This is a genomic window from Falsiroseomonas frigidaquae, from assembly GCF_012163145.1.
Lineage (GTDB): Bacteria > Pseudomonadota > Alphaproteobacteria > Acetobacterales > Acetobacteraceae > Falsiroseomonas > Falsiroseomonas frigidaquae.
The window spans coordinates 784,877-967,802 of the sequence record NZ_JAAVTX010000001.1 but is presented as its reverse complement, the minus strand read 5'-3'; the positions used below and the strand labels follow the sequence as shown (position 1 = coordinate 967,802).

Genomic DNA, 182,926 nt, shown 5'->3' with positions numbered 1-182,926 from the left:
AGCGCCGCGCGCAGCACCAAACCGCACTCCATCTACCCAACACACACACACACACACAACCAAATCACACACCGCAGCATATGATGTTCCGGTCTGGTGGCTCGGTGGCCATCGCGGGGATGATACACCCGATCCCATCCCGAACTCGGACGTGAAACACCCCAGCGCCCATGGTACTGAGCCTTAAGGCTCGGGAGAGTAGGTCGCCGCCGGGCCACCACACCGGAACATCATACATACCACCACCGCGGGGTGGAGCAGCCCGGTAGCTCGTCAGGCTCATAACCTGAAGGTCACAGGTTCAAATCCTGTCCCCGCATCCCATTCGCCTCACCAAATCAACGCATTCCAAGCCGCCTCGGAGAAACACTCCGCAGGCGGCTTTTTCGCGTTCGGATAGTGCCCGGAAATCGCCCAACCGCAGGCCGCCGACTGAGAGGGTCGCCCCCGCACCGCCGGGAGCACCAACAGGGCCGCTATCGCGCTCAATGCTGAGCCATCACCCGAAGCAGGGTCACCTTGCATCGGCGCATGATGGCCGGACATGAGCGGCTCCACGAGACCTGCCGAGCGGACGGCGCCTTCGCGGCAACTGGGATGTGCGCCACAATGCTGGCACCTGATGCCAATTGTGCAGGCAAACGTCATTGCTAAAGTCTCGGACGTAAGAGCGTCAGAGGCGCAACAGGAGTGGTCTCTCCGTTAAATCACGGCCAGTAGCTCATGAAATGCGCTGCGCAGATGCGCCACGCCGCTGGTTGGCGCCACGTTCTCAAGGGAAACCGGTCGACATCAGCTTTGAAGGAACGAACGTGATCTGCTCCAACGCGTCCACGATTCTGACAAAGCCGCGCTGCGTCCATTTCCACGCGATCGCGCCTGCCTGATGTCCGGTTCACCGATTGCCCATCACCGCAGCCAACCAGACCGCACGGTCGGCATGGCGCTCGCCGTCGTGTTGCTTCTGGCTGCCAGCCTCCTGAGTGGCTGCGCGAGCATCGTGCGGCTCGATCCGCCACCATCCAGCCTGGCGACGGACCTGCCGGTGCTCGGTATTTCCAATGCTCGCTTCTGGCCGGATGGTCCGCCCGATGCCCTGAGCCGCGAGGGCGTGCTGATGGCGCAGCTGGGCAGGGCGGCGCAGGGGCCACAGCGCGACGGCCCATCGGAGGTGCATTTCCTCGCATTGTCCGGCGGCGGCGATAACGGCGCTTTCGGTGCAGGACTGATGAATGGCTGGACCCAGGCCGGCAACCGGCCCGAATTCACCGTCGTCACCGGCATTTCGGCCGGTGCATTGATCGCGCCCTTCGCGTTCCTCGGCCCCGCCTTCGACGCACCACTCCGCGAGGTCTTCACCCCGGCCGGGCGGGCCGATGTGCTGCGCCTCGGCGGCTGGCTTACCACCGCCTTCTCCCTCGTATTCGGCGAAGCGGTTGCCGATACATCGCCGCTCTACAGCCTGATCGAGCGTCATGCCGACGAGGCAATGCTGCGCGCGATTGCCCGTGAATATCGGCGCGGGCGGCTGCTGTTGATCGGCACTACGAATCTCGACCTGCAACGCCCGGTGGTTTGGAATATCGGCGCGATCGCGGCCAGCGGACATCCAGGGGCGCTGGATCTGTTTCGCCGCATCCTGCTGGCGTCAGCCTCCATCCCTGGCGCCTTCCCCCCCGTGCTGGTCAACATCGACCATGAAGGCCGTACGTTTCAGGAGATGCATGTTGATGGTGGCGCGTCGGTACAGGTCTTCTTCTACCCGCCATCCATGCAACTGCGCGACATGGACCGGGCCGGATCGGGTCAGCGCAGACGCGTGATTCATGTTGTGCGTAATGGTCGCATCGACCTGGAGGGCGCTACCGTCGCTCGCGGGGTGATGAGCATCACCGGCCGATCGGCCTCCACGCTGCTGCACTTCAGCGGCATCAACGACATCAACCGGATCTACCTGACCGCGCTGCGCGATGGGCTGGGCTTCCGTGTGGCGTATATCGGCACGGACTTCAGGGCGCCGCGCAGCGGGCCCTTCGATCCCGAATTCATGAAGGCGCTATTCGAGTACGGCCGTGCCGCGGGCCTGAGCGGAGCGGCCTGGGCCACGGCGCCACCGCTCGCCACCACCTCGGTCGCCGGGCCTGCGGGCCTGGCCGCGGCGCGATGACCGCACGTGCCGGCGCGTGCGGTGGGGCATCGCCGTAGGAGCAGGTGATGAACATGCCGAACTGGGTGCGGCGCCTGCCGCGGCGGATCGTGCTTCTCGGGGCCACGCTGGTTGTCGCGCTGCTGGCCCTGCGCGTGTGGGACATCCGGCAGGGCCCGCCGCTTGCGCCCTGGCACCTTGTCGTGCCGGAGGAACTGCGCGCCGCGGAGATCGATGCCGCCGACTGGACTGGCTACCTCACCGCCGAGGCGGCGGCCTTCGCCACGGTACGCACGGAGGTGACCGCGGCGCTGGAGCCGGCAGACCATATTCCGGCCAACCGCTACTTCGCGGGCAGCCCGCTGCATCCGGCGCTCTTCGCGCAGGACTGGAACCGCTCCTTCGTCATGGAGCCCGAAGGCGAGGCGCGGGGCGCCGTCGTCCTGCTGCACGGCCTGACGGACTCGCCGTATAGCCTGCGCCATATCGCCAACCTCTACCGCCAGCGTGGCTGGATCGCGATCGGCATCCGGCTGCCAGCACACGGCACGGTGCCGGCGGCGCTCACGCGGGTGACGTGGGAGGATTGGCTGGCTGCCACGCGTCTCGCCATGCGCGAGGCCCGTGCGCGCGTTCGCCCCGACATGCCGTTGCATCTCATCGGCTTCTCGAATGGCGGCGCGCTGGCGCTGAAATATGCGCTCGATGCTGTCGAGCATGGCACGACAGCCGCTCCGGACCGGCTCGTGCTGATCTCTCCCATGATCGGCATTACCGCCTTTGCCCGTTTCGCCGGGCTGACGGCGCTGCCGGCGCTCCTGCCGCGCTTTGCCAAGGCCGCCTGGCTCGGCATCGTGCCGGAGTTCATCCCCTTCAAGTACAACTCCTTCCCCGTGAACGGTGCGCGGCAGTCGCATCGGCTGACCATGGAACTGCAGGGGCAGATGCGGCGCCTGGCCGCGGCGGGCCGCCTCGCCGCGTTGCCGCCGATCCTGACCTTCCAGTCGGTGGTGGATTTCACCGTCAGCACGCGCGCGGTCATCACGGCGCTCTACGATCAGTTGCCCTTGCAGGGCAGTGAACTGGTGCTGTTCGACATCAACCGCAACGCCAAGCTCGGGCCCCTGCTGACGACAGCGACGGAGACGGCGCTGGACCGGCTGCTGCCGCCGGCTACCCGCGCCTGGCGCAGCGTGGTCGTCACCAATGCGGGCCCGCAGCACGCCGAGGTGGTGGAGCGAGCGACCGAGGCCGGCGCCACGGAGGAGCAGGTACGGCCAATCGGGCTCGCCTGGCCGCGCGCGGTCTATTCGCTTTCCCATGTCGCGCTGCCCTTCCCGGTGACGGATGGCCTGTACGGCCTCGAGCCCGACGCGGAGGAGGATTTCGGCGTGCAACTCGGTGCCATCGCGCCGCGCGGCGAACGCGGCGTGCTGGCCATCGCGCCGGATGCGCTGCTCCGACTCTCCTCCAACCCCTTCTTCCCCTATCTGGCCGAGCGGATCGAGGAGACGATCGCCGCCGGGGCCGTGCTGCCAGCACGCAGCGCGGTTCGCTGAGACCGACGCGCCACGCGGAACAGCCGGCACGCGGACGAGACACGGCGTACTTCCAGTTCTGGCCACGTCTTCCGATGCTTGCGCAGCATGGTTGGTGGAGTTGGGCGCGATGCGCATCTGGAAAGCGGCGGGCGCCTTGACCCTTGCCTTCGTCACGCCGGTGGCGGCGCAGCAGCCCGATGTCGCGGAACTTATCCGCCGCATCGAGGCGTTGCAGCAACGGGTGAACCAGCTCGAACGCGAACGCCGCCCGCCCCGCCCTGCGGCGCGCGCGCCCGCGCCCGTGCAGTCAGCCGTTCCTGCCGCGCCCTCCGTCGCGGCGGTCGTCGTCGTGCCGCCACAACGCACGCCGGAGGTGGTGCGCGCCGAGGTCGACCAGGCGCTGCGCGGCAGCCTCGACGGGCTTGCGATGCGCGTGCCGAATACCGAAACCTCAGTCCGGCTCTACGGCTTCATCCGTCTGACAGGCTATGCCGACTTCAACGGGCGCAATGCGACGGATGCGGCCTCGGTCCAGGGCATCCCCTTGACCGGCAGCGCCGCGGCCCGCCAGAACGGTGGCTTCGACGTCACCGCGCGCAGTTCGCGCATCGGCTTCGACACGCGCACCGAAACCAGCTGGGGGCGGCTCGACACCACGGTGGAGGCGGATTTCCGCGGTGAGATCTCCCAGGGTGGCGATCTCGCCCTGCGCCTGCGCCTGGCCTTCGCGGAACTGTCGCAGGGCGACTGGAGCTTCCTCGCAGGGCAGGCCAACAGCCTCTGGAACGAAGGGCTGATCGAGGCCTATCACGACGCCACCAACCTGAACCAATCCTTCATCCGCCAGGCGCAGTTGCGCGCAACGCGGCGCTTCGGCCCGAACTGGACGGTGCAGGCTTCGCTCGAAGCGCCATATGGCGACGTCACGACGCAGGGCGGGCCGATCTTCAGCCCCATACGCCTCGATGGCGGCGCGAGCCCCGTCTTCGACCAGGCGCCGGATCTGCTGGCGCGCGTGACCTGGCGCGACGGGCCGGAGGAGTATGTGCTGCGCGGCCTGGTGCGTCGGCTGGCGCTGGATGCGGACGGCACCGTGCTTGGTCCGGGCGGGTCCGAGAGCAGTATTGGCTGGGGACTTGCCGCGCATGCGCGACTGCCGCTCGGCCGCTGGATGACGCCCTTCGGGCGCGACGAGCTGCTGCTGATGGGTCACTACGGCGAAGGCATCGGACGCTACTTCGCCGGCAATACCTTCGGCCAGGCGGCCCTGACGGACATCTCCGCGACGGGCGGCACCGGCTATAGCCTGGAGTTGGTGCCGAGCTATGGCGGCACCATCGGCTATCGCCGCTTCTGGAGCGACACGCTGCGCAGCACGCTCTCCTATGCTTATGCGCGGCAGGATTTTCCGAGCGGTGTCGGCTTCGCGCCCGGCTCAAGCGGAGCGCTTTCACTGAACCGCGAGATGCAGCAGGTGATCGCGAACCTGGTCTGGAGCCCCTTCGCCACCCGGACGACGAGCCGACAACCCTTCGGCTGGCTCGACCTCGGGGTCGAGTACGTCTTCAGCCGTCGCGACCTGGAGGATGGCGCGCAGGCGGTAGGGGCGGGCGGCGTCGGGCACGGCATTGCCAACCGCCTGGTCGCCTTCGGCATCGCCAGGTTCTGACCGGACGGGCTGCTACAGTCGGGCAAGAAAATCCGCGAGGTCGGTGGTGGCCGGCTTCATGGGGTCCCGCCGCAGCACAACCGCCTGCCCCGCCAGGGCCGCGGCCCGGAACTCGCGCGGCGCCACCCCGAACTCCCGCCGGAACGACCGGCTGAAGGCCGAGGGATCGAAGAAGCCGACATCCTCTGCGATCGCCGAGATGTCACGCTCACCCCCTGGTGCCGCGAGCGCACGACATGCCGCCCGCAGCCGCTCCGACTGGATGTAATGCGCGACACCGCCCTGGTGCTCGAACAGTCGATAGAGCTGCGAGCGTGAGACGCCCGCCAAGCGGCTGAGGCGTTCCGCGGTGAGGATGGCGGAACGCAGATGCTGCCGGATGATGACCTTGACGCGCGAGAGTTGCACGAGGTCGATCTGCGCATGCGCGGCGGCCATTGCCTCGGCCGACGGTGCGATGGATGCCGCGACAATGGCGCGGGCGGATTCGACGACCCGCGCCTGCTCTGCCTCGCCAAGCGACGGCACCTCGGCTGCGAGTTGGACGAGGAAGGACGCGAGGATGCGACCCATGGAGGTATCGAGCGGACTGCCGCGGGAGGCGCTCAGCGCCGTGGCGATCTCGGGCGCAAGATCGCGTGGCAGAAACAGGCAGAGCCAGTCGATGTCCGTTCGATCCGAATCCATGACATCGTTCATCGAGCCGATGCTTGCCACGCCGGCAGGGATGGTCGAGCTCGCCACGTCGTTGCAGATCCGCCGCTCGCCGCGCAGCGCGACGTTGATCATCCAATGGTCCAGCGAAGTTCGGCGAGCCGCGGCGGCCGTCCGCACAAGCCGCGCGGCCGGAGCCCGCATCGTCATGAGCGCCAGGGGACCAAGCGCCCAAAGCGCCCGCTCGGCGGGGAAGCCGGCGGCCGGATCGGCCAGGGGCATCACCTCCATGGTGCCGGCGCTGGCAGCCTGCCAGGCGTCGAATTGCTGCCGCGCGGGCAGGTCCAGGGTGGAGAAGGTCAGCGGTTGCCTGGGCCGGGCTACGGCCCCTGCATCATCGGTTCCGGCCGGCGTGCCCATGTCCTGATCGCTGTCGCCAGAGCCAGGCCGCCCAGGCGGCCTGGCAACGGCCGAAGCAGCGGGCGCATCCGCAGCGTCCACGATCTCCCACGGTAGAACACGATCTGTAACTGTGTCGAGAGGTGCTGCAAGCATTATGTAAATCCTTCCTCCCAATAACTGGAATGTGGCAAGGTTTGCCCGTGCTGTAAGGATAGTGACGGAAGCTTTGGTCGCGGCAGAACCCTACGCTTCCGGGTTATCTGGGAAACCACGAAGATTACTTGGCGGCACCGGCGGGGATGCTGGGCCAAATCGCGGGACGCCCGGCATGATTCGGCGCAGCGGCTGGATTACGCCGAACCGGCCTCGCGAGGCGCTGGTGGCACCGCGGTATCGGCATCGAGGCCCGACAGCAGCCGCGCAGCCCAGCGGCTCTGCTCGAATTCCTCGCAGATGCACAGGATCGCGATCAGGATCGGAACGCCGACCAGAGCGCCGATGATGCCCCACAGGAACGCGCCGAGGAACACGGCGACGAGTACCAGGAAGGGCGAGACCGCCAGCCGCTTCCCTGCCAGCCGTGGCTCGATATAGCTGCCCGAGAGGAACTGGATCACCTGCAGCGCGGCGAAGACGGTGGCGGCCACCTGCCAGGTGCCGAACTGCAGCGCCGCGAAGGCCGTGGGGAATACCGTGGCCACGAGCGGCCCGATGAAGGGGATGTAGTTCAGCACGAAGGCGATGAGACCCCATTCCTCCGCCAGTTCGAGGCCCATCGCGCTCGCGAAGGCCCAGACGGCAAGGCCGGTGAGGATGCTCATTACGGTGCGGACGGCCATATAGGCACGCAGCTTCGCGCCGGTTCGTGTTGCGGCGCGCAGCAGCGCGGCGGCGCCGGGTGAATCGCGCAGCGCCTCAAGCTGACGGCGCGCGACGTCCACTTCGAGCAGCGCGAGAATGACGAAGACCAGGGTGACCACGGTGAAGCTCAATATGCCCTGCAACTGGGAGGTGACCTGCTGGGCCAGGCGGACCATCAGGCGCATGTCGAACATGCCGGCCAGGGTTTCCGCCGGTACGCCGGCGTCCTGCAGCAGCGCGACCTTCTGCGCGTAGAGCGCCTGCAGCGTGGCGGCATTCACGATGGTCCATTGGCCGACCCTGCCAAAGGCCCAGGCGCTGAGCAGCGCGAGCACGCAAAGGGTGACCAACGCCAGGACCATGGTGGCCAGTGCCGCAACGGCCGCGCCGGCCCGGGACCGAATGCCGCGCTGCACCGGCCGCAAAAGGGCGGTGACGAAGAGCGCTACGGCGATCGGCGCGAAGACCGCATCGGCGGCACGCAATGCCGCTGCGACCAGGATCGCCGTGCAGAGGCCGATCATCGTGCGCATCGCGTGGTCGCTCACCATGGCGTGCTTCCGGCCTGCCCTGGCGCCAGGCGGGCGTCCTGCGGGACTGCGGCGTGCGCGGTCACTGGTAGTGCGCGAAGGCGGCGGCAGCCGCGGCGTGTCCGGTGCCACCGCGCAACGCGACGCCTAGCAGCAGGCGCGCCTTGAGCCCGGACAGCCATCCCGCCGGTATCAGGCCCAGGCGGAGCAGGTCGAGATCCGCGCGGGGCCGCCTGCGCGCCACGACGAGCCCGGTCGTGGAACGTGAGGCGAGCACCACCGGCATGCGCGCTGCGAGTTCGCCGAGCGGTCGCATGGCCTCCATCGGCACATTGCCCGCGCCCATGCCCTCGATGACCGCGCCGGCATAGCCGAGCATCGGCAGTGACCCGAGCCAGCGCCCATCGTCACCCATCGTCCAGCGCAGCAGGGCCACCTGGCGAGGCGGCCCGTCATAGGCCGGAAAGCACGGCAGGCGCGATACACGCGCCCAGAATCGCGGGCGTCCCTCGACGATGAGGCCGATCGGCCCGGCCAGCGGAGAGACGAACGAGGCTCCCTGCCGGGCGTGTGAAAGCTGGGCGAAGCGCGCCGCATGGATCTCATCCTTCGCCACCACCATCGTGCCCAGGCCGCGGGCTTCGGGCGCGGCCGCCACGGCGACGGCGACTGCCAGCCGCGCCGCCTGACGCGCGCCGAGCCCATTGCCACCGCAGCACATGGCCGCGACCACGACCGGGTTCTCGCTGCCTACCAGAAGGTCGAGGATGAAGGCCGATTCCTCGATGGTGTCCGCGCCATGCATCACCACCGCGCCGTCGCAGCCCGTGGCCAGCGCGTCCTCGATCCGCTGCGCGACGTCCACGAGATGCGCGGGTGAGAGCGAAGCGCTCGGCACGTGCAACAATGCGAATGAATCCACATCCGCGATGGCGGCGAAGGCCGGGACGGTCGCCGGCAAGACTACGGAACCCAGTGCCGCGCCAAGCTCCTCCGGCGGCATTCCGGTCTCCGCGCCACCGACCGAGATGATGAACAGGCGTGGACGCCTCATGGCTGCCGGCCGGCGAGGACGACGCCGGCCTGCACCGGCCGGGATGGTGCGCCGGGCCTGATGCCTGGCGGTCTCTCGGCCGGGGGCGTGAGGGCGCGGTGGACAGGCAGCACCAGATCCTCCGCCATCGCGGCAAGGCGCGCAGGCACGGCATGCACCGCGTCCGGGCCGTGCGGCCGCCCGGGCGGAAAGAAGCGATTCCCTTGACCCAAGCGCATGCTCGTTGTCCCGAAAGTCCGGGCGCCAGGAATTCCGTGCCTGGCGCCCGCCACCCCACCTGATGCGAAGCGGCCGCGGTCAACGGGCCAGCGAAACCTCGCCCATGACCCGCAGACCCTCCTGCTTGTTGAAGGTGTAGGCCTTCATCGCGCCGGCCGGCTGCTGGATCACGACCACGCCGCGACCCAGGTCGAGCCCGACGATCCGGCTGGCGGGTTCGCGGATCTGGAGTTCGTTGAGCAGCATCGACTCCAGCACGCCGCGTGGCGTGTTGCCTGGCGCCTGGGCGACACGCCGCTCCACCTCGCTGCGGAGGGCGGGGGACAATTCGCTGAGCTCGGCCTGCTGGAATTCGCGCGAGCCCATCGAGGTCTGCGCCAGGGACGGCAATGGCATCGCCACCACGGATGCAAGCGCGGCAGCCGCGAGCATCGGGCGTTGCAATGCGCGTCGCAGGTTCGTCGTCATGCGGTCTTCTCCTCTAGGTTAAATCCGTTGAAGTCGTCTCCTTCACTGGTGCCGGCGAGCCCGCCGACGCGGCGCGGAGCAACGCCTGCCGCTCGCACTCTAGCGATGGCCGACTGCGCGGCGATGGGTTCGGAGTCCCCGCATTGCGCTGCATATGCCAGCCGCGACACGCGCACCGTTCCGCCTTGTGCCAAGCGTCCCAGGACTGTGCCCAGCCTATCGCTCCTGCTCATCGGCGCGCGGCTTGGCTTATGGTGGCGTGCCGGTCGGCTGCGCCGTACGGCGATGCATGGCGGAGGTGGACATGGTGGAGACCATGATGATGCGGCCGCAGCGGAATGCCGGGCACGGCATTCCCCGAACCATCGAGATGGAACCGCACGACTGTCGCGACAGGCGATATGCCGGCATGCCCGCGAATGGCGCTCCGACAGTGGATCTGGCCGGGGTGCTGGAAGACCTCGCGCCCGCAGGGCACGGTGAAACACGCAACGGCATCTGGAAGCTCGGCCCTTTCGCGCTCTACCGTGTGGTCACGCATGCCGCGCGCTATCGCCGCTCCGCCGCGCAGATCAGCCGCGACCTTCTTGATGACTGGCTTGTCTGCGTCGCGACGCGGGGCATGCATGGCGTGCGCGGCGGCGATAGCCGCCTCACCGTTCCGCCGCTCGTACCGGTCATCCTCTCGCTCGGCGAGCCGTTCGAGACGGAGCTTTTCGGCGGCGAATGGCTTTGCCTCGTCATGCCGCGCGACAGCTGCCCCGAACTCGCTCCGGCGATCGATAGCTGCCGCGTTGCGCCGCTTGCCTCGGCGTCCGGCCGTATCCTGGGCGGCTTCCTGCAGCGGATCGCCGCCGAATTGCCGAATATGCGGGAGGCCGAGATTCCGCGCGCCGTTGAAGCAACGCGGGCGCTGGTGAGCGCAGCGGTCTCGGCCGGCACAACGCCGGGGCTCGTGGATGACGCGGTGGTGCGGGCGGCGCGGCTGGCCCGTGTGCGCGCCATCATCCGCCAGCACCTTCGGTCACCGGATCTCACACCCGAATTCCTGTGCCGGCTGGTGGGCATTTCGCGTTCCCGCCTCTATCGCCTGTTCGAGCCGGTTGGCGGCGTGGTGCGCGACATCCAGCGGGAGCGGCTGCGCCAGGCGCATCGGGCGATCGCCGATCCCACCGACGGCCGCACAATCCAGGTGATCAGCGAGGAACTCGGCTTCCTCGAGCCAACGACCTTCAGCCGCGCCTTCCGAAGGGAGTTCGGCTACGCACCTGGTGCACTGCGGCGCGTCGTGCCGCCTGAGCACCGTCCCCGACTGGAGGTCATGGCGCCGGCACTGACGATGTGAAGGCACGGTGTTCCGCCACGCTGCTTGCCGGCTGCATGGCTGTGCGTCGGACCCCATCGGCCGCCTGACATCGATGGAGCAACTTCGTGCCCAGTCGCAGACACCTGCTGGCCGCCATCGCGGCAACCACGACATTGTCCGCGCCGGCCATCCCGGTGCATGGCGCGACCGCGCGAACCCTGCGCTTCGTGCCGCAGGCGGACCTCGCGGTGCTCGATCCGCTGTTCACCACGGCCTATGTCGTGCGCAACCATGCCTTGATGATCTACGATACCCTCTATGGCCTCGACGCTTCGTTGAAGCCGTCGCCGCAGATGGTCGAGCGGCATCTGGTCGAGAATGAGGGCCGGCGCTGGACGTTCCGATTGCGTGAGGGCCTGCTGTTCCACGACGGCGAGCCGGTCCGCGCGCGGGACTGCGTTGCCTCGATCCGGCGCTGGTCGCAGCGGGACCCGCTGGGCCAACTCCTGGCGGTGCGAACGGACGAAATCGCGGCGACCGACGACCGCAGCTTCGTGATCCGCCTCTCCCGCCCCTTCGCGCCGATGCTCGATGCGCTTGGCAAGCTGGCGTCACCGATCTGCGCCATCATGCCGGAGCGTCTTGCACTGACCGAGCCCTCGCGCGTGGTCGCGGAGGTGGTTGGCTCGGGCCCCTTCCGGTTTCGCGGCGACCCGTGGGTGGCCGGCTCGCGCGCCGTTTACGAACGCTTCGCCGGATACCTCCCGCGTGAGGGCGGAACGCCGGAATGGACGGCTGGGCCGAAGGTCGTGCATTTCGACCGCGTCGAGTGGCACACCATCCCGGACCCATCCACCGCGGCGGCGGCGCTGCTGCGCGGTGAGGTGGACTGGGTCGAGCGGCCCGACTTCGATCTGCTGCCGGTATTGCGCCGCAGCCGCGACCTGATGATCGAGACGACGCCGGAACTCGGCAGCATCAGCATCTGCCGGCTGAACCATCTGCATCCACCCTTCGACAATCCGGCGATCCGTCGCGCCGTGCTGAGCGCGGTGAACCAGGCGGACTTCATGAATGCGGTGGCGGGCACCGAGCCCGGCTCATGGCAGGATGGCGTCGGCATCTGGCCGCCAGGCACGGCGCTCGCGAGCGATGCCGGCATGGAGGCGATCCGCGCACCGCGTGACATCGCAGGCGCCCGCGAGGCCATTCGCCAGGCCGGCTATCGCGGCGAGCGCGTGGTCTCGCTGGTCTCGACGGATTTTCCAGCGGGCAAGGCGGCGGGTGAGGTGGGTGCCGCGCTGTTCCGCCGCCTGGGGCTCAACCTCGACCATGTCGCGACGGACTGGGCCGCCGTGGTGCAGCGGCGCGCCAGCCGCGAGCCTGTCGAGCGCGGCGGCTGGTCCTGCTTCTACACCGGCTTCGCGACGCTCGACCTGCTGCATCCGGGCATTCACCAGCTGGTCCGGGGCAGCGGCGAGCGAGCCTGGTTCGGATGGCCTTCCATTCCGCGCATGGAGGCGCTTGCCGACGCATGGCTCGACGCCGCCGACCTTGCCGCGCAGCGGGTCATCGCAGCCGAGATGCAGCGCCTGGCTTTCGCCGAGGTGCCCTATCTTCCGCTCGGCCAGTACTTCCTGCCAACCGCCTACCGCCGATCGCTGACGGGCGTGCTGCGTGGGCCGCCGCTCTTCTGGAATGTGCGGCGCTGACGCAGCGCGGCGGCGTTACGGCAGGAACTGCCAGTTGAGGGTCAAGCCGAACAGCGCCTGGGTTGCGCTGCCGCGGCCATCGACGAGCGGGCTGTCGGCGGCGTCACCCAGGATCTGTCCGGCCTCCCCGAACGCCGTCAGGCTCCAGCGGGTATCGAGCTGCAGAGTCAGGCTCGCGGCAACGCCTGCGAACCAGTAATCCTGTGGCGCGAAGCGCTGATAGCCGCTGCGCCTGGATTGCTCCACATCGACGCCGAAATAGGTTTCGGCAAAATCCTCGCTGCCCCAACTCAACCGCGGGCCGGCGGTCAGGATGAGATCCGGTCGCAGGCGCAGCACCCGGTCGAGCCGGGCATCGGCGACGAGACCCGAATGGCCGCCGAAGCCCTGGCGCAGCTCCAGCGCGCCGCGCCAGTTCGGGTTGGCATAGCGCATGAAAAGGCCGCCCTCGCCGGCAGGGCGGATGTCGCCCATGCCGCGCAAGGCGTCGTTGTCGTCCTGGTCGCGCCCGAAGCGGGGCCGCAGCACGACGCCCATGGAGACAGGACCGTGGCGCAGGAGCGTGGCACCCAGGCCATCGCGCAGGGACAGGAACAGCGTGTCCTGCCGCCAGCGGATATCAGGGCTGAGGAGCGGCGAAAGGGTGTGGCTGTCGGAACCCAGATAGTCAGGCGAAAGCAGGGCGCCCGCGCCGACCGAGACGCGCCATTCGCCGCCGGCTGTCGAAGGTGGCGGCATCGCCTGCGGCGTGAGATCGGTCTGCGCCCTGGCAGGGGATTCGAAGGCCAGCACGGCTGCGACCAGCAGAGCAATCCTTGCGGCGGGAGGCCTTGTCCCGTTCCGCCGATCCCTCCCTGGCGAGAAGGATGATGGCCGCGCATCGGCAAACCGAGCTGCGGGGGGTGCACAACTCTGTCCCATCGAAATCTCCTCAGGCGGGTGCCGGGAAGACTAGTGATCCGCGCCAGGCGGGTGATGGGCGTCGCATCCGTCCGATGCACCGGATGTTCCAACACGGCGCAGGCTCCGACGCGTGAAGGCAGGCCGTCGCGCGCGGCTCGGCCTGGCCAGGGGGCGCGTCGGCCGATGATGGGACGGTTGGCATAGGCCTGAGACCCACGCCCATGCCACGCGCCGGAGCGCCGCCGTAGGTTCGTGATTGGCGATCGGGGCCGAGGCCCTCGCCAACCCGCTGCGGGGCTTCGGCCCGTCACAAGGAGAGAATGCCATGACCTTCCGATCCTCAAGACTGCGCCTCGCCGCATTTTCTGCGATCGCCGTCGCCATGGGCGCCGTCAGCGCACCGGGCGCCTCGGCGCAGCAGCGCAACTGTGTCGACGTCCTCGCAGGAATGAACGAGTTCTCCCGCTTCATCAGCGGTGTGATCCGCGCTCATGCCGTCGCCGATGTCCGCAATGCCCAAGCCATCACCATCTTCGCGCCGACCAATGATGCGCTGGCGGGTGGGGCACGCAGCGTTCTCATCGATCGGCTGTTTCCCATGGTGGACGGGATTCGCGAGTCCGATCCGGTTCTCGCACCGGCCGCGTTTCAGGCGCATGTGGTGCAGGGGCGCCATGACAGCGCCGCGCTTGGCCAGGCCGGCGAGCTGATGACGGAGGCTGGCACGCCGCTGCGGCTCAGCCGGGAGAATGGCGTGCTGTCGGTGGTGGTGAGGGGCGAGAGGATGGCACGCGTCACGCGCGCCGACATCCCGTGCTCCAACGGCGTGATCCACGCCATCGACGCGCCGCTGATCCGCTAGTGATGCTGCCTTTCGCGAGGCGGGCAGGGTTCGTACCACCGGCACGCGGATAGGACGGACGCGCGTGCCGGGCCTGCTGATGCGCCGGCGGCCATACCGGGCCGCCGGCTGCTACGCAGGGTGCAGCATGGACATGTCGGTGGATATGCTCGGGGCCCCGGCGTCACGGATGGCCCTTCGGACCACACCAGCGCCGCATCCAGCCGCCGGCACACCGCGGTCGCGGCCCTAGATGGCCTGGGTCTCGCGGGCGCTGAGCGTGCGCATCCTCTGTGCCATGCGTAGCTCGCGCGGCGGAATGCCGAAGGCACGGCGGAACATGCGGCTGAAGCTCGAAGCATCGAACAGCCCGCTCGCCTCTGCGATCTCGCCGATGCTGCGCGTATCGTTCGGGTCGGTCAGCGCCCGGTAGGCCGCGTTCAGACGCTCCCGCTGGATGAACAGCGCCACATCACCATAGGGTTCGAACAGCCGGTAGAGTTGCGAGCGCGCGATGCCGGCCACTTGGCAGATCCGCATCGGCCCGAGCCTGGCCGAGCCGAGATTGGCGCGAATGAAGCTGTGCACCTGCGCCAGCTGCACAGCCCCGAGGGGCGCCGCCGCCGCCTCCTGCCGCGCCGGGCATTCTGCTGCCGCAAGGGCGATCATCGCCCTGGTGGCTTCCGCCAAACGCTGTCCATCCGCGATCGTCATGCGGGGAAGCTGGTCCGCCAGCAGCAGAAGGTAGTCCCGTAGGAGAAGTCCGCTCGGCGTATCCAGAACCTGGCAGCCCGTTACTTCGGAGACGAGGGTGGAGGGCAGCTCCTCGCGCGGCGGATGCAAATGCGGCGAGCCAGAAGGGGCGGGTGCCGCGTCGCAAGGATGCCCCAGCGTGTGCCGCACGAGCTGACCGGACCACTTGCCGTCGCGCCGCAGGTTGCCTGCCGGGCGCTGGCAGGTTTCGGCCGGTGTCTCCGCCGCAGGCAGCGCCAGCCCGCCAAAGCGAAAGGTGACGGCGCTCACCTCGTAGCGATCGGGAAGGGTCCGGGGCGCGGCATGATCGACCAGCCCCAGGTTCATGTCACGCCAGGCGTCGAACTGAAGGCGCGCCGGCGGGTTCCGCGCGGGCTGGCGCGGCGGCTTCAGCAGGCGAGACCTCGCATTTCCCGATACTGGAGGATCAACTTTAAGTTGAAAAATATACTGCTGCTGGCCGGCAATTCTTGTAAACATTGGCGCCACCAATGAGCATTCGCATGTCCATTAACTGGGGCATGCCCGCTTCCGCAACAAGAAACATCGTCGCGAATATATTGTTTATCGAGGCGGTTCGGTCTTCGCGATAAATTATTCGGGCTGAATTTTTTGCCCGATGCGGGCCGGGTATTTGCACTTGCGTTCTTCCGGAGACGTGCGGGCAAGCGGCGGGACGGCCGGATAATGAACATCATGGGGGGGCAGCCTAAGGTCGGTGCACCTTGGAGCCGGGGGCCTCATGTCCGATGCCGTTATGACCGCGTCATCGACCGCCAGGCCGGCCGCATCTCTCGCCGGTTCGAATCTCGACCTGGATCTGATGGATATCGGGCAACTGGTCGCCGTGGATGCCGCCTGGCCGCTGCATCCCGGCTGCCTTCGCGCTGCTGCGGAAAGCGAGATCATCGAATGGGCGCGCCGCCAGCCCACGGAGGTGCCGCTCAATGTCACCGTGCGCCTGCCGCCCGATGCCATGGGCAGTGCCGACAAGGCGCGGCTGGGTGATGCGCTCGCAACGCATTTCGGCCTGCTGGCGGAGGCGCAGGAGCGCTCGGCGAAGGAGCACCTTTCCGATGCGCGGCGCAGCCTTGCCATCGGCTTGGCGATCCTCGCCGCCTGCCTGACGACCGCCTGGGTGCTGGTCGCCGACTTCCCCGAACGGCCCCTGACCCGCATCGCACGCGAAAGCATCGGCATCCTCGGCTGGGTGGCGATGTGGAAGCCGGTCGAGATGCTGCTGCATGACCGCCGCCCGATCCTGCGCCGCCTGCGCCTGCTGCGTCGGCTCGCGCAGGCCTCTGTGCGGGTTGTCCCGGCTGGGCCGCGGTGACCACCGAGCGCCGGAGGGCGTGATGCCTCGACGTGATCCCGCATTCGTGGACCTTGCCCTGCAGGGTGGCGGATCCCATGGCGCCTTCACCTGGGGTGTGGTCGATCGGCTGCTGGAGGAGCCGTGGCTGGAGGTGGAAGGCATTTCCGGCACCTCCGCCGGGGCGATGAACGCGGCCGTGCTGGCCAGCGGCTATGCCATCGGCGGCAGGCAGGGCGCGCGCGAGGCGCTCGCGGCGTTCTGGCGGCGCGTGTCCCGCAGCGCCACCTTCAGCCCGTTCCAGCGCGGCCCGGTGGATGTGATGCTCGGCCGCTGGACGCTCGACAATTCGCCGGCCTTCCTGATGATGGACCTGCTGGCCCGTATCCTCTCGCCCTATGACCTGCCAAGCGTCGCCGGCAACCCGCTGGCCGAGGTGCTGCGTGAGAGCGTGGACTTCGCAGCGCTCCGCGGCGGGCCGATCAAGGTCTTCGTCACCGCAACCAGCGTGAGCACCGGGCGTCCGCGGATCTTCCGCAACGCGGACCTCGGCATCGAGGCGCTGCTGGCCTCCGCCTGCCTGCCGCAGTTGTTCCAGGCGGTGGAGATCGAGGGCGAGCCCTACTGGGATGGCGGCTTCGCCGGCAACCCGACGCTGATGCCCCTGGTGACGGAGCTCGCCTCGGACGACACCATCCTGATCCCGATCAACCCGATCGAGCGCCCCGGCACGCCGCGCAGCGCGCGCGATATCCTGGACCGGGTGAACGAGATTTCCTTCAATGCGGTGGCGCTGAAGGAACTGAAGATGATGGCGCTGCTGCGCAAGGTCGCCGACCCTGGCAACAGCGAAGGCGCGGCCTGGGCCCGCATGCGGCTGCACATGGTACGGAACGAGGTCATGGCCGCGCTCGGCTATTCCTCGAAGCTCAACGCCGAATGGGCCTTCCTCGAATGGTTGCGCGAAGCGGGCAGGCGGGCGGCAGAGGATTTCCTGCGTGACCATGCGCGGGCCCTTGGCGTGCGATCCTCGCTCGATCTGGATGCAATGCTCGCGGGTGTGTAGGGCATCGCGTGCAGTCGCGCGGGCGTGGCTTCGGGACGTAGTGCGCATGGCCGGGACGTGCCGCTGATCAAGGAAGGCGGACGGATCGTTAGCTTTCCCCTGCCCATCAGTGCAGGGATTTCGAGCATGTCGAGTGTCTCGGGCGACGCGAAGCGGCCCTGCCTGTTGCTCGCCTTCGCGGCACTGGCCGCCTGCGGCGAGGCGCCGCCGCCCGCCGCGCCGGATCCGCGGCCGGTCCGCGTCGTCACGGTCGAATCGCGCGGCGACAGCACCACCGTTAGCCTGACCGGCACCATCCAGGCGCAGACCGAGGTCAATCTCGGATTTCGCATCGATGGACGCATGATCGAGCGGCTGGTGAATGTTGGCGACCGCGTGACGGCGGGGCAGGTGGTTGCCCGCCTCGACCGCACCAACGAGGAGAACGGGCTGCGCGCCGCGCGCGCCGCCCTGGTGGCCGCGCAGGCGCAGCTGGTGGAGACGGAGGCGAACTACGATCGTGCGCGCGAATTGCTGCGCAGCGGCTTCGGCACCAGGCAACGCTACGACCAGGCGGCGCAGCAGCGGCAGACCGCGCGCAGTGCGGTGGATTCGGCGCAGGCGCAGGTGAACATCGCCGAGAACCGGTTGAGCTATTCCGAGTTGCTGGCCGATGCGCCCGGCACCGTCACCGCCCGCGGCGCGGAGGCGGGCGAGGTGGTGGCGCCCGGCCGCATGATCGTGCGCCTTGCCCGGCAGGATGGCCTGGACGCGGTGTTCGACGTGCCGCCCGCGGTCATGGACCGCGCGCCGCCGGGGGTGATCGTCGCCGTGGCGCTGACGCTCGACCCCGTCACCCGCGCGACCGGTCGCGTGCGGGAAGTCTCGCCCAGCGCCGACCCGGTGACCGGCACCTTCCGCGTGCGCATCGGGCTGGAGGATCCGCCCGCCGGGCTGCGGCTTGGTTCCACCGTCACCGGCCGGATGGAACTGCAGGGCGGAGCGGGCTACGCCATCCCGGCCAGCGCCCTGACCCGCCAGGGCAGTGCCGCTGCCGTATGGGTGGTGGACACGGCAAGCCGGACCGTCGCGCTGCGCCCCGTGGAGATCCTGCGGCATGACCCGGCGCGCGCCATCATCGGCTCGGGATTGGCAGCCGGCGATGTCGTCGTGACCGCCGGCGTGCAGGTCCTGCGCCCTGGGCAGCAGGTTCGGCTGCTGGACGCCCAACCATGATCGGGCCGAACCTGTCCGAGTGGTCGATCCGGCGGCCGCAGCTTCTCGCCTACTTCATGCTGGTCGCCGTCATCGCCGGCAGCATCGTGTTCTTCCGCCTCGGCCGGAACGAGGACCCGGCCTTCACCTTCCGCGCCATGGTGGTGCAGGCCGCCTGGCCCGGCGCCACCATCGAGGAGACGCTGGCCCAGGTGACGGAGCGGCTGGAGCGGACCCTGCAGGAGACTCCCAACCTCGACCGGCTGCGCAGCTACACCGTCGCGGGGCAGACCACGATCTTCGTGGAACTGAAAGGCTCCACCCCGCCGGAGGTGGTGCCGGACATGTGGTACGAGGTGCGCAAGCGCATCGGCGACATGCGCCATACCCTGCCGCAGGGCGTGGTCGGCCCCGGCTTCGACGATGATTTCGGCGACACCTTCGGCATCATCTTCGGCTTCACCGCGGACGGCTTCAGCCAACGCGAGTTGCGCGACTACGTCGAGGCCATCCGCTCGCGCCTGCTGCGCGTGCCGGACGTCACCAAGGTCGAGATCCTTGGCGCGCAGGATGAGGTCGTGTTCGTCGAATTCTCGCTGGAGCGGCTCGCCGGGCTTGGGCTGAACTACCCGTCGCTGATCGCCGCGCTGCAGGCACAGAATGCGGTGCAGCCGGCCGGCCTGGTGCAGACCGGCGACGAGAGGCTTTCGGTGCGCGTCTCCGGTGCCTTCCAGGACGAGGCGGACCTTGCCAAGATTTCCTTCGTCGCCGGCGACCGCCTGGTGCGGCTGACCGATATCGCGGAGACCGCCGCGCCTATGCCGATCCGCCGCAACCGATGTTCCGGGTGAACGGACGGCCCGCCATAGGCCTCGCCATCGCAATGGGCGCCGGGGGCGACATCCTGGCGTTGGGCGAAAACCTGCGGCGCGAGATGCAGGCAATCCAGGCCGACCTGCCCATCGGCATCGAGCCCTACCTGGTGGCGGATCAGGCCCAGACGGTGGACACCGCGATCGGCGAATTCACGGAAAGCCTGTGGCAAGCCATCCTGATCATCATGGCCGTCAGCTTCGTCGCCCTGGGCGTGCGCGCTGGCGCGGTGGTGGCGCTTTCCATCCCGCTGACCCTTGCCATCGTCTTCCCGCTGATGCTGCTGGCCGGCATCGACCTGCAGCGCATCTCGCTCGGCGCGCTGATCATCGCGCTGACCCTGCTGGTCGATGACGCGATGACCACCATCGACGCCATGATCCGGCGGCTTTCGCTCGGCGACGGCAAGGCGCAGGCGGCCACCTTCGCCTACAAGACACTGGCGGCACCGATGCTGACCGGCACGCTGGTGACGATCGCCGGATTCATCCCGATCGGCTTCGCCGCCAGTTCGGCGGGCGAGTACACCTTTTCCATCTTCGCCGTGGTCGGCCTGGCGCTGGTCGTCTCCTGGCTTGTCGCGGTACTGTTCGCGCCGCTGCTCGGCATGGCCATCCTGAAGGCGCCGAAGCAGGCGGCCGGCGTGGCGGCAGCGCCGCCTGGCGCCTTGCTGCGCGGCTATGCGGCCTTCCTGACCATGGCGATCCGGCTGCGCTGGGTGACCATCGCCGTCGCCATCGCGGCCTTCCTCGTCTCGCTCTATGCCCTGCGCTTCGTGCCGCAGCAGTTCTTCCCTTCCTCCGACAGGCCGGAGCTGCTGGTGGACCTGACACTGCCCCAGAACGCCTCGATCCATGCCAGCCTGACAGCGGTGGAGCGGCTGGATGCGGCGCTGGCGAAGGACCCGGACGTGGCGCATTGGAGCAGCTATGTCGGCCGCGGCGCGATCCGCTTCTACCTGCCGTTGAATGCGCAGCTGCCGAACCCCTTCTTCGCCCAGGCCGTCGTGGTGGCGAAGGACCCGGAGGTGCGCGAAGCGCTGCAACGCCGGCTGGAAGCCCTGCTGGCCGAGCAGTTCCCGACAGCCATCGCCCGCGTATCGCCACTCGAGCTCGGGCCCCCGGTCGGCTGGCCGGTGCAATACCGCGTCGTCGGCCCTGACATCGAGACCATCCGCGCCGTGGCGCTGGAGGTGGCGCAGGAAGTGGCCGCCAGCGCCGGGACGCGCAATGTGAGCTTCGACTGGATCGAGCCGGCCCGCCAGCTGCGCGTCGTCGTGGATCAGGAACAGGCGCGCCAGCTCGGCCTGTCCTCCACCGCGATCGCCGGCACCTTGAACGCAGCCATCACCGGCACGGTCATCACCCAGATCCGCGACGACATCTACCTGGTCAGCGTGCGGGCGCGTGCCACCGCCGCGGAGCGGCTCTCGCTGGATACGCTGGAGACCATGCAGGTGCCGATTCCCGGCGGCCGCACCGTCGCCCTCGGCCAGTTCGCCACCTTCGAGCACGGCCAGGAATATCCGCTGATCTGGCGTCGCGACCGTGTTGCCGCCCTGACCGTGCAGGCCGATGTGCGCCCCGGCGTGCTGCCCGAGACGGTGGTGGCGGAGGTGACGCCGCGCATCGCCGCGATCAACGCGAGGCTGCCCGCCGGCACCCGGATCGAGATCGGCGGCATTGCGGAGGAAAGCGCCAAGAGCCGCGATTCCGTCATCGCCGTGGTGCCGGTCATGATCGTCGTGATGCTGACCGTGCTGATGTTCCAGTTGCAGAGCTTCGCGCGGCTTGCCCTGGTGGTCGCGATCCTGCCGCTCGGCCTGATCGGCGTGGTGCTGGCGCTGCTGGTGTTCAACCGGCCGCTCGGCTTCGTCGCCATCCTCGGCATCCTTGCCCTGCTCGGCATGATCGCCAAGAACGGCGTCATCCTGATCGTGCAGATCGACCAGGACCGGGCCGATGGCATGGCCCTGCGGGATGCGGTGCTGGCGGCCGCCACGTCGCGCCTGCGGCCGATGATGCTGACGGCGCTTTCCACCGTGCTGGGCCTGATCCCGATCGCGCCGACGGTGTTCTGGGGGCCGATGGCCTTCGCCATCATGGGGGGGCTGCTGGTGGCCACCCTGCTGACGCTGATCGTGCTGCCGGCGCTGTATGTGACGGTGCTGGAGCGGCGTGGCGCAGCGCCGGAACCGAGCCCTGTCCTGGCCGTCAACGAGGGCTGAGCGCTGCGGCCAGGCCGGGACAGGGATGCGCTGCGGGCGGCGGGCGGCGGGCCAGCACCTCACGCGGGGTGCAGCCGAATTCGCGGCGGAAGGCGCGGGTGAAGCTGGAGGCGTCGAAGAACCCGACCGCGTCCTTGATCAGGCTGATCGAACTCGGCCCATCTGCGCGCGCCAGTTCGGCATAGGCCCGGCGCAGCCGGCGCAACTGGATGACGCGAGAGACGCCGCCGGTCGGCGCAAAGCAGCGATACAGCTCGGAGCGGGAGAGGCCGGTTTGCCGCACCAGCTTTGCCGGCGACAACTCCGGATCGCCCAGCGCGGCGTCCACGAGCGCGATCACCCGCGCCCGCCTTGCGGCCTCGAGCTGCAGGCGGCCGGAGGTCGGCTGCATCTCATCATCGAGCAGGCATGCCGCGAGCATGGAGGACAGCGCGGCTTCCAGGCGCGGTGCCTCCCGGGCCGCGAACTGGTCCGCGGAGGCAGTGATGCGCGGCAGCATCCCGGCCAGCATGCGTGCCGCCGGGCTCAGCACCGGCACCGCGCGCGGCGCCGCGAAGACTGAGGCGAGCTGCGGCAGGCACTGCGGCTGGATGAACACGGCGAGCCATCGGCCGCCGAGATCGCGCAGCCCGATTCCCTGCGAAAGCGAGCCGAGCCAGATCGCCGCGGTCGGGCGCTCCGTCTCGCCGATGTGCAACGCCACCACCCAATGGTCCAGCCCATCCCGCAGGCCCTGGCTGCGCGGCCTGCGATAGTTGGCGGGTGCCGCCTGCATGTCCAGCAGGACGTGTCGGCCGAGCCGGCGCAGCGTGGCCTGGCCGATGAAGCCCTCGGCACCGTCGCACCTCGCCGTCACATGCACCGCTGGTTGCCAGAAGGCGCGCCATGCATCCAGGCGGATTGCCGGCGGCAGGTCGCGCGTATCCACCGAGAATCGCCCCGCCCCTTCGGCGCCGGGACCGTCGCCCCGGACCGGATCTCGCAGATCGGTCGCGCCAGGGTCGGGCATATCTGCGGTTCACTCTCGCCAACGCCTGCCCCTGCCTTATCGCGAAGCCGCCGGGCGTTCCAGCTTCCTCGCGCGCCAAGGAACGCGAGGTTCAGCGCGGGGACGCCGCGCCCATCCCTTGCGCCACGCGCCTTGGTACCGGTTGCGACGCAGGCCGCAGGGCCCTGCCCGGGCCCGTGGGAGTACAGATGATGTCCCTGAAATCTATGCGGGCGGCGCGCCGCCTCACACCCGATACCGGCCTCGGCATCGCCCTGGCCGCAGCCGCCGTGGCCCAACCCGCGCGCGAATTCGAGTGCGCCGAGGTCGAGTGCCGCGCCACCGGCGGCAAGACGCCGCGCGGCGTGCCGGAGACCATCCTGCTGAACAATCTGCAGCTGCGGCTGCCGGCGGCCGAAGTGGTCGCGGTGGACATCCCGAAGTCCACGGTCGTCCACAGGACGCCCGGCGGCGCGCTGCGCACAGCGCGGCTCAACCCGGCGAACCTTACGGTCGTCGAGTAGAGCCCGCCCGCGGCGCGGCATGCCCCCCTCTCACCGCGCCGCGGTCACCTTCGCCCGCATGCCATCGACAGGAGCATTCACATGGCAGACCTGCTCGTCATCGCCTTCCCGACCGAAGCGCAGGCGGAGGAGGCGCGTTCGCGCATCCTGGCCATGCAGCGCGAATACCTGATTGCGGTCGGCGATGCCGCCGTCGCGCTGCGGCGCCCCGATGGTGGCATCAAGCTCAACCAGATCCTGCAGCCGACGGCGGCGGGTGCGGCGAGCGGCGCGCTCTGGGGCTCGCTGATCGGTCTGCTGTTCCTCAACCCGCTGGCGGGCGCCGCGCTTGGCGCGGCGACGGGTGCCGTTGCCGGCCGGTTGAGCGATGTCGGCATCAACGACACCTTCATGAAGGAGGTGGCGCAGACGCTGCAGTCGGGTGAGGCCGCGCTGTTCCTGCTGGTGCGGAAGATGACGGCGGACCGCGTCATGGCGGGGCTGCAGGGCATGGGTGGGCGCATCATGAGCAGCTCCTTCGACGAGACGAAGGAAGACATGCTGCGCACGGCACTCGGCGGCGTGGAGGCCGAGCGCGGCGCGGCATGAGCGCCTCGGTTCCGCTGCAGCGGACGGAGTGCACAGAGGCGGGACGCGCCGCCGTGGGACCGCGCAGCGCCCGTCTCTAACGTGGCCATACCGGCAGGACCTGGTGCAGCGACATGCGCGCCCGACCGCCACAACGGCAGGCAGGAAACCCATGAGCGAACTCGACCGCGTGCTGGCGCAAATCGACCGGGATATGGACGGCGCCCTGGAACGGCTGTTCGCCGTGCTGCGCATCAAATCCATCTCCACGGACCCCGCCTTCGCCGGCGACTGCGCCGCGAATGCGGAATGGCACGCCGAGGATCTTCGCGCGATCGGGTTCGATGCTGCGGCGCGATCCACGCCGGGGCACCCGATCGTCGTCGCGCATGACCGCAACGCCAGCGGACCCTCGGCGCTGTTCTACGGCCATTACGACGTTCAGCCGGTGGACCCGCTGGACCTGTGGGACCGCGACCCATTTGATCCGGTGGTCGAGACGCAGGCCGACGGCACGAAGGTGATCCGCGGCCGGGGCAGCGCCGATGACAAGGGGCAGCTGATGGCCTTCGTCGAGGCCTGCCGCGCCTGGAAGGCGGTGACGGGAAAGCTGCCGATTCCGCTGACGATCCTGCTGGAAGGCGAGGAGGAATCCGGCGGTGTCAATCTGCCGGGCTTTCTCGATGCCAATCAGGACGAGCTGAAGGCCGATATCGGGCTGATCTGCGACACCAACATGTGGGATGCGACGACACCCGCGATCGTCACCATGCTGCGCGGCCTGTGCGGCGAGGAGGTGATCATCCACGGCGCCGATCGCGACCTGCATTCGGGCTTCTACGGCATGGCCGCAGCCAACCCCAACCGCATTCTCGCGAGGATCCTCGCGGCGCTCTACGACGACCAGGGCCGCGTCACGTTGCCTGGCTTCTACGACGGCGTGCCGGAACTGCCCGGGCAACTGCGTGAGCAATGGGGCACGCTCGGCTTCACGGCGGAGAAGTTCCTGGGTGTCGTCGGGCTGTCCGTGCCGGCCGGCGAGAAGGGCCGCGACGCGCTGGAGATGGTCTGGTCGCGCCCGTCCTGCGAGATCAACGGCATGGGCGGTGGCTACCAGGGCGAAGGCTTCAAGACCGTCATTCCCGCCCAGGCCTCCGCCAAGATCTCCTTCCGCCTGGTGTTCGACCAGGACCCGCACAGGATCCGCGAGGCATTCCGCGCCCATGTCCGCGCTCGTCTGCCGGCTGATTGCCGCGCGGAGTTCATCGAGCACGGCTCCGGCCGTGCGATCCGCTTCCCCGATACGGACCCTGCCTTCGCGAAGGCGCGCAAGGCATTGAGCGACGAATGGGGCAAGCCCGCGGTGTTCATCGGCTCCGGCGGCTCCATACCGGTGACGCATATGCTGAAGACGTCGCTCGGCATGGATGTCGTGCTGGCGGGCTTCGGGCTGGAGGATGACCGCATCCACAGCCCGAACGAGAAATACAACCTGGTCAGCTTCCAGAAGGGCATCCGGTCCTGGGCGCGCATCCTGGGAGCATTGTCGTCATGAGCGCGATCCATCCGCCGCCGGCGACGCTCGAGGACAAGACGGTGATGCAGCGCCTGCTCGACACCGTCGAGCGCATTGGCAACCGCGTGCCGCATCCGGTGATGATCTTCGTCTACCTGATCGTCTTCGTGGTCATCCTGTCGGCGCTGCTGGCGGCCTTCGGCGCGCGGGTCACCTACCAGGCCTACAATCCTGCAACGGGCGACATCGAGCCAGCGACGACGGCCGCACGCAGCCTGCTGACCATCGACGGCCTCCGCTTCATGTTCACCGGGGTGGTGCCGAACTTCATGGGCTTCAACGCGGTCGGCGTCATCATCGTGGCGATGGTCGGCGTCGGCGTTGCGGAGGAAGCCGGCCTGGTCAAGGCGCTGATCCGCAAGCTGGTGATCGTCGCTCCGCCCAAGGCGCTGACCTACATCCTGGTCTTCGTCGGCATCGTCTCCTCCATTGCCGCCGATGCCGGATACCTCGTGCTGATCCCGCTTGCCGCGGCGGCCTTCCTCAGCGTCGGCCGGCATCCGCTGGCCGGCCTTGCCATGGGCTTTGCCGCCGTCGCCTCGGCCTTCATGGTCAATGTGCTGATCGTGCCCGTCGACGGTATTCTGACGGAGATCACCAACGATGCGGCGCGTCTGGTGAACCCGAATGTCTCGATCGACCTGGCGGCGAATGTCTGGTTCTCCATCGCCTCCGTCGCCATGCTGACGGTGCTGATCGGGTTGGTGACGGAGCGTGTGATCGAGCCACGTCTCGGCGCCTATGTGGGCGACTACCACGTCCCGGGCGAGAACGTGCTGTCGGACGACGAATACAAGGGCCTGCGCGCCGCGGGCCTGGGCTTCATCGGCGTGATGGTGCTCATCGGGTTGCTGGTGCTGCCGCCCGGCGCTCCGCTGCGCAATCCGGAAACCGGCGCCATCATCGGGGCCTCGCCGTTCATGGGCAGCCTGATCGTCTCCATCGCGCTGATCTTCCTGGTCTGCGGTATCGCCTACGGCCGCGCGGCGGGCACCATGAGCAGCGCGGCGGAGGCGATCGCCGCAATCCAGAAATCCATCGGCGCGCTGGCGGGGCTGATCCTGCTGCTGCTGGTGATCAGCCAGTTCATCGCCATCTTCAACTACTCGAACATGGCGACGCTGGCGGCGGTTTCCCTGGCCGAGTTTCTCGGCGGGCTCAACATGCCGACCGTGGTGCTGCTGGTCGGCTTCGTCATCGCCGTCTTCGGCATCGACCTCATCATCACCGCGGCAATCGCGAAATGGGCGATCTTCGCGCCGGTCTTCGTGCCGCTGCTGATGCAGCTCGGCGTCGAGCCGGAGACGGTGCTGGCGGCCTATCGCGTCGGCGACAGCCCGATGAATTCCATCACGCCGCTCAACGCCTATTTCGCCATGATCGTGACCTTCGCGATCAGATACCAGAAGGACGCCGGCGTCGGCACGGTGATCGCGCTGATGCTGCCCTATGTCATCGCGATCTCCGTGGTCTGGACCATGCTGCTGGCGGCCTGGTACCTCCTCGGCCTGCCCTGGGGCCTTTAGACGATGAGTAACATCGCATTGATGGCGGCCATCATCCTGGCCGCCATCATCCTCTTCGTCTGGAACCGCATTCCGGTCATCATCGTGGCGATGGGCGTCGGGCTCGCGCTCTACGCGACCGGGCTGGTCACGTTGAACCAGGCCCTGTCAGGCTTCGGTGATCCGGCGGTGATGTTCATCGCCACGCTGTTCGTCATCAGCGCCGCGCTGGACCGCACCGGGGTGACTGCCTGGGCCGGACAGATGCTGATTCGCGGCGCCGGCGAGGAAAGTCGCACGCGGCTGCTGGTGCTGATCGCCCTGCTGGTGGCACTGCTGACCGCGCTGATCAGCGTGAACGGCGCGGTTGCGGCGCTGCTGCCGGTGGTGATGGTGATGGCGCTGCGGCTGCGGCGCAAGCCGTCGCAGTTGCTGATGCCGCTGGTCTTCTCGGCGCATGCCGGCTCGCTGCTTGCGCTGACCGGCACGCCGGTGAACGTCCTGGTCAGCGAGGCGGCGGCCGATGCCGGGATGCGTGCCATCGGCTTCTTCGAATTCACCATCGTCGGCATTCCCCTGCTGCTGGGCACGATCGCGATCACGGTGCTGTTTGGCGAGAGGCTTCTGCCGCATCGCGCCGGTGAGACGATGAGCGTGGATTTCGGCCGCCATGCCACCACGCTGGTCGAGCAGTACGGTCTGCAGAAGGGCCTGTTCCGGCTGCGCCTGCGCGCCACCTCGCCACTTGTCGGCCAGCAGCCCTCGGCCCTCGATGCTCCGTCCTGGCAGGGCCTTCGCCTCGTCGCGATCCATGATGGCGAGAGCGGTGACCGCCTTCGGCGCGAGACGTTGGCGGAGGGCGACTTCCTGCTGGTCTCCGGCGATGGCGAGGAAGCGGCGCAGCTTGCAGCATCCCATCACCTTGCCTTCCGGCTCGAGAATAGTGACGTCGAACTCCGCGACAGCCTGTTCAACCGCAGCTCGGGCCTGGCCGAGGTAATGATCCCGCCGCGCTCGGAGATGATCGGCCAGACCGCCTTCCAGGGCATGGTGACCGAGAGTGGCGACCTTGTCGTCATCGCCATCCAGCGTGGCGGAATGGATGCCGGGGTGGAGCCGGTGACGCTGCAGGCGGGCGACACCATGCTGCTGCAGGGCAGCTGGAAGGCGCTCGACGTCCGCCTCGCGGATCCGCAGGTGCTGGTGGTGAATTCGCCGGAGCTTGTGCGCCGTCAGGCCGTGCCGCTCGGCATCGGGGCCTGGGGTGCGATCGGCGTGCTTGCCGCGATGGTCTTCTTCCTGGCAACCGGCCTGCTTCCGGCTGCGGTTGCCGGCATTCTGGGCAGCTTCGCACTGGTGCTGCTGCGCATCCTGAATGTGGAGCAATGCTACCGCGCGATCGACTGGACCACCGTGATCCTGGTGGCGGCGATGATGCCGCTGTCCACCGCCATGGTGCAGACCGGGGCTGCGGAGATGATGGCAGACGGGCTGGTGGCCATGGCCGCCGGCGGCAGCCCCACCATCCTGCTCGCGGGACTGTTCATCCTGACCGCGGTGCTCGGCCAGTTGATCAGCAACACGGCCACCGCGCTGATCATCATTCCGGTCGGCGTCGCCGCTGCGAGCGCGATGGACGTCTCCCCATTGCCGGTGCTGATGACGATCGCGGTGGCCGCAGCCGCCGCCTTCCTGACGCCAATCGCCACGCCGACCAACCTGATGGTCATGCGGCCCGGTGGCTACGCCTTCGGCGAGTACTGGAAGTTCGGCCTGCCGATGATGATCTGGTTCTTCATCGTGGGCGTCTTCATCGTTCCCCTCGTCTGGCGCTTCTGAACGATGGCACGCATCGCAGCTGCAGGCATCCACATTGCGGCTGTGGTGGTCGCCCTGCCGGCCGCGCCCCAGATGCCGCCGGCGCGCCCGGCCGACCCGGCAGGCACCTATGTCTTCCTGCTCGAGAACGACACCTTCTCGGGCCGGGATCGCTTCTACACGAACGGCTTCCTCTTCGCCTGGGGCTCGCCATCCTACAATCCGCCGGACTGGTTGGCGGGGCTGACGGACCGTCCCTCCCTGCTGTTCCCGTCCGGCGGCACCGCCCGCTGGGGCATCGCCTTCGGGCAGAAGAAGTTCACGCCGGAGGACACGCGGGCGCGCAACCCTGATCCCAACGATCGGCCCTATGCCGGCTGGCTCTACGGTGCGGTGACGCTGATCTCCTACACGCCGCGGGAGTTCGGCAGCCTCGAGTTGCAGCTCGGCACGGTCGGGCCGGCCGCGTTGGGCGAGCAGGTGCAGAACAACACGCATGATCTGTTCAACATCGAACGTGCCCTGGGCTGGGACGCGCAGATCAAGGATGAGCCCGGCCTCAACCTGGTACTGAACCGGCAGTGGCGGCTCAACCAGCCACTTGGCGCGAGCGGGCTTCAGTATGGGTTCGTGCCGAGCCTTGCAGCGAGCCTTGGCAATGTGCAGACCTATGCAGCCGCAGGGCTGATGCTGCGCGTCGGCACGGAGCTGGATGCGGATTTCGGCCCGCCGCGCGCCCGGCCGGTCTCGGCCGGATCGGTGTTCTTCCAGCCGATTGAACGCTGGGGCTGGTACGGCTTCGCGGCCGTCGAGGGCAGGGCCGTCGCCCGCGACATCACGCTGGATGGCAACACCTGGCGGGACAGCCGCAGCGTGGATCGCGAGGTGCTGGTCGGTGATGCCAGCCTCGGCTTCGCGGTGCTGTTCCCACGCGCGCGCCTCACCTTCACCTATACGATGCGCAGCAAGGAGTTCGAGACGCAGCGCGAGGGATCGCAATTCGGATCGGTCAGCCTTGCGGTGCGTTTCTGAGTGCTGCGACAGGGACGCCAGGCATAGTCGCGCGACATGCCGCCGATGTGCCGACGGGCGCGATGCGGCGAAGTGTGGCCGCGCCGCCCACGGCAAGCGTTGGGGGACGGGGGACCTGGTTTCGATGAAGAGCTTGACCGCGGGATTGCTGCTGGCGTCAGCCGTCGCAGGGGCTGCCGCCGCGCAGACAGGGCCGGTTCAAACCGGCCCGCTGACCGAACTCTGCGCATCGTCCGATGCGGTGGCCGTCGCCTATTGTCGTGGCTTCCTCGTCGGTGCCGGGCAGTACCACGAGGCCAGCACTGCGCGCGGCGGCCTTACGCCAATCTTCTGCCTCGGCGAAGCGACGCCCACGGTGGAGCAGGCGCAGGCCGCCTTCGTCGCCTGGTCGCGCGCCAATCCGCAGCACGCGGGGGATCGTGCGATCGACGGCGTGATGCGGTGGGCCACCGCAGCCTATCCCTGCCCGACGCCCGCGGTCCCGCAACCCGCCTCACGAAGGAGCCCACGATGATCCGCAAGCTTCCCCTGGCGCTGGGCGCCGCCGCGCTCCTCGGCCTCACGGCTTGCGCCGATCTCGACTCAGGCACGCAGCGCACCATGACCGGTGGCCTGGCCGGAGCCGGCGCTGGAGCACTGATCGGCTCCTTCTCGGGAAATGCGGGGCTTGGCGCGGCGATCGGCGCCGGGCTCGGCGCCGGCGGTGGCTTCGTCTACGACCGTCACGTCCGCGCGCGTGACCGGGCCTTCGAGGAGGGTGTCCAGGCGGGCCGTGCGCAGCGCTGAGTTGGCCCCCAAGGAGCGCGGTGTCCTACGGGCCCGCGTCGCCGGCGAACAAGGCCGGGTCAGCGCGACTTGACCAGGCCGGAGAAGCCGGCGACGGCGAGCAGGCTGAGTGCCCAGCCGATCAGCGACTGGAAGTAGAAGAAGGCCATCACCACGGCGCCACCGCGCTGCGATGAATCCGGCCGCCAATATGCCTTCTGGCCAACCTCCAGAACGGGAAACAGCGTCTCCAGCGAGAACATCCACGGGTTGAAGGCGGGATAGCCGGATGCCTCGAACTGATCCTTGAAGCAGTCGAGCTGCGTCTGCCCCGCTGCCGCCAGCCCGTTCATCTCCTGACGGGTCGTAATGAGAAAGCGGGCCTGGCTGTGATCCAGTCCGCATAGAGTCCATTCCAGCGAGCGCAGCACCACCGGGCTGTTCGGCATGATCGCCCGGATGCGTTCGGCATGCTGGAACGCGCCAACGCCCATCAGCCAGAAGAAGAACAGCCAGGCGAAGACGAGCAGGGGCTGCCGCCCGTACAGCAAGGTGACGGCCAGAACCCCATCGGTGACGCCGAGCAGGAAGCGCAAGGCGCGATTCGGCGCTCGCCGGCGCCGGGCACTGCGCTGCAGTCGCTCCTTGGCGATGAGAACGCGGCGGGCATCCTCGTCATGGCCGAGGTCGCGGAAGACCTTGGCCAACTGCTCATAGGGCTGCGGCCAGAAATCCTCGCCCCATCGCTCCGGATCCTGCAGCGCCAGCCAGCCGATGCGGGTCCGGGCATCAACGGGTCCTTCGACAATTGCCTGGTACTGGCAGCGGTTCAACAGCAGATCGCCCGTTGTCGGCCAGGCCGCGATCGTGTCGTGGATCGTGCCGATCGTGGCACCGGTCAGGTCGAGCACGCCGGAGACCCTGGCCCGCCCGTTCAGCAACAAGACGCCGGTTACCACGGCGTTGTTGAGCTCCAGGGCCACCTTTGCGGCATTGCTCAGCATGGCGTTCTGCAGGATGAGGTCGCTGCCGATCCTGGCACTGACGAGGCGCAGCGTGCCCTCGACGCGCGCAGCCCGCAGCACCACATCGCCGCGTGTCTCGACAGCGCCGGCATCGATTGCCGGCTTGTCGTCGCTGGTGACACGAAGATTGAAGGCGTCCAGGTCTCCCGAGAGCCTTGCCCCTGACAGGCGAATGCTTCCGGCAATGACGGCACCGCGCAGGAGAACGCTGCTGGCGTCGAGATCCTCGGCCTGGATGGCGTGATCCCCCGTCGCGTCGATAACGATGCCGTTGCAGTCGAGGTTGCCGCCGATGCGCCCTCCCTCCACCAGGACTTCGCCGGCAATCACGGCGCCGCGCAGCGAAATTGTTCCACGCGCCTCGATCCGTTCGGCGCGGAGGCCCGGCAGGATCGAGCCGTCCAGGAACACGCTGTCGAGTATCGCGGAACGCAGGATCGGCGCGGCGTCGAAGCGGCATTTCTTCAACCCGATATCACGGGGAATGCGGCAGCCTTCCAGATCGAGCGTACCGGTAACCCATGCGCCCTGGACTCGAATGCCCTTCTCATGGGGCCGCGCACCCTCCTCGCCGCCGAGCAGCAGGAACCGCAGAAGATCCGCGCGAACCGCCCGCGTCGCATCCTCCGCCTCCGGCAGGGATCCTGCAGCCTCGCTGCCAAGCCTGTCGAAGTCGCCGCTGCGAAGGGTGGCGATCATCTCCTGCTCGGCCGGGAGCAGTGGATGAAAATCTGCGAGACAGAATCCCATCGTTCACCGGATCCCTTGCTGCAAGCCGGACCGCTTCGGAAGCAGGTCGCAAAGACAAGAATCAGACTGGCCTGCAATCAAGCCAGAAATGCGGCCTGTCTGGCTGACGGCCGTGCGACCTGCTCACGCTGGTACCGTTGCCGTTGTCCCGGCTAGGGAAATCGCGCCCGCGATGCGTGTCGGTCCCAGGCGGATCAGTCGCGCGCCTTCGGTTCTCGCTCCTCCCGCGATCCGGGCAGCACGGAGGCGAAGACCTGCCGCGCCGTGTTCATCACGACGCTGCCAAGCTCTGGCTCTCCGAACATCGACGACATCAGCGCGCGCGCCTGCTTCAGCGTGATGTGTGGCGGCAGCGGCGGCACGTTGGGGTCGGTGTAGAATTCCACCAGCGTCGGCTGGTCGGCGCTGAAGGCGGCGACCCAGGCGGGAGCGACATCCTCCGGCCGATCGACGAAGATGCCGCGCAGGCCGAGCATCTCGGCCAGCTTGTGATACGGCAGGTCAGGTAGCGACTGGCTGCCGAGGAATTTCGGATCGCCCGCCATCACCCGCTGTTCCCAGGTCACCTGGTTCAGATCCCGGTTGTTCAGCACCAGCACGACCAGCCGCGGGTCGGCCCATTCGCGCCAGTATTTGGCGATGGTGATCAGTCCGTTGAGCCCGTTCATCTGCATCGCGCCATCACCGCAGATTGCGAGCACCGGACGATCCGGATGGGCGAATTTCGCCGCGATGGCATAGGGCACGCCGGATCCCATGGTCGCCAGCCCGCCGGATAGCGTGCCCATCATGCCGCGCCGCAGCTTCACGTCGCGCGCGTACCAGTTGGTGTGCGACCCGGAGTCACCCGCGATGATGCAGCGATCCGGCAGGCGCGGCGACAGGTCCCAGAACACGCGCTGCGGATTAAGCGGCTCCGCCGGCTGCATCGCGCGGTCCTCCAGCGTCTTCCACCACTTGGCGACCTTGCCCTCGATCCGCTCGCGCCAGCTGCGGTCGGTCTTCTGCTGCAGCAGCGGAAGCAACGCGTCCAGCGTGCCGCGGCTGTCGCCGACCAGGTTCACCTCCATCGGGTAGCGCAGCGACAGCATGGCCGGATCCACGTCGATCTGCACGCCACGCGCCTGGCCTTCCTTCGGCAGGAATTCGGAGTAGGGAAAGCCGCTGCCGACCATCAGCAGCGTGTCGCACTCGGTCATCATGTCCCAGCTCGGCCCGGTGCCGAGCAGGCCGATGGAGCCGGTGACGAAGGGCAGGTCATCCGGCACCGCCGCCTTGCCGAGCAGCGCCTTGGCGACGCCCGCGCCAAGCCGATCGGCGACCGCGATGATCTCGTCCGTCGCATGCAGCGCGCCGGCGCCGACCAGGATGGCGACCTTCGATCCGGCATTGAGCACATCGGCCGCACGCTGGCCCTCGGCCTGCGTCGGGATCACCACCGGCCGGGCGTAGCCCAGGCCGGAATGGACCGTGCCGTGCTTGCGCTCGGGCTGCTCCACCGCATCCAGTTCCTGCAGGTCGTTCGGCAGGATCAGGCAGGTGACGCGCCGGTTCGCCATGGCGATGCGCATCCCGCGATCCACCAGATGGCGGATCTGCGCCGGAACGCTGGCCTGCTGCACGAAGGCGCCGGCGACATCCTTGAACAGGCTCGGCAGGTCGACTTCCTGCTGGTAATGGCCACCCATCGCCGCGCGCGCCTGCTGGCCGACGATGGCGAGCACCGGCATGTGGTCCAGCCGGGCATCATACAGGCCGTTCAGCAGGTGGATGGCGCCGGGGCCGGAGGTGGCGAGGCAGACGCCGACCTCGCCGGTATATTTCGCATGCGCACAGGCCATGAAGGCGGCCATCTCCTCGTGCCGGACCTGTACGAAATCCAGCCGGTCCTTGGCGCGATCCAGCGCGCCGACCAACCCGTTGATGCCGTCGCCTGGGTAGCCGAACACGCGACGGACGCCCCAGGCATGCAGCCTGTCCCACAGGAAGTCGCTGACCGTCATTGCCATGATGGAGTCTCCCTCGCTCCGCCCGGAGCCTGGATAATGGCTGCGCCTGCCGTCCCGCCGGGTCAGGTCGCAACGCCCGTTCGTCGGCCGCGGTTGCCCGGCGGCAACTGCCTGGGCGCGCCTGCCGGAACTCCGGCCGCCCAGGCGACTTCCACTGCGAATGCCAGGGACCGCAGCCGGGAGAGCCGCATGAAGAGCAAGCTGATCCACGAGGCACATGGGCAGCGCAGCTTCGTCGTCGTGCTGGCCACCGATGACGAGATCCAGGATTGCCTCGGCCGGTTCGCGACCGAGCAGAAACTTTCCGCGGCGCAGGTCTCCGCCATCGGCGCGTTCCGGCGTGCCACCCTCCGCTTCTTCGACTGGCAGACGAAGGCGTACCAGCCGATCCAGGTGGAGGAGCAGGTGGAGGTCCGCCTGGATTGATCCGGGCCGAGGCCGCGCCTCAGCCGCTGAAGCCGAAATACCAGACGGCCACCGGCACGGCGGAGAGCAGGACCATGGATGCCACCACCACCGCGCCGTCCCGCGCCAGCAGCCCGGCCGCGAACAGCGCGATCACGGCGGAGGCGATGGAGCCGGAAGTCGGGATCACCTCCATCAGCGGCATGAAGAGCGTCAGGCCCATGATCAGCACCAGGGGCAGGAGAAGCCACGGCCGGTGCAGCAGCCAGGTGAGCCGCTCACCCAAGTAACGTTCCACGAAGCGGACTGGCTTGCGCAGCCAGCCGATCCCCTTGCAGAGCTTCCGGGTGGAAATCTGGCGGCGGGTGATGAATTGCGGCAGCCACACGCTGTCCCGCCCCGCGATCATCTGCACCGCGAGGATGAAGACGATCACCGCCACGGTCGCAGTGAGGCCCGGGATCGCGCTCGCGGGGGAGGTCGAGATCAGCGAGAAGATCAGCATCAGCGAGGCGAAGGACTGGTGCCCAAGCTTCTCGACCACCTGCTCGACGGTGATGCTGTCTCCCTGTGCCGAGCCTTCCAGCTGATCGAGCACATCGCTGAGGGTATGGGTGCGTTCGTCCGGCATGCGTCACCTTGCTGCCGATGCCAAACTCGCTGCCCCCCGGCCGGTTCCGTGGGACGGTTCCGCGGACGGGGGTGGCTGATGGGCCGGCGGCGTCACCCCGCCGGCCCATCAGCCTAGGCCGCGCGGCTGGTCTGCTCGATCGCGATCGGAAAATGACGGATCCGGACGCCGGTCGCATGCCACACCGCATTGGCGATCGCGCCCGCCGTGCCGGTGATGCCGATTTCGCCGACGCCCTTGATGCCGAGCGCATTCACATGCGGATCCTGCTCCTCGACCAGGATCGCCTCCACCGAGGGGACGTCGGCATTCACCGGCACGTGGTACTCGGCCAGGTCGGTATTCATGATGCGTCCGGTGCGCGGGTCCATCGCGGCGCGTTCGTGCAGGGCGAAGGACAGCCCCCAGATCATGCCGCCATAGTACTGGCTGCGCACCAGCCTCGGGTTGATGACCCGGCCCGCGGCAAAGGCGCCGACCAGGCGCGTGGCGCGGATCTGGCCGAGCTCGGGGTCCACCTTCACCTCGGCGAAGACCGCGCCATGCGCGTGCATCGCGTAGCGTTCCGTCGCGGCGGCATCCGCGGCCGCGCTGCCGCGCCCCTCGACCATGTCGAGGCCGGCACGGGCGAGGATGTCGGCATAGCTCTCGCCGCGGTTCTCGTCGTCCCGGCGCAGCAGCCGGCCGCCGCGGGCCACCACGCCGACATTGCCGGCGCCGAACAGCGGCGAGCGCGGATCGGCCAGGGCCAGCTCCGCCAGCCGCGCGATCGCCTGGCCGCCCGCGGCATGGATGGCACCGCCGGCGCTGGCGGTGTGGGCGGAGCCGCCGGCGATGCCGGCATTCGGAAGGTCGGAATGGCCGGCGCGGAACTCCAGCCGGTCAAGCCCGAGGCCAAGGCTGTCGGCCGCGATCTGCGCGAAAGCGGTCCAGGCGCCCTGACCCATGTCGTGCGTGCCGGATTCCATCAGCCCGCTGCCATCGCGCCGCAGCACCGCGCGCGCCTCGGCCTGGAACATATGCGCCGGGAAGGTGGCGGTGCCGACGCCCCAACCCACCAGCAGCCCGTCCGCGTCCCGCATCCGGCGCGGCGCCAGCGGCCGGCCGGCCCAGCCGAAATGCGCCGCGCCCTCCGCATAGCATTCGCGCAGGGCCTTGGAGGAGAACGGCTTGCCGGACACCGGCTCGACCTCGGCGTAGTTCTTCAGGCGGAAGTCCAGCGGGTCCATGCCGCAGGAATCGGCCAGCTCATCGATCGCGCTTTCCAGCGCGATGCTGCCACTGGCCAGCCCGGGGGCGCGCATGAAGCCCGGCGTGCCGGTGTCCAGCCGCACCGCCTCATTGGTGATCGCGATCGCCGGAGCGGCATATACCGCCTGGCTGACGCCGGCCGATGGCTCCAGGAACTCGTCGAAGCGGCTGGTCGCGGTGCGGACATGGTGGTGGATGGCGACCAGTGCGCCATCCTGCGCGGCGCCGAGGCGCAGCGTCTGCCGGGTCGGCGAGCGATGGCTGACGGGGCCGTACATCTGCGCCCGCGTCAGCACCAGCTTCACCGGCCACCCGACGAGCCGCGCCGCGAGGATGCCCAGCACCTGCGGCCCGGTCAGTAGCTTCGATCCGAAGCCGCCGCCCAGGAAGGGACTGCGGATGTGGAGATCCTCCATCCGGATGCCCAGCAGCGCGGCCAGGCGCATCTGCGTCAGCGCCAGGCCCTGCGTCGGCAGGTCCAGCGACAGCGCATCGCCGTCCCAGGCGGCGACGACGCAGTGCGGCTCCATCGCATTGTGGAATTGCAGCGGCGTCTCGTAGGTCGCCTCAATGCGTTGCGCGGCCGCGGCCAGCCCGGCCTCGACATCGCCGTGCCACATCTCGGCCGGGGCGCCGACGCCGACGCTTTCCGGCACGAAGGCCCCCGCGGCATCCAGGGTGACCTCGACCGGCTCGGCCTCGTAGCGCGGCGCGAGCAGGGCGGCGGCTTCCGTCGCCGCCTCCAGCGTCTCGGCGATGACCACGGCGATGGGCTGGCCGGCGTAGCGCACGCGGTCGTCCTGCAGCAGGTCCATGCTGAAGGAGAAGGGCACCGATTTGTCGTCCGGATGCAGCGCCAGGGCCGGCCGGTTGGCCGTGACCATCACCTCGACCACGCCGGGATGCGCCCGGGCCGACTGGATATCCAGGAAGGCGACGCGGCCACGGGCGATGCGGCTGACCGCTAGCACGGCGTGCAGCATGCCCGATGGGTGGTTGTCGGCGGCGTAGCGCGCCTGGCCGGTGACCTTCAGCACGCCGTCGCGGCGCGTGACCGGCTGGCCGATGCTGGAGCCATGCCGCATGTGTTGGATCTCAGACATGCAGACCTCGGGGCCGGGGGGTGGATGAGGAGGCAAAGGCGGAGGCGGGCAGGGCCGGCAGCCGGTCCGGCGTGCCGGCGGCGGCGAGCGTCAGCGCACGGATCGCGATGCGCCGTGCCAGCTCGATCTTGAAGCCGTTGTCGCCGGAGGGCCGCGCCTCGGCGAGCGCGGCTTCCGCGGCGCGGCGGAAGGCCGCGGCATCGGGCGTGGCACCGGCCAGCGCGGCTTCCGCCGCCCGCGCCCGCCAGGGCTTCGCCGCGACACCGCCAAGCGCCAGCCGGGCCTCGGTGATCCGGCCATCCGCGATCCGCAGCGCGGCGGCGGCGGAGACCACGGCGAAGGCGTAGGAGGTGCGTTCGCGCAGCTTGGCGTAGCGGGCATGCGCGGCGAAGCCGGCGGCCTCGGCCGGCAGCCGCAGCGCGACGACGAGGTCGCCAGGCGCCAGCACGCTTTCGCGCTCCGGGGTATCGCCGGGCAGCAGGTGGAAATCGGCCAGGGGGATTTCACGGCGGCCCGCCGGCCCCTCGATCTCCACCACCGCGTCGAGCGCCACCAGCGGCACGCAGAAATCGGACGGGTGCGTGGCGATGCAGTGCTCGCTCCAGCCCAGCACGGCATGCATGCGGTTCTCGCCGCCGCGCGCGTCGCAGCCGCTGCCGGGTGCGCGGCGGTTGCAGGCGCTGGCGGTGTCCTGGAACCAGGCGCAGCGCGTGCGCTGCAACAGGTTGCCGCCAACGGTCGCCATGTTGCGCAGCTGCGCCGAGGCGCCGGAGAGCAACGCCTCCGCCACGACAGGGAAGCGCTGGCGGAAATCGGGATCATGCGCCAGGTCGGCATTGCGCACCTGCGCGCCGATCCGCACGGTGCCATCCGGCAGTTGCTCGATGATGTCGAGGTCCGGCAGGTGGTTCAGGTCGATCAGCCGTTCCGGCCGCGCGACGCCGATCTTCATCAGGTCGAGCAGGTTGGTTCCGGCGGCGAGATAGGCGCTGCCGGGAATCGCGGCGGCGGCGACGGCCTCGGCCACGCTGCGCGGTCGTACATATTCGAAGCGGTTCATGCCGCCTTCTCCTGCGTGGTGTCGGCCATGATCCGCGTCGCTTCGAGGACAGCCTCGGTGATGCCGCGATAGGCGCCGCAGCGGCAGAGATTGCCGCTCATCCCCTCCCGCACCCGCTCGGCATCGTCGCCGGCCTGGCCTTCGCCGATCAGGCCGATGGCGCTCATGATCTGGCCGGGGGTGCAGAAGCCGCACTGGAAGGCGTCATGCGCGATGAAGGCGGCCTGCACGGGGTGCAGCGCCTGCCCCTCCGCCAGGCCCTCGATGGTCAGGATATCCGCGCCGTCATGGCTGATCGCCAGGGCCAGGCAGGCGTTCACGCGGCGGCCATCCAGCAGGATGGTGCAGGCACCGCACTGGCCGCGATCGCAGCCCTTCTTGGTGCCGGGCAGGTCCAGCCGCTCGCGCAGCAGGTCCAGCAGGGTGACGCGCGGATCGTCCAGCTCGACGGTCCGCGGGACCCGGTTGATGGTGAGCGTGACCAAATAGCTCATGCGGAGCCTCCGATGGGGGCGTTTGCGGATAGGCCGGCGGGGCGGGGCGAATTAGCTTGCCACGGCATTGGAATCCGTCGCCCGGCTTGGCAGCGGGGCCTATCCGATCTGCTGCCGCGGGGTCATATGCGGAGGGTGCCTCCGCTTGCAAGAGCAAACGGAGGATGCCTCCGTTTTTTAAAGAGGAGATTCGGGTCGACCATGACCGAGGAGCCCAGCCGACCGCGCAAGCCTCGCGCCGATGCCGTCCGGAATCGCGAACGCGTGATGGAGGCGGCGAAGGCGGTGTTCAGCCAGGGCGGCCCGGAGGCCGGGCTGGAAACCGTGGCCCGGCGGGCCGGCGTCGGCATCGGCACGCTCTATCGCCACTTCCCGACGCGGGAGGCGCTGTATGAGGCGGTCTTTCGGCGCGAGGTGGAGCAGCTAGCGGAGCTCGCCCGGCAGCTCAGCCCGGACCTGCCCGGCCTGCGCCGCTGGTCGCAGGCGCTGGTGGAGTTCGTCGCGACCAAGAAGGGCATGGCCGCGGCGCTCGCACTGGCCGCGCACAAGCCGCCGGAGCTGATGGCCTACACCAGTGGCAAGCTGCATGAGGCGATCGGGATGCTGCTGGGCCCGGCGGCCGAGGCCGGCGAGATCCGGCGCGACATCGGCCCGGAGGACCTGCTGCGGGCCGTCGTCGGGCTGTGCTACCTGCAGGATGGACCGGACTGGCAGGCGCAGGTGATGCGCCTGCTCGATGTCTTCATGGACGGGCTGCGGCTTCCGCAGGGCGGTCCGCCGGCGCGGGCTGGCGAACGCGGCTGAAGCCTGGCGCGGGCCGGGCGAAGTCCCCCGGCCGGGCAAGGCACGCCCCCGGTAAGGCGGGGTCTCAGATGAAGGTCAGCAGCCTGCGGGGGTTGCCGACCATGATCGCCTCGATCTCGGATTCCTTCCAGCCGCGCTTCCGCATGTGCGGCAGCACCTTGTTCTGGATATGGGCATAGCCGTGCCCGCCCCATTCGCTGAACTGGATGGTGTGGCAGATGTCGTGGCTGATCACGACCTGGTCGAGATGGCCGCGATCGATCACCCGGCGGATGGTGCGCAGCCGCATGCCGTCATTCGGCATGTCGATGTCGGAATGCGCGTAGTAGGTGTTCTCCTGCCCGAACAGGTCCCATTCCAGGATCACCCCGGCATCGGCCAGGCGGAACAGCCGGTCATCGTCGAAGATGGTGCGGTCGATGTGGTCGATGATGGTGCGCGACATGTCCGCGCCGTGCTCGCGCAGGAACTCCACCAGCATCGAGGGATGGTCCTCGTGCCGCGCCGGATGGATGGTGAGCGACGCGCCGGTTTCCTGCTGTGCGATGACGGCACCGGCCAGCACGCGCTTCTCGAGGTCCGTCCACGGCCATTCGCAGCCGATCTCGCCGACGATGCCGGCCCGCACATCCGTACCCCAGGCGCCCTGCTGGACCTGATCCACCATCTCCTTCGCGAAGCTGTCGATGCTGCGGTCGTGGTTCGCCGGGTCCTGGTAGGAATGCACATAGTGCCCGCAGCCCATGACGATATGCGCGCCGGTCTGCCGCGCCACCTGCGCCAGGCCTTCCGGGTCGGGCTCCAGCCCGCCGATTGTCAGCTCCACCACCGTCTTGCCGCCGGCATCCACCATTTCCTGCGTCGCGCGCGCGGCGACGTCGCGGTCCTTCTGGGTGGTGTTGCGGATATCCCCGACGTGGCTGTTGAGCAGGTCCCAGTACTGCCCGGGCTGCGGCCCGCCGCTGACATCTGGCCGGCGCTGGCTGGGGTGGGTGATGTTCCAGATCAGATGCTCATGCATCAAGGTCGGGCCGAGCTCGGCCGGATCGACAAGGCCGAGCACCGTCTGGGCCTTGCCCCGCATCTCGTCGCGCGTCAGGCGCATGCATCTCTCTCCTTGTGTGATGGCATCGGGTGTGACGGCATCGGGTGTGACGGCATCGGGTGTGATGGCATCGGCATCAGGCCCAGCGGACGTTCCAGGGATAGCTGGAGGCGCTTTTCAGGAAGCCGGTCAACCTTGCGTCGTAGGCGGTGCGGATGAAGTAGCGGCCGAGCGGCACCACCGGAACTTCGCGGAAGGATTCCTGCTGGATCTCCTCGGCCAGTTGCGCCTGCTCCGCTTCGGTCGGCGCCTGCAGCCACTGTGCCGCAAGCTCCTCGACCCGGGGATTGCTGTACCAGCCGAACCAGCCGCGCTCGCCCTGGCCGCGCAGGATCGGGCTGGTGGCGGGGTTGAGGATCGACGGGCTCGGCCACCAGGTATGGAAGATGGACCAGCCGCCGCGATCGATCGGCTCCTTGCTGACGCGGCGCTGCACGACCGAACCCCAATCGGTCTCGATCAGCTCGACATTCATGCCGAGCCGGCTCAGCAGGTCCGCCGTCACCAGGCCGAAGGGCGCGATGCTCGGCAGGTCGCTCGGGTTGATGATGACGACCTTCTCGCCGTTGTAGCCGCCATCGCGCAGCATCTGCTTGGCGCGGTCCATGTCCGCCGGCTTGCCGAGCAGCTCGGGCGGGATGGTCTCGCGGCCATAGGGCGTGCCGCAGGGCCACATGGAATGGCACTCGCTGAAGATCTCGGGGTCGTTGCCGGTGATCGCGCGCAGATAGTCATCCTGCTTCGCCGCGTAGAGAATCGCCCGGCGCACCGCCGCCTTGTCGAACGGCGCATGCAGGTGGTTGAAGCGCAGCGTGCCGATGTAGCCGGCCGGATCGTTCACCGCGACGCGCAGGTTGCGGCTGCGCCGGAGCAGGGGCGTGAGATCCGGGTTCACCTGGTCCCACCAATCCACCTCGCCCGCCTGCAACGCAGCCGCGGCGGTGGCGCTGTCCGGCAGCACGTGCCACTCGATGCGCTCGAAATGCGCCACCTTGCCGCCGGCGGTGTTCTCGGCCGGCTCCTGCCGCGGCACATAGCCATCGAACTTCGCATAGGCGACCCGGCTGCCGGAGACGTATTCATCCTGCAGGAAGCGATAGGGGCCGGAGCCCACCATCTCCGTCACCTGGCGGAAGGGATCGGTGCGCGCCAGCCGCTCCGGCATCATCAGCGGCATGTTGGACGCCGTCTTGCCGATGGCCGAGAGCAGCATCGGGAAGGGGGTCTTGAGGCGGATCCGCAGCGTGCGGTCATCCGTCGTGCCCCATTCCTCAACGGCGGCGGCGAGGGATTGGCCGAAGACGTCGCGCCGGCTCCAGCGCTGCAGGCTGGCGACGCAATCGCGTGCCAGCACGCGTTCCCCGTCATGCCAGCGCAGCCCTTCGCGCAGGCGGATGGTCCAGGTCAGGCCGTCATCGGAAACGCTGTGTCCCTCGGCCATCTGCGGGCGGATGCGGCCGGAATCGTCGGTGCCGTACAGCGTATCGAACACCGTGTAGCCATGCACGGAGGTCACCGCCGCCGTCGTCCAGACGGGGTCCAGCGCCGTCAGATTGGCCTGCGGCACGAAGCGCAGCACGCGACGGTCGTTGCGCTGGGCACGCGCGGGCGCCGCGCCCGCTGCGACCAGTCCGGCGGATGTGGCGAGGAATCGGCGTCGATCCATGGGCGGGTCTCCTCGTCTGGAAAAGGGGGGGTTCAGGCGCGCGGCAGCAGGGCGGCGCGGGCCTCGGCGAAATCGGCCACGGCGGCGGCGAGCCGGTCGAGCTCCGCCTCGCCGACCGGCAGGCTGAGCGCGATCATGCCGCGCCGCGCGAGGTAGATGCCGCTGGCGAGTATGTCGAAGAAGAACAGCTCGCGCAGCGCTTCCTCCTCCGCCGTCGGTGGTTCGGGGCGCTCGATCGGGCCGGCGCGGAACTGCGCTGTGGCCATCGAGCCGATGCCGGAGAAATGCATCGTCGTGCCCATGCCGGTGAGGATGCCGTTCAGCCGCGCGCGCATCGCCTCGCCGCGGGCGAACAGCGTCTCCGCGACTTCAGGGGTGAAGATCTTGCCGAGTGCGACATTGCCGGCGGCCATCGACAAGACGTTGTTGTTGAAGGTGCCGGCATGGGCGATGCGGCCATCGAACAGCCCCATGATGTCGGCGCTGCCGCCGAAGGCGCCGAAGGACATGCCGCCGGCCATGTACTTGCCCAGCGTGGTCAGGTCGGGCGTGATGCCCAGCCGGGCCTGCATGCCGCCGCCGCTCATGCGCGAGGTCATCACCTCGTCGAAGATCAGCACGATGCCCGCTTCCGTCGTCGCCTGGCGCAGCGCGGCGAGGAAATCGGGCCGCGCCGGAATGCAGCCGCCGCTGCCCAGCATCGGCTCGATGATCACCGCGGCCAGCCGGTCCGCGTGCTCGCGGATCAGCGCGACGGTGCCTTCCACGTCGTTGTAGTCGGCCATCACGAAGGGGAAGGGCACGGTGGCCGGGTTGGTGCCGGAGAGCGGGAACAGCAGCACGCCGCCATGGTAGCCGCCGCGGAAGGCGAGCACCGCATCGCGGCCGGTGAAGGCGCGCGCGGCGGTCAGCGCCATCAGGTTCGCCTCGGTGCCGCTATTGGTGAAGCGGACCAGCTCGACCGAGGGAAAGCGGCCGCAGATCAGGCCGGCCAGCGAGGTTTCCGCCGCGCCGACCGCCGCAAGGTTGAGGCCCCGCCCGAGCGCCTCGCGCACCGCATCATGGATGCGCTGTTCGGAATGGCCGAACAGCCCCGCGGTGTATTCGCCGCACAGGTCCAGGTAGTCGCGGCCATCGACGTCCCGCAGATGGCAGCCCTCGCCCTTCTCCATGGCGGTCGGGAAGGGCGAATACATCAGCACGCTGCGGGTGTTGCCGCCGGGCATGACCTGGCGGGCGCGCTCATGCAGGGCCTGGCTGGCGGGATGCGCGGCGACATAGGCTTCGCGCGCCTCCGCGACTGCCGAGGCGAGGTCGCTGTTGCGAAGCTTCACGGCGGCGCTCACGGGCGCAGGCTCCGGCATCGGGCGGAAATGGGCATCGGGGACTCCAACGGCTTGCAAGGAACGCTCTTGCCGCTTGGCCACTTCCAGCCGACATCAACGTGATGACGCCAAAAGACCAACCGGCGGTGCCAGAAACGGTGGAAATGTGATCACATAATGTCAGGAAGCGCTATCGCATTTTTGCCGTCGCCGGAGGAGCAAGGGCTGCCCCTGGAGGAGATGACCTATCGCCGGCTGCGGGAGGCGCTGGTCAGCGGCGCGGTTCTGCCCGGGGACCGGCTGTCCATCCGTGGGGTGGCGGCATCGCTCGGCGTCAGCGCCATGCCGGCGCGCACGGCGCTACGGCGCCTGGCCGCGGAGCAGGCGCTGGACATGCTGCCCTCCGGCACCGCCGTGGTGCCGCGGCTGACCCGGGCTGGCTTCGCCGAACTCAGCGCGGTGCGGGCGGAACTGGAGCCGCTGGCGGTACGGCTGGCCGCGGCCCACCTTCCCGAAGCCGATCTGGCGGAGCTGGCCGGATTGGTGGCCGCGCATGACGCGGCGCGGGAGGCGGCCGATGCCGATGCCGCCCAGGCGGCGGATCGCGACTTCCTGTTCCGGATCTACCGCGCCGCGCAGGCCCCGCTGCTGCTGGGCCTGATCGAGACCCTGTGGCTGCGACGCGGGCCGCTATTCCGGTCCGTGGGCGCTCTCGTCGCCGCATCGGGCGGCCTGCGGCACAACCACGCGGCGATGCTCGACGCGCTGCGCCGCGGCGCCGGGGAGGCTGCCGCGGCCTTGCTGCGGCGCGAGATCGAGGAGGCGACGCGCTTCATCCAGTCGAAGGTGCGCTTCGAGGGCGACGACACCGCCGCCGAGCGGCTCGCCGCCATCGGCAGGGCCGGGCGCAACGCGGAGGTCCGCGCTCCTGTTTCCCTCTCGCTGCACCGGCGCAGGACGAAGCGCCCGGAATGAGGATTTGGTGTAAGCCGCGGCGCGTGTCCGGCTAAGCCGCCGCGCGGAGGGCCGCCCCGCCCAGCACCCGGGCCCCGCGCACGAAATCGGCTTCCGTCATGCTCTCCGCCGGGTTGTGGCTGCCATTCGCATTGCGGACCAGGATCACCGAGGCCGGGATGCCCGCCTGGTGGAACATCGCCGCGTCATGCCCGACGGTGGCGAGGTGCGTGCAGCCGATTCCGAGCGCCCCGGCCGCCCCCTCCACGGCCGCAACCAGGGCGGCATCGAGGTGGGACGGCATGGAACCGAAGCGCGGCCCCATCTCGAACCGCACCCCGCGGCGCTGGGCGATGCTGTCGAGCAGGCGGGCCAGCAGCGCATCGGCCTCGGCGATCACATCCTCCCGGATCGAGCCGACATTGAAGCTGAAGCGGACCTCGCCGGGGACCTTGGTCATGGCGTGCGTGGCCGGGTCGGTGCCGAACTTGCCCATGGTGAAGACGCAGGAGGGATCGCGCTGCTCCGTCTCCTCCCAGAACCGTTCGAAGGCGAGGGCAAGCTCGGCCACCGCCAGCACCGCGTCGTGGCGGAAGGCGCGCGGCAGGGCGGCGGAATGGCCGTACTCGCCAAGGCAGCGGGCTTCCGGGTAGCGGATGTTGCCGCGGATATCGGTGGCGATGCCGACCGGCAACGCGGCGGCAGTCAGCAGCGGCCCCTGCTCGATATGCAGTTCCAGGAAGCCGGCCACCGTATCGCGCGAGATCGGCATCTCCGGCGCATCGGCCAGGCCGAGGTCATCGAGATGGTCCTGCAGCGTCCGGCCGCTGTCGATGCGGCGCAGGCCGCTGATCTCCGCCAGCGTCGAATGGCCGAGCATCAGCCGGCTGCCGACATAGGCGGTGCCGAACCACGGGCTTTCCTCGCCGCGCATCGCGACGGCATGGATGCCGCGCCGATGCCCGCCGCTCCGCAGCGCCGCCGCGGCAACCGCCAGCCCGGCCATGACGCCGGCCAGCCCATCGTAATTGCCGCCGCCGGGAACCGAATCCAGGTGCGACCCGGTCATGATGGCCCTGGCCTGCGGATCCGAGCCCGGCACGATGACATGCAGATTGCCGTAGCGGTCCGGCTGCAGCGCCAGCCCGAGGTCGCGGGCGAAGGCCGTCACCCGTTCCGCGGCAAGCTGCTCGCCCTCGCCGTAGCAGGGGCGCGTGATGCCCGCCTGCTTCGTGCCGGTGAGGTGGCCGATCTCCTCCATGACGTCCCAGGCCTGCTTCGCGATCCCAGCCAGCGTCGCATCGAATGTCATGCCGACATCTCCCTTTGGGGCGTGCGCCGAAACCCCGCTTCCGGGTTGCCTTGCGAAGCCGCAAGGCTTGAAATGCTCTACCCCAGCCCCTGCCGCGCCTGGGTTGCCAGGACATCCGCGCGTTCGTTCATCACATCGCCCGCATGGCCGCGCACCCAGCGCCACTCCACCTCATGCGGCTTCGCCGCCGTCAGCAGGCGTTGCCAGAGCGGGTAGTTGGCCACCGGCTGCTTGGCCGCGTTGCGCCAGTTGTTCCGCACCCAGCCCTTGATCCAGCGCTCCATGCCGTTGCGGACATATTCGCTGTCCGTGTGCAGCACCACGCGGCAGGGCTTCTTCAAGGCCTCCAGCGCGGCGCAGGCGGCGGTCAGTTCCATGCGGTTGTTGGTGGTCTCGGCGTCGGCGCCGGTCAGTTCCTTCTCCGTGCCGCCGGAGCGCAGGATGGCCGCCCAGCCGCCGGGTCCCGGGTTCGGCTTGCAGCCGCCATCGGTCCAGATTTCGACGAAGGGCCGCTCCTCCAGCGGCGGTCCCGGCTCGGCCGGGTGCGTCTCAAGCACCGATGGCACCGGGGCTCTCCACCCGCGCGAAGAAGCGCAGTTTCCTGAGGTATTCCAACGGATCTTTCCGGGTCACCAGCGCATCCGCCGGGGTGTGGGTCCAGTCATACAGCCGGGTCAGCAGGAAGCGGATCGCGGCACCGCGGCACAGCACCGGCAGCGCCGCGCATTCCGCCGCGCTCAGCGGCCGCACCGCCTGGTAGGTCGCCAGCATCGCCCGCGCCTTGGTCAGGTTGAAGGCGCCATCGGCCTCGAAGCACCAGGCGTTCAGGCAGACGGCGATGTCGTAGGCCAGCAGGTCGGTGCAGGCGAAGTAGAAGTCGATGATGCCGGAAACGCGCGGCCTGCCCTCGGCATCGGGCAGGAAGAACACGTTGTCCGGGAACATGTCGGCGTGGATCTGCCCGACCGGCAGCGCGTCAGCCGCCGGCCAGCCGGCCAGGATGTCCGCAAGCTGCGCCTCCAGCTCCGCCATCAGCCCGGGCTGCACCTCATCCCCCCGGCCGCGGCAGGCTTCCAGCAGCGGCGCCCAGCCGGCGGGGCCGAGCGCGTTGGGCCGGCGGCCAGCGAAATCGCCGCTCGCCGCATGCAGCCGGGCCAGCGCATCGCCGAGCGGGGCCAGATGCTCCGGCCGCACCCGGCGCGGCCAGACGCCCTCCAGGAAGGTGCAGATCGCCGCCGGCCGCCCGGCCAATTCCCGCAGCGCCTCGCCGTCCCGGCCGCGCACCGGGGTGGGGCAGGCCAGGCCGGCCCGTGCCAGATGCTCCATCAGGCCGAGGAAATAGGGCAGCTCGGCCGGATCGACGCGCCGCTCGTACAGCGTGAGGACGAAGTCGCCGCTTTCGGTGCGCAGCGCGTAGTTCGAGTTCTCCACCCCCTCCGCGATGCCGCGGAAGGCGATCAATCCGCCCAGTTCGTAATCCGTGAGGAAGGCGCGCAGCGCCTCATCCGTCACCTCGGTATAGACAGCCATGAAACGGGGTCTATTCGGCCGCGAGTGCGGGCGGAAGCCGGAACACCACCTTTTCCTCGGCCACCACCACTTCCTCCACCTCCAGCGTGAAGCGGGTGGCGAGCTTCGCCAGCACTTCCTCCACCAGAACCTCCGGCGCGCTGGCGCCGGCGGTCAGGCCGATGGTGGTGCAGCCATCCGCCATGGTCGGGTCCAGCGCGGCGCCGCGCTGCACCAGCAGGGACCGCTTCGCCCCGGCGCGCTTGGCCACCTCGGCCAGCCGCACGGAATTGCTGGAATTCGGCGCGCCGACCACGATCACCAGCTCCGCCCCCCGCGCCGCGATCGCCTTCACGGCGGCCTGGCGATTGGTGGTGGCGTAGCAGATATCCTCCTTCGCCGGCCCGGCGATGGTCGGGAAGCGGCGCTGCAGGATGGCGACGATGCCGGCGGTGTCATCGACGGACAACGTGGTCTGCGTGGTGTAGGCCAGCGGCAGGTCGCCCGGCGGCACCACCACCTCCGCCTGCGCCGCATCCTCCACCAGGGTCACGGCGCCGGGCGGCAGCTGGCCCATGGTGCCGATCACCTCCGGATGGCCCTCATGCCCGATCAGCAGGATGTGGCGGCCGCGCGCGTGGTGGCGCTCCGCCTCCCGGTGGACCTTGGAGACCAGCGGGCAGGTGGCATCGAGGGCGAACATCTTCCGCTGCGCCGCCGCCTCCGGCACCGATTTCGGCACCCCATGGGCGGAGAACACGACGGGCCTCCCGTCATCGGGAATTTCCGAAAGTTCCTCGACGAAGACGGCGCCCTGGCGTTCCAGGCTTTCCACCACGAAGCGGTTATGGACGATCTCGTGCCGCACATAGACCGGCGCGCCGTGGCGCTTCAGCGCCTCCTCGACGATCTTGATGGCGCGATCGACCCCGGCACAGAATCCGCGCGGGCCGGCGAGCAGCACCTTCAGCGGGGGCTTGGGGGAGGGGTTGGGCATCATGGTCTCGGGCATATGGGTGCTCGGCGCCTCGCTGCATCCGGGAATGGTGGTCCCGGAAATGACGGCCCGGGAATGATGCCCCAGGGCTGCGCCCCGAAGGCGGGGCGGGGATGGTCGGACGGCGCCGGCGATGCGATAGACGCAGCGCGTGGTGCCGATGCACCACCTTACCGGCCGCGGGGCCCGCTTCAAAGGGTCCGCTTCGCAGGCGGCCGGCTGCGATGGGAGAATGCGCCGTGATGGCACGAAGCAGCATGGGTGTGGCGGCGCTGGCCGGGCTGGCATTGCTGGCGGGTTGTGGCGGCAACCAGAGCCTGACCTCCGCCGCAAGCCAGGCGCCCTGTCCGCGCATCGTGATCCTGGCCGACGGCGCGGACCTGACCCGCTTCCGTGCCGGCGCCAGCGGCGACCTCACGGCGCTGACCGCGGATGCGCGGATCGCCGGCTTCCAGGCGAATTGCGACTTTGCCGGCCGCGACCGCAGCGCGCTCGATGTCCGCGTGACGCCGCGCTTCGAGGTGGAGCGCGGCCCGGCGGCGGAAGGCCGCACGCTGGAGCTGCCCTGGTTCGTCGCCCTGTCGGATGCCGGCGACGCCGCCCTGCTGGACCGCCAGGCCTTCACCAGCCGCGTCACCTTCGGCCCGAACGTGGTCCGCACCACCATCCAGGGGCAGACGGCGCGGCTTTCCATGCCGCTCGGCCAGGGCGTCCGCGCCGTGGACTACACGGTGCGGATCAGCCTGCAGCTTACGCCCGAGGAACTCGCCCTGAACCGCGCCCGCGGGCCGCGCTGAGGGTCAGCCCTCCCGCTGCTTGCGGGCGGCCAGTGCCGCCGGGCGGTTGAAGGCGGCGTCCAGCCAGGTCTTCACCTTGGGAAAGGGCGCCAGGTCGAATTTATTGGCCCAGGCGCCGTACAGCACGCTGGCCAGGTTGCAGTCGGCCATGGTGAAGCCGGTGCCGAGCAGCCAGGGGCCGCCGGCCGCCAGATGCGCCTCCAGCACCGCAAGCCGCTGCGCCAGGGAAGCGGCGCCGGCGGCGGCCAGCGCCGGGTCGCGCTGGTCGGCCGGCAGGATGAAGGTGTTGTAGGCCCATTGCATGGCCTGGGGCTCGGCCTCCGTCGCCGCCCACAGCGTCCATTGCAGCACCCGCGCGCCGTCGTCGCCCGCCGGCATCAGCGGCGCGCCGGCCTTGGCGCCGATATGCAGGTTGATCGCCAGGCTCTCGAACAGCACCAGCCCGCCATCCTCCAGCGCCGGGATCTTCCCGTTCGGGTTGATCGGCGTGATGGCGTCCTTCAGGCCGGGGCCGAAGCCCACCGGCACCACCTCATAGGCCTGGCCGGCCTCCTCCGCCGCCCAGATGCAGCGGAAGGCGCGGGAGCGGGCGATGCCATGGATTCGGAGCATGATTTGTCGAGTCTCTTGCGGTTGCGGGACAAATCTGCCCCGCAACCGCGCGCCGGTCCATCTGGCCGGTCCATTTGGCCGGTCCATTTGGGCCGGTCCATTTGAGCCGGCCCGTAACCCGGGTGGATCAGGCGGGCGCGTCGCCGGTATCGGCGATGAGCCCCGCCGCCTGGATGCCGGCCACCGCGCAGATCTCGTCCTTGTCCGACACATCGCCGGAGACGCCGACCGCGCCCAGCACCGCGCCATCCGCCGCGCGCACCAGCACGCCGCCCGGCACCGGCACCGACCGGCCGCCGGCGAGGTCCGACAGCGCGTTCATGAAGCCGGGCATGGACTGGCTGCGCCGCGCCATCTCGCGCGACCCGAAGCCGAGCGCCATGGCGCCGAAGGCCTTGCCCCAGGCTATGTCCGGCCGCAGCAGGCTGCTGCCATCCTCCTTCAGCGCCGCCTTCAGGTGGCCGCCGGCATCCAGTACCACCACGGTCAGCGGCGCGAGGCCCAGCTCCCGCCCCTTGGCGAGGCTGGCGTCCAGAATGGTGCGGGCGGCGGCGGTGGTGATGCCATGCTGGAAGCCGGCGGGGGCCTGGTGCGTCATGGTTGGCGTTTCTCCGATGGGGGTTGGTGGGTTCCTGTGCCTGCAACCGGGCCGCACGGGAAGGGGGCGGCCGTTCAGCGGCCCGGCCTTCTAGCGGCCCTGGCTTCTAGCGTCCCGGCCTTCTAGCGTCCCTGGCTTCTAGCGGATCGGCAGGGCCAGCGGCTCGCTGCGGCTGCCATCGGCATAGATCGCCGCGAGCACCAGCGTGCGGGCCTCCTCCGGCGGGGTGAACTCCACCAGGATCCGCGGTGCATCACCGGCGAGCAGCACCGAATCCGGCACCTCCACCGGCACCCGTCGCGGCGTCGGCTCGACCTCCGTCCACCATTCGATGGCGCTGAGGCCGGCCCGCAGCGCGCCGGCGATCGGCAGCGGGTTGACCTGGCCGGGCGCGGTCCAGCCGGGCTGGTACAGGCCGAAGGGCCCCTGCCGGCGAAGCGCCTGCTGCGCCCCGGCGCGGATGATCCCGGCCGGATCGACATCCTGCACCAGCTCGGCGGAGGCCACGCCGTTCCGGTCCAGGTAGCGCAGCACCAGGCGCTGCGGCGCGAAGGGGCGCGGCAGGCGCAGGGTGGGCACGCCATCCTCCCGCGGCACCTCCACCCAGGCCTCGCCGACGCGAAGCTGCACCGCGCGGGCTGGCTCCGGCGGCGCCAGGCGCAGCAGGATCGGCTGGTCGGTCAGGCCGGGCGGCGGCGCCAGGGTGGTGATGGCCAGGCGCCGTGCCGCCACCTCCCGCACCCAATCCAGCGTGGCGACACCCTGTCGAAGCTGCCGGGCGCGGCTCGGGTCGAGGAACTGGCCGGCAAAGGTGGCGAAGCGGGCCTCGTCGGCGAAGGCTTCCACCGCCGGGGCGATGCGCGCCGCCTCCGCCACGGTGGGGCCATCAGGCAGAGTGGCGGCGATGCGGGCATGGGCCAGCGCCGCAAGGGCGACCATCGCATCCGGCGCCCGGGCCGTGCCGGGGGCGGGTGCGGCCCCGGCGGAGAGGCCCTCGGCGGGCGGCCGGCCCTCGGCGGGCGGCCGGGCCAGGATCGCCTCCAGCGCCGCCACGCGGGCGGCGGCAGCGGGCAATCGCAGCGCGCGCAGCAATGCGGCGGCTTCCGGCGGCAATGCGGCGGCGGCGAGGATGGGTTGCGCATCCGGCCAGCCCATCAGCGCGTCATGCAGCAGCAGCGCATCCGGGCGCGGCGTCTCCCGCCTTGCGAGGGAGGCGACCAGTGCCGCGGCGGCGCCGCGCCGGTCGCCCCGCGCATCCAGCACCAGCGCGTTGAACAGATGCGAATCGGCCGAATCCGGGAAGGGCAAGGGCCGGGCGCCGGGTGCGGCCAGGGCGGCGCGCAGCCGCTCCACCGGCCAGGGTTGTGGCGGCAGGTGCAGCGCCGACGCCTGCCAGGCGGCGACCGCCGGCACATGCTGGGCCAGCACGCCACGCGGCCCGCCCGCCAGCATCTGCGCCGCGGCCAGCCCTGCCAGCCCGAGCAGCAACCCGGCCGCCCTGCCGGCGGCGCATCGCGCGCGCAGCGCCAGCGCCAGGGCCAGCAGCAGCGCGGTGCCCAGCGCCAGCAGACCGGCCAGCGGCAGCAGCGGCTGCAGCAGGTCCGCCGCCAGCCCGAGCAGCAGGCCGAGGACCATCATCGGCCGCGCCAGCCGAACCGGCGCCACCTCGGCCGGCGCCGTTCGCGCCGCAGCCATCCGCGCCGCCGGCCGGCGGGCGGGTACCGGGCCGGTCGCCGCGCTCATGCCCGGGACGATGCGACGACGGGCGATGCGGCGACGCGCTGCGAGGGTGCGCTACATGCCGCCGATGTAGTTCGGTCCACCGCCACCTTCCGGGGTCTTCCAGTCGATGTTCTGCAGCGGGTCCTTGATGTCGCAGGTCTTGCAGTGGACGCAGTTCTGCGCGTTGATCACCAGGTGCATCTCGCCATCGCCGTTGCCGGCCTCGGCGCCCACTGCCTCATACACCGCGGCCGGGCAGTAGCGGCTTTCCGGGGAGGCGAACTTGTCCCAGTTCGTGCCCTTCCAGGCGGCCGGGTCGCGCAGCACCAGGTGGCTGGGCTGGTGTTCCTCGTGGTTGGTGTTGGACAGGAACACCGAGGACAGCCGGTCGAAGGTCAGCACGCCATCCGGCTTCGGATAGGCGATCTTCTTGGACTCGGCGGCCGGCTTCAGCGTCTCATGGTCCGCATGGTGGCCCCAGGTCCAGGGTGCCTTGCCGCGCAGCACGTAGGTATCCAGCGCCGCGGCCGCCATGCCGCCCCAGAAGCCGTATTTCGCGAAGCCCGGGCGGATGTTGCGCACGCCTTCCAGCTCGGACCACACCCAGCTCGCCTTCAGCGCGGTCGGGTAGCTCTCCAGCACCGGCGGCGGGGCCTCCCCTGGGGCCTCGCCGGCAAGCGCCTCGGCGATGGCATCCGCCGCCACCATGCCGGATTTCATCGAGGTATGCGTGCCCTTGATCTTCGGCACGTTGAGGAAGCCGGCGGCGTCGCCCACCAGCATGCCGCCCGGGAAGACCAGCTTCGGCACCGCCTGGATGCCGCCCTCGTTCAGCGCGCGGGCGCCATAGGCGATGCGCTTGCCGCCTTCGAGGAAGCCGCGCACGGCAGGATGGGTCTTGAAGCGCTGGAATTCGTCGAAGGGCGACAGCCAGGGGTTCGGGTAGTCCAGCCCGACGACGAAGCCGACCGAGACCAGGTTGTCCCCCAGCATGTACAGCCAGGACCCGCCATAGGTGTCGGACGGCAGCGGCCAGCCGGTGGAATGCCACACCAGGCCCGGGGTGTGCTTGTCCTTCGGGATCTCCCACAGCTCCTTCATGCCCAGCGCATAGGTCTGCGGCGCCACGCCCTCGCGCAGGTTGAAAGTGTCGAACAGCATCTTGGCGAGGCTGCCGCGGCAGCCCTCCGCGAACACCGTGTAGGTGGCGCGCAGCTCCATGCCTGGCTCGTAGGACGGGCCCTTGCTGCCATCCTTCTGGATGCCGGCGACGCCCGCCACCACGCCGCGCACCTGGGCTCCCCCTGGGCCTTCCTCGATGATGAGCTGGGAGGCGGCGAAGCCGGGATAGATCTCCACCCCCAGCGCCTCCGCCTTGGCGCCAAGCCAGCGGCAGACATTGCCGAGGGAGACGACGTAGTTGCCCTCATTGTGCATCTGCGGCGGGGTCGGCAGCTTGAAGCCGCGGGTTTCCGTCAGCATCATGAAGCGGTCGTCGGTGACAGCGGTGGCCAGAGCCGGCGGGTCGTCACGCCAATCCGGGATCAGCTCATCCAGCGCGCGGGGCTCGAGCACGGCGCCCGAGAGGATATGCGCGCCGATCTCGCCGCCCTTCTCCACCAGGCACACATTGGTGTCCGGGCGGGCCTGCTTGAGCCGAATGGCGGTGGCGAGGCCGGCAGGGCCGCCGCCGACCACCAGCACGTCGAACTCCATCGATTCCCGCTGTTCGGCCCCATCCGACATCACTGTTCCTCCGGCGTTCTGCTGAGAGACCATCCGGCAACGCCGGCGGCTGGGATTCGCGCGGGATCTTTCGTCCTGGGAAGGAGCCGGGCGCGGCCGATGCTGGTTGCACCGGCAAGCCTGGGAACGCTCCAGGGGCGGAAAAGCCCAGCGAAACCGACCCGCTGGTGTTCTCGAATGGTCTGCCAGGGATGTAGCGTCGCCACCCATTGCGCGGAACCCCGAAGCGGCCCGATATCACACCCATGCAGGCAGGATTGCGCGAGGAGCTGCTGGCCGCGCTGCGGCTGCAGATCGATTGGGGGGTGGATGAGGCGCTGGATGCGGCGCCGCTGGACCGCTTCGCCGCGCCGGCCGCTCCGCAGCCGGATGCCGCGCCGGAACCGCTGCAGGCTCCGGTACGGCCGCCACCCACGCCCGCGATCCTGCCGGCCATCCCGACTCCTGCCGCGCTCGCCACCGGCCGCGCCGCGCAAGCCGGCAGCCTGGAGGCATTGCGCGCCGCGATCGCGGAAACCGACAGCCCGCTGCGCGATACCGCCACCAACCTGGTCTTCGGTGATGGCGTGCCGGAATCCGGCCTGATGATGATCGGCGAGGCGCCGGGCGCGGATGAGGACCGGCTCGGCCGCCCCTTCGTCGGCGTCTCCGGCCAATTGCTGGACCGGATGATGGCGAGCATCGGCCTGGACCGGACAAAGAACTTCTACCTGACCAACATCCTGCCCTGGCGCCCGCCCGGCAACCGCACGCCGACGGATGGCGAGGTGGCGCTGTTCCTGCCTTTCCTGCTGCGCCACATCGCCCTGGTGCGGCCGCGCCACATCGTTCTGCTGGGCGGCACGCCGGCCAAATCCCTGCTGCGGGCAAAGGACGGCATCACGCGGCTGCGCGGCCGCTGGCATAGCGTGGCGATGCCGGAGGGCAGCATCCCGGCGCTGCCCACCCTGCACCCCGCCTACCTTCTGCGAAGCCCGGCGGCGAAGCGGGAAGCCTGGATGGACTTGGTCTTGTTGCGGCGCACACTGGATGGCGAGACGCAGCCGGGCTGAAAAAATCCGCCGCAGCTTAATCCGGTAAAGGATTGATTCCGTGAAAGCCGTCTCAAAACCGTAAACGGCAGATCGAATATAGGGTTGCCAGGGGCTTAGCCCGGCCGGTAGGGGTGGGGCGCCATGCAAGCGTTCTGCCAAATGGCCCGGCGTTCCCCGCCGGCGGATCACCTTCGCATGATCGCGCGGGCCCTGCTGCTGGGGGCGACATTGACGCTGGGGGCTCAGGTCCCTGCCGTCGCGCAACGGGTCGAACAGGCCGCCTTCAGTGTTCCGAACCCTGCGGCGCAGGGCCGGGACGCCGGGTTCCCGCAACCCCTAGCGCCGTCGGATGCGGCGCGCCTTCGCCATATCTTCGCGCTCCATGCCCAGGGCGAGACCGCGCAGGCGACGCGGGAGATGGAGCGGCTGCAGGACCGCAGGCTGGTCGGCCATGTGCTGGCCGATCGCTGGCTGAAGGCCGGCGTATCGCCGCCACTGCCGGAAGTGGTCGCCTGGCTGACCGATTTCAGCGACCACCCCGACGCCCCCGCCATCCACGCCATCCTGGCCCGCCGCGCACCCCCCGGCATGGCGCTGCCCGCCGCCCCGGCGCTGGAGATGCTGTCCGACAGCACCGAGGTGGTGCCGGAGGAACGCGAGCCCACCGCCCGCCGGATCATCCGCTACGCCCCGCTGGACCGCACGGTGCGCGAACGGGCGCGGGATGGCGACATCGCCGGCGCATTGGCCAATATCGCCCGCAGCCGCGCCAGCGACGCCTATGAGGCGCTGCTGAAAGCGGAGGTGGCGCAGATCCTGCTGCAGCAGGGCAAGGACGAGGACGCCTTCCGGATCGCCGCCGAGGCTGCGCGGCATTCCGGTGGCAGCGCCTTCCCCGGCTATATCGCCGGCCTCGCCGCCTGGGCGCTGAACCGCCCGGAAGCGGCGCTGGCCTATTTCGAGCACGCCGCGCGATCCGAGATCGCAGCCCCGGCCACCCGCGCCGCCGCCGCCTTCTGGACCGCCCGCGCCGCGGTACGCGCCCGCCGGCCCCAGGCCTATGTGCCGTGGATGATGCAGGCGGCGCAGGAACCGCGCACCTTCTACGGCCTGGTCGCCCGCCGCGCCCTCGGCCTGCCCATGGGTTTCGCCTGGCAGCGCGAGGTGGCCGGGGAGAACGAGGCCGCCGCCATCGCCGAGACCGCCGGCGGCTGGCGCGCCCTGGCACTGCTGCAGATCGGCCAGAACAGCCGGGCCGAGGCCGAGCTGCGGGCGCTGTGGCCGCGCGTGCAGGGCAATGCCGGCGTGGTGCGGGCGATGCTGCTGGTGGCGACCCAGGCCAACATGCCGGAACTGGCGTCCCAGCTCGCCGCGCTGTCGCAATCCGCCGATGGAAGGCCGCGCGACTTCGCCCGCTTCCCGCTGCCGCGGCTGGAGCCGATGCACGGCTTCCGCATGGACCCGGCGCTGGTCTATGCGCTGGCCCGGCAGGAATCCAACTTCAACCCGGCCGCCATCTCCCCGGCCGGGGCGCGCGGCATTCTGCAGATCATGCCGGCCACCGCCAGCTACGTGACCGGCGACAGCAGCCTGCGCGGCGCCAATGTCGCCCGGCTGCACGACCCCGGCTTCTCGCTGGAGGTGGGGCAGCGCTACGTCCATTACCTGGCCCAGACGGGACAGGTGGATGGCGACCTGATCCGCCTGCTGGCTGCCTACAACAACGGCCCCGGCAACCTGTCCCGCTGGCTGCCCGCGGTGCGGCACCGGTCCGACCCCTTCCTGTTCATCGAGAGCATCCCGGTCGGGGAAACCCGCGCCTTCGTGCAGCGGGTGCTGGCCTATTCCTGGATCTATGCCGCGCGGCTTGGCCTGCCCTCGCCATCCCTGGATGCGCTGGCCACCGGGCGCTTCCCGCAATTCCAGGGCGCGCCCGCCGTCGCCGCCATGCTGATCTCGCGCTGAGGCTCTGCCGCGCCTATCTCTGCACCGTTGCAGCAGAAAGACGCGGCCCATGCCGATCGATGAGTCGAGAAAGTTTGTCCCGGTGCGGATCGCGGTGCTCACCGTCTCCGACACCCGCGACCTGGCCTCGGACCGGTCGGGCGATACCCTGGTGGGACGCATCGCGGCGGCGGGGCATGAGCTGGCGGCGCGGGAGATCCTGCGCGACGAGGCCGCGCTGATCGAGGCGCAGCTCCGCGCCTGGATCGCCGATCCGCAGGTGGATTGCGTCATCACCACCGGCGGCACCGGCATCACCGGCCGGGACGTGACGCCGGAGGCCTTCGCCCGGGTGCTGGAGAAGGAGATCACCGGCTTCGGCGAGCTGTTCCGCATGCTGAGCTATGCGAAGATCGGCACCTCCACCATCCAGTCCCGCGCCATCGGCGGGGTGGCGGGCGGCACCTACCTGTTCGCGCTGCCGGGTAGCACCGGCGCCTGCAAGGATGCCTGGGACGACATCCTGGTGCACCAGCTTGATGCCCGCTTCCGCCCCTGCAACCTGGTGGAGCTGATGCCGCGCCTGCAGGAACACCTGCGCGCCGCGTAAGGCCCGCCTCTCCCTCCCCCGCCGGCGGGGGTTGCGGCGCTGCCGCAACACCGGAGGCTGGTCGGGGGTGGGGGGCTGTCGCCGTCCTACCCTCGCTTCAGCTCCTGCTCCACGATGCCGGCGAAGAAGCTGGCGCCGATCGGCAGCAGGTCGTCGTTGAAGTCGTACTGCACCGTATGCACCGGCGCGCTGCCCTTGGCGCCGGCGCCCTGGCCGAGCTTGATATAGGCGCCCGGCTTCTCCAGCAGCATGTAGGAGAAATCCTCCGCGCCCATCACCGGCGGCATGTCGCGGCGGACCTTGCCCTCGCCCAGTATGCCGGCGCAGATCCGCGCGGCGAGCCTGGCATTCTCCGCATGATTGACGGTGGGCGGGTAGCCGCGCTGGTAGGTGATTTCCGCCACCGCGTCATGGGCTGCCGCCGTCGCCTCCACCACGCGGCGCATGGTCGCCTCGACCAGGTCCCGCACGGCGGGGTTCAGCGTGCGCACCGTGCCGTTCAGCATCGCCTCGTCGGGGATCACGTTGCTGGCGGTGCCGGCATGGAACTGCGTGGTGGAGATCACCGCCGATTCCAGCGGATCCACGCGCCGCGCCACGATGGTCTGCAGCGCCATGACGATCTGCGCGCCGACCACGACGGGGTCGATGCCGCCATGCGGCCGCGCCGCGTGGCCGCCCTTGCCGCGCACCGTGATGGTGAAGCCATCGGCGGCGGCCATCATCACGTCGTCGCGGATATCCGCCTCGCCGATCGGCAGGGACGGGTCGTTGTGCATGCCGTAGACGCTGTCGCAGGGGAAGCGCGTGAACAGGCCCTCCTCCATCATCACCTTGGCCCCGGCGCCGCCTTCCTCGGCGGGCTGGAAGATGAAATGCACGGTGCCGTCGAAGTTGCGCGTCTCCGCCAGGTACTTGGCGGCGCCGAGCAGCATGGTGGTGTGGCCGTCATGGCCGCAGGCATGCATCACCCCGGGGGTCTGCGACGCATGGGGCAGGCCGGTGGCCTCCGTCATCGGCAGCGCGTCCATGTCCGCGCGCAGGCCGATGCTACGGCTGCCACCGCCATTGCCACGCAGCACGCCGACCACGCCGGTGGTGGCGATATTGGTGTGCACCTCAATGCCCCAACCAGCCAGCAGCTTCGCCACCTGGGCGGCGGTGCGGTGTTCCTGGAAGCGCAGCTCCGGATGCATGTGCAGGTCGCGGCGCCACACCTCCATCTCGGGCTGCATCGCGGCGATCCGGTTGTTGATCGGCATTCTTTCGAGACCTTCCAGCAGGAGTTCAGAGAGCGATGGCGTCGTCGGGGTTCAGCACGCGCACCACATAGGCATCGACCAGCGGCGCGTATTCCTCCCACAGCGCGCGCAGCGCCGGGATCGGCCGGGCATGGCCATCGGCGCGCAGATCGACCAGCGCGAAATCATGCGCGCCGAACACCAGCAGGCTGGCGGAGCGCACATCGCCATGCTCGCCGCCGGCGGCCTCCCCGGCCTCCAGCCCGCGCACCAGGCGCTCGGCCAGCGGCAGCTCCGGATTCGCCAGGAAGCCCTTCACCATCGCATCCGGCACCTGGGCGCTGGAGAGGATGTTGCCGATCGCCACCACATCCGTGCCATGCGCCGCGCCATGTTCGGGCTTCACCCGCGCGCCGTGGAAATGCGCCGTCCGCCCCGCCGCATCGATCGCCGCCAATTGCCGCCAGCCATGATCCGGGGTGGAGGCAACCAGGGCGGCCACCGTCTCGGAGGCCGAGCAGCCGGAGCGCAGCAGCCCTATGCCGCGCGGGCCGAGCCGCGGGTCGGTGCGATGCTGCGTCAGCACTGCGCCGATTCCGGGCGCCACGGCATGGACCCGTGCGCCCACGGCGAGGGAGGAGGTGGTGGCCGCGGCCCCGAACTGGCCGGTGCGCGCGCACCGGCCGATCAGCGAGAAGGTCATCGGGTCTGTACGTAGTCCCAGAAGTTGAAGGCGAAATCCTGCTGCGCCCGGGTGTTGATGTGACAGGTGAAGCAGCCGTTCAACGACACGTTGCGCCGTTCACCGGTGCCGGTGAAGGCGGCGTATTCCCATTCGCCATTGCGCAGCTCCGGCGGATAGCCCTCGCCCCAGCCCGGCTGCTTCTCCTGCGCCGCCAGCGCGATCCAGCCGGGCGCGGCGATGAAGCGGCCCTGCTGGTCCAGCAGCGGGTTGCCCGCCGCATCCAGCCGCGCGCGCGTATCGGCCATGATGATCAGGCTGCCATGGGGCAGGGGCTGGCCGGCGCGGGCGGCGGCGAAGGCTTCCGGGTTGACGTACAGGTGCCGGATGATCTTGCGGTCCGCCTTGTCCACCGTGGCGTAGCGGATGAAGCGCTGCTCCCAGTCGCTCGGCAGGGTGATGTTGTGCGGGCCGGTGGTGTAGGGCGCGCGGGGCTGCGCACCGGCCGGAATTCCGACCGCAAGAAGGGCGAGCGCGGCCGCGCCCGCCAGCATCGTCTTGTTCAGCATGGACTGATCGTCTCCGCCGCCGCCATGCCGCTCTCGGCCGGAATGGCGGGTGCGGCATCAGGCCACAGCGCGGCGGCACTTGCCAGCGGGATCGCGCCTCAGTCGAAGCCGATCGCGGCGCGGGCCAGGCCGCCATGCAGGTCCAGCATCCGCTGCCGCCAGGCCTCCACCTGGTCGTCCGCCGCCAGCAGCCGGAAGGGGCTGACGCAGCGCGCCCATTGGAAGCCGCCGAAGACGATGGCGTCCGCATACAGCGGTGCCGCGCCACCCAGGAAGGGCTGCGTCCGCAGCACCATCCGCAGCGGGTGCAGGCTCTGGCGGAAGCCCTCCAGCTTCGCCTCCCGGTCCGCCTGCACGGCCTCCAGCGGCATGCCGAAGCGGGCCTCCCGGCTCTGCCGGAAGTAGCCGGCATCCTCGGGGGCGAGCACCTTGGCGATGTCGGCCACCACCATCCGCACCAGCCCGGCATGCAGCACCGCATCGGTCCAGGCATTGATGAAGCGGGCCAGCGCATGCCCGCCGGGGCCGCCGAACAGGCTGGGGCGGTCGGGGTAGGTTTCCTCCAGATATTCGGCGATCGCCCAGCTATCGGTCACCACGCGGTCGCCATCGACCAGCACCGGCACCTTGTCGCAGCCGAGCGCGCCCAGCACCTGCTTTTCCGTGAAGCGCCAGGCGATGGTTTCCACCGGCAGCCCCTTCATCGCCAGCGCCATCTTCGTGCGCCAGCAATAGGGGCTGAAGCGCCGCGCCGGGTCGGCACCGGCCAAATCGTACATCCGCAGCGTCACCGCAATTCCTCCACATCGCCCCGCAGCACCGCGCCGGCACCGTCCGGGTCGCCCAACTCGATCATCCGCGCGGCGATCTCCTGCCGCTCCGCCGCATCGGCGAGCGCCGCGCGGGTGCGCAGCGCGGCGAGCAATTCGGCGCGGCGGCCCTGGCGGGTCAGCGCCGCCTCGTAGCGGGCCTGCCAGCCGGCACCCAGCGTCGCCTCCGCCAGCCGTCGCAGCGCGGCCTGCGAATCCTGCGGCGCCGCGGCGAGCACCAGGAACAGCGCCTGCTCGCGCTGCGCCCGGTCCAGCCGCGGCAGCAGGTCGCGCAGCGCCGCTTCACCTTCCGCCGCACCCTCGCCACGCAGCCGGGCGAGCACCAGGGCCGGGCCGAAGCGGGCCGGCTCGGTCTCCGCCCGCCGTTCCAGCAGCGGCGCCGCGGCGGCGGGCGCCAGCACGGAAACCAGCGCCAGCCGGGCCGTGCCGGCCTCGCCCGGCGCCTCCGCCCCGCGCAGCAGGCGTGGCACGGCGGGGTGCTGCGCGGCGCCGAGGAAGGCGGCGGCGCCCGCCACCTCCGGCGCCGCCGCCAGCAGCCGCACCACGCGGTCGCCGGCCGCAACCTCCCCGGTCCAGCCCAGCAGGTTCAGCGCGCCGGTCAGCCCCGCGGCACCGAGCGGCCGGGCGAGGGAGGCGGTCACCGCCACCTCCTCCGCCGTCCAGCCCTCCGGCAGTCCGGGCAGGGCGCGCAGCGCGGCCGCGGCGGCATCCGCCAGCGGCGCGGCGCGGCGCTGCGCCGCCAGGGTCAGCGTTTCGGCCAGCGCGGCGGCGGAGGCGGTGCCGCCGCCGGTCAGGAAGCGCGTCACATCGGCCAACCGGTCCTCGGCCAGCGCCAGGCGCAGCCAGGCCTCGCCGGCGATCGGGCCGGAGGCGCGCAGCCGCTCCAGCAGCGGCAGGGCGGCGGCGCGGCGGCCGGGCAGGGCGGCGAGCTCGGCGAACAGGCGGACCGCCAGCGGCGCGGGTTCGGGTGCCTGCACCTCCCGCCGCAGCCGGTCATGCGCGGCCTGGTCGAGGCCCAGTTCGCGCAGCACCGCGGCAACCCCGCGCGCGCCTTCCACGGAGGCCGGCGGCTGCTCCACCGCCTGCTGGGCGTAGCGCCGCGCCGCCGCGCGGTCGCCACGCGCCAGCGCCACCACCGCTGCGGCATCCGGGCGGGCCGCCAGGCGGGCCGGGTCGATGCGGCGGAACAGCGCCGGGTCGCGCGACGCGCGGGCGGCCTCGTGCAGCCGCATCGGCAGTTCGGGCGGCCAGGCATCCGGTGGCAGCAGGGCGGCCACGGCGAAGGCTTCCTCGACCTGGCCTTCGCGCAAGGCGAGATCGATCAGCAGCGCGCCGCCGCCGGGCGGCAGGCCTTCCGTCGCGCGCAGCGCCATGAGGCGGGCCAGCGCACCGCCCGCCCAGCCGGCGCGTGCCTCGGCCTCCGCCAGCGCCAGGGCGGCGCGGGGGGCGGCCTGGTCCTCGGCCGGCAGGCCCTCCAGCAGGAACAGCGCCAGATCGGGGCGGCCATCGCCCATCAGCACGCGGCGCAGCGCCTCCATCAGATCCGGCGCCACCTGGACCAGCAGCGCACCGAGCGGTCGCATCGCCATCGCCGGGTCGGGCAGCCGGGCTGCCGCCTGCATGGCGCGCAGCGCGAGCTCCGGGGTCGGGCTGCGGCCCACCGCGGCGAGCAGCCCGGCGAAGGCGCCGGCGGCATCGCCCGCCTCCATCCGCAGCGCCGCCAGGCGCAGCGCCTCCGCCTGCATCGTCGCGCCGATGGCGGAAAGGCGCTCCAGGCCGGCGCGGGCGGCGGCGGCATCGCCCAGCTCATCGCGAAGCTGCATCGCCTCCCGCAATGTGGCGGGCTCGCCGGTCAGCGCGTGCAGGCGTTCCAGCACGGCGGCAAGCTGCACCGGGCGGTGGCTGGCGCGCAGGTGGTCGGCCAGCCGGCGCAGCGCGGCAGGGTCATCCGGCCGGGCGGCGGCGGCGCGTTCCAGCGTGGCGGTCAGGCGGTCCTCGGCCGGGCGCAGCGGTTCCGAAGCACGCAGCGGCGGCGGCGGGGCGGGGGGCGGCAACAGCGTGGCGGCGGCCAGCGCCGCCAGCACGGCCGCGCCGAAGGCCAGGCCGAAGCGCTGCGCCGGAGGCAGCCCGCCGAGGAACTGTCCTGGGGGCTGTCCAGAGAGCTGGCCGGGCGGGGCTGGCAGGGCGGTGGAGGACATTGTCCCGCCAACAGGTAGCGGGGCCTTGCCCGATCCGCCAGGGGCGAGGTGATCCGGCAGGGTTAAGGTCATCCGGATGGCGCTGGGTCCCCTGCGGTGGCGAAGCGTGCCGGCGTCGTGCTGCAAGTGGGGCCGTGCGGCAGGTGGGGCCGTGCGGCAGGTGGGTGGGGCGCGAGGCGGCCCTGGCGCGGCGGGACGGCTGCCGATATTGCTTGGGGAACTGCGGGGGCAGGCGGATGTGGGCGATGGCGGCTTCGGAATTGCTGGCTTGAGGATGCCCACGGCCTCTGCCGGGCGCCGCGCATCCGCGCCGTCGCCGCCGGATGCGACGCAGCACGGCCCGGGGCCCGCTTTCGCCCCGCCGCCGCCTGCCGATGCCAGCCCGGAGACGCAGCCGGGCAGCGAGGCCTGGTCCGACCCGTGGTCCGACCCCTGGGCCTCGCATGTCGCCACGCCGCAGCCGCCGGAAGCGGCTCCGCCCTCTCGCCCCGTGGCCCAACCCCCGAGGCGCCCCGCCCGTGGCTGGCGCTGGCCCTGGCAGCGCCGAGCTCGCCCGGCGGATGCGGCCGCGGCGCGGCTGCGGGCGATTGCCGAGCCTGACCACGCCCGACCCGCTACGAAGCCGACCGACACGAAGCCGACCGATACGAAGCCGACCGAGATGAAGCCACCCGCTGCGACACCTCCACCTGCGGCACTTTCCGTCGCGGCGTCGCTGCCTGGGCTGCCCTTCACCAGCCTGCCGCCGCTGCGCGTGCCGCTGCGACCGCTGGTCGAAGGGCTCGGCGGCCTGCTGCTGATGGCGGTGCTGGACCGGGTACTGACCGGCGGCAATGGCTTCGCGCATTACCCGGCCTCCCCCTTCATGCTGCCGGTGCTGTATGTCGCCGCCCGCTATGGGCTGGTGCCGGGCGTCGCCCTGGCGCTCGTCGCCGGCCTGCTCCGCATGGGCCTCGCGGTGTCCGCCGACCTCTGGAACCTGGGTGCCTGGGCACTGCCGCTGGTCTGGCCGCTGCTGGCGGCGCTGGTCGGCGGCTTCAGCGAATGGCACCTGCGCCGGCTGCGCGCGGCGCAGGCGGCCGTTGCCGCCGCCGAGCAGGACCGCGCCGCGATCGCCGAGGCCAACCAGCGCCTGGCGGAACGCGCGCTGGAACTGGACGCCCGGCTCGGCGCCCGGCTGCAGGCCACCACGGCGGTGTTCGAGGCCGCGCGCATCCTGGGCAGCGGCACCGAAGGCGTGATCCGCGGCGCCACCGGCCTGCTGCGCGCCGCTACCGGCTGCACCGCCTGTTCCTTCTGGCTGGCCGAGGACCGCACGCTGCATCTGGTGGCCGCCGAGGGTTGGCCGCAGCAGACCGACCCGCCGCATGCCCCGTCATGGGCGCAGACCATCCTGCCCGGCCCGCTGACCGATGCCATCGCCCAGGGCCGCGGCGCGCTGGTGGCGACCCGCCTGAGCGACCGCCTGGCCCTGGGCGGCGAGGGGCTGCTGGCGGCGCCGGTGCTGTCGCCCTGGGACGGCTTCGTGCTCGGCATGGTCAAGATCGAGGATATCGGCTTCGAGGATCTCGGCCTCGACACCATCGCGGCGCTGGAGGCCGCGGCGGGCTGGATCGGTGCCGCCCTGGCGGAGGCCCGGGCGCGGGAGGCGGCGGAAGCGGCCTCGGGCGTCGGCGGCCAGCCCGGCGCGGCGGCCGGTGGCGGGCTGATGGTGCCCGGCGAGGAAGCGTCCCGCGCCATTGCGGTGATGACCGGCCTGGCCCGCCGCCTGGGCTTCGAACTGGCGCTGCTCTCGGCCGAGATCCCCGCCGGGCCGCGCGGCGCGGCGGCGCTGGAGGCGACGCGGGCGGCGATGGCGGAGGCGTTCCGCGGCTCGGACCTGCTGCTGGAATCGCGGCTGGAGGAACGCCGCCTGTCCATCCTGCTGCCGGGAGCCGCGGTGGCCGGGGCGGAGGCGGCGGCGGCGCGGCTGCGCGCGCTGCTGGCGGAACGCGCGCCCTCGGCGACCGGGCAGGTGGTGGTGGGGGTGGCGCTGCTGCACGGCCTGGCCGGTGGGGGCTGGCAGGTGGTGCGCCCGCATGGCTAGCCCGGCGCGCGCCCTGCCGGGGGACCGCCGCGGGTTGACCCGGCGCCTGCGGCCGCGCGGCGGCGCCGAGCGCCGCTCGCCGGTGGTGTTCGTGCCGGCCGGCGTGGCAGGCGAGGCGCTGATCCTGGCCGGGCTGGCGATGGGGCAGGCGCTGGTGGTGCTGGCGCTCGGGCTGGGCTGGTGGCTGGTGGCGCTGGTCCTGCATCTCGGCTGCTGCCTGGCGCTGCTGCTGCGGCCCGCGCCGCCGCCCGATGCGGAACCCTGGGCCACCGCGGTGCTGCGTCTGCTCACGGCGACGCTGCCGGCGCTCGGGCCGCTGGCGATCCCGGGCGCGCTGGCGGCGCTGGCGCTCGGCGTGCCGCGCCGGCTGCGCCGGGTGGCGCCGCCGCTGCCGGAGGACCCGGTCGATGCGCGGCTGGATGCCATTGCCCTGGCGCGGGACGTGCCGGACGGCCTGCTGCTGGAATCGCTGGGCGATGTGCTGCGCTGGGGGCATGCGCGGCAGAAGGCGCGCGCCCTGGACCTGGCGGCCGAACCGGCCCGCCCCGGCGGCGTCGCGCTGCTGCGGCTGGCGCTGAGCGATGCCGACCCGGCGGTGCGGGCACGCACGGAACTGCTGCGGCCGCAGGTGGAACGCCGGCTGCTGGAGGCAGCGGAAGCGCTGCGTGCCGTGGCGCGCGGCCAGTCCGGCGCCAATGGCCGTGCCGCGCAGCGCGCCCTGGCTCGCGCGCTGGACCGTGCCGCCTTCTCCGGCCTGCTCGAACCGCCGCGCGCCGATGCCTGCCGGGCGGAGGCCGCCGGGCTGTGGCAGGCGCTGGCCGAGGCCGCGCCCGATGGCGGCCCCGAGGGCGGTGATGCCGAGGCCGAGGCGGCGCTGGGCCGCAACCTGCTGGCGCTGGGCGACCTGCCGGCGGCGCGGCGGGCGCTTGAGGCGGCGGTGACGCGCGGCGCGGCGGGCGGCAGCGCCATCGGCTGGCTCGCCGAATGCCTGTTCCGCGCCCGTGACTTCGCGGCGCTGGAGGCGCTGGTGCTGCGCTGGCGCCCGCTGCTGGAAGCCGAGGCGCGGCGCGCCGCCGTCACCGGCCCGCATGCCGCCGCCTGGCGCCTGTGGCTGGCCGAGGCGCCGCGATGAGCGGGACCGAGGCTGAAGCGCCGGACCGGCCGGGCGTGGCCGGGGCGCTGGTGGCGGGCGCCTGGCTCGGGCCGGTGCTGGCGATGCTGGCCGGCTTGGCGCTGCTGGCGCTGCTCGGGGTGGAGGGCGAGTTCATCAGCCTGCTGTTCGTCGTCGCCCTGTCCCTGCTGGCGGGCGCGCCGGCGGCGATGCTGGCGGCGCGGCGCGGGGTGCTCGGCCGGCCGCTCGGCCTGGCCACCGGCGGCGCGGGGCTTGCCGCCTTCGCGCTGTTCCATCTGCTGGACGGGCTGCCGGTGGCGGAGGCGCTGGCCGGCGCCCTGGCCAGCGCGGCGCTGGCGCTGCTCTGGGTCGGGCTGGGCGTGGCCGCGGGCTTCGGCCTGCCGCCGCTGGCCGGGCTGGCGGCCGGGGCGCTGCTGGGCGCGGCGCTGGCCTGGCTGGTCGGTGGGCTGGCGGGAGCCTTCTGGGGCCTGGCGCTGGGCGCCGCGCTGGCCGGCTTCCTCGCCGCCGCTCCGGCCGCCGCCGCCCCGCCGCGGCTGCGCCCGGGCGAGGCGCGGGTGCTGGCCGGCCAGGGCGCGGCCGGGCTAGCGCTGGCGCTGGCGGTGCTGGCCGGGCCGCTGATGGCCTATGGCACCGATGGCAAGCTGATGGCGGTGGCGCTGGCCCTGCCGGTGGCCTTGCCGGGGCTGCTGCTGCTGGCGGCCACGCGCGGCCTGGCGCCGCTGCCGCTGGCCACTGCGCTGCTCGGCCTGCAGGCGCTGGCAGTGGCGCTGGGGCTGGTGATCGGCGGCGCGCCGGCGGCGGCGGGCTGGGTTTCGGTGGAGGGGCTGCCAGCCTTCCGGCTGGCGCTGCTCGGCGCCGGCTTCCTGCCGGCCTTCGCCGCCCTGGCGGCCGCGCTGCTGGAACGGCGCTCGCCACGGTCGGCGGTTCTGGCGGCGCTGGTCCTGGCGGTGCTGTCCGCCGGGCTGGGGCCGCTGCTGGGGCTGCTGCAGCCTGAGCTGGCCGATTTCGGCGCCCTGGCCGCGCCGGTGCTGGCCACCGGCTTCGCCTTCTGGCTTCTGCTCCGGGGAGAGGCGTGATGGACCTGCTGCTCGCGATCGACCAGGGCACCACCTCCACCCGGTCCATCCTGCATGGGCCGGATCTGGCGCCGCGCGCCAGCGCGCAGCGGGCGCTCGCCCAGCATTTCCCGGCGCCGGGCTGGGTGGAGCATGAGCCGGAGGAGATCTGGGCGGCGACGCTGGCCACGATGCGCGATGCCCTGGCCCAGGGGGAGGCCCAGGGCGGCGCCGCGGCGAAGGACCTGGCCGGCATCGGCATCACCAACCAGCGGGAGACGACGCTGGTCTGGGATCGCCGCAGCGGGCGGGCGATCCACCGCGCCATCGTCTGGCAGGACCGCCGCACCGCCGCGCATTGCGCCCGGCTGGCGGCGGAAGGCGCAGGCGGGCTGATCGCGGAGCGCAGCGGGCTGCTGCCGGACCCCTATTTCTCCGCCACCAAGCTGGCCTGGCTGCTGGACAATGTCGGCGGCGCGCGGGCGGCGGCGGAACGCGGCGACCTCGCCTTCGGCACGGTGGACAGCTTTCTTCTCTGGCGGCTGACCGGTGGGCGGGTGCATGCGACGGACGCTACCAATGCGGCGCGGACCATGCTGTTCGACATCCGCCGCGGCTGCTGGGACGCCGATCTGCTGAAGCTGTTCGGCATTCCCGAATCGCTGCTGCCGGAGGTGCGGGACAATGCCTGCGACTTCGGCATGACGGAGCCCGGGCTGCTCGGCACGGCGGTGCCGGTGCGCGGCATGGCGGGCGACCAGCATGCGGCGATGCTCGGCCAGGCCTGCTTCGCCCCGGGCATGGTCAAATCCACCTATGGCACCGGCTGTTTTCTTCTGCTGAACACCGGCGATGTCGCGGTGCCTTCGAAGAACCGGTTGCTGACGACGCTGGCCTGGCAGCTGGGCGGGCAGCGGACCTATGCGCTGGAAGGCGCCATCTTCATCGCTGGCGCGGCGGTGCAATGGCTGCGCGACGGGCTCGGCATCATCAAGGATGCGGCCGAGAGTGGGCGCTTGGCGGCAAAGGCGGACCCGGCGCAGCCGGTGTATTTCGTGCCGGCCTTCACCGGGCTCGGCGCGCCGCATTGGGATGCCGAGGCACGCGGCGCCATCTTCGGCCTGACCCGCAACACCGGCCCGGCCGAAATCTGCCGTGCGGCGCTGGAGGCGGTGGCCTTCCAGACCCGCGACCTGGTGGAGGCGATGCAGGCCGATTGGGGCGCGCGCGGCGGCGGGACCGTGCTTCGGGTCGATGGCGGCATGACCGCCTCGGACTACGCCATGCAGGCGCTGGCGGACCTGCTGGGCGCGCCGGTCGATCGGCCGGAGGTGCAGGAGACCACGGCGCTGGGCGCCGCCTATCTCGCCGGTCTCCAGGCCGGGCTGCTGCCGCCGCCGGGGCCGGCGGTGGCGCATTGGCGGCTGGACCGACGCTTTCATCCGTCCATGCCGCGCGCCGAGGCCGATCGCCGCCATGCCGGCTGGCAGGATGCGGTGCGCCGCGTGCTGACATGAGCGCTCTGGCGGAGCTGGGCCTGGCGCCGGTCATCAACGCCGCCGGCACCGTCACCCGCCTGTCGGGCGGCATCCTGGCGCCGGAGGTCCGCGCGGCGATGGCCGAGGCCGCATCCGCCTGCTTCGACATGCTGGAGCTGCAGGCGGCGGCGAGCCGGGAGATTGTGGCGGCGACCGGCGCGGAGGCCGGCATCGTCACCGGCGGCGCCTCCGCGGCGCTGCTGCTGGGCGCGGCCGCCTGCCTGGCGGGGCTCGACCCGGTGGCGATGAATGCGCTGCCGGCGGCGGGGGAACGCTGCGAATTCATCGTCAGCCGCAGCCAGCGCAACATGTATGACCGGGCGCTGGAAGTGGCGGGCGGGCGCATTGTCGAGGTCGGCATCCCGGACCGCTTCTCCGGCGCCGGGGTGCGCGATGCCTCGGTGGGGGAGGTCGCCGCCGCGATCGGGCCGCGCACCGCCGCCGTATTCTGGGTGGCGCAGCCCTGGTCGGAGCCGTCGCTGGCCGAGGTGGTGCGCGTGGCGCATGCGGCCGGCGTGCCGGTGCTGGTGGATGCCGCGGCGCAACTTCCCCCGGTCGCCAATCTGCGCGGCTTCCTCGATGCCGGCGCCGACCTGGTGGCGTTTTCCGGCGGCAAGGCGATCGGCGGGCCGCAGGCGAGTGGCATCCTGGCCGGGCGGCGGCCCCTGGTGGCCAGCGCGCTGCTGCAGATGCTGGACCTGGATGTGCCGGATGCGCAGTTCCGCCTGCCGCCGGAATTCGCCGGCAACACGGCGCTGCCCTTCCTGCCGCGGCACGGCATTGGCCGGTCCTGCAAGGCGGGGAAGGAGGAGGTGGTGGGCCTGCTGGTCGCGCTGCGCCGCTTCGTGGCGGAGGGTGATGCCGCCCGGCAGGCACGCATGCTGGCGCGGCTCGACGCGGTGCGGGCGGCGATGGGCGCGGTGCCCGCCGAGATCGCGCAGGGTCCGACACCGCTGCTGCTGCTGCGCTGCGCCGATCCTGCCGCGGCTGCGCAGGTGGAAGCCGCGCTGCGGGCCCGGCGGGTGCATGTGAACCAGGGGCGGATGCGGGACGGCGTGCTGGTGGTGCATCCGGCGGCGCTGGCGGAGGCGGATCTGGTACCGCTGGGCCAGGCGCTGGCGGCCGCCTTCGCCAGCGCGCAGAAAGCCGGATAGGATGCGCGCCATGACACGCCGGGAGATTCGCCCCATGCGGCCTGCCCTGTTCGCGCTTCTCGCCTTCGCGCTGGCCGGCTGCGCGGAACTGCGCCAGCCGCCGCCTTCCGCGCGCATCCCCGCGGTGCTCGGCGCCGGCAGTGCGGACCCGCTGCGCGATGCGGTGGGGCAGGCGGCGCTGGCCTATGCCGATGGCGGGCGATCGCTGGCCAACGACCCGGCCGCCATGGCCCGCGCCGCGGCGCAGGTGGAACTCCTGACGGTGGAATTCATGCGCGACCTGCGCTGGGCGCCGCTGCCCTCCGGCGTGGTGTTCGAGCTGCGCGGCGCCCGGGTGGAGGGCCGCGCCGCGCTCGGCATCCGCGCCGGCGCCGATCCGGATGCGGTGGTGCGGGCGCTGACCGCCGCGCATGTGGCGTTGCGGCGGGGCGACCGTCCGGCGGCGGAAGCGGCGCTTAGCCCGGCGCTGTTCGAACCGGGCGGGGCGGGCACGCTGGCCTTCCTTAGCCGCCCGGGCCCGCTGCCACAGGGCCGTATCGCCACATCGCTGGCCCGGGACGAGGTGGACCGCCTGGCGCGCAGCCGGGTCTGGGGCCTGACCGGGGCGCTGGACCCGCAGGCCGGATGGGTGAACCCGGAGCCGGGGCGGGGCCTCGGCATCGGGCCGCGCTGAACGGACGGCAGGGCAAGACCCGCCCGGCGGAACCGGCCGGACCCGTTTCCTGCCTGTTGCTGCAGGAGCGAACGGCGCGGGGGTTCCGCCGTTAGCCCTGCATGCCCCCCATAGATACCCTGCGGCCTGAACCCTACATCGTCGTCCTGACCTGTATCGGCCTGTTGATCGCCCTCGTGGCGTGGCTGCCGCTGGCGCTGAAGCGCCTGCCGCTGTCCCTGCCCATCGTCTGCATCCTGCTCGGCGCCGCCATCTTCGCCCTGCCCATGGTGGGGTCGGAGCCGCTGCCGCTGGCCTTCCCCGCCTTCACGGAGCGCTTCACCGAGTTCGTCGTCATCATTGCCCTGATGGGCGCCGGGCTGAAGATCGACCGGGTGTTCCACATCCATCGCTGGGCGGTGACCTGGCGGCTGCTCGGCATCACCATGCCGCTGTCGATCCTGGCCATCACCCTGCTCGGCGCCTGGGCCGGGCTGCCCTGGGTGGCGGCGCTGCTACTGGGCGCCAGCCTGGCGCCGACCGACCCGGTGCTGGCAGCCGATGTGCAGGTCGGCCCGCCGGAATCCGGGCAGGAGGATGAGGTGCGCTTCGGCCTGACCTCCGAGGCCGGGCTGAATGACGGGCTGGCCTTTCCCTTCGTCCACCTGGCGATCGTGCTGGCCCTGGCGGCGGAGTCCGGCGAGCCCTGGCTGCTGCACTGGATCGGCTACCACGTGATATGGGAAATCGGCTTCGGCGTGGCGGCGGGCTGGCTGGTGGGCCGCGTCTTCGGCTGGCTGACCTTCCACATGCCGGGCGACAACCAGTTGGCGAAGACCGGCGATGGGCTGATTGCCATCGCCGCCACCTTCGTCTCCTACGGGCTGACGGAGATGGCGCAGTGCTACGGCTTCCTTGCGGTCTTCGTCACCACGCTGACGCTGCGCCACGCCCATCGCAAGCACGAATTCCACCGCGAGATGCACGATCTGACGGAGCAGGTGGAGCGGCTGGCGATGATGCTGCTGCTGCTGCTGTTCGGCGGAGCGCTGGTTTCCGGCCTGCTGGCGCCGCTGGGCTGGGTGGATGTGGCGCTGGCGGTGGCGGTGCTGCTGCTGGTGCGGCCGCTGGCGGGGCTGGCCGGGCTGGTCGGGCTGCGCGCCGCCTGGGGCGAGAAGCTGACGCTCGCCTTCTTCGGCATCCGCGGCGTAGGGTCGTTCTACTACCTGGCCTACGGGCTGAACCACGCGGATTTCGCGGAGGCGGAGCGGCTTTGGGCGGTGGTCGGGCTGATCGTGCTGCTGTCGGTGCTGATGCACGGGCTGACGGTGACGCCCGTGATGCGCTGGCTGGACCGCAGCCAGGGGCGCGACCCGGATGCGCCGGAACGGTCGGAGATTCCGCCGCCGGGCCTGACCGGGCCGGCGCGGTGAGGGGGGCAGGTGTTGGCCCCCACCGACCGGGAAGGGCTGCTCAGTCCTTCGCCATCACCAGCACGTAGCTGCCGGGCGCATCCCCCAGCCCGGCATCCTTGGGCTGGCGGGCCGGCACCATGTCCTTGTCCAGCGCCAGCACCCAGCGCTGCCAATCCGGCCACCAGGACCCGGCGAGCTCGGTCGCGCCCTTGAACCACTCATCCGGGTCCGCCGGCAGGCTGGTGTTCACCCAGTGGCTGTATTTTCCCGAGTCCGGCGGGTTCACTACGCCGGCGATGTGGCCGGAGGCAGCGAGCACGAAGCGGGTCTTGCCGCCATAGATCTGCGTGCCGCGATAGGTGGATTTCCACGGCGCGATGTGATCCTCCCGCGTCGAGATCATGTAGTTCGGCACCTTGATCTTCCGCAGGTCGATCTTCACGCCGTCCAGCTCGATGGCGCCGGGTTTCACCAGGTCGTTCTGCTGGTACATCCGGCGCAGGTAGAAGCTGTGCATCTTCGCCGGCATGCGGGTGCTGTCGTCGTTCCAGTACAGCAGGTCGAAGGGGAAGGGCTCCTGCCCCAGCAGGTAGTTGTTCACCACGAAGGACCAGATCAGGTCGTTGGCGCGCAGCATGTTGAAGGTGGTCGCCATCTCCCGCCCCTCGAGGAAGCCCTTCTTCGACATCTTCTCCTCGATGCCGAGCAGCTGTTCCTCATCGATGAAGACGCCGAGTTCGCCGGCCTCCTCGAAATCCGTCATGGTGACGAAGTAGGTGGCGGATTTGATCCGCGTGTCCTTCTTCGCCGCCATGTGGGCCAGGGTGCAGGCCAGCAGCGTGCCGCCCAGGCAATAGCCGATGGCGTTGACGGATTTCTCGCCCGTGGCGGCCTCGATCGCATCGAGCGCCGCGTAGGGGCCCTCGCGCATGTAGTCCTCGAAGCCCTTGTCGGCGAGCGACTCGTCCGGATTGACCCAGGACACCACGAAGACCGTGTGGCCCTGCTCCACCGCCCATTTGATAAAACTGTTCTTGGGGCGGAGGTCGAGGATGTAGAACTTGTTGATCCAGGGCGGCAGGATCAGCAGCGGGCGCTTCAGCACCTGCTCCGTCGCCGGGGTGTACTGGATCAGCTCCATCAGTGCGTTGCGGAACACCACCTTGCCGGGCGTCACCGCAATGTTCTCGCCGACCTTGAACTTGCTGTCGTCGGTCATGCGGATGCGCAGGTTGCCCTTGCCGCGTTCCAGGTCGGACAGCAGGTTGGACAGGCCCTTCAGCAGGTTCTCGCCGCCCGTCTCCGCGGTGCGGCGCAGCACTTCCGGATTGGTCATCAGGAAGTTGGAGGGGCTCATCGCATCGACGAATTGTCGCGTGTAGAAATCCACCTTCTGCGCGGTCTTGTTGTCCAGCCCCTCCGCGCCCTGCACCACATTGGTGAAGTAGCGGGCGGAGAGCAGGTAGGACTGGCGGATGAAGTCGAAGACCTCATTCTCCCGCCAGGCATCGTCCTTGAAGCGGCGATCGCCCTTGGTTTCCTCGATCACGGCGGGGGCAGGTTCGCCCATCATCCGGCGCGCGGTGTTCTGCCAGAGGGTCAGGTAGTCCTGCCAGAAGCCGATCTGCGCCTGCATCAGGCGGGCGGGGTTGGCCATCAGCCGCGTGGTCATGTCGAGGAAGGCGGAGCCGATATGCAGCGGGTCCGGCCCGGTGGACGGCGTTCCTTCCGCCTGGCGCTTCAGGAAATCGCCGACGATGCGCTGCCCGCGCTCCGCCACATCGGCCATGGTGCGGCTGACCAGCGCCGGGTCCGGCAGGCGGAAGCCGGCCGCATCCCCGCCATTCGGCCGGGCATGGCCCGTCGCCTCGCGCGCCGCGGCGCCACGGGCCGAGCTTTCATGGCCCGCCGCCTCGCCGCCCTTGGCCTCGCCGGCCTTGGTGTGGTCCGCACCCGTATCCTGCGCCATGCGCCCGCATTCCCCCGAATTCGCCGCCGGCCGCCCGCCCGGGTGAGTCTTCCCGCCGAACCCTCGCCTTGGTGCTTTCGCCGGCTGGTGGTTCGGGGTAACCCTCGGCGCGCGAAGGATTGGGAAGCCATGCACCCGCGCGTCGGACGCCACGGGAAACACTGTGAAGGTAAGGGCCGGATGCCGGGCGATCAAGCGCGGCCCGGCGCCGTGCTGGCCTGCGTCCTGCTGCTGGCGGGATGTTCCGGCGGCGTGCCGCAGGATATCGACCCGCGCTACTGGTGGCGCAACGTCAGCGGCGGCTACCTGGATGGGCGCGAACCGCCGCCGGGCCGCGATGCGCCCTACCCCAACCTGGCCACCGTGCCGGCCCGGCCGGTGCCGCCCACCGCGGCGGAACGGGCTGCCCTGTCCGCCGCCCTGGCCGCGGATCGCGAGGGGTCCCGCACCGGGATGACGGGAAGCCCCGCACCCGTAACCTCCGGCAGCCAGCCGCCGGCGCCGCCGACCCTGGCTTCGGTGCCGGCGATCCGGCTGGAGCCGGTGCCCGCGCCCTTCGCACCCGCCGTCGCGGCGCCAACGGTTCCGGCCACGCCAGCGCCCCCCGCGACGCAGTCAGGAACGGCGACGCAGCCAGGAACGGCGACGCAGTCAGGCACGGCGACGCAGCCGGCGCCCGCACCGCTGCCGCAGGCTGCCCCGCCGCCGCTGTCCGGCCCGCCGCCGGCGCCGATGGGGGATCTGCTGGCGCCGCCGCCGCCGCCGGGCGCGGATCTGCTGGCGCCTCGCGGCAACTGAACCCTTCGGCTATCCTGCCCTTCCTCCACCCCCGGCTTCCCTTCACGCCACGGACCCGACGAAAATGACCGAGGAGTTCCACCGCATCCGGCGCCTGCCGCCCTACGTCTTCGCCGAGGTGAACTCGGCCAAGGCCAAGGCACGCGCAGCCGCCGAGGACATCGTGGACCTCGGAATGGGCAATCCGGACAGCCCGACGCCGCCGCATATCGTCGCCAAGCTGATCGAGGCCGTGGCCGACCCCCGCACGCACCGCTACAGCGCGTCGAAGGGCATCCCCGGGCTGCGCAAGGCCCTGGCCGGCTATTACGACCGCCGCTTCAACGTGAAGCTGGACCCGGAGACGGAGGTGGTCGCCACCCTCGGGTCGAAGGAGGGGCTGGCCAACCTGGCGGCGGCCATCACCAGCCCGGGCGATACCATCCTGGTGCCGAACCCGTCCTACCCGATCCACCAGTTCGGCTTCGTGCTGGCCGGCGCCTCCGTCCGGTCCATTCCCTGCACGCCGGATGACGACATGCTGTCGGCGCTGGACCGCGCGGTGAAGCATTCGGTGCCGAAGCCGACGGCGCTGATCGTGAACTTCCCGTCCAACCCGACGGCGATGCTGGCCGATCTGTATTTCTACAGGCAGATCGTCGATTTCGCGCGCAAGCACGAGATCTTCATCCTGTCCGACCTCGCCTATGCCGAGATCTATTTCGGCTCGAACGTGCCGCCTTCGATCCTGGAAGTGCCGGGTGCGAAGGATGTGGCGGTGGAATTCACCTCCATGTCGAAGACCTACAACATGCCGGGCTGGCGCATGGGGTTTGCCGCCGGCAATCCGCGGCTGGTCTCGGCGCTGACGCGGGTGAAGTCCTACCTGGATTACGGCGCCTTCGCGCCGATCCAGATCGCCGCCGCCGCCGCGCTGAACGGGCCGCAGGATTGCGTGCAGGAAATGCGCGACCTGTACCGCGAACGCCGCGACGTGATGGTGAAGGGCCTGGCCTCCGCCGGCTGGCAGGTGCCGTCCCCGGAGGGCTCGATGTTCCTCTGGGCGCCGATCCCGGACCGCTTCAAGCATCTCGGCTCGGTCGATTTCGCCAAGCTGCTGCTGGCCAAGGCGAAGGTTGCCGTCGCGCCGGGCATCGGCTTCGGCGAGCATGGCGACGGCCATGTCCGCATCGCGCTGGTGGAGAACAGCCAGCGCATTCGCCAGGCGATGCGCGGCATCAAGAACTTCCTGACCGCCGACAATGCCGGGCCGGTCGATGCCCCCGTCGAAACTCCCGACGCGGCCTGATTTCTCGATTGGATATCTGCACATGACCAAGCCGCTTTCCGTCGCGGTGGCCGGCCTCGGCACGGTGGGCGCCGGCGTGCTGACGCTGCTGCGCGACAATGCCGCGACCATCACGGCCCGCGCCGGTCGGCCGATCGCCGTCACCGCCGTCTCCGCCCGCGACCGGACGCGCGACCGCGGCGTCTCGATCGCCGGGCTGCGCTGGTACGATGACCCGGTGGCGCTGGCGCATGACCCGAATGTGGATGTGGTGGTGGAGGCGATCGGCGGGTCGGAGGGCCAGGGCGCGGATCTGGTGCGCGCCGCGCTGAAGGCCGGCAAGCCGGTGGTCACCGCCAACAAGGCACTGCTGGCCGTGCATGGCGCGGAACTGGCGGCACTGGCCGAGTCCAAGGGCGTCGCCTTGGCCTATGAGGCGGCGGTGGCCGGCGGCATCCCGGCCATCAAGGCGCTGCGCGAGGGGCTGGCGGCGAATGACATCAGCCGCGTGCTCGGCATCCTCAACGGCACCTGCAACTACATCCTGACGCAGATGCGCGAGCGCGGCATCGAATTCGCGCAGGCGCTGAGCGAGGCGCAGAAGCTGGGCTATGCGGAGGCCGACCCGGCCTTCGACGTGGATGGCATCGACGCCGCCCACAAGCTGGCGATCCTGGCCGCGCTGGCCTTCGGCCGCCCGGTGGATTTCGACGCCGTGCATGTCGAGGGCATCCGCGCCATCTCCGCCCTGGATATCAAGCTGGCGGAGGAGCTGGGCTACCGCATCAAGCTGCTCGGCATCGCGCGGCGCACCGATGCGGGCATCGAGACGCGGATGCACCCCTGCATGGTGCCGGTAGCGCACCCGATCGCGCGCGTCGATGGCGTGTTCAACGCGGTGGTGGCGGAGGGCGATTTCGTCGGCCGCATCGTGCTGGAAGGCCGCGGCGCCGGGGCGGGGCCGACGGCCAGCGCCATCTGCGCCGACCTGATCGATGTGGCGCGCGGCCGCACCACGCCGGTCTGGGGCGTCGCCTCCCCGGACCTCTCGCATGCGCCCAATGTGCCCATGTCGAAGCGCGTCGGCGCCTATTACCTGCGGCTGATGGTGGTGGACCGGCCCGGCGTCATCGCCGATGTCACCGCCGCGCTGCGCGACCACCATATCAGCCTGGAATCCATGCTGCAGCGCGGCAGGGCGCCGGGCGAGGTGGTGCCGGTGGTGGTGACAACACATGATTGCGAGGAAGCCCAGATGCGCGCCGCCATCGCCCGGATCGAGGCGCTAGAGGCCGTGCTGGAGACGCCGGCGATGATCCGCATCGAGGCGTTGTAGGGGCCGGAATCGGCACAAAGACCCCTGCCCCCATCCTTCATGGGGGCGGAGCGGCGTCCCGGCATGGAACGCTGCCGCCGCCCGTAGCGCCCCCCTCGGCCAGCCCTCTCACCCATTTGGGTGGAGAGGGCTTTTCCACAGCCTGCTAAGCCCCCTTTCCGCCGCCCCCGGTTCCGGGCCACAACATCCGCCTGGCCGGTGGGCGGAGACTGCCCCCCAGCCCCGATCCGGAGGAAGCCACCTTGTCCGAGACCACGCCGCAGATGGACCGTCAGGTCCATGTCGATCGCAACCTGGCCCTTGAACTGGTCCGGGTGACGGAGGCCGCGGGCCTGGCCGCCAGCCGCTGGATGGGCCGCGGCGACAAGAACGCCGCCGATGGCGCCGCCGTGGAAGCCATGCGCCGCGCCTTCGACACCGTCGCCATCTCCGGCACCGTGGTGATCGGCGAGGGCGAGATGGACGAGGCGCCGATGCTCTACATCGGCGAGAAGGTCGGCCTCTACGCCAAGGCCGGTGGCGGGCCGGAGGTGGATATCGCGGTGGACCCGCTGGAGGGCACCACCATCACCGCCAAGGGCGGCCCCAACGCCATGGCCTGCGTGGCGCTGGCCCAGAAGGGCGGCTTCCTGCACGCGCCGGACGTGTACATGGACAAGATCGCGGTTGGCCCCGGCCTGCCGGAGGGCGTGGTCCACCTGGACGCCTCGGTCGAGGAGAACCTGGCGAACCTGGCCAAGGCCAAGGGCCGCAGCGTCAATGACCTGGTCGTCTGCCTGCTGGACCGCGACCGGCACAAGGAGATCATCAAGCGCTGCCGCGCCGCCGGGGCGCGCATCATGATGATCCCGGATGGCGACGTTTCCGGCGTCGTGGCGGTTTCCCAGCTCGATACGGGCGTGGACATCTACATGGGCAGCGGCGGGGCGCCGGAAGGCGTGCTGGCGGCGGCGGCGCTGCGTTGCATCGGCGGCCAGATGCAGGGCCGCCTGATCTTCGAGAGCGAGGACCAGGTGCTGCGCGCCAAGGAAATGGGCATCACCGATGCCAGCCGCATCTATTCCATGACTGACATGGCGAAGGGCGACGTGATGTTCGCCGCCACCGGCGTGACCACCGGCCCGATGCTGCGCGGCGTGCGCGACTTCGGGAAGGGCGCGATCACCCATTCCATCGTCATGCGCTCGAAGTCCGGCACCGTCCGCTACGTGGAGGGTCACCACAACTTCGCGCTGAAGCCCGCGGCCTTCGCCGGTTGAACGACGCGGCCGCGACCCTTCTGGGTGCCCCCGGCGCCCTGTTGGGCGCGCCCGGCGCGGAGATCGCGCTGGGCGTGGCCCGCAGCGCGCTCGGCCGGCGCTGGATCTGGCGCCAGGGCGATGCGCGCACCGGGCTCGGCATCGCGCAGCGCCTGGAACTGCCCGAACTGGTCGGGCGGCTGCTGGCGGCGCGCGGCGTCGGGGTCGAGGCGGCGGCCGATTTCCTAGAACCTACGCTGCGCGCCCTGATGCCGGACCCCTCCACCCTGCGGGACATGGATGCGGCGGCGTCCCGCCTGGCGGATGCGGCGCAGGCCGGTGAGCAGGTGGTGGTGTTCGGCGACTACGACGTGGACGGCGCCTGTTCCGGGGCGCTGACCGTGCGGCTGCTGCGCGAACTCGGCGCCCGCGTCACCCATTACGTGCCGGACCGCATCGCGGAGGGCTATGGCCCTAATGCACGTGCCATCGCCACGCTGTGCGACCGCGGCGCCACGCTGATCGTCACGGTGGATTGCGGCATCGCGGCGGAGGTGGCGCTGGAGGCGGCGCGCGGCCGGGCCGATGTGGTGATCCTGGACCACCACAAGGCGGAAGGCCCGGTGCCGGTGGTGCGCGCCGCGGTCAATCCGAACCGGCTGGACTGCACCAGCGGCCTCGGCATGCTGTGTGCCGCCGGGGTGGCCTTCCTGGCGGGCGTCGCCACGGTGCGGGAGATGCGCCGCCGCGGCGCCTTCGCCACAAGGCCGGAACCCAGGCTGCTGGATCTGCTGGATCTGGTGGCGCTGGCCACCGTCTGCGACGTGATGCCGCTGACCGGGCTGAACCGCGCTTTGGTGGCGCAGGGGCTGAAGGTGATGGCCCGCCGCGGCCGGGCCGGCGTCTCCGCGCTGCTGGAAGTGGCGCTGGCCAAGGATTCGCCAACCGCCCACACGCTCGGCTTCCTGCTCGGCCCGCGCATCAACGCCTCCGGCCGCATCGATGAGAGCGATCTGGGGCTGCGCCTGCTGCTGGAGGATGACCCGCTGGAGGCCCGCGCCATGGCGGAGAAGCTGGATGCGGTGAACAAGCGGCGGCAGGAGGTGGAGGCGGACGTGCTGACCGCCGCCATGGCCGAGGCCGAGCGCCAGGCGCAGCACGGCCACCCCGTTCTGCTGGTGGTGGGCGAAGGCTGGCACCCCGGCGTGGTGGGCATCGTCGCCGGCCGGATGAAGGAAAAGTATAACCGCCCGGCCTGCGTCGCCGGCCTGAACAACGGGCTGGCCAAGGGCTCCGGCCGCTCCGTCGCCGGGGTGGATCTGGGCGCGGCCATCATCGCCGCGCGTCAGGCCGGGCTGCTGGAGACCGGCGGTGGGCACGCCATGGCCGCCGGATTTTCCTTCCTCGCGGCGCGCGAGGGGGAGTTCCATTCCTTCCTGGATGAGCGCCTGTCGCATGCTGCGGACCTGCCGGGTGCGGCGGATCTGCCGGTGGAAGGCTCGCTCGCCGTGGCGGGTGCCACGGTGGAGGTCGCCAGTCAGATCGCCCGCCTCGCCCCCTTCGGCGCCGGCAATGACGAACCCGTCTTCGTGCTGTCCCGCGCCCGGGTGGTCCGCGCCGACCGGGTGGGCAAGGAAGGCGGCACCATCCGCGCATTCCTGGAAGGCGAGGGCGGCAGCGGCCGCCTGAAGGCGATCTGCTTCCGCGCCAAGGAAGGCCCGCTGGCCGCCGCGCTGCTGGGCGGCGGCACGCTGCACCTGGCTGGCCATCTGCGCGCCGAAAGCTGGAACGACAGCGTGACCGCCGGCTTCCATGTGGTGGATGCGGCGCCGGTCGGGTAGTTGGATGAGGTGTCACAGGTCGTAACAGCTTCGCCCTTGAACGAGGGCGTCCGGCGGGCAACATGACGGCCCATGGAACCGAATCGCCCCCCGCCTGTCATCGATATGACGCCTGACGGGCAGTTCACGCAGCCGCCAACCCCGCGGCAGCCCGGCCTGCTTGACCGCGTCCTGGCGCGGGTCGGCGGGGTTGCGCTGCTGGTCGCGCTGATCGCTGGCGGCCTGGTGCTGGCCTCGCTCGCCGTGGTGTTCGTCGGCCTGATCCTGCCGGTGCTGCTGGTGGCCGGGCTGATCGGCGCCGGCTCCATCTGGTGGCGCCTGCGTCGCGCCCGGCAGCAGGGGCGGCCCGTCTTCGTCGTGATGCGGCGCTGAGTCGCCCGCCGTTCCGGATCGACCCGGGCCGGCTCTACGAAGTTTCCCCCCGCGGCACCCCCTGGACCGAGGGCGATCCGGCCGAGGCCGCCGCCCGGTTGCGGCGGATGCGCTGGCTGTTCGGCATTGGCCTGGCGATCAACGCTGTGACCTGGACCGCATCCGGCGCTGCCTTGATGCTGGGCGGGGCACACTGGGGCGCAGGCTTCGGGCTGCTGGCGGTGCTGACGGCGCCGCTGCTCGGCCTGCCCGCGCTGGCCGAGGCCGCGGCCCGGCAGCGCGCGAGGCGCCGGCATCGGCGCCGGGCGCCGGAATTTCCGCGCGGATGATCGGGCGGCTGATCAGGCCGCTGCGGACAGGCTGACGGACGCCACCGCCTCTGCCAACAGGCGAAAACTGTCCTGCCGGGCCTTCGGATCGTGGCAGGGGGTCAGCACCGCGACCTCCTCCACCCCATGCGCCGCGGCCAGCGCCGCCAGGCGCGCGGCGACCTGTTCCGGGGCGCCGACCAGCGCGCGGGCGCGCATGCGCTCGATCTTGGCGGCTTCCTCCGATGTCAGGGAATAGGCCTCGGCCTCCTCGACGGAGGGCAGCGGCGGATAGACTCCGCGGTCGCGGGACAGGCGCCAGATGGCGCGGGACCGGAAGTGGCGGAACGCCTCGGCTTCCGTCGAAGCCGTGAGGGCGTAAACCGCAACGACACCCTGCGGCTTCGCCAGCCGGCCCGGCACGCCGGGATGCGGCCGGAATCCCTCGCGATACAGGCCCATCGCCTCCTCGCTGCCGCGCCCATCGGTGATGAAATGGGCGAAGCAGTAGGGCAGGCCGAAATAGGCGGCGAGCTGGGCGCCGAAATCCGAGCTGCCGAGGATCCAGACCTCCGGCCGGGTCGGGATGGCGGGGTTGGCGGTGACCATCCGGAAGGGGTGGCTTTCCGGCAGCCCGTCGCCGAGCCAGCCCATCAGGTCCTGCACCTGCTGCGGAAAGCGATCCGCCGCCGCCGCCGCATCCGGGTTCAGCGCATAGGCGGTGCGGCCATCCGAGCCCGGGGCGCGGCCGACGCCGAGGTCGATGCGGCCGGGCGCGATCGACTCCAGCACCCGGAACTGCTCCGCCACCTTCAGCGCCGAATAATGCGGCAGCATCACGCCGGCGGTGCCGATGCGGATGCGCTGGGTGGTGGCCGCGATGGCCGCTGCCAGTACCTCCGGCGCGGTCCCGGCGTGGGAGGCGCTGTTGTGGTGCTCCGCCAGCCAGTAGCGGCGATAGCCCCATTGGTCCGCCAGCCTGGCCAGCGCCAGCGTCTCCCGGATCGCCTCATCCGCACCGCGGCCGGAGGCGATGGTCGATTGGTCGAGAATGGACAGCGCGAGCGGCATCATGGACCCTCCAGCCCGCAAGGTGGGGCCTATGCCCCCGCGCGTCGAGGTGGCCATGACGGACGAGGATTTCATGCGCCACGCCATCGCCCTGTCCCGCCGCGGCATGGAAGGCGGCGCGGGTGGTCCCTTCGGGGCGGTGGTGGTGCTGGAGGGGCGGGTGGTGGCGGAGGGCTGGAACCAGGTGACCAGCACCAACGACCCGACCGCCCATGCGGAGATTGTCGCCATCCGCCGCGCCTGCACCGCGCTCGGCCGCTTCGACCTGCGCGGCGCCACGGTATTCACCAGCTGCGAGCCCTGCCCGATGTGCCTGGCGGGGCTGTACTGGTCGCGTTGCGACCGTGTGGTCTATGCGAATGACCGGGAGCAGGCCGCCGGCATCGGCTTCGACGATGCCTTCCTCTATGCCGAGATCCCGAAGCCGATCGCGCATCGCAGCCTGCCCATGCAGCGCCTGCTGGGGGCGGAGGCGCTGGAGGTCTTTGCCGAATGGGCGGCGAAGCCCGACCGGGTGGCCTACTGATACCAGATCCCGGTGATCGTGACCGATCACCGCCTCGATCGCCGACGCATCCGCCGGCTTGGCTACGCGCCACCTGGCGCGGCCGCCATCCGGCCGCTCGCCCGCCATCGGCAGGCGCAGGCTCCCATCAGTGGCTTTGGCGTGAGGCCTCCGCCTCAGGACCGCACGCGCCGCATGATGGCGAAGTAGATGCTGTCGATCAGGGCGAGGAGCGGGTCGGTGGAAATCGGGCGCATGGACGGTCCTCCTGGGGCGAGGAGGACAGCATGCGACGCTGGTCCCTACCGCCGGCTTAAGGCGTCTCAGGAATCGGACAATTCTCCCGAACAAGCGTGAAGCCTGTCGGCAGGCTTGACGCTCGCCGCAACAACAAAACTAAATTTTATTTTTTATGGAACAATTTCAGTATCATGATGAAGTGGCACGCTCGTTGCTCTCCCGTGGCATGCAGCAATCTCGCTGCCATTGAGGAAACAAGAAATGTTCAGGACTATTCTCGGCGCTGCAGTTGGTGCAATGGCGCTGATCGGCGTGTCGGCTGCCCAGGCCCAGCCGGTAAATTTCAGCATCCTCTCCGGGGGCTTCACCGTCGGGTCCGGCTATGGCACCGGCAGCGGCCAGCTCGATGTCACATTCACCGATCTGGTGACGCCGCAATCCTTCAGCCTCAACCTGGGTGAGACGGAATCCTTCCTGTTCGGGCGAGTCACGTTCAACGAGACCTGCATCAACCCGGCGCTGTTCTGTGGCGGCTTCCCTGAGAACCTGTTCACCAACGAAACCGACAACCTGGACGTTGTAGCCAGCTTCGCCTTCACCAGCCCGCTGGCTGAGACCGTGCAGCTGGTGGCGAGCACGGGCGCGTTCAGCGGCCCGGTGGACGACCTGCTGGAGAACATCCCCGGCGTCCGCATCACCGACTTCTTCATCGACTTCGCGCCGGTCACGGTCAATTTCGGCGTCGGTGGAACCTTCCTGGTCGATATCTCCGACATGTACTTCGCGGAGAACGGCTCCATCAGCCCCGGCGCGAACGTGACGCTGACGGCGGTCCCGGTGCCGGAGCCGGCCTCGCTGGCGCTGTTCGGCGCCGGGCTGCTCGGCCTCGGCATGGTGCGCCGCCGCGCCGCCCGCCGGAACGGGCTGGCCTGACCATCCGGCCAAGGCGCGGCCGGCCCCTCCGGGTGCTGGCCGCGCCTCAGCCCGCCACCCGGCCGAAGATCGCCGTCAGCAGGGCGTACAGCGCGCCGCCGACCAGGAAGCCGACCAGCGTGCCGTTCATCCGCACATATTGCAGGTCGCGGCCGACGCGCAGCTCGATCTTCTCCGTCACCGTCGCCGTGTCCCAGTTCCGCACCACGCCGGCGATGAAGTCCGAAAGCTGGGTGCGGGCACGCGGCAGCAGGGCGATCAGGGCGCGTTCGGCGCCCTTGTTCAGCCGGTCCCGCGCCGCCGGATCCTCCGCCAGCATGGTGCCGAGATTGCCCAGCGCTGCCTGCAGCGCCTGCACGGTGCGCCCGTTCGGGTTCGCCGCATCCGCCTCCAGCGCCGCGCGCAGCCGGCCCCAGATATCGCCCAGCCAGGCGGCGACGGCGGGGTGAGCCAGGGCTTCCCGCAAGGCTCGGCCGACGGCGGCGGCGCGGTCCGGGTCGGTCTCCAGCCGGGTGATCTCCGCGCGGATCCAGGCCTCGAAGGCGGCGCGCAGGTCGCTGTCGCCGGGCTGCACGCGGTCCAGCTCGGCATTCAGGGCGGACAGCACGCGCCGCGCGATGCCGGCGCCGGCGATCCAGCCGACCAGCGCGCCACCCTCCGCCCGCACCCGCGCGGCGATGGCGGATTGCAGCTGGTCCTCCTTCGCCACCAGCACGGCCTTGAGCTGGCCGATCGCCAGGTCGAACACCTCCTGGTGCCGGCCGCCCTCGATCAGCGCCGTCAGGGCGCGGGCGAGCACCCGGGCGGCGCCCGGCCCGCCGGCGATGCGCGGCAGCAGGCGGCCCAGCAGGCGGCGGGCGCGGCCATCCTCCAGGCTGGCCAGGATGCGCGGCAGCCCCTTGGCCAGCGCGCCGGCGGCCGGCTGCACCGCGGCGGGGTCCGAAAAGAAATCGCCCAGCACCCGTGCCAGGTCCACCTTGGACAGAACCCGTGAAACCTCGGCCTCGGTGAAGACGTGGTTCGCGACGAAGCGGCCGAGCCCGGCGCCCAGCCTTTCCTTCTGCATCGGGATGATGGCGGTGTGCGGGATGGGCAGGCCCAGCGGGTGGCGGAACAGCGCCGTCACCGCGAACCAGTCGGCGATGCCGCCGACCACGCCGGCCTTGGCGGCGGCCTGCAGCAGGTCCGTGCCATAGCCTGGCGGCAGCGCGTAGCTGCCGAGCAGCAGCCCGCCCATGCCGGCGAGCAGCCCGGTGGCGGCGGCGCGGTGCCGGTTGAGGCCGCGGCGGAGCTGATCCTCCGTATCCGGGGTGAGGGGGAGGGGCGAGGGGGGCGGGGGGCTGTCCTGCATTGCAAGCGCAGGTAGGCCACCGGAAGCCCTTTTCCCAGCCGCAGCTTGAAGGCTATAGGGGGCGTGACGTTATAAGGTAACCATGCGCCCCTTGCTCACCTCGCTCCGCACCGTTGATCCCCTGGCCCTTTCGGCCAGCGCCGGCGCGCGCCTTCTGCTGGCCGCGAGCGTTTTGGCGGTGCTTTGGGCGGCCGTGGGCTGGGCGTTGGCCGCATGATGCGGGCGATGGCGGAAAAGCCGGTGGCGCGGCGTGGGCCGGCGGTGGAACTTGCCAACCTCACGGCGACGCATCAGCGCCATCCGGCGGTGCATCACGTCTCCGCGCGCTTCGCCGCCGGGTCGCTGGCGGCGATCGTCGGCCCGAACGGCGCCGGCAAGACCACGCTGCTGCGGGCGATCGCCGGGCTGCACCGGGTGGATGAGGGGCGGGTGACGCTGACGGGCCAGAAGCCGCGCGTGGCGCTGCTGCCGCAGCAATCCGGCATGGACCGCGCCTTCCCGATCCTTTGCCTGGATGTGGTGCTGCAGGGCATGTGGTCGCGCCTCGGCGCCTTCCGCGGCACCAGCGCGGCGGACCGGGACCGGGCGCAGCAGGCGCTGGAGGCGGTGGGGCTGGGCGGTTTCGCGAAGCGGCCGGTCGGCGCCATGTCCGCCGGCCAGTTCCAGCGGCTGCTCTTCGCCCGGCTGCTGGTGCAGGACGCCGACCTGATCCTGCTGGACGAGCCGTTCAACGCGGTGGATGCGCGCACCGCCGCCGATCTTCTGGCCGTGCTGCGCCGCTGGCATGGCGAGGGCCGCACCGTGCTGGCCGTGCTGCACGACCTGGACCTGGTGCAGCGCGAATTCCCCGACTGCCTGCTGCTGGCGCGGGAGGCGATTGCCTGCGGTCCGACCGCCGAGGTGCTGTCCGCCGCCAACCGCCTGCGCGCCCGCATGATGGCCGAGGCCTGGGACGAGATCGCCCCCGCCTGCGCGGCATGACGGCGATGGTTCCGTCGCGTGACCGCTCCGGCCCCCCTCATGCGCCGGGCGGAAACCTCCGGTTTCTTTGGCTTCGCAGCATAAGTGGCGGGCCGCGTTCGCGGCCGCGGGCTTAACGCCATGGACTGGCTGTTCGGCCCCTTCCTCGAATTCGGCTTCATGCGCCGCGCCTTGGTCGGCTGCCTGGCGCTGGCCGTGGCGGCGCCGCTGCTCGGCGTGTTCCTGATGCTGCGACGGACCTCGTTGACCGCGGAGGTGCTGGCGCATGGCGTGACGCCAGGCATCGCGGCGGGCTTCCTGATCGCGGGGCTTTCGGTGCCGGCCATGTCGCTCGGCGGGCTGATCGCCGGGCTGGCCGTGGCGGTGGGTGCCGGGGCGCTGTCCCGTGCCACGGGGGGGCGGGAGGATGCGGCGCTGACCGCGCTGTACCTGATCGCGCTGGCGCTCGGCGTGACGCTGGTGTCGCTGCGCGGTGATACCTCGGACCTCACGCATCTGCTGTTCGGCCAGGTGCTGGGGGTGGATGATCCGGCGCTGCTGCTGATGGCGGGCGTCGCCACGCTGACCCTGCCGGTGCTGGCGCTGGCCTGGCGGCCGCTGGCGCTGGAATGCTTCGACCCGGGCTTCGCCGCGGCGGAGGGCGTGCGCGGCGGGCTGTGGCACGGGCTGTTCCTGGTGCTGGTGGTGCTGAACGTGCTGGCCGCCTTCCAGGCCATGGGCACGCTGATGGCGGTGGGGCTGATGATGCTGCCCGCCGTCGCGGCGCGGCATTGGGGGCGGGAATTGTCCGGCATGGCCTATGCCGCCGTGGGGCTGGCGATGCTCTCCGCGCTGTTCGGGCTGCTGGCGAGCTACCACCTCGACCTGCCCTCCGGCCCCGCCATCGTGCTGACGGCGGGGGTGGCCTGGGCAGTGTCCGTGGTGTTCGGGCCGGTGGATGGGCTGCTGGCGCGCTGGGTCCGGCGGCCGCATCTGGCCGGCTGATCAGGCCTGGCGGCGGTAGGAATAGTTCTTGTTCAGCCGTTCCAGCAGGTAGTCGCCGTATAGCACGGGTGGGTGCTTCGCCGGATTGGCGGCGCTGGTGCAGCTCGGCAGGCAGGCCACCTCGCTCGCCATGTCCATGTCGAAGAAATAGGGGCAGGAATAGCGATCCCCGCCCGACAGGTTCTTCACCCGGTGCGGCGTGGATTGCCAGCGCCCATTGGTCCAGCGCGCCAGCATGTCGCCCACATTCACCACGAAGCTGCCGGGGATCGGCGTGGCGCGCAGCCACATGCCATCGGCGCGCCGCACCTCCAGCCCGCCCGACATGTCCTGCAGCAGCACGGTGATGAAGCCGTAGTCGGTATGCGGGGCGGAGCCGAATTCATCCTCCGCCGCATCCGGCGGCTGCGGCGGGTAGTGCAGCAGGCGCAGGAAGGTGGTGGGCTTTTCGAAGAAGGGCAGCAGGAAGTCGGGCGGCAGGTTCAGCGCCAGCGCGATCGGGCGCAGCAGGCGGCGGCAGAAGTCTTCCATCGCCGCCTGGTAGGCCAGAACCTCCGCCCGGAACCCGGGCAGCTCCGCCGGCCACTGGTTCGGCCCCTGCAGGGGCATGCCGAAGCGCGGGTCATCTTCCGCCACCTCATGCATGAACATGAAGGATTCGGAGAAGTTGGGCTTGGTGACGCGGGCAACCGAGGATGTCTGGATGACGCTGGTCTTCGGCGCCATGTAGCCGCGGTGGAAGCCGTTCATGTCGATCGCGCGCTTCGCCGCATCCGGCAGCGCGTGGAAGCGGCGGGAGGCTGCGAAGATCGCCGCCTGCTGCGCCGGGCTGATCGGCGTATTGGCGAAATAGGCGAAGCCGATGCCGCCGAAGGCCGCATCCAGCGCCCGCGCGATGGCGGCATCGCCCTCCGCCGTGCCCAGGGCGCCGAGGTCGATGATCGGCAGGTTTTGGGCGGCGTCCATGGCGATCCTCATGCGGATGGGGCTGGCAGCGAACGCTCCAGCCCCGGATGCGTCAAGCGGGGTGGGTCAATCCAGGGAGATGCGGCCCTCGCGCACCACCACGGCCCATTTCGCCACCTCCGCCCGGACGAAGGCGTCGAATTCCGCGGGGGTGGTGGCCTCCACGGTGAAGCCCTGGGCGGCGAAGCTGTCCTTGATCTCTGGCGCCGTCATGGCGCGGGCCACTTCCGCATGCAGCCGGGCCATGATCGGCGCCGGGGTGCCGGCGGGGGCGAACAACCCCTGCCAGGAGGTGGCGGCGAAGCCCGGCAGCCCGGCCTCGTCCATCGTCGGCACCTGCGGCAGCAGCGGGTGGCGGGCCGGGGAGGTGACCGCGAGGGCCCGCAGCGCCCCGGCCCGCACCTGCGGCAGCGCCACCAGGAAATCGGCGAAGCTGGACTGCACCTGGCCGCCGACCAGGTCCGTCAGCGCCGCGGCGGAGCCGCGATAGGGCACATGCGTCAGCTCCACTTTCGCGGCCTGGCCGAACATCACGCCGGTCAGGTGCATCGAGGTGCCGTTGCCCGGCGTCGCATAGGTCAGCCCGCCATTCGCCGCCTTGGCCGCGGCGATATAGCCCGCCAGGTCCTGGATCGGCTGGTCCTTGTTCACCACCAGGATCAGCGGCGCGGAGACCACGCGCGACAGCGGCGCGAAGGCATTGGCGGGATCATAGGGCAGGGTGCGGAACAGGCTGCCGGCGATGGCATTGCTGCCGGTGACGCCCATCAGCAGCGTATGCCCATCCGGCGGGGATTTCGCCACCATGTCGGCGCCCACCGTGCCGCCGGCGCCGGGGCGGTTCTCCACCACCACGGTCTGGCCGAGGGCGGCCGTCAGCTTCTCCGCCAGGCGCCGCGCCAGCGTGTCCGTGCTGCCGCCGGGTGGGAAGGGCACGACGATGCGGATGGTGCGGCTCGGCCAGCTTTGTCCGAGTGCGGGTGTCGCCAGCGCGGCGCCCAGGACGGCGCCGAGGCTGCGTCGGGTGAGGGTCATGATGCCAAGTCTCCCAGTTCTTGTTGTGCGGATTCTTGTTGTGCGGGGCCCCAGCCGCCCCCGCCCGCGGTCTCCAGGATGAAGCGGTCGCCCGCCGCCCAGGTGGTGCGCGCCTTCGAAGGCAAGTGTCGCGCCGTGCCATCCGCCTGCAGGATGCGTGCCGTGGCGGGCGCGGCGGCGCCGCCACCCTGCGCGCCCGGGGCGCCGGCCAGGTGCCGCTCGCCGCGGTAGGAGATCTCGGCCGTGCCCGACAGCAGCCGATAGATCCGCCGCACGCCGTCGCCCCCCGGATGCAACCCGGCGCCACCGGAGCCGCGCCGGCGTTCGATGGCCTCCACGCGGATCGGAGCGGCCGATTCCAGCATTTCGGCCGGCAGGTTGCGGGCGTTGGAGACATCGGCCGAAAGCCCCGGCTGCCCCGGCCCATCCGGCCGGCCACCCGACCCGCCGGCGACGATCTCCGTGAAGATCCAGCGCCGGCCCTCGGCGTCCGTGCCGCCGATGGACAGCACCACGGCAACCCCGGCATTGGGTGCGGCGGCGGGTTTCGGCGAAAGCCGCGCCAGCGCCGCGAACAGCGCGTTGCAGGCCAGCTTCACCGTGGCGGTGCGCGCATTCACCGCGGCCGGGAAGCGCGGGTTCACCACGCTGCCCTCCGGCAGGTGCAGGTCCAGCAGATCGAGCAGCCCGTGATTGGCAGGCGCCTCCGGCGCCAGGCGCTGCAACAGGCAGAAGCAGGCGGCGAGCAGGCCGGAGGGCGCGGCATTCACCGGCCCCGCCGTCTGCGGCGCCGATCCGGTGAAATCCACGGCCAGCCGCGGCCCAGGCAGTCGGCGCAGCGTGACGCGGATGGGCACGGCGGCGGGGCTGCGTCCGTCGCCTTCCAGCGCATCCTCCGCCGTGGCCTCGGCTTCCGGCAGCGCGGCCAGCGCCTGCGCCAGGGTGTCTCGCGCTTCCGCCAGCAGCGCCTCGCAGCCCTGCGCGAAGGAAGCCGCGCCCATGCTGGTGGCGAGCACCGAAACCTCCCGCGCCGCCAGGGATACGGCAGCCCATTGCGCGGCCAGGTCGCCGGCCAGCATCGCGGGCGTGCGGGTATTGGCGGCGAGGATGGTGGCGATACCCGCATCCTCCACCCCCGCATGGCGCCATTTCACGGGCGGCAGGCGCAGGCCTTCCTGGAAGATGTTTTGCGCATCCGGCGGCACGGAGCCGGGGGCGATGCCGCCGACATCCTGGTGGTGCAGGATGGTGGCGGCGAAGGCCACCACGCCGCCTTCCGCGAAGACCGGGCGCGCCAGGATCAGATCCGGCAGATGCGTGCCGCCGGACCAGGGATCGTTCAGCAGCAGCCCGTCGCCCTCGGCCAGCGTTTCGGGCGGGAAGGCGCGGGCCAGGGCGGCGATGGCCGGGATCATGCCGCCGAGCAGCAGGGGCAGCGACCGTGCCTGCGCCAGCACGCGCCCATCCGGCAGGAACAGCGCGGCGGCGCAATCCATGCCCTCACGCGCCACCGGGGACAGCGCGCTGGCCAGCAGGCTGTCCTGCATGCGGTCGGCCAGGCCCTCCAGCGCCAGGCGCAGGATGTCCCGGGCTGCGGCCTCGGCGAGGCTCATGACGCGTCTTCCAGCAGCAGCGCGCCATCCTCGCGCCGCCTGGGACGCCAGCCGGGCGGGATGCGGAGGGTGGAATCGTCGGAATCACGCAGCACCGTGCCATCCGGCAGATGGCGCTCCGCCCATGCGGAGGCGGCGATGTGGCGCGGTGGCGGGGCGAGCGGCGCGCTGGCCGCGCAGCGCAGCGCCAGGATGCGCCGCGCGCCGCCGGGCGCATGGCCGCGGGCTGCGGCATGGGCGGCGTCGAAACGCGCGGCCAGCGCGGAGGCGGGCTCGCCGGGGGTGAAGGGCACCTCCAGCGTCTCCGCCTGGCCGCCATAGGCCATGGCGAGGCTGTGCCGGGGCTCCGCCGCGCAGCCCCAGGCGGCGAGGCGCTCCGTCAGCGCCTCGGCCTGCGCCAGGGCCTGTTGGTGGGGTAGGTCGTCCAGCGCCAGGTCGCAGGGCGCCTCCAGCGCCGCGGAGGCGGGCGCCAGGGCCAGGCCAAAGGCGGAGAGCAGGCCGGGCGCCGACGGTACCAGCAGCCGCCGGGCGCCGATGCGGCGCGCGATGGCGGCGGCGTGCAGCGGCCCGGCCCCGCCGCCCGCCACCAGCAGCGCGGTGGTGGGGTCCAGCCCCCGCCGCAGCGCGATGCGGCGCAGGGCGCCGGCGATGATCGCCTCCGCCAGTTCCAGCGCCGGCGTCGCCTCCGTGGTGCCGAGCGCCGCGCGCAGGGCGGCGGCGGCGGCATCCCGCTCCAGCACCTGGCCCGAGAGGGCTTTGGGCAGCCAGCCGGCCAGCAGCGCGGCATCCGTCAGCGTGGCCTGCGCGCCGCCGCGGCAGGCGGGGCGGGATGGCGCGCCGAAGCGGATGCGGCCGCCGCGCAGGGCCAGGGTCGCGCCGCCGCCCATCGCCAGGCTTTCGACATCCAGTGCCGGGCAGCGCAGCCGCAGCGAACCGAGCCCGATCTCCCGCGCCGTCAGTGGCACGCCGGCCCGCACCAGGCTGACCTCCGCCGTGGTGCTGCCCATGTCGAGCCCGATCGCATCCTCGCCCGCCGCCCAATGCGCGACGGCGCGCGCCCCGGCGGCGGGGCCGGAGAGCGCGAGGCCAAGCGGCTGTGCCAGCGCATCCGCCAGCGGCGCCAGGCCGCCTTCCGCGCGCAGCACCCAGGGCGCGGGAAGCAGGCCGGTCAGGCGCGTTTCCAGCAGCGGCTTCAGCGCCGCATCGGCCAGCGTCGCCAGCATGCGCTCGAATTCGCGCAGCCCGGGATCGATTTGGTGCGACAGCGACAGGCGCAGATCGGGCCGCATCGCGTGGATGGCCTGCGCCACCGCCAGCTCATGCGCCGGGTTCAGCGGCGCGAACAACAGGCAGATGGCAACCGGCGTGCCCTGCGGCAGCGTCGCGATCAGCGCAGGCAGCGCGGCGAGCGGTTCCACCTCCACGCCGTGCGCATCAATGCGGCCGGCGATCTCGCAGCGCCAATCGGGCGGGGAGAGCCAGGGCGGCGTCGGCGGTGGCGGCGCCTCATCCATCGGGTCGCGCTTGGATTGGCGGCCGAGATCGGGGATGTCGCGAAAACCCTGCGTGGTGAGCAGCGCCACCGGGCTCGCCGTGCCGCTGATCAGCGCATTGGTGGCCAGCGTGGTGGACAGGCGCAGCCGCGCCACCTCCCCTGCCGCGATGCCGGCGGCGGAGAGCAGCGCGGCGACGGACTCGCGCAGCGGCGCGGCGTGGTCGCTCGGGCGCTTCAGCAGGATCGGCAGCGTACCCTGCGCGCTTGCGAAGATGTCGGAAAAATCACCGCCGATATCGATCGCGACATCCAGGCGGCGCGTCATGCTCAGGCGGCCCAGCGCGTGGGGGCGAAGGCCGCAAGATCGATCTCCGGATCACGCCCGGCGACGAGATGCGCAATCTCCCGCCCCGTGCTGGCGGCGCCGCACATGCCGATATGGCCATGGCCGAAGGCGAACCAGGCATTGTCCACGCGCGGCGCGCGGCCGATCACCGGCAGACTGTCCGGCAGGCAGGGGCGGTGGCCCATCCATTCGCTGGTGACGCTGGTATCGAGATGCGGGAACATTTCCTTGCCTCGCGCCAGCAGCATCGCGGCGCGGCGGTAATCGGGCGCGGCACTGAGGCCCGCGAATTCCACGGACCCTGCCAGGCGAAGCCCCATCTGCATGGGGTTCACCATGAGGTTGTGCTCCACCGCCATCACGGTGTGGCGCAGCGCCAAATTGTTGCTGCCGACCGTCACATGGTAGCCGCGCTGCGTCTCCAGCGGGATGCGCGGGCCGAGCTGGTTGGCAAGGCGTGCGGACCAGGCACCGCCGGCCAGCACCACACCCTCCACCTCCAGCGCCTCGCCACCCTCCAACTCCAGCGCATGCACGGAGCCGCCTTTCACCCGAAAACCGGTGACGCGCGCGCGATGCACCTGCGCGCCGTCGCGTTCGCATTGTTCAAACAGCGCACGTGTCATCGCGGCGGGGTCGAGCGTGCTGCCATTCTCCGGCGCCAATATGCCGAAGCGGAAGCGGCCCTTCAGGTCGGGCTCCAATGCGACCAGCTCATCCTCGGCCACGTCACGCATCTCGACGCCGAGCGAGCGGCGCAGGTTCATCCCCCAGGCCCATTGCCGCGCGGCCTGCTCGCCTGAATAGACATAGAGGCAGCCGCTGCGGCGCATCAGCCCGCTGGCATTGGCGCGCTGCAGCAGCGGCTCGTAGCAATCGAAGATCGGCGCCAGCAACCCGCGCAATGCGGTGGCGATGCGCACCACTTCCTCCCGCGACGAATGCTTCAGGAAGCGCAGCAGCCAGGGCGCGGCGACCGGCGCGTACCACCAGCGCACGGCGAGCGGCCCGAGCGGATCCAGCAGCCAGCCCGGCACCTTCTTCCACATGCCCGGCATGCCGACCGGCAGGCAGGCGGAGGGCGAAAGCGAGCCGGCATTGCCGAAGGAGGTCGCCTCCGCCGGGCCGAGCGGATCGACGAACATCACCTGGTGGCCATCGCGCTGCAGCCAGGCGGCGGTGGCGGTGCCGACGATGCCATTGCCGATCACCGCGATGCGCATGCTGGGTCCTACCTGGCGAATGTTCGAACACCGAACATCTGTGCGAATGCTAGCGCGCGTTCCGCGCAACGCGCAACGACGCGCTACAACAATTGCTGCGCCAGTTCGGCGGCCTGTGCGCGCAGCAGCGGCAGGAAGCCTTCGCGCAGGGCAGTCGCGGTGCCGCGTTCGGTGTGCATGCCGATGTTGAGCGCCGCGACCACACGCCCGTCATGCCGCCGCAGCGGCACGGCAAGGGAACGAAAACCCTGCTCCGCCTCCTGGTCCACCAATGCAAAACCGTCGCTGCGCGCCTTGGCGATGCGCTTGCGGATGCGAGCCGGGTCGAGCTCCGTCTGCGGCGTGAGGGCCACGGGTGGGTGGCGCGCCAGCACCGCCTCCATCTCCGCCTCCGGCAGCCCGGCCAGCAGCACGCGGCCGAGCGCCGTGCAGAAGGCGGGCAGGCGCAGGCCGACATTGGTGGTCAGGTTCAGCAGGCGGGCCGGCTGGCCGTAGGCGATGAAGACGATCTCCGCCCCATCCAGCACCGCGGCGGAACAGGGCGCGCCGACCTCCGCGCTGAGTTTCTCGCAGCGTGGCTGCAGGATGTTGGACAGGCCGTTGGAGCCGAGATAGCCGGCGGCGAGCCGCAGCACGCCGGGCGTGAGGCGGAACAGCTTGCCCTCCGCCGCCACATGGCCGAGCACGACCAGCGTGTGCAGCGCGCGGCGCACCGTGGCGCGGGGCAGGTCCACTTCGCGCGCGACCTCGGCCAGCGTCATCTGCCGGCGCTCCGGCCCGAATGCCTGCAGAACGGCCAGGCCTCGCGCCAGGGCCTCGAGGAAATCCGGGCCGTGGCCGGCGGCTTCTCTGCGGCCCGCATCCTCGGCATTCAGGCGCGGCATGGTGCGGGACCTTCTGAATTGCGGCTTGTGCGGGAAGCTGGGCCTTCGCTACTATCGCACAAGTGTTCGGTCAGTGAACACTGCTGCCGGAGCTGCTGCCGCCATGATCTCCGCCGAAGTGAATGAACGCCTGACGCGCGTCGGGCCCGGCACGCCGGGCGGGCGTGTGCTGCGCCAGTACTGGCAGCCGATCGCGCTGGTGGATGAGCTTGATGCGAAGCGCCCGGTGCGCGCCGTGCGCGCGCTCGGCCAGGACTTCGTGCTGTTCCGGGACGAGGCCGGGCGCCTCGGCCTGCTGGACCGGGATTGCCCGCATCGCAACGCCGACCTCGCCTTCGGCCGGCTGGAGGATGGCGGGCTGCGCTGCCCCTTTCATGGCTGGCTGTTCGACGTGCAGGGCCAATGCCTGGACACGCCGGCGGAGCCGGAAGGCAGCACGCTGTGCACGCGCATCCGCCAGCGATCCTACCCGGTGGAAATCCGCAGCGGCATCGTCTTCGCCTTCCTCGGCGAGGGCGCGGCGCCGCCCTTTCCGGCGCTGGATTGCTTCACCGCGCCGGATACGCATGTCTTCGCCTTCAAGGGCCTGATTTCCTGCAACTGGCTGCAGGCGCTGGAGGTCGGCATCGACCCCGCCCATGCCAGCTTCCTGCACCGCTTCTTCGAGGATGGCGACGCGGCCCAATCCTACGGCAAGCAGTTCCGCGCCACCTCCGACGGCTCCGACCTGCCGATGACCTATGTGCTGCGCGAATATGCGCGGCCGCGGATCGAGGTGGAGAACACCGATTACGGCCTGCGCGTGACGGCGCTGCGGACCATCAACGATGCGACGACGCATGTGCGCGTCACCAACCTGGTCTTCCCGCAGGCCTTCGTCATTCCGATGAGCGCGGAAATGACCATCACCCAGTGGCACATGCCGGTGGATGACACGCACACCTACTGGGTCGCGATCTTCACCAGCTTCGCCAAGCCGGTGGACAAGGCGCAGATGCGCGCGCAGCGGCTGGAATCCTACAGCCTGCCGGACTACCTGCCGAAGCTCGGCCGCCACAACGACTACGGCTTCGACCCGGACGAGCAGGCCACCGCGACCTATACGGGCATGGGCGAGGACATCAATGTCCACGACCAATGGGCCGTGGAATCGCAGGGCGCCATCCAGGATCGCACGCGGGAGAATCTGGCGAGCAGCGACAAGGCGATCGCCGCCAATCGCCGCCTGCTGCTGCGCGCCATGGCCGCGATGGAGGAAGGCCGCCCCCCGGCCCTGATGCAGGATGCGGAGGCCACGCGCCGCATCATCGGCCCCGCCACCATCGACACCATGGCGCCGACCGCCGAATGGGAAAGCCGCTGGCGGGACGCGGTGGCGCGACGACGCGGCGCCGCGCCCTGGGCCCCGCCGGCGCTCGCCGCGGAATGAGCTTCGTCGAGCGTCACGGGCTGCACAGCGCGGCCGAGCGCGCCGATGTCCTGAAGCAGATCGAGGCGGCGGGCCTCGGCGTGCTGCGCCTGGCCTTCTCCGACCAGCACGGCATCCTGCGCGGCAAGACCATCATGGCCGCCGATGCCGCGGCCGCGCTGGCCAATGGCGTGGCGATGACCACCACGCTGCTGCTGAAGGACACCTCCCACCGCACGGTCTTCCCCGTCTGGTCCGCCGGCGGGGCGATGGGCGAGAAGGCGATGGAGGGGGCGGCGGATGCGCTGCTGATCCCGGACCCCGCAACCTTCCGTATCCTGCCCTGGGCGCCGCATAGCGGCTGGATCCTCTGCGACGCCTATTTCCCCGATGGCCGCCCGGTGCCGCTGGATACGCGCCACCTGCTGCGCCAACAGGTTTCGAAGGCTGCTGAACTGGGCTTCGACTTCGTCACCGGACTGGAGGTGGAGTTTCATCTGTTCCGCCTGACCGACCCGAAGCTGGCGCCCAGCGACGCGGGCCAGCCTGGCACGCCGCCGGAGGTCGCGCTGCTGACGCAGGGCTACAACTACCTGACCGAGCTGCGCTACGACCAGATCGACATCGTGCTGGAACTGCTGCGCCGCGAGGTCCAGGCGCTAGGCCTGCCGCTGCGCTCGATGGAGGTGGAATACGGGCCGAGCCAGGTGGAGTTCACCTTCGGCCCGCAATCCGGCCTGGCCAGCGCCGATGCCATGGTGCTGTTCCGCAGCGCGGTGAAGCAGGTGGCGCGCCGGCATGGCTACCACGCCACCTTCATGTGCCGCCCGCGCATCCCGAACGTGATGTCGAGCGGCTGGCACCTGCACCAGTCGCTGGTGAAGGATGGCCGCAACGCCTTCATCGGCGACGGCACGCTGCTGTCGCAGACGGCGCGGCATTACCTCGGCGGGCTGCTGCACCATGCGGGCGCGGCGGCCGCCTTCTCCACGCCCACCATCAATGGCTATCGCCGCTACCGCAGCCATTCCCTGGCGCCGGATCGCGCCATCTGGGGCATCGACAATCGCGGCGTGATGGTGCGCGCGCTGGGTGCGCCGGGGGATGCGGCGACGCGGCTGGAGAATCGCGTCGGCGAACCGGCGGCCAACCCGTATCTGTATCTGGCTTCGCAGCTCGCCTATGGGCTGGAAGGGATCGCCGCGCAGCGCGACCCTGGCCCGCCCGCCGATACGCCCTATGAGACCGAGGCGCCGCTGCTGCCGCGCAGCCTGGCGGAAGCGGTGACGGCGCTGGAGGAGAGCACCACGGCGCGGGCCGCCTTCGGCGATACCTTCGTGAACTACTTCGCCCGGCTGAAGCGCGCCGAGATCGCGCGCTTCGAGGGCGAGGTGTCAGAGTGGGAACACCGCGAGTATTTCGAGCTGTTCTGACAGCCCGGCCGGCGGCTATTCCGCCGGCTTCATCGACCCCGCCGGCGGCTATTCCGCCGGCTTCATCGACCCAGCCGGCGGTTATTCCGCCGGCTTCATCGACCCCGCCGGCGGCTACTGCGCCGGCTTCATCGACCCCGCCGGCGGCTACTGCGCCGGCTTCATCGACATCGCGTAGGTCTCCTCGTCATTGCGCGCGAGAACTTCGACGTTGCGGCGGGACGCCCAGATGTTCACCTGGTGGTGCAGCGGGATGATGGCATGGTCGGCCATGGCGACGCGCGTCGCCTGGCGATACAGCTCCTCCCGCTGCTCCACGTCGATGGTGGTCAGGGCGCGTTCCAGCAGCGCGTCGAATTCCGGGTTGGAATAGAGCGAGCGGTTGGAGGTGCCGCGGCCGCGTTCGCGGTTCGGGGTCGCGATCAGGCCCACCATCGGGCTGTCCGGCTCGCCGGTGCCGGTGCCCCAGCCGGACAGGCCGATGGGGAATTCGTTGCGGGCGGAACGGCTGAAATAGACGTTGGACGGCATCGCCTGCACATCGGCGCGCACGCCGATGCGCGCCCACATCTGTGCCACCGCCTGGATGATCTGCTCATCATTCACGTAGCGGTTGTTGGGGCCGGCCAGCAGCACGCGGAAGCCGTTCGGGAAGCCGGCCTCGCGCAGCAATTGCTGCGCCCGCGGCGGGTCGTAGCTGGCCGGCTTCAGCGTCGGGTCGTGGCCCATGACGCCCTCCGCCAGGAACTGCCCGGAAGGTGAGGCGAAGCCGCCCATCACGCGGCTGACGATGGCGTCGCGATTGATGGCGATGGACAGCGCCTGGCGAACGCGATTGTCCCGCAGCGGGCTGCGCTCCAGCCTTTCGCCATTCGGGCCGGAGACGCCCGGCGTGTCGTCGCGCTGGTGGTCGAGATACAGGTAGATGTTCCGCAGCGCGGCGCGGCTGGCGATGCGGATGTTCGGATCGCCCCGCAGCGTCGCGACATCCCGCGTCGAGACGGCATCGATGGCCTGCACATCGCCCGCACGCAGCGCCGCGATGCGCGACGCGTCATTGGCGATGATGCGGTAGTTCACCCGTGCCCAGGGCTGCGCCGGACCCCACCAGGCCGGGTTGCGCTCCATCACCGCCTCGGTGCCTGGGCTGTAGGACACCAGGCGATAGGGGCCGGTGCCGATGGCGGCGCGGCCGTTGTTGAAATCCGAGGTGTCGATATCCGTGCCGAGCTTCCGGCTGATGATGGAGATGCCGCTCATCCAGTTCGGCACCAGCGGGTTCGGCGCGGCGGTGTGCATGCGGATGGTGTGGTCATCCACCACCTCAAGCCGCTGCACCTGGCGGGTGTAGATGGTGAAGCTGCCCGGGCTGTTCCGCACATTCGGCACGCGCGCGAAGGTCGAGACGACATCCTCCGCCGTGAAGGGCGTGCCGTCGTGCCAGGTGACGCCCTGCCGCAGCTTGAACTCCCACACGGTGGGGCTGATCGAGGTCCAGGATTCGGCCAGCCCGGGGCGCAGGCGGAAATCCTCATCCGTACCGACCAGCCGGTCGAAAATGTGCTTGTTCAGTGCGTTGTTGGGCGTGAGCGTGTGGTAGTGCGGGTCCATCGAGGTGAAGGCGCCGCCAACGCCGATGCTCAGCGTCTGCGCCATCCCGCCTGTAGCGAAGGTCGCCAGGAAGGTTGCGGCCAGCAGGGTCTTGTGCATGGGTATCTCCCCGGACATGCTCGTGCCACGCATCGTATTGTTCGCACAAAGCGACCGCAACCGCCTTGTCATTTCGCCAGGGGAAGTCACACCGATGGATTTGCTCGTCACCGATGCAGTGATCGTCACGCAGGATGCAGAGCGCACGATTCTTGATCGGGGAGCGATCGCGATCCGCGGTGACCGGATTGCCGATATCGGTCCAACCGCAAGGCTGGAAGCAGCGCATCCGGACCTGCCGCGCATGGCCGGGCGCGGCAAGGCAGTGCTGCCCGGCTTCGTGAATGCCCATACGCATACGATCCTGACCGTGCTGCGCGCGACGGTGGAGGATTGGTCGGGCAACGCCGTATACGGCTACATGTCGCCCGTTTCGTACACGATGACGCCGCATGAGCGCGCGGTGATGGGCATGCTCGGCATCGTCGAGGGGATCCGTTCCGGCACCACCACCTTCGTCGACCCGTTCCGCCATGTGCCGGACTACGCCGATGCCATGGCGTCGCTGCGCGTGCGCCTGGTGCTGAGCGAGAACTGTGCCGATGTGAACACGCTGAAGATCCGCCATGGCGACTGGTCGCAGGACCCGGCCTTCGGCGAAGGCTTCCTCGAACGCACGCGCGCCGGCATCGCACGCTTCCACAACACGCATGAGGGGCGGCTGCAGATCCAGATCGCGGCGCATGCGACGGATAACTGCACGCCGGAATACCTGGAGAAGCTGACCGACCTGGCGCGCCAGCACAACATGCCGCGCACCATCCACCTGGCGCAATCCGTCGAGGAAATCCGGGTGATCCGGGAGAAGTACGATTGCACGCCCGCGGAGTATCTGGCGCGGCACGGCTGGGCGGAGCCCGATGTTGTCGGCGCGCACTGGACCTATCTGACGGAGCGCGACATCGCGCTGCTCGGCGAGCGCGGCATGCAGATGGTGCATTGCCCGGCCAACGGGTCTCGTCGCGGGCCGCATCCGGTGCTGGCGAAATCCATCCGCCGCGCCGGCATCAACATCTGCTTCGGCACCGACAACATGACGGAGGACATGTTCCACGCCATGAAGATCGGCCTGATCGTGCATCGCGGCGCGGAGGGCACCCAGGGCACGGAGCCGCAGCCGGAGGACATCTTCGACAGTTGCAACCGCAACGGCGCGCGCAGCATCGGGCGGCAGGACGACATCGGCAGCCTGGAGATCGGCAAGAAGGCCGACCTCACCTTCCTCAACCTGAACACGCCGGCGCTGCGGCCGGTGACGAACCTGATAGGCAACATCGTGCATTACGGCCATCCGGGCACGGTGGAATCCGTGATGGTGGATGGCGAGTTCGTGCTGCGCGACGGCAAGGTCCTGGTGACGGATGAGCTGGCCCTGCTGGAGGAAGCGCAGGCGGTGACCAAGGCGGTATGGGCGCGCATGCTGGCGAACAATCCGGACCTGCCGCCGCCGCGCAAGCTGAACTGGATGGATGTGTGAGGCCACGCCGATGAAGAAGATGCACCTGGTCGCCTATCTGAAGACCGGGCCGAGTGCCAGCTACCCCGGAAGCTGGCGCCACCCGACGGCGACGCTGCACGACCTGTTCGAGCCGTCCCGCTACGAGCATATCGCCCGCGTGCTGGAGGCGGCCTGCTTCGACGCCTGCTTCTTCGCCGATGGGCTCGGCCTGCCGGACAACTACAAGAATCACTTCGCGGACTATGCGGGGCGCGGCGGGCAGACCAGCATGCTGGACCCGATGGTGGTGCTGCCGCTGATGGCGCGCGTCACACAGCATCTCGGCCTTGGCGCCACGTTGTCCACCACCTTCCACAATCCCTACAACCTGGCCCGCGCGCTGGGCTCGCTCGACCTGATCAGCAAGGGGCGCGTGGCGTGGAACGTGGTGACCACGGCGCGGGAGTTCGAGGCGCAGAATTGCGGCCCCGAATCACTGCCGCCGAAGGAGACGCGCTACGACCGCGCGGATGAGATCCTGGAAGCCTGCTGCGCGCTGTGGGATGGATGGGATGCGGATGCGCTGGTGCTCGACAAGGCCAGCGGCGTCTTCGCCGACGCTACGAAGATCCGCTACGCCAATTATGCCGGCCAGCATGTTTCCTCGCGCGGACCGCTCTCCATCCCGCGCAGCCCGCAGGGGAGGCCCGTCATCATGCAGGCCGGTTCCTCCGAGCGCGGGCGGCAATTCGCGGCGCGCTGGGCGGAGATGATCTTCTGCTCGCCGGCGACCAAGGCCGCCGCCATCGCCTATCGCAGCGACATCCGCGGGCGAATGGAAGCGATCGGCCGCAATCCCGACGAATGCGCCGTGCTGCCGACCCTGCAACTGGTAATCGGCGAAACGGAATCGATCGCGAAGGAGAAGGCGGCGCTCTACGCCTCCCTCGCCGATCCGGAGCTGGTGCTCGCCGCCAGTTCCTGGGCCGTCGCGGCCGATCTCAGCCTGCTGGAGACGCCGGAGGCGATCGAGGGACAGGGCGGCAACCAGGGCGTCCAGGGCCACCGGGACCGCATGATGCAGGTGGCCAAGGCCAAGGGCATCAGCTTCGCCGAGGCCGTGCGCCGCCCGCGCGACCTGACGGCCGGCACGCCCATGATGATCGCCGATATCATCGAGGATTGGTACCGGTCCGGCGCCTGCGATGGCTTCATCCTGCCGCCCACCACCTTCCCCACCAGCTTCGAGGAATTCGGCACCATGGTGGTGCCGGAACTGCAACGCCGCGGCCTGTTCCGCACCGCCTATGCCGGCGCTACATTGCGGGAGAATTTGCACAATCCGGGGTGAGGCCGTCCGATGACCGCAGGGCCGAATGGCCCGAAGGTCTGCGCCGGCCGCCGGCAGGGAAGGAAACGCCATGGAATACCGCAATCTGGGCCGCAGCGGCCTGCGCGTCTCGCCGCTCTGCCTCGGCGCCATGATGTTCGGTGGCGCCACGGATGAGGCGACGAGCCGCCGCATCATCGATACGGCGCGCGGCCAGGGCATCAACTTCATCGACACCGCGGATGGCTATAATGGCGGCGCGTCGGAGGAGGTGGTGGGGCGCGCCATCGCCGCCGATCGCGCCTGGTGGGTGCTGGCGACGAAGCTGGCCAACCCGGTGATGCCCGGGCCGAATGGCGGCGGGCTGTCGCGGCGCTACGCCTTCCTCGCCGTCGAGGCCAGCCTGAAGCGGCTGGGCACGGACTGCATCGATATCCTGTACTGGCACAAGGAGGATCATCGCACGCCGCTGGCGGAATCCGTGCGCGCCATGGCCGACCTGGTCCGCGCGGGGAAGATCCGGCATTTCGGCGTCTCCAACCATCGCGCCTGGCGCGTGGCGGAAATCTGCCGGCTGTGTGATCTGGCGGGCATCGACCGGCCGGTGGTCAGCCAGCCGCTGTACAATGCGCTGAACCGGATGGTGGAGGTGGAGCACCTGCCGGCCTGCGCCGAACTCGGCCTCGGCGTCTTCCCCTATTCGCCGCTGGCGCGCGGCGTGCTGACCGGCAAGTACAAGCCGGATGCGGCGCCGCCGGAAGGCACCCGCGCCGCGCGCCAGGACAAGCGCATGATGGAGACGGAGTGGCGCCCGGAAAGCCTGCGCATTGCCGCGCAGATGGCGGCGCGCGCGGCGGAGCGGGGGATCAGCGCCGGGCAATTCGCCCTCGCCTGGGTGCTGCACAACCGCCTGGTCACCGGCGCCATCGTCGGACCGCGGACGGAGGCACATTGGGCGGGCTACATCGGCGCGCTGGATTTTCGTTTTTCGGCGGAGGATGAGGCGCTGGTGGATGGGCTGGTCGCTGCCGGCCACCCCTCCACCCCCGGCTACAACGACCCGGCCTATCCGCTGGAAGGCCGCGTGGCGCGCTGACTACCGCTGCCGCCAGCCCTGCGTGGCGCGCGCCACCAGCCCGCCGGTGGCGAGCTGCAGCAGCTTCACGGATGCGGTGATGGCCAGGATGGTCACGGCCATCGCGGCCGCCGCGCTGGACTGCCCGGCCTCATCCATATGCACCACGGCGACGGAGGCCGGCTTGGTGTCCGGGCCGTACAGGAAGATCACGGCGGAGACCGTGGTCATGATGTTGACGAAGGCGTAGACGGCGATGTCGAGGATCGCCGGCAGGCAGATCGGCACCGTCACCCGCCCGAAGGTCACCACCGCCGGTACCTTCAGGGATGCACCCACCGCCTCGAATTCCGGGTCGAGCTGGCGGATCGCGGTCACCGCAGTCAGATGCATCACGGTGTAGAAATGCACCACGCCGTTCAGCACCAGGATCGCCAGCGTGCCGTAGAGGAAGCCGAGCGGATTGGCTGGGTGGTTGAAGAACAGGATGAAGGCGAGGCCCAGCACCAGTCCGGGGACCGCCAGCGGCACGCCGGCGATGAAGCGCACCGCGCCGGCCACCGCCCCGCCCGGCGACCCACGCTCCAGCAGCCAGGCCGTGGTGAAGACCAGCGCGGTGCCGCAGATGGCGGCGGTGGCGGCGATGCGCACCGAATTCCACAGCGCTGCCCAGCCCGATGTGTCGAAGCGGTCGAAATCGTAGTTCTGCAGCGTCAGGGCCAGGTTGTACGGCCAGAAGGTGACCAGCGAGCCCCAGATCGCCACTGCCACGAGCGAGACCAGCGCCCCCGCCACCAGCAGGCACAGCACCAGCAGCGGCAGGTCCCGGGCGCGGCGCGGCCGCGGCAGATAGGGCACGGCGCGGCCGGAGAGCAGGCCGCTACGCTGCCGCTGCGCCCAGCGATCCGCAGCAAATGCCAGCAGCGCCGGCAGCAGCAGCACCAGCCCCACCACCGCGCCCATGTTGAAGTTCTGCAGCCCGACGACCTGCTTGTACACATCCGTCGCCAGCACCGGGAACTGGCCGCCGATCACCTTCGGAATGCCGAAATCCGTGACCACCAGGGTGAAGACCACGACGCAGGCGGACACCAGCCCGTAACGCGCCATCGGCAGGGTGACGGTGGCGAAGATGCGGAGATGTCCGGCGCGCAGCACCGTCGCCGCCTCATACAGCCGCGCATCGGCGGTGGACAGCGCAACGGCCAGGATCAGCGCGGCATGCGGGAAGCAATAGAAGACCTGCGCCACGATGATGCCGATCGGGCCATAGATGCTGTGGCCGAACAGCAGGTCGCGCAGCATGCCCTGGTTGCCGAACAGGTAGATCAGCGCCAGCGCCGGCAGCAGGGAGGGCGCCAGTACCGGCAGCAGCATCACGGCGCGGAAGAAGCCCTTGGCCGGGATGCAGGACCGCGTCAGCGCATAGGCGAAGCCGAAGGCCAGCGGCACCACCAGCGCCGTGGTCAGCGCTGCGGTCCAGACGCTGTTCCAGGCGGCCAGGCGCAGGCTGGGCGTGGTGGCATAGGCGGCGAAATTGGCCAGGCCCACGAAACCGCCATCGGGATCCTGGAAGGCGCGCAGCAGCAGCGTGCCGAGCGGCAGCACCAGCCCCGCCACCAGCACCGCCAGCGCCAGCAGCAGCCCGAGGCGCAGCAGCCGCGCCTCCAGCGGCACGATGGGCTGCATGGCGGCCTGGGCGGGGGCCTGCGCAGGCAGCGTGGCGTCAGACATCCCGCGGGAACACCATCAGCCGTTCCGCTGGCAGGGCGGCCAGCAGCACCTCCCCGATCGCGGGTGCGACGGCCGGGTTCACATCCGCCTCCAGCTGCAGACGGCCCGCCTGCAGCGTCACGCGGCAGACCGGGCCGAGGAATTCATGGTGCATCACCCGCGCCGCGAAATTCCCCTCCAGCGCCGTGGCGGTGGGGCCGAGGGCGACATCCTCCGGCCGGATGAAGGCCTGCACCGGCGCGCCATACAGCATGCGCCGCGCGCCCAGGCAGGGCAGCGTCAGCCCATCCGCCACCAGCGTGCCGGGTGGCGCATCCACCACCGCGTTGAAGCGGCTGGCATGGCCGACGAAGCCGGCGACGAAGGCGCTGGCGGGGTGGCGATAGATCGTCTCCGGCGTGCCGATCTGCTCGATCAGGCCGCGGGACATGACGACGATGCGGTCGGAGACGCCCATCGCCTCCTCCTGGTCATGCGTCACCATCACGGTGGTGACGCCCAGGCGGCGTTGTAGCGCGCGCAGTTCCTGGCGCAGGTGCTGCCTTACCTGGGCATCCAGCGCCGAGAGCGGCTCGTCCAGCAGCAGCAGGCCGGGTTCCGCCGCCAGGGCGCGGGCCAGCGCCACGCGCTGCTGCTGGCCGCCGGAAAGCTGCGCCGGATATTTTCGGGCGTGTTCGGCAAGGCCGACCAGGCCCAGCAGCTCCGCCACGCGGTGGGTGCGGCGCGAGGCCGGCCAGGCGCGGCCGCGCAGGCCGTAGCCGACATTGTCGGTCACGGTCAGGTTGGGAAACAGGGCATAGGATTGGAAGACGATGCCGAAATCCCGCGCCGCCGGCGGCAGGAAGGTGATGTCCCGCCCATCCTGCAGGATGCGGCCGCTGGTCGCCGGGTCCAGCCCGGCGATGGCGCGCAGCAAAGTCGTCTTGCCGCAGCCGGAGGGGCCGAGGAAGCTCACGAACTCCCCGGCCGCCACCGTCAGGCTGGCGCGTTCCAGGGCGATGGTGGTGCCGAAATGCTTCGACACCTGTTCCACCACCAGATAGGGCGGTGCCGCGGCCGCGGTGTCCGTCGCCGGTGCCGCGGCCAGCTGCGCGCTCATCAGTTCCGCGGCGCCGACTTGCTGTCGAAGCGGCCGGACCACTCGCGCAGGATCGCATCCCGGCGCAGCGCCACGTCGCGGAAGTTCTGGCTGACCAGGCGCTGCTCGAACTCGGCCGGGTAGTTCTGCACCGCCGGCTGCACGCCCGGCAGGGCGACCAGCGCGTAGTAGCGGCCATACAGCTCCATTGCCGGGCGGCTGACCGCGAAATCGGCCAGGCGCTTCGCCGCTTCCAGGTTGCGGCTGCCGCGCATCAGCGCCGTCGCCTCCAGGTCGAAGCCGACGCCATCGGTCGGCACGATGATCTCGATCGGCGCGCCCTGGTTGCGCAGCGTCACCGCGCGCATGTCGAAGGAGATGCCCAGGCCGTATTCGCCGCGGGCGGCGTTGTTGCAGGGGGCGCTGCCGCTGTGGGTATAGACCTGCATGTTCTCGTGCAGGTTGGTCATGTAGGTCCAGGCCGCGTCATTGCCCTGCGCGCCGAGCCAGCCGGCCACGGTCAGGAAGCCGGTGCCGGAAGAAGCCGGGTTCGGCATGACGATCTGGCCGCGATAGGCCGGGTTCAGCAGATCCGCCCAGGTGCTCGGCCGCGGCAGGTTGCGCTGCTGCGCCACCACCGTGTTGAAGCAGATGGCGGAGACGAAGGCATCCATGCCCGTCCAGGTCATCGGGCTGCGGTCGGAACGGAAGTTCGGTCGCAGCGCATCCGCGCCCTGCGGGGTGTAGGGCTCCAGCATCTCCTGCGCTTCCATCTGCAGCAGCGAGAACACGGACAGGCCCCACACCATGTCGGCGCGCGGGTTCTGGCGCTCGGCGATCAGCCGGGCGGTGATGATGCCGGTGGAGTCGCGCACCCAGGCGATCTCGATCGAGGGCACAGCGGCCTCGGCGGCGCGCTTGAACGGGGCGAGCTGTTCATTCTCCAGCGCCGTGTAGACAGTGAGGCGCGTGCGCTGCTGCGCCTCGGCCTGGGGCGGCAACAGGGTGCAGGCCAGCGCGAGGGCGGTGGCGGTCAGGGTGCGGCGGTTCATCGTGGCGGCTCCGGGCGTTCCGCGCGGCTTGATGGCGCAGCCGGAACGGGCCGTCACGTGACGGTTTCATGGCGCCGCGGCGCTACAGCTTCGCCAGTTCCTCCGCCAGCCAGGGACGCACGGCGATGGTGTGGCGCAGGTAATGGTGCCAGCGCAGTGCCAGCACCTGGTCGGACAGCAGGAAGCGCTTGGCGTCGGAGGCCGTCGTCGCATCCACCTGGTGCAGCGGCCGCCCGCAGGCGGCGGCCATGGCGCCGAGCTGGATGCGGCAGGCCTCGTCCAGCATGATGGCGCAGTGCACCGCCTCCCGCACATTGCGGCCGACCACCAGCGTGCCGTGGTTGGCCAGCAGCAGGGCGCGGCGCGGGCCGAGTGCCGCTGCCAGCAGCGCACCGGTTTCCGCCGTATCGATGATGCCCTCATACTCGGCGTGCAGTGCGCAATCCTCGTGAAACATCAGCGCGGATTGGAACAGCGGCAGCAGCTCGCAGCCTGTCGCCGTCAGCATCACGGCGCTCGGGCTGTGGGTGTGGATGACGCAGCCGATGTCGGGGCGCACGCGATACAGGGCGGCGTGGATCACCAGGGAAGGATTGACGCGGCCGGGGCCCGACAGCACGCGCAGCGTCATGTCGGCATTGTGCAGGTCCGCCGCGCGCACTTCCTCGAAGCCCTGGCCGTAGCCGTGGCACCAGAAGTCCTGGGCGCCCGGTGCGCGGGCGGTCAGGTGGCCGGCGATGCCGGCATTCTGGCCGTGCGTGTCGAGGATGTGGTAGGCGGCCAGCACCTCCCGCTTCAGCTCATCCATGCGCCGTCTCCGGAATGCGGTTGGCGCCTTCCGCGATGCGCAGGCAGGCGGCCTGGTGTTGCGCATCGCCGTGCACCGCCCGCAGCTCCGGCGCGGTTTCCTGGCAGGCGGGCACGGCCACCGGGCAGCGGCTGGCGAAGTGGCAGCCGGGCGGCAATGCGATGGGGGAGGGGATCTCGCCCTCCAGCACATGCCGCCGCAGCACCGCTTCCGGGTCGGCCGGCAGATGCGCGGACATCAGCGCCTGCGAATAGGGATGCGCCGGCTGCGCGAAGACCCGCGCGGCGGGCGCGTATTCCACCATGCCGCCGAGATACAGCACCATGATGCGGTCCGAGATCAGCTTCACCGTGCCGAGGTCGTGGCTGATGAACATCATCGCCACGCCGGTCTCCGCCTTCAGCTCCGCCAGCAATTCCAGGATGCCGGCGCGCACCGACAGGTCGAGCGAGCTGGTCGGTTCATCCAGCACGATCAGCTTCGGCTGGGTGGCGATGGCACGCGCGATGCAGACGCGCTGGAGCTGGCCGCCGGACAGTTCCGCCGGGTAGCGGGTGAGCAGTTCGGTGGTCAGCCGCACGCGCCGCGCCAGATGCTCGGCGCGGTCCTGGCGTTCGCTGCGGGAAGACTTCGTGTGCAGCAGCAGCGGTTCCGCGATCAGGTCGCCGATGCGGACGCGCGGGTTCAGCGCGCTCCACGGGTCCTGGAACACCATCTGCATCTCGGCGCGCAGCGGGCGGCAGGCGGATTCCGGCAGATGCGTGATGTCGCGGCCTTGGAAGCGGATGCGGCCGGCGGTGGGCTTCAGCAGGCGGATCACGGCGCGGCCGATGGTGGATTTGCCGGAGCCGCTCTCGCCGACCACGCCCAGCGTCTCCCCAGCCGCGATGGAGAAGGACACGCCATTCACCGCATGCACCGTCCGGCCGCCCTGCGCCGGGAAGTGCTTCTTCAGATCCTCGACCTGCAGCACGGGATTCATGCGGCCACCCGGTGGCAGCGTGCCACATGCCCGGCGCCCAGCGCGACATCCGGCGGCGGCGTCGCACAATCAGCGCCCGCCTGCGGGCAGCGGTCGCGATAGGCGCAGCCCTCCGGCAGGCGGAACAGGTTGGGTGGCGGGCCGCCCACGGTGCGTGGCCCGCCGAGCCGCAGCCGCTCCGGCGTCGCACCGATCAGGTTCGCGGTGTAGGGGTGCGACGGATTGGCGAAGACCTGGCGCACCGGGCCGGATTCGACGATGGCGCCGGCATACATCACCGCCATCTCGTCGCAGTAATGCGCCACCACGCCCAGGTCATGTGTGATGATCATGGCGCCGATGCCGGTGCGCCGCACCAGGTCGCGCAGCAGGTCCAGGATCTGCGCCTGCACCGTCACATCCAGTCCCGTGGTGGGCTCGTCCGCGATCAGCAGCCGCGGCGCGTTCATCAAGGCGAGAGCGATCAGCACGCGCTGCGCCATGCCGCCCGAAAGTTCATGCGGCCAGGCGGCCATGCGCCGTGCCGGGTCCGGGATTCCGAGCGAGGCCAGCATCTCTACCGCCCTCTCCCGCGCCGCCTTCTCGCTGGCCTTGCGGTGTGCGCGATGAATGCGGATGAGCTGGTCGCCGATGCGGGTCAGCGGGTCCAGCGATGATTTCGGGCTCTGCACCACCAGGGAGATGTCGCGGCCGCGCAGGGCATTCACCTCGGCCTCCGGCATCGCCAGCAGGTCGCGTCCCTCGAACAGCGCGCGGCCGCCGACGACACGGGCCGGTGGGCGCAGCAGGCCCATGATGGAGGTGGCCGTCAGCGACTTGCCGGCGCCGGTCTCCCCCACCAGGCCGAGGATGCGGCCGGGCTCCAGCGCGAAGGACACGCCATTCAGCGCGCGCGCCACGCGGATCTGGTTGTCCAGGTCGCGCGAGATGAAGTGGGTGTGCAGGTCTTCGACACGAAGAAGCGTCACCGTGTGGCGGCCTTTCGGCGTGGATCGAGCATGTCCTGCATCCCGTCGCCCAGCATGTTCAGCCCCAGCACCATCAGGATCAGCGCCAGGCCCGGGAAGATGCCGACCCACCACTGCCCGGTGACGAGATACTCGGCGCCCTGGCGGATCATGGCGCCCCATTCCGGCGTCGGCGGCTGGATGCCGACGCCGAGGAAGGCCAGCGTCGCGGAGATGCGCACGGCCCAGGCAGCCCGCACCGCGGTCTGCGCCATGGCGCCTTGGATGGCATTGGGCAGGATATGCACGAACAGGATTCGCCAAGTGGGATTGCCGGCGGCGACGGCGGATTCGACGAAGGTGGAACCGCGCAGCGCGATGACCTCCGCCCGCACGACGCGCGCAAAGACCGGGCTGTCCAGGAAGCCGATCACCAGCACCACGTTCAGCAGCGACGGGCCGGCGGCTGCCACCACGGCGAGTGCCAGGATGATGGAGGGAAAGACGCGCAGCGCATCGAAGCCGCGCATCATGATCTCATCCGGCCAGCCGCCGCGATAGCCGGTGTAGAGGCCGAGCGGCACGCCCGCCAGCAGCCCGACCAGCACGGCGGGGATGGCGATGCCGAAGGCCCAGCCGGCGCCGGCGATGACGCGGGACAGCACGTCCATGCCGTTGCCATCGGTGCCGAAGGGATGCGCGGTGCTCGGTGCCGCCAGCACGTTGCGCGGCTGCGCCATGATGGGGTCGTAGGGCGTGAGCCAGGGCGCGAAGATCGCCATCAATGCGAAGACCAGCATGATGGCCGCACCGATGGCCAGCGTCGGGCTGCGCCGCGTGATTCCGGCGACACGCAGCGCCCAGCGTGGCGGCGGCGCGACGGTCGCGCTCATGGTGCCGCCCCGGCGCGTGGTTCGGTCAGCATGACGAAGACATCCACCACCAGGAAGACGATCACGGAGAACAGCGCCAGCACCAGCACATAGCCCTGCACCACCGCGAAATCCCCGGCGATGATGGCCGACAGCCCGTATTGCCCGAGGCCACCCCAGGCAAAGACGTATTCGATGAGGGAGGTGGTGCCGACCAGCCCGGTGATCTCCGTGCCGATGAAGGTGACGATCGGCGTCATGCTGTTGCGCAGTGCCATGGCGCGAATCTGCCTATGCGGCAGCCCCTGCGCGCGGGCGTAGCGGATGTAGTCCGAGGCCAGCACCTCCAGCGCGATCGCCCGTGTCTGCTTGATGATCGGCGCGGCGGAGATGATCGCCACGCACAGCACCGGCAGCACCAATTGCCCGAAGGCGGATCCGGCGGCTTCCCAATCCGCGGCCAGCAGCCCGTCGATCAGGTAGCTGCCGGTGATGCGGTCCGGTGGCGTCAGGAACAGGTCGATGCGGCCCATGCCCGGCGGCGCCCAGCCCAGCAGGTAGAAGAACACGAACAGCATGATCAGGCCGAGCCAATAGGTCGGCACGGAAAAGCCAAGCAGCGACAGGAAGCGCGTGACCTGGTCGAAGCCGCCATCGGGGCGCAGGGCGGCGCGCAGACCGGCGGGAATGCCGAGGCCGGCGCCGATCAGCACGCCCCAGAACAGCAGTTCGATGGTCGCCGGCGCGCGGTCCAGGATTTCCGCCAGCACGGGCCGGTTGCTCAGCCAGCTATTGCCGAGATCGCCCTGCAGGACCTTGCCGAAATAGACGCCGAACTGCACCCAGATCGGCTGGTCCAAGGCGAGCGAGGCGCGGACCAGCGCGATTTCCTCCGTCGTCGCGGTGGGACCGGCGAGCAGCCCCACCGGATCGCTGCCGCTGATCCGCACCAGCAGGAAGGTGAACAGCAGGATCACCGCCAGCAGCGGCACGACCAGCAGGATGCGCCGGGCGAGAAGCCCGGTCATCAGCCCACCTTCAGGTCGTACCAGCGCTCATGATCATCCGGATGCGGGCACCAGCCGGAGATGTTGGGTGCCATCGCCTCCCACACGCTCGGATAGACGGTGGCGATCCAGGGCGCCTCCTCCATCCACAGCGCCTGGGCCTGGCGCATCAGCTCGTTGCGGCGCGGCACGTCGAGGCTGGTGCGCGCCTCATCGATCAGCGCATCCATGCGCGGGTCGGCGAAGCGGGCGCGGTTGGAGACGCCGCGCGAATGCGCCAGCAGATAGGTGGTGTAGACCGGGTCGAGCACGATGCCGCCATCCTCGAAGGCGAAGAACGGCATGTCCTGCCGGGCGGGGGCGCCGCGGGCGCGCATGTCGCTGTCGCTGATCCGCACGGCGCGGGCCTTCACGCCGATGGATTGCAGCTGCGAGGCCACCTGGATGGACAGCGCCTCCTCCCAGTTGAAGATCTGGCTGTAGAGGATCTCGACATCCTGGTTGAAGTCGAAATTGGCCTGCGCCAGCAGCGCCTTCGCCTGCTCCGGATTGTGGTCGTATTTGAAGGCGCTGGGGTCGTAGCCGGCGACGATGGGCGGGATGATGGAGCGGGCCTGCTCGGCCAGTCCGAAGAACACGCCCTGAATCAGCGCCTGCTTGTCCACGGCATAGTTGAAGGCCTGCCGCACCAGCTTGTTGTCGAAGGGCGGGAAGCGCAGGTTCATGCGCAGCGAGGAGATGGTGCGGCCGAAGCTGTCCTGCGTCTTCACCCGCCGATCCGCGCGAAGCTCGGCCACCTGCTGCAGCAGCGGGCGATGGATCCACTGCACCTGGCCGCCGCGCAGCAGGGTGATGCGGGATGCAGCGGAAGGGACGGCCCGGAAGATCACGCGGTTGAAGTGCGGCTGCTCGCGGAAGTAGTTCGGGTTGGCGATGAACACCGCCTGCTCGCCGGACCGTACCGAATCCAGGTGGTAGGCGCCGAAGCCCGCGGTGTGGGTTTCCATCCACTTCAGGCCCCAGGGGTCCTCCGTGGTCGCGTGCTTCTTCACCTCGGTCGAGTCGTAGATGCCGGGCACGTACAGCGTCAGCGCCGAGAGCAGGATCAGGCTCGGGGCGGAAAGCGTGAACTCCACCTCGTAGCGGGACTTCGCCTTCACGGCGGTGACGTTGGCGACGTTGGCGATGAAGTTGCCGGTGCGGCGCTGCGCGAAGGACTTCGCCCAGCTCCACTCCACATCCTCGCCCGTCAGCTCATTGCCGTAGAAGCTTTTCACGCCCGGTCGCAGCTTGAAGACCCAGCTCTTGCCGTCCTCGGAACTGGTCCAGCTTTCGGCCAGATGGCCCTCGATGACGTCCGGGTTGAGATAGGGGCGGCCATCGCGTTCGGTGCGGCCGTAGCGGGTCAGGCCCTCATAGACCTGCACCACGGTTTCCTGGGTGCCGGGGCGCAGCGCGTCGCCGTCGAACCCTTCCGGCGCGCCGGGCGCGGCCAGCAGCAGGGTCCGGCCGCCGCGCTGTGCCAGCACCGCGGGGGCGCCGAGCGACGATCCCGCGGCCAGTGCCGCGGTGCCCAGCAGAAGGTCGCGCCGTTCAATGGTCATCAATTCGGTCCCCGTTCGCCCCGCGCGCATTGACACCGCTTCCGGCAAATATATCAAGACTGGGATGCAAGTGCCCTTCCAGGGCGCGCCAGGCAGAAAGGCTTCCCATGCACGATTTGGTCATCCGCGGCGGCACCATCGTCGACGGCACCGGCCAGCCGGCCTTCACCGGGGATGTGGCGATCGACGGAGACCACATCACGCAGGTCGGCGGCAAGGCGGGCCCGGCCAGGCGCGATGTGCCGGCGGAGGGCCGGCTGGTGACGCCCGGCTGGGTCGACGTCCACACCCACTACGACGGCCAGGCCACCTGGGACCCGGTGCTGGCGCCTTCCGTCTGGCATGGCGCCACCACCGTGCTGTTCGGCAATTGCGGCGTCGGCTTCGCGCCCGTCCGCAAGCGCGACCACAAGGCCCTGATCGACCTGATGGAAGGGGTGGAGGATATTCCCGGCATCACCCTGACCGAGGGGTTGAAGTGGAATTGGGAGAGCTTCCCGGAATATCTGGATGTGCTCGGCTCCATGCCGCGCACCATCGATATCGGCGCGCAGATCGCCCACCACCCGCTGCGGGTCTATGTGATGGGCGAGCGCGGGCTGAACCGCCAGGCCGCCACGGCGGATGACATGGAGGAGATGGCGACGCTGACGGAGCATGCGCTCCGTGCCGGCGCCTTCGGCTTCACCACCTCCCGCACCGACCAGCACAAGACGCCGACCGGCGACCTGGTGCCCGGCCGCTATGCCGAGGAGAAGGAACTGCTGGCGATCGGCCGCGCCATGGGCCGCGCCGGCCGCGGCACCTTCGGCATGCTGTCGGATTTCGAGGATGAGGCGGCTGACTTCCGTTGGATGCGGGAGCTGTCCACCATCTCCGGCCGCCCGGTGTGGTTCCTGCTGACGGATCGTAACTACGACCCGCAGCGCTGGCGCCGGCTGATGGCGAATGTGGATGCGGCGCGGGCCGATGGCCTGCCGCTATCCGCGCAGGTGGCCTGCCGCCCGGTCGGGCTGATCCTCGGCCTGACGACGTCCCTGAACCCCTTTGCCCTGCGCGAGGGTTTCCACGAGCTGGCCGCGCTGCCGCCGAAGGAACAGCTCGCGAAACTGCGGGAGCCGGCGGTTCGGGAAAAGATCCTGGCGGAGGAAGCCTCCGCGCGGCTGCTGCATGTGGTGCCGCCGTTGTCGCGGCAGATCGCGACGCGCTGGGACAACATGTTCGCCCTGGGCGATCCGCCGGACTACGAGCCGCCGCCGGAGCGTTCCATCGCGGCGCTCGCCGCCAAGGCCGGCCAGGACCCGGCGGCCTTCTGCTACGACTACCTGACTGCCGATGATGGCGGGCGGATGCTGTACTTCCCCGTGGTGAACTATGTCGGCGGCGACCTGTCCGTCGTGCATGACATGATGCTGCACCCGCATACGGTGAACGGGCTTTCGGATGGCGGCGCGCATTGCGGCGTGATCTGCGACGCCTCCATGCCCAGCTTCATGCTGACCCATTGGGTGCGCGACCGCGCGCGGGGCGACCGTGTCTCCCTGGAGTTCGCCGTGAAGCGGCAGACCAGCGAGACGGCGGATTTCTTCGGCATGACCGATCGCGGCCGGCTGCAGGCCGGCAAGAAGGCGGACGTCAACGTCATCGATTTCGAGGCGCTGCGCCTGCACCACCCGGAGATGATCTACGACCTGCCCGCCGGTGGCCGTCGCCTGGTGCAGCGGGTGGAGGGCTACGACATGACCATCGTGTCGGGCCAGCCGATCATGGAACGCGGGCAGGAGACGGGCGCGCGCCCGGGCAAGCTGGTCCGGGCCTGAAGCCAGTCTCCCCCGGCCGGGGGGTGGGGAAAGGGGGCAGGCCGCCCCCTACTCGTCCCGCCGCGGCCGGGCCAGCAGGCGGCCGATCGCCGCATCGATGGTCAGCCCTCCGGCCAACAGATCCGCCACCGCGGCACAGACCGGCAGTTCAACCCCCGCCGCGGCGGCGCGTGCCACCAAGGCGGGCGCCGTCTCCACCCCCTCCGTCACCCCGGCGCGGCTGGCGAGCACAGCTTCCAGCGACGTGCCGCGCGCCAGTTCCATGCCGAGCGAGGTGTTGCGGCTGCCCGGCCCGGTCGTGGTCAGCAGCAGGTCGCCCAGGCCTGAAAGCCCCGCCGCCGTCTCCGCCCGCCCGCCCAGCGCCACCACCAGGCGCGAAAGCTCGGCCAGGCCGCGGGTGACCAGCGCGGCACGCGCATTCTCCCCCAGCCCGGCGCCGATCACCGCGCCGGCCGCGATCGCGATCACGTTCTTGGCGGCGCCGCCGACCTGCACGCCCAGCGGGTCGTCGCCGCCATACAGGCGGAAGCCGGAAGTGCCGAGCAGATCCGCCGCCAGCCCGCGCAGCGCCGCGTCGCGGCTGGCGATGACGGCCGCCGCCGGCAGGCCGCGCGCCACTTCATGCGCGAAATTCGGGCCGGAGAGCACGGCGGCATGCGCCTGCGGGCGAAGCTGCGCCAGGATTTCCAGCGGCAGGCATAGCGAGCCGCGCTCCACCCCCTTGGCGCAGACCACCAGCGGGCAGCCGCCGGGCGGCAGGGCGGCGACCACGCCGCGCAGATGCTGCACGGGCACCACCGCAAGGGCGAAGGCGGCGCCCTGCAGCGCGGCGGCGGCATCGGCGGTCACGGTGATGGCGGCGGGGAGGGGCTGGCCGGGCAGGTAGCGCGCATTCTCCCGCGCCTCCGCCATGGCGGCGGCGCGGGCGGCGTCGCGCGTCCACAGCGCCACCACATTGCCGGCGCGCGCCGCCTGCAGGGCGAGCGCGGTGCCCCAGGCGCCTGCGCCGAGGATCGCGATGCGATTGGCGCGCGCCATGGCCAGGCTTCCTATTCCGGGGTGATGCGCTGGACCAGGACGGCCGCCCCCGCCTCACCGGCCGCCAGATGCGGCAGCAGCGCGGACAGGATGGCCTCCGCCTGTTCGGCGAAGCCGTGCGGCGCATTGGCGACCAGCAGGCCGCAGCCATTCAGCCGGGTGGGGTCGGTGGGTTCGCGCAGCAGCAGCTCGGCGGTGATGCAGTCCGGCACGGCGGCATCGCGCAGCGCGGTGTGGAAGGCGCGGACCGGGGCGCGGTGCTTGATGGGATACCAGGCGGCGATGATGCCCGCCCGGAAACGGTGGCGCAGCCGGGCGAGGGCGGCGGCACAACGCTCGAACTCGCCGGGCTGCTCGAAGGGTGGGTCGATCAGGACCAGGCCGCGGCGCTCGGGAAAGGGCGTCAGCGCCTCCACCGCCTCCCAAGCATCGCGCAGATGCACGGCGACCTGGCGGTCACGGCTGTAGCGGGCGCGGAGCGTGGCGTGGTCCTCCGGGTGCAGCTCGCACAGCACCAGGCGGTCATCCGGCCGCAGCATAGCGCGGGCGAGGTCGGGGGAGCCGGGGTAGATGTCCGGAAAACCGGCGGCGCGGACCAGGGCGGTGTAGTCCGCCAGCGGGCCTTCGGTGACATCGGCGACGCGGCCGATGCCCTGGCGCCATTCGCCGGTGCGCTCCGCCTCGGTGGAGGCCAGCACATAGCTGCCGAGACCGGCATGGGTGTCCAGCACCCGGAACGGCTTGTCCTTGCCGCGCAGGGCCTGCAGCAGCGCCACCAGCAGCGCGTGCTTGGCGACGTCGCAGGCGTTGCCGGCGTGAAAGGCGTGTCGGTAATTCACGCCGCAGCGGGTAGCGCCACCGGTGGGGCGGCGCAACCCGCCGTAGCAGGGAACGGCTTAGTAGCGGCGGGGCGCCGTCGCGGCGCCGCCCACGGCACCCACGCCGCCACCGATCAGCGCGCCGGTGCCGGCATTGCCGGAGAGGGAGCCCACGGCGGCACCCGTGCCGGCGCCAAGCAGGCCGCCGGAAACTGCGCGCTGACCGGGCGTCTGGCCGCATGCGGCGACGGCGGCGGTCAGAACCAGGGCGGCGGCGAGGCGAGGGATCATTGTCATGCGGCGTCCTCCAATGTGGTCCTACTCGGGGAACGCGGTGGGAGGGAGGGAGGTTCCGGCGCTCCGGAGCGGATCGAAATGGTTCTGCCGCGGGTGCCTCGGCCTAGCGGGGGAAATGCTCGACATGCGTCTCCGCCGTCCGCCCGTAGTAAAGGACCCGGCGCCCGAGGAAGGAGACGATGTAGCCGGCACAGCCGAGTGCCTTCACTTTCTCGCAGAACGCCGCATAGGCATAATCCGGCGCGTCGGACTGCGCCCAGCGGATCTGCGCCGCCACGCCCGCCCCGTCGAAGACCGCCGCAACCTCGTCCGGGCAGGCGCGGTTCTGCAGCACGGCGCTGTCGCCATCCGGCAGGAAATAGGTCGTCGTATTGCGGCGGTAATCGGTCGCATAGCCCTCGAAGCCCGCCTGGACCAGGGTGCCGATGATCTCCGGGAAGGACATCGTCCGGTCATAGGCCGCATCCAGGCAGCGTTGCGCGAGGCTGATCCGTTGCGCGTCCATGGCGCTCTCCTTGTCCATTGGCTGAGGTGCGGGGCCGCCTTCGACGTCAGTCGACGGGGGCCCTGGTGAGTTCGTGCGCCCGGGCGATCTTCCGCAGCAGCGCGCCGAGATGGTCCCGCTCCGCCGGGGCGAGGGTGTCGAAGAAGGCGGCGTCGTTCCCGTCGGCGATTCGCGCCAGTTCCGGCACCAGGGCGCGGCCGGCAGGCGTAAGGCTGAGCATCTGTCCCCGCCCGTCTTCCGGATTGGGCGCGCGCTGCACCAGCTTCTTCTCGGACAGGCGATCGGCGAGCTTGGAGATCGCGCCCTTGGTCATGCCCATCCGCTCCGCCAGCAGGGATGGCGCGAGGCAATCCGCGTCGTGGAGCGCGCGGAGGAAGACCCATTCGGCGACCGTCACGCCCTGGCCCTCGATTTCCCGGGCGAAGTCCTGGGAGACGGCGTTCGAGACCATTCGCAGCCAGTAGCCGAGATGGTCGTGGAGGTCGGAAGGGGGCGGGGTGGGCGACATGGGCAATCCTTGTTGAGAAGGAAACTATCTCCCGGAAGTTTCCTTGTCAACTATATGTCTCCCGGCACGGCTCCCGGCTTCAGCCCGCCGCGACCAGCTCCCCGAGCGGCCAGCGCGGCCGGGGTGCGTGGTCCAGCGGTTCCGTCAGCCCCGCCCGCAGCCGCTCGATCCCGGCCCAGGCGATCATCACCGCATTGTCCGTGCATAGCCGGATCGGTGGCGCCACCAGCGGCAGCCCGGCGCGGGCCGCCACCCCGGCCAGGGCGGTCCTGATCCCCTGATTGGCCGCGACGCCGCCGGAGACCACCAGCGCCGTCGCCCCCGGGGCCATCGCCAGCGCATGCGCCGCGCGATCGGCCAGGGTGGCGGAGACGGCGGCCTGGAAGCCGGCGGCGAGATCGGCGCGGCCCTGCGGGTCCAGCCCCTTGGCCACGATATTCGCCACCGCCGTCTTCAATCCGCTGAAGGAGAAGTCGCAGCCGGCGCGGCCGAGCAGCGGCCGCGGCAGGGTGAACCGCTTCGCATCCCCTGTGGCCGCCAGCCTTTCCAGATGCGGCCCGCCGGGCCAGGGCAGGCCGAGCAGCTTGGCGGATTTATCGAAGGCCTCGCCCACCGCGTCATCCAGCGTGGTGCCCAGGCGGCGATGCCGGCCCACCCCCTCCACCAGCACGCATTGGCAATGCCCCCCCGACAGCAGCAGCAGCAGGTACGGGAAGGCCAATCCGCCCGGATGCACCCCCGGCAGCCGCGGCGTCAGCGCGTGGCCCTCCAGGTGGTTGATGGCCAGGTAGGGGATGCCCTGGGCGATGGCGATGCCCTTCCCCAATGTGGCCCCGACGATCAGCCCGCCGATCAGGCCCGGCCCGGCCGTCGCCGCCACGGCTGCCAGCCCGGCGGGGGTGGTGCCGGCCTGGTCCAGCACGCGGCGCACCAGCGCCGGCAGATGCGCCAGGTGGGACCGCGCCGCGATCTCCGGCACTACGCCGCCATAGGGGGTGTGTTCCGCGAGCTGGGACAGCACCGCCTCGGCCAGGATGGTGCCATCGGCGCGCAGGATCGCGGCGGCGGTCTCGTCGCAGGAGGATTCGAGTCCGAGCACCAATTCGTCGTCTTGCAGGCTTCGCATCGGCTCCATCATCCCGACCCCTTCATCAGCCGCATCTTTCAACGCCGGATCTTTCAACGTCAGCCCGTGGGGCCTAATAGGCGGCATGTCCGCCGTTCATCCTGCCCAGCCCTATGACGGGCCGCATGCCCGCCAGGCGCCGAACCCCATCCGGCCGCATTTCCGCAGCCTGCCGCTCCGCGTCGGCACCCGCGGCTCGCCGCTCGCGCTGTGGCAGACGCGGCACTTCCTGTCGATCATCACCCGCTTCTGCCCGGTGCTGCGCGATGCCAAGGCCTTCGAGGAACATGCCATCGCCACCTCCGGCGACCGGATCCAGGACAAGCGCCTGGCCGATATCGGCGGCAAGGGCCTGTTCGCCAAGGAGATCCATGAGGCGCTGCTGGATGGCCGGATTGATTTCGCCGTCCACAGCCTGAAGGATCTGGAGACGGAACTGCCGCCCGGCATCGTCCTGGCCTGCACCCTGCGGCGGGAGGATGCGCGGGACGCGCTGATCCTCGGCCCGAGCTGCGGCACGCCGGACCCCTCCGACCCCTTCGCCGCGCTGCCTGCCGGCGCCGTGATCGGCACTGCCTCCGTCCGCCGGCAGAGCCAGATCCTGCATGGGCGGCCCGACCTGCGGATCGAGATGATCCGCGGCAACGTCCAGACCCGGCTGGCGAAGCTGGCGGCGGAAGGCGGCCCGGCGGCGACTCTGCTGGCCCTCGCCGGACTGCGGCGGCTGGAGATGGAGGACCGAGCCTCCGTCATCCTGGACCCGGATGCGATGGTGCCGGCCGCCGGCCAGGGCATCGTCGGCGTCACGGTGCGGGCGGATGATGTGGAACTGCACGAGCTGCTTTCCGCCATCGAGGACCGGGAGGCGGCGGCGGTCAGCCAGGCCGAACGCGCCCTGCTGGCGGCGCTGGACGGGTCCTGCCGCACGCCGATCGGCGGCCATGCCCGGCTGCTGAGCGATGGCCGCCTGCACCTGACCGGCCTGGTGGCCCGCGCCGACGGGTCGTTCCTGCTGAAGCGCAGCGCCCTGGGCGCGGTGGCGGAGGCGGCGGCGCTCGGCCGGGAACTGGGCGAGAGCCTGCGCCGCGACAGCCCCGCCGACATCTTCGCCTGACAGCTTCTTGCCACCGGCCGACTCCCCCACGGTCCTGGTGACCCGCCCGGAGCCGGGCGGGGCGGAGACCGCCGCGCGGCTGGAAGCGCTGGGCTGGCGGCCATTGCTGGCACCCGCCCTGGTGCTGGCGCCGCGCCGCTTCGCCCTGCCGCCCTGCCAGGCCGTGCTGCTGACCAGCCGCGCCGCCGCCCGTGCCCTGCCACCCCCCAAGGAGCAGCCCTGCGCCGATCTGCCGCTGCTGGCGGTGGGGGAGGCGACGGCGGAGGCGGCACGCGCGGCCGGCTGGGCGCAGGCCGAGGCGGCAGAGGGCACGGCGGCGGACCTCGCCCGGCTCGCCACGGCGCGGCTGGACCCGCAGGCGGGGCCGTTGCTGCTGCTGGTGGGGCAGGGCTATGCGCTGGACCTGGCGGCCGATCTGCGTGGTCGCGGCTTCGGCGTGCTGCGCCGCATCGCCTATGCCGCGCGGCCTGCCCTGGCACTGCCCGCGCCGGTATTGGCGGCGCTGGCCGATCCGCAGGCCAGCGACGCGCCGGCCAGAATCCTGTTCCACTCGCCTCGGTCGGCGGGCTGTGCCATCACTTTGTTCCGGAAGGCCGGGCATGCGGAGACGATCGCGCGGATGGCGGCGTTGGTGATCAGCCCCCGGGTTGCGGAAGCAGCCCGGACGGCGCTTGCCCCGCTGCAATGGCGTGACCTGCGCGTCGCGGCGCGGCCGACCGAGAATGCCTTGCTGGCGCTGCTCGGCCCCGCTCCGCGGGACCGGGTAGCCAGACCCTAAGGCTGTTCCGTCATGCTCCGGCATGGCAGGGCGGCCCTGGACCTTTGTTCTGTTGCATTTTCAGCCGTCTCCGGTGGCTTCGCCGGGGCTGAAAATGCCCTAGCCGCGCCAGGAGACCCATGAGCCAGACCCCGCCCCCTTCCTTCGCCGAGCGGCTCCGCCGCTTCCGCCTGGACCCGGCCGCCCTGCCCATCCTGGTCGCGGCCATCGTGCTCGTGGGTGCCGTCATCTGGCTGTTGGCCCGGCCGCTGCCGCAGGAGGCCGCCCGCACGCCGAACGCGGCATCGGCCGGCCAGGTCGCGGAGCTGGAATCGCGGCTGGCGGCGCTGGAGGGACGGGCGGCCCCGGACCTCGCGCCGCTGGAATCACGCCTCGCAGCCGCCGAGCAGGCGGCGCGGGAAGCCGCGGCGAGGCCGGCGGTGGATACGAGCGAATTCGCGCCGCGGAGCGCGCTGGAGAGCCTCGCGCCGCGGAGCGCGCTGGAGGACCTCGCGCCGCGGAGCGCGCTGGAGGACCTCGCGCCGCGGAGCGCGCTGGAAAGCCTCGCGCCGCGGAGCGCGCTGGAAAGCCTCGCGCCGCGGAGCGCGCTGGAGAATCTCGCACCGCGTGCGGTGGTGGAGTCGCTCGGTCAGCGCGTCGATGGACTGGCGCAGCGCGCCGAGGCCGCGATCCGGCAGGAGGAAGCCCGCGCCACCGCCAGCTCCGCCCGCATCGAGGGCGTGGCCCGCGAATTGGCAACGCGCCTCGGCACCGCCGAACAGGCGCAATCGCAGGCGAGCGAGCGGATCGGCGCCCTGGAGACCCGTCTTACGGAGCGGCTTTCCGCGCTGGAATCGGCACTGTCCGAGCGCCGGGCCGAGATCAACGCGCAGGCGCAGCGCATCCAGGAACTGGAAGGCCAGGCGCAGCGCCTCGCCGCGCTGGAAGGCCGCGCCGGCCGCCTGGCGACGCTGGACCAGCTGCGCGCCGCGCTGGAAGCCGGGCAGCCGCTGGGCGGCGCACTGTCCACGCTGCGTGACCCGCCCGGTGCGCTGACCCGCTTCGCCGAATCCGCGCCGCCGACCGAGGCGGGGCTGCGCCTGACCTTCGAGGATGCGGCCCGCGCCGCCCGTGCCGCCAGCGACCCGGCGCGTGAGGGCCAGGGCGTGCTCGATTCCGCCGTCTCGCGCCTCTCCAGCCTGGTGACCGTGCGGCGTGGGGAGGAGGTTCTGTGGGGTGATGCCGCCGCCGCGGAAATCGAAAAATCCCGCCGCGCGCTGGAGGCTGGCGACCTGGAAGGCAGCCTGCCGCCGCTGCGCCGCCTTTCGCCGCCGGCGCAGGCGGCGATGCAGCCCTGGGTCACGCAGGCGGAGGCGCTGATCGCCGCCCGCGCCGCGCTCCGCTCCCTGGCCGCGGGCTGAGGGCCGGATCATGCGCAGCGCCCTGATCTATCTGGTTCTTCTCGCCGCCGGCATCGCCGGCATCCTGTGGATCGCCCAGGTCGGCGGCGCGGTCGAAATCCGCGTCGGCGATGCGGAGGTGCTGGTCGGCCTGCCGGTGGCGCTGCTGCTGCTGGCCGTGCTGTTCCTGCTGCTGCACCTGCTGCTGGTGTTCTTTTCCGCGCTGCGACGCCTGCCGGGCCGGATGCGCGACCGCAGGGCCGCCCGCCGCCGCGGCGAGGGCGATGCCGCGCTGACCCGCGCGCTGGTGGCGCTGGCCGCCGGTACGCCGGACGCCGCGCGCATCGAGGTGAAGCGCGCCCGCAAGGGCCTGGGAGACACGCCGCAGACGCTGCTGCTGGCCGCCGAGGCCGAAAGGCTGGCGGGGCGGGAGGAGGCGGCGACGGAGGTGTTCCGCCAACTCGCCGCGATGCCCGATGCCCGCTTCCTCGGCCTGCGTGGCCTGCTGCGGCAGGCGATCCAGCGCGAGGATTGGCCCGCCGCCCAGCGTCTGGCGCGGGAGGCCGAGGCCGCCCAGCCCGGCGCCGCCTGGCTACGCCAGGAACGCGAGACGCTGGCGCTGCGCATGCGCGATTGGCGCGAGGCGCTGACCCTCGCTCCGCCCGGCGCCGGCCAGGCCGCACTCGCCTTGGCCGCCGCGGGGCAGGAGCCGGATGTGACCCGGGCCGCCGAGCTGGAACGCCAGGGCTTCGCCGCCGATCCGGCCTTCGCCCCGGTGGCGCTGGCGCATGCGCGGCGGCTGAAGGAGGGCGGCAGCCCGCGCCGCGCCAAGGCCGTGCTGGAACAGGCCTGGACGGCGCAGCCGCATCCGGACCTGGCGCTCGATTATCTTCATGACGATGTCGATGCGCTGGCGCGGATGAAATCCGCCGAGATGCTGGTGAAAGGTAGCCCGCGCCACGCCGAAAGCCGGCTTCTGGTCGGCCGCGCGGCGCTGGAGGCCGGGCTGACCGGCCGGGCGCGGCAGGAGCTGGACGCACTGGTCGCCTCCGGTCATGCCGATCGCCGCGCCTTCCTGGCGCTGAGCGACCTGGAGGAGGCGGAGCACGGCGAGACGCCCGAAGGCCGCGCCGCCCAGGCCCGCTGGCTGCGCCAGGCCGCCACCGCCGCGCCCGAGCCGCGCTGGCGCTGCGCATCCTGCGGTACGGACCAGGAGCAATGGGCGCCGGTCTGCCCGAAATGCCAGGCGGTCGGCACCATCAACTGGGCCAGCCCGCAGACCCTGCCGGCGACGGTGGGGTAGGGGCGGTGGGTTAGAGCTCCCACCCGGCCGCTGCGCGGCCACCCTCCCCCGCTTCGCAGGGGAGGGATAAACTTGTCTCCCTCCCCTGCGAAGCGGGGGAGGGTCGGGGTGGGGGCTTAAGACGGCGCTTCCGCCTGCGCCGCGTCGCTCACGACCACTCCATCCACCAGATGCACGCGCCGGCTGGCCCGGGCCGCCAGCGCCGCATCATGCGTCACCACCACCACCGCCCGCCCTTCCTCCCGCGTCAGGCGGCTGAAGATGTCGAAGACGGCGGCGGCGTTCACGCTGTCCAGATTGCCGGTCGGTTCGTCCGCCAGGATCAGCGCCGGGTCGTTGGCCAGCGCCCGGGCGATGGCGCAGCGCTGGCGCATGCCGCCCGAAAGCTGTTCCGGCAGCTTCTGGGCCGCCGGCGCCAGGCCGAAGGCATCGAGCAACGCCATCGCCCGGTTGCGCGCCGCGGCGCCGTGCAGCAGGCCGCGGCGACGGATCGGGATCAGCACGTTGTCCAGCGCGGTGAATTCCGGCAGCAGGAAGTGGAACTGGAAGACGAAGCCGAGCCGCGCCAGCCGCAGCCCGGCCAGCTCCGAGGCTGGCAGCCGCGCGGTGTCCTGCCCCTCCAGCAGCACGTGCCCCTCGCTCGGCCGGTCCAGCAGGCCGAGCAGGTACAGCAGCGAGGATTTGCCGGAGCCGGAGGGGCCGGTGACAGCGATGAACTCGCCGGCCCGGACGATCATGTTCACGTCCCGCACCAGCACCGGGCCATCCGGCAGCCGGCGGGTGGCGCCGCGTGCTTCCAGCAGCGGCGGCACGCCGCCGGACGCGGCCATCGGGGTCACGCGGCGCCCCGCACCACCTGCACCGGGTCCAGCCGGCTGGCCCGCCGCGCCGGGATGACGGAGGCCAGGGCGGCCGCGATCATGGCGAACAGGCTGGCCAGCAGATAGACGCGGATATCCCGGTCCAGCAGGAACTGGCCCTGGCCGGAGGGCGTGTTCACGCCGAAGCGCACCAGCGCCAGCCCCTCGATCATCAGCGCCCCCAGCGCGCAACCGACGAGCGCGCCGAGCAGCCCGGCGACGATGCCCTGCACCAGGAACAGCAGCTGGATATCGCCCTCCGTGAAGCCGAGCGACTTCAGGATGGCGATGTCGCGCGTCTTCTCGATCACCACCGTGGAGATCACGTTGTAGATGCCGAAGGCGGCGACCAGCAGGATGGCGCCTGTCACCGAGAACATGATGGCGTTCTGGATGACGAAGACGGTCAGGATATTGGCCGACTGCTCCTCCCAGCTTTCGGTGCGGTCGCCGAAGCGGGCCTCGATCTGGCGGGCCAGGGGCTCGGCCTGGGTCACGTCGGCCAGCCGGATCAGGATCTGGTTCACCACATTGGGCCGATCCGCCAGCACCTGCGCCACCTTCAGCAGCGCAAAGCCGTGCCCCTGGTCCACCGCCTGGATGCCGGTACGGAACAGCCCGACCACCTTCATCGACAGCACCGTGCCGCTGGGCGCCACGGCGGACAGCGTATCCCCCATGCCGATGCCGAGCCGCCAGGCCAGCGCCTCCCCCACGATGATCCCGTTGGCGGATCGGCGGAGGTCGTCCAGCGTGCCGGCGATCATGTCCTCCTCGATGTTGGAGACGCGGCGGTGCCGATCCGGCTCCAGCCCGGTCAGCACGGCGGAGACATCGCGGGACCCGTAGCGCAGCAAGGATTGCGCCTGCAGCACGGGGGCTGCGGCCACCCCCTCCATCGCCTCCAGGATCGCCACTTTCTGCCCGGCATTGCGGATGCCGCGCACCCGGTCCCGCGGCTTCACGCCATGCACCAGCACGGCGCCGTCCGGATGCGCGAGCTCCGCCGCCTGCGCGGTGGGGCGGCGGGTCTCGTCCTTGATGGTGATATGCGGCGAGACATCGATGATCTGGGTGACGAAATAGGTCTGGAAGCCGCGCATGATGGCCGCGGTGGCGATGAAGAACGCCACGCCGAGGGCGATGCCGGTGACGGAAACCAGGGTCTGCCGCAACCGCCGCGTCAGCATGCCGCGCGCCAGGTCCAGCAGCAGCCTCATGGCGTGGGCCGGGCCTCTAGCCGCACCGGTGCGCCATCATTCAGGCCTTCCGGCGGGCTCAGCACCACCGCCTCGCCTGCCGCCAGGCCGCGGCGGATCTCGATGCTGCGTGGCGCCTGGACGCCGATCTCCACCTCCCGCTGTTCCGCCACCTCCTTCTCCACCACCCATATCGTGGCGCGGCGAGTACTGCCGGGCGGGGCGGCGGGCGGCGCGGTGGGGGAGGCATCGCGCGGCGCCGGCGGCAGCACCACGGCCGCCGGCGGCACCAGCACGGCGTCCGGCGTTTCCCGCAGCACGATGTTGGCCTCCACCGTCATGCCGATGCGCAGCGGCGTGTCATCCGGCAGCGCGAGGCGCACGCGATAGGCCTTGCGGACTGTATCGCCCTTCGGGGTGATCTGCGCGACCTCGGCCGTCATGGCGCGGCCGGGGAAGGCATCGGCGCGCAGCAGGGCGCGCTGGCCGGGGGCGATGCGGGCGATATCCTCCTCATCCACCTCGGCCGTAATTCGCAGCGGGCGCGGCTCGCCGACCCAGAACAGGGCGGCGGGGGTGTCCACCACCTCTCCCACCTCCGCATCGCGGCGCAGCACCAGGCCGGAGGTGGGGGCGCGTACGACATAGTCATCCAGCCGCTGGTTCGCCGCATCGGCGAAGGCGCGGGCGGCCTGGGCATCGCGCTCGGCGCGTTCCAGCGTGGCGCGGGCGGAGATGTCGCGCGCCACCAGGGTACGGGTGCGGGCCAGATCCTCGGTCGCGAAGCGGGCGCGGGCCTCGGCCTCCGTCGCCGCGGAGCGGGCCTGGCGGTCATCCAGCCGGGCCAGGGGCTGGCCCTCGGTGACGCGCTGGCCTTCCTCGACCAGCACCTCCGTCAGCCGGCCGCGGATGGCGGGACCGATGCGGGCCCATTGCTCCGGCTCCACCGTCCCGGTCGCGTAGACCGCCTCCAGCGCCATGCCCTGGGTGGCCAGGGCGATGGCGACGCGCGGTGGCAATCCGAACCGGAGCCAAGCCGCGATGCCGCCCACGAGGAGGATGGCGAGAAGGAGGAGGAGGCGGCGCATCTCGCGGCACGGTAGCAGCTTCGGGCCGGCGGGTCATGGGAGGGTTCAGAGGCGGGTTGTCGGCGGGCGCGCGGGCGGCTATACGGCCGCGCTGTGGGTACGCCGACATAGCTCAGCGGTAGAGCAACTGATTCGTAATCAGTAGGTCCCCGGTTCAATCCCGGGTGTCGGCACCATATTTCCCAATGACTTAGCTGCCTGAAACGATCCGAAGCGGGCCTATTTCGTGGCTTGCGGACCCCTGGCGGACCCGCCGGGATGAACAGCTGCATCACTTGGCGCGCTGGTCAGGTCCGCCAGTGTCTCCGGCAGCGGTCCCTGCTGCACGAACAGTTCCCAGGGCCGGGCGTCTGCCCGCAGGTCGATTACGATGTGTCTCCCGCCACAGGCTGAACATGCCAGCCGGCGCCGCAGGGCGTTCACGCTCAAGCGCGGGTCGTCACCTAGCAGGTGAAAGGCTGCCCGCACCGATAGCGGGCGCAGCCTGTGGCACCCCACCGCGCCTGCACAGTGGATGGTGAAATACGTTCGGTCAGCATTGGCAAGCTGGCGCCCGATCCGGACATACCCATCGGCAGCAAGATCATCCAGGCGGCGCGACTCCGGCTCAAGATGGCGAGGCATTAGGAGAGGATACCGCCACGCCCTAGGAGCGGAAGCCTGTCGGCCCCCTCTGGTCAAATGGCAGTGACCCTCGCGCGCAGAGGATGAGGAACCTTGTCAGTTCGTGCGCCACTAGCGCCGTGCCGCCGTCCCAACCGCTCCGGCGCCACTGCCCGAGAGGGACCCGGCGCGTGCGGACCGCTAAAATTTCACTGTTTGTGGTTGTCGCGCGATTGGCGCGTTACCCGCTTCGCATGGGCCCGATCTACGCTGCTAGCATCTGGCTAGGCATGATCCAGTTCGATATGGTCATAGCGGGCTGATTGTGGCCTCTCCAATCGTTCCGGCCGCGCCTTGAACCCGCTGTTTAAGCGCAACACGAGGGCAGCTGCATGAACCAGCTTCGGCTGCTTGTTTTGGGTGCGCTTGCCGCTTTCTGCCTTCTCGGCCGGCCAAGTCAGGCGCAGGTTGTAGAAGTGGCGCGGTCTGGCGACTGGATTAATTACGAAGGACGCTCGAGTCAGGGCGACCGGATGTGCGGCATAAGATCCGGCGGTATCTCTTCAAGATCGATGTTCATAAAGTATTTCGAGGGCAACAATACGTTTAGCTTCCAGATTTATAATGCCGCCTGGACTATACCGAGCGAGGTAAATGTGCGCGTGGCGGTTGAGCTGGGTTCGACATACAGGTCATCTGACTTGCAAGCGATCGGTCATCCCCGCGAAGACCTTCTCCCTGCGCGGGTCGAGTTCTCGGTCTTGTTTGAAGGTTCTGGAGAATTCTGGACCGCTTTCCGCCAAGCCAGCACAGGGCGCCTGATTTTCTTGACTGGCAACGAAGGGTCGTGGCGGATCAGCCTCGCTGGCAGCAATGCCGCAACTTCAACTATGAGTAGTTGTATTCAGCGTCTGAACCAAGGCACGCGCCCATTTGATGCTGGTCGAGTTCCTGGGGCACAAGGCAGCGCCACAAGCACCCCTTTTGACGTCCCAGCGGGAGCGCTTAAGGATTGAGCTAAAGCCACTAGGGAAGACCCAAGCTTCAGGGTTCGCGGTTACGGCATGTTTACTGCGGTCCGCATTTGGCGCGCCGGCATGATTTGGCTGCGCCTCCCATCGCGCGCGCGTGTTTTTCAGTGTTAGCGTTGGCGGTGCGGACCCTGCGCCGGTCCCGAAGGCAAGCCGCTCGAGACTTCGCCTCCCCCCATCCATGCGCTTGGAAATGTGGATGCGGATGTTTTGCTTTTCCCGCCGGTCCACAGCGTGCTGCGACTTCGAGGCGCCTGCCCCCCCCCCGGGGGGTGTGGATGCATCATCAGCGCAGCGGCGGCGCCGCTTGCGCCTTTCACCATCTCCCGAGCGAGACCCTGTGTGTCGTGGCGATCTTGTGACCTGCTTGAGATGTTGCGCTCAACTATCGGTTCCGTGACTGTTGATCCGGGAGACGCATCCTGCATCCCCCGGACAGCGTTGCGCCAGCAGGTGGGCAAGTAAATGTCGGTAAAGATAATTTTGATCGCGCTCTGTACGAGCGCGATCCTTAGTGGCTGTGCCCAGAGGTGGGCGAAACCCGGCGGTACTCAAGAGGAGTTCCGGGCAACGGAAGCGCAGTGCCAAGCACGATCATTCGCCCAGTTTCCGCCAGCTATGGACCGGGTTCAGATCTCGTCTAGCTACACGACGCCGATGCAAACAAGCTGTTACCCAAGCGGCTATAGTGTCCAGTGCTATACAACGGGCGGACAGTATATTCCGCCAAGCTTCATGAATATTGACAGAAATGATGCGGTGAGGGCGCGCGGAGTGCAGGGCTGCCTGATGGAGCAGGGTTGGCGCCCCGTTGACCGCGAAGGACGTCCGCAGCAGCTTTAGCCTGCATCTCTAGTGCGGGTTGGCATGTGAACGCTGCTCCCCGCTCCCAGCTCCACCACCGCCAGCCCCGGCGGCGGCGGGTGGCAGGTGCAGCAGCGCCAGCCGCGCGGGTCGCGGGCTTCCGTCCACCACCGCCCGGCCCGCCGGTCCGCTCGGCCGCAGCACGAACACCAGGCACCGGGCGATGGTGGCGTCGGGCCGGACCATGACGGCGGTCGTTGCAGCCCGGCCGCAAGATAGCTCGCCACGGCGGCCCGTTGGTCCCCCTCTGGCACGGGCCGCCCCAAGTCGCCGCGCGCCTCGGCGTTGCGCGCCGCAGGCTTGGCGGCGGCATCCCAGTTTTCCGGTGGCCAGGGTGGCCTCCTGCTAATCCTGCTAAGGCTGCTAATCGGCAGCACCGAATTAGCAGCATTAGCAACATTAGCAGGGGCGGACCCTTCGGCCCGAATTTTCGCCAGCGCGGCCCAGGGATCGAAAGCCGGTTGGCTCACGCCACCAGTTCCCAGGCCTCCCGCCGGCTCGCACCATCCACCTCACTTCCGGCCGGCAACCGCCGCAGCCACCCGTGATCTTCAAGTGTAGCAGCCGCAGCGCGTGCCGCCGCAGCGGCCCGGATGGCGCCGGGTCCGGTCTGGTAGATTTGCGCGAGGTGGCATTGCGGGTCCCGCCGGTCCTGCCACCACCGCAGCAGCGCCGCCGCCTGCCGCAATTCCGGCGTGACGCTGGCGGCACCGATCAAGCGCATCATCTCGGCGGCGTAGTGCTGCGCCAGCGCTATGCCGCATGCCACATGCTCGGCTCCGATTTCCATTGCGTCCGGGTCGGCATAGGTCGCGAGCACCGCCGCCAGCCTCCCCGCGTGCTCGGGCGCTTTGGCACCGAAGGCGCGGATCGGGCGCCATGCGCCACCATCACCGATGGCGCGTTCGGCGTGGTCGTGGAACCCGATCCACAACGCTTCCGCCTCCGGCGTCAGGGTCAGGGCGGGCGGGTCGAGCACGTCGGATGCGTCCGGGCGCGTGACGGGCGGGCGGGTCAGCAGCTGGGTCAGGCGGTCGTTATAGGCGTCGAGCGTGGCCCGGCAGGCATCGGGTGGCGTGCTGAACATGCGGGTTCCTGCCGTGCTCTCCGGCGCCACCAACAGCACCCGCGCCAGCATCCCGATGCCGTCGAGCGTGGCGTCACCGAACAGCCGGTCCGCCACCACGGCCTGCATCATGATATGCGCGCTGCACCGCCGGCCCGGCAGGAAGGTGGCGCCAGTCAGCACCCGGCGGCGGCGGATCGGATCGCCGTCCCAGAGTGTGTTCATCAACGCGCCGGTCCGCATCCGGCTTTCATCGTTGAAAGCGGACCCGCCGATAAGCACGCCGCCCTCGGCCGTGAACACACCCGCCCATGGGCGGCCTTCGGCCAGGTGCAGCACCAGCGCCTCCGGCGTCGGGTCCGCGATTAGCAGCATCGGGTGCGGCGGGGGCTTCGGTTCAGAACCCAGACTCAGGAGGTTGTCGCGGATTAGGCCACGGTCACCTTTGGCCTTTTTCTTGATCTGTTCTGTTGCTTCCTTATGGGCCGCGAGGTCGGCCCGGAAGCGATCAACCAACGCGCCGTTTTTCACCCCGCCACCGTTCTTCGGTCCGATAGACCGCCGCCAGCGCCACCCGATCTACAGAGGATTTCCGCTCGCCGCTCTCGGCCACGGAAACGAACAGGCCGGTCAACGGCTTCTGCCCGCTACCCGGCAGCGCCACGTCCCGCTGCGCCTGCAACCCTGTGCTGGTCTCGCGGCGCATCGGCGCCCTGTCGCCGGAGGAGCGCCGCGCTTTCGTCGCGGAAGCCAATGGCCGCGCGACCCTGGCGCAGGGCGTCGGCGAACGCGCGCGGGCCGATGCGGAGCGGCTGGAGGATGCGCTGCCGCTGTGGCGCGGCGGCGACGTGGACAGCGCCGACAATGCTGGCTTCGTCCGCGCCTTCCTGTTGCGCCTGACGCCGGAGGAGCGCGGCAGCCTGATCACCAGGGACGGCCGCCTGGCCGCGGAGGGTGCGGCCCGCTTACGCGCCGCGGTGCTGGCGCGCGCCTATGGCGACGAGCTGGGCCCGCTGCTGGACCGGCTGCTGGAGGGCGACACCGCCGGGCTGCGCGGCGTCGCCGGCGCGCTGACCGATGTCTCCGCCCGCTGGGCGCAGCTGCGCCAGGCCGTGATGGCGGGCGAGGTGGATGCCGGCATGGATGTGACGGCCGACCTCATTGGCGCGCTGCGCACATTGGACGAGGCGCGACGCCTGAAGGTGGCTGTGCCGGAGTTGCTACTGCAGACTGATCTGGACCGGCCGCCGCTGACCGAGGCTGGCCAGAAGATGCTGGCCAGCTTCTTCGACCAGGGCGATCCCAGCCGCCGCACCGCCGCCCGGGCCGCGATCGCCGCCCGGCTGGATGCCTATGTGGAGGAGGCGCTGAAGGTTCAGCCGCCCGGCCGCGACCTGTTCGGCGCGCCGCCGCTGCGCCCGGCGGAGATCCTGGAGGGCGCCCGGCTGCGCGAGGCGCCGCCCGCAGCACCCGTCGCGGAGGAGGCCGCGCCCGCGGCCGCCTTCGACTTCGGCGAGGAGGCGGTGGACATCCTGGCCGCCCGCCAGCGCGCGATCCGCGAGGCGACCGAGACCGAGGCCGCCGCCCGCCCGGCGCCGCAGCAGGTGGCGACGGCCGAGCTGCTGGAGGCGCAGCGCATCGCGGCGGAGCGGGATGTGCCGGTGCCGGTTGGCGAGATCTCTGCCGACGGCGCGGCGCAGCCCACGCGTGGCGCGCGCGATCTGCTGGACGAGGCCGAAGCGGAGGGCGAGCAGGCCGGCCAGGCCATGCTGTGCCTCATCGGAGGGGCGGCATGACGCGGGCTGACAAATGCCTGGCCGATGCCGTGGCCGCCGGGAAGATCTCGGAGGCGACCGCCGCCAATGCCCGCGCCCGCGTGCAGCAGCTTCTGGACAAGGGCGTGGCCGAGGGCGAGGCGATGGTCAGGGCGGCGGAGGAGATGGCGGCCGCAGCCGCGCAGCGAAAGCGCCAGGTGGCGCTGCGCGTCATCGCGGCGGCCCGGACCTTCGACCAGGCCAGCGCCCATCCGCGTGGCTTTGCCGCGGGCGTCGCCTCGATCTTCGCGCGGGACGCCTATGGCCTGGCCGGCCACTCCAACATCGAGGGCCGTGCCGCCGCCATCGAGGCCGGCGCCCATGCCCGGCTGGTGAACCTGCTGGACGCCTACCGGTCCAAGGCGCTGGGCTTCAAGCAGGACCTGCCTGGGCTGCGGCGCTTTGTCTCGGCGCTCTATGGCGACACCCGTGACGCGGCCGCCGGCGGCTTTGCTCGCGCGTGGAACGACGTGACGGACAGCCTGCTGGAGCGCTTCAACGCCGCCGGCGGCAACCTGCCGCGGCGTGACACCTGGCGCCTGCCGCAGGAATGGGACCGCGACCTGGTTAAGCGGGCAGGGCGGGGCGACTGGACCGCCTTCATGCAGGACGCCATCGCCCGCGGAGATCTCCGCATGGTGGACTTCGATACCGGCGACCCGCTGGCCGCCGACCGCGCCGCCGCCGTGATCGACGACGCCTGGCAGAGCATCAGCAGCAATGGCGTGTCCGACCTGGTTCCGGGGCAGCCCGGCGGCGTGGCGCTGGCCAATCGCCGGGCGCAGCCGCGCGCCTTCGAATGGACCTCGGCCGAGGCCTACCTGAAGTTCAACGACCGCTTCGGCGTCGGCGATGCCGGGCTCTTCGAGCTGCTGACCGGGCATGTGAAGGGCATGGCGCGTGACATCGCCATGCTGGAGATCCTCGGCCCGAACCCGGTGCACCAGGCGCGCGTCCTGATGGACCAGGCGCGCAAGGCGGAGGCGAGCGATACCGCCGTCCACTTCCTCGGCAATCTCTGGAACCACACGACCGGCCAGGTGAACAGCCCAGTGAATGAGGGCGTCGCCACCACCTTCCGCAATATCCGCAGCTGGTTGATGGGCGCGCAGCTCGGCAGCGCGGTGCTGTCCAGCGTGACGGACTTCGCCACCCTGCAGAAGGCGGCCGACTGGAACGGCCTGCCGGTGACGGATGTGCTGCGGCGCTACGTCTCCCTGCTGAACCCGGCCAATGCCGAGGACCGCAAGACGGCCGTGCGCCTGGGCCTGATCGCCCAGGGCTGGACGCAGCGGGCGCTGGGGATGACCCGTCACCAGGCGGAGATCGTCGGCCGCGACCTGCCGGGCCGCATCGCCGATTTCACCATGCGCGTCTCCGGCATGTCGGCGCATACCCAGGCGGCGAAATGGGCCTTCGGCATGGAGTTCTCCGCCCACCTTGCAGACCGCGCCGGCCGGACGCTCGACCAGTTGGAGCCGGAGCTGCAGCAGAGCTTTGCCCGGTATGGCATCACGGCCGAGGATTGGGACATCATCCGCACCGCCGGCGTCTGGGATCAGGACGGGGTTCGCTTCATCCTGCCGGAGCAGATTGTGGGGCGACCGGCGGAGCCGCCCGCGCCGAGGTCGCCGGAGGAGCTGGCAGCCGGCGAGGGGTGGCGCCAGCGTGGTGAGGATCTGGCGCAGGCGGAACCGCCAGCCGGCGCCTGGCAGCGCGGTGACCCGGTGCCGGAGGATATCGCCCGGGTGGAGCAGGAGGCGCTGGACCCGGCGCGGCATCCGCCGACGCATGCCATCGAGACCCCCGAGCGCCAGGCGCAGCGGGCGCAGTGGAAGGCGGAGGTTGAGGCCGAGCGCCGTGCGCAGGTGCCGGAGATCAGGCAGGACCGCCAAGCCTGGATCGTTCTCGGCGCACCGGCCTCCGGGAAGTCCACCGTCATCGAGCCGCTGGCGCAGCGCATGGGAGCGTTGCTGGTGGACGCCGACGACATCAAGGCACGCATTCCGGAGTTTCGCGGCGGCATCGGCGCCAATGCCGTGCACCGGGAGAGCTCGCGCCTGGCCGCCGAGATCCTGGAGGAGGCTAAGATCCGCGGCGACCGCGTCGCCCTGCCAATGGTTGGCCGGGACCTGGCCGGTTTGCGCCAGGATGTTGAAGAGCTGAAGGAGGCAGGCTACATGATCCATGTAGTCCTTGCCGATCTCCCGCTTGATAAGGCGGTGAACCGCGCGATCAACCGCTTTCGCGAAACCGGCCGCTACGTTCCCTTGGACTACATCGTGAACCAGGTCGGCGATCGACCTGGCGCGAACTTCGAGGCCATCAAAGGAGAGGCCGCGACCTATGCCCGATACAGCACCGACGTCGAAAGAGGCCAACCGGCCCGCTTCCTCGACGGAACCGACATCCTCGCAGCCGAACCCGACCCACGCGGAATTCGAGGCGATCGACCGCGAGGAACGGGCGAAGGGGCACAAGCGGGTGATGGAGGAGCTGCGGCGCCGGGGCGTGGTTCCGCCGAAGTAGAGCCAGCCGCCGAGGCTGCAGCCCGCCAGGCCACGTCCCGCCTTCTGGAGATGATCCAGGGTGAGACCAGCTTCGCCGTGGTGGAGCCAGGCAACCTGGAGAGGGCGGTGATGCTGGGCAGCTCCCGCCCCGGGACCGCCGGCGGCGAGTTCCGCCGCGCCACCGCGCAATACAAATCCTTCCCCGTCGCCATGATGTCGCGCCACCTGATGCGCGGTATCGAGCAGATCCGCGGCGGCGATTGGGGGCGCTACCTCGCGACCACGGCCGTGTCGCTCACGGTGATGGGCGCCGTGGCCATGCAGCTGAAGGCGATCGCGCAGGGGAAGGATCCGCGCGACATGACCTCGCCCAGCTTCTGGGGCGCCGCCTTCTTCCAGGGCGGTGGCGCCGGCATCCTCGGCGACTTCCTCAACGCCGGCCTGAACCGGGCCGATCGCGGTTTCTGGATGACCAGCTTCGGCGGGCCGACCGGCGGCTTGATGGACGACATCGCCAAGCTGACCGGAGGCAATCTGCAGGGCCTGGTCGAGGACAAGGACACCAATTTCGGCCGCGAGCTGGCGCGCTTCGTCCAGAAGAACACGCCGGGCAGCAGCCTCTGGTATGGGCGCCTGGCCATGGACCGGCTGCTTTGGGACCGGCTGCAGTACCTCCTCGATCCCAAGGCGGCGCAGCGCTGGCGCGAGCTCGAGCGCCGCAGCATCGACCAGACCAACCAGCGCTTCTGGTGGGCGCCCGGCGAGACCTCGCCGGAGCGCGCGCCCAGCCTGCCCGCCGCCATCGGAGGCGCAACGCCATGACCATCAGCACCATTCCCGCCAATGACCGGCGCGAGATGTTCACGGCCAGCGCCGCGCAGACGGTGTTCCCCTTCGACTTCCCGCTCTATGCCGCCAGCGACATCCGCGTGGTGCGGACCCGGGCGGGGGCGACCGTGACGCTGGCGCTGGGCGTGGACTATGCGGTGACCGGCGCCGGCGAGCAGGCCGGCGGCGCCGTCGTCCTGGCCAGCGGCGCCCTGGCCGGCGATGTCCTGCTGCTGGAAAGCGCCATGCCGGCGGGCCGGACCAGCGCCTTCAGCGACGGCGGAGACCTCCCGGCCGCGGGCCTCAATGCCGACTTCAACCGGCTCTACATCGTGCTGCAGCAGCAGGCGCGCGACGTCGGCCGCGCCATCAGCATCCCAGCGATCGAGCCGAACCTGGATCCGACCTTGCCGCCCCTGGCGCAGCGTGCGGGGAAGCTGCTGGGCTTCGACGCCTTCGGCAAGCCGATCGTCTATCCGGTGCTCGACCGCAGCGCGGACACCGTGCTGGCCGACGGCACGACCGCCGCGCGAAGCCTGGCGCAGCGCGCCGGCGACATCCTGAACCTGCATGACTTCGGCGGCGTCGGCGATGGGGTGGCCGACGACACGGCCGCGATCGACCTGTGGTTCCTGGCCTGGCTGCTGACCGGGCGGCCCGCCTTCCTGCCGCCCGGCCGCTTCATCTACAGCGGCACCAGGCTGGATCTCGACCTGGGTGGCCTCGGCGCCTTCCTGTCGCGCCGCGGCGGGGTCATGTTCGGCTGCGGCGGGCAGACCAGCATCATCGATGTGCGGAGCTGCAGCGGCACGCCGCAGTTCCGCATCAAGGACAGCACCGGCGCGGCCTTCTTCTGGCACTTCCGGGACTTCGGCATCCGCTGCAACACCACCGGCATCGGCGCCCAGCTCGGCCAGGATTGGGACGGCACGCGGTACCCGGACTTCCTGAATTCCTGCAGCTTCACGGGGCTGGTGGTCCAGAACGTCAGCTCCGCCGGCATCGCGGCGCTGCGCATGAACGGCGTCCTGCAGAGCCAGCTGAACATCGTCGCCAACAATGGCGGGTGCGGCATCGGGGACGCCATCCAGCTCTTCGGGGTGCAGTTCTGCACGGGGCTGCTGGCGGCGGGCAACGCGGCGCGGGGGCTGCGCCTGTCGGGCTACACCTTCGGGAACGATTTCTGCTGCGACATCGAGGTGGTGAACAGCTGCATCCGAGCGGATGACTCGGCCGTGGCCGGCGCCGGGGCCAATCGCAACCGGCTGTCCGGCGTCTTTGTCTGGGGGGCGACCAACGCCAACCCGGCGATCTCTGGCAATGACGGCACCACCAACTGCATCGCCGCCAGCTTCCTGGCCGGGCCGCTGATCTTCTCCGGCAGCGCGCAGTTCGGCTCCGGCATACCCCAGGTGCCGGGCGTCTCCGCCGGCCTGGTCGTCTTCGAGCACCGGAACCAGGGCGTCACCGACGTTGGCCAGCTGCGCAGTGCCCAGCCACCTGGCGTGCCGGCGCTGGTTAATCTGGACAGCGAGGCAGCCCAGACCGCGGAGCTGCAGTTCCGTCGCGCCGGTGGTTTGCGCTGGCGCTTGGCGCGGGACACGACGTCGGAAGCTGGCTCCAACTCCGGATCTCTGCTGGTGGTTGAGGCCTTCAGCGATGCCGGGGCGGCGCTGGGCGCTGCGCTGTCTGTTCAGCGCGATTCCAGCCTGCGGGTGAACGTGTCGCACCTCTGGGCGGTGAGCCGGCTGCAGCACCCTGGCTACACGGTGGCGACTGTGCCGACGCCGAATCCGGGCGGGCAGACCGCCTATGTGAACAACGAGAGCGGCGGCGCGGTGCTCGCCTTCTCGGACGGCACCAACTGGCGCCGGGTCACCGACCGCGCGATCGTGAGCTAGGAGGCTGGCCGATGCAGACCGTTGTTCGACCCTATGAGGTCCTGATCCGCTGGCGGCCGGATGGCACCATCAGCGGGGCGCATGTGGTGCGCGCTGTGCTGGTGCTGGACGACGAGGGGAACATCCTGTCGTCCAGCCTGCTTCCAGCCGAACCAGCGGGAGAGGCGGGTGCGGACTTCCCGTTGGCCGAGGCGCTGACTGCAGAAATCGCGGCAGGGTTGCAGCACACGAGACTAACTGAAGGCTAGCCTGCGTGACCAGCGAGCACCAGGAAGGTGTTTGTCCGATCAATCAAGGTCCCACGGTTGCCGTCTTTCATGGCGCCGTCGTATCCTGTTCACGACGTGTTAGCTGGCGTAAAAGCGAAATTCGAGCGCTGCACCCAATATGGTTGTTGTAACGCATTGGTCCGTGGAGGATTTTTCATGTCCCTTACCAGCCCCTCCCCGGGTCAGCAGCCGTTAATCAGGAGATTCGCTCTAGAACTCGCAAATGGCTACAAAGATATCGAGTTTTCAACTGACAGCCACGTAAAAATTCTTGTTGCCGAAAACGGTGCCGGAAAAACAACACTATTCAATGCTCTTCATGCTGTTCTGACCGGTAACCACAGTTCTTTAGTTTCAATGGAATTTTCCACTCTGCAGCTTGAAATTGGCGGGCACTCTTGGAAGAAAAGAAGGGACGAATTCTCAATTGCTTCGCAGGAGTACGACAAGGTTCTGCAACCTGCGCGTTGGCTTAAACTGGATCTTCCAATACCTACCAAATTAGAGGCTGAAGAACTGATAGCGGCCATAGCCGACGGCGAAGAAAATAGTGTTTCAAAAACTAAATACTTCGCCCGAGATATTGTGCAGATGCGCATCCCTCCGCAGTATATAAAATCTGCCTTAAATGACATTCTGGATAAAAAAATCCAAACTATGTATCTTGATCGCCGTCAGAAATTTCTCAAATTCTCATCGGAGGTTGCGGCGGCTCTGGCGGGTTACACAGTCCTTTATCTCCCTACGTACCGGCGCATCGAGGCTTCCTTGCCTGAATACCAATTCAGGACTACTTCGCAGCGCCATCGTAGGATATACAAGAACTCGTGGGCTACTGATCAGCTCATTCACTTCGGATTGCAGGACGTAGAGTCTAAATTATTCGAAATGGCGGAAGAAATCAGGAGATCCACGGTTCAGGCGTTTTCTTCGATAAATGGACGTACGCTCGACGACCTCCTCTTTGGTCATTATAAGCAGGACATAAAAAGCACAAGCCCGATCGACGCTGCGTCTTTGCAGGTGGTTTTGGGGCGGCTTGGGCGTGACAATCCGGAGACAAAACAGCGAATTGAACGTCTGATTAATAGTGGTGAAATCAACAACGAAGATAATATCTACCTCAAGAGTTTCTTAAACCAGCTTCTGCAAACATATATCTCGACCCAAGATCGAGAAGCTCGTATTGAGAATTTCATTCGCGCCGTTAACTCGTACTGGGATGAGGACGGCAGCGAAAAGAAATTCGAGTTCGACAAGGCCTCTGCGGAGGCGCGGGTTGTTAATTTTTATACCGGCGGAACGCTGCCGCTTGAGGCATTGTCGTCCGGTGAAAAACAAATTATCAGTATCTTTGCTCGCCTCTACTTGGAGCCTGAGCAGAAAATTATCGTTCTGATCGATGAACCTGAGCTATCGCTGTCTATGGAGTGGCAGCAAAAATTTCTGCCGGACATAGCGCGCGCGCCCAGTTGTTCGCAGCTTATCGCCATCACCCACTCTCCGTTTATTTTTAAAAACGAGCTAAGGCCTTTTGCGGGGCCGATAACTGTCCGTCGCCACAAAACCCTGTCCCTTATCTGAGGCGCTGGCGATGGAAATTTCTCGCGTCGACAAGCTGAGCGCTGCCGCGTCTGCTGCAGAAGCCATCCTCCTAAGTTACATCAAGTTTAGAGGGAAGTCAGAAAAGCCGTACGTGTTTGCTGTGGAGGGTCATGATGATGTTACTTTTCTGCAGACGGTTGTGTCAAAGGTACACTCGCAGATTTCACGAGCGATAGGATTTTTTAATTGTAAAGGCAAGAGTAACGTTTTGACTCTAGTTGATCTAGTTGAGGAAAATCGACAGCTTTCGATCGATGATGTTTGGTTTTTTGTAGACCGAGATTATGATGATCTCCGCGGTCGTGAGCCGCATCGCAAAATTTGGGTAACGCCCACCTACTCATTTGAAAACATCTTGGTCTCTGATGTCGCGCTGGAAGCGCTACTCCAGGGCGAGTATCGGTGCCATGGTGCTGAAGGAGTGGATGATCTCATTAAAATCAAGAAGATTTTTTCTGAATTCATTGAAGATTATAAGGAAAAGCTTGGCTATCTCAACCAAATAATTTATTATTGCGTAAAAAACCAAGTCTCAGTTAATCCGCTCGATGAGGTGATTTCGCCCCGGCTCAGGCTGCAGAATTTCAAGATCAAGTGGATTGTGGATTCCGAGGAGTTGCTGATAGCCATTCCCAAGGCGTCTCCACTGTCGGCAGACGAAATCGCCAAGAGTCGAGATGAATTTGAGAAACTAGAACCACTCCAGCGCTGGCGCGGGAAAATTCTATTTCGATTATTTATCGATTTTCTTGATGCGCTAAGGACCGATAGGGGGACAAGGAAACCTCAGATATTCGCTGAGCATGTCAAGATGAAGTTCAATCCGCGGACTGATACAATCCGCACACTCACGACAATAGCGGATGCCCCCTCTTGCTTAACAACTTTCCTGCGGACTGTACCCGTGCCGGTGTGAACGAGGTGGTGCGTCATCCAAGGCTTAGCCATGGGAGCCCAAGTGCGCCGATGCTGGTAAGCTAAGCATTTCCCCCAGGGCAACGGGCCACTGAGTTGCACCATCGTTGAATTTGCATAAAATACACTAGATTCGTAATCAGTAGGTCCCCGGTTCAATCCCGGGTGTCGGCACCACTATACCCCTGTTAAATCTGCATTTTTCGGGTTGGTGGCCTGTTGGGCTGCGTTCTTCTGTTGATTTTGGTTCGGGCTGTGTTCGTTGCTTCCGGGAGATTGCTTTAGGTCCTCGGCCAGGGACGACGGGACATCCCGCTCCCGCAACTCCCACGCCTCGACACCGGCCAGGGCGATGTCGGCCCGGCGCGGCACAGAGGTCTCCGCGATGGATTGGCCTGAGAGCGCCGCGATCTGCGGGATCGTCGCGCCGGCCAGAGCCAGCTGCACCATGCCGGTCCGCCGGATGTCCCGTCCCTGCAGGCCGCTGAGCAGGCGCGCGCGGCTCGCCCGCTTCGCCGCCTCCCGCTGTCGCGCCCGCTTTGGCTTAGGGAGCGGCTGCCCGCGCAGGGCGTCGCGCGCGATCTGGCGGTTGGCGCGCCTCAGTGCCCTGTTCTAGGCGGTGGCGAAGCTACGCTGAGTCCAGGCGCGCCCGTCCGGACCAGGCACCAGGAGCAGGCTGGACCGCTGGCTTGCGCGCCGGGGTTTTCCTGAACGGGCTCCTCCGCGCTCTGGATTTCGGCAAGACGACTCCGCGGGGGCCTTCGAGAGCGCGGTGGCAGGGCACGGCAACCAGCTCGTTCGTCTTCTCCTGGCGCAGCACGAGCCAGAGCCGGTCGTGCATCTCCCGAACCTGCCCCGCGGTCATGTGCCGCACATCCGAGGGGCGCTGCACCGTGTAAAGCAGCAGCGACATGGCCAGTGCGATGTCGCTGGGCGCCGCCTTCACCCCGTGCTGGCGGGCCACCGAGCACACCGAGGCAGCCGGCGCGTAAGTCGCCTCGACCATGCGCATCTTCTCGGCCGCCGACCATCTCCGACGGCGCTGGACGGAGGCCATGACCTCCACCTTGGGCGGACTGTCAGTCATAGACAAAGTCATACGCCTACCCCTTACGGAAGTGCGAGACCGTGTCGGGGTGTTAAGGGGGCGGGCTCACTGCTCCACCGGCATCCGCATCACCACAGTCTTGCGGGCCTATACCTGTCACCTGTCACCTCCTGTGCCTGCGTGCTTGATCATGCGCGAGCGCTCGACCATGGGGCCGTGCCTCATTCGGTGGGCAGCTCATTCGAACTCACCGGAGGACCGAGAAACTCGACACCCCATTTGACGCCAAACGCGTTGAGCGCGACCTGGTCGGGGATGCCGTCATGCATGGTCGCCGCAAGCTCCGTGAAGAAAGCTGCAGCATCGAGAGCCGGGGCAATGATGATGAATTGCCTGGCGGGCTTGTCGGTGACGTTGACAAAGCCATGCTCCACCCCGCCCGGAATGCTCACCACGTCGCCCGCCTCGGCGTAGAAGCGCCGCCCGTCCGCTTCATACAGATAGCGCCCTTCGAGCACGCGGAAGATCTCCGCCTCATGGTGGCGATGCCGCGGCGGACCTTTACCGGGCGCGTTGATCGTCTCGACGAGGCAGAACTCCCCGTCGCTCGCCGCCGGCGGCATGCGGACGAACAGGTCGAGCCCGATGGCGGGGATTTTGATGGCGGGTTCGGTCCCGCGGGAATGAAGGAAGGAGATGGTCATGGATTCAAACTCCAAAGGGCCCGTCTAGGGCGGGGGTGGGCGCCGGCGGCATGGCTGGCCGCCGGGTGATGGTCGGGATGCTGCCGGAGTTGGCGCGCACCTTCTTCGGAAGCGGCTGACGATCCGCAGTATTGGCCGCGACCACCCCAAGGTGCATGCCCAGTACTGGTCATGCTCCCCGATTGCCGGATTGCTATGGGATCGGCTCCTCAGGGGCCGGGACCGCAGACATGACCGCCGCCGGACAGCACCGCCTATGCTTGCCAGACCAAGCCGCCGTCCCGCACAACCTCGGGCCGCCGGAGGCCGGGTCTCGATGGCCTGGGTCCGCGCATGCACTTGCCGCCGCCTACCTCGGCTGGACGCTGGACGCCTTCGACTTCTTCGTCATGGTGTTCGTCCTGCGCCAGGTTGCGGCGAGTTTCGACGCGACACTGGACAGCGTTGCCATGGCCATCACATTGACCTTGGCGTGCCGCGCAATCGGTGCGCTGCTCTTCGGCCGCCTGGCCGACCGCTTCGGCCGACGGCCAGTCCTGATGCTCAACGTCGTCGCATTCGCGGTATTGGCCTTCGCGTCCGGCCTCGCCCCGTCGCTCGGCGCCTTTCTGGTGCTACGTGCCTTGTTCGGCGTAGCCATGGGTGGTGAGTGGGGCGTCGCCGCTTCGCTGGTGATGGAGAGTGTTCCGCCCGGGCAGCGGGGCCTTGCCTCCGGCGTTCTGCAGGCCGGCTATCCGACCGGCTACCTCCTGGCCTCCTTGCTGTACCTGGCCGAGCCATGGCTTGGCTGGCGCGGGTTGTTCATGGTGGGCATCCTGCCCGCGCTGCTGGCCCTCTATATCCGCCGAAGTGTGCCGGAAAGCCCGGACTGGCTGGCGCGTAGCGAGCAGGAACGGCGCACCGGCTTGTGGCCCATCCTGCGAGAGCATTGGCGGCTGGCCGTCTTTGCGATCCTCCTCATGACAGCGCTGAATTTTCTCGGCCACGGATCGCAGGACCTCTATCCGAGCGCCGTCCTCGGCATCCAGCATCACCTTGGGACAAGCACGATCTCGCTCATCATGATTGCGGCCAATCTCGGCGCGCTTCTCGGCGGCGTGGCCTTTGGTGTCCTGTCCGACAGGATCGGCCGGCCGCGGTCCATTCTCGTGGCGGTGGCGCTGGCGTTGATCGTACTGCCGGCATGGGTCGGTGCCGCCACGCCGCTCGGCCTCGGCGTCACCGCCGCGTTGCTGCTGTTCTGCGTGCAGGGCGCTTGGGGCGTGGTCCCGATCTACCTCAACGAATTGTCGCCACCGCCGGTGCGCGCCACGCTTCCCGGCGTCGTGTACCAGGCGGGGAACTTCCTCGCGGCCGCCAATGCCAATATTCAGATCTGGCTCGCAGGCCGATTGAATGGCGATTATGGCCTGACGATGGGCCTCACCGTGGCGATCATGGTGCTGGCGATCGTTGTGTTGATCATGGCTCGGCCCGGCACTGACAAGCCGATCACGACACACGGCGTCTCTGCGCGGAGTCCATCATGAGCAAGGATCTCCTGCGCCTCGCAGCCACCGAGTTGATGCAAGCGTTCCGCGACAGGCGCCTGTCCCCCGTCGAGGTCGCCCACATCGCCGCCACCAACCCAGGACTGAACGCCTTCCAACATCTCGAGGAGGACGGCGCGATGGTCCAGGCGCGCGCTTCGGAGGCGCGCTGGCAGCGTGGCGCGCCGCTCGGCCCGGTGAATGGCGTGCCAACGACGATCAAGGACAATGCGCTGACCATCGGCTGGCCGACACTGTCTGGCTCCCGCACCATCAACCCGGACAAGGCCTGGAGCGAGGACGCGCCCGGCACTCGCCGACCCCGAGCACCCGGGTCGGGTACATCCAGGCGAGCAGCGCGAAGACCGTCGCGCCCAGCGAAAGCCCTGCCCACGCGACGGCGACATTGGCCGGCGGCATTCCCGGCGGCATCGGTTCCAGCAGCAGGGGTAGCAGGAAGATGGTTCCGATCCCGGTGATCGCCGTTGTGCTGGGCAGCACCGGCAACTCGGGCGGCAGCAGGCGCCGTGAGGCGACGGTGTAGAAGGCCATCGTCCCGGCAGCGAGCAGCGCCAGCGGCTCGCCCCAATCCGGCGTGAAGCCGGCAATGCCCCGCGGCCCGTCGCCGAGCACGGCGAGCAGCGCGCCGGCGAGCGAGATCGCCAGGCCGATCGGCGCCCGGATGCCGATGGGCTCGCCGAGCCAGATGGCCGCGCCGATCATGGTCAGCAGCGGCGTCAGCGCCATGATCACCGCGCTGTTCACCGCGGCAGTGAGGTTCAGCGCAGCGAAAAGCAGCGCCTGGTTCAGCGTGATGCCGACCAGGCCGAGGACGAGGAACGCCCACAGGGTGGCGGCACCGCGGGCAAGCAGCATCTCGTGACGTCACGGACCTACGGGATCGAAGCCGTACTCCTGCCAGCGATCCGTGACGCGCGCGACGATCTCTGCCGGATAACCATGGCGGAAGGAGGCGCGGATCGGCAGCATCTCACCCCATTCGTCGGGCGGCAGGCCGTTGTAGACGATCTTGCCCGTGCTGGCCGAGATCTTCTCGCTGGTGCGCAGATAGGCGAGAAGCGGCGCGGCGGCGATGTGCTCGAAGGTCGCATGGCCTTCGAGCGGATGGCAGCGCGTGGCGAAGGCCCAGACCAGTTCCTTGGTGTCCGTCGGATCCACGTCATCGGGCACGACGATGACCTTTGGGATGAGCGCGCCGGCCTTGCTGCCGAACACCACCTCGCCGATCCGGCGGCAGAATTGCTGCCCGCCTTCGGCGCCGCTGCGCCGGCGCCAGTCGCGCGGGACGGTGACGACCAGCCAGTGCAGCGCCGCTTCGAAGGGGCACCAGGCGGTGGTCACCGGCAGGCCCGCCACGCGCAGGTCGTGCAGGATGACCGCGGCGGTCGGGATGCCCCAGGCGGTGTGGTTCTCCTCCACAGGTTCGCCGGCGACGACGACCGGCAGGATGGCGTCGTTGCGGTGACTGAGCGCCGAGACATGGTAGACCGGCCGCTTCATCGCGCCGCCGGACCAGAGATAGCCTGCGAACTCGCCCATCGGTCCCTCCTCGGCCATCTCGTCGAGATGCAGATGGCCCTCGATGAGGATCTCGGCACTGGCCGGCGCCTCGAGGTCGACGGTCCGGCAACGTACCGTGCGCAGCGGGCGTTGCAGGAAGGCGCCCAGCCGCCCGGCTTCGTTGACCTGCGCCGGCAGCGGCATGCCGCAGATGAAGGGGATGGACGGTTCCACGCCAAGCGCCAGCGCGAAGGGCATCGGCTTGCCGAGATCGGCCCAGCGCCTGGCCACCATGCCGACATGCTGCTCGGCCGCGACGAGGCCGGTCATGCGGCGGCCGTCGAGCAGCATCATCCGGGCGATCGACCAGTTGGTCCAGGATCCGTCCGGCGTGCGTGCGACGATGCAGCCCCAGGTATTGAGATAGCGCCCGCCATCGCCGCAATGCAGGAGCGGGACGGGCAGCCGCGTCAGGTCCACGGCATCGCCGATGGTGACATTCTCGAAACACGGCGCGGTGTCCACGATCACCGGATCGATCGCCGGCAGGTCGAGGCTCCCGGCCAGGGCGCTGACGATGTCATGGCCCGTGCTGTCCAAAGGCATGTCCAGCGACGCCGCAACGCGGATGAGCTGCCGCCCGGGCTGACGGCCGAGGCCGGCCGGCGCACCCAGGATCCGGAACCCCGCCGGGTGGTCCGAGAAGGCGGTGAAAAGCGGCGCCGGCGACCGGGTTTCGTAGCAGCGCCGGACGATGGCGCCGAGTTCCAGGTCGAGCGCGACAGGCGCCGCGACGTCCTGGATCTCGCCCAGGCCGCGCAGGTGTTCGATGTAGGCACGCAAATCGGTCAGCGACACGCCACGACCTCCTCGTCAGCGGTGGCGCAGGACATCGCAACAAGCGCCGCACCGCCGGACCACCGGCGCACGAGCCCCGCCTCGATGTCGAAGAGGTCCAGCACGCGGCCGACGGTGTGATCGACCATGTCCTCGATCGTCGCAGGGCGGTCGTAGAACGCCGGCACGGGCGGGAAGACGATCGCACCGTTGTCGGTGGCCGCGGCCATGGAGCGAATATGCCCGGCATGCAGCGGCGTTTCGCGCAGCATCAGCACGACGCGGCGCCGTTCCTTGAGGCAGACATCGGCGGCGCGCGTGAGCAAGCCGTCGGTGTTGCCCGTCGCGATGGCGGAGAGGCTTCGCACCGAACAGGGTGCGACCACCATCCCCATCGTGCGGAAGGAGCCGGAGGCGATGGTCGCGCCGATATCCGCATCCGGATACCAGTGATCGGCCATGGCGCGGACCTCGCGCACCGTGTGGCCGCTCTCATAGGCCAGGGTGCGCTCGCCCGCCTTGGTCATGACCAGATGCGTCTCGATGCCCGACCTGCGCAGCGATTCGAGCAGGCGCAGCCCGTAGACGACGCCGGTCGCCCCGCTGATGCCGACGATCATGCGGCGGCGCGGCTGCGTGAAAAGATGTTTCTGCATGAGGCCTCCTGGGGCGAGTTGCATGCGCGCACCCTGCCCCCCCTCGCTGGGGGACGCATGGCCAGAAATCGTCATGATCAGCGGTCGGCCGCATTGATCTTCCCGTGCCCTCCGAAGGCGGTGGCAAGCCGCCGCCATCGGCAGGCTTGGCATCCCGGCGCACTGACCAAGGGCGACGTGCATGGCGCCTGCCAGCGCTGCCAGGCCGAACCATGGGCATCGTATTGATCAGGGCAGGGCCGAGGCCGCATCCGTGGCGAGCCAGATTTTGGCCGCGGTCACCAGAGCCTCGATACCGGCGCCCAGCGTCGGATGGATCACCGGCGCGAAGTCGGGCGCGTGGTTCACCGGCAGCGCATCGATCTTGCCTGCCTTGATCGCCGCCTCGAAGACCTTCGCATCGATGCCGCCGATGAACCAATAGACGGATGGCACGCCCCAGGCGGCGCCGAACAGGCCAAAATCCTCGCTGGCCGAGGCTGGCAGGATTTCTTGAATCCGCTCCGCACCGAAATGCTGCGTCAGGGCGGCCACCACCCGGCGCGTCGCCGTATCGTCATTGCTGAGTATCGGATGCTGGCCCAGCGTCTGGATGTCGGGCGGCTTCGGTGCACCGGAGGCCTCCGCCTCGGCTGCGACGATCCGACGGATTGCGGCGAGTACGCGGCTGCGCACTTCAGCATTGAAGGTTCGGACGTTGAGCCGCAGCAGCGCGTCGTCGGGAATGATGTTCTCGGTGCGACCGGCCTGCAGCGTGCCTACCGTGAGCACCGCGGAATCGGCCATCGCCACTTCGCGCGAAACCACGGTCTGCAGGCGCATCACGGTCGCGGCGGCCATCACCACCGGGTCGATGCTCCGCTGCGGCATGGAGCCATGCGCGCCGCGACCGAACAACGTGACCTCCAGGCTGTCGGCGCCGGCCATGACGATGCCGCTGCGCCAGCCGATGCTGCCCGCCGGCGCGGGCACGACATGCTGGCCAAGCACCACATCGGGCTTCGGGAAGCGGTGGACCATGCCGTCCTCGATCATGGCGCGGGCTCCCTGGGCGGTTTCCTCGCCGGGTTGAAAGACCGCCATGACGGTGCCGCGCCAGGTCTCGCGCTGCTCGGCCAGGATCCGCGTCGCGCCCATGAGCCACGCGACATGCATGTCATGGCCGCAGGCATGGGCAATCGCCGCAGGCTGGCCGAAGCGGTCGGTGCCGGTGGCGCTGCTGGCATAGTCGAGGCCGGTGGTCTCCTTGACTGGTAGGGCGTCCATGTCGGCGCGCAGCAGAACAGCCGGCCCGTCGCCATTGCGCAACAGGCCCACCACGCCGGTGCCGCCTATGCCGGTGGCAACCTCATAGCCATCCGTCCGGAGCCAGTCGGCGGCGATGCCGGCGGTCCGCTTCTCCTGCATCGACAGCTCGGGATGCGCGTGCAGATCGCGGTAGACGGTCTCGACCTCGGCCAGGAGTGCCGGCGTCGAGAGCCGCAGATGCGGTCCGGGTGCGCCAGTGGTCATGACTGTCGTCCAAAGGTCAGGGGGTGACGGGTTGGCTGCGGTAGGACGTCGCACCTCTGCGCGGGCCTGCCGTCATGCGTCAGCGCCAGGAGCAGCGCTCCAAGACGCAGTGCAAGGTCTGCGGGCAGTGCGTCGGGATGTTCGATGAGCGCCAGGAGCTGCGTGATCCGCTGGCGGTCTCGACCGTGTGTGGCCTTTGCGTCGCCGCACCACCTGCACGACCCCTGTGATTGCTGCGCACCGGCGCGGCGCGGCCCAAGCACGGACATCTCAGTTGCGTCGGGCCGTATAGCCGATCGGCAGGGCCTCCGGGCCGCAGGCGATCACCGTCTCGTCGTCGCGCGCGCAATTCTCGATGAAGGTGATGTCGGCGAACTCGTCGACAAGTTCGGTCGGATAGGTCGGCCCCGCATCGCGGTAACGCTGCATCAGCTCGATCTGGGGGTTCTGGAAGCAGACGATCTTCTGTGGTCCGTCCACCACCCAGCGTGGAAAGAAGGTGGCGCCGTGCACGCGCCGCTCGTCAAGGTTGACCGCGACGCTGACGCAGGTTCCGGTCGGCTCCACCCAGGATACCTTGAAGACGCCGTCGGCGATGCGGACGATGTGCGCCTCCTGGTCCTTGACCCAGCGCCCACCGACGATGCCGCTATGGACGCGGTATTCGATGCGCCGCTCGTTCTTGATGTAGAACTCGTACTGCCAGCCATTGTCGTAGGTGTAGATGTAGTGCTTGCCGACAAACGGCGCGATCTCGGCAGGTCTTGTGGAGGCGAGGGGGTCAGACATCCTGATCTCCGTGCAATGCGCCGCGCGGCAGGATACCGGGCCGTTGCGGCACCATGGGTGCACCAGGCGCGGCGGCGCAGGCATGACCAATTCTGGCCATGCGCCGGGCCTGCCGGGCGGGCGAGGATGCCTGCGCCGCGTGGCGGCCCCTGAGCGACCCTTCCGGAGCGCCCTTGCAATGAAGCCCTGCCTCGCCCTCGCCGCCGGTCCCGCTTCCGCCGGCAACCCACCGATCGTCGAGGCCGCTCGGTCGCCAGCCCCGGTTGCGCAGGCGCTCGCCGCTACTGGACAGGCGCCGGCCTGTGCGGCGCTGGATGCGATGCGCCAGCACCATGCCCAGCGCTGAGCCCCAGGCAGTGCCAGCGCCCGGGAGCGGCCAGTCGCCGGCAGGCAGGCGGCGCGGGCGCTCCGCCGCGGATTATCGCATTGCGGCGTCGGTGCCCCCCCGGTATTGTAACAGCCGTGCACCTTCGGTGGGCAGGAACATGGCGCGGGACCCGCATGGCGCAGTCATGGCATGCATCGGGACCATCTATGACGCCGCATCCGGCAGCGTGGCATGGCTCGATGTCGGGTCGCAGATGCGTCGGCTCTTCGCCGCTGATCGTGCCAGCCTGATCGTCCCCGGCGCCATCGGGGCGCCTCGGGAATTGCTGGCCCCGTTGGGCGAGGCCGAGGCCGCCTATGCCGCCTATTTTCACAGCGTGGATCCGATCCGGCGCCAAGCGGGACGGGATTTCGCCCAGGCGCGGCAGCATCATTTGTTGCGGGCCAAGCTCAGCGCGGAGATCGTGCCCGAACACGAATTCCTGCGAAGCGAATACTACGCCGACTACGCACGCCACCATGGCCGGCGCTACCTGGTCGGCGGCATGGTGGGCGGGCAGCATCCTACGCCGATCGGCCTGCATCGCGCCGAGACCTCCTGCCCCTTCACGGCCCAGGATTGTCGCCTGCTCGAGATGCTGCTGCCACATGTACAACGGGCGCTCGACCTGCGGGAACGATTGGCGGCGCAGGATACTTCCCTCCGCATGACGGTCAGCACGCTCGACGCGTTGCCGACCAGCGTGGTGATCGTCGATGCCGGATCGCGGGTGCGCTTCGCCAATGCCGCGAGCCGGCATGCGCTGTCGCGACCAGGCTCGGGATTGGCGATGCTCGCTTCGGGACCGCACATTCAGCAAGGCAGCACTCACCTCACCGCGCTGCACCGTGACGATGCGCGGGCTCTGCGGCAATTGGTCACCTCGGCGGCGCAAGGCGGGGCGGGCGGGTCGCTGCGCATCCGACCGCGCGACGACGGCGGCGATCTGGCCCCGATGCAGGCGGCCCTCATCTCGCCGGTGCCAGCATCGCTGCTGGTCGATGCCGATCCGGCGACGCGCGAGTCGGCTGGCCTCGCGCTGGTCGTCATCGAGGATCTGGTGCGCCGGGCATCGCCGCCGGCGGCGATGCTCTGCGACCTCTTTGAACTGAGCCCGACCGAGGCCGAGGTGGCGATCCGGCTCATCGGCGGTGCGAGCGCGGAGGATGTGGCGCAGCGCCGTGCCGTCTCGCTCGACACGGTCAGGAACCAGATCCGCGCCATCCTGCGAAAATCCGAAGTCGCCAATCTGCGGGATCTTGAGCGGGTCCTGGCGACGCTCGCGGCCGTTGGCGCAAACCACACGACGCGAAGCGTGGCCGGCTCGTGATCGCGCGGGGGCAACCGCTCAGGATGCCGTGGCGCTCGGCGTCATCAGCCCACCGGCGGCGGCTACTGAATCGAGGCGCCTGGCCAGGCTGAACGCCTTCTCGAATCGAGATATGTCCTCCGGCCGGCGCAGGAACCGGGGGAAGGGCTTCCCGCCGGCTGCCCATTCCGGGTGCAACCGCCGCATCTGCGCGAGCGCCACGCGCGCTTCCTCGATCAGCCCTGTCTCGATCGCCGCGACCACGATGGTGCCCTGGCAGGGCGCGAAATCGGGCATCTGCGCGGCGCAGAGATGCAATTGGCGCAACGCATCCTCGGGCTGATCCGCCAGCAGCAATGAGCGGCCCAGAACGGCGCGCGTGCGCGGCGGGCAGTGCGGATCGAAGGCGAGCGTCTCCCGCATCGCCTCCACGGCCTCCCGCGGGGCCAGCCACGACCAGGGCTTCGGCATAGGCCGTCCGCGTACCGTGCTGCGTCACGGCGCTGAATCGAAGGCCAGGCGTGCCTCCTCCGCCGCCGCCTTCGTGCGTCCATCGACTGCGAGCGCAGCGCCAGCGCGGAGCGCGACAGCGCTGAGGCAGGATCGCGATGCCCCGACGCCGGCAATTCCGCTTCGCGCAGCAGGCGCGGCAGGCCCCCGGCGAATTCGTTCGCGATGACGAGTTCTGGGCATGAGCCGGACCCGAATGCTGCGGGAAGCTTCGCACACCGAACGCAAGGCGAGGATCTTCCCATGCTGCACATCATCCCAGCGCCGTCGGCCGCCCCGCATCGAGGCACCACCGAGAAGGCGCACCGGCGCGGCGCGGCGCGTCGCGCCGACCGCGAGCGGGTGGCGGATGCCATCCGCCTCCAGCGTCCCGGCCCGACGGCACAGCCTCTGCCGGGTCGGGCGACCTGGCTGCGCCATCTGCGCACCACCACGGCATTGACCACGGCCAGCGGGCTCGTGGCCTTTGCCCTGTTGGGCGTGGCGACCGCGCAGACCGTGCTGCCGCCCAACCAGAGCCTGCCCTACGTGCCGCACCTGTCCGGCACGGCAGGCACGCCAGGGAACGAAGGCAATCCGCCGACTTCAGGCGGCCCCGGCGGTGCCGGCACGGCCGTGGACATCACGGTGCCCGCCGGCGTCACCTGGCAGTCCAACAGCGCCGGGCCGTTGATCGGGCTCGACACCTCCGGCGGCAATGGCGGCCGGGGGGGCACCAGCGACTGCGACACCTGCGCCTACCAGAACGGCGGTGATGGCGGCGCCGGCTTAGGCGCCGGCAGCGCGACGCTGCAGATCGGCGGTTCGCCGGCCCAGCCGGGCTCGATCACCAACCAGGGCGCCGGCCCGGCTATCGCGATCGTCGCCAATGGCGGATCGGGTGGCACCGGCGGGAACCCGGCCAATCGCGGGACCGGCGGTCGGGCCGGCACATCCGGCAGCGCCGGTTCGATCACCTTCGGCATGGTCGCCGGGGCGAGCGTCGCGGCCACCGCCCCCGGCACGCCCGCCATCATCCTGCAGTCCAGCGGCGGGAATGGCGGCAATGGCGGGGATGGCACCGTCACCCACATCGATCATGCCTATGGCCCGAACGGCGCGTCGGGCCAGTCCGGCGGTGCCATCCAGACACCGGCGACCCCGATCGGGGGCACGATCACCTCCGCCGGCTCCGGCATCGTCGCCATCAGCCGGGGCGGCAACGGCGGCTGGGGTGCCGAGGCGGGTTCGGAAATCGGTTCCGTGACCGCCGGCACCGGTGGCGCCGGTGGCCTGGGCGGGCTCATCATCCTGAACCTGGAGGGGGCCAGCGTCACCGCGCAAGGGGCCAGCGGCCCGGGCACCGGCGGCCAGATCACCGTCGATGCCGGCACCAACGGATCGACCACGGCCAACGCCTCGGTCATGACGGCCGCGATGTCCGCGGCCAGCATCGGCGGGCTCGGCGGATACAGCGACGTGGCGAACGGCAACATCGTATCGCATGGCGGCAATGGCGGAGCCGGCGGCAATGGCGGGTCCGTGCAGATCAACGTGGATGGCGGCCGCATCCAGACCACCGGCTACGGCGCCATGGGCCTCGTGGCGGTCAGCGCCGGCGCGGCCGGTGGCACGGGCGGGGAGGCCGGTGCCGTCTGGAGCCGGAGCGGCGGCGCAGGCGGCACGGGCGGGAATGGCCTCGATTCGACCATCACCGTGACCGACGGCACCATCCTCACCACGACGGGCCGGCATGCCGATGGCGTGCTTGCGCTGAGCGTGGGCGGCGGCGGCGGCATCGGTGGCGACGTCGAGGGCGGCGGTCTGGGCATGTCCCTGGCGTTCGGCGGCCACGGCGGCAACGGCGGCGATGGCGGAACGGCCATGGTCTTCAACGGCCTCTTCAGCGAAGGGCTGTTTCCGGGCGGCGTCGTCTCGACGACCGGCAGCAGGGCGCGGGGCCTGTCCGCCCTGAGCGTGGGCGGCGGCGGCGGTCGCGGCGGCGACGCCAACACCGCCGATCTCGGCGTGGGCGCCTTCGCGATCGGCGGCAATGGCGGCACCGGCGGTGCCGGTGGCTTGGCGGAGGTGACCAATTTCGGCGTGGTCCAGACCACCGGCCTGCATGCCGTGGGCATCGACGCGCAGAGCATCGGCGGCGGCGGCGGCAATGGCGGCGCGGCGCATGCCTACAATATCAGCGCCAGCGGCGTGATCAACCTGAGCGCGGCGGCCGCCGTGGGCGGCACCGGTGGCGGCTGCACCCCGAACGGCGCCTGCCCCACCGGCGGCACGGCCACGGTGCTGAACTACGGCCAGGTCCTGACCATGGGCGGCGACGCGCATGGCATCCGCGCGCAGAGCATCGGCGGCGGCGGCGGCCATGGCGGCGCCAGCGTCGCCGAGAACCTGATGGTCAACCTCTCGCCGGAGGAAACACCCACGATCCAGCTCACCGCCTCGATCGGCGGTAATGGCGGCCGCGGCGGCGATGGCGGGCCGGTCGCCGTGTTGAATGCCGGCATGGTCATCGCCCAGGGCGTCGGCGCGCATGGCATCATCGCGCAGAGCATCGGCGGTGGCGGCGGCACCGGCGGCGATTCGACCGCCACCACCAGCTCGATCACGCCCTCCAGCCTGAGCATCACCACCGCGATCGGCGGCAGTGGCGCCGGCGGCGGCGATGGCCGCAGCGTGAACGTCAACAACAGCGGCCTGATCTGGACGCTGAACCGGCTGGCGCCGGGCATCTCCGCGCAGAGCATCGGCGGCGGCGGCGGCACCGGCGGCTACGGCAATGCGAGCGCGGACAACTACACCGACCGCGAGGGCACGGGGCTCGCCGTCAATGTCAGCCTGGGCGGCACCGGCGGCGTGGGTGGCGAAGGCGGCAACGTCACCGTCACCAACTACGTCACGGCGGCCAATACGCCCGACCCGACGGGCGCGGGGGGCTACGGCGCCGGCGCGATCGCGACGATGGGCGACGGGTCCGATGGCATCTATGCCCACAGCATCGGCGGCGGCGGCGGCAATGGCGGCAACGCCAGCGCGAATGGTGGCAGCGGCACGGTCATCCTGAATATCTCCCTGGGTGCCAATGGCGGCTCCGGCGGCAGTGGCCACACCGTTGCCGTGGACAACGGCACCGGCACGATCCAGACGCTCGGTGGCCATTCCGCCGGCATCTTCGCGCAGAGCGTCGGCGGCGGCGGCGGCCGCGGCGGCAATGGCGGCCAAAGCGGCGACGACGACCCGAACTTCACCGTCAATACGCTGATGCAGCAGGGCCTCGGCCTGAACGGCGAGGTTACGCAGGTGGTCGACGGCGTCTACCAATGGACCGGCCAGGTCGCCGGCTATTTCGACCAGCCCGGCACGCTGAGCGCCGTCGTCAACGCCTACATCGACAGCAACATGGCGGCCGCCAAGCCGGAGACGCCCGAATCCTCCGAGAGCAGCCTGACCGTCAACCTCGGCGCCGGGCTCTCCGGCAGCGGCGGCGGGGCGGGCAATGGCGGTCAGGTGACCGTCCTGAATGCCGGCAGCATCACGACCGCAGGGCCGCTCTCGCCGGCAATCTTCGCGCAGAGCATCGGCGGCGGCGGCGGCCTCGGCGGCGCCTCCAACCCGGCGATGGACCAGGCGCAGATCAGCAGCAGCAAGGTGACCCTGTCCATGAGCCTGGGCGGCGCCAACGGCCTGAGCGGATCCGGCGGCCGTGTCGGGGTCACCGTCAGCGGCGTCATCGTGACCGGCGGCGACGCCTCGCCGGGCATCCTGGCGCAGAGCATCGGTGGCGGTGGCGGCCATGGCGGCGTCACCATGATGGGCGCGAGTAACACCACCGACGGTTCGGGGCTTCTCGGCACCGTCACGCTGGGCATGGATCGCACCGGCAATGGCCGCGCGGCCTGGAACGCCCCGGCCGGCGGCCCGGTCGCCGTCACCACCAGCAACGTCACGACCACGGGCGATGAATCGCCGGGCGTGCTGGCGCAGAGCGTCGGCGGCGGCGGCGGCATCGCCGCGGCGATGTCGGGTGTCTACAACCCGCGGACCGGCGGCTGGACCAGCGCGCTGAACAGCCTGCCGGCGGACAGCCCGCAATGGGTCGATTTCCGCTTCATGGCGAATGCCCCGGCCGGTTCCACGGGCGGGCCGGTCAATGTCACGCTGCAGCCGAACGGGATAAGCTGGGGGAACATCTCGACCGGCGGGCAGAATTCCTACGGCATCCTGGCCCAGTCAGTCGGCAATGGCGGCGGCATCGCCATCACCGACTACACCCCCTACGCGATGGCGAACTTCATTGCGCCGGAGCTCGCGGTGGCGGGCAGCAATGCCGGCGCCGTCACGGTCACCACGGTCGGCCCCTCGGTGATCACCACGACCGGCGACGGCGCGGTCGGCATCCTCGCGCAGAGCGTCGCCGGCGGCGGCATCGTCGGTGGCATGGACGGCGTCGCCATGACTTACCGGACGGTGAACTACCAGGCGCAGAGCTATGGCGGCACCGTCACCGTCAACAACAGCGCCGACATTCATGTCAGCGGCGCCTATGCGCATGGCATCTTCGCGCAGAGCACCGCGCTCGGCGGCGCCTTCGGCCCGGCCGTCGGTACGCCGGGCACGCTGGTCACGGCGGCCTCGGCGGGAAGCTGCGGCAGTGATTGCGCCAGCGTCGGCCAGGTGACGGTGAACCACGATGGCGGCACGATCTTCGTCCACGGCGCCAATGCCTATGGCATCGCGATGATCAGCCAGGGCAACCCGAGCGGCACCAACAACACGACGCTGAATGTCGGCCCGGGCGGCTGGATCGCGACCGACGTCAATGCGGCGGGCGCGGTCTTCATCGGCGGCGCGGATGCCAATGCCGTCAACAACTACGGCATCATCAACGCCCAGGCGGCCGGGCTGGCCTTCGCCACCTGGGCCGACTCCGCCAACACCCGGGCCACGGCCCATATCGTCAACTACGGCGGCATCATGGGGTCCGCCGTGCTCGGCGATGCCAGCGTCTTCACGAATGCCGGCGGCGGCCAGTGGCAGATGGGTCCCGTGGTGGATCTCGGCGCCGCCGGGCGGGTGAACAATGCCGGCACGCTCGAGGTCGGCCATGGCCGCTCCATGGCGGGGACGACGCTGACCGGCTCGCTGACGCAGAGCGCGGGCGGCCGCCTGGTGGTGGACACCGACCACGCGGCGCGGCGTGGCGACCTGCTGACCGTGCATGGGGCGGCCACCATTGCCGGCCGGGTCGAGACCCGTCCGGCCAGCGTGGCCAACGCACCCGTCACCGTGTTGACCGCAACCGGAGGCGTCACGCTCGACCCGGCAACCACCGCCACGCGGACCGCGGCCTTCAACTTCCAGCCGCTGAGCGACGGCACCAGCCTGCGCATCCACCCGCGCGCCGACTTCGTGAATGTCGCCAGCGGCCTTGGCGCCGCGCAGGCCCCGATCGCGGGGCACCTGCAGCAGGTCTGGGACAGCGGTGGCTCGCTTGGCGACAACGGCTTCACGCTGCTTGCCGGCATCGACGATGGCGCCACCTATGGAAGGGCGATGGACACGCTTTCGGGCCAGACCCTCGGGGCCATCGCCGCCTGGCGCTTCGCCAGCAGCCAGACCTTCGTCAACAACATGCAGAGCTGCCCGACCTTCGTGAATGAGAGCCTGGTGCTGCGCGAGGAGAACTGCAGCTGGGTTCGCGCGACCGGCAGCACCGCCACGCAGAACGCGCTGGACGGTGCGCTGGGCTATCGCGTGAACACCGAGACGGTGCAGCTCGGCGGGCAGTGGGAATTCGCCCCCGACTGGTTCATAGGCGCCTCGGCGGCCTATGAGAACACCCGCTTCTCGGGCGAGCAGGGCACGTCGCGTGTCACCGGCAATGGCTGGGTTGGCGGGTTGGCGGTGAAGTACAATCCGGGCAACTGGCTGTTCACCGGCGCGATCGATGCGGGCTTCGGCAACTATAGCAGTTCCCGCCAGGTCGAGGTCGGGGACTTCGTGCAGACCGCGACGGCTTCGCCTGACGCCTGGCATGTTGGGGGAACGCTGCGGGCCAGCTACCAGGCGGCGTTCGACGGCTTCTATCTGCGCCCGATGGCCGAGCTGCGGCTGATCAACGTCGCCAATAGCGGGTACACCGAGACGGGCGCGGCGCCGTTCAACCTGGCGGTGTCTTCGGCCTCCAGCACCACGGTCGCCGGGACCGGCGCGCTCGAGCTCGGGACGCGGATCAACCTTGGCGAGACGGGCACGCTGCATCTTTTCGCAAGCGCCGGGCTCAGCCTGTACGGCAACGACGGCTGGGCGGCGGACGCACGCTTTGCCGCAGCACCGGCGGGCACCAGCAACTTCCGGGCGACGACACCGATCCCCGACATGCTCGGGCGGTTCGCTCTCGGCGCGAACCTCTACACCACCGGCAACCTGGCGATTCGCGTGCAATACAGTGCGGATATCGGTGATGGATTTGCCGCCCATACCGGCATGGCGCGCGTCGCATATCGCTTCTGATCAAACAGCCAAGAAGGGTTACGACGATGCCGAGGCAAGAACGCGTGGCGCGCGGGGCATGGCCGCGTGGCGTGGCGGTCATTGCGGCGCTCGCGGCCATGCCGGCCATGGCGATGGCCCAGGTGCCAAGGTCCGTGGCACCCGCCACACCACAGACGGCGACCACCCTCCAGCCGGATCGCACGACGGCCCAGTACGGGGAGTGGATGCTGCGCTGCCAGACGACGGGTGCCGAGGGGCGGAGTTGCGATGTGTCGCTGACCATCATCGACCAGCGGGCACAGCCTCTCGTACAGCTCCTGATGCGGCAGGGCACGAATACGACCAACCTTGGCGTTTCCGTCCAGGTCGGTGTCAGCGTGACCGTATCCGAGCCGGCGCGGCTGGTGGTCGAGGATACCGCTGCCGCCACGCTGCCCTTCCAACGCTGCGTACCGCAGGGTTGCTTTGCCGAAGGCCAGCAGGATGAGACACAGATGGCCGCCGCCGGCCGCGCCGAGACGATGCGGCTGGAATACCGCAACGCCGATGGCGCGCCGATCGTGTTCCAGATGCCGACGCGCGGACTCGCCGCCGCATTGCGGGCGCTGAGATCGATGTAGATCGGGACGGGCATGGCTACGAGCGGGCCAGGCACGAGCAGACCGGGGAGCGCTTTAGGACGACGAGCAGGCTGTGAGAGGAAGGACCACCATGTCGCGGCTGATCGACGCTGACGAGCTTGATCTTCTGTCCATCGGCGCCTGGATTCTGGGAACCGGTGGCGGCGGTTCGCCCTATGCCTCCCATCTCGTCGCCCGGCAATTCTACGAGGATGGCGGCCGCATCGCGCTTCTCGACCCCGATGAACTCGCCGATGACGACCTCGTGGCCGTGGTCTCGACGATGGGCGCGCCGCTGGTCTTCCAGGAACGGATGACCGACGCCGCCTTCGCACTCAAGCCGGTGCGGATGATGGAGGCCTATCTCGGCCGTCGATTCCGGGCCGTGATGACGGTGGAGATCGGCGGCTGCAACGCCTTCCAGCCCCTCCTCGTCGCCGCGGCATCCGGCCTGCCGGTCGTTGATGCGGACGCGATGGGCCGGGCCTATCCCGAGGCACAGATGCAGACCTTCTCCATCGCCGGGCTGCAGATGGTCCCACATGTGGTTTCGGACATCCGCGACAATGACGTGATCATCCCCAGCGCCTCCGGCTGGCGGGAGATGGAGCGTGTCCGGCGCAAGCTCTGCACGGAATACGGATCGGTCGCGACAACCTGCCAGGCACCACGCACCGGGGCCGAGGTGAAGCGTCACGCCGTGCTGCGCAGCCTGTCGCAGGCCATCGCGCTGGGCCGCGAGGTGCGCCGCGCCAGGACGGCGCATGAGGACCCCGTCTTGGCGACCGTGGCGGCCGCCCATGGCAAGCGGCTGTTCACGGGCAAGGTGATGGATGTGCAGCGCCGCACCACCGAGGGCTTCCTCCGCGGATCGCTCAGCCTTTCGGGGCTCGATGCTGATGCCGGCGCGCGCTTCGAGATCAAGTTCCAGAATGAGTTCACCATCGGCCACCGCGATGGCGCAGTGATTGTCACCACGCCCGACCTGATCTGCGTGCTCGACAGCATCTCAGGCGAGGCGATCGGCACGGAGAGCCTGCGCTACGGCCAGCGCGTGACGGTGATCGCCCTGCCATCGCAGCCGATCCATCGGACGGAGGAAGGGCTGCGCCATGTCGGTCCGCGCGCCTTCGGCCATGACATCGATTTCCGCAGCGTCTTCGAGGAGCATCCGGCATGAGCCGCATCGGAATCGATGTCGGCGGCACGAACACCGATGCCGTGCTGCTGGAGGACGGCAAGGTGCTCGCCGCGGTGAAGAGCCCGACCACCGCCGATGTCGCCGACGGCGTCCGTCAGGCCTTGGCCGATCTGCTCGCCGCGGCTGCCGGCCTGCCGGCGGCTGAGCGCATCGAGGCGGTGATGATCGGCACCACCCACTTCACCAATGCCGTGATCGAACGCCGGCATCTCGACCGCGTCGCCGCACTGCGAGTCGGCCTGCCTGCCAATGCCGGGCTCCCGCCTTTCATCGGCTGGCCGAAGGATCTGGCGGGCGTGATGCGCGGCAGCACCCACATGCTGCGCGGTGGGCACGAGTATGACGGGCGGATCCTGGTGCCGCTCGACCGCGCGGCCGTGCGCAGTGAGGCGCACCGCATCGCAGACAGCGGCATCACCGCCATGGCCATCACCAGCGTCTTTTCCCCGCTCACCGATGAATGTGAGCGCGAGGCCGCGGAGGTCGTGCGGGAGGTCATGCCCGATGTCCGCATCACGCTGTCTCACGAGATCGGTCGCATCGGGATGCTCGAGCGTGAGAATGCAGCGTTGCTGAATGCGGGTCTGCAGGGTCTCGCGCAGCGCACAACGGCGGCCTTCCGGCGCGCGCTGCGCGACAGCGGCATCGCCGCGCCGCTGTATCTGACCCAGAATGACGGCACCATCGTGCAGGGCGCGGTGGCGGAGCGCCACCCGGTTTACTGCTTCGCCTCGGGCCCCACCAACAGCATGCGTGGCGCGGCCTTTCTTTCGGGCCTGAGCGATGCGCTGGTGGTCGATGTGGGCGGGACGACAAGCGATGTCGGTTGCCTCAAGGGCGGCTTTCCGCGCCAGGCCAATGCGACCGTCGAGATCGGCGGTGTGCGCACACTGTTCCGAATGCCGGACCTGATCTCCATCGGCCTCGGCGGCGGCACGGAAGTCGGCGAGGGAGGTCGCCGGATCGGGCCGGGCAGCGTTGGCTTCCGACTGCCGGAGAAAGCGCTGTGCTTCGGCGGGGATACGCTGACTGCCACGGATATCGCAGTGGCGGCAGGGCGCCTCGCGCTGGGGGATCCTCGACGCGTGCGCGCGCTACCCGCGGCGCTGGTTCGCGACAGCCTGGCCCGCATGGAGCGCATGGTTGCCGAGGTGGTGGATCGCATGAAGACCGACGCCGCGCCAATGCCCCTGATCGCGGTGGGCGGCGGCAGCTTTCTCGTACCCGACCACATGGAAGGGATTTCCGAGGTGGTGCGCATCGAACACCATGCGGTGGCCAATGCCGTCGGCGCGGCCATCGCGCAGGTCAGTGGCGAAGTGGACCGGATCTTCTCGGGCGTCGAGCGTGAGACCGCGCTGGATCGGGCAAGCCGCGAAGCAACGCGGCGGGCGATCGAGGCCGGCGCCGAGGCGAGCAGCGTGCAGACGCTGGACGTGGAAGACATCCCGATCGCTTATCTTCCCGGCAACGCACGCCGTATCCGTGTACGCGTCATCGGGGAGATCAGGCGGCTCACCACCCAGAGCAGTTCAGGTCGACCGTGCTCACCTGGACCACGGTGATGCCCTTCTTGCGTGACATCGTGCGCGACGCCGCCAACCGCCGCGCGCAGCGTTTCGCCGCGCCGCCTCGGCACGAGCGACCATGCCGGATCAGCGCAGCCAATGGGCAGCTCTGGCTGTTCGAAGAATAGGAATCGCGTGACGGTTCATGGCCTGCATATCGCCGTCGCACCGTGGATGTGGAGCGTAGTCAGAACTGGTGATGCCTGCATCGTTGTGACCTCGCAGAAATCCGCCGCGGATCCGGCCCGCAAGGGTCGGCTGGTGATGGAGCGATGTGAGATGCCTGGACAGAACACCGATGTTGAACATCGCAGCTGGTGCCCTGCTGAAGAGCAGCCAGCGCGCTGGCTGCTCGCCGGCCATCCTACCGGCTTCTGGTACGTCTTCTGGGCGGAGCTTGCGGAACGCGCGAGCTTCTGGGGCATGCGGGTGCTGCTATCGCTGTACCTTGTCGAAATGCTCGGCTTCTCAGAAGCGAATGCGGGCTCCGTGGCTCAGCTCTTCAATGCCGCATGTTACCTCACGCCCATTCTTGGCGGCTTCATTGCCGACCACTACCTTGGCCGGTACCGCACCATCATCTGGTTCTGCGTGCCGTATCTTGTCGGCCACCTGTGCTTCGGCTTCTTCCGGGGCGAAGTCGCGTTGTTCCTGGGATTGCTGCTGATCGCGCTAGGGTCGGGCGCCATCAAGCCAAACACATCGACACTGATGGGACTCATGTACGAGCGGCTTGGCCGTCGACACCTGCTCGACGAGGCGTTCGTCTACTACTATGCCGCCATCAACCTGGGCGCCACGATCACCTCGCTCGCCGTTCCCATCGTTCAGTCGTCCCATGGGTACGGGCCGGCGCTGATGATTCCGACGGGCCTCATCGCGCTGTCCATGCTGATCTTCTGGCGCGGTCGCCGGTACTTTCCAACCGAGAATATTGTTGTCCGGCCGTTCTCTGCCTCACGTCCGCAATGGCAAGAGGAGCGTGCCGTGCTGCTCCGGTTGGCTGGCATCCTGACGCTGGTCGCGATCTACTGGTTCCTGGCCGACCAATCGAGCTCCACCTGGGTCTTCCTTGCCAACGACCACATGGACCTGACCCTTTGGCCCACCGGCCTGGCGCTAACCGCTGCGCAAACCCAGGCACTCAACCCGCTCATGATCCTGCTGTTCACGCCGCTTCTCCGCCCGATCTGGCGCCGCATGGAAGCTCTGCGCGGCAGGCAACTTGGGCCGGCGGACAAAATGACCGTGGGTTTTGTCCTGACCGTCCTGGCTATGGCGGTCATGGCCCTGGCCGGCCATGTGGCAGAAAGCGGCAAGGCTTCGGTGTGGTTCCTGGTACTGGCAACGCTGCTGATCACCCTGGCCGAACTCTGCATTTCCGCGATCGGCCTGCAACTGTGCTATCTGGCCGCGCCTGCTTCGATGAAATCACAGGTCATGGCCTGGTTCCTGCTGACAAGCTTCTTCGGGGACAGCGCTGGGGCTGCCTTTACCCAACTTTATGGGACAGTCGGGAACGCATCCTACTTCGCGCTGCAGGCCCTGATCGCAACCGGGGCAGTGGCCGGCATGGCATGGATCGCAGCCGGACTCGGGATCAGGCGGTGACCTATCCGATCGATCTGGTCGACTCCTTCGCCGAGATCATTTTCGTGGAGGATCTCGCCTGCGACGACGGCACCGTCATCTGCGGCCCCGAGGCACCGCCCCCGGCTACGCGGCGAAGCGAAATTGATCCCTGCCTGATCCGGAGAGCGACCACGATGGACAACCTCAACACATCCCGTCCCGAGGCGCCGATACTCATTCGCGACATCGGCAGCTTCCTCCTCGGCGGGCACATGACGACGCTTGCCGGCTTACCGCCGCGCGGGCGCGTCAGCACGCCGGGCGGGCCCGTGCACCCGACCGACCCGAACGGTGAGATCATGGTCGGGCAGCTCTATGTCCAGTACGTGCGGTTGGCCGAGCCTCGGGGCGCGGCTCCGCTTCTTCTCTGGCACGGCGGCGGGATGACCGGTGTGACCTGGGAAACGACACCGGACGGCCGCCCCGGCTGGCAGATGTTCTTTCTTCGCGCAGGGCTCGACGTCTTCGTCTCCGACGCAGTGGAACGGGGCCGCGCCTCCTGGGCGCCCTACCCGGAGGTCTACCCCGAGGCGCCCTTCTTCCGGACGGCGCGCGAGGCCTGGGAGGAGACCTTCCGCTTCGGCCCTCCCGGCTCCTGGCGCCCCGACCCTGCCCAGCGCGCGACACACCCGGGCCTGCGCTTCCGGGCGGAGCACATGGAGGCATTCATGAGCCAGTTCGTGCCGCGCTGGAGCACGAACGACGCATTCACCCAGGCCGCCTACGACGCTCTCGTCGCGCAACTGGGCGGGGCAATGATCCTCACCCACAGCCAGGGCGGCAACTTCGGCCTGCGCGCCGCGCTCGCGGCGCCGGATCGCGTGCGGGCCGTCATCTCGCTCGAACCGTCCGGCGCCCCTGACCCGCAGGCCGCGGACCCCGCCCGGCTGCGCGGGGTGCCGCACCTCTTCGTATGGGGCGACTACCTGGATCGGCACCCCTTCTGGGTGAACTCGCTCCCGAACGTCCGACGCTGGCACGCCGCTCTTGTCGCGGCCGGGGTGGAAGCCGAGTGGGTGGACCTGCCGGCGCGCGGGATCCGGGGCAACAGCCACGCGCTTATGGCCGACGACAACAGCGACGAGATCGCCGGGCTCGTGCACGACTGGATGGCGCGTCACGACCTGATCCGTCGAAAGCGGGCCTCAGATCATCCTCGGTCGGGTCGCATCCCGCCGCAAAGCCACTTGCCGGAGCAGCGAGATGAGACCGGCGCCAGCCCGTGCTCCGACATCTCCCGCGCGGCGACCTGACGCGAGGAGCAACCCCATGCCACCCATCCTCATCGTCGGTGCCGGCCCGGTCAGCTTGACCGCCGCCGCCGAACTGGCGCGCTACGGCCTGCCGGTCCGGATCTTGGACCGCAGTCCACGCCCGGCCGAGACCTCCCGCGCCATCGTCGTCTGGAGCCGCACGCTCGAGTTGATGGATCGGATGGGCTGCGCCGCCTCCTTCCTGGAGGCCGGGCACCGCGTCCGTGGGGCCGCAATCCGCAGCGGCGGAAGGGTGCTGGGGTGCACCAGCTTCGGCGACATCGCCAGCGCCTACGACTTCGCGCTCATCGTGCCCCAAAGCGACACCGAGCGCCTGCTGACCGCCCATCTGCGGAACTACGGCATCATCGTGGAGCGCGAGGTGGAGCTGGCGTCCTTCACGGCGTCCGACGATCGGGTCACCGCACGGCTGGTCCACGCGGACGGGCGTGAGGAGGAGGCGGAGACGCCCTGGCTGGTCGGCTGTGACGGCGCGCACAGCGCGGTACGCCACGGGCTCGGTGCCGAGTTCCGCGGCGCTACGCAGCGCGACGACTGGGTGCTCGCCGACGTTCGGCTGGAGGGGGCCGGGAGCCCGCCGGCAGACGAGATCACGACCTACCTGCACCAGGACGGTCCGCTCGTCGTCTTCCCGATGCGGGGAGGCCGGGCGCGCCTGATCGCGGCGGTCGGGGAGGCCGGACCGGACCAACCAAGGACCGAACCAAGCCTCGCCGATGTCCAGGCGCTCCTGGATCACCGGGCCGGCGGGGAGGTTCGGGCCCTCGACCCCGTCTGGCTCGCCGCCTTCCGCATCAACGGGCGCAAGTCGCGCGACTACCGGGTCGGGCGAGTCTTCCTCGCAGGCGATGCGGCGCACATCCACTCCCCAGCGGGCGGGCAGGGCATGAACACGGGGATACAGGACGCGATCAATCTCGCCTGGAAGCTGGCGATGGTCGCGAAGGGAGGGGCGACGCCCGCTTTGCTCGACAGCTACTCCCCCGAGCGGAGCGCGGTGGGCGAGATGGTGCTTCGGAACGCGTCGCGCATGACGGACATGGCGACACTCTCAAATCCCGCGGCGGTTGCGGCGCGGAACGCCGTGCCCCACTTCGTGCTCGGCTTCCACGCCGCGCAGGAACGGTTGGCGCTCACGCTGAGCGAGATCGAGATCGCTTACCCCGACAGCCCGCTCTCGAGCGGCCGGCACGCGGGGACGCGGCTCGCCCCGGACAACTATGACGGACCACCGCCGGGGTCCGGTGCAGTGCCGCGCTCGTGCTCTACGCCCCCGACGCGGCGCGCGGCGCGGAACTCGCGGCACGCTTCCCGGCGATCCTGGAACCGCGACCCCGGACGCCGCCCTTCGCCGGCAGGCTGCTGATCGTGCGGCCGGACGGGTATGTCGGCCTGTCGGAAGCGGCGGGTGCCTGGGACGAGGCGGAGGCTTACCTGAGACGGCTCTCGCCGCCACATATGGCAGGGCCGGCGGACTGATGGCCGCAGAAATGATCAGCGACGCGATCCTGGATGGCGCATAGGGCGATGTGGGCGGTGGCGCCCCATCGAAGCGCATGGCCTGGACCGGATGGTGAGCACCTGATGGCCGCCGGCCAGATCCGGCCCCGCGCGCCGCGCGGCAACCCGGTCCTGTCCGGCTGAGATCGTCGTGCCGCATCAGGATCGGAATTTGAACATCGGGTCGGGATGGGCTGTGGCATGATGAGACCGGCCCAAGCCTTGGCATTGGCCAAAGAACAACCGCACGAGGAGATGCCCGATGAACGCTGGTTTCGCCCGCCGCGACCTGTTCGCCGCAGGAGCCGCCGCAGCGGCGGCAATGATTTTGCCACGCGCAGAAGCCGAGGCAGCCGCGCCCATGCGCAACGACCTGCCGCCAGCCTGGCACCGCTTCAAGTGGGGTGACTTCGAGGCGACTGTGGTCTCCGACGGCAGCCTGCCGCTTGGCAAGCCGCAGGACAGCTTCGTCGGTCCTGGCGCCGATCGGATCACCGGCATGCTGACCGACGAATTCCTGGACCCCAACGCGGCCACCCTCGAGCAGAACGTGCTGGTTCTGAACACCGGGCGGCAATTGCTGCTGTTCGACACCGGCATGGGCGAGAGCATGGGGGCCGACTCCAAGATGTTCGGCCCAACCACGGGCCGCCTGCTGGCCAATCTGCGCGCCGCCGGCATCCAGCCCGAACAGATCGACATGGTCGTCGCCACCCACGCCCATTGCGACCATGTCTGGGGATTGGTGGATGCCAGCGGCCAGCGCGTGTTCCCGAACGCGCAGGTGGCGATCAACGAGGCCGATGTCCGGTTCTGGACCGACGATTCGAACAAGCGCGGCCCGGCCTTCATGAACGTCTTCATCGAGGGCGCGAAGAAGAACCTGAACGCGTACCGCGACCGCTTCGTCATGGTGCGCAACGAGCAGGAGGTGGTGCCGGGCGTCACCGCCATCTTCGCGCCCGGCCATACGGTGGGCCATACCTGCTACGCCATCACCTCGGCGGGCCGCACGATGCTGAACAGCGGCGACCTGGCGCATCACCAGGTGCTTTTGCTGCGGCGGCCGCTGATGGAGTTCTCCTTCGACACCGACCCGAAGCTGTCGGCGCAGACCCGCGCCCGCATGCTCGACCGGTTGGCGACGGACCGGCATGCGGTGCTGTCCTACCACTTTCCCTGGCCGGGGCTTGGCCATGTCCGCAAGGAAGGCGATGGCTATGGCTGGGTGGCGACACCGATGAACGTCACCAGCCTCGGCTGAACCTTTTGCCGGGGCGGAGATCGATCTCTCCGCCCCGGCAAGATCACCGACGATTCTTTGCGGGCGTCGCATCAGTGGGGCGTGGGGCGCCCGGCCGCGACGCGTGCCTTCAGCCTTGCGCCGCGAATGCACCGTCCTGCGTGATCTCGCCCCGCTCGATGACATAGGTGGTGTCCACCAGCGACGTCAGCAGCTGCGGGTTGCTCTCGGTCACCAGCAGCGCGACATCGGGGAAGGATGCCTGCAGCTCTCGCAGCGCCGCCGCGTAGCGCTGCGCAAGCACAGGGGCAAGGCCCTGGAAGGGCTCGTCCAGCAGCACGGCGCGCGTGCCGACCATCAGCGCGCGGCCCAGGGCCACCATCTTGCCCTGCCCGCCGGAGAGCCCGGCCGCGCGACGGTCCGCCAGTGTCGCGAGTTCTGGCAGCAAGGTGAAGATGGCATCCAGCCGCCGGCCGATCTCGCTTTTCGCCAGGCCCAGCACCTCGGCCGGCAGCAGCAGGTTCTGGCGCACGGTGAAGACGCCGAACAGCCGCCGCTCCTCCGGCGCGTAGCCAACGCCGAGGCGCGCGCGGTGATGCGCCGGCACCGCGGTCGCATCCTTGCCTTCTATCAGCACCCGGCCGCCGCGAAGCGGCAGCAGGCCCATCATGGCGCGCAGCGCCGTCGTCTTGCCGGCGCCGTTGCGTCCAATCAGCGCCACGCAACCGCCGCGTGGCAGGGTGAGCGAGACGTCGCGCAGCACCGGCGCACCCGCGATGTCCACCACCACCGACTGCAGCTCAAGCATGGCGCTCGATCCCGATCACCTCGCGCTGCACCACCGGGTCGGCCAGGATCTGCGCCGGCGGGCCGAGCGCCACGATCCGGCCCTGGGACCAGACGGCCACGCGGTCGGCGAAGCGCGCGACGACGTCCATGTCGTGCTCGACGAAAACGGCCGTCACGCCCGCCTCGCGCAGCACGCGCGCGAGCGTTTCCACCACCGCCATCTTCTCGGACGCCGAGACGCCGCTGGTCGGCTCGTCCATCAGCAGCAGGCGCGGCTTCAGCGCGACCGCCATCGCGATATCGGCCAGCTTGCGCGTGCCCTCGTTCAGCGCGTCGGCGCGCCGGGTGGCGAGGGGAAGCAGGCCGAAGCGGTCCAGCAACTCCCGCGCCTCGTCGCGCCAGGCCGGGCGGAGCAGGGGCACGAAGGGCGACCAGATCCCCTGGCGCGCCGCAATCGCGAGGGCGGCGTTCTCCTCCACCGTGTGCTCCGAGAACAGCTGCGGCAACTGGAACGACCGCGCGATGCCGCGCCGCACGATCTCCCGCGGGCGGCGGCCGGTGATCTCCGCACCCTCATAGGTGATGGTGCCGCCTTGCGGGCGCAGGTAGCCGGTGACCATGTTGATGAAGGTGGTCTTGCCCGCCCCGTTCGGGCCGATGATGGCGAGGAACTCGGCACGCATGACCGCGAGGTCGATGCCATCCGCCGCCTTCACGCCACCGAAGGCGAGGCGGAGTCCGCGCGCCTCGAGCAGCGCGGTCATGCGGCACCCCTTCGCTGCAGGCGGAGCGCCAGCAGGCCCCAGATGCCGCCGCGCGCGAACAGGATGACCAGCAGCAGCACGGCGCCGAGGATCATCTGCCACATGTCGGCGACCGTCGCCGCCGCATAGACCCGCACCAGCTCATAGGTGACCGCGCCCAGGAAGGGCCCGAGCACGCCGCCCGCACCACCGAGGATGGCGATGAAGACCAGCTCGCCGGAAGCCGTCCAGTAGGACAGCAAAGGCGTGACGTGGCGCGTCGCCATCGCGATCAGTGCGCCTGCGCAACCGGCCATCGTGGCGGAGAGGACATAGGCCGCCAGCAGCACGCTGCGCGCCGAGACGCCCATGAAGTCCAGCCGGGTCTCGCGTGTCTTGATCGCGGTCAGAGCCTGGCCCATCGGGGAGGCGAGATAGACACGGGCGAAGGCGCCGAATCCGAGGGCCAGCGCCAGCGCGATGCCGAAGATCGTCCATTCATGCGTCACACGGTCGAGCTCCAGCCCGGCCACCGTAAGCGGCGGCACGCGGATCCCGTCGGTGCCCTTGGTGTAGTGGTAGAACTTCTCCAGCATCGAATAGAACACCATGCTCAGGGCCAGGTTGAGCATGCCGAAGAAGATCTCGCGGTAGCGCGACACGAACAGGCCGATGAGGGTGCCGACAACGGCCGTCGTCAGCGCGGCCGCCGGCAGCAGCAGCGCGGCATCCGGCAGCACGGGCGCCAGGAAGGCGACCGCATAGGCGCCGAGCGCGACGTAGAGGGCGTGGCCGAAACTCACCTGGCCCGCACGCAGCAGCAGCATGATGCCGAGCACCGCGATCCCCTTCGCAAGCGCGATCGTCAGCACGAATTTCAGCCAGGGCGTGGTCATGGCCGCCAGGACCAGCGCGCCGGCGCCGAGGAGGGCAAGCAGCAGTTCGATCCGGCGGAGGGTCATACGCGCCGGGTCTCCACCACGCCGAACAGGCCCTGCGGCCGCACCAGCAGCACCGCGACCATGATGATGTAGGGCACCACCACCTCGAGTTCGGGATAGAACGTCACCGCGATGGAGCGGCCGATGCCGATCATCAGCGCGGTCAGCGCCGCGCCCTCGATCTGGCCGAGGCCGGCCGTCGCCACCACCGCGAAGGACAGCACGATGGTGGAGGCGCCGATGCCCGGCACCAGGGACGATGTCGGCGTGGAGAGCGCGCCACCCAGGGCCGCCAGCATGGCGCCGAAGGTGAAGGTCAGCAGGAACACCTTCCGCGCGTCGATCCCCATGGCGGTCGCCGCCTCGCGGTCCATGGTGACGGCCAGGATGACGCGTCCGGTCAGCGTGCGCCGCAGGAAGATCGCGAGGCCGACAAGGGTCACGACCGCCACCGCCGGCAGGAGGATGACCTGGTAGGTGTTGTAGGGGATGACGTCGGTGCCGAAGGGCACGTCCACCGTGCCCATCAGCGAGACGGGCGTGCTGAAGGAGACCGGCTGCACGCCCCAGACCAGCTTCTGCGCATCCTCCAGGATCATGAAGAGCGCGAAGGTGACGAGAAGCTGCAGCACCGGCTCCTCATCATAGATGCGCCGTAGCAGCAGCCGCTCGATCAGCGGACCGAGCACGAGGCCCACCAGCATCGCGGCGAACAGGAGGGCGGGGAGGGAGGCCCAGGCCGGCAAGCCCGCCGAGGCCGCGAAGAAGCCGACCGAGGCCGCCGCATAGGCGCCGATCGCGAACAGGCTGCCATGTGCCACGTTCAGCACGCGGAGCACGCCGAACACCAGGTTGAGCCCGACCGCCACCATGAAGATCAGCGCGGCGCTCGCGATGCCGTCCAGCAGCGCGAGGCCGAGTAGCGGCCCGTTCTCCGTGAACCAGTTACCCACCGGGAGGTCAGCCTTCCGCGGTCAGCCGGCCGCCGAGATCGGATCGGGAACCCGGTTCACCATGTCCGGCGTCAGCGTGCGCAGCCAGGCGACGCTGTTCTGGCCGGCCGGCGTGGTGACCAGGTCGGGCGGGAAGATCACCATCTTGTCCATCACCGCGAAGGGGAAACGGTCCGTATGCACGGTGGTGCCGATGAGCTGCGGCTCCAGGCCCTGGCCGTCCTCGCGGATGCGCATGCGCGAGGTCGGGCTGTCGAATTCGAGGCCCGGGAAGGCGGCCGCGAGCTGCGCATCGGACGGCCAGTTGCCGCCATTCGCCTGCATCGCCTTCGCATGGGCGGCGCGCAGCGCGCTGAAGGCCTGCGCCATGTGGTAGGTCGGGTAGATCGGGTAGGCGTCGGCGCGGCGCCGGTAATTCTCCACGAAGCGCTGCAGTGCCTGCGGATTCGCCGGGCGCGGGTGCTGGTGCCAGTGGTCGCCGCGGCTGCCGACGATGTGCCCGGCAGGCAGGCTGCGCCCGACGCGCTCGAGCGAGGATTCGGCCAGCGGCAGCACGAAGGTCGAGCGCTCGAACAGCCTGCGCTCGGCGGCCTGGCGGATGAAGGTGTCCAGTTCGCCGCCCCAGCTTGTGCTGAGGATCACATCCGGTCGCAGCGCCAGCAGGCGTGTCACCTCTGCCGAGAAGTCGGTCGCGCCGAAGCGGGGGAAGAGCTCGGCGACGACGCGGGTACCGGGCTTCAGCGCGTCCATCGCGGTCTTCCAGATCTCCCAGGAATCGCGGCCCCATGCGTAATCCTGGTTCAGCACGGCGACGGTGCGAAAGTCGGGCTTCGTCTTCATCAGGTAGAGCAGCGGCGCCAGGATCTCGGGCGTCGCATTGGCCTGGGTGCGGAAGGCGTACTGGTAGCGTCGCTCCTCGAAGATGCGCTGCGTGCCGCAGTCCCACAGCACCGTCACCTTCCGCAGCTCCTCGCCGAGCGGGGTGCAGGCCAGGCAGGAGCCCGAGGAGATCGAGGCGAACATGACGTCCACCCGCTCGTTTTGCACCAGGCGCCGGAACTCTCCAACCAGATGGTCGATGCCGGGTGCTTCGTCCACGAAGAACAGGCGCACCGGCACGCCGCCGATGCCGCCTTCGCGGTTGATCTCCTCGGCCAGCATCTCGGCCGCGTTGCGTCCTGGCACCCCGAAGACGGAGGCTGGGCCCGAGAGAAAGGTGGTGACGCCGATCTTCAGCTCGGAGGGGCGCTGCACCGGCGCCTGGGCCGAGAGGGAAGCGGGAAGCAGCACCGAGCCGAAGCCTGCGGCGAGCGCCGTGCGGCGAGTGAGCTGGAACGGTAACGGCATGAACTTTCTCCCTTGAGGCTCCCCGTTCTTGGTCGGGGTTTGGGTGGATGCGGCAGGTCCAAGGGGTAGTGGATCAGGCGGTGGCCCGGCATCGGCGACCGCGGCGCGCGTTTCAAAACCGTGTCAATTCCCCGTCCCGACGGGACTGAGGGCAGATTTGCCTCCTACTGATAACGTCGCGGGCGCGATCACTTTGTCGATGCCGCGCAACCGCCTCTCGACCTCAGCAGAGGGCCGATTCGGGTCGATGTCAACGATTGGATCAGCAAGGTTTGGCATCGTGCGTTGCGCTGCTGGTTTTCGCCCTTGCGCTGATTTCCGCCCCACCTCTCGCCGAGGTTTCCTCCGCCGTGATCGGCTCTTCTTGCGCTATACGACAGTTGATGGCGCTGGACTTCCCGGCCGAGCTGGCGGGAATGCGCCGCGCCAGGGTTCGCCACCGAAGGTGCTGGCAAGCTGCGCCGCGACCTCGGTCGCGACCGCGCAAGGGGCCAGCACCGCTCGGAGCCAGCCGGATCCAGGCCCAGGACGCGATCCAGACACTGCGCTCCGCCAGATCTACGCGGTCTCAGCTCGTCGCCCGCTGAATGATCTCCACGGGTACGGTGATGTGCTGCGGCGCCGGGTCGCCGGACAGTCGGGCGATCAGGCAGCGTGCCGCCATCTGGCCCATCTCCGCCCCATCCACGCTGACCGTCGTCAGCGCCGGTTCCAGCGCCCGGCCGATCTCTAGGTCGCCGAAGCCGCATACAGCCAGGTCGCGCGGAACCTCCAGGCCGCGCACCCGCGCCTCGATGACCAGACCGGCCGCCAGCAGGTCGGAACTGCAGAACACGGCACCGCCGCGAGGAAGCTCGCGCAGTAACCCATCGAGCGAGCGGCGGCCTTCCATGATCGTGCTGGGCGGTGCCACCAGCCGCTGGAAGGCGATGTCGTGGCCGCGCCGCCCCAATGCCGCACGAAAGCCCTCCAGCCGCTCCAGCGCACGCGAATCATCGGAGGAGATGATGCCGAAGCGTTCGTAGCCACGGCCCATCAGGTGCGTGGCCACGGCCTCGCCGGCACCGACATGGCTGAAGCCGACCTGCAGGTCGCCATCCGGCGATCCGTCGCCCCAGATCTCGGCGATCGGGATGCCGGCCTGGGCGAGGCGCCGCCTGGCCGCTGCGGAGTGCACCGCGCCGACCAGCAGCATGCCGTCCGGCTGCCGGCCCAGCAGCGTGGTCACGAGCTGCTCCTCGTTGCGGTCATCGAAGCCGCCGAGCCCAAGGACGACGTTGTAGCCCGCCGCGGACAGGGTGCTGGTGAAGGACTGCAGCGTCTCCGCATACATCGGGCTGGCGATCGTCGGCACGATGGCCACCACCATGCGGGAGCGGCGTGAGGACAAGGCGCCGGCCGTCAGGTTCGGCACGTAGCCCAGTTGCTTCACCGCCGTCAGCACGCGTCGCAAGGTGGCCTTCGACAGCAGATCCGGCGTGTTCAGCGCGCGCGACACCGTGATCGCGGAAACGCCGGCGGCAGCCGCCACGTCGGTGATCCGAACCGGCGCGCGGCCCGGCGGCTTGCCGGATCGACCGGCATCGGAGTGGTCGTTCGAAGGCATGCGCCGCGAGGAAAATCCATGTTGACCGGGGACGTCCCACCTAACCACGCGGCACGACGTGCCGCCAGCCGATGATCTGTTGACGCGGGTGCCAAGAATGGTATCGTTAACATGATCGCTGCATAGGGATCGCGCCAAGCTGTCCGCCACAGGCGGCCGAAGCATGGTAGCGATGTCATAAAGGGCCGCCAGCAAGGTGGCCCCAAGGGAGAATGCCCGAATGTCCGAGCTGTACTCTTCCATGCTCACCAGGCCCTCCACCTCCGCGGATGGCCCGCGCCTGCGCGCGATGGCGCCGGCCCTCGGCGCCGAGATCACCGGGCTCGAGCTCGGTACGAGCGTGACGCCGGCCGCCATCACGCTCGTGCTGGATGCCCTGCACCGCTACGGCGTAATCGTGGTCCGCGACCAGCACCTGACGCCGGCCGAGCAGCTTGCCTTCATGGAGAAGCTCGGCCCGGTCAAGAAATCCGCCTATAGCCGCGCCAATGCCTTCAGCGTGCCGGGCCAGCCGGACATGATGGTGATCTCCAACATCGTGGAGAACGGGCGCAACATCGGCCTGATGGATGCTGGCGCCATGTGGCATGCCGACGGCACGCATATGGCGCATCCCGACATGTACACGGCGCTCTATGCGCTCGAGGTGCCCTATCGCGACGGCAAGGCGCTGGGCGACACGCTGTTCACCAGCGTGGCGGAAGCCTTCGACGCGCTGCCCGATGCGCTGCGCAGCCGCATCGCCGGCCGCAAGGCCGTGCACAGCTTCACGCATCACCTGGAGAAGAAGCGCCGCCAGGGCGACCTGCGCCGGCCACCGCTGACCGATGCCCAGAAGGCGGAATATCCGGATGTCGAGCATCCGATCGTCGCCGTGCATCCGGTGACCGGCCGCAAGGCGCTGTTCGTGACCGAGGGCCACACGGCGCGAATCGTCGGCCTGTCGCCCGAGGAAAGCGATGCGCTGCTCGAGGAACTCTGGGCGCATATCCGCCGCCCCGAATTCATCTACCGTCACAGCTGGAAGGTCGGCGACCTGCTGATCTGGGACAACCGCGCGACGCAGCATCTTGCGATCTTCGACTATGGCGACCTGCCGCGCCGCATGCATCGCGTGGAGACGCTCGGCCCGGTGCCGGTTTGATCGCGGTGCCCGCAAGGCCCGTTCTGCTCACCGGCGCCTCCGGCGCGCTGGGCAGCATGCTGGCGGCCCATCTTTCCGAGGTGGGCTTCGACCTGGTGCTGACGGATATCAAGCCGTTTCCCGGCCCGCTGCCGCTCAGGGCGCGCTTCGAGCGGGCCGATCTCTGCGATCGCCCGGCGATCCTGGCCCTTGGCGAAGGCTGTGGCGCCATCGTGCATTTCGGCGGCGTCTCCACCGAGCGGCCGTTCGATGAGGTGCTGGGCCCGAACATCGGCGGTCTGTTCAACATCTACGAGGCGGCGCGGCTGGCTGGTGCGCGGGTGATCTTCGCCTCCTCGAACCACGCCATAGGCTTCCACGAACGGAGCTCGCCGCTCGACGCCGATTGCGAGCTGCGGCCCGATACCTATTACGGCCTGTCCAAGGCCTATGGGGAGCTGATGGGCCGGCTCTACTGGTACAAGCACGGCGTCGAGAACCTCTCCATCCGCATCGGCTCCGGCTTCCCGGAACCCAAGGACCTGCGGACGCTGTCGAGCTGGCTGTCCTACGCCGATCTCGCACGGCTGGTCGCCGCGGCGCTGCGGGCCGAGGAGGTCGGCTGCGACATCATCTGGGGCGCCTCCGCCAATAGCCGGAGCTGGTGGCGGGACGATGCGCGGAAGCGGATCGGCTGGGCACCGCGGGACAGCGCGGACGACTATGCCGCAGCCTTCGCCGGCATCGTCAGCGACGACCCGATCACCGAGCGCTACCAGGGCGGCCATCTCTGTGCCCGCGACTACACCAGGACACGTCCGCCGCCCTAGAGCCGTTTCACCGAAAGCGAAGACGGTGAAACGGCTCTAGCTTATTGTTCCAACGCATTTTCCGAGTCGCCTTGCGAAGCCGCAAGGCTTGAAAATGCTCTAGCCGCGGCGTGCCGGCGGGTCAGCGGATGGGAGGAAAAAAGGCGAGATGACAGACAGACCATCGTTCAAGGCGCGGCTGCGCGGTGACAAGACGCTGTACGGCTTCTTCGTCGGCATTCCCTCCCCGGCCACCGTGGAGGTCGCGGGCTGGTCCGGCTTCGACTTCGTCATCATCGACACGGAGCATGGCGGGGCGGGGCTGGAGACGCTGGAGCACATGCTGCGCGCGGCGGCAGCCTCCGGCATCGCCGCGCTGGTGCGCGTGCCGCGCGGCGGGGCGGATGACATCCTGCATGTGCTGGATCTCGGCGCCGATGGGATCATGGTTCCGCATGTGACCAGCGCGGAAGTCGCGGCGCGGATCGTGCAGCATTCCTACTACCCGCCGCTCGGCCGCCGCGGCATCAGCACCCTGTCCCGCGCGGCGCGGCACGGCACCGGCGATGGCGCCACCATGCTGCGGGAACAGGCGGGCCGCACCACGGTGATCGCGATGATCGAGGATGCGGAGGCGCTGGGCCAGGTGGGCGCGATCGCGCGCGTGCCGGGCGTGGACGCCCTGTTCGTCGGCCCGAACGACCTGGCTTCCTCGATGGGCCATCTGGGCAATCTCGCGCATCCGGAGGTCACAGGCGCCGTCACGCGGATCCGCGAGGAACTCGCCGCCATGCCGGATGGCCCGGCCTTCGCCACCATCGCGCGTGCCGCACCGCAGGCGCGCGAGCTGGCCTCGCAGGGGGCGCGCATGATCTGCTTCAACACCACCAACATCCTGGTCAATGCGCTGCGCACGCTGCGGACGGACCTGCATGCGTGACATGTCGCGCCCTGAGGAGCTGCAGGCGGAACTCTTCACCGCCCTGCCGGAGGATCTGCGCTGGCGCGGTCCCTCAAGTTTCTGGGCGCAGAGCCGCGCGCATGCGGCAGGGCCTGTGCACTCCTTCCTGGAGGGACCGTCCTTCGACCGCGACGGCCACCTCTGGTGCACCGACATCCCGCATGGACGGATCTTTCGCATCGACCCGGGCGGCCGCTGGGTGCTCGTCACGCAGTATGAGGGTGAGCCCAACGGGCTGAAGATCCACCGCGACGGCCGCATCTTCCTGGCCGACAGGGCACACGGGATCATGGTGATGCATCCGGAGGAGAAGATCGTCCGGCCCTACGTGACCCGCCCGAATGCCGAGCGATTCCGTGGGCCGAACGACCTGTTCTTCGGCCCCGACGGGACGCTCTACCTCACCGATCCCGGGCGCAGCCATCTGGGCGATCCGACCGGCCGGGTCTTCCGCATTCCACCGGCGGGTGGCTCCGCGGAACTGCTGATCAACAATGCGCCAACGCCGAACGGCCTGGTGCTGGATCACGACGGCCACAACCTGCTGGTCGGCGTGACGCGCGGCAATGCGGTGTGGCGTTTTCCCGCCGCGGGCGATGCGGCTTCGCGGCAGATCGACCTCTTCATCCAGCTCAGCGGCGGCCTGGGGCCGGATGGCCTGGCGCTGGACGAGGCGGGCAACATTGCCGTGGCGCATGCCCGCAACGGCACGGTCTGGCTGTTCTCCCCGGATGGCGAGCCCCTGCTGCGCATCCGATCCTGCACCGGCAAATCCGTGACCAACATCGCCTATGGCGGGCCAGACCGGCGCGACCTGTTCATCCTGGAAGCCTCCACGGCCTCCGTGATGCGGGTGCGCATGCCGGTGCCGGGCCGCGCCATGTTCTCCCACGCCTGACGCGCATCGAAGTGGAAGCCAGCTGACCATGCCGACCATCATTTCCTGTGCCGTCACCGGCAATATCACCACCCGGGCGAACCATCCGGAACTGCCCTGCACGCCGCAGGAAATCGCCACCGCCTGCATCGATGCGGCGCGCGCCGGCGCAGCGATCGTGCATATCCATGTGCGCTATCCGGATGGCCGCCCCTCGATGGAGCTCGGCCATTACCGCGAGGTGGTGGACCGCATCCGCGACAGCGGCACCGATGTGCTGATCAACCTGACCACTGGCCCCGGCCAGCGCTTCGTGCCGAGCGCGGAGGACCCGAAGGTGGCGGCGCCGGGCACCACGCTGATGCATCCCGAACGCCGCGTGGAGCATGTGGTCGCGCTGAAGCCCGATATCTGCAGTCTCGACTTCAACACCATGTATTCGGGCACCTCGGTGGTGATCAACACGCCGCAGAACCTGCGCATCATGGCGCAGCTGATCCGCGAGGCCGGCACGAAGCCGGAGCTGGAATGCTTCGACAGCGGCGACATCCAGCTTGCCAAGGATCTGCTGGCCGACGGCACCCTGCCGCCCGACCCCTTCGTGCAGCTCTGCCTCGGCATCAAATACGGCGCCGCGGCCAATGCCGCGACCATGTCCTACCTCGCCTCCCAGCTCCCGGCTGGCGCGCGCTGGAGCGCCTTCGGCGTCGGCCGCTGGGAATACCCGATGCTCGCACAGGCCTGGCTGCTGGGCGGCCATGTCCGCGTCGGCCTGGAGGACAATGTCTATATCCGCAAGGGCGTATTGGCACCGAGCAATGCGGCGCTGGTGGAGAAGGCCGCGAGCCTGCTCGATGCGCTGGGCGGTGAGGTCGCCAGCGTGCAGCAGGCGCGGGAGATACTCGGCCTCACAAGAAGATAGCTGAACAAGCGGCCAATGAAGCCGCGACAACCGGGAAGGAACAACGCCATGACCATCACACGTCGCCGGCTCGGCCAGATCGGCGCGGGCCTGCCCCTCGCCACGCTGGCCGCGGGGCGCGCCTCCGCCCAGGCCTATCCCTCGCGGCCGATCACCTGGATCGTGGCCTATGGCCCGGGCACCGGCACGGACCTTCTGGCACGGCAGATCGGCGAACGGGTCAGCAGCATCCTCGGCCAGCGCATCATCGTGGACAATCGCCCCGGTGCGAGCGGGATGATCGGCACGGAGCTGGTCGCGCGCAGCAGGCCGGATGGCTACACGATGCTGTTCGGCAACAACCAGACCATGGCGGTGAACATCAGCTTCTACCGCGAAATCCGCTATGACCCGCGCCGGGACTTCACGCCGATCGCGCGGCTGGCCAGCCAGGATTCCGTGCTGGTCGTCAATCCGCGCGTGCCGGCGCGGTCGGTGGAGGAGCTGGTGCAGTACGGTCGCGCCAATCCGGACCGGCTGAACTTCGGCTCGCCCGGCGCCGGTGCCAGCGCGCACCTGGCCGGGGAGACGTTCAAGGCGGCGGCGGGCTTCAGCATGACTCATGTGCCCTACAACAACAGCCAGCTCTTCGCGGACCTGCTGTCCGGCGTGGTGTCGTTGAGCTTCTACCCCTACCTCACGCTGAAGCCGCACATCGAGTCAGGCGCCCTGATCGCCCTGGCGACGACCGGCAAGACGCGTTCGCCGTGGCTGCCGCAGCTGCCGACGATGGTCGAGCTCGGCTATCCCGATATCGTCTTCACCTCCTGGTTCGGCCTGTATGGTCCGGCCGGCCTGCCCGCCGAAAGCACCAGCGCCCTGGCCGAGGCGACGCGGCGCGCGCTGGCGGATCCCGAGCTGCAGAGCGCCATGTCGGACAGCGCGACGCGCATCGAATATGGCGGGCCGCAGGAACTGGCCTCTTTCACCGCGTCGGAGATCGAACGCTACAAGCCGATCATCGCGCGGGCGGGCGGCGCCGTCGGCTAGCAGGCTGCGCAGGGGCGCGAGCCCGCACACAGAAATTGAGGAGACGGACATGTCCATTTTTCTCGGCCGTCGCGCCCTTCTCGGTAGCCTGCCCTTCGCGGCGCTGCCGGCGCGGGCGCAGGAGGCCTTCCCGTCGCGCCCGATCACCATCGTCAACGCCTATGCGGCCGGCGGGCAGACCGACATCGCGACGCGATTGACGGCCGATCGGCTCGGCACCGCCATCGGCCAGCGCGTGGTGGTGGAGAACCGGGTCGGTGGCGCGACCTCCATCGCCTCCACCCTCGTCGCGCAGGCCCGGCCTGACGGCCATACGCTTCTGGCGGGCACCAGCTCCCTCGCGATCAACCCGACGCTGCAGCCGCGGCTGACGCCACGGGACCCCCAGGCGGAGCTGGCACCGGTCGGCATGGTGTATCGCGGCGCCTTCGTGTTCCACATCTTCCCTGGCGTACCCGCGACGACGCTGCCGGAGTTCATCGCCTATGCGAAGGCCAATCCTGGCCAGCTCAACTATGGCGGCGTCGTCGGCACGGTGGTGCATCTCGCGATGCAGATGCTGTGCCAGCGCGCCGGGATCGAGATGACGGCGGTGCCCAACCGTGGCGGCGTGGAGGGGCTGCTCGACCTGCAGGCGGGCCGGATCCACTGCAACTTCCAGTCGCCGGTTGAAGCCATGCCATCGCTGCAGGAAGGCAAGACGCGGGCGCTCGCCATCTCCTCCCGCGAACGCCTGGCCAACCTGCCGGATGTTCCGACCGTGGCGGAGACCTTGCCGGGCTTCGAGGCGGTATTGTGGATGGCCTTGTTCGCGCCTGCGGGAACGCCGGCGCCGGTGATCGAGAAGCTCGCGGCCGCGCTCGGCACCGTCACCGGAAGCGAGGACTACCGGTCGCGGATGGCGCGTATCGGCCTGACGGCCGAGACTGGCGGCCCCTCCGAGGTTCAGGCGCTGCTGGCGGCGGATACCGTCAACTGGCGCAAGGTGATCACCGAAGCCGGCATTCAGAACTGAAGGGCAGGGACCCGCCGCCGGGCGGCCGCTATACGGTTCGTCTAGGCAGACGGGTCCCGCAGGTTCTTCTTGTTCGACCGGTAGGCGCGCTGCAGCCTCGCCAGACGAGTGCGCTCGGCTTCCTGCGCCGCCCGGTCCTTGGTCTGCGCCGAGGCCGCCAGCTCCTGGCTCAGCTTCTGGAAATGCGCCCAGCGCTCGGCGTCGAGAAGGCCCGCCTCCAGCGCGCCGCGAACCGCACAGCCAGGTTCATTGCCATGCCTGCAATCGCGGAACCGGCAATCCGGGGCCAGGCGCTCGATGTCTTCGAAGACCATGCTGAGCCCCGCATCCGCGTCGATCAGGCCCACCTCGCGTATGCCGGGTGTGTCGAGGATCAGCCCGCCGCCGGGCAGCAGGACGAGGTGGCGGTAGCTGGTGGTGTGGCGCCCACGCGCATCCCCGGCGCGGATGTCCTGGGTGGCCATCCGTTCCTCGCCCAGCAGGGCATTGACCAGCGTGGATTTCCCGACGCCCGATGAGCCGATCAGCACGCAGGTCTCACCCGGTGAGATGTGGTCCATCAGCGCGCCCAGGCCAAGGCCCTGCCGCGCCGAGACGACGAGCACCGGGCAGCCCGCCAGGGCGGCGATCTCGGCGGCCTGGGCCTCGGGCTGCTCGCACAGATCTGCCTTGGTCAGCAGCACCACCGGTCGCGCACCGCTCTGCCAGGCCGCGGCGAGGAATCGTTCCAGCCGGCGCGGATTGAGGTCGGCGTTCATGGATGTGACGACGAAAACCACGTCGATGTTGGCGGCGATGACCTGGAGTGTCTGCACGCTGTCGGCCGCCCGACGCACCAGGGAGGTGCGGCGAGGCAGGACGGCATGGATGACGGCGGTGCCTTCGCCGGCATTCGCGGACAGGGCCACCCAGTCGCCGGCGGCCGGATGGCCTGCCTCACGGGCCTCGTGACGCAGGCGTCCGGAAAGCCGGGCGCTCAGATTGCCGACATCCGTGACCACCAGGTTCGCTTCGCGCCGCTGGACGATGATTCGCCCGGCAAGGTGGCCGGCGCGCGCATGCGGCTCGAATGCCAGCTGCAGCGCATCGGTCCAGCCATACTGTTCGATCAAAGACGGGTACTTTCACACGGGCGCGCTACTCTAGCACCGTCCGGGCCGCCATGTGTCTGCCGCCGGGTGAACCACACGTAGCTCGTGATCCAGCCGCCGATCAGGCGGCGACTGCGCCCGGCTCGCCGAAGGCGCCCTCCCGGCCGGCCTGGGCGATCTCGCTTTCATCCAGGCCCAGCTCCTGCAGGATCTGGGCCGTATGCTCGCCGACCGCAGGGGGCGGGCGGTGCACCTCGGCGGGTGCCGCCGTCAGGGTGAAGGGCGGCGCGACGCCCCGTTCCGCATGGCCTTCCCGGTCCCAATGCAGCACCGCGCCGGCCGCCTCGAGCTGCGGATGGTCGGCGGCCTGGCCGACATTGTGGACCCGCGCGACATTCACCTTGGCGTCGCCCAGCCGCCGCAGGATCTCGTCGCAGGGCAGGGCGCGGGTCAGCGCGGTCAGGGCCTCCACCAGCGCCAGGCGATGCGTGCGGCGGCCCATGGCGGTGCGGTATTCGGGGCGGTCCAGCGTGGCCGGGTCCATGGCCTGCGCCAGGCGCCGCCACATGTCGTCGCTCGGCGCGATGATCACCACATCGCCATCGGCGGCCGGGAAGACCTGGTTCGGCACGCTGAGGTGGTTGGCCGTGCCCATCCGCTGGTGCTCGGTCTGCGCCAGCCACCAATCGGTGTAGAAGTAGCTCATCAGATGCGCCGAGGATTGCAGCAGGGAGGAGGTCACCTTCTGCCCCTCGCCGGTCTTCCCGCGATGCAGCAGCGCGGCGAGGATGGCGCAGACCATGCCGAGGCTGCCATGCAGGTCGATGCCCGCCGTGCCGACGCGGACCGGCGGCCGGTCCGGCTCCCCGGTCAGGTGCATCAGCCCGCTATGCGCCTGCAGCGCCACGTCATTGGCGCCGAAGTCGCGCAGCGGCCCGGCCTCGCCATAGGCGGAGAAGCCGCAATGGATCAGGCGCGGATTGATGGCGCGCAGATCCTCCCAGCCGAGGCCCCATTTCTCCATCGCACCGGGCCGGAAATTATGCACCAGCACATCGGCGGAGCCCGCCAGCCGCTTCGCCAGCGCCAGCCCCGCGGGGGATTTCAGGTTCAGCGCGATGCTGCGCTTGTTGCGGTTCAGCGCGAGGAAGGACGGGCTGGCACCCAGCCTCTCCAGCACCTCCGCCGTCACGCCGAAGCCGCGCGCCTCGTCGCCCCTTCCGGGTTCCTCCACCTTGATCACCTCGGCACCGAGGTCGCCCAGCACCTGGGTCGCCGCGGGGCCGGCGAAGACGCGGCTGAGGTCCAGCACGCGCACGCCATCCAGCACGCCTGCCATGGTCAGTGGATCTTGACGGCGGCGGTGCCGACGGTGACCAGCTTGCCGGCGCCATCCTCCGCCCACACCTTCAGC

At 69.8% G+C, this 182,926-nt stretch carries 157 protein-coding genes, 2 tRNA genes, 1 rRNA gene and 1 pseudogene (1 of these 161 only partly in view); 84 read left to right on the top strand and 77 right to left on the bottom strand.

Annotated features, from left to right (window positions below):
* Window positions 1-100 precede the first annotated feature (100 nt).
* From rrf to HB662_RS04465, 5 genes are all read left to right on the top strand, one after another.
* A 5S ribosomal RNA gene (rrf, locus tag HB662_RS04485) occupies window positions 101-215 on the top strand.
* 31 nt (window positions 216-246) lie between these two features.
* Window positions 247-320 (top strand) — tRNA-Met (locus tag HB662_RS04480).
* 620 nt (window positions 321-940) lie between these two features.
* Window positions 941-2,167 carry a patatin-like phospholipase family protein gene (locus HB662_RS04475; RefSeq protein ID WP_168047502.1) on the top strand — a complete coding sequence of 409 codons (1,227 nt, stop codon included), beginning with the start codon at window positions 941-943 and terminating at the stop codon, window positions 2,165-2,167.
* A gap of 47 nt (window positions 2,168-2,214) precedes the next feature.
* Window positions 2,215-3,705, top strand: a complete 1,491-nt coding sequence (locus tag HB662_RS04470; protein WP_245185397.1) for an alpha/beta hydrolase — start codon at window positions 2,215-2,217, stop codon at window positions 3,703-3,705.
* Window positions 3,706-3,814: 109 nt separating this feature from the next.
* Window positions 3,815-5,356, top strand: coding sequence for a DcaP family trimeric outer membrane transporter (locus HB662_RS04465; protein ID WP_168047501.1), 1,542 nt, complete (start codon window positions 3,815-3,817; stop codon window positions 5,354-5,356).
* A gap of 12 nt (window positions 5,357-5,368) precedes the next feature.
* Here HB662_RS04465 and HB662_RS04460 read toward each other — a convergent pair whose 3' ends face one another.
* The 4 genes from HB662_RS04460 to HB662_RS04445 form a co-directional block, all read right to left on the bottom strand.
* Window positions 5,369-6,430, bottom strand: a complete 1,062-nt coding sequence (locus HB662_RS04460; protein ID WP_168047500.1) for a helix-turn-helix domain-containing protein — start codon at window positions 6,428-6,430, stop codon at window positions 5,369-5,371.
* A 332-nt stretch (window positions 6,431-6,762) separates the two neighbouring features.
* Window positions 6,763-7,824: an AI-2E family transporter gene (locus tag HB662_RS04455; RefSeq protein WP_209443082.1), complete on the bottom strand. Its 1,062-nt coding sequence runs from the start codon at window positions 7,822-7,824 to the stop codon at window positions 6,763-6,765.
* A gap of 61 nt (window positions 7,825-7,885) precedes the next feature.
* Entirely contained in the window at window positions 7,886-8,857 is a 972-nt protein-coding gene (locus HB662_RS04450) for an asparaginase domain-containing protein (protein WP_280863886.1), read from the bottom strand.
* A gap of 297 nt (window positions 8,858-9,154) precedes the next feature.
* The gene (locus HB662_RS04445; RefSeq protein ID WP_168047498.1) at window positions 9,155-9,544 is read right to left on the bottom strand and encodes a hypothetical protein; all 390 of its coding nucleotides are present in this window, start codon (window positions 9,542-9,544) and stop codon (window positions 9,155-9,157) included.
* 304 nt (window positions 9,545-9,848) lie between these two features.
* Between HB662_RS04445 and HB662_RS04440 the strand changes: the two genes are divergently transcribed.
* Both HB662_RS04440 and HB662_RS04435 read left to right on the top strand, forming a co-directional pair.
* Window positions 9,849-10,889 (top strand): helix-turn-helix domain-containing protein, encoded by a 1,041-nt coding sequence (locus HB662_RS04440; RefSeq protein ID WP_168047497.1) that lies wholly within the window; start codon window positions 9,849-9,851, stop codon window positions 10,887-10,889.
* A gap of 86 nt (window positions 10,890-10,975) precedes the next feature.
* Window positions 10,976-12,562 (top strand): ABC transporter substrate-binding protein, encoded by a 1,587-nt coding sequence (locus HB662_RS04435; protein WP_168047495.1) that lies wholly within the window; start codon window positions 10,976-10,978, stop codon window positions 12,560-12,562.
* Between the two features lie 15 nt (window positions 12,563-12,577).
* Here the strand turns inward: HB662_RS04435 and HB662_RS04430 are convergent, their stop codons facing one another.
* On the bottom strand, window positions 12,578-13,354 hold the full coding sequence (locus HB662_RS04430) for a MipA/OmpV family protein (protein WP_168047493.1): 777 nt from the start codon (window positions 13,352-13,354) through the stop codon (window positions 12,578-12,580).
* Between the two features lie 436 nt (window positions 13,355-13,790).
* On the opposite strand from HB662_RS04430, the gene HB662_RS04425 reads away from it, so the two are divergent.
* Window positions 13,791-14,327, top strand: a complete 537-nt coding sequence (locus HB662_RS04425; protein WP_168047491.1) for a fasciclin domain-containing protein — start codon at window positions 13,791-13,793, stop codon at window positions 14,325-14,327.
* Window positions 14,328-14,555: 228 nt separating this feature from the next.
* Here the strand turns inward: HB662_RS04425 and HB662_RS04420 are convergent, their stop codons facing one another.
* Window positions 14,556-15,386, bottom strand: coding sequence for a helix-turn-helix domain-containing protein (locus tag HB662_RS04420; protein WP_168047489.1), 831 nt, complete (start codon window positions 15,384-15,386; stop codon window positions 14,556-14,558).
* Between the two features lie 415 nt (window positions 15,387-15,801).
* On the opposite strand from HB662_RS04420, the gene HB662_RS04415 reads away from it, so the two are divergent.
* The 5 genes from HB662_RS04415 (at window position 15,802) to HB662_RS04400 (ending at window position 21,731) form a co-directional block, all read left to right on the top strand.
* Window positions 15,802-16,392: a hypothetical protein gene (locus tag HB662_RS04415; RefSeq protein ID WP_168047487.1), complete on the top strand. Its 591-nt coding sequence runs from the start codon at window positions 15,802-15,804 to the stop codon at window positions 16,390-16,392.
* Window positions 16,393-16,414: 22 nt separating this feature from the next.
* Window positions 16,415-17,437: a patatin-like phospholipase family protein gene (locus tag HB662_RS04410; protein ID WP_168047485.1), complete on the top strand. Its 1,023-nt coding sequence runs from the start codon at window positions 16,415-16,417 to the stop codon at window positions 17,435-17,437.
* Between the two features lie 126 nt (window positions 17,438-17,563).
* Window positions 17,564-18,652 (top strand): efflux RND transporter periplasmic adaptor subunit, encoded by a 1,089-nt coding sequence (locus HB662_RS04405; protein WP_168047483.1) that lies wholly within the window; start codon window positions 17,564-17,566, stop codon window positions 18,650-18,652.
* Window positions 18,649-19,482: an efflux RND transporter permease subunit gene (locus tag HB662_RS29905; RefSeq protein WP_342449438.1), complete on the top strand. Its 834-nt coding sequence runs from the start codon at window positions 18,649-18,651 to the stop codon at window positions 19,480-19,482. The genes HB662_RS04405 and HB662_RS29905 overlap by 4 nt, the downstream gene beginning before the upstream one ends.
* Window positions 19,479-21,731 (top strand): efflux RND transporter permease subunit, encoded by a 2,253-nt coding sequence (locus tag HB662_RS04400; RefSeq protein ID WP_342449437.1) that lies wholly within the window; start codon window positions 19,479-19,481, stop codon window positions 21,729-21,731. The genes HB662_RS29905 and HB662_RS04400 overlap by 4 nt, the downstream gene beginning before the upstream one ends.
* Here the strand turns inward: HB662_RS04400 and HB662_RS04395 are convergent.
* A complete protein-coding gene (locus tag HB662_RS04395; protein ID WP_168047481.1) occupies window positions 21,718-22,740 on the bottom strand; it encodes a helix-turn-helix domain-containing protein in 1,023 nt (340 codons plus the stop codon). The genes HB662_RS04400 and HB662_RS04395 overlap by 14 nt on opposite strands.
* Before the next feature lie 188 nt (window positions 22,741-22,928).
* On the opposite strand from HB662_RS04395, the gene HB662_RS04390 reads away from it, so the two are divergent.
* The 8 genes from HB662_RS04390 to HB662_RS29620 all read left to right on the top strand — a co-directional run bounded on the left by HB662_RS04390 (window position 22,929) and on the right by HB662_RS29620 (window position 30,527).
* Window positions 22,929-23,243 carry a hypothetical protein gene (locus HB662_RS04390; RefSeq protein WP_168047479.1) on the top strand — a complete coding sequence of 105 codons (315 nt, stop codon included), beginning with the start codon at window positions 22,929-22,931 and terminating at the stop codon, window positions 23,241-23,243.
* An 81-nt stretch (window positions 23,244-23,324) separates the two neighbouring features.
* Window positions 23,325-23,831 carry a DUF1269 domain-containing protein gene (locus HB662_RS04385; RefSeq protein ID WP_168047477.1) on the top strand — a complete coding sequence of 169 codons (507 nt, stop codon included), beginning with the start codon at window positions 23,325-23,327 and terminating at the stop codon, window positions 23,829-23,831.
* Between the two features lie 151 nt (window positions 23,832-23,982).
* On the top strand, window positions 23,983-25,365 hold the full coding sequence (locus HB662_RS04380) for a M20/M25/M40 family metallo-hydrolase (protein ID WP_168047475.1): 1,383 nt from the start codon (window positions 23,983-23,985) through the stop codon (window positions 25,363-25,365).
* Window positions 25,362-26,912 (top strand): AbgT family transporter, encoded by a 1,551-nt coding sequence (locus HB662_RS04375; protein ID WP_209443081.1) that lies wholly within the window; start codon window positions 25,362-25,364, stop codon window positions 26,910-26,912. The genes HB662_RS04380 and HB662_RS04375 overlap by 4 nt, the downstream gene beginning before the upstream one ends.
* 3 nt (window positions 26,913-26,915) lie before the next feature.
* Window positions 26,916-28,730, top strand: a complete 1,815-nt coding sequence (locus HB662_RS04370) for an SLC13 family permease (protein ID WP_168047473.1) — start codon at window positions 26,916-26,918, stop codon at window positions 28,728-28,730.
* 3 nt (window positions 28,731-28,733) lie between these two features.
* Window positions 28,734-29,741: a lipid A deacylase LpxR family protein gene (locus HB662_RS04365; protein ID WP_245185396.1), complete on the top strand. Its 1,008-nt coding sequence runs from the start codon at window positions 28,734-28,736 to the stop codon at window positions 29,739-29,741.
* Window positions 29,742-29,865: 124 nt separating this feature from the next.
* The gene (locus HB662_RS04360) at window positions 29,866-30,255 is read left to right on the top strand and encodes a Rap1a/Tai family immunity protein (RefSeq protein ID WP_168047471.1); all 390 of its coding nucleotides are present in this window, start codon (window positions 29,866-29,868) and stop codon (window positions 30,253-30,255) included.
* Window positions 30,252-30,527: a glycine zipper domain-containing protein gene (locus tag HB662_RS29620; RefSeq protein WP_168047469.1), complete on the top strand. Its 276-nt coding sequence runs from the start codon at window positions 30,252-30,254 to the stop codon at window positions 30,525-30,527. Before HB662_RS04360 ends, HB662_RS29620 begins: the two co-directional genes overlap by 4 nt.
* Window positions 30,528-30,586: 59 nt before the next feature.
* Here the strand turns inward: HB662_RS29620 and HB662_RS04350 are convergent, their stop codons facing one another.
* Together HB662_RS04350 and HB662_RS04345 are read right to left on the bottom strand one after the other, a co-directional pair.
* Window positions 30,587-32,230 carry a bactofilin family protein gene (locus HB662_RS04350; protein ID WP_209443080.1) on the bottom strand — a complete coding sequence of 548 codons (1,644 nt, stop codon included), beginning with the start codon at window positions 32,228-32,230 and terminating at the stop codon, window positions 30,587-30,589.
* 245 nt (window positions 32,231-32,475) lie between these two features.
* A complete protein-coding gene (locus HB662_RS04345) occupies window positions 32,476-34,284 on the bottom strand; it encodes a thiamine pyrophosphate-requiring protein (RefSeq protein ID WP_209443114.1) in 1,809 nt (602 codons plus the stop codon).
* Between the two features lie 195 nt (window positions 34,285-34,479).
* On the opposite strand from HB662_RS04345, the gene HB662_RS04340 reads away from it, so the two are divergent.
* Entirely contained in the window at window positions 34,480-34,716 is a 237-nt protein-coding gene (locus HB662_RS04340) for a PCC domain-containing protein (RefSeq protein WP_168047463.1), read from the top strand.
* A 19-nt stretch (window positions 34,717-34,735) separates the two neighbouring features.
* On the opposite strand, the gene HB662_RS04335 is transcribed toward HB662_RS04340, so the two are convergent.
* The 4 genes from HB662_RS04335 to HB662_RS04320 form a co-directional block, all read right to left on the bottom strand.
* The gene (locus HB662_RS04335; RefSeq protein ID WP_168047461.1) at window positions 34,736-35,326 is read right to left on the bottom strand and encodes an exopolysaccharide biosynthesis protein; all 591 of its coding nucleotides are present in this window, start codon (window positions 35,324-35,326) and stop codon (window positions 34,736-34,738) included.
* A 113-nt stretch (window positions 35,327-35,439) separates the two neighbouring features.
* Window positions 35,440-37,680: a xanthine dehydrogenase family protein molybdopterin-binding subunit gene (locus HB662_RS04330; RefSeq protein ID WP_168047459.1), complete on the bottom strand. Its 2,241-nt coding sequence runs from the start codon at window positions 37,678-37,680 to the stop codon at window positions 35,440-35,442.
* Window positions 37,673-38,740, bottom strand: coding sequence for an FAD binding domain-containing protein (locus HB662_RS04325; protein WP_168047457.1), 1,068 nt, complete (start codon window positions 38,738-38,740; stop codon window positions 37,673-37,675). Before HB662_RS04325 ends, HB662_RS04330 begins: the two co-directional genes overlap by 8 nt.
* Window positions 38,737-39,234, bottom strand: coding sequence for a (2Fe-2S)-binding protein (locus HB662_RS04320; RefSeq protein WP_168047455.1), 498 nt, complete (start codon window positions 39,232-39,234; stop codon window positions 38,737-38,739). The genes HB662_RS04325 and HB662_RS04320 overlap by 4 nt, the downstream gene beginning before the upstream one ends.
* A gap of 201 nt (window positions 39,235-39,435) precedes the next feature.
* Here HB662_RS04320 and HB662_RS04315 point away from each other — a divergent pair, with 201 nt between their 5' ends.
* Window positions 39,436-40,038 (top strand): TetR/AcrR family transcriptional regulator, encoded by a 603-nt coding sequence (locus HB662_RS04315; RefSeq protein ID WP_168047453.1) that lies wholly within the window; start codon window positions 39,436-39,438, stop codon window positions 40,036-40,038.
* A 64-nt stretch (window positions 40,039-40,102) separates the two neighbouring features.
* Here the strand turns inward: HB662_RS04315 and HB662_RS04310 are convergent, their stop codons facing one another.
* The 3 genes from HB662_RS04310 to HB662_RS04300 form a co-directional block, all read right to left on the bottom strand.
* Window positions 40,103-41,143 carry a phosphotriesterase family protein gene (locus HB662_RS04310; RefSeq protein ID WP_168047451.1) on the bottom strand — a complete coding sequence of 347 codons (1,041 nt, stop codon included), beginning with the start codon at window positions 41,141-41,143 and terminating at the stop codon, window positions 40,103-40,105.
* Window positions 41,144-41,219: 76 nt separating this feature from the next.
* Window positions 41,220-42,809: an ABC transporter substrate-binding protein gene (locus HB662_RS04305; protein ID WP_168047449.1), complete on the bottom strand. Its 1,590-nt coding sequence runs from the start codon at window positions 42,807-42,809 to the stop codon at window positions 41,220-41,222.
* A gap of 32 nt (window positions 42,810-42,841) precedes the next feature.
* On the bottom strand, window positions 42,842-44,155 hold the full coding sequence (locus tag HB662_RS04300; protein ID WP_342449436.1) for an aspartate aminotransferase family protein: 1,314 nt from the start codon (window positions 44,153-44,155) through the stop codon (window positions 42,842-42,844).
* 219 nt (window positions 44,156-44,374) lie between these two features.
* Between HB662_RS04300 and HB662_RS04295 the strand changes: the two genes are divergently transcribed.
* A complete protein-coding gene (locus HB662_RS04295; RefSeq protein WP_168047447.1) occupies window positions 44,375-45,109 on the top strand; it encodes a GntR family transcriptional regulator in 735 nt (244 codons plus the stop codon).
* Window positions 45,110-45,140: 31 nt separating this feature from the next.
* Here the strand turns inward: HB662_RS04295 and HB662_RS04290 are convergent, their stop codons facing one another.
* The 4 genes from HB662_RS04290 to ispH form a co-directional block, all read right to left on the bottom strand.
* Window positions 45,141-46,400 (bottom strand): hydantoinase/carbamoylase family amidase, encoded by a 1,260-nt coding sequence (locus HB662_RS04290; protein ID WP_168047445.1) that lies wholly within the window; start codon window positions 46,398-46,400, stop codon window positions 45,141-45,143.
* A 77-nt stretch (window positions 46,401-46,477) separates the two neighbouring features.
* Window positions 46,478-46,921: a ribonuclease HI gene (gene rnhA, locus HB662_RS04285; protein ID WP_168047639.1), complete on the bottom strand. Its 444-nt coding sequence runs from the start codon at window positions 46,919-46,921 to the stop codon at window positions 46,478-46,480.
* Window positions 46,922-46,949: 28 nt separating this feature from the next.
* Window positions 46,950-47,930, bottom strand: a complete 981-nt coding sequence (locus HB662_RS04280; protein WP_168047443.1) for a homoserine kinase — start codon at window positions 47,928-47,930, stop codon at window positions 46,950-46,952.
* A 10-nt stretch (window positions 47,931-47,940) separates the two neighbouring features.
* Window positions 47,941-48,921 (bottom strand): 4-hydroxy-3-methylbut-2-enyl diphosphate reductase, encoded by a 981-nt coding sequence (gene ispH, locus HB662_RS04275; RefSeq protein ID WP_168047441.1) that lies wholly within the window; start codon window positions 48,919-48,921, stop codon window positions 47,941-47,943.
* 227 nt (window positions 48,922-49,148) lie between these two features.
* Here ispH and HB662_RS04270 point away from each other — a divergent pair, with 227 nt between their 5' ends.
* Window positions 49,149-49,703 carry a hypothetical protein gene (locus tag HB662_RS04270; RefSeq protein WP_168047439.1) on the top strand — a complete coding sequence of 185 codons (555 nt, stop codon included), beginning with the start codon at window positions 49,149-49,151 and terminating at the stop codon, window positions 49,701-49,703.
* Between the two features lie 3 nt (window positions 49,704-49,706).
* Here HB662_RS04270 and HB662_RS04265 read toward each other — a convergent pair whose 3' ends face one another.
* From HB662_RS04265 to HB662_RS04250, 4 genes are all read right to left on the bottom strand, one after another.
* On the bottom strand, window positions 49,707-50,315 hold the full coding sequence (locus tag HB662_RS04265) for a glutathione S-transferase family protein (RefSeq protein WP_168047437.1): 609 nt from the start codon (window positions 50,313-50,315) through the stop codon (window positions 49,707-49,709).
* Between the two features lie 127 nt (window positions 50,316-50,442).
* A complete protein-coding gene (locus tag HB662_RS04260; protein ID WP_168047435.1) occupies window positions 50,443-50,913 on the bottom strand; it encodes a GlcG/HbpS family heme-binding protein in 471 nt (156 codons plus the stop codon).
* 138 nt (window positions 50,914-51,051) lie between these two features.
* Window positions 51,052-52,656: a hypothetical protein gene (locus HB662_RS28745; protein WP_209443079.1), complete on the bottom strand. Its 1,605-nt coding sequence runs from the start codon at window positions 52,654-52,656 to the stop codon at window positions 51,052-51,054.
* Between the two features lie 51 nt (window positions 52,657-52,707).
* The gene (locus HB662_RS04250) at window positions 52,708-54,381 is read right to left on the bottom strand and encodes an electron transfer flavoprotein-ubiquinone oxidoreductase (RefSeq protein WP_168047433.1); all 1,674 of its coding nucleotides are present in this window, start codon (window positions 54,379-54,381) and stop codon (window positions 52,708-52,710) included.
* A gap of 245 nt (window positions 54,382-54,626) precedes the next feature.
* Here HB662_RS04250 and HB662_RS04245 point away from each other — a divergent pair, with 245 nt between their 5' ends.
* The 3 genes from HB662_RS04245 to moaB all read left to right on the top strand — a co-directional run bounded on the left by HB662_RS04245 (window position 54,627) and on the right by moaB (window position 57,969).
* Window positions 54,627-55,433: a uracil-DNA glycosylase gene (locus HB662_RS04245; protein WP_168047431.1), complete on the top strand. Its 807-nt coding sequence runs from the start codon at window positions 54,627-54,629 to the stop codon at window positions 55,431-55,433.
* 177 nt (window positions 55,434-55,610) lie between these two features.
* Entirely contained in the window at window positions 55,611-57,380 is a 1,770-nt protein-coding gene (locus HB662_RS04240) for a lytic transglycosylase domain-containing protein (protein ID WP_245185395.1), read from the top strand.
* 49 nt (window positions 57,381-57,429) lie between these two features.
* Complete coding sequence (gene moaB / locus HB662_RS04235; protein WP_168047427.1) at window positions 57,430-57,969, top strand: molybdenum cofactor biosynthesis protein B; 540 nt, start codon at window positions 57,430-57,432, stop codon at window positions 57,967-57,969.
* Between the two features lie 86 nt (window positions 57,970-58,055).
* Here the strand turns inward: moaB and HB662_RS04230 are convergent, their stop codons facing one another.
* The 5 genes from HB662_RS04230 to HB662_RS04210 form a co-directional block, all read right to left on the bottom strand.
* Complete coding sequence (locus HB662_RS04230; protein ID WP_168047425.1) at window positions 58,056-59,231, bottom strand: M20 aminoacylase family protein; 1,176 nt, start codon at window positions 59,229-59,231, stop codon at window positions 58,056-58,058.
* Window positions 59,232-59,256: 25 nt separating this feature from the next.
* Complete coding sequence (locus HB662_RS04225) at window positions 59,257-59,913, bottom strand: DUF1028 domain-containing protein (protein WP_168047423.1); 657 nt, start codon at window positions 59,911-59,913, stop codon at window positions 59,257-59,259.
* The gene (locus tag HB662_RS04220; RefSeq protein WP_168047421.1) at window positions 59,910-60,461 is read right to left on the bottom strand and encodes a cytochrome P460 family protein; all 552 of its coding nucleotides are present in this window, start codon (window positions 60,459-60,461) and stop codon (window positions 59,910-59,912) included. Before HB662_RS04220 ends, HB662_RS04225 begins: the two co-directional genes overlap by 4 nt.
* Window positions 60,462-60,559: 98 nt before the next feature.
* Window positions 60,560-61,252 (bottom strand): glutathione S-transferase N-terminal domain-containing protein, encoded by a 693-nt coding sequence (locus HB662_RS04215; RefSeq protein WP_168047419.1) that lies wholly within the window; start codon window positions 61,250-61,252, stop codon window positions 60,560-60,562.
* On the bottom strand, window positions 61,249-63,489 hold the full coding sequence (locus tag HB662_RS04210; RefSeq protein ID WP_168047417.1) for a hypothetical protein: 2,241 nt from the start codon (window positions 63,487-63,489) through the stop codon (window positions 61,249-61,251). The genes HB662_RS04215 and HB662_RS04210 overlap by 4 nt, the downstream gene beginning before the upstream one ends.
* 268 nt (window positions 63,490-63,757) lie before the next feature.
* On the opposite strand from HB662_RS04210, the gene HB662_RS04205 reads away from it, so the two are divergent.
* The 7 genes from HB662_RS04205 (at window position 63,758) to HB662_RS04175 (ending at window position 72,539) form a co-directional block, all read left to right on the top strand.
* Window positions 63,758-65,575, top strand: coding sequence for a hypothetical protein (locus tag HB662_RS04205; protein WP_168047415.1), 1,818 nt, complete (start codon window positions 63,758-63,760; stop codon window positions 65,573-65,575).
* Complete coding sequence (locus HB662_RS04200) at window positions 65,568-66,707, top strand: hypothetical protein (RefSeq protein ID WP_168047413.1); 1,140 nt, start codon at window positions 65,568-65,570, stop codon at window positions 66,705-66,707. Before HB662_RS04205 ends, HB662_RS04200 begins: the two co-directional genes overlap by 8 nt.
* Window positions 66,704-67,783: a hypothetical protein gene (locus HB662_RS04195; protein WP_168047411.1), complete on the top strand. Its 1,080-nt coding sequence runs from the start codon at window positions 66,704-66,706 to the stop codon at window positions 67,781-67,783. Before HB662_RS04200 ends, HB662_RS04195 begins: the two co-directional genes overlap by 4 nt.
* A complete protein-coding gene (gene glpK, locus HB662_RS04190; RefSeq protein ID WP_168047409.1) occupies window positions 67,783-69,279 on the top strand; it encodes a glycerol kinase GlpK in 1,497 nt (498 codons plus the stop codon). Before HB662_RS04195 ends, glpK begins: the two co-directional genes overlap by 1 nt.
* On the top strand, window positions 69,276-70,454 hold the full coding sequence (locus HB662_RS04185) for a selenocysteine synthase (RefSeq protein ID WP_168047407.1): 1,179 nt from the start codon (window positions 69,276-69,278) through the stop codon (window positions 70,452-70,454). The genes glpK and HB662_RS04185 overlap by 4 nt, the downstream gene beginning before the upstream one ends.
* A gap of 34 nt (window positions 70,455-70,488) precedes the next feature.
* Window positions 70,489-71,127, top strand: a complete 639-nt coding sequence (locus HB662_RS04180; protein ID WP_168047405.1) for a hypothetical protein — start codon at window positions 70,489-70,491, stop codon at window positions 71,125-71,127.
* Between the two features lie 101 nt (window positions 71,128-71,228).
* Window positions 71,229-72,539 carry a cation:proton antiporter gene (locus HB662_RS04175; protein ID WP_168047403.1) on the top strand — a complete coding sequence of 437 codons (1,311 nt, stop codon included), beginning with the start codon at window positions 71,229-71,231 and terminating at the stop codon, window positions 72,537-72,539.
* A 40-nt stretch (window positions 72,540-72,579) separates the two neighbouring features.
* Here the strand turns inward: HB662_RS04175 and HB662_RS04170 are convergent, their stop codons facing one another.
* Entirely contained in the window at window positions 72,580-74,310 is a 1,731-nt protein-coding gene (locus tag HB662_RS04170) for a PHA/PHB synthase family protein (RefSeq protein WP_168047637.1), read from the bottom strand.
* A 360-nt stretch (window positions 74,311-74,670) separates the two neighbouring features.
* Here HB662_RS04170 and HB662_RS04165 point away from each other — a divergent pair, with 360 nt between their 5' ends.
* The 7 genes from HB662_RS04165 to HB662_RS04135 all read left to right on the top strand — a co-directional run bounded on the left by HB662_RS04165 (window position 74,671) and on the right by HB662_RS04135 (window position 81,671).
* On the top strand, window positions 74,671-75,288 hold the full coding sequence (locus HB662_RS04165) for a hypothetical protein (RefSeq protein ID WP_168047401.1): 618 nt from the start codon (window positions 74,671-74,673) through the stop codon (window positions 75,286-75,288).
* Between the two features lie 64 nt (window positions 75,289-75,352).
* The gene (locus HB662_RS04160; protein ID WP_168047399.1) at window positions 75,353-76,576 is read left to right on the top strand and encodes an LL-diaminopimelate aminotransferase; all 1,224 of its coding nucleotides are present in this window, start codon (window positions 75,353-75,355) and stop codon (window positions 76,574-76,576) included.
* Window positions 76,577-76,598: 22 nt separating this feature from the next.
* Complete coding sequence (locus HB662_RS04155) at window positions 76,599-77,891, top strand: homoserine dehydrogenase (protein ID WP_168047397.1); 1,293 nt, start codon at window positions 76,599-76,601, stop codon at window positions 77,889-77,891.
* A 263-nt stretch (window positions 77,892-78,154) separates the two neighbouring features.
* Window positions 78,155-79,150 carry a class II fructose-bisphosphatase gene (gene glpX, locus HB662_RS04150; protein ID WP_168047635.1) on the top strand — a complete coding sequence of 332 codons (996 nt, stop codon included), beginning with the start codon at window positions 78,155-78,157 and terminating at the stop codon, window positions 79,148-79,150.
* A complete protein-coding gene (recJ, locus tag HB662_RS04145) occupies window positions 79,147-80,970 on the top strand; it encodes a single-stranded-DNA-specific exonuclease RecJ (protein ID WP_408871618.1) in 1,824 nt (607 codons plus the stop codon). Before glpX ends, recJ begins: the two co-directional genes overlap by 4 nt.
* Before the next feature lie 105 nt (window positions 80,971-81,075).
* Complete coding sequence (locus tag HB662_RS04140; RefSeq protein ID WP_245185393.1) at window positions 81,076-81,342, top strand: hypothetical protein; 267 nt, start codon at window positions 81,076-81,078, stop codon at window positions 81,340-81,342.
* Between the two features lie 107 nt (window positions 81,343-81,449).
* A complete protein-coding gene (locus HB662_RS04135) occupies window positions 81,450-81,671 on the top strand; it encodes a hypothetical protein (RefSeq protein ID WP_168047393.1) in 222 nt (73 codons plus the stop codon).
* A 12-nt stretch (window positions 81,672-81,683) separates the two neighbouring features.
* On the opposite strand, the gene HB662_RS04130 is transcribed toward HB662_RS04135, so the two are convergent.
* On the bottom strand, window positions 81,684-82,724 hold the full coding sequence (locus HB662_RS04130) for an LLM class flavin-dependent oxidoreductase (protein ID WP_245185392.1): 1,041 nt from the start codon (window positions 82,722-82,724) through the stop codon (window positions 81,684-81,686).
* 28 nt (window positions 82,725-82,752) lie between these two features.
* Here HB662_RS04130 and HB662_RS04125 point away from each other — a divergent pair, with 28 nt between their 5' ends.
* Entirely contained in the window at window positions 82,753-83,247 is a 495-nt protein-coding gene (locus tag HB662_RS04125) for a nucleoside deaminase (RefSeq protein WP_245185391.1), read from the top strand.
* 480 nt (window positions 83,248-83,727) lie between these two features.
* On the top strand, window positions 83,728-84,399 hold the full coding sequence (locus HB662_RS04120) for a PEP-CTERM sorting domain-containing protein (RefSeq protein ID WP_168047391.1): 672 nt from the start codon (window positions 83,728-83,730) through the stop codon (window positions 84,397-84,399).
* A 46-nt stretch (window positions 84,400-84,445) separates the two neighbouring features.
* Here HB662_RS04120 and HB662_RS04115 read toward each other — a convergent pair whose 3' ends face one another.
* Window positions 84,446-85,750 (bottom strand): DUF445 domain-containing protein, encoded by a 1,305-nt coding sequence (locus HB662_RS04115; protein ID WP_168047389.1) that lies wholly within the window; start codon window positions 85,748-85,750, stop codon window positions 84,446-84,448.
* 225 nt (window positions 85,751-85,975) lie between these two features.
* Between HB662_RS04115 and HB662_RS04110 the strand changes: the two genes are divergently transcribed.
* Both HB662_RS04110 and HB662_RS04105 read left to right on the top strand, forming a co-directional pair.
* Window positions 85,976-86,731, top strand: coding sequence for a metal ABC transporter ATP-binding protein (locus HB662_RS04110; RefSeq protein WP_168047387.1), 756 nt, complete (start codon window positions 85,976-85,978; stop codon window positions 86,729-86,731).
* A 120-nt stretch (window positions 86,732-86,851) separates the two neighbouring features.
* Window positions 86,852-87,715, top strand: coding sequence for a metal ABC transporter permease (locus HB662_RS04105; RefSeq protein WP_168047385.1), 864 nt, complete (start codon window positions 86,852-86,854; stop codon window positions 87,713-87,715).
* On the opposite strand, the gene HB662_RS04100 is transcribed toward HB662_RS04105, so the two are convergent.
* From HB662_RS04100 to HB662_RS04075, 6 genes are all read right to left on the bottom strand, one after another.
* Window positions 87,716-88,681, bottom strand: coding sequence for an isopenicillin N synthase family dioxygenase (locus tag HB662_RS04100; protein ID WP_209443078.1), 966 nt, complete (start codon window positions 88,679-88,681; stop codon window positions 87,716-87,718). It abuts the gene before it with no gap.
* A gap of 66 nt (window positions 88,682-88,747) precedes the next feature.
* Complete coding sequence (locus HB662_RS04095) at window positions 88,748-89,716, bottom strand: tripartite tricarboxylate transporter substrate binding protein (protein ID WP_168047381.1); 969 nt, start codon at window positions 89,714-89,716, stop codon at window positions 88,748-88,750.
* Window positions 89,713-91,329 (bottom strand): hydantoinase B/oxoprolinase family protein, encoded by a 1,617-nt coding sequence (locus HB662_RS04090; protein WP_168047379.1) that lies wholly within the window; start codon window positions 91,327-91,329, stop codon window positions 89,713-89,715. The genes HB662_RS04095 and HB662_RS04090 overlap by 4 nt, the downstream gene beginning before the upstream one ends.
* Window positions 91,326-93,149 (bottom strand): hydantoinase/oxoprolinase family protein, encoded by a 1,824-nt coding sequence (locus HB662_RS04085; RefSeq protein WP_168047377.1) that lies wholly within the window; start codon window positions 93,147-93,149, stop codon window positions 91,326-91,328. The genes HB662_RS04090 and HB662_RS04085 overlap by 4 nt, the downstream gene beginning before the upstream one ends.
* 2 nt (window positions 93,150-93,151) lie before the next feature.
* A complete protein-coding gene (locus HB662_RS04080; RefSeq protein WP_168047375.1) occupies window positions 93,152-94,393 on the bottom strand; it encodes an NAD(P)/FAD-dependent oxidoreductase in 1,242 nt (413 codons plus the stop codon).
* A gap of 83 nt (window positions 94,394-94,476) precedes the next feature.
* Entirely contained in the window at window positions 94,477-95,277 is an 801-nt protein-coding gene (locus HB662_RS04075; protein WP_168047373.1) for an IclR family transcriptional regulator domain-containing protein, read from the bottom strand.
* Between the two features lie 103 nt (window positions 95,278-95,380).
* On the opposite strand from HB662_RS04075, the gene HB662_RS04070 reads away from it, so the two are divergent.
* On the top strand, window positions 95,381-96,706 hold the full coding sequence (locus tag HB662_RS04070) for an aromatic ring-hydroxylating dioxygenase subunit alpha (RefSeq protein ID WP_168047371.1): 1,326 nt from the start codon (window positions 95,381-95,383) through the stop codon (window positions 96,704-96,706).
* Window positions 96,703-98,118: a glutamine synthetase family protein gene (locus tag HB662_RS04065; RefSeq protein WP_168047369.1), complete on the top strand. Its 1,416-nt coding sequence runs from the start codon at window positions 96,703-96,705 to the stop codon at window positions 98,116-98,118. Before HB662_RS04070 ends, HB662_RS04065 begins: the two co-directional genes overlap by 4 nt.
* Window positions 98,119-98,265: 147 nt before the next feature.
* Here HB662_RS04065 and HB662_RS04060 read toward each other — a convergent pair whose 3' ends face one another.
* On the bottom strand, window positions 98,266-99,828 hold the full coding sequence (locus tag HB662_RS04060; protein WP_168047367.1) for an ABC transporter substrate-binding protein: 1,563 nt from the start codon (window positions 99,826-99,828) through the stop codon (window positions 98,266-98,268).
* A 94-nt stretch (window positions 99,829-99,922) separates the two neighbouring features.
* Here HB662_RS04060 and HB662_RS04055 point away from each other — a divergent pair, with 94 nt between their 5' ends.
* The 3 genes from HB662_RS04055 (at window position 99,923) to HB662_RS04045 (ending at window position 103,692) form a co-directional block, all read left to right on the top strand.
* Window positions 99,923-101,305 carry an amidohydrolase family protein gene (locus tag HB662_RS04055; protein WP_168047365.1) on the top strand — a complete coding sequence of 461 codons (1,383 nt, stop codon included), beginning with the start codon at window positions 99,923-99,925 and terminating at the stop codon, window positions 101,303-101,305.
* A gap of 10 nt (window positions 101,306-101,315) precedes the next feature.
* Window positions 101,316-102,617 (top strand): NtaA/DmoA family FMN-dependent monooxygenase, encoded by a 1,302-nt coding sequence (locus HB662_RS04050; protein WP_245185390.1) that lies wholly within the window; start codon window positions 101,316-101,318, stop codon window positions 102,615-102,617.
* Between the two features lie 70 nt (window positions 102,618-102,687).
* Window positions 102,688-103,692 carry an aldo/keto reductase gene (locus tag HB662_RS04045; protein WP_168047361.1) on the top strand — a complete coding sequence of 335 codons (1,005 nt, stop codon included), beginning with the start codon at window positions 102,688-102,690 and terminating at the stop codon, window positions 103,690-103,692.
* On the opposite strand, the gene HB662_RS04040 is transcribed toward HB662_RS04045, so the two are convergent.
* From HB662_RS04040 to HB662_RS04000, 9 genes are all read right to left on the bottom strand, one after another.
* Window positions 103,693-105,405: a putative 2-aminoethylphosphonate ABC transporter permease subunit gene (locus tag HB662_RS04040; RefSeq protein WP_168047359.1), complete on the bottom strand. Its 1,713-nt coding sequence runs from the start codon at window positions 105,403-105,405 to the stop codon at window positions 103,693-103,695. It abuts the gene before it with no gap.
* Window positions 105,398-106,504 carry an ATP-binding cassette domain-containing protein gene (locus HB662_RS04035; protein ID WP_168047357.1) on the bottom strand — a complete coding sequence of 369 codons (1,107 nt, stop codon included), beginning with the start codon at window positions 106,502-106,504 and terminating at the stop codon, window positions 105,398-105,400. Before HB662_RS04035 ends, HB662_RS04040 begins: the two co-directional genes overlap by 8 nt.
* The gene (locus HB662_RS04030) at window positions 106,504-107,535 is read right to left on the bottom strand and encodes a putative 2-aminoethylphosphonate ABC transporter substrate-binding protein (RefSeq protein WP_168047355.1); all 1,032 of its coding nucleotides are present in this window, start codon (window positions 107,533-107,535) and stop codon (window positions 106,504-106,506) included. Before HB662_RS04030 ends, HB662_RS04035 begins: the two co-directional genes overlap by 1 nt.
* 82 nt (window positions 107,536-107,617) lie before the next feature.
* The gene (locus HB662_RS04025) at window positions 107,618-108,343 is read right to left on the bottom strand and encodes a class II aldolase/adducin family protein (RefSeq protein ID WP_168047353.1); all 726 of its coding nucleotides are present in this window, start codon (window positions 108,341-108,343) and stop codon (window positions 107,618-107,620) included.
* Window positions 108,336-109,325: an ABC transporter ATP-binding protein gene (locus tag HB662_RS04020; RefSeq protein ID WP_168047351.1), complete on the bottom strand. Its 990-nt coding sequence runs from the start codon at window positions 109,323-109,325 to the stop codon at window positions 108,336-108,338. Before HB662_RS04020 ends, HB662_RS04025 begins: the two co-directional genes overlap by 8 nt.
* A complete protein-coding gene (locus HB662_RS04015; protein WP_168047349.1) occupies window positions 109,322-110,293 on the bottom strand; it encodes an oligopeptide/dipeptide ABC transporter ATP-binding protein in 972 nt (323 codons plus the stop codon). Before HB662_RS04015 ends, HB662_RS04020 begins: the two co-directional genes overlap by 4 nt.
* Complete coding sequence (locus HB662_RS04010) at window positions 110,290-111,165, bottom strand: ABC transporter permease (RefSeq protein WP_168047347.1); 876 nt, start codon at window positions 111,163-111,165, stop codon at window positions 110,290-110,292. Before HB662_RS04010 ends, HB662_RS04015 begins: the two co-directional genes overlap by 4 nt.
* Window positions 111,162-112,172 carry an ABC transporter permease gene (locus HB662_RS04005; protein WP_168047345.1) on the bottom strand — a complete coding sequence of 337 codons (1,011 nt, stop codon included), beginning with the start codon at window positions 112,170-112,172 and terminating at the stop codon, window positions 111,162-111,164. The genes HB662_RS04010 and HB662_RS04005 overlap by 4 nt, the downstream gene beginning before the upstream one ends.
* Entirely contained in the window at window positions 112,172-113,755 is a 1,584-nt protein-coding gene (locus HB662_RS04000) for an ABC transporter substrate-binding protein (RefSeq protein ID WP_168047343.1), read from the bottom strand. Before HB662_RS04000 ends, HB662_RS04005 begins: the two co-directional genes overlap by 1 nt.
* Before the next feature lie 107 nt (window positions 113,756-113,862).
* Between HB662_RS04000 and HB662_RS03995 the strand changes: the two genes are divergently transcribed.
* Window positions 113,863-115,575, top strand: coding sequence for an N-acyl-D-amino-acid deacylase family protein (locus tag HB662_RS03995; RefSeq protein WP_168047341.1), 1,713 nt, complete (start codon window positions 113,863-113,865; stop codon window positions 115,573-115,575).
* Window positions 115,576-115,623: 48 nt separating this feature from the next.
* Here HB662_RS03995 and HB662_RS03990 read toward each other — a convergent pair whose 3' ends face one another.
* The 6 genes from HB662_RS03990 to tsaD form a co-directional block, all read right to left on the bottom strand.
* The gene (locus HB662_RS03990; protein ID WP_168047339.1) at window positions 115,624-116,613 is read right to left on the bottom strand and encodes an NAD(P)H-dependent glycerol-3-phosphate dehydrogenase; all 990 of its coding nucleotides are present in this window, start codon (window positions 116,611-116,613) and stop codon (window positions 115,624-115,626) included.
* A gap of 11 nt (window positions 116,614-116,624) precedes the next feature.
* On the bottom strand, window positions 116,625-117,452 hold the full coding sequence (locus tag HB662_RS03985; RefSeq protein ID WP_168047627.1) for a 23S rRNA (adenine(2030)-N(6))-methyltransferase RlmJ: 828 nt from the start codon (window positions 117,450-117,452) through the stop codon (window positions 116,625-116,627).
* A gap of 57 nt (window positions 117,453-117,509) precedes the next feature.
* Window positions 117,510-117,728, bottom strand: a complete 219-nt coding sequence (locus HB662_RS03980; RefSeq protein ID WP_168047337.1) for a YMGG-like glycine zipper-containing protein — start codon at window positions 117,726-117,728, stop codon at window positions 117,510-117,512.
* Between the two features lie 103 nt (window positions 117,729-117,831).
* Complete coding sequence (locus tag HB662_RS03975) at window positions 117,832-118,233, bottom strand: DUF1398 domain-containing protein (RefSeq protein WP_168047335.1); 402 nt, start codon at window positions 118,231-118,233, stop codon at window positions 117,832-117,834.
* 46 nt (window positions 118,234-118,279) lie between these two features.
* Window positions 118,280-118,741 carry a MarR family winged helix-turn-helix transcriptional regulator gene (locus tag HB662_RS03970; RefSeq protein ID WP_168047333.1) on the bottom strand — a complete coding sequence of 154 codons (462 nt, stop codon included), beginning with the start codon at window positions 118,739-118,741 and terminating at the stop codon, window positions 118,280-118,282.
* Between the two features lie 79 nt (window positions 118,742-118,820).
* Entirely contained in the window at window positions 118,821-119,867 is a 1,047-nt protein-coding gene (gene tsaD, locus HB662_RS03965) for a tRNA (adenosine(37)-N6)-threonylcarbamoyltransferase complex transferase subunit TsaD (RefSeq protein ID WP_171970207.1), read from the bottom strand.
* 85 nt (window positions 119,868-119,952) lie between these two features.
* Here tsaD and hemC point away from each other — a divergent pair, with 85 nt between their 5' ends.
* The 4 genes from hemC (at window position 119,953) to HB662_RS03945 (ending at window position 124,441) form a co-directional block, all read left to right on the top strand.
* A complete protein-coding gene (gene hemC, locus HB662_RS03960; RefSeq protein WP_168047329.1) occupies window positions 119,953-120,981 on the top strand; it encodes a hydroxymethylbilane synthase in 1,029 nt (342 codons plus the stop codon).
* A 7-nt stretch (window positions 120,982-120,988) separates the two neighbouring features.
* Entirely contained in the window at window positions 120,989-121,759 is a 771-nt protein-coding gene (locus HB662_RS03955) for a uroporphyrinogen-III synthase (protein WP_168047327.1), read from the top strand.
* Window positions 121,760-121,878: 119 nt separating this feature from the next.
* Entirely contained in the window at window positions 121,879-123,159 is a 1,281-nt protein-coding gene (locus tag HB662_RS03950) for a hypothetical protein (RefSeq protein WP_168047325.1), read from the top strand.
* Window positions 123,160-123,169: 10 nt separating this feature from the next.
* Window positions 123,170-124,441, top strand: coding sequence for a heme biosynthesis HemY N-terminal domain-containing protein (locus tag HB662_RS03945; protein WP_168047323.1), 1,272 nt, complete (start codon window positions 123,170-123,172; stop codon window positions 124,439-124,441).
* 116 nt (window positions 124,442-124,557) lie between these two features.
* Here HB662_RS03945 and HB662_RS03940 read toward each other — a convergent pair whose 3' ends face one another.
* The 3 genes from HB662_RS03940 to HB662_RS03930 are packed head-to-tail and all read right to left on the bottom strand — an operon-like array spanning window position 124,558 to window position 127,588.
* Window positions 124,558-125,271 carry an ABC transporter ATP-binding protein gene (locus HB662_RS03940; protein WP_209443112.1) on the bottom strand — a complete coding sequence of 238 codons (714 nt, stop codon included), beginning with the start codon at window positions 125,269-125,271 and terminating at the stop codon, window positions 124,558-124,560.
* Window positions 125,272-125,276: 5 nt separating this feature from the next.
* Window positions 125,277-126,521 (bottom strand): ABC transporter permease, encoded by a 1,245-nt coding sequence (locus tag HB662_RS03935; RefSeq protein WP_168047321.1) that lies wholly within the window; start codon window positions 126,519-126,521, stop codon window positions 125,277-125,279.
* A complete protein-coding gene (locus tag HB662_RS03930; RefSeq protein ID WP_168047319.1) occupies window positions 126,518-127,588 on the bottom strand; it encodes an efflux RND transporter periplasmic adaptor subunit in 1,071 nt (356 codons plus the stop codon). Before HB662_RS03930 ends, HB662_RS03935 begins: the two co-directional genes overlap by 4 nt.
* Before the next feature lie 101 nt (window positions 127,589-127,689).
* Here HB662_RS03930 and HB662_RS03925 point away from each other — a divergent pair.
* Together HB662_RS03925 and HB662_RS03920 are read left to right on the top strand one after the other, a co-directional pair.
* Window positions 127,690-127,764 (top strand) — tRNA-Thr (locus tag HB662_RS03925).
* Window positions 127,765-128,583: 819 nt separating this feature from the next.
* The gene (locus tag HB662_RS03920) at window positions 128,584-129,207 is read left to right on the top strand and encodes a hypothetical protein (RefSeq protein ID WP_168047317.1); all 624 of its coding nucleotides are present in this window, start codon (window positions 128,584-128,586) and stop codon (window positions 129,205-129,207) included.
* A 1,345-nt stretch (window positions 129,208-130,552) separates the two neighbouring features.
* On the opposite strand, the gene HB662_RS03915 is transcribed toward HB662_RS03920, so the two are convergent.
* Both HB662_RS03915 and HB662_RS29615 read right to left on the bottom strand, forming a co-directional pair.
* A complete protein-coding gene (locus tag HB662_RS03915) occupies window positions 130,553-131,668 on the bottom strand; it encodes a DUF3987 domain-containing protein (protein WP_168047316.1) in 1,116 nt (371 codons plus the stop codon).
* A complete protein-coding gene (locus tag HB662_RS29615) occupies window positions 131,661-131,858 on the bottom strand; it encodes a DUF3987 domain-containing protein (protein WP_168047314.1) in 198 nt (65 codons plus the stop codon). Before HB662_RS29615 ends, HB662_RS03915 begins: the two co-directional genes overlap by 8 nt.
* Between HB662_RS29615 and HB662_RS03905 the strand changes: the two genes are divergently transcribed.
* From HB662_RS03905 to HB662_RS03880, 6 genes are all read left to right on the top strand, one after another.
* Entirely contained in the window at window positions 131,839-132,948 is a 1,110-nt protein-coding gene (locus HB662_RS03905; protein WP_168047312.1) for a hypothetical protein, read from the top strand. The genes HB662_RS29615 and HB662_RS03905 overlap by 20 nt on opposite strands.
* Window positions 132,945-136,298: a zeta toxin family protein gene (locus tag HB662_RS03900; protein ID WP_168047310.1), complete on the top strand. Its 3,354-nt coding sequence runs from the start codon at window positions 132,945-132,947 to the stop codon at window positions 136,296-136,298. Before HB662_RS03905 ends, HB662_RS03900 begins: the two co-directional genes overlap by 4 nt.
* The gene (locus HB662_RS03895) at window positions 136,295-138,205 is read left to right on the top strand and encodes a hypothetical protein (RefSeq protein WP_168047308.1); all 1,911 of its coding nucleotides are present in this window, start codon (window positions 136,295-136,297) and stop codon (window positions 138,203-138,205) included. Before HB662_RS03900 ends, HB662_RS03895 begins: the two co-directional genes overlap by 4 nt.
* A gap of 11 nt (window positions 138,206-138,216) precedes the next feature.
* The gene (locus HB662_RS03890; RefSeq protein ID WP_168047306.1) at window positions 138,217-138,453 is read left to right on the top strand and encodes a hypothetical protein; all 237 of its coding nucleotides are present in this window, start codon (window positions 138,217-138,219) and stop codon (window positions 138,451-138,453) included.
* Between the two features lie 177 nt (window positions 138,454-138,630).
* A complete protein-coding gene (locus tag HB662_RS03885) occupies window positions 138,631-140,058 on the top strand; it encodes an AAA family ATPase (RefSeq protein ID WP_168047304.1) in 1,428 nt (475 codons plus the stop codon).
* A gap of 10 nt (window positions 140,059-140,068) precedes the next feature.
* Window positions 140,069-140,995 carry a DUF4435 domain-containing protein gene (locus tag HB662_RS03880; protein ID WP_168047302.1) on the top strand — a complete coding sequence of 309 codons (927 nt, stop codon included), beginning with the start codon at window positions 140,069-140,071 and terminating at the stop codon, window positions 140,993-140,995.
* A 176-nt stretch (window positions 140,996-141,171) separates the two neighbouring features.
* Here HB662_RS03880 and HB662_RS03875 read toward each other — a convergent pair whose 3' ends face one another.
* The 3 genes from HB662_RS03875 to HB662_RS03865 form a co-directional block, all read right to left on the bottom strand.
* On the bottom strand, window positions 141,172-141,444 hold the full coding sequence (locus tag HB662_RS03875) for a hypothetical protein (RefSeq protein WP_168047300.1): 273 nt from the start codon (window positions 141,442-141,444) through the stop codon (window positions 141,172-141,174).
* Window positions 141,445-141,622: 178 nt separating this feature from the next.
* Window positions 141,623-142,081 (bottom strand): transposase, encoded by a 459-nt coding sequence (locus HB662_RS30040; protein ID WP_168047298.1) that lies wholly within the window; start codon window positions 142,079-142,081, stop codon window positions 141,623-141,625.
* A 182-nt stretch (window positions 142,082-142,263) separates the two neighbouring features.
* Window positions 142,264-142,746: a cupin domain-containing protein gene (locus HB662_RS03865; protein WP_168047296.1), complete on the bottom strand. Its 483-nt coding sequence runs from the start codon at window positions 142,744-142,746 to the stop codon at window positions 142,264-142,266.
* Window positions 142,747-142,976: 230 nt separating this feature from the next.
* Between HB662_RS03865 and HB662_RS03860 the strand changes: the two genes are divergently transcribed.
* Both HB662_RS03860 and HB662_RS30035 read left to right on the top strand, forming a co-directional pair.
* A complete protein-coding gene (locus tag HB662_RS03860; protein ID WP_168047294.1) occupies window positions 142,977-144,275 on the top strand; it encodes an MFS transporter in 1,299 nt (432 codons plus the stop codon).
* Window positions 144,272-144,496 (top strand): annotated as a pseudogene (locus tag HB662_RS30035) (amidase); the annotation flags it as partial. The gene HB662_RS03860 and the pseudogene HB662_RS30035, both read left to right, overlap by 4 nt.
* 52 nt (window positions 144,497-144,548) lie before the next feature.
* Here the strand turns inward: HB662_RS30035 and HB662_RS03855 are convergent.
* The 5 genes from HB662_RS03855 to HB662_RS03835 form a co-directional block, all read right to left on the bottom strand.
* Window positions 144,549-145,151 carry a DMT family transporter gene (locus HB662_RS03855; protein ID WP_168047292.1) on the bottom strand — a complete coding sequence of 201 codons (603 nt, stop codon included), beginning with the start codon at window positions 145,149-145,151 and terminating at the stop codon, window positions 144,549-144,551.
* 9 nt (window positions 145,152-145,160) lie between these two features.
* A complete protein-coding gene (locus HB662_RS03850; RefSeq protein ID WP_168047290.1) occupies window positions 145,161-146,654 on the bottom strand; it encodes a UbiD family decarboxylase in 1,494 nt (497 codons plus the stop codon).
* Window positions 146,645-147,289 (bottom strand): UbiX family flavin prenyltransferase, encoded by a 645-nt coding sequence (locus HB662_RS03845; RefSeq protein ID WP_168047288.1) that lies wholly within the window; start codon window positions 147,287-147,289, stop codon window positions 146,645-146,647. The genes HB662_RS03850 and HB662_RS03845 overlap by 10 nt, the downstream gene beginning before the upstream one ends.
* A 228-nt stretch (window positions 147,290-147,517) precedes the next feature.
* A complete protein-coding gene (locus tag HB662_RS03840; protein WP_168047286.1) occupies window positions 147,518-148,801 on the bottom strand; it encodes an amidohydrolase in 1,284 nt (427 codons plus the stop codon).
* Between the two features lie 270 nt (window positions 148,802-149,071).
* On the bottom strand, window positions 149,072-149,590 hold the full coding sequence (locus tag HB662_RS03835; RefSeq protein ID WP_168047284.1) for a phenolic acid decarboxylase: 519 nt from the start codon (window positions 149,588-149,590) through the stop codon (window positions 149,072-149,074).
* 178 nt (window positions 149,591-149,768) lie between these two features.
* On the opposite strand from HB662_RS03835, the gene HB662_RS03830 reads away from it, so the two are divergent.
* Both HB662_RS03830 and HB662_RS03825 read left to right on the top strand, forming a co-directional pair.
* Entirely contained in the window at window positions 149,769-149,936 is a 168-nt protein-coding gene (locus HB662_RS03830; protein ID WP_168047282.1) for a hypothetical protein, read from the top strand.
* 139 nt (window positions 149,937-150,075) lie between these two features.
* Complete coding sequence (locus tag HB662_RS03825) at window positions 150,076-151,287, top strand: helix-turn-helix transcriptional regulator (protein ID WP_168047280.1); 1,212 nt, start codon at window positions 150,076-150,078, stop codon at window positions 151,285-151,287.
* An 18-nt stretch (window positions 151,288-151,305) separates the two neighbouring features.
* On the opposite strand, the gene HB662_RS03820 is transcribed toward HB662_RS03825, so the two are convergent.
* Window positions 151,306-151,737, bottom strand: coding sequence for a tetratricopeptide repeat protein (locus HB662_RS03820; protein ID WP_168047278.1), 432 nt, complete (start codon window positions 151,735-151,737; stop codon window positions 151,306-151,308).
* 282 nt (window positions 151,738-152,019) lie between these two features.
* Between HB662_RS03820 and HB662_RS03815 the strand changes: the two genes are divergently transcribed.
* The 9 genes from HB662_RS03815 (at window position 152,020) to HB662_RS03780 (ending at window position 167,327) form a co-directional block, all read left to right on the top strand.
* Window positions 152,020-158,286 carry an autotransporter outer membrane beta-barrel domain-containing protein gene (locus HB662_RS03815; RefSeq protein WP_168047277.1) on the top strand — a complete coding sequence of 2,089 codons (6,267 nt, stop codon included), beginning with the start codon at window positions 152,020-152,022 and terminating at the stop codon, window positions 158,284-158,286.
* Between the two features lie 44 nt (window positions 158,287-158,330).
* Window positions 158,331-158,888: an invasion associated locus B family protein gene (locus HB662_RS03810; RefSeq protein WP_168047275.1), complete on the top strand. Its 558-nt coding sequence runs from the start codon at window positions 158,331-158,333 to the stop codon at window positions 158,886-158,888.
* Window positions 158,889-158,979: 91 nt separating this feature from the next.
* Complete coding sequence (locus tag HB662_RS03805) at window positions 158,980-160,068, top strand: DUF917 domain-containing protein (RefSeq protein WP_168047273.1); 1,089 nt, start codon at window positions 158,980-158,982, stop codon at window positions 160,066-160,068.
* Window positions 160,065-161,654 (top strand): hydantoinase/oxoprolinase family protein, encoded by a 1,590-nt coding sequence (locus tag HB662_RS03800; protein ID WP_168047271.1) that lies wholly within the window; start codon window positions 160,065-160,067, stop codon window positions 161,652-161,654. The genes HB662_RS03805 and HB662_RS03800 overlap by 4 nt, the downstream gene beginning before the upstream one ends.
* Before the next feature lie 8 nt (window positions 161,655-161,662).
* Window positions 161,663-161,785 (top strand): hypothetical protein, encoded by a 123-nt coding sequence (locus tag HB662_RS29610; protein ID WP_280863885.1) that lies wholly within the window; start codon window positions 161,663-161,665, stop codon window positions 161,783-161,785.
* 7 nt (window positions 161,786-161,792) lie between these two features.
* Window positions 161,793-163,268 (top strand): POT-type proton-dependent oligopeptide transporter, encoded by a 1,476-nt coding sequence (locus HB662_RS03795; protein ID WP_168047269.1) that lies wholly within the window; start codon window positions 161,793-161,795, stop codon window positions 163,266-163,268.
* Complete coding sequence (locus tag HB662_RS03790) at window positions 163,265-164,542, top strand: alpha/beta hydrolase family protein (protein WP_209443076.1); 1,278 nt, start codon at window positions 163,265-163,267, stop codon at window positions 164,540-164,542. The genes HB662_RS03795 and HB662_RS03790 overlap by 4 nt, the downstream gene beginning before the upstream one ends.
* 16 nt (window positions 164,543-164,558) lie before the next feature.
* Complete coding sequence (locus HB662_RS03785) at window positions 164,559-165,929, top strand: FAD-dependent monooxygenase (protein ID WP_209443075.1); 1,371 nt, start codon at window positions 164,559-164,561, stop codon at window positions 165,927-165,929.
* A gap of 396 nt (window positions 165,930-166,325) precedes the next feature.
* A complete protein-coding gene (locus HB662_RS03780; protein WP_168047267.1) occupies window positions 166,326-167,327 on the top strand; it encodes an MBL fold metallo-hydrolase in 1,002 nt (333 codons plus the stop codon).
* 109 nt (window positions 167,328-167,436) lie between these two features.
* On the opposite strand, the gene HB662_RS03775 is transcribed toward HB662_RS03780, so the two are convergent.
* From HB662_RS03775 to HB662_RS03750, 6 genes are all read right to left on the bottom strand, one after another.
* On the bottom strand, window positions 167,437-168,114 hold the full coding sequence (locus HB662_RS03775) for an ABC transporter ATP-binding protein (RefSeq protein ID WP_168047265.1): 678 nt from the start codon (window positions 168,112-168,114) through the stop codon (window positions 167,437-167,439).
* Complete coding sequence (locus HB662_RS03770; RefSeq protein ID WP_168047263.1) at window positions 168,107-168,859, bottom strand: ABC transporter ATP-binding protein; 753 nt, start codon at window positions 168,857-168,859, stop codon at window positions 168,107-168,109. The genes HB662_RS03775 and HB662_RS03770 overlap by 8 nt, the downstream gene beginning before the upstream one ends.
* Window positions 168,856-169,800 carry a branched-chain amino acid ABC transporter permease gene (locus HB662_RS03765; RefSeq protein ID WP_168047261.1) on the bottom strand — a complete coding sequence of 315 codons (945 nt, stop codon included), beginning with the start codon at window positions 169,798-169,800 and terminating at the stop codon, window positions 168,856-168,858. The genes HB662_RS03770 and HB662_RS03765 overlap by 4 nt, the downstream gene beginning before the upstream one ends.
* A complete protein-coding gene (locus HB662_RS03760; protein ID WP_168047259.1) occupies window positions 169,797-170,732 on the bottom strand; it encodes an ABC transporter permease subunit in 936 nt (311 codons plus the stop codon). The genes HB662_RS03765 and HB662_RS03760 overlap by 4 nt, the downstream gene beginning before the upstream one ends.
* Window positions 170,733-170,753: 21 nt before the next feature.
* Entirely contained in the window at window positions 170,754-172,079 is a 1,326-nt protein-coding gene (locus tag HB662_RS03755; protein WP_168047257.1) for an ABC transporter substrate-binding protein, read from the bottom strand.
* Window positions 172,080-172,647: 568 nt separating this feature from the next.
* Entirely contained in the window at window positions 172,648-173,610 is a 963-nt protein-coding gene (locus tag HB662_RS03750) for a substrate-binding domain-containing protein (RefSeq protein ID WP_168047255.1), read from the bottom strand.
* Window positions 173,611-173,905: 295 nt separating this feature from the next.
* On the opposite strand from HB662_RS03750, the gene HB662_RS03745 reads away from it, so the two are divergent.
* The 7 genes from HB662_RS03745 (at window position 173,906) to HB662_RS03715 (ending at window position 180,421) form a co-directional block, all read left to right on the top strand.
* Window positions 173,906-174,829 carry a TauD/TfdA dioxygenase family protein gene (locus tag HB662_RS03745; RefSeq protein WP_168047253.1) on the top strand — a complete coding sequence of 308 codons (924 nt, stop codon included), beginning with the start codon at window positions 173,906-173,908 and terminating at the stop codon, window positions 174,827-174,829.
* 5 nt (window positions 174,830-174,834) lie between these two features.
* A complete protein-coding gene (locus HB662_RS03740; protein ID WP_342449435.1) occupies window positions 174,835-175,638 on the top strand; it encodes an NAD-dependent epimerase/dehydratase family protein in 804 nt (267 codons plus the stop codon).
* 148 nt (window positions 175,639-175,786) lie between these two features.
* The gene (locus HB662_RS03735) at window positions 175,787-176,557 is read left to right on the top strand and encodes an HpcH/HpaI aldolase family protein (protein ID WP_168047251.1); all 771 of its coding nucleotides are present in this window, start codon (window positions 175,787-175,789) and stop codon (window positions 176,555-176,557) included.
* A 1-nt stretch (window position 176,558) separates the two neighbouring features.
* Window positions 176,559-177,476, top strand: coding sequence for an SMP-30/gluconolactonase/LRE family protein (locus HB662_RS03730; protein ID WP_168047249.1), 918 nt, complete (start codon window positions 176,559-176,561; stop codon window positions 177,474-177,476).
* Between the two features lie 28 nt (window positions 177,477-177,504).
* Window positions 177,505-178,377, top strand: a complete 873-nt coding sequence (locus HB662_RS03725; protein WP_168047247.1) for a BKACE family enzyme — start codon at window positions 177,505-177,507, stop codon at window positions 178,375-178,377.
* Between the two features lie 48 nt (window positions 178,378-178,425).
* Window positions 178,426-179,406 carry a Bug family tripartite tricarboxylate transporter substrate binding protein gene (locus HB662_RS03720; protein ID WP_168047245.1) on the top strand — a complete coding sequence of 327 codons (981 nt, stop codon included), beginning with the start codon at window positions 178,426-178,428 and terminating at the stop codon, window positions 179,404-179,406.
* Window positions 179,407-179,455: 49 nt separating this feature from the next.
* A complete protein-coding gene (locus tag HB662_RS03715) occupies window positions 179,456-180,421 on the top strand; it encodes a Bug family tripartite tricarboxylate transporter substrate binding protein (RefSeq protein ID WP_168047243.1) in 966 nt (321 codons plus the stop codon).
* 41 nt (window positions 180,422-180,462) lie between these two features.
* Here the strand turns inward: HB662_RS03715 and rsgA are convergent, their stop codons facing one another.
* The 3 genes from rsgA to HB662_RS03700 all read right to left on the bottom strand — a co-directional run.
* Window positions 180,463-181,533 (bottom strand): ribosome small subunit-dependent GTPase A, encoded by a 1,071-nt coding sequence (rsgA, locus tag HB662_RS03710; protein WP_168047241.1) that lies wholly within the window; start codon window positions 181,531-181,533, stop codon window positions 180,463-180,465.
* A 100-nt stretch (window positions 181,534-181,633) separates the two neighbouring features.
* Entirely contained in the window at window positions 181,634-182,851 is a 1,218-nt protein-coding gene (locus HB662_RS03705; protein ID WP_168047239.1) for a CaiB/BaiF CoA transferase family protein, read from the bottom strand.
* Window positions 182,852-182,853: 2 nt separating this feature from the next.
* Window positions 182,854-182,926, bottom strand: the final stretch of a protein-coding gene (locus HB662_RS03700) for a MaoC family dehydratase (RefSeq protein WP_168047237.1). Its footprint extends 371 nt past the window's final position; the window shows 73 of its 444 coding nt (coding positions 372-444); its start codon lies beyond the right edge, outside the window; the stop codon is at window positions 182,854-182,856.

Excerpts from the sequence above, each read along its gene's own strand:
- HB662_RS04440 (WP_168047497.1), top strand. The coding sequence starts at position 9,849 with ATGGTGGAGACCATGATGATGCGGCCGCAGCGGAATGCCGGGCACGGC.
- HB662_RS03995 (WP_168047341.1), top strand. The coding sequence starts at position 113,863 with ATGCACGATTTGGTCATCCGCGGCGGCACCATCGTCGACGGCACCGGC.
- HB662_RS03800 (WP_168047271.1), top strand. The coding sequence starts at position 160,065 with ATGAGCCGCATCGGAATCGATGTCGGCGGCACGAACACCGATGCCGTG.
- HB662_RS04425 (WP_168047491.1), top strand. The coding sequence starts at position 13,791 with ATGACCTTCCGATCCTCAAGACTGCGCCTCGCCGCATTTTCTGCGATC.
- HB662_RS04320 (WP_168047455.1), bottom strand. The coding sequence starts at position 39,234 with ATGAGCTATTTGGTCACGCTCACCATCAACCGGGTCCCGCGGACCGTC.
- HB662_RS03840 (WP_168047286.1), bottom strand. The coding sequence starts at position 148,801 with ATGACCACTGGCGCACCCGGACCGCATCTGCGGCTCTCGACGCCGGCA.
- HB662_RS04155 (WP_168047397.1), top strand. The coding sequence starts at position 76,599 with ATGACCAAGCCGCTTTCCGTCGCGGTGGCCGGCCTCGGCACGGTGGGC.
- HB662_RS03780 (WP_168047267.1), top strand. The coding sequence starts at position 166,326 with ATGAACGCTGGTTTCGCCCGCCGCGACCTGTTCGCCGCAGGAGCCGCC.
- HB662_RS04230 (WP_168047425.1), bottom strand. The coding sequence starts at position 59,231 with ATGCCGATCAACAACCGGATCGCCGCGATGCAGCCCGAGATGGAGGTG.
- glpX (WP_168047635.1), top strand. The coding sequence starts at position 78,155 with ATGGACCGTCAGGTCCATGTCGATCGCAACCTGGCCCTTGAACTGGTC.
- HB662_RS04025 (WP_168047353.1), bottom strand. The coding sequence starts at position 108,343 with ATGGATGAGCTGAAGCGGGAGGTGCTGGCCGCCTACCACATCCTCGAC.
- glpK (WP_168047409.1), top strand. The coding sequence starts at position 67,783 with ATGGACCTGCTGCTCGCGATCGACCAGGGCACCACCTCCACCCGGTCC.
- HB662_RS04020 (WP_168047351.1), bottom strand. The coding sequence starts at position 109,325 with ATGAATCCCGTGCTGCAGGTCGAGGATCTGAAGAAGCACTTCCCGGCG.
- HB662_RS04370 (WP_168047473.1), top strand. The coding sequence starts at position 26,916 with ATGAGTAACATCGCATTGATGGCGGCCATCATCCTGGCCGCCATCATC.
- HB662_RS04245 (WP_168047431.1), top strand. The coding sequence starts at position 54,627 with ATGCAGGCAGGATTGCGCGAGGAGCTGCTGGCCGCGCTGCGGCTGCAG.
- HB662_RS04475 (WP_168047502.1), top strand. The coding sequence starts at position 941 with ATGGCGCTCGCCGTCGTGTTGCTTCTGGCTGCCAGCCTCCTGAGTGGC.
- HB662_RS03830 (WP_168047282.1), top strand. The coding sequence starts at position 149,769 with ATGAAGCCCTGCCTCGCCCTCGCCGCCGGTCCCGCTTCCGCCGGCAAC.
- HB662_RS04030 (WP_168047355.1), bottom strand. The coding sequence starts at position 107,535 with ATGAACCGCCGCACCCTGACCGCCACCGCCCTCGCGCTGGCCTGCACC.
- HB662_RS03865 (WP_168047296.1), bottom strand. The coding sequence starts at position 142,746 with ATGACCATCTCCTTCCTTCATTCCCGCGGGACCGAACCCGCCATCAAA.
- HB662_RS03715 (WP_168047243.1), top strand. The coding sequence starts at position 179,456 with ATGTCCATTTTTCTCGGCCGTCGCGCCCTTCTCGGTAGCCTGCCCTTC.
- HB662_RS03945 (WP_168047323.1), top strand. The coding sequence starts at position 123,170 with ATGCGCAGCGCCCTGATCTATCTGGTTCTTCTCGCCGCCGGCATCGCC.
- HB662_RS04265 (WP_168047437.1), bottom strand. The coding sequence starts at position 50,315 with ATGCTCCGAATCCATGGCATCGCCCGCTCCCGCGCCTTCCGCTGCATC.
- HB662_RS04335 (WP_168047461.1), bottom strand. The coding sequence starts at position 35,326 with ATGCCGGACGAACGCACCCATACCCTCAGCGATGTGCTCGATCAGCTG.
- HB662_RS03735 (WP_168047251.1), top strand. The coding sequence starts at position 175,787 with ATGACAGACAGACCATCGTTCAAGGCGCGGCTGCGCGGTGACAAGACG.
- HB662_RS04240 (WP_245185395.1), top strand. The coding sequence starts at position 55,611 with ATGATCGCGCGGGCCCTGCTGCTGGGGGCGACATTGACGCTGGGGGCT.
- HB662_RS04410 (WP_168047485.1), top strand. The coding sequence starts at position 16,415 with ATGCCTCGACGTGATCCCGCATTCGTGGACCTTGCCCTGCAGGGTGGC.
- HB662_RS03755 (WP_168047257.1), bottom strand. The coding sequence starts at position 172,079 with ATGCCGTTACCGTTCCAGCTCACTCGCCGCACGGCGCTCGCCGCAGGC.
- HB662_RS03835 (WP_168047284.1), bottom strand. The coding sequence starts at position 149,590 with ATGTCTGACCCCCTCGCCTCCACAAGACCTGCCGAGATCGCGCCGTTT.
- HB662_RS03725 (WP_168047247.1), top strand. The coding sequence starts at position 177,505 with ATGCCGACCATCATTTCCTGTGCCGTCACCGGCAATATCACCACCCGG.
- HB662_RS04220 (WP_168047421.1), bottom strand. The coding sequence starts at position 60,461 with ATGCTGAACAAGACGATGCTGGCGGGCGCGGCCGCGCTCGCCCTTCTT.
- HB662_RS03930 (WP_168047319.1), bottom strand. The coding sequence starts at position 127,588 with ATGCGCCGCCTCCTCCTCCTTCTCGCCATCCTCCTCGTGGGCGGCATC.
- HB662_RS04380 (WP_168047475.1), top strand. The coding sequence starts at position 23,983 with ATGAGCGAACTCGACCGCGTGCTGGCGCAAATCGACCGGGATATGGAC.
- HB662_RS04140 (WP_245185393.1), top strand. The coding sequence starts at position 81,076 with ATGACGCCTGACGGGCAGTTCACGCAGCCGCCAACCCCGCGGCAGCCC.
- HB662_RS04270 (WP_168047439.1), top strand. The coding sequence starts at position 49,149 with ATGGCACGAAGCAGCATGGGTGTGGCGGCGCTGGCCGGGCTGGCATTG.
- HB662_RS04060 (WP_168047367.1), bottom strand. The coding sequence starts at position 99,828 with ATGCACAAGACCCTGCTGGCCGCAACCTTCCTGGCGACCTTCGCTACA.
- HB662_RS04290 (WP_168047445.1), bottom strand. The coding sequence starts at position 46,400 with ATGACATTCGATGCGACGCTGGCTGGGATCGCGAAGCAGGCCTGGGAC.
- HB662_RS03855 (WP_168047292.1), bottom strand. The coding sequence starts at position 145,151 with ATGCTGCTTGCCCGCGGTGCCGCCACCCTGTGGGCGTTCCTCGTCCTC.
- HB662_RS03970 (WP_168047333.1), bottom strand. The coding sequence starts at position 118,741 with ATGTCGCCCACCCCGCCCCCTTCCGACCTCCACGACCATCTCGGCTAC.
- HB662_RS04000 (WP_168047343.1), bottom strand. The coding sequence starts at position 113,755 with ATGACCATTGAACGGCGCGACCTTCTGCTGGGCACCGCGGCACTGGCC.
- HB662_RS03885 (WP_168047304.1), top strand. The coding sequence starts at position 138,631 with ATGTCCCTTACCAGCCCCTCCCCGGGTCAGCAGCCGTTAATCAGGAGA.
- HB662_RS03920 (WP_168047317.1), top strand. The coding sequence starts at position 128,584 with ATGAACCAGCTTCGGCTGCTTGTTTTGGGTGCGCTTGCCGCTTTCTGC.
- moaB (WP_168047427.1), top strand. The coding sequence starts at position 57,430 with ATGCCGATCGATGAGTCGAGAAAGTTTGTCCCGGTGCGGATCGCGGTG.
- HB662_RS04165 (WP_168047401.1), top strand. The coding sequence starts at position 74,671 with ATGCCGGGCGATCAAGCGCGGCCCGGCGCCGTGCTGGCCTGCGTCCTG.
- HB662_RS04185 (WP_168047407.1), top strand. The coding sequence starts at position 69,276 with ATGAGCGCTCTGGCGGAGCTGGGCCTGGCGCCGGTCATCAACGCCGCC.
- HB662_RS04005 (WP_168047345.1), bottom strand. The coding sequence starts at position 112,172 with ATGACCGGGCTTCTCGCCCGGCGCATCCTGCTGGTCGTGCCGCTGCTG.
- HB662_RS03765 (WP_168047261.1), bottom strand. The coding sequence starts at position 169,800 with ATGACCCTCCGCCGGATCGAACTGCTGCTTGCCCTCCTCGGCGCCGGC.
- HB662_RS03900 (WP_168047310.1), top strand. The coding sequence starts at position 132,945 with ATGACGCGGGCTGACAAATGCCTGGCCGATGCCGTGGCCGCCGGGAAG.
- HB662_RS03825 (WP_168047280.1), top strand. The coding sequence starts at position 150,076 with ATGGCGCGGGACCCGCATGGCGCAGTCATGGCATGCATCGGGACCATC.
- HB662_RS04360 (WP_168047471.1), top strand. The coding sequence starts at position 29,866 with ATGAAGAGCTTGACCGCGGGATTGCTGCTGGCGTCAGCCGTCGCAGGG.
- HB662_RS04375 (WP_209443081.1), top strand. The coding sequence starts at position 25,362 with ATGAGCGCGATCCATCCGCCGCCGGCGACGCTCGAGGACAAGACGGTG.
- HB662_RS03845 (WP_168047288.1), bottom strand. The coding sequence starts at position 147,289 with ATGCAGAAACATCTTTTCACGCAGCCGCGCCGCCGCATGATCGTCGGC.
- HB662_RS04010 (WP_168047347.1), bottom strand. The coding sequence starts at position 111,165 with ATGAGCGCGACCGTCGCGCCGCCGCCACGCTGGGCGCTGCGTGTCGCC.
- HB662_RS03860 (WP_168047294.1), top strand. The coding sequence starts at position 142,977 with ATGACCGCCGCCGGACAGCACCGCCTATGCTTGCCAGACCAAGCCGCC.
- HB662_RS04305 (WP_168047449.1), bottom strand. The coding sequence starts at position 42,809 with ATGGATCGACGCCGATTCCTCGCCACATCCGCCGGACTGGTCGCAGCG.
- HB662_RS04470 (WP_245185397.1), top strand. The coding sequence starts at position 2,215 with ATGAACATGCCGAACTGGGTGCGGCGCCTGCCGCGGCGGATCGTGCTT.
- HB662_RS04390 (WP_168047479.1), top strand. The coding sequence starts at position 22,929 with ATGATGTCCCTGAAATCTATGCGGGCGGCGCGCCGCCTCACACCCGAT.
- HB662_RS04415 (WP_168047487.1), top strand. The coding sequence starts at position 15,802 with ATGTCCGATGCCGTTATGACCGCGTCATCGACCGCCAGGCCGGCCGCA.
- HB662_RS04035 (WP_168047357.1), bottom strand. The coding sequence starts at position 106,504 with ATGAGCGCGCAGCTGGCCGCGGCACCGGCGACGGACACCGCGGCCGCG.
- HB662_RS03875 (WP_168047300.1), bottom strand. The coding sequence starts at position 141,444 with ATGGTGCAGCTGGCTCTGGCCGGCGCGACGATCCCGCAGATCGCGGCG.
- HB662_RS04250 (WP_168047433.1), bottom strand. The coding sequence starts at position 54,381 with ATGTCGGATGGGGCCGAACAGCGGGAATCGATGGAGTTCGACGTGCTG.
- HB662_RS28745 (WP_209443079.1), bottom strand. The coding sequence starts at position 52,656 with ATGAGCGCGGCGACCGGCCCGGTACCCGCCCGCCGGCCGGCGGCGCGG.
- HB662_RS04070 (WP_168047371.1), top strand. The coding sequence starts at position 95,381 with ATGATCTCCGCCGAAGTGAATGAACGCCTGACGCGCGTCGGGCCCGGC.
- HB662_RS04040 (WP_168047359.1), bottom strand. The coding sequence starts at position 105,405 with ATGTCTGACGCCACGCTGCCTGCGCAGGCCCCCGCCCAGGCCGCCATG.
- HB662_RS04175 (WP_168047403.1), top strand. The coding sequence starts at position 71,229 with ATGCCCCCCATAGATACCCTGCGGCCTGAACCCTACATCGTCGTCCTG.
- tsaD (WP_171970207.1), bottom strand. The coding sequence starts at position 119,867 with ATGCGAAGCCTGCAAGACGACGAATTGGTGCTCGGACTCGAATCCTCC.
- HB662_RS29905 (WP_342449438.1), top strand. The coding sequence starts at position 18,649 with ATGATCGGGCCGAACCTGTCCGAGTGGTCGATCCGGCGGCCGCAGCTT.
- HB662_RS04365 (WP_245185396.1), top strand. The coding sequence starts at position 28,734 with ATGGCACGCATCGCAGCTGCAGGCATCCACATTGCGGCTGTGGTGGTC.
- HB662_RS03880 (WP_168047302.1), top strand. The coding sequence starts at position 140,069 with ATGGAAATTTCTCGCGTCGACAAGCTGAGCGCTGCCGCGTCTGCTGCA.
- HB662_RS04295 (WP_168047447.1), top strand. The coding sequence starts at position 44,375 with ATGACCTATCGCCGGCTGCGGGAGGCGCTGGTCAGCGGCGCGGTTCTG.
- HB662_RS04315 (WP_168047453.1), top strand. The coding sequence starts at position 39,436 with ATGACCGAGGAGCCCAGCCGACCGCGCAAGCCTCGCGCCGATGCCGTC.
- HB662_RS03775 (WP_168047265.1), bottom strand. The coding sequence starts at position 168,114 with ATGCTTGAGCTGCAGTCGGTGGTGGTGGACATCGCGGGTGCGCCGGTG.
- ispH (WP_168047441.1), bottom strand. The coding sequence starts at position 48,921 with ATGCCCGAGACCATGATGCCCAACCCCTCCCCCAAGCCCCCGCTGAAG.
- HB662_RS03720 (WP_168047245.1), top strand. The coding sequence starts at position 178,426 with ATGACCATCACACGTCGCCGGCTCGGCCAGATCGGCGCGGGCCTGCCC.
- HB662_RS04225 (WP_168047423.1), bottom strand. The coding sequence starts at position 59,913 with ATGACCTTCTCGCTGATCGGCCGGTGCGCGCGCACCGGCCAGTTCGGG.
- HB662_RS03990 (WP_168047339.1), bottom strand. The coding sequence starts at position 116,613 with ATGGCGCGCGCCAATCGCATCGCGATCCTCGGCGCAGGCGCCTGGGGC.
- HB662_RS04180 (WP_168047405.1), top strand. The coding sequence starts at position 70,489 with ATGCGGCCTGCCCTGTTCGCGCTTCTCGCCTTCGCGCTGGCCGGCTGC.
- HB662_RS04195 (WP_168047411.1), top strand. The coding sequence starts at position 66,704 with ATGAGCGGGACCGAGGCTGAAGCGCCGGACCGGCCGGGCGTGGCCGGG.
- HB662_RS04120 (WP_168047391.1), top strand. The coding sequence starts at position 83,728 with ATGTTCAGGACTATTCTCGGCGCTGCAGTTGGTGCAATGGCGCTGATC.
- HB662_RS03940 (WP_209443112.1), bottom strand. The coding sequence starts at position 125,271 with ATGGCCGCGTCCGGCGGCGTGCCGCCGCTGCTGGAAGCACGCGGCGCC.
- HB662_RS04055 (WP_168047365.1), top strand. The coding sequence starts at position 99,923 with ATGGATTTGCTCGTCACCGATGCAGTGATCGTCACGCAGGATGCAGAG.
- HB662_RS30040 (WP_168047298.1), bottom strand. The coding sequence starts at position 142,081 with ATGACTGACAGTCCGCCCAAGGTGGAGGTCATGGCCTCCGTCCAGCGC.
- HB662_RS04075 (WP_168047373.1), bottom strand. The coding sequence starts at position 95,277 with ATGCCGCGCCTGAATGCCGAGGATGCGGGCCGCAGAGAAGCCGCCGGC.
- HB662_RS04395 (WP_168047481.1), bottom strand. The coding sequence starts at position 22,740 with ATGCCCGACCCTGGCGCGACCGATCTGCGAGATCCGGTCCGGGGCGAC.
- HB662_RS03890 (WP_168047306.1), top strand. The coding sequence starts at position 138,217 with ATGCAGACCGTTGTTCGACCCTATGAGGTCCTGATCCGCTGGCGGCCG.
- HB662_RS04105 (WP_168047385.1), top strand. The coding sequence starts at position 86,852 with ATGGACTGGCTGTTCGGCCCCTTCCTCGAATTCGGCTTCATGCGCCGC.
- HB662_RS03805 (WP_168047273.1), top strand. The coding sequence starts at position 158,980 with ATGTCGCGGCTGATCGACGCTGACGAGCTTGATCTTCTGTCCATCGGC.
- HB662_RS04090 (WP_168047379.1), bottom strand. The coding sequence starts at position 91,329 with ATGAGCCTCGCCGAGGCCGCAGCCCGGGACATCCTGCGCCTGGCGCTG.
- hemC (WP_168047329.1), top strand. The coding sequence starts at position 119,953 with ATGTCCGCCGTTCATCCTGCCCAGCCCTATGACGGGCCGCATGCCCGC.
- HB662_RS04420 (WP_168047489.1), bottom strand. The coding sequence starts at position 15,386 with ATGAACCTGGGGCTGGTCGATCATGCCGCGCCCCGGACCCTTCCCGAT.
- HB662_RS04110 (WP_168047387.1), top strand. The coding sequence starts at position 85,976 with ATGGCGGAAAAGCCGGTGGCGCGGCGTGGGCCGGCGGTGGAACTTGCC.
- HB662_RS04330 (WP_168047459.1), bottom strand. The coding sequence starts at position 37,680 with ATGTCTGAGATCCAACACATGCGGCATGGCTCCAGCATCGGCCAGCCG.
- HB662_RS04130 (WP_245185392.1), bottom strand. The coding sequence starts at position 82,724 with ATGATGCCGCTCGCGCTGTCCATTCTCGACCAATCGACCATCGCCTCC.
- HB662_RS04405 (WP_168047483.1), top strand. The coding sequence starts at position 17,564 with ATGTCGAGTGTCTCGGGCGACGCGAAGCGGCCCTGCCTGTTGCTCGCC.
- HB662_RS29620 (WP_168047469.1), top strand. The coding sequence starts at position 30,252 with ATGATCCGCAAGCTTCCCCTGGCGCTGGGCGCCGCCGCGCTCCTCGGC.
- HB662_RS03705 (WP_168047239.1), bottom strand. The coding sequence starts at position 182,851 with ATGGCAGGCGTGCTGGATGGCGTGCGCGTGCTGGACCTCAGCCGCGTC.
- HB662_RS04455 (WP_209443082.1), bottom strand. The coding sequence starts at position 7,824 with ATGGTGAGCGACCACGCGATGCGCACGATGATCGGCCTCTGCACGGCG.
- HB662_RS29615 (WP_168047314.1), bottom strand. The coding sequence starts at position 131,858 with ATGCGCCGCGAGACCAGCACAGGGTTGCAGGCGCAGCGGGACGTGGCG.
- HB662_RS04260 (WP_168047435.1), bottom strand. The coding sequence starts at position 50,913 with ATGACGCACCAGGCCCCCGCCGGCTTCCAGCATGGCATCACCACCGCC.
- HB662_RS04135 (WP_168047393.1), top strand. The coding sequence starts at position 81,450 with ATGCGCTGGCTGTTCGGCATTGGCCTGGCGATCAACGCTGTGACCTGG.
- HB662_RS04065 (WP_168047369.1), top strand. The coding sequence starts at position 96,703 with ATGAGCTTCGTCGAGCGTCACGGGCTGCACAGCGCGGCCGAGCGCGCC.
- HB662_RS04345 (WP_209443114.1), bottom strand. The coding sequence starts at position 34,284 with ATGACGGTCAGCGACTTCCTGTGGGACAGGCTGCATGCCTGGGGCGTC.
- HB662_RS03730 (WP_168047249.1), top strand. The coding sequence starts at position 176,559 with ATGTCGCGCCCTGAGGAGCTGCAGGCGGAACTCTTCACCGCCCTGCCG.
- HB662_RS04325 (WP_168047457.1), bottom strand. The coding sequence starts at position 38,740 with ATGAACCGCTTCGAATATGTACGACCGCGCAGCGTGGCCGAGGCCGTC.
- HB662_RS04095 (WP_168047381.1), bottom strand. The coding sequence starts at position 89,716 with ATGACCCTCACCCGACGCAGCCTCGGCGCCGTCCTGGGCGCCGCGCTG.
- HB662_RS03975 (WP_168047335.1), bottom strand. The coding sequence starts at position 118,233 with ATGGACGCGCAACGGATCAGCCTCGCGCAACGCTGCCTGGATGCGGCC.
- HB662_RS03745 (WP_168047253.1), top strand. The coding sequence starts at position 173,906 with ATGTCCGAGCTGTACTCTTCCATGCTCACCAGGCCCTCCACCTCCGCG.
- HB662_RS04125 (WP_245185391.1), top strand. The coding sequence starts at position 82,753 with ATGCCCCCGCGCGTCGAGGTGGCCATGACGGACGAGGATTTCATGCGC.
- HB662_RS03820 (WP_168047278.1), bottom strand. The coding sequence starts at position 151,737 with ATGCCGAAGCCCTGGTCGTGGCTGGCCCCGCGGGAGGCCGTGGAGGCG.
- HB662_RS03770 (WP_168047263.1), bottom strand. The coding sequence starts at position 168,859 with ATGACCGCGCTGCTCGAGGCGCGCGGACTCCGCCTCGCCTTCGGTGGC.
- HB662_RS04100 (WP_209443078.1), bottom strand. The coding sequence starts at position 88,681 with ATGGACGCCGCCCAAAACCTGCCGATCATCGACCTCGGCGCCCTGGGC.
- HB662_RS04160 (WP_168047399.1), top strand. The coding sequence starts at position 75,353 with ATGACCGAGGAGTTCCACCGCATCCGGCGCCTGCCGCCCTACGTCTTC.
- HB662_RS04340 (WP_168047463.1), top strand. The coding sequence starts at position 34,480 with ATGAAGAGCAAGCTGATCCACGAGGCACATGGGCAGCGCAGCTTCGTC.
- HB662_RS04465 (WP_168047501.1), top strand. The coding sequence starts at position 3,815 with ATGCGCATCTGGAAAGCGGCGGGCGCCTTGACCCTTGCCTTCGTCACG.
- HB662_RS03895 (WP_168047308.1), top strand. The coding sequence starts at position 136,295 with ATGACCATCAGCACCATTCCCGCCAATGACCGGCGCGAGATGTTCACG.
- HB662_RS04210 (WP_168047417.1), bottom strand. The coding sequence starts at position 63,489 with ATGTCCTCCACCGCCCTGCCAGCCCCGCCCGGCCAGCTCTCTGGACAG.
- HB662_RS04050 (WP_245185390.1), top strand. The coding sequence starts at position 101,316 with ATGAAGAAGATGCACCTGGTCGCCTATCTGAAGACCGGGCCGAGTGCC.
- HB662_RS04045 (WP_168047361.1), top strand. The coding sequence starts at position 102,688 with ATGGAATACCGCAATCTGGGCCGCAGCGGCCTGCGCGTCTCGCCGCTC.
- HB662_RS04080 (WP_168047375.1), bottom strand. The coding sequence starts at position 94,393 with ATGCGCATCGCGGTGATCGGCAATGGCATCGTCGGCACCGCCACCGCC.
- HB662_RS04310 (WP_168047451.1), bottom strand. The coding sequence starts at position 41,143 with ATGCGCCTGACGCGCGACGAGATGCGGGGCAAGGCCCAGACGGTGCTC.
- HB662_RS04115 (WP_168047389.1), bottom strand. The coding sequence starts at position 85,750 with ATGCAGGACAGCCCCCCGCCCCCCTCGCCCCTCCCCCTCACCCCGGAT.
- HB662_RS03980 (WP_168047337.1), bottom strand. The coding sequence starts at position 117,728 with ATGACAATGATCCCTCGCCTCGCCGCCGCCCTGGTTCTGACCGCCGCC.
- HB662_RS03935 (WP_168047321.1), bottom strand. The coding sequence starts at position 126,521 with ATGAGGCTGCTGCTGGACCTGGCGCGCGGCATGCTGACGCGGCGGTTG.
- HB662_RS04085 (WP_168047377.1), bottom strand. The coding sequence starts at position 93,149 with ATGACGCGCCGCCTGGATGTCGCGATCGATATCGGCGGTGATTTTTCC.
- HB662_RS04385 (WP_168047477.1), top strand. The coding sequence starts at position 23,325 with ATGGCAGACCTGCTCGTCATCGCCTTCCCGACCGAAGCGCAGGCGGAG.
- HB662_RS04450 (WP_280863886.1), bottom strand. The coding sequence starts at position 8,857 with ATGAGGCGTCCACGCCTGTTCATCATCTCGGTCGGTGGCGCGGAGACC.
- HB662_RS03950 (WP_168047325.1), top strand. The coding sequence starts at position 121,879 with ATGAGCCAGACCCCGCCCCCTTCCTTCGCCGAGCGGCTCCGCCGCTTC.
- HB662_RS03785 (WP_209443075.1), top strand. The coding sequence starts at position 164,559 with ATGCCACCCATCCTCATCGTCGGTGCCGGCCCGGTCAGCTTGACCGCC.
- HB662_RS04170 (WP_168047637.1), bottom strand. The coding sequence starts at position 74,310 with ATGGCCGATGTGGCGGAGCGCGGGCAGCGCATCGTCGGCGATTTCCTG.
- HB662_RS04200 (WP_168047413.1), top strand. The coding sequence starts at position 65,568 with ATGGCTAGCCCGGCGCGCGCCCTGCCGGGGGACCGCCGCGGGTTGACC.
- HB662_RS04445 (WP_168047498.1), bottom strand. The coding sequence starts at position 9,544 with ATGACGACGAACCTGCGACGCGCATTGCAACGCCCGATGCTCGCGGCT.
- HB662_RS04280 (WP_168047443.1), bottom strand. The coding sequence starts at position 47,930 with ATGGCTGTCTATACCGAGGTGACGGATGAGGCGCTGCGCGCCTTCCTC.
- HB662_RS03815 (WP_168047277.1), top strand. The coding sequence starts at position 152,020 with ATGCTGCACATCATCCCAGCGCCGTCGGCCGCCCCGCATCGAGGCACC.
- HB662_RS04460 (WP_168047500.1), bottom strand. The coding sequence starts at position 6,430 with ATGGGCACGCCGGCCGGAACCGATGATGCAGGGGCCGTAGCCCGGCCC.
- HB662_RS04350 (WP_209443080.1), bottom strand. The coding sequence starts at position 32,230 with ATGATCGCCACCCTTCGCAGCGGCGACTTCGACAGGCTTGGCAGCGAG.